Source organism: Allobosea sp. LjRoot237, from assembly GCF_964253285.1.
In the GTDB taxonomy this organism is placed as follows: Bacteria; Pseudomonadota; Alphaproteobacteria; order Rhizobiales; family Beijerinckiaceae; genus Allobosea.
Genome location: NZ_CAXUQP020000001.1, coordinates 4,955,342 through 5,178,128, shown reverse-complemented (window position 1 = coordinate 5,178,128; position 222,787 = coordinate 4,955,342). Strand labels below are relative to the sequence as shown.

At 67.1% G+C, this 222,787-nt stretch carries 218 protein-coding genes, 1 other RNA gene, 1 pseudogene and 2 riboswitches (2 of these 222 cut by a window edge); of the genes and pseudogenes, 82 read left to right on the top strand and 138 right to left on the bottom strand.

Features of this window, described 5'->3' with window-relative positions; genetic code table 11:
- Nucleotides 1–234 carry the 3' portion of a DUF3297 family protein gene (locus ACSQ24_RS25205; protein ID WP_436097341.1) on the top strand. It extends 9 nt beyond the left edge of the window, so only the last 234 of its 243 coding nucleotides appear in the window; the start codon falls outside the window, past its left edge; its stop codon occupies nt 232–234.
- On the opposite strand, the gene ACSQ24_RS25200 is transcribed toward ACSQ24_RS25205, so the two are convergent.
- The gene (locus tag ACSQ24_RS25200) at nt 213–719 is read right to left on the bottom strand and encodes a DUF1772 domain-containing protein (protein WP_436097340.1); all 507 of its coding nucleotides are present in this window, start codon (nt 717–719) and stop codon (nt 213–215) included. The genes ACSQ24_RS25205 and ACSQ24_RS25200 overlap by 22 nt on opposite strands.
- Before the next feature lie 84 nt (nt 720–803).
- On the opposite strand from ACSQ24_RS25200, the gene ACSQ24_RS25195 reads away from it, so the two are divergent.
- Nucleotides 804–1,247, top strand: a complete 444-nt coding sequence (locus tag ACSQ24_RS25195; RefSeq protein WP_436097339.1) for a MarR family winged helix-turn-helix transcriptional regulator — start codon at nt 804–806, stop codon at nt 1,245–1,247.
- A 36-nt stretch (nt 1,248–1,283) separates the two neighbouring features.
- Here the strand turns inward: ACSQ24_RS25195 and ACSQ24_RS25190 are convergent, their stop codons facing one another.
- Nucleotides 1,284–2,381: a helix-turn-helix transcriptional regulator gene (locus ACSQ24_RS25190; RefSeq protein WP_436097338.1), complete on the bottom strand. Its 1,098-nt coding sequence runs from the start codon at nt 2,379–2,381 to the stop codon at nt 1,284–1,286.
- A gap of 46 nt (nt 2,382–2,427) precedes the next feature.
- Complete coding sequence (locus ACSQ24_RS25185) at nt 2,428–2,943, bottom strand: N-acetyltransferase family protein (RefSeq protein WP_436097337.1); 516 nt, start codon at nt 2,941–2,943, stop codon at nt 2,428–2,430.
- 251 nt (nt 2,944–3,194) lie between these two features.
- On the opposite strand from ACSQ24_RS25185, the gene ACSQ24_RS25180 reads away from it, so the two are divergent.
- The 3 genes from ACSQ24_RS25180 (at nt 3,195) to ACSQ24_RS25170 (ending at nt 6,271) form a co-directional block, all read left to right on the top strand.
- A complete protein-coding gene (locus ACSQ24_RS25180) occupies nt 3,195–3,962 on the top strand; it encodes a YiiX/YebB-like N1pC/P60 family cysteine hydrolase (protein WP_436097336.1) in 768 nt (255 codons plus the stop codon).
- Between the two features lie 61 nt (nt 3,963–4,023).
- Nucleotides 4,024–5,829 (top strand): translation elongation factor 4, encoded by a 1,806-nt coding sequence (gene lepA, locus ACSQ24_RS25175; protein WP_436097335.1) that lies wholly within the window; start codon nt 4,024–4,026, stop codon nt 5,827–5,829.
- A gap of 97 nt (nt 5,830–5,926) precedes the next feature.
- Nucleotides 5,927–6,271 carry a hypothetical protein gene (locus tag ACSQ24_RS25170; protein WP_436097334.1) on the top strand — a complete coding sequence of 115 codons (345 nt, stop codon included), beginning with the start codon at nt 5,927–5,929 and terminating at the stop codon, nt 6,269–6,271.
- 67 nt (nt 6,272–6,338) lie between these two features.
- On the opposite strand, the gene ACSQ24_RS25165 is transcribed toward ACSQ24_RS25170, so the two are convergent.
- Nucleotides 6,339–6,950, bottom strand: a complete 612-nt coding sequence (locus ACSQ24_RS25165; RefSeq protein WP_436097333.1) for an HAD family hydrolase — start codon at nt 6,948–6,950, stop codon at nt 6,339–6,341.
- Between the two features lie 127 nt (nt 6,951–7,077).
- On the opposite strand from ACSQ24_RS25165, the gene ACSQ24_RS25160 reads away from it, so the two are divergent.
- Nucleotides 7,078–7,986, top strand: a complete 909-nt coding sequence (locus tag ACSQ24_RS25160; RefSeq protein ID WP_436097332.1) for a sulfite oxidase heme-binding subunit YedZ — start codon at nt 7,078–7,080, stop codon at nt 7,984–7,986.
- 3 nt (nt 7,987–7,989) lie between these two features.
- On the opposite strand, the gene ACSQ24_RS25155 is transcribed toward ACSQ24_RS25160, so the two are convergent.
- The 3 genes from ACSQ24_RS25155 to ACSQ24_RS25145 form a co-directional block, all read right to left on the bottom strand.
- On the bottom strand, nt 7,990–9,249 hold the full coding sequence (locus ACSQ24_RS25155; protein WP_436097331.1) for an allantoate amidohydrolase: 1,260 nt from the start codon (nt 9,247–9,249) through the stop codon (nt 7,990–7,992).
- A gap of 69 nt (nt 9,250–9,318) precedes the next feature.
- Nucleotides 9,319–10,065 (bottom strand): SDR family NAD(P)-dependent oxidoreductase, encoded by a 747-nt coding sequence (locus ACSQ24_RS25150; protein ID WP_436097330.1) that lies wholly within the window; start codon nt 10,063–10,065, stop codon nt 9,319–9,321.
- A gap of 101 nt (nt 10,066–10,166) precedes the next feature.
- Nucleotides 10,167–11,621, bottom strand: a complete 1,455-nt coding sequence (locus tag ACSQ24_RS25145) for an undecaprenyl-phosphate glucose phosphotransferase (protein ID WP_436097329.1) — start codon at nt 11,619–11,621, stop codon at nt 10,167–10,169.
- 357 nt (nt 11,622–11,978) lie between these two features.
- Here ACSQ24_RS25145 and ACSQ24_RS25140 point away from each other — a divergent pair, with 357 nt between their 5' ends.
- Nucleotides 11,979–12,779, top strand: a complete 801-nt coding sequence (locus ACSQ24_RS25140) for a WecB/TagA/CpsF family glycosyltransferase (RefSeq protein ID WP_436097328.1) — start codon at nt 11,979–11,981, stop codon at nt 12,777–12,779.
- 6 nt (nt 12,780–12,785) lie between these two features.
- On the opposite strand, the gene ACSQ24_RS25135 is transcribed toward ACSQ24_RS25140, so the two are convergent.
- Nucleotides 12,786–13,880 carry an AbrB family transcriptional regulator gene (locus ACSQ24_RS25135; protein ID WP_436097327.1) on the bottom strand — a complete coding sequence of 365 codons (1,095 nt, stop codon included), beginning with the start codon at nt 13,878–13,880 and terminating at the stop codon, nt 12,786–12,788.
- Nucleotides 13,881–14,246: 366 nt separating this feature from the next.
- Between ACSQ24_RS25135 and ACSQ24_RS25130 the strand changes: the two genes are divergently transcribed.
- Entirely contained in the window at nt 14,247–15,341 is a 1,095-nt protein-coding gene (locus ACSQ24_RS25130) for a DMT family transporter (RefSeq protein WP_436097326.1), read from the top strand.
- Between the two features lie 21 nt (nt 15,342–15,362).
- Nucleotides 15,363–16,298 (top strand): acetamidase/formamidase family protein, encoded by a 936-nt coding sequence (locus tag ACSQ24_RS25125; protein ID WP_436097325.1) that lies wholly within the window; start codon nt 15,363–15,365, stop codon nt 16,296–16,298.
- Between the two features lie 224 nt (nt 16,299–16,522).
- Here ACSQ24_RS25125 and ACSQ24_RS25120 read toward each other — a convergent pair whose 3' ends face one another.
- Genes ACSQ24_RS25120 through ACSQ24_RS25095 form a run of 6 tightly spaced genes read right to left on the bottom strand, consistent with a single transcriptional unit; the run spans nt 16,523 to nt 21,395 of the window.
- Nucleotides 16,523–17,365 (bottom strand): aldo/keto reductase, encoded by an 843-nt coding sequence (locus ACSQ24_RS25120; RefSeq protein WP_436097324.1) that lies wholly within the window; start codon nt 17,363–17,365, stop codon nt 16,523–16,525.
- Nucleotides 17,366–17,381: 16 nt separating this feature from the next.
- On the bottom strand, nt 17,382–17,795 hold the full coding sequence (locus ACSQ24_RS25115; RefSeq protein WP_436097323.1) for a hypothetical protein: 414 nt from the start codon (nt 17,793–17,795) through the stop codon (nt 17,382–17,384).
- Between the two features lie 25 nt (nt 17,796–17,820).
- A complete protein-coding gene (locus ACSQ24_RS25110) occupies nt 17,821–19,143 on the bottom strand; it encodes a bifunctional folylpolyglutamate synthase/dihydrofolate synthase (protein WP_436097322.1) in 1,323 nt (440 codons plus the stop codon).
- A gap of 27 nt (nt 19,144–19,170) precedes the next feature.
- Nucleotides 19,171–20,070, bottom strand: a complete 900-nt coding sequence (gene accD / locus ACSQ24_RS25105) for an acetyl-CoA carboxylase, carboxyltransferase subunit beta (protein WP_436097321.1) — start codon at nt 20,068–20,070, stop codon at nt 19,171–19,173.
- A 34-nt stretch (nt 20,071–20,104) separates the two neighbouring features.
- Nucleotides 20,105–20,953, bottom strand: a complete 849-nt coding sequence (gene trpA / locus ACSQ24_RS25100; protein ID WP_436097320.1) for a tryptophan synthase subunit alpha — start codon at nt 20,951–20,953, stop codon at nt 20,105–20,107.
- 55 nt (nt 20,954–21,008) lie between these two features.
- Nucleotides 21,009–21,395, bottom strand: a complete 387-nt coding sequence (locus ACSQ24_RS25095; protein ID WP_436097319.1) for a DUF488 domain-containing protein — start codon at nt 21,393–21,395, stop codon at nt 21,009–21,011.
- Between the two features lie 86 nt (nt 21,396–21,481).
- Here ACSQ24_RS25095 and ACSQ24_RS25090 point away from each other — a divergent pair, with 86 nt between their 5' ends.
- Together ACSQ24_RS25090 and ACSQ24_RS25085 are read left to right on the top strand one after the other, a co-directional pair.
- Entirely contained in the window at nt 21,482–21,727 is a 246-nt protein-coding gene (locus ACSQ24_RS25090) for a type II toxin-antitoxin system Phd/YefM family antitoxin (protein WP_436097318.1), read from the top strand.
- Nucleotides 21,728–21,731: 4 nt separating this feature from the next.
- Nucleotides 21,732–22,184 carry a PIN domain-containing protein gene (locus ACSQ24_RS25085; RefSeq protein WP_436097317.1) on the top strand — a complete coding sequence of 151 codons (453 nt, stop codon included), beginning with the start codon at nt 21,732–21,734 and terminating at the stop codon, nt 22,182–22,184.
- 6 nt (nt 22,185–22,190) lie between these two features.
- On the opposite strand, the gene ACSQ24_RS25080 is transcribed toward ACSQ24_RS25085, so the two are convergent.
- The 3 genes from ACSQ24_RS25080 to ACSQ24_RS25070 form a co-directional block, all read right to left on the bottom strand.
- Nucleotides 22,191–22,934, bottom strand: a complete 744-nt coding sequence (locus ACSQ24_RS25080; protein WP_436097316.1) for an SIMPL domain-containing protein — start codon at nt 22,932–22,934, stop codon at nt 22,191–22,193.
- Nucleotides 22,935–23,029: 95 nt separating this feature from the next.
- Nucleotides 23,030–24,247 (bottom strand): tryptophan synthase subunit beta, encoded by a 1,218-nt coding sequence (gene trpB / locus ACSQ24_RS25075; RefSeq protein WP_436097315.1) that lies wholly within the window; start codon nt 24,245–24,247, stop codon nt 23,030–23,032.
- Nucleotides 24,244–24,927 carry a phosphoribosylanthranilate isomerase gene (locus ACSQ24_RS25070; protein ID WP_436097314.1) on the bottom strand — a complete coding sequence of 228 codons (684 nt, stop codon included), beginning with the start codon at nt 24,925–24,927 and terminating at the stop codon, nt 24,244–24,246. Before ACSQ24_RS25070 ends, trpB begins: the two co-directional genes overlap by 4 nt.
- A gap of 88 nt (nt 24,928–25,015) precedes the next feature.
- On the opposite strand from ACSQ24_RS25070, the gene ACSQ24_RS25065 reads away from it, so the two are divergent.
- Entirely contained in the window at nt 25,016–26,311 is a 1,296-nt protein-coding gene (locus tag ACSQ24_RS25065; RefSeq protein WP_436097313.1) for a TAXI family TRAP transporter solute-binding subunit, read from the top strand.
- A 73-nt stretch (nt 26,312–26,384) separates the two neighbouring features.
- On the top strand, nt 26,385–26,720 hold the full coding sequence (locus ACSQ24_RS25060) for a hypothetical protein (RefSeq protein WP_436097312.1): 336 nt from the start codon (nt 26,385–26,387) through the stop codon (nt 26,718–26,720).
- 1 nt (nt 26,721) lies between these two features.
- Here ACSQ24_RS25060 and ACSQ24_RS25055 read toward each other — a convergent pair whose 3' ends face one another.
- Both ACSQ24_RS25055 and ACSQ24_RS25050 read right to left on the bottom strand, forming a co-directional pair.
- A complete protein-coding gene (locus tag ACSQ24_RS25055; protein WP_436097311.1) occupies nt 26,722–27,627 on the bottom strand; it encodes an NAD(P)/FAD-dependent oxidoreductase in 906 nt (301 codons plus the stop codon).
- A complete protein-coding gene (locus tag ACSQ24_RS25050) occupies nt 27,602–28,063 on the bottom strand; it encodes an Rrf2 family transcriptional regulator (protein WP_436097310.1) in 462 nt (153 codons plus the stop codon). The genes ACSQ24_RS25055 and ACSQ24_RS25050 overlap by 26 nt, the downstream gene beginning before the upstream one ends.
- Nucleotides 28,064–28,256: 193 nt before the next feature.
- Here ACSQ24_RS25050 and typA point away from each other — a divergent pair, with 193 nt between their 5' ends.
- The 7 genes and pseudogenes from typA to ACSQ24_RS25015 form a co-directional block, all read left to right on the top strand.
- On the top strand, nt 28,257–30,080 hold the full coding sequence (gene typA, locus ACSQ24_RS25045) for a translational GTPase TypA (RefSeq protein WP_436097309.1): 1,824 nt from the start codon (nt 28,257–28,259) through the stop codon (nt 30,078–30,080).
- 2 nt (nt 30,081–30,082) lie between these two features.
- Nucleotides 30,083–30,652, top strand: coding sequence for a hypothetical protein (locus ACSQ24_RS25040; protein WP_436097308.1), 570 nt, complete (start codon nt 30,083–30,085; stop codon nt 30,650–30,652).
- 58 nt (nt 30,653–30,710) lie between these two features.
- A complete protein-coding gene (locus ACSQ24_RS25035) occupies nt 30,711–30,956 on the top strand; it encodes a type II toxin-antitoxin system VapB family antitoxin (RefSeq protein WP_436097307.1) in 246 nt (81 codons plus the stop codon).
- Complete coding sequence (locus ACSQ24_RS25030; protein ID WP_436097306.1) at nt 30,956–31,354, top strand: type II toxin-antitoxin system VapC family toxin; 399 nt, start codon at nt 30,956–30,958, stop codon at nt 31,352–31,354. The genes ACSQ24_RS25035 and ACSQ24_RS25030 overlap by 1 nt, the downstream gene beginning before the upstream one ends.
- A gap of 24 nt (nt 31,355–31,378) precedes the next feature.
- Nucleotides 31,379–32,317 (top strand): aldo/keto reductase, encoded by a 939-nt coding sequence (locus ACSQ24_RS25025; RefSeq protein WP_436097305.1) that lies wholly within the window; start codon nt 31,379–31,381, stop codon nt 32,315–32,317.
- 153 nt (nt 32,318–32,470) lie between these two features.
- Nucleotides 32,471–33,706, top strand: coding sequence for a hypothetical protein (locus ACSQ24_RS25020; protein WP_436097304.1), 1,236 nt, complete (start codon nt 32,471–32,473; stop codon nt 33,704–33,706).
- A gap of 52 nt (nt 33,707–33,758) precedes the next feature.
- A pseudogene (locus ACSQ24_RS25015) lies at nt 33,759–33,919 on the top strand (sugar ABC transporter ATP-binding protein); the annotation flags it as partial.
- A gap of 55 nt (nt 33,920–33,974) precedes the next feature.
- Here the strand turns inward: ACSQ24_RS25015 and ACSQ24_RS25010 are convergent.
- The 3 genes from ACSQ24_RS25010 to ACSQ24_RS25000 form a co-directional block, all read right to left on the bottom strand.
- Nucleotides 33,975–34,337: an SPW repeat protein gene (locus tag ACSQ24_RS25010; protein WP_436097303.1), complete on the bottom strand. Its 363-nt coding sequence runs from the start codon at nt 34,335–34,337 to the stop codon at nt 33,975–33,977.
- A 203-nt stretch (nt 34,338–34,540) separates the two neighbouring features.
- The gene (locus tag ACSQ24_RS25005) at nt 34,541–35,911 is read right to left on the bottom strand and encodes an esterase-like activity of phytase family protein (RefSeq protein ID WP_436097302.1); all 1,371 of its coding nucleotides are present in this window, start codon (nt 35,909–35,911) and stop codon (nt 34,541–34,543) included.
- Nucleotides 35,912–36,007: 96 nt separating this feature from the next.
- A complete protein-coding gene (locus ACSQ24_RS25000) occupies nt 36,008–36,457 on the bottom strand; it encodes a tetratricopeptide repeat protein (RefSeq protein ID WP_436097301.1) in 450 nt (149 codons plus the stop codon).
- A gap of 790 nt (nt 36,458–37,247) precedes the next feature.
- Here ACSQ24_RS25000 and ACSQ24_RS24995 point away from each other — a divergent pair.
- The 4 genes from ACSQ24_RS24995 to ACSQ24_RS24980 all read left to right on the top strand — a co-directional run bounded on the left by ACSQ24_RS24995 (nt 37,248) and on the right by ACSQ24_RS24980 (nt 42,772).
- Entirely contained in the window at nt 37,248–38,279 is a 1,032-nt protein-coding gene (locus ACSQ24_RS24995; protein WP_436097300.1) for a calcium:proton antiporter, read from the top strand.
- Nucleotides 38,280–38,409: 130 nt separating this feature from the next.
- A complete protein-coding gene (gene uvrB / locus ACSQ24_RS24990) occupies nt 38,410–41,112 on the top strand; it encodes an excinuclease ABC subunit UvrB (protein ID WP_436097299.1) in 2,703 nt (900 codons plus the stop codon).
- An 81-nt stretch (nt 41,113–41,193) separates the two neighbouring features.
- Nucleotides 41,194–42,264, top strand: a complete 1,071-nt coding sequence (locus ACSQ24_RS24985; RefSeq protein WP_436097298.1) for a DUF262 domain-containing protein — start codon at nt 41,194–41,196, stop codon at nt 42,262–42,264.
- A gap of 1 nt (nt 42,265) precedes the next feature.
- Nucleotides 42,266–42,772, top strand: coding sequence for a HEPN domain-containing protein (locus ACSQ24_RS24980; protein ID WP_436097297.1), 507 nt, complete (start codon nt 42,266–42,268; stop codon nt 42,770–42,772).
- Between the two features lie 479 nt (nt 42,773–43,251).
- Here ACSQ24_RS24980 and ACSQ24_RS24975 read toward each other — a convergent pair whose 3' ends face one another.
- From ACSQ24_RS24975 to ugpB, 6 genes are all read right to left on the bottom strand, one after another.
- Nucleotides 43,252–43,629: a GIY-YIG nuclease family protein gene (locus tag ACSQ24_RS24975; protein ID WP_436097296.1), complete on the bottom strand. Its 378-nt coding sequence runs from the start codon at nt 43,627–43,629 to the stop codon at nt 43,252–43,254.
- Between the two features lie 858 nt (nt 43,630–44,487).
- Nucleotides 44,488–45,567: a sn-glycerol-3-phosphate import ATP-binding protein UgpC gene (locus ACSQ24_RS24970; protein WP_436097295.1), complete on the bottom strand. Its 1,080-nt coding sequence runs from the start codon at nt 45,565–45,567 to the stop codon at nt 44,488–44,490.
- 7 nt (nt 45,568–45,574) lie between these two features.
- On the bottom strand, nt 45,575–46,423 hold the full coding sequence (ugpE, locus tag ACSQ24_RS24965) for a sn-glycerol-3-phosphate ABC transporter permease UgpE (RefSeq protein WP_436097294.1): 849 nt from the start codon (nt 46,421–46,423) through the stop codon (nt 45,575–45,577).
- Entirely contained in the window at nt 46,423–47,181 is a 759-nt protein-coding gene (locus ACSQ24_RS24960; RefSeq protein ID WP_436097293.1) for a creatininase family protein, read from the bottom strand. The genes ugpE and ACSQ24_RS24960 overlap by 1 nt, the downstream gene beginning before the upstream one ends.
- A 139-nt stretch (nt 47,182–47,320) precedes the next feature.
- Complete coding sequence (gene ugpA / locus ACSQ24_RS24955) at nt 47,321–48,202, bottom strand: sn-glycerol-3-phosphate ABC transporter permease UgpA (protein ID WP_436097292.1); 882 nt, start codon at nt 48,200–48,202, stop codon at nt 47,321–47,323.
- A 60-nt stretch (nt 48,203–48,262) separates the two neighbouring features.
- Nucleotides 48,263–49,579, bottom strand: coding sequence for a sn-glycerol-3-phosphate ABC transporter substrate-binding protein UgpB (ugpB, locus tag ACSQ24_RS24950; RefSeq protein ID WP_436097291.1), 1,317 nt, complete (start codon nt 49,577–49,579; stop codon nt 48,263–48,265).
- A gap of 202 nt (nt 49,580–49,781) precedes the next feature.
- On the opposite strand from ugpB, the gene ACSQ24_RS24945 reads away from it, so the two are divergent.
- The 3 genes from ACSQ24_RS24945 to ACSQ24_RS24935 are packed head-to-tail and all read left to right on the top strand — an operon-like array spanning nt 49,782 to nt 52,925.
- Complete coding sequence (locus ACSQ24_RS24945) at nt 49,782–50,960, top strand: fumarylacetoacetate hydrolase family protein (protein ID WP_436097290.1); 1,179 nt, start codon at nt 49,782–49,784, stop codon at nt 50,958–50,960.
- Nucleotides 50,957–51,892 (top strand): PfkB family carbohydrate kinase, encoded by a 936-nt coding sequence (locus ACSQ24_RS24940; RefSeq protein WP_436097289.1) that lies wholly within the window; start codon nt 50,957–50,959, stop codon nt 51,890–51,892. Before ACSQ24_RS24945 ends, ACSQ24_RS24940 begins: the two co-directional genes overlap by 4 nt.
- 13 nt (nt 51,893–51,905) lie before the next feature.
- Complete coding sequence (locus ACSQ24_RS24935) at nt 51,906–52,925, top strand: proline racemase family protein (RefSeq protein WP_436097288.1); 1,020 nt, start codon at nt 51,906–51,908, stop codon at nt 52,923–52,925.
- A gap of 6 nt (nt 52,926–52,931) precedes the next feature.
- On the opposite strand, the gene ACSQ24_RS24930 is transcribed toward ACSQ24_RS24935, so the two are convergent.
- On the bottom strand, nt 52,932–53,243 hold the full coding sequence (locus ACSQ24_RS24930) for a hypothetical protein (RefSeq protein ID WP_436097287.1): 312 nt from the start codon (nt 53,241–53,243) through the stop codon (nt 52,932–52,934).
- A gap of 208 nt (nt 53,244–53,451) precedes the next feature.
- Between ACSQ24_RS24930 and ACSQ24_RS24925 the strand changes: the two genes are divergently transcribed.
- Nucleotides 53,452–55,158, top strand: coding sequence for a hypothetical protein (locus ACSQ24_RS24925; RefSeq protein WP_436097286.1), 1,707 nt, complete (start codon nt 53,452–53,454; stop codon nt 55,156–55,158).
- On the opposite strand, the gene thiE is transcribed toward ACSQ24_RS24925, so the two are convergent.
- The 15 genes from thiE to ACSQ24_RS24850 form a co-directional block, all read right to left on the bottom strand.
- The gene (gene thiE, locus ACSQ24_RS24920) at nt 55,159–55,827 is read right to left on the bottom strand and encodes a thiamine phosphate synthase (RefSeq protein ID WP_436097285.1); all 669 of its coding nucleotides are present in this window, start codon (nt 55,825–55,827) and stop codon (nt 55,159–55,161) included.
- On the bottom strand, nt 55,824–56,591 hold the full coding sequence (locus ACSQ24_RS24915) for a hydroxyethylthiazole kinase (protein WP_436097284.1): 768 nt from the start codon (nt 56,589–56,591) through the stop codon (nt 55,824–55,826). The genes thiE and ACSQ24_RS24915 overlap by 4 nt, the downstream gene beginning before the upstream one ends.
- A gap of 40 nt (nt 56,592–56,631) precedes the next feature.
- Entirely contained in the window at nt 56,632–57,603 is a 972-nt protein-coding gene (locus ACSQ24_RS24910) for a HesA/MoeB/ThiF family protein (protein WP_436097283.1), read from the bottom strand.
- Nucleotides 57,604–57,616: 13 nt separating this feature from the next.
- Nucleotides 57,617–58,387, bottom strand: coding sequence for a thiazole synthase (locus ACSQ24_RS24905; RefSeq protein WP_436097282.1), 771 nt, complete (start codon nt 58,385–58,387; stop codon nt 57,617–57,619).
- Nucleotides 58,388–58,391: 4 nt separating this feature from the next.
- The gene (thiS, locus tag ACSQ24_RS24900) at nt 58,392–58,589 is read right to left on the bottom strand and encodes a sulfur carrier protein ThiS (RefSeq protein WP_436097281.1); all 198 of its coding nucleotides are present in this window, start codon (nt 58,587–58,589) and stop codon (nt 58,392–58,394) included.
- A complete protein-coding gene (gene thiO / locus ACSQ24_RS24895; RefSeq protein WP_436097280.1) occupies nt 58,558–59,559 on the bottom strand; it encodes a glycine oxidase ThiO in 1,002 nt (333 codons plus the stop codon). Before thiO ends, thiS begins: the two co-directional genes overlap by 32 nt.
- A gap of 5 nt (nt 59,560–59,564) precedes the next feature.
- Nucleotides 59,565–61,442, bottom strand: a complete 1,878-nt coding sequence (gene thiC, locus ACSQ24_RS24890; RefSeq protein WP_436097279.1) for a phosphomethylpyrimidine synthase ThiC — start codon at nt 61,440–61,442, stop codon at nt 59,565–59,567.
- Between the two features lie 77 nt (nt 61,443–61,519).
- A riboswitch (TPP riboswitch) is annotated at nt 61,520–61,624 on the bottom strand.
- A gap of 103 nt (nt 61,625–61,727) precedes the next feature.
- The gene (locus ACSQ24_RS24885) at nt 61,728–61,928 is read right to left on the bottom strand and encodes a hypothetical protein (RefSeq protein ID WP_436097278.1); all 201 of its coding nucleotides are present in this window, start codon (nt 61,926–61,928) and stop codon (nt 61,728–61,730) included.
- Between the two features lie 66 nt (nt 61,929–61,994).
- A complete protein-coding gene (locus ACSQ24_RS24880; RefSeq protein ID WP_436097277.1) occupies nt 61,995–62,270 on the bottom strand; it encodes a hypothetical protein in 276 nt (91 codons plus the stop codon).
- Nucleotides 62,271–62,470: 200 nt separating this feature from the next.
- Nucleotides 62,471–63,472, bottom strand: a complete 1,002-nt coding sequence (locus ACSQ24_RS24875; protein ID WP_436097276.1) for an OmpA family protein — start codon at nt 63,470–63,472, stop codon at nt 62,471–62,473.
- Between the two features lie 1,356 nt (nt 63,473–64,828).
- Nucleotides 64,829–65,722 carry a polysaccharide deacetylase family protein gene (locus ACSQ24_RS24870; RefSeq protein ID WP_436097275.1) on the bottom strand — a complete coding sequence of 298 codons (894 nt, stop codon included), beginning with the start codon at nt 65,720–65,722 and terminating at the stop codon, nt 64,829–64,831.
- A 119-nt stretch (nt 65,723–65,841) separates the two neighbouring features.
- Complete coding sequence (locus tag ACSQ24_RS24865) at nt 65,842–67,551, bottom strand: dipeptide ABC transporter ATP-binding protein (RefSeq protein WP_436097274.1); 1,710 nt, start codon at nt 67,549–67,551, stop codon at nt 65,842–65,844.
- 247 nt (nt 67,552–67,798) lie between these two features.
- Nucleotides 67,799–68,671, bottom strand: coding sequence for an ABC transporter permease (locus ACSQ24_RS24860; RefSeq protein ID WP_436097273.1), 873 nt, complete (start codon nt 68,669–68,671; stop codon nt 67,799–67,801).
- Between the two features lie 5 nt (nt 68,672–68,676).
- The gene (locus tag ACSQ24_RS24855) at nt 68,677–69,648 is read right to left on the bottom strand and encodes an ABC transporter permease (RefSeq protein WP_436097272.1); all 972 of its coding nucleotides are present in this window, start codon (nt 69,646–69,648) and stop codon (nt 68,677–68,679) included.
- Between the two features lie 214 nt (nt 69,649–69,862).
- A complete protein-coding gene (locus ACSQ24_RS24850) occupies nt 69,863–70,564 on the bottom strand; it encodes a creatininase family protein (protein WP_436097271.1) in 702 nt (233 codons plus the stop codon).
- Between the two features lie 116 nt (nt 70,565–70,680).
- On the opposite strand from ACSQ24_RS24850, the gene ACSQ24_RS24845 reads away from it, so the two are divergent.
- From ACSQ24_RS24845 to ACSQ24_RS24800, 10 genes are all read left to right on the top strand, one after another.
- Nucleotides 70,681–71,211: a MarR family winged helix-turn-helix transcriptional regulator gene (locus ACSQ24_RS24845; protein ID WP_436097270.1), complete on the top strand. Its 531-nt coding sequence runs from the start codon at nt 70,681–70,683 to the stop codon at nt 71,209–71,211.
- Nucleotides 71,208–72,809: an ABC transporter substrate-binding protein gene (locus tag ACSQ24_RS24840; protein ID WP_436097269.1), complete on the top strand. Its 1,602-nt coding sequence runs from the start codon at nt 71,208–71,210 to the stop codon at nt 72,807–72,809. Before ACSQ24_RS24845 ends, ACSQ24_RS24840 begins: the two co-directional genes overlap by 4 nt.
- Before the next feature lie 171 nt (nt 72,810–72,980).
- On the top strand, nt 72,981–73,931 hold the full coding sequence (locus tag ACSQ24_RS24835; protein ID WP_436097964.1) for an isoaspartyl peptidase/L-asparaginase family protein: 951 nt from the start codon (nt 72,981–72,983) through the stop codon (nt 73,929–73,931).
- Nucleotides 73,928–74,968: a ketopantoate reductase family protein gene (locus ACSQ24_RS24830; protein ID WP_436097268.1), complete on the top strand. Its 1,041-nt coding sequence runs from the start codon at nt 73,928–73,930 to the stop codon at nt 74,966–74,968. Before ACSQ24_RS24835 ends, ACSQ24_RS24830 begins: the two co-directional genes overlap by 4 nt.
- The gene (locus ACSQ24_RS24825; RefSeq protein ID WP_436097267.1) at nt 74,941–75,696 is read left to right on the top strand and encodes an SDR family NAD(P)-dependent oxidoreductase; all 756 of its coding nucleotides are present in this window, start codon (nt 74,941–74,943) and stop codon (nt 75,694–75,696) included. The genes ACSQ24_RS24830 and ACSQ24_RS24825 overlap by 28 nt, the downstream gene beginning before the upstream one ends.
- Nucleotides 75,697–75,796: 100 nt before the next feature.
- Nucleotides 75,797–76,918 carry a TIGR03364 family FAD-dependent oxidoreductase gene (locus ACSQ24_RS24820; RefSeq protein ID WP_436097266.1) on the top strand — a complete coding sequence of 374 codons (1,122 nt, stop codon included), beginning with the start codon at nt 75,797–75,799 and terminating at the stop codon, nt 76,916–76,918.
- A 233-nt stretch (nt 76,919–77,151) separates the two neighbouring features.
- Nucleotides 77,152–78,360: an ABC transporter substrate-binding protein gene (locus ACSQ24_RS24815; protein WP_436097265.1), complete on the top strand. Its 1,209-nt coding sequence runs from the start codon at nt 77,152–77,154 to the stop codon at nt 78,358–78,360.
- A gap of 105 nt (nt 78,361–78,465) precedes the next feature.
- Nucleotides 78,466–80,358: an ABC transporter permease gene (locus tag ACSQ24_RS24810; RefSeq protein WP_436097264.1), complete on the top strand. Its 1,893-nt coding sequence runs from the start codon at nt 78,466–78,468 to the stop codon at nt 80,356–80,358.
- Nucleotides 80,355–81,116 (top strand): ABC transporter ATP-binding protein, encoded by a 762-nt coding sequence (locus ACSQ24_RS24805; protein WP_436097263.1) that lies wholly within the window; start codon nt 80,355–80,357, stop codon nt 81,114–81,116. The genes ACSQ24_RS24810 and ACSQ24_RS24805 overlap by 4 nt, the downstream gene beginning before the upstream one ends.
- Entirely contained in the window at nt 81,113–81,817 is a 705-nt protein-coding gene (locus ACSQ24_RS24800; RefSeq protein ID WP_436097963.1) for an ABC transporter ATP-binding protein, read from the top strand. The genes ACSQ24_RS24805 and ACSQ24_RS24800 overlap by 4 nt, the downstream gene beginning before the upstream one ends.
- Before the next feature lie 253 nt (nt 81,818–82,070).
- On the opposite strand, the gene ACSQ24_RS24795 is transcribed toward ACSQ24_RS24800, so the two are convergent.
- The 5 genes from ACSQ24_RS24795 to ACSQ24_RS24775 are packed head-to-tail and all read right to left on the bottom strand — an operon-like array spanning nt 82,071 to nt 85,135.
- Complete coding sequence (locus ACSQ24_RS24795) at nt 82,071–82,868, bottom strand: MetQ/NlpA family ABC transporter substrate-binding protein (RefSeq protein ID WP_436097262.1); 798 nt, start codon at nt 82,866–82,868, stop codon at nt 82,071–82,073.
- A 43-nt stretch (nt 82,869–82,911) separates the two neighbouring features.
- The gene (locus ACSQ24_RS24790) at nt 82,912–83,577 is read right to left on the bottom strand and encodes a methionine ABC transporter permease (RefSeq protein ID WP_436097261.1); all 666 of its coding nucleotides are present in this window, start codon (nt 83,575–83,577) and stop codon (nt 82,912–82,914) included.
- Nucleotides 83,567–84,676: a methionine ABC transporter ATP-binding protein gene (locus ACSQ24_RS24785; RefSeq protein WP_436097260.1), complete on the bottom strand. Its 1,110-nt coding sequence runs from the start codon at nt 84,674–84,676 to the stop codon at nt 83,567–83,569. Before ACSQ24_RS24785 ends, ACSQ24_RS24790 begins: the two co-directional genes overlap by 11 nt.
- Before the next feature lie 7 nt (nt 84,677–84,683).
- Complete coding sequence (locus ACSQ24_RS24780; protein ID WP_436097259.1) at nt 84,684–84,878, bottom strand: hypothetical protein; 195 nt, start codon at nt 84,876–84,878, stop codon at nt 84,684–84,686.
- 11 nt (nt 84,879–84,889) lie between these two features.
- Nucleotides 84,890–85,135 carry a hypothetical protein gene (locus tag ACSQ24_RS24775; protein WP_436097258.1) on the bottom strand — a complete coding sequence of 82 codons (246 nt, stop codon included), beginning with the start codon at nt 85,133–85,135 and terminating at the stop codon, nt 84,890–84,892.
- Between the two features lie 467 nt (nt 85,136–85,602).
- Here ACSQ24_RS24775 and ACSQ24_RS24770 point away from each other — a divergent pair, with 467 nt between their 5' ends.
- Entirely contained in the window at nt 85,603–86,322 is a 720-nt protein-coding gene (locus ACSQ24_RS24770) for a hypothetical protein (RefSeq protein WP_436097257.1), read from the top strand.
- Nucleotides 86,323–86,324: 2 nt separating this feature from the next.
- On the opposite strand, the gene ACSQ24_RS24765 is transcribed toward ACSQ24_RS24770, so the two are convergent.
- The 4 genes from ACSQ24_RS24765 to ACSQ24_RS24750 are packed head-to-tail and all read right to left on the bottom strand — an operon-like array spanning nt 86,325 to nt 87,188.
- The gene (locus tag ACSQ24_RS24765) at nt 86,325–86,537 is read right to left on the bottom strand and encodes a hypothetical protein (RefSeq protein ID WP_436097256.1); all 213 of its coding nucleotides are present in this window, start codon (nt 86,535–86,537) and stop codon (nt 86,325–86,327) included.
- 9 nt (nt 86,538–86,546) lie between these two features.
- Nucleotides 86,547–86,771 (bottom strand): hypothetical protein, encoded by a 225-nt coding sequence (locus ACSQ24_RS24760; RefSeq protein WP_436097255.1) that lies wholly within the window; start codon nt 86,769–86,771, stop codon nt 86,547–86,549.
- A complete protein-coding gene (locus ACSQ24_RS24755; RefSeq protein ID WP_436097254.1) occupies nt 86,768–86,989 on the bottom strand; it encodes a hypothetical protein in 222 nt (73 codons plus the stop codon). The genes ACSQ24_RS24760 and ACSQ24_RS24755 overlap by 4 nt, the downstream gene beginning before the upstream one ends.
- 13 nt (nt 86,990–87,002) lie before the next feature.
- Nucleotides 87,003–87,188: a hypothetical protein gene (locus tag ACSQ24_RS24750; protein ID WP_436097253.1), complete on the bottom strand. Its 186-nt coding sequence runs from the start codon at nt 87,186–87,188 to the stop codon at nt 87,003–87,005.
- 117 nt (nt 87,189–87,305) lie between these two features.
- Between ACSQ24_RS24750 and ACSQ24_RS24745 the strand changes: the two genes are divergently transcribed.
- Together ACSQ24_RS24745 and ACSQ24_RS24740 are read left to right on the top strand one after the other, a co-directional pair.
- Complete coding sequence (locus tag ACSQ24_RS24745; protein ID WP_436097252.1) at nt 87,306–87,692, top strand: STAS/SEC14 domain-containing protein; 387 nt, start codon at nt 87,306–87,308, stop codon at nt 87,690–87,692.
- A 95-nt stretch (nt 87,693–87,787) separates the two neighbouring features.
- Nucleotides 87,788–88,084 (top strand): hypothetical protein, encoded by a 297-nt coding sequence (locus ACSQ24_RS24740; RefSeq protein WP_436097251.1) that lies wholly within the window; start codon nt 87,788–87,790, stop codon nt 88,082–88,084.
- A 149-nt stretch (nt 88,085–88,233) separates the two neighbouring features.
- Here ACSQ24_RS24740 and ACSQ24_RS24735 read toward each other — a convergent pair whose 3' ends face one another.
- From ACSQ24_RS24735 to ACSQ24_RS24715, 5 genes are all read right to left on the bottom strand, one after another.
- Complete coding sequence (locus ACSQ24_RS24735; protein WP_436097250.1) at nt 88,234–88,872, bottom strand: thioredoxin family protein; 639 nt, start codon at nt 88,870–88,872, stop codon at nt 88,234–88,236.
- A 41-nt stretch (nt 88,873–88,913) separates the two neighbouring features.
- Nucleotides 88,914–91,052: a protein-disulfide reductase DsbD family protein gene (locus tag ACSQ24_RS24730; RefSeq protein WP_436097249.1), complete on the bottom strand. Its 2,139-nt coding sequence runs from the start codon at nt 91,050–91,052 to the stop codon at nt 88,914–88,916.
- Nucleotides 91,053–91,501: 449 nt separating this feature from the next.
- A complete protein-coding gene (gene rfbB, locus ACSQ24_RS24725; RefSeq protein ID WP_436097248.1) occupies nt 91,502–92,557 on the bottom strand; it encodes a dTDP-glucose 4,6-dehydratase in 1,056 nt (351 codons plus the stop codon).
- Nucleotides 92,554–93,132 (bottom strand): dTDP-4-dehydrorhamnose 3,5-epimerase, encoded by a 579-nt coding sequence (rfbC, locus tag ACSQ24_RS24720; protein ID WP_436097247.1) that lies wholly within the window; start codon nt 93,130–93,132, stop codon nt 92,554–92,556. The genes rfbB and rfbC overlap by 4 nt, the downstream gene beginning before the upstream one ends.
- 123 nt (nt 93,133–93,255) lie before the next feature.
- Nucleotides 93,256–94,398 (bottom strand): anhydro-N-acetylmuramic acid kinase, encoded by a 1,143-nt coding sequence (locus tag ACSQ24_RS24715; RefSeq protein ID WP_436097246.1) that lies wholly within the window; start codon nt 94,396–94,398, stop codon nt 93,256–93,258.
- Between the two features lie 119 nt (nt 94,399–94,517).
- Here ACSQ24_RS24715 and ACSQ24_RS24710 point away from each other — a divergent pair, with 119 nt between their 5' ends.
- A complete protein-coding gene (locus tag ACSQ24_RS24710; protein WP_436097245.1) occupies nt 94,518–94,868 on the top strand; it encodes a PepSY domain-containing protein in 351 nt (116 codons plus the stop codon).
- A 3-nt stretch (nt 94,869–94,871) separates the two neighbouring features.
- Here the strand turns inward: ACSQ24_RS24710 and ACSQ24_RS24705 are convergent, their stop codons facing one another.
- From ACSQ24_RS24705 to ACSQ24_RS24690, 4 genes are all read right to left on the bottom strand, one after another.
- On the bottom strand, nt 94,872–95,093 hold the full coding sequence (locus tag ACSQ24_RS24705) for a hypothetical protein (protein WP_436097244.1): 222 nt from the start codon (nt 95,091–95,093) through the stop codon (nt 94,872–94,874).
- A gap of 85 nt (nt 95,094–95,178) precedes the next feature.
- A complete protein-coding gene (locus ACSQ24_RS24700; RefSeq protein WP_436097243.1) occupies nt 95,179–96,762 on the bottom strand; it encodes an ABC transporter substrate-binding protein in 1,584 nt (527 codons plus the stop codon).
- Nucleotides 96,763–96,801: 39 nt separating this feature from the next.
- On the bottom strand, nt 96,802–98,385 hold the full coding sequence (locus ACSQ24_RS24695; protein WP_436097242.1) for an ABC transporter substrate-binding protein: 1,584 nt from the start codon (nt 98,383–98,385) through the stop codon (nt 96,802–96,804).
- 11 nt (nt 98,386–98,396) lie between these two features.
- Entirely contained in the window at nt 98,397–99,908 is a 1,512-nt protein-coding gene (locus tag ACSQ24_RS24690; protein ID WP_436097241.1) for a serine hydrolase domain-containing protein, read from the bottom strand.
- Nucleotides 99,909–100,128: 220 nt separating this feature from the next.
- Here ACSQ24_RS24690 and ACSQ24_RS24685 point away from each other — a divergent pair, with 220 nt between their 5' ends.
- Nucleotides 100,129–100,440, top strand: a complete 312-nt coding sequence (locus ACSQ24_RS24685; RefSeq protein WP_436097240.1) for a hypothetical protein — start codon at nt 100,129–100,131, stop codon at nt 100,438–100,440.
- A gap of 12 nt (nt 100,441–100,452) precedes the next feature.
- Here ACSQ24_RS24685 and ACSQ24_RS24680 read toward each other — a convergent pair whose 3' ends face one another.
- From ACSQ24_RS24680 to ACSQ24_RS24655, 6 genes are all read right to left on the bottom strand, one after another.
- The gene (locus ACSQ24_RS24680; protein ID WP_436097239.1) at nt 100,453–101,730 is read right to left on the bottom strand and encodes a four-carbon acid sugar kinase family protein; all 1,278 of its coding nucleotides are present in this window, start codon (nt 101,728–101,730) and stop codon (nt 100,453–100,455) included.
- Between the two features lie 11 nt (nt 101,731–101,741).
- Nucleotides 101,742–103,016, bottom strand: a complete 1,275-nt coding sequence (locus ACSQ24_RS24675) for a ribulose-bisphosphate carboxylase large subunit family protein (protein WP_436097238.1) — start codon at nt 103,014–103,016, stop codon at nt 101,742–101,744.
- Nucleotides 103,017–103,146: 130 nt separating this feature from the next.
- Nucleotides 103,147–103,686, bottom strand: coding sequence for a VOC family protein (locus tag ACSQ24_RS24670; RefSeq protein ID WP_436097237.1), 540 nt, complete (start codon nt 103,684–103,686; stop codon nt 103,147–103,149).
- Nucleotides 103,687–103,708: 22 nt separating this feature from the next.
- Nucleotides 103,709–105,586, bottom strand: a complete 1,878-nt coding sequence (locus tag ACSQ24_RS24665) for a TRAP transporter large permease (protein WP_436097236.1) — start codon at nt 105,584–105,586, stop codon at nt 103,709–103,711.
- Between the two features lie 35 nt (nt 105,587–105,621).
- Nucleotides 105,622–106,644 carry a TRAP transporter substrate-binding protein gene (locus ACSQ24_RS24660; RefSeq protein WP_436097235.1) on the bottom strand — a complete coding sequence of 341 codons (1,023 nt, stop codon included), beginning with the start codon at nt 106,642–106,644 and terminating at the stop codon, nt 105,622–105,624.
- Between the two features lie 109 nt (nt 106,645–106,753).
- Complete coding sequence (locus ACSQ24_RS24655) at nt 106,754–107,554, bottom strand: SDR family NAD(P)-dependent oxidoreductase (RefSeq protein ID WP_436097234.1); 801 nt, start codon at nt 107,552–107,554, stop codon at nt 106,754–106,756.
- A 277-nt stretch (nt 107,555–107,831) separates the two neighbouring features.
- On the opposite strand from ACSQ24_RS24655, the gene ACSQ24_RS24650 reads away from it, so the two are divergent.
- Nucleotides 107,832–108,884 (top strand): LacI family DNA-binding transcriptional regulator, encoded by a 1,053-nt coding sequence (locus tag ACSQ24_RS24650; protein ID WP_436097233.1) that lies wholly within the window; start codon nt 107,832–107,834, stop codon nt 108,882–108,884.
- A gap of 12 nt (nt 108,885–108,896) precedes the next feature.
- Here ACSQ24_RS24650 and ACSQ24_RS24645 read toward each other — a convergent pair whose 3' ends face one another.
- From ACSQ24_RS24645 to ACSQ24_RS24580, 14 genes are all read right to left on the bottom strand, one after another.
- Nucleotides 108,897–109,178, bottom strand: a complete 282-nt coding sequence (locus tag ACSQ24_RS24645) for a hypothetical protein (RefSeq protein WP_436097232.1) — start codon at nt 109,176–109,178, stop codon at nt 108,897–108,899.
- A 241-nt stretch (nt 109,179–109,419) separates the two neighbouring features.
- The gene (locus ACSQ24_RS24640) at nt 109,420–110,454 is read right to left on the bottom strand and encodes a GSCFA domain-containing protein (RefSeq protein WP_436097231.1); all 1,035 of its coding nucleotides are present in this window, start codon (nt 110,452–110,454) and stop codon (nt 109,420–109,422) included.
- 118 nt (nt 110,455–110,572) lie between these two features.
- Nucleotides 110,573–112,033, bottom strand: coding sequence for a polysaccharide pyruvyl transferase family protein (locus ACSQ24_RS24635; RefSeq protein ID WP_436097230.1), 1,461 nt, complete (start codon nt 112,031–112,033; stop codon nt 110,573–110,575).
- A complete protein-coding gene (locus ACSQ24_RS24630; RefSeq protein WP_436097229.1) occupies nt 112,030–113,232 on the bottom strand; it encodes a hypothetical protein in 1,203 nt (400 codons plus the stop codon). The genes ACSQ24_RS24635 and ACSQ24_RS24630 overlap by 4 nt, the downstream gene beginning before the upstream one ends.
- Complete coding sequence (locus tag ACSQ24_RS24625) at nt 113,229–114,434, bottom strand: polysaccharide pyruvyl transferase family protein (RefSeq protein ID WP_436097228.1); 1,206 nt, start codon at nt 114,432–114,434, stop codon at nt 113,229–113,231. Before ACSQ24_RS24625 ends, ACSQ24_RS24630 begins: the two co-directional genes overlap by 4 nt.
- Before the next feature lie 32 nt (nt 114,435–114,466).
- Nucleotides 114,467–115,771 (bottom strand): glycosyltransferase family 4 protein, encoded by a 1,305-nt coding sequence (locus ACSQ24_RS24620; RefSeq protein WP_436097227.1) that lies wholly within the window; start codon nt 115,769–115,771, stop codon nt 114,467–114,469.
- Between the two features lie 2 nt (nt 115,772–115,773).
- Entirely contained in the window at nt 115,774–117,954 is a 2,181-nt protein-coding gene (locus ACSQ24_RS24615; protein WP_436097226.1) for a glycosyltransferase family 2 protein, read from the bottom strand.
- Nucleotides 117,955–117,957: 3 nt separating this feature from the next.
- On the bottom strand, nt 117,958–118,725 hold the full coding sequence (locus ACSQ24_RS24610; protein ID WP_436097225.1) for a hypothetical protein: 768 nt from the start codon (nt 118,723–118,725) through the stop codon (nt 117,958–117,960).
- Nucleotides 118,722–119,975 (bottom strand): glycosyltransferase family 4 protein, encoded by a 1,254-nt coding sequence (locus ACSQ24_RS24605; protein WP_436097224.1) that lies wholly within the window; start codon nt 119,973–119,975, stop codon nt 118,722–118,724. The genes ACSQ24_RS24610 and ACSQ24_RS24605 overlap by 4 nt, the downstream gene beginning before the upstream one ends.
- Nucleotides 119,972–120,805 (bottom strand): class I SAM-dependent methyltransferase, encoded by an 834-nt coding sequence (locus ACSQ24_RS24600; protein ID WP_436097223.1) that lies wholly within the window; start codon nt 120,803–120,805, stop codon nt 119,972–119,974. Before ACSQ24_RS24600 ends, ACSQ24_RS24605 begins: the two co-directional genes overlap by 4 nt.
- The gene (locus ACSQ24_RS24595; RefSeq protein WP_436097222.1) at nt 120,802–123,096 is read right to left on the bottom strand and encodes a glycosyltransferase; all 2,295 of its coding nucleotides are present in this window, start codon (nt 123,094–123,096) and stop codon (nt 120,802–120,804) included. Before ACSQ24_RS24595 ends, ACSQ24_RS24600 begins: the two co-directional genes overlap by 4 nt.
- 73 nt (nt 123,097–123,169) lie before the next feature.
- Nucleotides 123,170–123,937: a calcium-binding protein gene (locus ACSQ24_RS24590; RefSeq protein ID WP_436097221.1), complete on the bottom strand. Its 768-nt coding sequence runs from the start codon at nt 123,935–123,937 to the stop codon at nt 123,170–123,172.
- Between the two features lie 312 nt (nt 123,938–124,249).
- Nucleotides 124,250–125,605 carry an HlyD family type I secretion periplasmic adaptor subunit gene (locus tag ACSQ24_RS24585; protein WP_436097220.1) on the bottom strand — a complete coding sequence of 452 codons (1,356 nt, stop codon included), beginning with the start codon at nt 125,603–125,605 and terminating at the stop codon, nt 124,250–124,252.
- Complete coding sequence (locus tag ACSQ24_RS24580; RefSeq protein ID WP_436097219.1) at nt 125,602–127,344, bottom strand: type I secretion system permease/ATPase; 1,743 nt, start codon at nt 127,342–127,344, stop codon at nt 125,602–125,604. The genes ACSQ24_RS24585 and ACSQ24_RS24580 overlap by 4 nt, the downstream gene beginning before the upstream one ends.
- Before the next feature lie 434 nt (nt 127,345–127,778).
- Here ACSQ24_RS24580 and ACSQ24_RS24575 point away from each other — a divergent pair, with 434 nt between their 5' ends.
- Both ACSQ24_RS24575 and ACSQ24_RS24570 read left to right on the top strand, forming a co-directional pair.
- Nucleotides 127,779–128,288, top strand: a complete 510-nt coding sequence (locus tag ACSQ24_RS24575) for a MarR family winged helix-turn-helix transcriptional regulator (protein WP_436097218.1) — start codon at nt 127,779–127,781, stop codon at nt 128,286–128,288.
- Nucleotides 128,237–129,454 carry a glycosyltransferase gene (locus ACSQ24_RS24570; RefSeq protein WP_436097217.1) on the top strand — a complete coding sequence of 406 codons (1,218 nt, stop codon included), beginning with the start codon at nt 128,237–128,239 and terminating at the stop codon, nt 129,452–129,454. Before ACSQ24_RS24575 ends, ACSQ24_RS24570 begins: the two co-directional genes overlap by 52 nt.
- 29 nt (nt 129,455–129,483) lie before the next feature.
- On the opposite strand, the gene ACSQ24_RS24565 is transcribed toward ACSQ24_RS24570, so the two are convergent.
- The 3 genes from ACSQ24_RS24565 to ACSQ24_RS24555 are packed head-to-tail and all read right to left on the bottom strand — an operon-like array spanning nt 129,484 to nt 131,030.
- A complete protein-coding gene (locus ACSQ24_RS24565) occupies nt 129,484–129,861 on the bottom strand; it encodes a nuclear transport factor 2 family protein (protein ID WP_436097216.1) in 378 nt (125 codons plus the stop codon).
- A gap of 27 nt (nt 129,862–129,888) precedes the next feature.
- Nucleotides 129,889–130,371, bottom strand: coding sequence for an OsmC family protein (locus ACSQ24_RS24560; protein WP_436097215.1), 483 nt, complete (start codon nt 130,369–130,371; stop codon nt 129,889–129,891).
- A complete protein-coding gene (locus ACSQ24_RS24555; RefSeq protein ID WP_436097214.1) occupies nt 130,371–131,030 on the bottom strand; it encodes a GntR family transcriptional regulator in 660 nt (219 codons plus the stop codon). Before ACSQ24_RS24555 ends, ACSQ24_RS24560 begins: the two co-directional genes overlap by 1 nt.
- A gap of 155 nt (nt 131,031–131,185) precedes the next feature.
- On the opposite strand from ACSQ24_RS24555, the gene ACSQ24_RS24550 reads away from it, so the two are divergent.
- Complete coding sequence (locus ACSQ24_RS24550) at nt 131,186–132,640, top strand: AMP nucleosidase (protein ID WP_436097213.1); 1,455 nt, start codon at nt 131,186–131,188, stop codon at nt 132,638–132,640.
- Nucleotides 132,641–132,820: 180 nt separating this feature from the next.
- Here the strand turns inward: ACSQ24_RS24550 and ACSQ24_RS24545 are convergent, their stop codons facing one another.
- From ACSQ24_RS24545 to ACSQ24_RS24535, 3 genes are read right to left on the bottom strand one after another with little or no spacing between them, the layout of a single operon-like run.
- A complete protein-coding gene (locus tag ACSQ24_RS24545) occupies nt 132,821–133,441 on the bottom strand; it encodes an Isoquinoline 1-oxidoreductase subunit (protein ID WP_436097212.1) in 621 nt (206 codons plus the stop codon).
- The gene (locus ACSQ24_RS24540) at nt 133,441–135,615 is read right to left on the bottom strand and encodes a molybdopterin cofactor-binding domain-containing protein (protein WP_436097211.1); all 2,175 of its coding nucleotides are present in this window, start codon (nt 135,613–135,615) and stop codon (nt 133,441–133,443) included. Before ACSQ24_RS24540 ends, ACSQ24_RS24545 begins: the two co-directional genes overlap by 1 nt.
- A 3-nt stretch (nt 135,616–135,618) precedes the next feature.
- Nucleotides 135,619–136,080: a (2Fe-2S)-binding protein gene (locus ACSQ24_RS24535; protein ID WP_436097210.1), complete on the bottom strand. Its 462-nt coding sequence runs from the start codon at nt 136,078–136,080 to the stop codon at nt 135,619–135,621.
- 196 nt (nt 136,081–136,276) lie between these two features.
- Between ACSQ24_RS24535 and ACSQ24_RS24530 the strand changes: the two genes are divergently transcribed.
- From ACSQ24_RS24530 to ACSQ24_RS24505, 6 genes are all read left to right on the top strand, one after another.
- Nucleotides 136,277–136,912: a TetR/AcrR family transcriptional regulator gene (locus tag ACSQ24_RS24530; RefSeq protein WP_436097209.1), complete on the top strand. Its 636-nt coding sequence runs from the start codon at nt 136,277–136,279 to the stop codon at nt 136,910–136,912.
- A 170-nt stretch (nt 136,913–137,082) separates the two neighbouring features.
- Nucleotides 137,083–137,847 (top strand): ABC transporter ATP-binding protein, encoded by a 765-nt coding sequence (locus ACSQ24_RS24525; protein WP_436097208.1) that lies wholly within the window; start codon nt 137,083–137,085, stop codon nt 137,845–137,847.
- Nucleotides 137,837–138,580 carry an ABC transporter ATP-binding protein gene (locus tag ACSQ24_RS24520; protein WP_436097207.1) on the top strand — a complete coding sequence of 248 codons (744 nt, stop codon included), beginning with the start codon at nt 137,837–137,839 and terminating at the stop codon, nt 138,578–138,580. The genes ACSQ24_RS24525 and ACSQ24_RS24520 overlap by 11 nt, the downstream gene beginning before the upstream one ends.
- 56 nt (nt 138,581–138,636) lie before the next feature.
- Entirely contained in the window at nt 138,637–139,842 is a 1,206-nt protein-coding gene (locus ACSQ24_RS24515; protein ID WP_436097206.1) for an ABC transporter substrate-binding protein, read from the top strand.
- A 193-nt stretch (nt 139,843–140,035) separates the two neighbouring features.
- Nucleotides 140,036–140,923, top strand: coding sequence for a branched-chain amino acid ABC transporter permease (locus ACSQ24_RS24510; RefSeq protein WP_436097205.1), 888 nt, complete (start codon nt 140,036–140,038; stop codon nt 140,921–140,923).
- A gap of 9 nt (nt 140,924–140,932) precedes the next feature.
- Nucleotides 140,933–141,925 (top strand): branched-chain amino acid ABC transporter permease, encoded by a 993-nt coding sequence (locus tag ACSQ24_RS24505; RefSeq protein WP_436097204.1) that lies wholly within the window; start codon nt 140,933–140,935, stop codon nt 141,923–141,925.
- Between the two features lie 9 nt (nt 141,926–141,934).
- Here the strand turns inward: ACSQ24_RS24505 and ACSQ24_RS24500 are convergent, their stop codons facing one another.
- The 5 genes from ACSQ24_RS24500 to ACSQ24_RS24480 form a co-directional block, all read right to left on the bottom strand.
- Nucleotides 141,935–142,306, bottom strand: coding sequence for a c-type cytochrome (locus ACSQ24_RS24500; RefSeq protein ID WP_436097203.1), 372 nt, complete (start codon nt 142,304–142,306; stop codon nt 141,935–141,937).
- The gene (locus ACSQ24_RS24495) at nt 142,303–143,310 is read right to left on the bottom strand and encodes a Vgb family protein (RefSeq protein ID WP_436097202.1); all 1,008 of its coding nucleotides are present in this window, start codon (nt 143,308–143,310) and stop codon (nt 142,303–142,305) included. Before ACSQ24_RS24495 ends, ACSQ24_RS24500 begins: the two co-directional genes overlap by 4 nt.
- A 111-nt stretch (nt 143,311–143,421) precedes the next feature.
- Nucleotides 143,422–144,057, bottom strand: coding sequence for a 2-hydroxychromene-2-carboxylate isomerase (locus ACSQ24_RS24490; protein ID WP_436097201.1), 636 nt, complete (start codon nt 144,055–144,057; stop codon nt 143,422–143,424).
- 8 nt (nt 144,058–144,065) lie between these two features.
- On the bottom strand, nt 144,066–144,596 hold the full coding sequence (locus ACSQ24_RS24485; protein WP_436097200.1) for an isochorismatase family protein: 531 nt from the start codon (nt 144,594–144,596) through the stop codon (nt 144,066–144,068).
- 5 nt (nt 144,597–144,601) lie between these two features.
- Nucleotides 144,602–145,234, bottom strand: coding sequence for a TetR/AcrR family transcriptional regulator (locus tag ACSQ24_RS24480; protein WP_436097199.1), 633 nt, complete (start codon nt 145,232–145,234; stop codon nt 144,602–144,604).
- Between the two features lie 81 nt (nt 145,235–145,315).
- Here ACSQ24_RS24480 and ACSQ24_RS24475 point away from each other — a divergent pair, with 81 nt between their 5' ends.
- Nucleotides 145,316–146,848 carry a 4-hydroxyphenylacetate 3-hydroxylase family protein gene (locus tag ACSQ24_RS24475; protein ID WP_436097198.1) on the top strand — a complete coding sequence of 511 codons (1,533 nt, stop codon included), beginning with the start codon at nt 145,316–145,318 and terminating at the stop codon, nt 146,846–146,848.
- A gap of 166 nt (nt 146,849–147,014) precedes the next feature.
- Complete coding sequence (locus tag ACSQ24_RS24470; protein ID WP_436097197.1) at nt 147,015–148,661, top strand: acyl-CoA dehydrogenase family protein; 1,647 nt, start codon at nt 147,015–147,017, stop codon at nt 148,659–148,661.
- 286 nt (nt 148,662–148,947) lie between these two features.
- Here the strand turns inward: ACSQ24_RS24470 and ACSQ24_RS24465 are convergent, their stop codons facing one another.
- Nucleotides 148,948–149,679, bottom strand: a complete 732-nt coding sequence (locus ACSQ24_RS24465) for a DUF899 domain-containing protein (protein WP_436097196.1) — start codon at nt 149,677–149,679, stop codon at nt 148,948–148,950.
- Nucleotides 149,680–149,747: 68 nt separating this feature from the next.
- Between ACSQ24_RS24465 and ACSQ24_RS24460 the strand changes: the two genes are divergently transcribed.
- Entirely contained in the window at nt 149,748–150,215 is a 468-nt protein-coding gene (locus tag ACSQ24_RS24460; protein ID WP_436097195.1) for a MarR family winged helix-turn-helix transcriptional regulator, read from the top strand.
- Nucleotides 150,216–150,282: 67 nt separating this feature from the next.
- Nucleotides 150,283–150,687: a VOC family protein gene (locus ACSQ24_RS24455; protein WP_436097194.1), complete on the top strand. Its 405-nt coding sequence runs from the start codon at nt 150,283–150,285 to the stop codon at nt 150,685–150,687.
- 122 nt (nt 150,688–150,809) lie between these two features.
- Here ACSQ24_RS24455 and ACSQ24_RS24450 read toward each other — a convergent pair whose 3' ends face one another.
- From ACSQ24_RS24450 to ACSQ24_RS24405, 10 genes are all read right to left on the bottom strand, one after another.
- The gene (locus tag ACSQ24_RS24450) at nt 150,810–151,214 is read right to left on the bottom strand and encodes a type II toxin-antitoxin system VapC family toxin (protein WP_436097193.1); all 405 of its coding nucleotides are present in this window, start codon (nt 151,212–151,214) and stop codon (nt 150,810–150,812) included.
- Entirely contained in the window at nt 151,211–151,471 is a 261-nt protein-coding gene (locus ACSQ24_RS24445) for an antitoxin (protein WP_436097192.1), read from the bottom strand. Before ACSQ24_RS24445 ends, ACSQ24_RS24450 begins: the two co-directional genes overlap by 4 nt.
- Nucleotides 151,472–151,614: 143 nt before the next feature.
- Nucleotides 151,615–153,387: an ABC transporter substrate-binding protein gene (locus ACSQ24_RS24440; protein ID WP_436097191.1), complete on the bottom strand. Its 1,773-nt coding sequence runs from the start codon at nt 153,385–153,387 to the stop codon at nt 151,615–151,617.
- Between the two features lie 76 nt (nt 153,388–153,463).
- A complete protein-coding gene (locus ACSQ24_RS24435) occupies nt 153,464–153,742 on the bottom strand; it encodes a DUF2160 domain-containing protein (protein ID WP_092157416.1) in 279 nt (92 codons plus the stop codon).
- Nucleotides 153,742–154,539: a carbohydrate ABC transporter permease gene (locus ACSQ24_RS24430; RefSeq protein ID WP_436097190.1), complete on the bottom strand. Its 798-nt coding sequence runs from the start codon at nt 154,537–154,539 to the stop codon at nt 153,742–153,744. Before ACSQ24_RS24430 ends, ACSQ24_RS24435 begins: the two co-directional genes overlap by 1 nt.
- Complete coding sequence (locus ACSQ24_RS24425; protein ID WP_436097189.1) at nt 154,539–155,438, bottom strand: carbohydrate ABC transporter permease; 900 nt, start codon at nt 155,436–155,438, stop codon at nt 154,539–154,541. Before ACSQ24_RS24425 ends, ACSQ24_RS24430 begins: the two co-directional genes overlap by 1 nt.
- The gene (locus ACSQ24_RS24420; RefSeq protein WP_436097188.1) at nt 155,435–156,529 is read right to left on the bottom strand and encodes an ABC transporter ATP-binding protein; all 1,095 of its coding nucleotides are present in this window, start codon (nt 156,527–156,529) and stop codon (nt 155,435–155,437) included. Before ACSQ24_RS24420 ends, ACSQ24_RS24425 begins: the two co-directional genes overlap by 4 nt.
- Nucleotide 156,530: 1 nt before the next feature.
- On the bottom strand, nt 156,531–157,616 hold the full coding sequence (locus ACSQ24_RS24415) for an ABC transporter ATP-binding protein (protein ID WP_436097187.1): 1,086 nt from the start codon (nt 157,614–157,616) through the stop codon (nt 156,531–156,533).
- Nucleotides 157,613–159,148, bottom strand: coding sequence for a glycerol-3-phosphate dehydrogenase (gene glpD / locus ACSQ24_RS24410; RefSeq protein ID WP_436097186.1), 1,536 nt, complete (start codon nt 159,146–159,148; stop codon nt 157,613–157,615). The genes ACSQ24_RS24415 and glpD overlap by 4 nt, the downstream gene beginning before the upstream one ends.
- Before the next feature lie 100 nt (nt 159,149–159,248).
- Nucleotides 159,249–160,052 (bottom strand): DeoR/GlpR family DNA-binding transcription regulator, encoded by an 804-nt coding sequence (locus ACSQ24_RS24405; RefSeq protein ID WP_436097962.1) that lies wholly within the window; start codon nt 160,050–160,052, stop codon nt 159,249–159,251.
- Between the two features lie 208 nt (nt 160,053–160,260).
- On the opposite strand from ACSQ24_RS24405, the gene ACSQ24_RS24400 reads away from it, so the two are divergent.
- On the top strand, nt 160,261–161,235 hold the full coding sequence (locus ACSQ24_RS24400; RefSeq protein ID WP_436097185.1) for a sensor histidine kinase: 975 nt from the start codon (nt 160,261–160,263) through the stop codon (nt 161,233–161,235).
- Between the two features lie 124 nt (nt 161,236–161,359).
- Here the strand turns inward: ACSQ24_RS24400 and ACSQ24_RS24395 are convergent, their stop codons facing one another.
- Nucleotides 161,360–162,631, bottom strand: a complete 1,272-nt coding sequence (locus ACSQ24_RS24395) for an MFS transporter (protein ID WP_436097184.1) — start codon at nt 162,629–162,631, stop codon at nt 161,360–161,362.
- Between the two features lie 114 nt (nt 162,632–162,745).
- On the opposite strand from ACSQ24_RS24395, the gene ACSQ24_RS24390 reads away from it, so the two are divergent.
- From ACSQ24_RS24390 to ACSQ24_RS24380, 3 genes are all read left to right on the top strand, one after another.
- Nucleotides 162,746–163,198 carry a winged helix-turn-helix transcriptional regulator gene (locus tag ACSQ24_RS24390; RefSeq protein ID WP_436097183.1) on the top strand — a complete coding sequence of 151 codons (453 nt, stop codon included), beginning with the start codon at nt 162,746–162,748 and terminating at the stop codon, nt 163,196–163,198.
- A gap of 160 nt (nt 163,199–163,358) precedes the next feature.
- Complete coding sequence (locus ACSQ24_RS24385) at nt 163,359–164,852, top strand: MDR family MFS transporter (protein WP_436097961.1); 1,494 nt, start codon at nt 163,359–163,361, stop codon at nt 164,850–164,852.
- 86 nt (nt 164,853–164,938) lie between these two features.
- Complete coding sequence (locus tag ACSQ24_RS24380; protein WP_436097182.1) at nt 164,939–165,493, top strand: DUF1269 domain-containing protein; 555 nt, start codon at nt 164,939–164,941, stop codon at nt 165,491–165,493.
- Nucleotides 165,494–165,531: 38 nt separating this feature from the next.
- Here the strand turns inward: ACSQ24_RS24380 and ACSQ24_RS24375 are convergent, their stop codons facing one another.
- Nucleotides 165,532–166,125 carry a hypothetical protein gene (locus ACSQ24_RS24375; protein ID WP_436097181.1) on the bottom strand — a complete coding sequence of 198 codons (594 nt, stop codon included), beginning with the start codon at nt 166,123–166,125 and terminating at the stop codon, nt 165,532–165,534.
- Nucleotides 166,126–166,144: 19 nt separating this feature from the next.
- Complete coding sequence (gene dapD, locus ACSQ24_RS24370) at nt 166,145–166,987, bottom strand: 2,3,4,5-tetrahydropyridine-2,6-dicarboxylate N-succinyltransferase (protein WP_436097180.1); 843 nt, start codon at nt 166,985–166,987, stop codon at nt 166,145–166,147.
- 213 nt (nt 166,988–167,200) lie between these two features.
- On the opposite strand from dapD, the gene ACSQ24_RS24365 reads away from it, so the two are divergent.
- Nucleotides 167,201–167,488, top strand: a complete 288-nt coding sequence (locus tag ACSQ24_RS24365; protein ID WP_436097179.1) for a hypothetical protein — start codon at nt 167,201–167,203, stop codon at nt 167,486–167,488.
- Between the two features lie 7 nt (nt 167,489–167,495).
- Here the strand turns inward: ACSQ24_RS24365 and recR are convergent, their stop codons facing one another.
- From recR to ffs, 4 genes are all read right to left on the bottom strand, one after another.
- Nucleotides 167,496–168,101: a recombination mediator RecR gene (gene recR, locus ACSQ24_RS24360; RefSeq protein ID WP_436097178.1), complete on the bottom strand. Its 606-nt coding sequence runs from the start codon at nt 168,099–168,101 to the stop codon at nt 167,496–167,498.
- Between the two features lie 153 nt (nt 168,102–168,254).
- Nucleotides 168,255–168,575 carry a YbaB/EbfC family nucleoid-associated protein gene (locus ACSQ24_RS24355; protein ID WP_436097177.1) on the bottom strand — a complete coding sequence of 107 codons (321 nt, stop codon included), beginning with the start codon at nt 168,573–168,575 and terminating at the stop codon, nt 168,255–168,257.
- 19 nt (nt 168,576–168,594) lie between these two features.
- A complete protein-coding gene (locus tag ACSQ24_RS24350; RefSeq protein ID WP_436097176.1) occupies nt 168,595–170,448 on the bottom strand; it encodes a DNA polymerase III subunit gamma/tau in 1,854 nt (617 codons plus the stop codon).
- Between the two features lie 123 nt (nt 170,449–170,571).
- Nucleotides 170,572–170,668: signal recognition particle sRNA small type (gene ffs / locus ACSQ24_RS24345), an RNA gene on the bottom strand.
- Between the two features lie 235 nt (nt 170,669–170,903).
- Here ffs and rpmH point away from each other — a divergent pair.
- From rpmH to ACSQ24_RS24315, 6 genes are all read left to right on the top strand, one after another.
- Nucleotides 170,904–171,038, top strand: coding sequence for a 50S ribosomal protein L34 (gene rpmH / locus ACSQ24_RS24340; protein WP_103873127.1), 135 nt, complete (start codon nt 170,904–170,906; stop codon nt 171,036–171,038).
- A 55-nt stretch (nt 171,039–171,093) separates the two neighbouring features.
- Complete coding sequence (gene rnpA / locus ACSQ24_RS24335; RefSeq protein WP_436097175.1) at nt 171,094–171,477, top strand: ribonuclease P protein component; 384 nt, start codon at nt 171,094–171,096, stop codon at nt 171,475–171,477.
- 44 nt (nt 171,478–171,521) lie between these two features.
- Nucleotides 171,522–173,429: a membrane protein insertase YidC gene (gene yidC / locus ACSQ24_RS24330; protein WP_436097174.1), complete on the top strand. Its 1,908-nt coding sequence runs from the start codon at nt 171,522–171,524 to the stop codon at nt 173,427–173,429.
- Between the two features lie 34 nt (nt 173,430–173,463).
- Nucleotides 173,464–174,141 (top strand): CatB-related O-acetyltransferase, encoded by a 678-nt coding sequence (locus ACSQ24_RS24325; protein ID WP_436097173.1) that lies wholly within the window; start codon nt 173,464–173,466, stop codon nt 174,139–174,141.
- A gap of 151 nt (nt 174,142–174,292) precedes the next feature.
- The gene (gene yihA / locus ACSQ24_RS24320) at nt 174,293–174,958 is read left to right on the top strand and encodes a ribosome biogenesis GTP-binding protein YihA/YsxC (protein WP_436097172.1); all 666 of its coding nucleotides are present in this window, start codon (nt 174,293–174,295) and stop codon (nt 174,956–174,958) included.
- A 215-nt stretch (nt 174,959–175,173) separates the two neighbouring features.
- On the top strand, nt 175,174–176,031 hold the full coding sequence (locus ACSQ24_RS24315; RefSeq protein ID WP_436097171.1) for a VOC family protein: 858 nt from the start codon (nt 175,174–175,176) through the stop codon (nt 176,029–176,031).
- Between the two features lie 5 nt (nt 176,032–176,036).
- On the opposite strand, the gene ACSQ24_RS24310 is transcribed toward ACSQ24_RS24315, so the two are convergent.
- The 5 genes from ACSQ24_RS24310 to ACSQ24_RS24290 form a co-directional block, all read right to left on the bottom strand.
- A complete protein-coding gene (locus ACSQ24_RS24310) occupies nt 176,037–176,489 on the bottom strand; it encodes a GNAT family N-acetyltransferase (RefSeq protein WP_436097170.1) in 453 nt (150 codons plus the stop codon).
- Nucleotides 176,486–177,460, bottom strand: coding sequence for a cysteine synthase A (gene cysK / locus ACSQ24_RS24305; protein ID WP_436097169.1), 975 nt, complete (start codon nt 177,458–177,460; stop codon nt 176,486–176,488). Before cysK ends, ACSQ24_RS24310 begins: the two co-directional genes overlap by 4 nt.
- Nucleotides 177,461–177,554: 94 nt before the next feature.
- Complete coding sequence (locus ACSQ24_RS24300) at nt 177,555–178,007, bottom strand: RrF2 family transcriptional regulator (RefSeq protein ID WP_436097168.1); 453 nt, start codon at nt 178,005–178,007, stop codon at nt 177,555–177,557.
- Nucleotides 178,004–178,498: a dUTP diphosphatase gene (gene dut / locus ACSQ24_RS24295; protein ID WP_436097960.1), complete on the bottom strand. Its 495-nt coding sequence runs from the start codon at nt 178,496–178,498 to the stop codon at nt 178,004–178,006. Before dut ends, ACSQ24_RS24300 begins: the two co-directional genes overlap by 4 nt.
- Entirely contained in the window at nt 178,495–179,763 is a 1,269-nt protein-coding gene (locus ACSQ24_RS24290) for a phosphopantothenoylcysteine decarboxylase domain-containing protein (RefSeq protein ID WP_436097167.1), read from the bottom strand. Before ACSQ24_RS24290 ends, dut begins: the two co-directional genes overlap by 4 nt.
- Before the next feature lie 197 nt (nt 179,764–179,960).
- On the opposite strand from ACSQ24_RS24290, the gene ACSQ24_RS24285 reads away from it, so the two are divergent.
- Nucleotides 179,961–180,668, top strand: coding sequence for a CoA transferase subunit A (locus ACSQ24_RS24285; RefSeq protein ID WP_436097166.1), 708 nt, complete (start codon nt 179,961–179,963; stop codon nt 180,666–180,668).
- Between the two features lie 15 nt (nt 180,669–180,683).
- Nucleotides 180,684–181,337 carry a CoA transferase subunit B gene (locus ACSQ24_RS24280; RefSeq protein WP_436097165.1) on the top strand — a complete coding sequence of 218 codons (654 nt, stop codon included), beginning with the start codon at nt 180,684–180,686 and terminating at the stop codon, nt 181,335–181,337.
- Nucleotides 181,338–181,483: 146 nt separating this feature from the next.
- Here the strand turns inward: ACSQ24_RS24280 and ACSQ24_RS24275 are convergent, their stop codons facing one another.
- Complete coding sequence (locus tag ACSQ24_RS24275; protein ID WP_436097164.1) at nt 181,484–182,398, bottom strand: LysR family transcriptional regulator; 915 nt, start codon at nt 182,396–182,398, stop codon at nt 181,484–181,486.
- A gap of 146 nt (nt 182,399–182,544) precedes the next feature.
- On the opposite strand from ACSQ24_RS24275, the gene ACSQ24_RS24270 reads away from it, so the two are divergent.
- Nucleotides 182,545–183,741: an MFS transporter gene (locus ACSQ24_RS24270; protein WP_436097163.1), complete on the top strand. Its 1,197-nt coding sequence runs from the start codon at nt 182,545–182,547 to the stop codon at nt 183,739–183,741.
- Here the strand turns inward: ACSQ24_RS24270 and bluB are convergent.
- From bluB to cbiE, 5 genes are all read right to left on the bottom strand, one after another.
- Nucleotides 183,738–184,370: a 5,6-dimethylbenzimidazole synthase gene (gene bluB / locus ACSQ24_RS24265; protein WP_436097162.1), complete on the bottom strand. Its 633-nt coding sequence runs from the start codon at nt 184,368–184,370 to the stop codon at nt 183,738–183,740. The two genes, ACSQ24_RS24270 and bluB, sit on opposite strands and share 4 nt — an antisense overlap.
- Nucleotides 184,367–185,692: a cobyrinate a,c-diamide synthase gene (locus ACSQ24_RS24260; protein WP_436097161.1), complete on the bottom strand. Its 1,326-nt coding sequence runs from the start codon at nt 185,690–185,692 to the stop codon at nt 184,367–184,369. The genes bluB and ACSQ24_RS24260 overlap by 4 nt, the downstream gene beginning before the upstream one ends.
- A gap of 106 nt (nt 185,693–185,798) precedes the next feature.
- Nucleotides 185,799–186,563 carry a precorrin-4 C(11)-methyltransferase gene (cobM, locus tag ACSQ24_RS24255; protein ID WP_436097160.1) on the bottom strand — a complete coding sequence of 255 codons (765 nt, stop codon included), beginning with the start codon at nt 186,561–186,563 and terminating at the stop codon, nt 185,799–185,801.
- Entirely contained in the window at nt 186,560–186,946 is a 387-nt protein-coding gene (locus ACSQ24_RS24250) for a cobalamin biosynthesis protein (RefSeq protein ID WP_436097159.1), read from the bottom strand. The genes cobM and ACSQ24_RS24250 overlap by 4 nt, the downstream gene beginning before the upstream one ends.
- Nucleotides 186,943–188,193 (bottom strand): precorrin-6y C5,15-methyltransferase (decarboxylating) subunit CbiE, encoded by a 1,251-nt coding sequence (gene cbiE / locus ACSQ24_RS24245; protein WP_436097158.1) that lies wholly within the window; start codon nt 188,191–188,193, stop codon nt 186,943–186,945. Before cbiE ends, ACSQ24_RS24250 begins: the two co-directional genes overlap by 4 nt.
- Here cbiE and ACSQ24_RS24240 point away from each other — a divergent pair.
- Nucleotides 188,192–188,953, top strand: a complete 762-nt coding sequence (locus tag ACSQ24_RS24240) for a cobalt-precorrin-6A reductase (RefSeq protein WP_436097157.1) — start codon at nt 188,192–188,194, stop codon at nt 188,951–188,953. The two genes, cbiE and ACSQ24_RS24240, sit on opposite strands and share 2 nt — an antisense overlap.
- Here ACSQ24_RS24240 and cobJ read toward each other — a convergent pair.
- From cobJ to ACSQ24_RS24195, 9 genes are read right to left on the bottom strand one after another with little or no spacing between them, the layout of a single operon-like run.
- Complete coding sequence (cobJ, locus tag ACSQ24_RS24235; RefSeq protein ID WP_436097156.1) at nt 188,896–189,687, bottom strand: precorrin-3B C(17)-methyltransferase; 792 nt, start codon at nt 189,685–189,687, stop codon at nt 188,896–188,898. The two genes, ACSQ24_RS24240 and cobJ, sit on opposite strands and share 58 nt — an antisense overlap.
- Entirely contained in the window at nt 189,684–190,427 is a 744-nt protein-coding gene (locus tag ACSQ24_RS24230) for a precorrin-2 C(20)-methyltransferase (protein ID WP_436097155.1), read from the bottom strand. Before ACSQ24_RS24230 ends, cobJ begins: the two co-directional genes overlap by 4 nt.
- A gap of 5 nt (nt 190,428–190,432) precedes the next feature.
- Nucleotides 190,433–191,065, bottom strand: coding sequence for a precorrin-8X methylmutase (locus tag ACSQ24_RS24225; RefSeq protein ID WP_436097154.1), 633 nt, complete (start codon nt 191,063–191,065; stop codon nt 190,433–190,435).
- 15 nt (nt 191,066–191,080) lie between these two features.
- A complete protein-coding gene (cobG, locus tag ACSQ24_RS24220) occupies nt 191,081–192,367 on the bottom strand; it encodes a precorrin-3B synthase (protein WP_436097153.1) in 1,287 nt (428 codons plus the stop codon).
- On the bottom strand, nt 192,364–195,888 hold the full coding sequence (gene cobN, locus ACSQ24_RS24215; protein WP_436097152.1) for a cobaltochelatase subunit CobN: 3,525 nt from the start codon (nt 195,886–195,888) through the stop codon (nt 192,364–192,366). Before cobN ends, cobG begins: the two co-directional genes overlap by 4 nt.
- Nucleotides 195,889–195,890: 2 nt before the next feature.
- Nucleotides 195,891–196,940 carry a cobalamin biosynthesis protein CobW gene (gene cobW, locus ACSQ24_RS24210; RefSeq protein ID WP_436097151.1) on the bottom strand — a complete coding sequence of 350 codons (1,050 nt, stop codon included), beginning with the start codon at nt 196,938–196,940 and terminating at the stop codon, nt 195,891–195,893.
- Nucleotides 196,937–197,362, bottom strand: coding sequence for a DUF1636 family protein (locus ACSQ24_RS24205; protein ID WP_436097150.1), 426 nt, complete (start codon nt 197,360–197,362; stop codon nt 196,937–196,939). The genes cobW and ACSQ24_RS24205 overlap by 4 nt, the downstream gene beginning before the upstream one ends.
- 48 nt (nt 197,363–197,410) lie before the next feature.
- Nucleotides 197,411–198,166 carry a CbtA family protein gene (locus ACSQ24_RS24200; RefSeq protein WP_436097149.1) on the bottom strand — a complete coding sequence of 252 codons (756 nt, stop codon included), beginning with the start codon at nt 198,164–198,166 and terminating at the stop codon, nt 197,411–197,413.
- A gap of 10 nt (nt 198,167–198,176) precedes the next feature.
- A complete protein-coding gene (locus ACSQ24_RS24195; RefSeq protein WP_436097148.1) occupies nt 198,177–198,350 on the bottom strand; it encodes a CbtB domain-containing protein in 174 nt (57 codons plus the stop codon).
- Nucleotides 198,351–198,388: 38 nt separating this feature from the next.
- Nucleotides 198,389–198,568: riboswitch (cobalamin riboswitch) on the bottom strand.
- A 121-nt stretch (nt 198,569–198,689) separates the two neighbouring features.
- Here ACSQ24_RS24195 and cobU point away from each other — a divergent pair.
- Nucleotides 198,690–199,202 carry a bifunctional adenosylcobinamide kinase/adenosylcobinamide-phosphate guanylyltransferase gene (cobU, locus tag ACSQ24_RS24190; protein WP_436097147.1) on the top strand — a complete coding sequence of 171 codons (513 nt, stop codon included), beginning with the start codon at nt 198,690–198,692 and terminating at the stop codon, nt 199,200–199,202.
- Nucleotides 199,203–199,214: 12 nt separating this feature from the next.
- Nucleotides 199,215–199,826, top strand: coding sequence for a cob(I)yrinic acid a,c-diamide adenosyltransferase (gene cobO, locus ACSQ24_RS24185; RefSeq protein WP_436097146.1), 612 nt, complete (start codon nt 199,215–199,217; stop codon nt 199,824–199,826).
- 131 nt (nt 199,827–199,957) lie between these two features.
- Here cobO and cbiB read toward each other — a convergent pair whose 3' ends face one another.
- Entirely contained in the window at nt 199,958–200,941 is a 984-nt protein-coding gene (cbiB, locus tag ACSQ24_RS24180) for an adenosylcobinamide-phosphate synthase CbiB (protein ID WP_436097959.1), read from the bottom strand.
- Between cbiB and cobD the strand changes: the two genes are divergently transcribed.
- Together cobD and ACSQ24_RS24170 are read left to right on the top strand one after the other, a co-directional pair.
- Entirely contained in the window at nt 200,940–201,944 is a 1,005-nt protein-coding gene (cobD, locus tag ACSQ24_RS24175) for a threonine-phosphate decarboxylase CobD (RefSeq protein WP_436097145.1), read from the top strand. The genes cbiB and cobD overlap by 2 nt on opposite strands.
- A gap of 105 nt (nt 201,945–202,049) precedes the next feature.
- Entirely contained in the window at nt 202,050–203,021 is a 972-nt protein-coding gene (locus ACSQ24_RS24170; protein WP_436097144.1) for a D-2-hydroxyacid dehydrogenase, read from the top strand.
- A gap of 166 nt (nt 203,022–203,187) precedes the next feature.
- Here the strand turns inward: ACSQ24_RS24170 and ACSQ24_RS24165 are convergent, their stop codons facing one another.
- The gene (locus ACSQ24_RS24165) at nt 203,188–204,162 is read right to left on the bottom strand and encodes an alpha/beta fold hydrolase (RefSeq protein ID WP_436097143.1); all 975 of its coding nucleotides are present in this window, start codon (nt 204,160–204,162) and stop codon (nt 203,188–203,190) included.
- Between the two features lie 123 nt (nt 204,163–204,285).
- On the opposite strand from ACSQ24_RS24165, the gene ACSQ24_RS24160 reads away from it, so the two are divergent.
- Entirely contained in the window at nt 204,286–205,200 is a 915-nt protein-coding gene (locus tag ACSQ24_RS24160; RefSeq protein WP_436097142.1) for a LysR family transcriptional regulator, read from the top strand.
- 33 nt (nt 205,201–205,233) lie between these two features.
- Here the strand turns inward: ACSQ24_RS24160 and ACSQ24_RS24155 are convergent, their stop codons facing one another.
- A complete protein-coding gene (locus tag ACSQ24_RS24155) occupies nt 205,234–206,244 on the bottom strand; it encodes a hypothetical protein (RefSeq protein ID WP_436097141.1) in 1,011 nt (336 codons plus the stop codon).
- A 294-nt stretch (nt 206,245–206,538) separates the two neighbouring features.
- On the opposite strand from ACSQ24_RS24155, the gene ACSQ24_RS24150 reads away from it, so the two are divergent.
- The 5 genes from ACSQ24_RS24150 to ACSQ24_RS24130 all read left to right on the top strand — a co-directional run bounded on the left by ACSQ24_RS24150 (nt 206,539) and on the right by ACSQ24_RS24130 (nt 212,018).
- Nucleotides 206,539–207,162: an OmpA family protein gene (locus tag ACSQ24_RS24150; protein WP_436097140.1), complete on the top strand. Its 624-nt coding sequence runs from the start codon at nt 206,539–206,541 to the stop codon at nt 207,160–207,162.
- Between the two features lie 47 nt (nt 207,163–207,209).
- Entirely contained in the window at nt 207,210–208,160 is a 951-nt protein-coding gene (locus ACSQ24_RS24145; protein WP_436097139.1) for a hypothetical protein, read from the top strand.
- A 185-nt stretch (nt 208,161–208,345) separates the two neighbouring features.
- A complete protein-coding gene (locus ACSQ24_RS24140) occupies nt 208,346–209,908 on the top strand; it encodes a hypothetical protein (protein WP_436097138.1) in 1,563 nt (520 codons plus the stop codon).
- Nucleotides 209,905–210,462, top strand: coding sequence for a hypothetical protein (locus tag ACSQ24_RS24135; RefSeq protein ID WP_436097137.1), 558 nt, complete (start codon nt 209,905–209,907; stop codon nt 210,460–210,462). Before ACSQ24_RS24140 ends, ACSQ24_RS24135 begins: the two co-directional genes overlap by 4 nt.
- A gap of 68 nt (nt 210,463–210,530) precedes the next feature.
- Nucleotides 210,531–212,018 (top strand): hypothetical protein, encoded by a 1,488-nt coding sequence (locus tag ACSQ24_RS24130; protein WP_436097136.1) that lies wholly within the window; start codon nt 210,531–210,533, stop codon nt 212,016–212,018.
- A 131-nt stretch (nt 212,019–212,149) separates the two neighbouring features.
- Here ACSQ24_RS24130 and ACSQ24_RS24125 read toward each other — a convergent pair whose 3' ends face one another.
- From ACSQ24_RS24125 to ACSQ24_RS24110, 4 genes are all read right to left on the bottom strand, one after another.
- Nucleotides 212,150–215,179, bottom strand: a complete 3,030-nt coding sequence (locus ACSQ24_RS24125) for a hypothetical protein (RefSeq protein ID WP_436097135.1) — start codon at nt 215,177–215,179, stop codon at nt 212,150–212,152.
- 199 nt (nt 215,180–215,378) lie between these two features.
- Nucleotides 215,379–218,036, bottom strand: coding sequence for a penicillin-binding transpeptidase domain-containing protein (locus ACSQ24_RS24120; RefSeq protein ID WP_436097134.1), 2,658 nt, complete (start codon nt 218,034–218,036; stop codon nt 215,379–215,381).
- Nucleotides 218,033–219,520, bottom strand: a complete 1,488-nt coding sequence (locus tag ACSQ24_RS24115; RefSeq protein WP_436097133.1) for a hypothetical protein — start codon at nt 219,518–219,520, stop codon at nt 218,033–218,035. The genes ACSQ24_RS24120 and ACSQ24_RS24115 overlap by 4 nt, the downstream gene beginning before the upstream one ends.
- A gap of 121 nt (nt 219,521–219,641) precedes the next feature.
- Nucleotides 219,642–222,787 carry the 3' portion of a hypothetical protein gene (locus ACSQ24_RS24110; protein ID WP_436097132.1) on the bottom strand. Its footprint extends 394 nt past the window's final position, so the window shows 3,146 of its 3,540 coding nt (coding positions 395–3,540); the start codon falls outside the window, past its right edge; the stop codon is at nt 219,642–219,644.

Below are 222,787 nucleotides of genomic sequence, written 5' to 3'. Positions count from 1 at the left end.
ACCTTGCCCGACCGGCTGTCCTCCAACCCCAACAGTCCGTTCTACAACGAGGAGCTGCTGGCGCGGGATATCGGCGTCCGCTTCAAGGGCGTCGAGAAGACCAATGTCGAGGAATACTGCGTCAGCGAGGGCTGGGTCCGCCTGACCGCCGGCAATGCCAAGGACCGCCATGGCAACCCGATGACGATCAAGCTCAAGGGCACGGTCGAGCCTTATTTCCGCAAGGCCGAGTGAGACCCGCCGCGGCGGGCGATCGCCAGCGCGAAGGCAGCGGTCGCCAACACTGAAAGACCAGCGCGCACGGCGTGCAGTGCGCCCCAGCGCTCGATCAGCGCCCGGCTCGCCGCTCCTGCCTGCTCGGCGCTTAACGCCAGCAGCGCATCGTTCACGGGCGCGATCACGATCAACGTGAAGGGCAGATTGGCGAGCATCAATGCCGCGCCGACCAGCCAGAGCGGGTTTCGCCGGCGCCAGAAGGAGAATGCGCCGGCAAGGCTCGCCAGCACCGCGAGCCCGGCCTGCATCCGCGCCGCGCGCGGATAGCTCTCCTGCCACTGCCGCAGCAACGGAGCGTCGGCGAGCGCGAGCCGGGCCGGCTGCTCGGCGACGAGGATGTAGAGCGCAGCACCAGCGAACAGCGTCGTCAGGATCAGCGCGACGAGGCCTATGGCGGAAACGCCGTGGCGCTGCGTGATCGCAGCGGGATTGGAGTCAGGCATGGCCACTTCCTCAAAATAAACAGCATGCTATCCATTATTGCATAGCATGCTATCCGATTGCAATCTCGTCGAATCGAGTCCTGCATGACCAGCTTCAAGATCAGCTCCGCCGGCTATCTCGCCAACCATGTCGCCCGCCTGTTCGCCCGCGAGCTGGCCGAGGCGGTGCGCCCGCTCGGCCTTGCCCCGGCGCAGTTCATGGTTCTGCTCGAACTCTGGCGCGAGGAGGGACTGATGCAGAAGGATCTGGTCGGCCGGCTCGATGTCGAGCAGGCGACGATGGCGGCGACGCTCGCCCGTATGGAGCGTGACGGGCTGATCGAGCGCCGCCCCGACCAGGCCGATGCCCGCGCCCGCCGCATTCAGCTCACACCACGGGCGCGGGCGCTGCAGGAGCCGGCACTCGCTGCCGCTAAGGGCGTCAACGCGCGGGCATTGGCCGGTTTCTCCGATGCTGAGCGTGAGTCTGTTCTCTCCGGCTTGCGCCGCATTGTCGGCGCGCTCTCGCGCAGCGCGGAGCTCGGCTAGGTCAGCGTCCGCAACGAGCGGCGGTGCCGGTCGACGTCAATTCGGCACGGCGCCGCGCAGCAATCCCACGAGGTCGGCCTGGCGGGTCACGCCTGTCTTGGCGAAGACTTGCCTCAGCGTGGAGCGGGCCGTCCCTTCGGTCCAGCCGAGCATGACGGCCGCCTCGCGCGGGGCGTGTCCGCCCGCGATCAGCGCGGCGAGCCGCGCTTCCGACGGGCTGAGGTCGAAGAGGCCGGCGACGAGGTCGGCTGACGGTGCCTTGGCCTGGACCAGCGGCGTCGCGACGAGGATCGCGGTCGCCTGGCTGAACAGGTCGTGGGCCGCCCCCTTGATCGGGACCAGATGAAAGATGATCGGCGGCTGGTCATTGCGCGCCCGCATCGGGATCGAACGGACCGCAGCCATCTGCCCGCCCCGGCCCAGTGCCTCCAGCGCTGTCGCGAACAGCGCATCGGCGCCGGCATCGGTCAGCTTCAGGCGGGAGGGCAGGTCCTCGATCGCAGACGGCATCAGCCGCGTGAGAAGGCTGTTGGCGGCAAGGATCCGGCCGCCCTTGCCGAGCACGGCTGCTGCCAGCCGCATGAGTTCCAGTGCCGCTGTGGCGCTGCGGGCGCGTTCGACCTCCAGGTGATTGGCGATCAAGGCCGCCCGCGCCAGATGGGGCCGAACCCGGTCGAGCGCCGCGACGATCGTCCGGGGGAAAGGTCCCGCCGCGATAGGCTTCTCGAGATTGACCATCGCGAAATCGCCGGAGGGAATGGTGATCGCGGTCGCGACACCGGAGCCGTAGCCGCGTGGAATCAGAAAGTCGCGATAGAGGGGCAATTGCTCGGCCTCGCCGGGCGCAAAGACGTCGCCGTCGGTGATGAAGCCGGCGTGCTGGTAGGCGACGGCCCGCTTGGTGCGCTCGTTCTGCGCGCCGCCCTGGGCGAGCCAGATCTCGTCCCACATCTCCTTGAACCCGTCGCTCGTGCTCACGACCGACAAGCGCGCCTCGCCGATCCGGGAGAACAGCGCAGCCGTTGCGTCACAATCGCGTGCCAGCCCCTCGAGCCAGCCCTGCCATCGCTCGGGAATCACGGCGGCCTCATAGAGACCGTCGATCAGCGCTTCGTATCCATCGCCGAATGGCAATCGGGTCTCCCTCTCGCAGAGCGTGCAACCATAGCTAGCATGCTTCTCACGAAAGCGCCTTGTAGAAGAAGGTCGAGCCGCAATCGCGCCCATCCGGCATCAGCGCATAGCGCGGGATCGTGCCGACCTCGGTCCAGCCGAGACGGTTGTAGAGCCGCCGCGCCGCACCGGCCTCGTCGGTGTCGAGCACGAGCAGGTCGCGCCCCAGTCTCAGCGCGGCAGCCTCCGCCGCCCGCATCAGCGCCTCGCCGATGCCGCGTCGCCGCGCGCGCGAATGCACCAGCATCTTGGCGATCTCGGCCCGGTGCGGCTGATTTGGCTTCCCGACCGGATGGAGCTGAGCTGTGCCGACGATGCCGGTTTCGTCGCTGGCGACGAACAGCAGAACGCGGCCGGCTGCGACATCGGCGGCGATACCCTGCCAGAAGCGGTCATAGTCGGCGTCCGAGTTCCACTCCATGAAGCCGACCGAGGCGCCATTGGCGACCGCGTCGCGCAGGATTCCGGTGAGCGCGGGAATTGCGGCCTGCGTCCCCTCGGCGTCGAGCTGTTCGATGGTCATGCGCCGGCTTCCTCGGTTCGTCAGTAAGCCGCCAAATAGCGGTGTTTCCATTATGCAAGATTAATTCCAACATAGTGGACTACACTTCGCAAGAGCGCCGGGATGTTGTCGTCAACCCGGACTTTACGACGTTTGGCGAATTCCGGTCTCGCCGGCCCAAATCCAGCAGGCGATTTCCGAAAAAGTCACGGGGTCGCGCTTTGCTGTCGGCCGGAGACGCCGGGAACGGCGCCGGCGCAGGGGAGGCGTCGATGAACAGGGGGCTGGAATTCCTCGGGCGCTCGGTCGTGCGTTTCATCACGCGCGGCAAGCCGCAGAGCGGGCCGGTCGACGACAAGGCGCTGGCCCGCCTGAAGGCCGCGCTGAGGCCCGGCGACGTGCTGCTGGTCGAAGGCCATATGAAGGTCTCGGCGGCGATCAAATACCTGACCCAGTCGACCTGGTCGCATGCGGCGCTCTATGTCGGCGACACCGGCCGGTTCAGCCCCGAGGGCGAACCGCTCGTCCTCGCCGAAGTCGAGATGGATGTCGGCTGCGTGCTGTCACCCCTGTCGAAATATGGCGCCTTCGGCACCCGGATCTGCCGGCCCCAGGCGCTCGACCGGGAAGGCCGCCAGATCGCCGTCGACTATGTGCTCGAGCGGCTCGGCACGCAGTACGACCTCAAGAACATCCTCGACCTGGCGCGCTGGCTGATCCCGATTCCCTGGGCGCCAGCCGGCTTCCGCCGACGCATGATCGCGCTCGGCTCCGGCGACCCGACGCGGGCGATCTGTTCGACCCTGATCGCCCAGGCCTTCGAGGCGGCGCGCTATCCGGTGTTGCCGACGGTCGAATATGCCAGCGCGATGGACGAGCAGGATTTCGAGGAGATCCTGCACATCCGGCACCATTCGCTCTATATGCCGCGCGATTTCGACATCTCGCCCTATTTCTCCGTGGTGAAGCCGACCCTGGAGGCCGGTTTCGACTATAAGCGGCTGAATTGGGCGCAGGAGCGCCTGCTCGCAGCAGAGTGAAACGGCGGCCGATCTGCCCCACACCCTTGGCGCAAGGGGCGCGCACTGCTATGGCGCGCGCATGAGCACCCGCAGTTTCGACAACATCCGCAATTTCTCGATCGTGGCGCATATCGACCACGGCAAGTCGACGCTTGCCGACCGGCTGATCCAGCAGACCGGCACGGTCGCGGCGCGCGACATGAGCGAGCAGATCCTCGACTCGATGGATATCGAGAAGGAACGCGGCATCACCATCAAGGCGCAGACCGTCCGGCTGGATTATCTCGCCGAGGATGGGAAGACCTACATTCTTAACCTGATGGACACGCCTGGGCACGTCGACTTCGCCTACGAGGTCTCGCGTTCGCTCGCGGCCTGCGAGGGCTCGCTGCTGGTGGTCGACGCCTCGCAGGGCGTCGAGGCGCAGACGCTCGCCAACGTCTACCAGGCGCTCGACGCCAACCACGAGATCGTCACCGTCCTCAACAAGATCGATCTGCCGGCGGCCGAGCCGGAGCGGATCAAGCAGCAGATCGAGGACGTGATCGGCCTCGATGCCTCCGAGGCCGTGCCGATCTCGGCCAAGACCGGCCTCAACATCGAGGGCGTGCTCGAAGCCATCGTCAAGAAGCTGCCGGCGCCCAAGGGCGATCTCGAAGCCCCGCTCAAGGCTCTGCTGGTCGATAGCTGGTACGACGCCTATCTCGGCGTCGTCGTGCTGGTGCGCATCATCGACGGCGTGCTGAAGAAGAACATGACCATCCGGATGATGCGCGCCAACGCCGTCTATGGCGTCGATCGCGTCGGCGTGTTCAAGCCGAAGATGCTCGAAGTGAAGGAGCTCGGCCCCGGCGAGGTCGGCTTCTTCACCGCCTCGATCAAGGAAGTCGCCGACACCGCCGTCGGCGACACCATCACCGACGACAAGAAGCCGATCGCCGAGCCGCTGCCGGGCTTCAAGCCGGTACAGCCGGTGGTGTTCTGCGGCATCTTCCCGGTCGACGCCGCCGATTTCGAGGTGCTGCGCAGCGCCATGTCGCGGCTGCGCCTGAACGACGCCTCGTTTTCCTACGAAATGGAGACCTCGGCGGCGCTCGGCTTCGGCTTCCGCTGCGGCTTCCTCGGGCTGCTGCATCTCGAGATCATCCAGGAGCGGCTCGAGCGCGAGTTCAACCTCAACCTGATCTCGACCGCCCCTTCGGTCGTCTACCATCTCAAACTGCGCGACGGCACGACGCTCGAATTGCACAACCCGGCGGACATGCCGGACGTGATGAAGATCGAGACCATCGAAGAGCCCTGGATCCGCGCCACGATCTTCACCCCGGACGAGTATCTCGGCTCGGTGCTGAAGCTCTGCCAGGACCGGCGCGGCCTGCAGATCGACCTCAACTATGTCGGCTCGCGCGCCAAGGTGGTCTACGATCTGCCGCTGAACGAGGTGGTATTCGATTTCTACGACCGGCTGAAGTCGATCTCGAAGGGCTATGCCTCCTTCGACTACGCCATCACCGACTATCGCGAGGGCGACCTCGTCCGCATGTCGATCCTGGTCAATGCCGAGCCGGTCGACGCGCTCTCCATGCTCGTCCATCGCTCGCGTGCCGACGCCCGCGGCCGGGCGATGTGCGAGAAGCTCAAGGAGCTGATCCCGCCGCACATGTTCCAGATTCCTGTCCAGGCCGCCATTGGGGGCAAGATCATCGCCCGCGAGACGATCCGGGCGCTGCGCAAGGACGTGACCGCGAAGTGCTATGGCGGCGACGCCTCGCGCAAGCGCAAGCTCCTGGACAAGCAGAAGGAAGGCAAGAAGAAGATGCGGCAGTTCGGCCGCGTCGAGATACCGCAGGAAGCCTTCATCGCCGCGCTGAAGATGGACAGCTGAGCCTGGAGGCTCAGCTCCAGCGTACACATCTCCCGGGAACCATCCCGGCAATCACGGTGTTGATCCACAACCCTGCACTCAAAGGGAGGACAGCACCGTGGACAGACGTTCTTTCATCGCGAGCCTGATCGGCGGCCTGGCTGCCGCAAGCTTCGCCTCGGCGGGATTGGCGGCGCAACCGCAGAGAGCGCTACAGCCGGGAGACCGGCGCCGGCCTGACGACGCCTCCAAGGTCGACCCTGAGGCCCTCGACAAGACCGACGCCGACTACGCCCAGTATTACTACTACGGGCCGCGTCGGCGCTACTGGCGCAGGCGCTATTACGGTCCGCGCTTCCACTTCTATGTGGGCCCCCGTTACTATCGGCCCTACCCGTATTACCGGCCTTATGGCTATCGGCCGTATCGCCGCTTTTACGGAGGCCCGGACTATTACTGGTAGCGGCCTCGGCTGAGGTCCGTATCGAGCTTGCGCGGGCCGTAGCCTGCGCAGGCCATGAGCGGACGCGTCAGAGATTGGCGCCGAGCCCGCGCAATTCGGCGCGCAGATCGATCGGCTCGACGAAATGCAGGCCCTGCATGCCGACCGAGCGGGCACCCTCGACGTTCCTCTCGCTGTCGTCGACGAAGATGCACTCGCCGGCGCTGAGCCCGTACCGCTCCAGCAGCACGTTGTAGATCGCTGGATCGGGCTTGAGCAGGCGTTCATGCGCCGAGACGATCACGCCGTCGAAGCTCTGCAGGAACGGGAAGCGGATCAGGCACTCCGCCCATTTCTCGCGCGAGAAATTGGTGATGGCGTAGACATGCTCGCCCTTGGCCTTGAGGTCGGCCAGCACCGCGACGCTGTCCTCGATCGTGCCCGGAACTGTCTCGTGCCAGCGCTCGTCGAAGGCCTTGATCTCGGCCTCCCATTCCGGATGGCTGGCAACCAGTGTGGCCACTGCCTCGGTCCAGGGCCGGCCGCGATCCTGCTCCAGGTTCCAGGCCGATGTGCAGACGTTCTGCAGGAACCAGCCGCGCTTGGCATCATCAGGAATCAGGTCGTGATAGAGATGGAACGGGTCCCAGCGCAACAGGACATTGCCGACATCGAACACGACCTTGCGATTTGCAGGCATCGGTAGGCTTCTCCAGTCAGGCGTGCATCGACGTGGTTGATGCAACTCACGCCCTTGTGCACGGACGCGCGTAACCTTCACAAGGCTTTTGGCGTATTCGCGTAAAGGATCAGCAAAGGCGCGACGGATGGCTTCGGCAGCGATAGGTAGCTACTGGCCCTGGAACGACCGGCAGGGGCGCTTCTCGGCGCTGCGGGCCGGCTGCTTCGCGCTCGTGCTCATCCCTGCCTTGATCCTCGCCTGGCAGGCCTGGACGCACCAGCTCGGCTCCAAACCCTGGACGCAAGCCGTGCACGACACCGGCACCTGGGCCCTGCGCATCCTCGTGATCACCCTCGCGGTGACGCCGCTACGCCGCATCCTCGACTGGAACAAGCTGATCGGCATCCGCCGCATGCTCGGCCTGTCGGCCATGACCTACGCGCTCGGCCATCTCGCGCTCTACAGCATCGACCTCGCCTTCGACTGGGGTCTGATCGTCTCCGAGATCGTCAAGCGCTTCTATCTCGTTGTCGGCATCACCGCGCTCATTGGCCTCGTCGTGCTCGGCATCACCTCGACCGACGGCATGATCCGCCGTCTCGGTTCGGGGCGTTGGCAGCGCCTGCACAACCTCGTCTACCTGATCGCCTGCCTCGGCCTGTTCCACTTCGCGCTGCAGTCGAAGATCGACGTCACCCAGCCAGTGCTGCTGACCGGCCTGTTCGCGCTGCTGCTGGCCTATCGCGGGCTGGGTCGCCTCAGCATTCCGCTGAGCTTCGGCTCGCTCGCGCTGACGGCGCTTGCCGTCGGCCTCGCCACCGCATTGGCCGAAACCGCCTGGTACGCCTTCGCCACCGGCGCCTCGGCCTGGCTGATCTTCCAGGCCAATGCCGACATCGTCGTCTATCAGGACTGGACGGCGGTGCGGCCGGGCCATTGGGTCGCGCTGGTCGGGCTCGCACTCGCGGTGCTGCATCTTTTCCGCAAGCCAGCGCAGAGGCCGGCGAGACGCGAGCGCCGGCCGGCAATGGCCTCCGAGGCCGCGGGCGGCTGATCCTCAGCCCTCGCGCCGCGCCAGCTCCAATATGGTCTCGATCAGGACGCGGATGGCGATGCCGGCATCGAGCTCGGTCATGTTCTCCAGCGGCGAATGGCTGATGCCCTTCTCGCAGCGCACGAACAGCATGGCCGAGGGGCAGAGCTTGGCCATTTCCATGGCGTCGTGACCAGCGCCCGAGGCCAAGCGCCGCGCCGTCAGGTTCGAGCCGGTACGGGCGATTCCAGTGGCGAAAGCCTCCTGCAGGCCCTCGTCCATCGGCACGGCATTGCCGCGTGAATAGGGCGTGATCGTCAGCCCGACACCGCGCCGCGCCGCGATCTCGGCGAAACGGCGATTGATCTCCTCGTCCATGCTGGCGACGGTCTCACCATCCGGCGCCCGGAAGTCGATGGTGAAGTCGACCGCGCCCGGCACGACATTGGTGGCGCCGGGATCGGCCCGGAACACGCCGACCGTGCCGACCGCGCGGTCATGTTCCTGGGCGATCACCTCCAACGCCAGCGCCATCTCGGCCGCCGCCGTCAGCGCATCCTTGCGCAGCGCCATCGGCACCGTCCCGGCATGGCCGGCCTCGCCGGTGACGCGGACACCGGCGCGTCCCTGCGCGGCGATGGCGGTGACGATGCCGACCGCTTCATTCTCGGCTTCGAGCACCGGACCCTGCTCGATATGGACCTCGAGATAGGCCTTTACTGAGCCCGGCTTGCGGGCGAGCGCCGCGATCCCCGCCGGATCGCCGCCGAAGGCGACGAGCGCGTCACGCAGCACGACGCCGTCGGCATCGCGGGCCGCGAGCCAGCCCTGGTCATAGCGGCCGGTCAGCGCTGCCGACGTCGAGAGCGAGGTCGGGAAACGCACGGTCTCCTCGTCGCCGAAAGCGACGACCTCGAGCGCGAAGGGCAGGGTGACGCCGGCATCGCGGATCGCCTGCACCGCCAGGATGCCGGCAACGACGCCGAGATTGCCGTCAAAGCGCCCGCCATCGCGGACCGTGTCGATATGCGAGCCGATCAGCACCGCCGGCAGCCCGGGCGTAACACCTTCGCGTCGGCCCTGCACCGAGCCGGCGGCATCGATGAAGGCGGTCAGGCCGGCAACCTCCATCGCGCCCTTGACGTATTCCGCGCCCTGCCGGTGCGACGGCGAGAGATAGAGCCGCGTCAGCTTGCCCGGCTCGTCCGTGAACCGGTTGAGGCCGGCGAGGGCGGCGAAGGCGCGGGCGCCTAGGACGGCGGGTGATGGCAGGGGCGTGGTCATGAGGTCAATCTAGCGGGCTGGTCATAGGCGTGGCCAGCCCGCTTTAGCGCGGCAGGATCGATTTGGCTGTCAGTAGGTCGCGCGCCCACCCGACAGGTCGAAGACGGCGCCGGTGGTGAAGCTGTTCTCGGCCGAGGCGAGGAAGGCGACCATCGAGGCGACTTCGTCAGGCTGCAGGAAGCGGCCGCGCGGGATCTTGGCCAGCATGTAGCCGATATGCTCCTCGCTCATCTGATCGAAGATGCGAGTGCGCGCGGCGGCCGGGGTGATGCAGTTAACCGCGATGTCCTGCTGGGCCAGCTCCTTGCCGAGCGACTTGGTCAGCGCGATCACCGCTGCCTTCGAGGCCGAATAGGCCGAGGCGTTCGGGTTGCCTTCCTTGCCGGCGATCGAGGCGACCAGCACGAGCCGCCCGTAATTGCGCTTGATCATGCCGGGGATCACCGCCTGGCAGCAATGCAGCGTGCCGTCGAGATTGAGGCGCATGATCTTCGCCCATTCGTCGAGCGGGTATTCCCAGGTCTTCAGGTTCGGCCCGGCAATGCCGGCGCTGGTGACGAGGATGTCGACGCTGCCATGGCGCTGCTCCAGCTCGGCCGCGGCCGCATTCACCGCCTTGGCGTCGGTCACGTCGATCGCAAGCCCGCTCGCGGCCGGCCCGATCGCCGCCGCCGCCTCATTGGCGAGCTTGCCGTCGAGGTCCCAGATCGCGATCTTGGCGCCGCTGGCGGCGAGCCGTTCGGCAACGGCACGGCCGATACCCTGCGCGCCGCCGGTGATGATGGCGACCCTGCCGTTCAAATCGATTTGATTCATTGAAATGATGCCCCTCCCTGGAACCGTGCGCGGACTTTAGCGCAATGCCATCCGCCGCAAAGCCGCGATGGCTCAAGGGAGGGTTGCGTCAGGCTGGCTGCTCAGCGCGCATTGCGGAAGGCGCTCGGGCTGAACACGGTACGCAGCAGGATGCCGAGGTCGAGCCAGAACGACCAGTTGTCGATGTACCAGTGATCATAGGCGATGCGCCGGGCCATCTTCTCGTCGGTGTCGGTCTCGCCCCGCAGACCGTTGACCTGGGCCCAGCCGGTGATGCCGGGCTTGACGTTGTGGCGCCGCGCATAGAGCGCGATCTTGCGCTGGAACTCGCGGTCATGGGCAAGCGCGTGCGGACGCGGGCCGACGAGCGACATCTGCCCGGCGATGACGTTCAGGAGCTGCGGCAGCTCGTCGAGATTATAGCGCCGCAGGAAACCGCCAATCCGGGTGATGCGCGGATCGTTGCGCGTTGCCTGCCTGACGACTTCGCCATCGTCCGTCGTCGTCATCGTACGGAACTTGAAGATCCGGAACGGCTCCTGGTTGAAGCCGAAGCGGCGCTGCAGGAACAGCACCGGACCCTGCGAATCGAGCTTGATCGCAAGCGCGACCAGAAGGAGCAGGGGTAGGCTCAGCGTCAGGATCGCGCTCGCGGCGAGAACGTCGAAGACGCGCTTGAACAGGATCTGGACGAAGGACAGGGCCGGGCGCGTCAGCCTGAGCGAGGCGAGCGAGCCGATCCGCACGATATGGGGATTGTCGAAGCGGTCCATGACGCGCTCCGGCGTCAGGTGGATCGCGACCGGCAGGTTCATGAAGGCGTCGATGCAGGCGTCGATCGTCTCATGGTCCGACCAGGGCAGGGCGATGAAGACCGCGTCCGGCTTGAGGTCGCGGGCCCTGGCCGAGGCGGTCGCGAGGTCGGCGGCGAGCGCCGCGGCAGGATCGTTGATCCGGCGCGAATCGTTGCTGCGCAGAAAGGCGACGTCGACGATCGAGAAGCCGATGTTCCAGGGCTGGTGGCGCGAGACGAAGGACATCACCTCGCTCTCGCGGCCGATCAGGAACACCCGCTCGGAGGTGATCCTGCCGGTCTTCGAGGCCATCGAGATGGTGCGCACGATCGCCGAGCGGGCGAGCGCGATCAGCGGCACGCCGGCGACATAGGTGACGAGGACGACGGCGCGCGAATACTGGTCGTTGACCTTGGCCATGAAGACGATGGCGACGAAGGCGATCATCGCCAGGTTCCAGACCGCGAAGGCAGAGGTGATCTGGCCCTTGGTCGAGAGGTAGTTCTCCAGCCGGTAACGGCCGCGCATCAGGTTGGTGAAGACGAAGATCGCGGCGATCATCGAGGCGAGCTCGACGGTGACCTTGTCGTTGCCGAGATGGCGATAGGCGACGAAGTGGTAGACGATCGAGGTGCCGCCGACCACGGTCAGGACGGTCACCGCATCGACCAGCGCGGTGATCAGGCCAATCCAGTGGCGCAGCACATTGGCGCGCTGGTCGGCTGCGGTGGTGACTTCGTAGTTCAGGTCGTTGACGCTCATCATGCCGCGCTCGCTCGGTCATGGACGGTCCGGATTCGGCACAGGGGATGCGCCGAAAGGCCGCCTCACCCGTCGAAGTGGCAAGGGCGATGCCGTGGAGGCATGAAGCTGGTTTCGCGGGAAATGCGCTGGAATCGGTCCGGTTGAACCAGAGTCGGGCGCAGCATGAGCGGAGCGCGTCCCATTACGGGACAGCCGGCGGGACAGAGGGTCGCCAGACCGGCAGTATCGGCTATCGGATCAGCGAAAGACGGCGTTCATCCTATGATGGGGTTCCGCTTGACCCTGGCAAGAAACGCAACGAAGACAATGGCCTACGCCGCCAGCATGGCGACGTGTGCGTCAGCAGCGATCGAGATGAACGTCGTTCTCCTCCAATCTTCGCAGCGGCGGGCTGCCCATTTCGCTCCGCCCGAACCGCCACGCCGCGACATCGCCGGCGTTCCGGTCGCGGCGCTGACGCACGACGAGGCGCTCGCACTGGTCGGTCATGCTTTCGACGGCGGCGGCCATCTGCATCTGGCCTACTGCAATGCGAACCTCGTCAATATCGCCGCGCGCGATACCGGCTTGCGCGAGCGCCTCGCCCGCTTCCTGGTCCTGCCCGACGGGATCGGCGTCGATATCGCCTCGCGCCTGCTCTACGGCACGACATTCCCGGCCAATCTCAACGGCACCGACTTCACGCCGGCGATCCTCGCCGCCAGGAAGCGGCCGCTCTCGGTGATGCTGCTCGGCGGCAAGCCGGGCGTCGCCGAGCGCGCCGCGGCGAGGCTGCGCGCCGACTACCCGCAGCATCGCTTCGCAGTGCTAAGCCATGGCTATTTCGAATCGGAAGTTGAGACAGCCCTGCTGGCGCGGCTCGCGCACGAGCGGCCTGACCTGCTGCTGGTCGCCTTCGGCAATCCGCGGCAGGAGCAGTGGATCGCCGACCGGCTCGATGCCCGCCACTGCGCGGTCGCGGCCGGCATCGGTGCGCTGTTCGACTTCCTCGCCGGCGAGGTGACTCGGGCGCCGGAAACGGTGCGCGCCCTGCGGCTGGAATGGATCTATCGGCTCTGGCTCGAGCCGCGACGGCTGTGGCGGCGCTATGTCGTCGGCAATCCCGCCTTCCTGATGCGCGTGCTGCGCCAGAAGCTGGCCGGGCGCGGCGCCTGAGGGGCTCTACGCTTTCTTCCCGACGATGACGCCGAAGAGCGGGCCGGCACCGATCATCACCAGGAAGACCCTGATGATGTGATGGGCCGCGACGAAGGCGACCTCGGTGTGCAGCGCCAGCGCGATCAGGCTCATCTCGGCAAGGCCGCCGGGCGAATAGGCCAGGATCAGCGGCACCGGCTGGTAGCTTGAGACATGCGCCACCGCGAAGGCGAAGACCAGCGTCAGCACCACCAGGATCACGGTCGAGCCGAGCGAAAGCAGGAGGATGCGCAGGATCGCCTGCGGCGGCGTGCCGACGAAGCGGCAGCCGATGGTGACGCCGAGGATCAGCTGGGCGACGTTGACGATCTCGTAGGGCGGCACGGAATCGCTGAGGCCGACGAGATGCACGACGGCCGAGACCAGCATCGGCCCGAGCAACTGCTTCGCCGGCAGGCGCAGCGCATGGGCGAGCATCACGCCGACGATCGCGCTGGCGACCAGCCAGAACCAGCCCAGCGCCGATGTCTGGAACATCGACGGGCCCTGGTTGCGGTTGATGCCGAGCGAGATCCCCTCGAGCCATTGCACGATGAAGGGCAGCGTCATCACCACCAGCAGGATGCGGGCGGAATGGATCAACGCGATGGTGCGGGCATCGCCGCCCTTCTCCTCGCCGGTGATCACCATCTCGACGAGGCCGCCCGGCATGCCGGAGAAGAAGGCGGTCACAGGGTCGTAGCCGGCGACGCGGCGGAAATAGGTGACGCAGCACAGGCCGCAGGCGACCATGAACAGCACGAGCCCGCCGAGCGTCGGCAGCCAGTTCGGCATCTGCGCGACGATCTCCGGCTTGAAGCCGGAGCCGAGCAACACGCCGATCACCGCCGACATCGGCGGGCGGATCACCGACGGCGCCGCCACCGGCGTGCGGGCGATCGCGGCGGCGGTGCAGAACACCATCGAGCCCAGCATCCAGGGCAGCGGCAGGCGGTAATATGCGAAGAGCCAGCCGCCGAGCGTGCCGAGCGCGAGGGCAAACAGGAAACGGCGCCAGGGAAAGCGTCGCGGCGACAATTCGCGCACGCCGTTGACCGCATCCCGCAGCAATTCCCGCATCGCCCTGATCACCTCTCCAGGCGCATGCCCGAGAGCCGGATGCTTTCAGTCGGAAGCGCTTTGCGTTTCCAACTGAAAGCTGAATCCGGCTCTCATCCAAGAAACTGGGCAGGATTCATGCGAAAAACCGGTTCCCACTTTTTCGCATCCTGTCCGGCGGCGCCACGGCGCTGCTATACGCCATCGGCATGGCGATGACAGGGCTTTGTCGGAATGACGGCCTTGCCCTTGCGGCGGGGCGAGCGGACGTGGCGGCAACCCCGCCATGCTCGCAAGTCGCTGACGAACGGGCAGAAAATCAGCGACAGTCGAGTCCTGCAGATATCTGATAGGCCGTCGGCGTCTTCCGCCCGGCTCGAGGCAGCCATGAGCGAAGACCGCCTTTCGGAAGCGACCGGTCGCGGCAGCGAAAGCATCGGCTTGGCCGAAGCGCTGCCTGTTTCGGCCGATGAGGACGGCAGTCCGACAGAGCCTCCCGAATCGCGTCGGCCTGAACGGCCGCTGCCGCCGGTTCTCTCCACCCCGTCTCGCGAGGGCTGGCTGGCGACCCGCCGCAATCGCGCCGGCCTGTGGTGGCGCCGGGCGAGCCCAAACCTGCGCGGCACCGTCTATATGATCACCGCGCTCTTGGTTTACGCGGTGATGGTCGGCGCCTTCAAACATCTCGGCACGGCGATCCCGCTGGTCGAGACGCTGATGATCCGCCAGATCATCATGAGCGCCGTGGTCGTCGCCATCGCGGGCCGCAGCCTGAAGCAGGCGCTGAAGACGGACCGGCCGGGCCTGCAGATATTCCGCGGCCTGATCACGCTGGCCTCCATGCTCTGCGGCTTCAGTGCTCTCATCCACATTCCGCTGGCCCAGGCGACCTCGATCAGCTTCAGCCAGGTGCTGTTCGTCACCATCGCCGCCGTGCTGATCCTGAAGGAGCGCGTCGACACGGCGCGCTGGATCGCGACCGCCCTCGGCTTCGTCGGCGTGCTGATCATGCTCAACCCGTCGGCCGACGGGTTGAACTTCTGGGCGCTGATGTCGCTTGTCGGTGCGCTGTTCGGGGCCGGCATCACCATCAGCGTGCGCATCCTCGGCACCAGCGAGCGGACCGAGACGATCCTGATCTATCAGGGCCTCGTCCTGATGGTCGTCCTCGCCTGGCCGGCCTGGGCGCTCTGGGTCTGGCCGACGGCCGAGCAATGGTTCTGGCTCGTGCTGCTCAGCCTGTTCGGCACCGCCGGGCAATGGCTGATCACCAAGGCCTATCAGGTCGGCGAGGCGTCGGCGCTGGCGCCGCTCGATTTCAGTCGCCTGATCCTGGCGGGCTTCACCGGTTTCGTTTTCTTCGCCGAGATCCCGACGCTGACGACGCTCATTGGTGCGGCCATCGTCATCGGCGCGACGCTCTACACCATGCGCCGCAATGCCCGCGGCCGGCTCGGCGCCGATCTTTCCACCCCGCCCTGACGCTCAAGCCACGAGACGCCCATGACGCATCACCAGCTCGATGCCTCCCTCGCCACCTGCCACTGGGGCTATTTCGATGCCGGGCTGAAGCCGGTGCTGGAGATCGAGAGCGGCGACAGCGTCACCATCCGCACCGTCACCGGCGGCCCCGCCCATTTGCCCGATGGCAATGCGACGATCCCGCCGGAGATCCACGAGATACACGCCAAGGCCGAGCGCATGGTGCCCGGCCACATCCTCACCGGGCCGATTGCGGTCAGGGGCGCCAAGCCCGGCCAGGTGCTGGAGGTACAGATCAGGAGCATCAAGCCGCGCACCGATTTCGGCTACACCATGTTCCGCCCGCTCGGCGGCACGCTGCCGGACGAGTTCGATTATCACGCCTTCCGCTACATCCATCTCGACCGCGAGCGGAATATCGCCAATCTGCCCTGGGGCATGGAGTTGCCGCTTTCGCCTTTCTTCGGCGTGATGGGGACGGCGCCGCCGGCACATTGGGGCCGGGTGACCTCGCTGATTCCGCGCGCCTTTGGCGGCAACATCGACAACAAGGAGCTCGGTGCCGGCGCGACGCTGTATCTGCCTGTTTTCGTCGAGGGCGCGTTGTTCTCCTGCGGCGACGGCCATGGCGCGCAAGGCGATGGCGAGGTCTGCATCACCGCGATCGAGACGGCGCTGGAAGGCACCTTCGAATTCCATCTGCGCGAGGACCTCTCCTTCGCGATGCCACGGGCTGAGACCAGGACCCACCACATCACCATGGGCATCGATCCCGACCTCGACATCTGTGCGAAAGATGCGTTGAGGGAGATGATCGGCCTGATCACCTCGCGGACGAAGCTGACGCGCGAGGAGGCCTATATGCTCTGCAGCCTCGCCGCCGATCTGCGGGTGACCCAGACGGTCAACGGCTCCAAGGGCATTCATTGCATGCTGCCGAAGAGCCTGGTGGCCTAATACCCATCCGTCATGCTCGGGCTTGACCCGAGGCTGTGCGATTGAATTCTCGGTCTGCCGCTCTTCCCTTCTCTCCTTGCGGGAGAAGGTGGCCGCGTAGCGGTCGGATGAGGGGGCGCGCAGGTCTTGAAGGTTTCGAAAACACTGCGCCGGGCTCATGATCGGAGTCGCGAGACCCCTCACCCTAACCCTCTCCCGCAGGGGGAGAGGGGATGTGGCGCGCCTTACAGCATCGGCAGGCCGCGCGGCTTCGGCCCGCGCGGGAAGGCGGCGTCGAGCCGGGTGATGTCGGCATCACCGAGCTGCAGCCCGAGCGAACCGGCATTGTCCTGCGCATGACCAGCCTTTGCCGCTTTCGGGATGGCGAAAACGCAAGGCTTGCGCGTCAGGAAGGCGAGCGCGATCTGGCGCGGGCTCGCGCCATGGGCCGCAGCGATCTCGGCCAATACCTTGCCCTGCGCCGAGGAGGTCGTCGGAAAATCATCCTGCCCGAACGGGCTGTAGGCGGTGACGGCGACGCCGTTCCTCTCGCACCACGGGATCACCGCATGCTCGATCGCCCGTTCGCGCAGATGGTAGAGCACCTGATTGCAGGCGATCTTGCCGGGCCCGGCGAGCTTCAGTGCCTCGTCGAGATCGGCGACGTCGAAATTGCTGACGCCCCAGGACAGGATCTTGCCCTCGGCTTTGAGGTCCTCGAACGCCGCGAAGGTCTCGGCCAGCGGATATGAACCGCGCCAGTGCAGCAGGTAGCAGTCGAGCCGGTCGGTCCTGAGCCGGCGCAGCGATTGCTCGCAGGCCTTGCGCGTCCCGGCCTTCGAGGCGTTGTGCGGCAGCACCTTCGAGACCAGGAAGACCTCGTCGCGCCGTCCGGCGATGGCTTCGCCGGTGATCTCCTCGGCGCGGCCATCGCCATACATCTCGGCACTGTCGATATGCGAGAGCCTGAGATCGAGCCCGCGCCGCAGCGCCGCGATTGCCTCGCCGCGCGTGGCGCGTTCGATATTCCAGGTGCCCTGACCGATCCGCGAGACCGCTGGACCATCCTTGCCGAAAGCCTGTGTCATTCGCTCATCCTGCCGTTCAGCGGACCTCGACCTCATAGCGGCCATGACGGATCTCGCCGTCGGAATAGCGCACGCGCACCTCGAAGCTGTCGCGGCCGCGATAGTCGGAGTTCGAGGTGTATTCGAAGGCGAGCGCGTTGCCGATCTTGCCGTCGCAATGCTGATGGGGGCCAGGGCCATAGACCGCCTTGGCCTTGCGCGTCAGCATCCGGACCGTGCCGTGCTGCGGCTTCTGCGTCAGCACGGCGGTCGGCCGCTTCACCTGCCGACAACGCGTGTCCATCGTCATGTAGGTCTGCTGCATGAAGGTCGGCTCGCCGCCGGCGGCGCGGTCGATGCCGTCAGCGCCTTTGTCGCCCGAGGTCATGCAGCCGCCGAGCGCACTGCAGAGCAGGATCAGGCCCAGCGTCATCATTCCGGGAACGGGCATGGCTCTCCTCGCTGCGCCCGGCCGATCACACCGGTGGCGTGCCGTTGGCAGCCAAAACCTCTCCGGCGAGATAGAGCGAGCCGCAGATCAGGATGCGCGGCGGCGCCGGCCAGTCCCGCGACGCGATCTCGCGCAGCGCCTGCTCGACCGAGCCGGCGACCTCGGCCTTCAAGCCCGCTTCGCGCGCCAGCGTCGCGATCTCTTCGGCTGAGCGCGCCGCGAGCTGGTTCTGCATCGATACGGCAAAGAGGCCCTGCGCCAGCCCCTTGAAATGGCCGAGCGTGGCGCGCGCATCCTTGGTCGCGAGCAGGCCGGCGATCATCACGAGCGGCGCCGGGTTCTTCTCCTCAAGATCGGCCATCGCCTGGGCGAGGACGCGACCGCCATCGGGATTATGGCCACCGTCGAGCCAGAGTTCGGCGCCGGTCGGCGCGAGCTCGGCGAGCCTACCGCGTGCCAGCCGCTGCAGGCGCGCCGGCCACTCCGCCTCGGTCATGCCGCGCTCGAAGGCCGAGGCCGGCAGGCCGCCATAGCCGGCGGCGCGCAAGGCCGCGATCGCGGTGCCGGCATTGGTGTGCTGATGGCGCCCGGCCAGGCGCGGCAGCGGCAGATCGAGCAAACCGTCGCTGTCTTCATAGACCAGTCGCCCGCTGTCCTCGTGGACGTTGAAGTCCTGCATGCCGACCAGGATCTTCGAGGCGCCGACGCGTTCGGCTGCGGCTTCGAGCACGGCGGTCGGCTCCGGCTCCTGCGGCGCGATCACCGCCGGGGCGCCGCGCTTGAAGATGCCGGCCTTCTCGCCGGCGATCTTGGTGATGGTGTCGCCGAGATACTCGGAATGGTCGAGCGAGATCGGCGTCACCACCGTGCAGGCGGGGTGGTCGATCACGTTCGTCGCGTCAAAGCGTCCGCCAAGACCGACCTCGAGCAGCACGACATCGGCCTTGTGCTCGGAGAAGAGCAGGAAGGTGGCGGCGTTGGTGATCTCGAAGAAGGTGATCGGCTCGCCGGCGTTCACCCGCTCGCAGCGCTCCAGCGCCTCGACCAGCACGGCTTCGTCGACGAAGCGCCCACCGCCCGGCTGGCCGAGCCGGATGCGCTCATGGAAGCGCACCAGATGCGGCGAGGTGTAGACGTGGACCGATAGCCCGGCCGCTTCGAGGATCGCCCGCATGAAGGCGATGGTCGAGCCCTTGCCATTGGTGCCGGCGACATGGATCACCGGCGGCAGCTTCTTCTGCGGATCGCCGAGCCGTTCGAGCAGGCGCAGGATGCGCCCGAGCGAGAGATCGATCAGCTTGGGATGCAGCGCGAGGAAGCGCGCCAGCAGGAGGTCGGATGTGCTCATGCGGGACCGGCTCCGGCCGGCGAGTTATCAGACGGCAGCGGCCGGCAGCGGCTCGGGATCCGGGGGGATGGCGACCGGCAGCTTCTGCTTGGTCAGCAGCCGGCCGAGCCTGGCCAGCGTCGCCGGGATCTGGTGGCGATGCACGACCATGTCGACCATGCCGTGGTCCTTGAGATATTCCGAGCGCTGGAAGCCCTCGGGTAGCTTCTCGCGGATGGTCTGTTCGATCACGCGCGGTCCGGCGAAGCCGATCAGCGCGCCGGGCTCGGCGATGTGGACATCACCTAGCATGGCGTAGGAGGCGGTGACGCCGCCGGTGGTCGGATTGGTCAGCACGACGAAATAGGGCAGGCCGGCCTTGCGCAGCATCCGGGTCGCGACGGTGGTGCGCGGCAATTGCATCAGCGAGAGGATGCCCTCCTGCATGCGTGCGCCACCCGAGGCGGCGAAGACGACATAGGGGGTCTTCTTCTCGATCGCCGTCTCGGCGCCCTTGATGAAGGCTTCGCCGGCGGCCATGCCGAGCGAGCCGCCCATGAAGTGGAAATCCTGCACCGCGATCGTCATCGGCAGGCCTTGGACGCGGCCATAGCCGACCTTGAAGGCGTCGGCGGCCCCGGTCTTGGCGCGGGCGTCCTTGAGCCGGTCGACATAGCGCTTCTCGTCGCGGAACTTGAGCGGATCGGCCACCGCCTCCGGCAGCGGCACGTCGACCCATTTGCCCTCGTCGAAGGTCAGCCGCAGCCGATCCTGCGCGGTGACACGCATATGATGGTCGGAGCCGGGGATGACGAAGCCGTTGGCCTCGACGTCCTTGTGGAAGACCATCTGCCCGGAATCCGGGCACTTGATCCAGAGGTTCTCCGGGGTCTCGCGCTTGAACAGCGTCTTGATGCGCGGACGGACGACTTCGGAAATCCAGTTCATCGGATCATCCTTGAAATAGGCTGGCGCGATGGGCTCAGGCAGCCGCTTTCGCGACCGAGCGGACGCCGGCCGCGAGTTCGGCAACCAGCGAGGTGACAGCCGAAACCGTCTTTTCCGTGGCCTTGCCGTCGGCATCGAGCGAGAGCCGGACGCGCTCGACCAGGGCCGAGCCGACGACGACGCCGTCGGCGCCCTTGGCGATCGCGATCGCATCTTCCGGCGTCTTGACGCCGAAGCCGACCGCGACTGGGAGTTTCGTGTGCTGCTTGATCCGGCCGACTGCCGCGCCGACCGCGTCATAATTCGCGATCGCCCCGCCGGTCACGCCGGTCATCGAGACGTAATAGACAAAGCCGGAGGTGTTCTGCAGCACGCGCGGCAGGCGCTTGTCATCGGTGGTCGGCGTCGCCAGGCGGATGAAGCTCACGCCCGCGGCGAGCGCCGGCAGGCAGAGTTCCTGATCTTCCTCGGGCGGCAGGTCGACGACGATCAGGCCGTCGATCCCGGCTGTCCGGGCATCCCTCAGGAAGGCGTCGACGCCATAGGCCCAGATCGGGTTGTAGTAGCCCATCAGCACGATCGGCGTGTCGTTTCCGGCCTTGCGGAAGGCCGCGACCATGGCGAGCGTCTTCTTCAGCGTCTGCCCCGCCTTGAGCGCGCGCTGGCCAGCGAGCTGGACCGGCACGCCGTCGGCCATCGGGTCGGTGAAGGGCACGCCGAGCTCGATGATGTCGGCGCCGGCTGCGGGCAAGGCGTTCAGGATCGCGCTGCCGGTGTCGAAATCAGGATCGCCCGCGGTGACATAGGTCACCAGCGCAGCGCGACCCGCGGCGGCGCAGGCGGCAAAGCGGGCTTCGATGCGGGCTTGTCCGGTCTCGATCATGCCGGAGCGGTTAGCATGGCCGCGCCCGGCTGGCGAGAGGGCGCGTCCTTGCCGACTAGGCGAACTTGGCGCCGCGTTCGGTCAATAGCACCCGCAGCACCGAGCGGTGGCAGCGCGCCTCATCCTCGCAATAGCAGCCGACCGAGACGTCGCTGCCATGTGATAGGGTCGCCAGCAGGTCGAGCGCGTGGCGCGGTGCCGGCTCGGCCATCTCGGCCTTGAAGGCGCGGGTGAAGCCGGCCCAGTCCTTCTCGCTCTCGGCCGCCTTGGCCTGCGCCATCAGCTCCGGCGTCGGCGACAGCACCGGAAACCAGACGTCGAACCAGTCTTCGGCGGCATAGCGCTCCTTCAGCACGCCGCGCGGCACGCGCCGGACCGTGCCGATACGCGTGCCCTCTGCCGGATGGCGCGGACTACCGAGGCGGACGATGCGAAGGCTCATACGTCTGTCCTTTCGCTAGATCGCGCTTGCATTCCCACCGCGCGATATCCATAAATGTAGTGATATCACTACATCGGGGCGCCGTCATGGTGAAGACGGTTTCGGCCGCGCAGGCCAATCGTGAATTCTCGAAGCTGATGAAGCTCGCTGCGAGCGGCGAGCGTGTCGTCGTGACATCGCGTGGCCAGCCGAAGGTGCAGATCACGCGCGTCGAGGAAGCCGAAGCCGAAAAGGCGCGGCGGCGCGAGGCGTTCGACCGGCTGACGGAACGTCTAAATTCCCAACCTGTCCAGAACCTGCCGCGCCTGACCCGCGACGACTTCTACGATTGAAGCGATGCGGGTCGGCTTCGACACCAACATCCTGATCTACGCTGAAGGCTTCAACGATCTGCCGCGCGTAAAGCGAGCACGGCAGATCAGGGAGACCTTGGGCGAAGATCAAATCGTGCTGCCGTCGCAGGTCATCGGCGAGCTCTTCAATGCCCTGACGCGCAAGCTCGGCCTGCCGCGTCTTCGGGCCAGGGACATTTGCCTGGAATGGCGCGCCACGACCGGCTTTCGGCTGGTCGATGCCGCCTGCTGGGACGGCGCGCTCGAACTCGCCGCCAGCCATGCTCTGCAGTTCTGGGACGCGCTCATCCTCGCCACCGCCGCGGAAGCCGGCTGCGCCCTGCTCCTGTCCGAGGACATGCAGGACGGTTTTGTCCATCGCGGCGTGACGGTCGCCAATCCCTTCTCTGAGCCGCTGCATCCGCTCTTGGTCGATGCGTTGCGACAGCGCGATTGAGACGGATTACTTCTCGATCCGCCAAACCGTGCGCAGCGCGGCGCTGACGGTGACCTCGCCCGGCTCGACCTGAACCGGCGCGGCGCCGGCCGCCATGCGATAGGCGCGTGTATCGCCCATCGGTCGCACCGGTGGCTCGGCTTCCGCCTCGACGATCGAGACGAGCTCGCCGACCTTGACGCCGAGGCGCTTGGCATAGATCTCGGCCCGGGTGCGCGCCGCTTCCGCCGCCTTGTCGCGGGCCTGGTCCTTGGCCTTGTCCTCGTCGGCGAGGCCGAAGCTGATGCCGGACATGTCGTTGGCGCCGGCGGCGACCAGCGCGTCGATCAGCGGGCCGGCCTTGGCGATGTCGCGCACGATCACGGTGATGCCGGTGCGGGCCTCGTAGCCGTCGATCTTCGGCGCGCGCGCCTGCGGTGAGGACGAGGCCGAAGGCTGCGTCATCCGCGGCGTCAGCGCGATCTGCGAGGTCGAGAGATCGCCCAGGGTGACGCCGGCGCTCTTGACCGCCTCGATCAGCTTGGCCAGTGCCGGAGTGTTCTTCGACAGCGCTTCCGCGGCGGTCTTGCCCTCGCTCACCACGCCGGCCTGGACGGTGGCGAGATCGGGCTTCACCCGGACTTCGCCCGTGGTCTGGATCACGATGCCTTCCGCCGGGGCGAGCGGGCCCGGAGTCTGGGCCTGTGCCTGGACCGGGGCGGAAAGCGCCGCGAGCGCGGCAATGATGAGGGCCTTCTTGGTCTTCGACATGATCGTCCTTCGCTGGGCATGGTCCGCAGAAGCATGCACCGCTTCCGCGCCGCGACCATGCGCAACCTATTGGGGCAGCATCAGGACGATTCGTGTCACCGCGCCGCCAGAATCTCCGCGACCTGCGGGATGTCCTTGTCGCCGCGGCCGGAGAGGTTGACGACCATCAGATGGTCCTTCGGCTTCTTCGGGGCGAGCTCGGCGACGCGGGCCAGCGCATGCGCCGATTCCAGCGCCGGGATGATGCCTTCGAGCTTGGAGATCAGCTGGAAGGCCTCGAGCGCCTCCTCGTCCGTCGCCGAGAGATAGGTGGCGCGGCCGGTCTCGTGCAGCCAGGAATGCTCCGGGCCGATGCCGGGATAGTCGAGCCCGGCCGAGATCGAGTGGGCGTCGTTGATCTGCCCGTCCTCGTTCATCAGGAGGTAGGTCCGGTTGCCGTGCAGCACGCCGGGGCGCCCGCCGGTCAGCGAAGCCGCGTGCAGGCCCGACGGAATGCCGTGGCCGGCGGCCTCGACGCCGTAGATCTCGACGCTCTTGTCGTCGAGGAAGGGGTGGAACAGCCCCATCGCATTCGAGCCGCCGCCGATGCAGGCGACGAGCGAATCCGGCAGGCGGCCCTCGAGCTCCTGCATCTGCGTGCGGGTCTCGTTGCCGATGACGCACTGGAAGTCGCGCACCATCGCCGGATAGGGATGCGGGCCTGCGACCGTGCCGATGCAGTAGAAGGTCGACGCGACATTGGTCACCCAGTCGCGCAGCGCCTCGTTCATCGCGTCCTTCAGCGTCTTGGTGCCGGATTCGACCGGCACGACGGTCGCGCCGAGCATCTGCATGCGGAAGACGTTCGGCGCCTGCCGGGCGACGTCGACCGCGCCCATATAGACGATGCATTCGAGGCCGTAGCGGGCGCAGAGCGTCGCGGTGGCGACGCCGTGCTGGCCGGCGCCGGTCTCGGCGATGATCCTTTTCTTGCCCATGCGCCGGGCGAGCAGGATCTGGCCGAGCACATTGTTCACCTTGTGCGAGCCGGTGTGGTTCAGTTCCTCGCGCTTCAGGTAGACCTTGGCGCCGCCGAAATGCTCCGTGAGACGTTCGGCGAAATAGAGCGGCGAGGGCCGGCCGACATAATGCTTCAGCCCGTAGGCGGTCTCGGCATGATAGGCCGGGTCGGCCTTGGCGGCGTTGTAGGCCTGCTCCAGCTCGAGGATCAGCGGCATCAGCGTCTCGGCGACGAAGCGGCCGCCGAACTGGCCGAAGCGGCCGTTCTCGTCGGGGCCGTTGCGGAAGCTGTTCGGAGCGTGCGGCGCGTTCATGCCTGGCCTGCCTTCTTCAATTCTTCTGCCGCCGAGCGGGCGGCCCTGACGAAGTCCGCGATCTTCTCGACATCCTTGATGCCCGGTGCACTTTCGACCCCGGAGGAGACATCGACGCCGGCCGGCCTGGTGATGCGGATGGCGTCCGCGACATTTGCCGGATCGAGCCCGCCCGATAGCATGAAGCGGAAAGCCGGGTCGAGACCGGCGAGCAAGCCCCAGTCGAAGGGCCTTCCATGCCCGCCCGGATAGGCGGCGTCCTTCGGCGGCTTGGCGTCGAGCAGGATGCGGTCGGCGGCACCGTGATACAGCGCGACCTCAGCCAGATCGGCAGCGCTGGCGATGCCGAGCGCCTTCATCACCGGCAGGCCGGTCGCGGCCTTGATCGCGGCGACCTGCTCCGGCGTCTCCTTGCCATGCAGTTGCATCCAGTCCGGCCGTACGATCTCAGCGAGTTCGGCCGCCTGCTGCGGCGCGTAATCGACGATCAGCGCGACGATCTCCGTCCTGCCGCGCGCCTGGGCGGCGAGCTCGGCCGCACGCTCGGGCGTGACATAGCGCGGGCTCTTCGGATGGAAGTTGAGACCGATCATCCCGGCGCCGGCGGCGAGTGCCGCCTCCAGCGTCTCCGGGGTCGAGAGGCCGCAGATCTTGATGAGAAAGGCGTGGTCGCGTGTCATCTGGGCGCTCTAGCACATAGCCCTTCCTGCCGCACTCGTGACATGATGCCGATCGAAACCGGGAGTCCGGGGCGAGAGCGGGCGACGAATGGGGCGGCGTTTCTTTGCAGGTCTGGCTGCGTTTCTGCTGATGGCCGGCCTCGTCTCGCTCGGCGTCTACATGTGGAGCCAGCCCAGGACGCTGAAGCTCGCGGTCGGCCCGCTCGGCTCCGACGATGCCCGGCTCGCCGCCGCTCTCGTCCAGGGCCTCAGTCGTGAGAAGAAGCCGGTGCGCCTGCGCCTCGTCCTGACCGAGGGCTCGGCCGAGAGCGCGCTGAAGATCGACGCCGGCAAGGTCGACCTCGCCATCGTCCGCCCCGATGTCGCGCTGCCGACCAAGGCCGATACGGCGCTGATCACCCGCCGCTCCTTCCCGTTTTTCATCGGCTCCAAGGATCTGGGCACCGACCGCATCTCCGGCCTGCGCGGCAAGCGCATCGGCGTGGTGCGTGCGCCATCAGGCAATCTCGACCTCTTGAAGCTGGTGCTCTCGCAATACGAGGTCTCGCCGGACGCCGTGACGATCGTCCCGCTCGGGCCCGAAGACGTCTCCGCCGCCATCGCCGATGGACATATCGATGTGCTCTTCGCCGTCAACGTGCTGAACGCCCGCGTCGTCACCGAGGTGGGCTCGCGCCTGCACCGAGCCTTCGGCGAAACCCCGACCATCATCCCGATCCGCGAGGCCGATGCCCTCGCCGCCCGTAACCGGGCGATCGAGAGCGGCGAGATCGTCCGCGGCGCGCTCGGCGGCGATCCGCCGCTTCCGGCCGAGAACCTGCCGAGCATCTCGATCACCTCGCGCCTGATGGCGGCGCAGTCGCTCGACGATGCCAGGGTCGGCGAACTCGTCGGCGCGATCCTGTCGCTCCGCGTCACGCTCGCAACCGAGCTGCCGGCGATCCAGGGGCTGGAGGCGCCCGAGACCGACAAGGACGCGCCGCTCGCGGTGCATTCCGGCGCCGCTGCCTTCATCGACGGCGAGCAGGAGAGCTTTTTCGAGCGCTATGGCGACTGGTTCTATCTCGGCGTGATGGCGCTCTCGCTGGTCGGCTCCGGCGCGGCCGGGTTGTTCGGTGTCGAGAGCGTAGCGCGCCGCAAGCGCGCAATGGCTGACTTGAGCCGCCTCATTGTCCTGCTTGGCGCGATGCGGACCGCGACGGACGAGCCGGCACTGGCGGCGATGGAGCGCGAGGCCGATGCCGTCCTCGCCGGGGTCCTCGAAAGCTATGCGCGCGGCGACATCGATTCCGGCGGGATCGGCGCCTATCGCTTCGCCATGGACCAACTCGGCCGCGCCGCGACCGAGCGCCGCATCGTCCTGGCGGAAGCGGCGGCGGAGTGAACAGCTTCATTCCTGCCGCAAACGCCGGTCATGCGGGCGACACTGCGGCTCTGGCGGCTTTCGGAACATCTCCATGACGTCCACTTTCGTATCATTCGCACTCGGGGCGTTGCTTGCGCTCTCCGCCACCGCACCGCTGCAGGCTCAGGCACCCGAAAACTGGCCGCAGGTAAAATGCGAGCGCTGGCGCGGCGCCTATGACGAGGCGCTCAAGCGCTTCGGCAAGAAGGGTCTGGGCGATGAATTCCTCGCCCGCAACGAGGCCTTCATGGCCTCCGGCTGCCAGACGCCACCCGACGTCTGCCCGCGCACGGCTGAAGAGCTCAACTTCGCCAATGTCATGGTGATGGCTGGCATGAACGCCGGAATCGCCTCGACCTTCATGCCCTACGCCTGCCGGAAATCCTGATCTAAAGCAGCGAGATGTGCAGGCCGGTCCCGGCAAGCACGCCATCGGCGACGGCGAGTGCGACGCTGTGCCGGCCGGTCGCGGCATCGCCCGCCGCATAAACGCCGGCGACACTGGTCTGCTTCATCCCGTCGACGCGCAGCAGCGGGCCGAAGGGGCCATTGTCGAAGACACAGCCGAGCTCTTCCGCGAGCGGGCTCGCCGGGCAGATGCCGGCCGCGACGAACAGTGCCTTGACCGGCGCCAGCCGGCCATCGGCGAGACGCAGGCCCGCCATCGCCGTCCCCTCGCCCTCGGCCGCCGCGACCGGCACGCGCTCGACCGTGACACCGCGGCGCGCCAGCAGGGCGGCTGCCTCGGCATCGGGCTCGGCTTCGCCGTTCAGGAACAGCGTGACCTCGCCCCAATCGGCCACGAGCGCCGCCTTCAGCGCCGAGAACGAGCCGCTCGCCAGCACGCCGAGCTTGCCGCCGCCGAGCTCGTAGCCGTCGCAGTAGGGGCAGTGCAGCACGCTCTTGCCCCAGCGTTCCTTGAGGCCCGGGATCGCGGGCAACTCGTCGCGCACGCCGGTTGCCAGCAGCAGGCGCCGCGCCTGGTGCTCGTCGCCGGTGGAATCGGTGATGCTGAAGCCATTGTCTGAAGGTTCGGCCTCGGCCGCCCTGCCGTCCCGCCAGGCGACGGTCGGATAGGCGAGGAGCTGCGCCTTCGCCTCCGCGACGATCGCCGCCGGCTCACGGCCATCCTGGCCGAGGAAGCCATGCGAATGGCTGGAGAAGCGATTGCGCCGCTGGCCCTCGTCGATCACCAGGACGCTGCGGCGCGCCCGCGCCAGCTGCAGCCCGGCGGAAAGGCCGGCGAAGCTGCCGCCGACGATGATGGCGTCATAGGGTGTGGTCGTGCTTGGCATGGATCTGTCTCCGTTCGTCGAAGCGGCGGCTGAAATCCGCCGCGAGATCGGACAGCCGCACCTGGTCGAAACGGCTGGCGAGCAGCGCCTCGGCCTCGACGAACGCCTCGCCCAGCGCCGCGTTGACCGCCTGCTCGACCAGGCATTGCGGGTTCTCGCTGCGATGGCCCAGCGCGAGCAAAGCGGGTTCGCCGAGCGCGCGATGAACATCGCCGAGCGTGATCGCCTCAAGGGCGCGTGCCAGCGTCCAGCCGCCGCCATGGCCCTTTTCGGAGTGCACCAGCCCGGTTTCGCGCAGGCCCGCCATGGTTCGGCGGATCACCACCGGGTTGGTGCCGAGGCAGGCGGCGAGCTCTTCCGAGGTCATCGCTGTGCCGCGATCGGCCATGTGCAGCAGCACGTGCAGGGTGGCGGAAAGGCGGCTGTCCTGTTTCATGTAACTATGCATGTTACGTGATATGGCGCCTGTCAAGCGCCTCCCGGAGAGCGGGCGTCGCCCCATTGCGGTTGCCCAAACGCCATCAAGCGTCTATGTGCAGCGCAACGAATTCCAGATTCACTCAGACAGATGGCTGTGCCGGCCGGGGTCTCCCTGCCGGCTCGCGGTCATGAAACAAGGCCCCGATCGCATGTCCATGCGCAATATCGCCATCATCGCCCACGTCGACCATGGCAAAACCACGCTGGTCGACAAGCTGCTGCAGCAGTCCGGCACCTACCGCGACAACCAGCGCGTGATCGAGCGCGTGATGGACTCCAACGAGCTGGAGAAGGAGCGCGGCATCACCATCCTGGCCAAGGCCACCTCGGTGGTCTGGAAGGACGTCCGCATCAACATCGTCGACACCCCCGGCCACGCCGATTTCGGCGGCGAGGTCGAGCGCATCCTGAACATGGTCGACTCGGCGATCGTGCTGGTCGACGCGGCCGAAGGCCCGATGCCGCAGACCAAGTTCGTGGTCTCGAAGGCGCTGAAGCTCGGGCTGAAGCCCATCGTCGCGATCAACAAGGTCGACAAGCCCGACGCCCGCGTCACCGAGGTGATCAACGAGGTCTTCGACCTCTTCGCCGCGCTCGACGCCAGCGACGAGCAGCTCGATTTCCCGATCCTCTACGGTTCAGGCAAGCAGGGCTGGATGGCGCCCTCGCCGGAAGGTCCGCAGGATCAGGGCCTCGCCCCGATGTACGACCTGATCCTGAAGCATGTGCCGGAGCCGCGCATCGAGGAAGGCCCGTTCCGCATGCTTGGCACGCTGCTCGAGGCCAATCCCTATCTCGGCCGCATCATCACCGGTCGCGTCGTTTCGGGCTCGGCCAAGCCGAACCAGCAGATCAAGGTGCTGTCGGGCGACGGCACTCTGGTCGAGAACGGCCGCATCACCAAGATCCTCGCCTTCCGTGGCCTCGAGCGCACGCCGATCGAGGAAGCCATTCCCGGCGACATCGTCTCGATCGCCGGTCTGGTGAAGGGTTCGGTCGCCGACACCTTCTGCGACCCGTCGGTCGAGACCCCGATCAAGGCCCAGCCGATCGACCCGCCGACGGTGTCGATGACCTTCATGGTCAACGACTCACCGCTCGCCGGCACCGAGGGCGACAAGGTCACCACCCGCGTCATCCGCGACCGCCTGTTCAAGGAGGCCGAGGGCAATGTCGCGCTGAAGATCGAGGAGGCCAAGGACAAGGACTCCTATATCGTCTCCGGCCGCGGCGAACTGCAGCTCGCCATCCTGATCGAGCAGATGCGGCGCGAGGGCTTCGAGCTCGGCGTCTCGCGTCCGCGCGTCGTGCTGAAGCGCGATGAGGCCGGCCAGCTGCTCGAGCCGATCGAGGAGGTCATCATCGACGTCGACGAGGAGCATTCCGGCGTCGTCGTGCAGAAAATGTCCGAGCGCAAGGCCGACATGCTGGAGATGCGTCCCTCCGGCGGCAATCGCCTGCGGCTGGTCTTCCACGCCCCGACACGCGGCTTGATCGGCTATCAGGGCGAATTGCTCACCGACACGCGCGGTACGGCGATCATGAACCGGCTGTTCCACGACTATCTCCCCTATAAGGGCGAGATCGGCGGGCGTCGCAACGGCGTGCTGATCGCGATGGAGACCGGCGAGGCCGTGGCCTACGCGCTCTGGAACCTCGAAGACCGCGGCCCGATGATGATCGAGCCGGGCTGGAAGGTCTATCAGGGCATGATCGTCGGCGAGCACACCCGCGAGAACGATCTCGAGGTGAACGTGCTCAAGGGCAAGAAGCTCACCAATATCCGCACGACGTCGAAGGACGAGGCCGTGCGCCTGACGCCGCCAATCCGGATGACGCTGGAGCGCTCGCTCGCCTGGATCGACGATGACGAGCTCGTCGAGGTCACCCCGAAGTCGATCCGCCTGCGCAAGGGCATCCTCGACCCGAACGAGCGCAAGCGCTCGCAGAAGCAGAAGGCCGAAGTGGCCTGAGCTTGGCCGAGGCTGACGCTTCGGTCGAGATTCTGCTGGTCACCGGCCCGGCCGGGATTGGCAAGTCGACCCTGTGCTGGGAGATGGGCGCAGTGCTGGCCGAGGCCGGCATCGCCCATGTCGCGATCGAGAGCGATGAGCTCGACCGGGTCTTCCCCAAGCCCGGCGCCGAGGAGCTGGCCCCGCTGGCGCCCGGCGCCCGCGACGTCAGCCAGCTCAACCTCGCCGCGCTCTGGGGCACTTATCGCGCCCTCGGCCATACCCGCCTGATCATGTCGGGCGTGATGCTCCATGTCGATTTCGACAAAAGCTGGATCCTCGCCGCCATCCCGGAGGCGCGCATCACCGTGGTGCGTTTGCTGGGTAACGACGATAGCTTGCGCGAACGGCTCGACCGCCGCGAGACGGGCGCGGGGCGTGACGCCCAGATCGAGCGCTCGTTGCGGCAGGCACGCCGGCTGGCGAACGAGGCGGCGAACGGGTTCATCGTCGTCGATACCGATGGACGCACGCCCGCCGAGCTGGCGCGCGAAGTGCTCGGCACGATCGGTTGGACGCGCTCTGACGCATAGATCGCATTGACATAATTGCCTTTGCATCTTTACTATCTTGTAAAGACGTGAGGCGCCGATGACCTCCCCCCTCAACATTCGCAATCCGAGAGCCCACGCTCTCGCCAGCAAGCTCGCCGACTTGCGGAAGATCTCGATCACCGAGGCTGTCGTCGGCGCGCTGGAGGCCGAGCTGCGGCGTGAGCAAAGGCAGATCCCGCTGGCCGAGCGATTGGAAGCACTGGCGGACCAGGCACTCGCCAAGGCTGGGAAAGGCGCCCGCGAAGTCCGCGAAGAGGAGCGCGATGCGCTCTGGACGCGCTGATGTTCGTTGATACCTCCGTCTTCGTCGCAATCCTGTGCAAGGAGCCGGAGGCTGGACTGTTCGCGGCCAAGCTGGAGCGGGCCGAGACACGTTTCACCTCGCCATTGGTGCGTCTCGAAGCCTGCATGGTACTGGCGACGCGCATGGGACGCGACCCCGTGGATGTCGAAGCCGATTTCGATGCTTTTCTCCAAATCGCCGATGTCTCGGTCGTCCCGATCACCGACGCAATCGCATGCGAAGCTGTCGCCGCCTTCCAGCGTTACGGGAAGGGCCGGGGTGCGCCGGCACAGCTCAATCTCGCCGACTGCATGTCCTATGCTTGCGCCCGGGCTGCGGGAGCCCCGATCCTGTTCAAGGGGCGCGATTTCTCCCGCACCGATCTCGATCTCGCCTGAGCAGCCTTCCAAAAGGGGTTTTCCATGCAGTTCCGCAATCTCGGCCGCTCCGGCCTGCGCGTCTCGCTCGTCGGCCTCGGCTGCAACAATTTCGGCGGCCGGATCGATCTGGAGGCGGCGCGCAAGGTCGTCGACGCCGCGATCGAGCATGGCACCACGCTCTTCGACACCGCCGACATCTACGGCAATCGCGGCGGCTCGGAGCTCGCGCTCGGCGAGCTGCTCGGTGCCCGCCGCAAGGACATCGTGCTCGCCAGCAAGTTCGGCATGAACATGGACGAGGAGGGCGTGAAGAAGGGTGGCTCGCGGCGCTATATCGTCGAGGCGGTCGAAGCCTCGCTGAAGCGGCTCAAGACCGACTGGATCGATCTCTATCAGCTCCACCGGCCCGACCCGCTGACCCCGATCGCCGAGACGCTGCGGGCGCTCGAGGATCTGATCCGCCAGGGCAAGGTCCGCTATATCGGCTGCTCGAACCTGCCGTCCTGGCAGGTCGCCGATGCGCACTGGACGGCGAAGACGCTCGGCATCGAGGCCTTCGCCTCGGCTCAGGACGAATACAGCTTGCTGGTTCGCGGCGCCGAGAAGGAGCTGATCCCGTCCGCGCAGCATTTCGGCATGGGCCTGCTGCCCTATTTCCCGCTCGCCAACGGCCTCCTCACCGGCAAGTACCAGCGCGGTGCCCCGATGCCGGAAGGCGCCCGCATGACGCGGGAGGCGCAGCGCGCCGGCGAGGTGCTGACCGAGGCGAACTGGGGCAAGACCGAGAAGCTTGCCGCTTTCTGCGAGGCGCGCGGCAGGACGCTGCTGGAGCTCGCCTTCTCCTGGCTCGCCGCCCAGCCCGTCGTCTCCAGCGTCATCGCCGGTGCGACCAGGCCCGAGCAGATCGCCGCCAACGTCAAGGCTGCGGACTGGGCGCTGACCCCGGAGGAGCTGGCCGAGATCGACGCGATCACGCGCTGAAATCCGCCGCGAGAGCGCCTCAAAGAAGCCCAACGGCCAAGCGAGATCGTTAACCCTATCCCCTGCCCATGCGACGGGGCAGGGAGCCTGTTGTCAAATCCTCGCGCCTGGGGCTTCCTTGCGCCGACTGCGGCGGAGAACGCTGGTTTCGTGATGCGTATCGTTTCCCTCCTGGCTCTGGCTTTTTCGCTGCTCGCCCTGCCGGCGGTGGCGCAGGACAAGCCTGTTCCGGCGCCGCAGCCGGAACCGATGCGTATCGTGCTGACCCGCAGCGCCGAGCCCTGCGAGCCCGATTGTCGTGAATGGCTCGCGGCCCAGGGCGCGATCAGCAATGAGACGCTCGCCGAACTGCGCCGTGCGCTCGCCGAATTGAACGGGCGCAAGCTGCCGCTGCTGGTCTATTCGACCGGCGGCACGGTCGAGGCTGCTATCGCCATGGGCGAGCTCGTCCGCAAGAGCGGCCTCGACATCGCGGTCGCCCGCACCGTCTTCACCCAGCGCGACCCGGCGCTCGGTACGATCGACGAGCGCAGCCCGCTCTGCGCCTCGGCCTGCACGCTTTTCCTCGCCGGGGGACAACGGCGGATCATCCCGCCGCAATCGCGCATCGGCGTGCACCAGCAGACCATCGTCGAGACCGAGACGACGACGGTGCGCGACTACAAGATCGTGCGCGGGCGCAGGGAGCTGGTCGACGAGAGAACGGAGACGCGGACGGTCAAGCAGGAGCAGGCGACCGGCGAAATCGACGCCAAGATGAGGCGCTATCTCAATGCGATGGGGCTCGACCGGTCCTTCCTGGAGACAACGGTGTCGACGCCAGCCGACACGATGCGCTATCTCAAGCCCGACGAGATGCTCGCGACGACGATCGCGACGGAGCTCGGCTCGGCCGCGCTCGCCTTCTCCAGCCTGCGGACGGGGCTGCCGCCGGGCAGATCTGCGGGCTTGAGCGCGGCGGCGCCGGTGATTCCAGCGACACTGGTCGCGCCGGCCACCCCGATCGGCTCGGTCGAGCTCGGCCCGCACCGTGGCGGCAAGCTGCGCCTGGCGCTGTCCATCGGCGAGGGGCGCTACCAGCAGACGACCGTCCTGCAGATGCGGCTCCTGTTCGGCGACGCTCCGATCCCGACGCGGCTGCGCACGGTCACGCTGACCTTTCCGAACGGCCCGCCGATCGTCGCGCGCAACGACGATGGCAGCGATCCCGACGCGCCGATGACCGTCGATGTCCTGCGCGAGACCTTGTGCGGCTTGACCGACAGGACGTCGATGTCGCTGAAGATCGAGCCGCCGGCGGAAGACGGCGTGCCCTCGACCTGGCAGCGCAGCGGAACGGCGGCCGAACTCCTGCGCCTGCCGGCGCTGCGCACGGCGGTGTGTCGCTAGGAAAGTCTGCGACCAAATTCCATCCGGAACCAGGCGCTTTCCGGCAGATCGCCATGACCTGCACGGTGTCTTCGACCTCGCCGACCGGATCGGGGTGATGAAGAACGGCAAGGTGGCCGCATCATCCATGTCCGCGACGCCGCCCCGGACGAGGTGCTGGGCATGATCATTTCAGGCAAAGGCCCGCCCGGCGCGGTCGCCGGGCCGGGCGCTACGGAATTAGGATCGTGTGGCCGGGTCCGCGGGCCTGGCGGACCCGGCCGGCCGTTCAGGCCGTGGCATGCGGCTCGTGCCGGTAGTCCCAGACTGCCCAGGCCGAGACGGCGGCCGTCAGCACGCCGAGCACCAGATGTGTCTGGAACGCGCTGACATTGCCGGTGAAGCCGAGAATCCAGGGCGCGGCGATCAGCCAGAGGCCGAGCGCCAGGTTCACCCATTCTTCCCATTCGGCGAAGGCGGCGAGCGCTGCGATCGCGATCACGGCGAGAACAGCACCGACCAGCCAGGCATTGCGGGTCGGTGTGGTGTCGGCCAGGAAGCCCATCATCCAGGGCGAGATGAACAGGAGTGCGCCGAGGATCAGGTTGAGCCAGTCCTGCGGCCGTTTTCCACCCATATTCGCGGTTAACATGATCACCTCCGTGAGTGAAGATCATCCAACCACTACGCCTCGCGCACGAGGCGCTTGGTCATAATCATTATACGCTTGCCGCTGAAACAGCTCAAGGACTAGCCGATAAACAGTCATGGCCGGCGTGAACCGGCCATGACGACACCTGACAGCTTGGCGTAGGCGATGTTCGACTTCGCCGTGACTTTGGCGAGCCGAGCGACTCACTTGGCCGCGAGCAGCTCCTTCACCGAGAGCAACACCAGCTCGTTGTCGTCGGCCTTCTTCGGATCGCGCGAGGAGGAGAAGGGCAGGTTGTTGTCGTTGCCGACGACGATGATGCCTTCAGCGAGATCGACCACGTCGACATTCTCGATGGTGAAGAACGGGAAGGGCAGCACGCCGTCGATGGCTCCCTGCTTCGCTCGTCTGTCGGGATCGGCGATCTTCATCAAGTCGATATAGCCGACCTTGCGCACGGGCTTGCCGACATTGGCGTCGGTCATCTCGATTTTGACAATGCGCTTGAACTTGGCGAGGTCGTGGAAGCAGTCCGGGCCCTTCTGGCCGGCCGTGCAGGCGCGGTCGGCAGTGCCCTCGCCATTATCGCGCTCGATGATCAGCGCCGTGGTGCCGTCGATCATGTTGAAGTCGCCGATGGCGAGGCCCTTCTGCTCGAGCGGGAAGAACCAGGAGCGGCCGGTCCACTTCTCGTTCTGGACGTCGAATTCGAGGATGCGCAGCACTTCCTTGCCGTCGACCTCTTCATTGCCCTTGGTTTCGGCGTTCCAGAGCGGGCCTTCGAGCAGCGGGTAGAGGAAGCGGCCGTCCGGCGACTGCGCCATGCCCTCATAGCCCTTGGAGCGGCGGACATTGAACTCTACGGCCAAGTTCGGCGCGCCCGGCGTGGTCACGGCGTAATGGTCGGGCGAGCGGGCCGGCTTGCCGTCGACCGTGGTCTCGAACACCGCCTCGACCTTGCCGCTGGCGTCGACGCGGATCAGATACGGGCCGAACTCGTCGCCGATCCAGATCTTCCCACCGATCGGCTGGATCGATTCCGGGTCGAAATCCGCGCCGGTCAGGTAGCGCTTCTCTGTGCCTTCGTTGGCGATGCGGAACGGCACCTTCTTGTCGGGATCGTGCAGGAAGGTGGTCGCGGTGCGCTCGATCTTGCCGCCTTCGAAATCGGCCTTGAGCTTATGGAAGAACAGCATCGCGTCCGGCGAGTTCGCCTTGGCGCCGAAGCCGTTGTCGGTCAGCACCAGGAACTCGCCATTGCCCAGCGAGCGGATGCCGGAAAAGCCCTGCACGGGCTGGCCGGCGAAGGGGGTGGAGAGACCGGTCGGGCGGCCGCCCGAGGTACCCATCACCGTGCCGACCTGCTCGATGCGCTTGCCCGGCGTCGTGAACTTGCCGGAGATCTTGAGGTCGGCCGGCGCATCGGCCGGGGCCGGGATGATGGTGTTGGCGGGCAGCAGGGCATGGCCGACCAGCTTGGCCGGAAACTCTTTCGGCGCTCCTTGCGGCGCATCCTGCGCGCCGGCGAGCATGGTGGACGACAGAAGCAGGGCGGCGGCGAGGCGCAGGCGCATGGCGTGAAGCTCCGGTTGCGGAAAAGCGGGACGGCCCCGCTTCGCGTCCGCATCTTGCAGTCGCGCGACAACGTCGTGACGCTTGCGTGACGGCGCTTACTTCGCCTCCGCCGCCCGGATCGCCTGATCGAGATCCTGCCATTCGTGGCAGCGCCCGCAGAGCTTGGCGAGCTTTTCGAGATTGGCCTTGGCCGAGGCCATGTCGCCGGTCTCGATGAACCATTCGCCCTGGTATTCCAGCGCCGGCAGATAGGTCGGGTCGCGCAGCAGCGCGGCATCGTAGAACTGCTTCGAGACCGGATAGTTCTTCAATTTGCGCTGCGAGAAGGCGATCCAATTCAACAGCTCCGGCGAGTTCGGCTGCCGGACAAGCAGGCCCATCAACTTGTCGATCGCTGGCTGGTAGTTCTTCTCCTCGATCCAGCGTCGCGCCTGGCGATAGTCCGGATCCTCGTCGAGCATGGTCCAGTCGGGGCCGACCGCCTGTGCCGCGCCCATCGAAAGCAGCAGCGTCAGCGCGCCGCCAACAAGGCCGAACAGCCGCATAGCCGCCTCTCTCCATCTGCTTCTTGCCGAACCGGACACGCTGCCTGGATTTCGGCCGGCAGGCGATCATGGGGCGCTTTCATGACAGTAGAGCTTATGTCCGGGAGCGGCCGTCGACCAGCGACGTGGCTTTCGTTCCTCGGATCGGTGTCATGTGGCTTCTTTTTGGTCATTCGGGGCCGTCAGTCGCGGGACGCCCCCTGCCTCGGGGGCAGCATTGAACGAAATCCGCCTTCGGACCCTCTGCGAATGGCTCAACCGAAGCTTCCACGAGAATGTTCCTGATCGCAGAGCGGATAGGTGCCATCATGCGAAGGCGTGCGAGGTCAGCGACGGCAGCTAGCCTGCTTCGAGCCGGCAATCGTCCGCTCCCTTCGTTGCCGCGGCTTCGAGACCCGGTCCAAATCCACCGGGAGACTTGCGAGGACGCCGAGAGTAATCTGCTACGTCGTCTAGCGCTCCTATCCGGAATTAAACCGGACCGAGCATGCCGTTCAGGACGGCTCGTCGACGATTTGTCTGGTTGAGATCGAGCGCACCGGAACTTTCATCGACCGATGTCGGCGGGCATGGTGTGGCTCTGTTCAGGGGCACGAGCATCACGTCTTCCCAGCAGGCGCGAGCACGAGCCAAGGCCACAGCCTGCACCTTGTGCGAGATATTCTTGATTGGGACAGCAAACAGAGCCGGCTACCGTTTGATTTCATACTCCGGTCGGAGCGCTCGCCTCTTCACATGGGAGAAGGCATTCGAAATGCTGGGCATGGTAGAACGCAAGGACCGATTGGTCATGGCCGCTTCTGCGGGCCTGGTGGGGTTGGCCGCGGCGTTGCATTTCGCTGGAGCCGGATCGCTCCCGAGTTTTGCCGCCTGCGCGTTGGCGCTCGGAGCCGTCGCACATCTCATCGGGGAGGCAACGGATCATCTGGGCAACTATCTGGGGCCGGCAGCGACCGGCATAGTGCAGTCGGCAGTCGGCAACCTTCCTGAATTGTTCGTTGCCATCTTCGCGCTCCAGGCGGGTCTCGTCGTCGTGGTCCAGGCGTCGCTGATCGGCTCGATCTTGAGTAACGCACTCCTGGTCCTCGGGATTTCCTTCGTGGTTGGCGGCGCAAGGCACGGCGTCCTGACGTTCGAGCGCCAGGCTTCGAGAATGATCGCCACGCTGCTCTTGCTGGCGGTATGCGCCCTGGTGCTGCCCACCCTCGCGCACGAGCTACATCTTCCGGCGGGCGAGCACGAGCAGTCTCTGTCAGTGGTGTGCGCGATCGTTCTTCTGGTCGTCTTCTTGGTCCAGACGCGGGTCATGCTGGTTCATGGCCAACGAACCGTGCCATCCGAGGCGCGCGGACGCCTTCGAGCCTGGCCCCCGGCATTGGCTGTCGGTGTCCTGACACTTTGTGGCGTGGTGGCTGCTCTGGTCTCGGACTGGTTCGTCGACGCTCTTGGGCCGGCGATCGAGACGATGGGTCTGAGCCAGGCGTTCGCAGGGCTGGTCGTCGTCGCGATAGCTGGAAACGCGGTTGAGAATGTCGTAGGCATCCGCCTTGCGGCCCAAGGCAAAGCCGACCTTGCAGTCAGCGTCGTGCTCAATAGCGCGCTGCAAGTCGCGGTTGTCTTGATCCCGGTCCTGATCCTCATCAGCTTTGCGCTTGGCGGGGCGCCGTTCACGTTGGCAGTACCACCAATTCTCGCTGTCGCCCTCTTTGCATCGGTCCTGGTGGTAACCGTCGTGACAGTGGATGGACGCGCCGACATTGTCGACGGCGTCGCTCTCATTGGCCTCTACGTCATCATCGCAAGCATCTTCTGGTGGGGGTGATTGTTACGGGGCCTCCCCGATGATCCAGCCAAGGGTCGCGTATCGACTCCTGTCAACTCCTGTCATCAACCGGGCCGGGAATGCGCCCGACCCTCTCGCATCGGTGGCGAACTGCGCCCATATTGCCGCCATGCCCAAGCGTCCCAATGCCAGCTCCGACACCGCCTCGCCGCCCGCCGCGGGCAAGGCCCAATCGCCCAGCAAGGCAAAGGCGGCCAAGAAGCCCGCCAGTGCCCGCACGCCTAATTCCAAGGCGACCAAGCCGGACCTCAAGCCGCTCGAAGGCTATCTCGCCGACCTGCTCAACCCGGCGATCAACCGCGGCAAGGCGGTTCCGGGCGGCGCCTCCGGCTTCAGCGACGCGCCGCAAGCCGGCTACGAGGCGCGGCCGGGCGCGCCGGGCGAGAGCAAGCCGCGAAAACTCTCCAAAAAAGCCGATGCCGCCTTCGACCCGGACAGCGACAGCGCCGCATCGATGACGGCGAAATCGCTGCAGGCGCTGCTCGAGACCGGCAGCCCGTTCATCGAGCCGGGCAAGCCCTGGACGCCGCACCGGCCCGATCGTCCCGAGAAATCGGAAGGCGGCGTCCGCTTCCAGATGAAATCGGATTTCGAGCCGGCCGGCGACCAGCCGACCGCGATCGCCGATCTCGTCGACGGCATCAGGCGGCAGGAGCGCGACCAGGTCCTGCTCGGCGTCACCGGCTCCGGCAAGACATTCACCATGGCCAAGGTGATCGAGGAGACGCAGCGCCCGGCGCTGATCCTGGCGCCGAACAAGACCTTGGCGGCCCAGCTCTACGGGGAGTTCAAGAGCTTCTTCCCCGACAACGCGGTCGAGTACTTCGTCTCCTATTACGACTACTACCAGCCGGAGGCCTACGTCCCGCGCTCGGACACCTATATCGAGAAGGAATCCTCGATCAACGAGCAGATCGACCGCATGCGCCATTCGGCGACGCGCTCGCTGCTCGAGCGCGACGACGTCATCATCGTCGCCTCGGTCTCGTGCATCTACGGTATCGGCTCGGTCGAGACCTATACGGCGATGACCTTCTCGCTGAAGCTCGGCGAGCGCATCGAGCAGCGCCAATTGATCGCCGACCTCGTCGCGCTGCAATACAAGCGCACCCAGCATGATTTCGCCCGCGGCTCGTTCCGCGTGCGCGGCGACACGGTCGAGCTCTTCCCGGCCCACTATGAGGATCGCGCCTGGCGCATCGGCCTGTTCGGCGACGAGGTCGAGTCGATCTCCGAGTTCGACCCGCTGACCGGCCAGAAGACCGGCGAGCTCGAATTCATCAAGGTCTACGGCAATTCGCACTACACCACGCCGCGGCCGACGCTGAACCAGGCGGTGAAGTCGATCAAGCAGGAGCTCAAGGGCCGGCTCGACGAGCTCAACCGCATGGGCCGCTATCTGGAGGCGCAACGGCTTGACCAGCGCTGCACCTTCGACATCGAGATGATCGAGGCGACCGGCTCCTGCAACGGCATCGAGAACTATTCGCGCTATCTCACCGGCCGCAAGCCGGGCGAGCCGCCGCCGACCTTGTTCGAATATCTGCCCGACAACGCCCTCGTCTTCACCGATGAGAGCCATGTCACCGTGCCGCAGATCGGCGCCATGTACAAAGGCGACTTCCGCCGCAAGGCGACGCTGGCGGAATACGGCTTCCGCCTGCCCTCCTGCATGGACAACCGGCCGCTGCGCTTCGAGGAATGGGATGCGATGCGCCCGTCCTCGGTCCATGTTTCGGCCACGCCCGGCGGTTGGGAGATGGACCAGACCGGCGGCGTCTTCACCGAGCAAGTCATCCGCCCGACCGGGCTGATCGACCCGCCGGTCGAGATCCGCCCGGCCAAGCACCAGGTCGCCGACCTCCTCGACGAGGTCAAGGAGGTCGCGGCCAAGGGCTACCGCACCCTTGTCACCGTGCTGACCAAGCGCATGGCCGAGGACCTGACCGAGTACCTGCACGAGAACGGCGTGCGCGTGCGCTACATGCACTCCGACATCGACACGATCGAGCGCATCGAGATCCTGCGCGATCTGCGCCTCGGCGCCTTCGACGTCCTCGTCGGCATCAACCTGCTGCGCGAGGGGCTCGACATCCCCGAATGCGGCTTCGTCGCCATTCTCGACGCCGACAAGGAGGGCTTCCTGCGCTCCGAGACCTCATTGATCCAGACCATCGGCCGCGCCGCCCGCAATGTCGACGGCAAGGTCGTGCTCTATGCCGACCACATCACCGGCTCGATGGAGCGGGCGATGGCCGAGACCAATCGCCGCCGCGAGAAGCAGGAGGCCTATAACGCCGAGCACGGCATCACGCCGCAGACGATCAAGCGCGCCATCGGCGACATCCTCGGCTCGGTCTATGAGCGCGACCATGTCACCGTCGACAAGGGCCTGATCGAAGGCCCGACCAGCGGCCACAACCTCAAGGCCGCGATCGCCGATCTCGAAAAGCGCATGCGCGAGGCCGCCGCCGATCTCGAATTCGAGACCGCCGCCCGGATGCGCGACGAGATCAAGCGCCTGCAGGCGACCGAGCTCGCCATCGCCGACGACCCGCTCGCCCGCCAAAGCGATGTCGAGTCCTCGGCCGGCAAGTATCGCGGCGAGCGCAGCTATGGCGCCTCGGCCAATCTGCCGACGCGGGCCCGCAAGCCGACCGACGCCGACATGGGCCCGCACAACTGGGGCGGCGGCGAGGGCCGCCCGAAAGCGAGCGTGGCACGGCCGCGCAAGCCGACGCTCGACGAGATGGGCCCGGTGCCGGAGGCCCGGCCGAAGGGGGCGGGGGAGAGAAGGGGAAGGCGGAGGTAGCGGATCCGATTGGCCGTTGACATGCTGAGAGTAAATCGCCGACGATAATGCTCGCAATGATTGAGAGTATTGAGGTGTAAATTGATCGAAGAACAGGATAGTGACGATTTTGACACAGAGGATGAACTCGACGAAGTTCCGTACGTTGAGTTTGACATCTCTGTTTCTCCGTCTGATCCGACGTTAGAGTTGTTGTCTAATCAGATTGCTAGGAATGATATAATTATTCCTTTTTATCAAAGGCGATATGTATGGAAGATTGAACAAGCATCGCGGCTCGTAGAGTCATTTCTGATGGGACTTCCCGTTCCGCAGGTATTTCTTTACGTAAATAATGAAGATCAGCTTGAGGTAATCGATGGACAACAGAGATTACTCTCGGTCAAGTACTTCCTTGATGGGTTTTTTGGTGAAGAAGACAATAAGGGCCGTCGTCAAGTTTTTAAATTAAAGGGCCTCTCCGAGAGATCTGAACATAACGGGAAGTCGTTCGCTGATCTTCCTCCGCGAGATCAGCGGAAAATCAGAAATTCAACTTTGCGAACTATCAATATTAAGCAGATCAAGCCAACCGAAAGCAGCGAAAGCGTTTTTCATATATTTCAAAGATTGAATACGGGTGGAACTCGCCTGAAGCCACAAGAGATTAGGAACGCAGTTTACCGAGGAAATATAGTTGGAGAACTAAGATCTCTCAATATACTTCCAGAATGGCAAAATATTTTGGGCTTATCTAAGCCCGATAAAAGCCAGAAGGATGTTGAGCTTGTTTTGAGATTATTCTCTCTTTACAAGTCGTGGGGCTCTTATGAAAAGCCTATGCTTACCTACCTAAATAACTTTATGAATACAAATAGATCATTTGAATCTACAAAGGCAGTAGAATTCAAGCGGCAATTTCCTGTTGCTGTAAAATTTGTGAATAATAATCTAGTTCGTCCTTTTCGGCCAAAGGGTGTAATTAATTCCGCAGTTCTTGAAGCGGTAATGATCTGTGTTTTAGAAAATCCTACAATTACAGTAGCTAAACTAAAATCCGGTTATACGTCGTTGTTACAGGACGGTGAGTTTCAGAATAATGTAACGGGTGGAACGACCGATACGGCTGTTTTGCAGAATCGTATTCGGCGAGCGAAGCTGTTTTTGACTTAGCATGCGCTCAGACCTGCTCCCCCATTTGGATCGAATTGATAGTCTCGCAAAAGAGATTAATGTTCGCGTTCCTAATTCGGAGTTGGGAGTTATCGACTTCAGGTCAGACTTGGCTGGATTGCTTGTTGTAGCTATTGCTGCAAATTATGAAGCCTGCGTTAAGGAAACGTTGATTAATTTTGCATCAAAGAATGGAGACGTTTTTGCACGATACACATCTCAACAATACTCAAAATTGAACAGCCGCGTTTCGCCCCGAGATTTACATAAGTACGCAAATTCGTTCTGCGACAAAGCGCCGAAGAGATTCAAAGATAAACTTAGATATAGACAATCGAAAGTTAATCGACTTCTCGGCAAGGATATAGAAAAATGCTACGAACAGATACTTGATTGGCGACATGCATACGCTCATGCTGGCCAAAAAAATACAACTATTGAAGAGGCTATAAATACGCACCGATACGCTAGGCATGTAATATTTGCTTTTTATGACGCGTTTGAATAATAATAATTTTTTAGAATCTATACCATCATATGGAGAGCTTATTATTTCTATAGGGGCGGTGAATTGACGAGGGTGTAGGAAATCTTTCTCCGCCGGGGTAGAGAAGTATTGGCAAGAGCTGGACATCTGACGCTGACGCTGCTGCGACCCGGCTGCTGCGGCGTGCAGACTTTGCCAGCCCATCCGGCGCTCCGCGCCACCTTCTCCCATCCGGGAGAAGGCAGGGTTGAGGTTCTGACGCTTCTCCCCGTCATGCTCGGCCTTGTGCCGAGCATCCACGTCTTGCGACGCTGCTGACGGGCTACTCGCAACGAAAGCTGTGACCACCCTCCACCGAGCAAAGACGTGGATGGTCGAGACAGGCCCGACCATGACGCGGTTCTGACAGCTGCTTCGCCCGGCCCCGGCTGGCGCAAGACGTGGATGGTCGCCACAAGGGCGACCATGACGGGATGAGCGCGGGATCGCGCTCGGCGCGCTCACGCCAATTCGTCGTGGAGGTCGTTCCAGTCCGGGTTGTGCGCCATGATCGTGCGGGTCTTCCAGGCGCGGTACCAGCGCTTCATCGAGGTCTCGCGCTGGATCGCAGCCTCGATCTCGTCATGCCATTCATACCAGACGAGCCGCTTGAGGCCGTGGGTTTTGGTGAAGCCGGTCACCAGCCCCTCGCGATGCTCATGGACGCGGCGCGCCAGATCGCTCGTCACGCCGAGATAGAGCGTGCCATTCGGCCGGTTGGTCATGATGTAGACCCAGCCACCCTTGCGCTTCATGCCGGCAGGATGGCGGGCAGCCCAGCTACCGACAAGGGCGCGAATGCCTCTCCCGTCATGGTCGCCCTTGTGGCGACCATCCACGTCTTGCGCCGGTTCGGCTTGGAGAAGGCGGTGGAAGGCTGGGCCCCCTCGCAAGGCAGGTCGCGGCACGTCGTCGACGTCAAGACGTGGATGGTCGGGACAAGCCCGACCATGACGGAGGTGGCGGGGACAGAATGGCGATTTATCCCCGCCCTCCGAACCTCCCGTATACTCCGCCGCATCCCATCCCCGGGGGGGCGGCCATCCGGAGGCATGTCGTTTGGCGGGGTGGGTGCGGCGCCTGCGGCCGGGTTTGCACCCCGGACTCGGGAGGCTTCGGGAACCGACCTGGGGGTACTACGGCCCCTGCGCGAGGAGCTCGCTAGCTGGATGGCCCGCCGATGACACACCGCTCGAATGCCGACGCGACGGCCCGATGAGGGGCACTGGTGAAGGCGGCGGGCGGGATCGGCGGGCGATCCGAATGAAGCGCGGCCCGGAGCTTTAAAATCGCCGATGGCGGAGCGCCACGGGGCGTGCGGGGGGTGGCTCAACCCCTTCGCGCCGCTTCCTGGCTCAACGGAAGCGGATACCAAACCGCGCCTCGCGGCGCTCCGCTGCCCCTCGATTGCGACAACGCCCGCTGGATGATCCTGCGGGCGGGGACGACGCTTGGGCGCGATCTTCCTTCTCCCACCCATCTCGGGCCTGCCCGAGATGGGCAACTCAAAGTGCCAAAGTCGGCAACAGCCGACATTGGTGGGGAGAAGGTGGCAGCGCGAAGCGCTGACGGATGAGGGAAGGATGGCGTTGCGCTCAGAAGCGGCTCACCCAGTCGACCCGCCCTCATCCCCTGCCGGACCTTCTCCCCCGGGGGGAGAAGGAGGCTAATCGGAAAGGAGGCTCCCGTGCCCGCTCTCAGCTCCGCCCGAGCTTGACGCCGCTTTCCGCGTCGAAGACGTGGACCTTGTCGGGGTCGACGGAGATCCAGAGCCGTCCGGCCTGCGCCGCAACCTCGCCGGTCGCCGCCTGCATCACGAAGGGCTTGCCGGCGAGCTGGCCGTGGAAGAGCTGGGTCGCACCGAGTTCCTCGATGAACTCGACGTCGAAGGGCAGCGAGCCGGCGGCGCCCTCCGAAGCGATCTCGATGTCCTCAGGCCTGAGGCCAACCTCGACCGCGGTGCCGCTGGCCAAGTCCTCGCGCAGATCGCGCGCCTGCAGGAGGGCATCGCCGAGCGCGATGATGCCGGCACCGTCGACCTGGCCCGGCAGCAGGTTCATCGGCGGCGAGCCGATGAAGGTGGCGACGAAGCGGCTCGCCGGCTTGCGATAGACCTCCGAGGGCACGCCGATCTGCTCGACCTGGCCGCCATTCATCACCACGAGCTTGTCCGAGAGCGTCATCGCCTCGACCTGGTCGTGGGTGACATAGATCGCGGTGACGCCGAGCGCGCGCTGCAGCTTCTTGATCTCGACGCGCATCTGCACGCGCAATTTGGCGTCGAGATTGGAGAGCGGCTCGTCGAATAGGAAGACCTGCGGCTTGCGGACGATGGCGCGGCCCATGGCGACACGCTGGCGCTGGCCACCGGAGAGCTGGCGCGGGCGGCGCTGCAGGAAGGGCTCGATCGCGAGGATGCGCGCGGCTTCCTGCACGCGCTTGTCGATCTCGTCCTTGGGCGTGCCACGGTTGCGCAGGCCATAGGCCATGTTGTCGTAGACGCTCATATGCGGATAGAGCGCGTAGTTCTGGAAGACCATGGCGATATCGCGGTCGGCCGGCTCGACCTGGTTGACGACGCGGCTGCCGATCGCGACCTCGCCTTCCGAGATCGTCTCGAGCCCGGCGACCATGCGCAGCAGGGTCGACTTGCCGCAGCCGGACGGACCGACGAGGACGCAGAAGCCGCCATCGGGAATGTCGAAGGAGACGCCCTTCACCGCCTCGACGCCGCCGGCATAGATCTTCTTGACGTTGTTGAGCGTGACCTGAGCCATAAGCGGGCTACTTCTCTGTCTCGACGAGGCCCTTCACGAAGAGCCTCTGCATGGCGATGACGACGAGGACCGGTGGCAGCATGGCGAGCATGGCGGTCGCCATGGCCATCTGCCATTCGGTCAGGGCGTCGGAGGTGGTGATCATCTTGCGGATGCCGATGACGATGGTCTGCATCGAGTCCTTGGTCGTGATCAGCAGCGGCCAGAGATACTGGTTCCAGCCATAGATGAACTGGATGACGAACAGCGCCGCGATCGTGGTCAGCGACAGCGGCAGCACCGTATCCTTGAAGAACTTGAACGGGCCGGCGCCATCGATCTTCGACGCCTCGAGCAGTTCGTCCGGGATGGTCATGAAGAACTGCCGGAACAGCAGCGTGCCGGTGGCCGAGGCGATCAGCGGCACGGCCAGGCCCTGATAGCTGTCGAGCATGCCGAGATCGGAGACGACCTTGAAGGTCGGGAAGATGCGGACCTCGACCGGCAGCATCAGCGTGACGAAGATGATCCAGAACGCCGCCATCCGGAACGGGAAGCGGTAATAGACGATGGCGTAGGCCGAGAGCACCGAGATGAAGATCTTCCCGAGCGCGATCGCCATCGCCATCACGAAGGAGTTGAACATCATGCTCGCCACCGGCTCGCGGGTCGAGCCGGAGGTGCCGACGAAGAGGATGCGGTAGTAGTTCTCGAAGAAGTGCGGCCCGGGATAGAGCGGCAACTGCCCGTTGATGATGGTGGCGTTGTCCCAGGTCGAGGCGACGAAGGTCAGCCAGACCGGAAAGGCGCAGATGAACACGCCGATCGTCAGGATCACATAGGCGATCGCATCGCCGAGGCGGCGGTCCTCGACCATCAGCCTTGTCCTCCGCGGTCACTCAGAAGCATCGCCAGCGCATCCGCGGCAGCGTCGAGGAAGGCTGTGCCCTTCTCCGGCGTCGCCTTGCGGGCATCGCCGATCACGCCGGTCTCGGTCATCTGGCGGAAGGGCTGGTAGCGGCCGACGGTCGGGCGGGTCAGCGCTGTCAGGTCGGCATCCAGCATGCCGAACGCCTCGGCGAGCCGCTCTCGCCTGATCGTCTCCGGTGCCAGCACCATCATCATCGAGGTCTCGACCTCGCAGGCATGGAGCACGCTGACCTGATCGTCCATGAAGGGCGCCATCGCCTCCTGCGCCAGCAGGAAATAGGTGGTGGCGCGGACCTGGAGCGAGGTCTCGCGGGCGAAGTCCGGCAGGAAGGCGGCGAGCGCGGCGATATTGCCGCCATGGCCGTTGACGATGACGACGCGGTGGAAGCCGTGGCGCTCGAGGCTCTTCAGCAAGGCGAGCAGGACGGCCCGGTAGGTCGGGATGTCGAAGGTGAAGGTGCCGCCGAAGGCCATGTGATGCTCGGCCATGCCGCACCACAAGGTCGGCGCGACGACGACATCGACATCCCCGGCGCGCTCGGCCGCAAGCTTGCAGACGCCGCCGCACAGGATGGTATCGACGCCGACAGGCAGATGCGGGCCGTGCTGCTCCATCGAGGCGACCGGCAGCACGACGACGGCGTCCTTCGCCGCCTTCTCGCGCAATTCCTCGGCGGTGAGCTCCTGCCAGAGTACGGAGCCCATCAGCTTGCGCCTCCGCTCGTCCAGCCGTCATGCTCGCCCTTGTGGCGAGCATCCACGTCTTGAACACCGCGCTCGACCACGGAAGGCGTGGATGGCCGGGACAAGCCCGACCATGACGAAAGGGTGAGCACCGGCCGCATCAGTAGTTCACCTTGCGCTCGATGAAGCGGAACTGGAAGGCGGTCATGCCGATCACCATGATCAGCAGGATCACCGATTGCGCCGCCGAGCCGCCGAGATTGGTGCCGCCCTTGCCGTCGGAATAGACCTTGTAGACCAGCGTCTCGGTTGCGCCCGAAGGGCCGCCGCCGCTGATCGTGTCGATGATGCCGAAGGTGTCGAAGAAGACGTAGACGAGGTTGACGACGAGCAGGAAGAAGGTCGTCGGCGAGAGCAGCGGGAAGACGATGGTCCAGAAGCGCCGCATTGGCCGGGCGCCGTCGATCACCGCCGCCTCGATCACGCTCTTCGGGATCGACTGCAAACCGGCGAGGAAGAACAGGAAATTGTAGGAGATCTGCTTCCAGGTCGCGGCCAGGATGACCAGCGTCATCGCGTCATTGCCGTTGAGCCGCGGATTCCAGGCGACGCCGAGCGATTGCAGCCCGCGGGCGAGCATGCCGAGCGAGGGATCGAACATGAAGATCCAGAGCACGCCGGCGATGGCCGGCGCGACGGCATAGGGCCAGATCAGCAGCGTCTTGTAGATCTCGGCGCCGCGGATCTGCCGGTCGGCCATCACCGCGAAGAGCAGCGCCAGCGAGAGCGAGAGCAGCGCGACGAAGACCGAGAAGATGCCGGTGTTGATCAGCGCCTTGTAATATTCCGGCTTGGCGAACAGGTCGCGATAGTTCTCGAGCCAGACGAATTCGGTCGAGATGCCGAAGGCGTCCTGCAGCAGGAAGCTCTGCCAGACGGCCTGGCTCGCCGGCCAATAGAAGAAGACGACCGTGATCGCGAGCTGCGGCAGGAGTAGCAGCAGCGGGATCGTCAGCCCCTTGAAGTGAGCGTATTTCTGCATCGGCCAGCCCGGCGGGAAAGAAAGGCCGGGACGAAACGTCCCGGCCCTCGATCGTCTCTTTTACTTCGCGGTGCGCTCGAACTGGCGCAGCGCCTGGTTGCCGCGCTCATTAGCCGCGTCGAGCGCCGCTTTCGGCGTCTTCTGGCCGTTCAGGGCCGCCTCGATCTCCTCCGACCAGATGTCGCGGATCTGGACGAGGCCGCCGAAGCGCACGCCACGCGAGTTTTCGGTCGGCTCCTTGTTGTTGAGCTCGAGCAGCGGGGTCTCGAGATAAGGGTTCTGCTTGTAGAAGCCCGACGCCTTGACCTTCTCATAGGCCGCCTTGGTGATCGGCAGATAGCCCGACTCGGTGTGCAGCTTCACCTGCCGGTCGACATCCGAGAGGAAGGTGAAGAACTTGGCGACGCCCTTGTACTCGTCGGCCTTCTTGCCGCCCATGACCCAGAGCGAGGCACCACCGATGATCGAGTTCTGCGGCGCGCCGGCGACATCCGGATAATACGGCATCGGCGCGTTCGACCAGTCGAACTTGGCGTTGGCCTTGACGTTGCCGAAGAAGGCCGAGGAGGTCAGGAAGAGCGGGCATTCGCCCGAGGTGAAGCGGCCCTCGCCGGTGTTGGTGCGTCCCGAATAGGAGAACACGCCTTCCTTCTGCAGGTTGGCGAGATTGGTCAGGTGCTTGACGAAGAGATCGCTATTGATGCGGAACTCGGTGTCGAAGCCGTCGAAGCCGTTGGCCTTGGTGCCGACCGGCACGTTGTGCCAGGCGCCGAGCTGCTCGATATTGGCCCAGGTCGTCCAAGCGGTGGAGATGCCGCACTTGTCCCAGCCGGCCGCCTTCAGCTTCTTGGCGGCCTCGAACGCTTCCGGCCAGGTCTTCGGCGGCGCTTCCGGCAGGCCGGCCTTCTTCAGCGCGTCCTTGTTGTACCACATCACCATCGAGGACGAGTTGAACGGGAAGGAGAGCATCTCGCCCTTCGTCGTCGAATAATAGCCGGTGATCGCCGGCAGATAGCTCTTCGGGTCGAACTTCTCGCCGGCGTCTTTCATCACGTCGGCGACGGGCTTGATCGCACCCTTAGCCGACATCATCGTCGCGGTGCCGACCTCGAAGACCTGCATGATGTGCGGGGCATTGCCGGCACGGAAGGCGGCGATGCCGGCGTTCAGCGTGTCGGGGTAGGAACCCTTATAGGCGACGACGACCTTGTAGTCCTTCTGCGAGGCGTTGAACTCCTCGGCCAGCTTGACGACGACGTCGTTGTTGGCGCCGGTCATGGCGTGCCACCACTGGATTTCGGTCTGCGCCAGAGCCGGCGAAGCGGCGGCCAGCGCGAATGCGCCGACGGCGGTCAGGGTCTTCAATTTGAAGGTCATGATCAGCTCCCTCTAAGCCCCCGGTATGCGCGGGCGTTCTTGTCGTTGGTGCGCAAGCTAGCATGAAGCCGGGGCGACAGTTCAATGACAAAACGATGACATTTCCGCCCCGCTGTGGACGCACATCCGCGCACTTGCGATTTTCCGCGGAAGCGGCTGTTCTCCTCAGCCTTCCTGCACACTGCACACAGCCGGATCAGCCATGCCCTCGCTCTCGCTCACGCCCGCCAACACTCTGCCGGCAGATGCCGACCGCGCCACGCTGGCTGGCCGGGTCTGGCGGCCCGACCTCGCCGGGCCGTCGGTGGTCAAGCTCCAGGGCGACGAGGTCATCGACGTCACCGCAGCCTTCCCGACCATGCGCGATCTCTGCGAGACCGCCGACCCGGCGACGGCGCTGCGCGCAGCCAATGGCGAGAACCTCGGCGCGCTCGCCGATCTCCTCGCCAACAGCTCTGTCGCCGCCCGCAATGACGGCAAACCCTGGCTGCTCGCCCCGGTCGATCTGCAGGCGGTCAAAGCGGCCGGCGTCACCTTCGCCGTCTCGATGCTGGAGCGCGTCATCGAGGAGAAGGCGCGCGGCAATCCCGCGGCGGCTGCAGCGATCCGGACCGAGATCGAAAAGCTCATCGGCGACGACCTCTCCAAGCTCAAGCCCGGCTCGCCTGAGGCGATGCGGCTGAAGGAGGTGCTGATCGCCCAGAACAGCTGGAGCCAGTATCTCGAGGTGGGCATCGGGCCGGACGCCGAGATCTTCACCAAGGCGCCGCCGATGTCGGCAGTCGGCACCGGCGCTGATGCCGGCCTGCATCCGGCCTCGAGCTGGAACAATCCCGAGCCCGAGATCGTGCTCGTCGTCGCCTCGGATGGGCGGATCGTCGGCGCCAGCCTCGGCAACGACGTCAACCTGCGCGATGTCGAGGGCCGCTCGGCGCTGCTGCTCGGCAAGGCCAAGGACAATAATGCGGCCGCGGCGATCGGCCCGTTCATCCGCTTCTTCGACGGCGATTTCTCGCTCGACCATGTCCGCAAGACGACGGTGAGCCTCACCGTCGAGGGCGAGGACGGCTTCACGCTCGAAGGCTCGTCCTCGATCGCCAAGATCAGCCGCGATCCGGCCGACCTCGCCGCGCAGATGATCGGCCCGCATCATCAATATCCGGACGGGGCGGTGCTCTATCTCGGCACCATGTTCGCGCCGATCAAGGATCGCGACGCGCCGGGTGGCGGCTTCACCCACAAATACGGCGACGTCGTCACCATCGCCGCGCCCGAACTCGGCGCCCTGGTCAACCGGATGCGCCGAACCGACGAATGCGAGCCCTGGCGCTTCGGCGCCTCGCATCTGATGCGCAATCTCGCCAAGCGCGGGCTGCTGTGACGGGCAGGGGCGTTCTCGTCTATGGCGAGGCGCTCGTTGACATCGTGCCGGGCAGTGCCGGGCGCAAGCGCGAGGCCGTGCTCGGTGGCTCGGGTTTCAACACGGCGCTGGCGCTGGCCCGCTGCGGCGCGCCGGTAGCCTTTAATGTGAGCCTCTCGCAGGATACGCTCGGCCAGACTTTCCTCCGGCGCCTGACGGAAGAGGGCATCGACCGGCGCTTCGTCGAGGTCTGCGATGCACCGACACCCTCCGCCACGGTCACATCGATCGACGCCGAAGGTGCCGCGACCTACCATTTCTCGCTGAACGGAACGGCCTTCGATATCGCACCGGCCATGCCGACGGATCTCGACGGTTTCGCGCATCTGCACGTCACCTCCTTCGGCGCGACGATCGGCGCGTCGGGCGAGGCGGCGCTGGCGTTGATGCGCCGAGCGCGAGAGGCCGGGCTCAGCGTCAGCTATGATCTCAACATCAGGCCGGCCGTGCTGCCGGCGCTTGCAGAGGCGCATCGCGCCATCGAGGAGCGGGCCATCCTGTGCGATCTCCTGAAATGCAGCAACGATGATGCGCGAGCAGTTCATGGCGCCGAGTTCGGCTACGCCTTTGCGCGCTGGTTTGCCCAGGGAGGCCGACTGCTGCTGGTCACCAATGGCGAGAAAGGCGGCTACCTCCTGCCCTTCCGCCGCGAGCCGATGCCGTTCCCTTCCCTCGCGCAGGAGGTCGTCGACACGATTGGCGCCGGCGACAGTTTCATGGGCGCCTTCCTTGCTTCGCTCTGGCGGAATGGCGGTCTCGGTCCGGTGCTGCGCGACCTGCCGGACGAACTCTGCGCCGCCGCTCTTGGCTTCGCCGCCGTGGTGGCGGCCGAAACCTGCGCCGAGCGAGGTTGCAACCCGCCGCGGCTCGACCCGCCTTCAGCCTACGACTGACTGACGAGGAATCATGCGCCTGTCCTACATCGACTACCACACCTGCGGCGAGCCGGTGCGCATCGTCACGTCAGGCTATCCCACGCTCACCGGTGCGACCATCCTCGACAAGCGCCGGCAGGCCCGCGAGCGCTACGACCACTTGCGCCGCGCGATGATGCTGGAGCCGCGCGGGCATGACGGCATGTACGGCGTCATCCCGGTGGCGGCGAGCCACCCCGAAGCAGTCTTCGGCGTGCTGTTCACGCATAATGAGGGCTATTCGACCATGTGCGGCCACGCGACCATCGCGCTCGGTCGCTATGCGATCGAGCAAGGTCTTGTGCCGGCAACCGAGCCGGTGACGCGCTTTGCCATCGAGGCGCCCTGCGGGCTGGTGCGGCTTTCCTGCGAGGTCGTGGATAGCAAGGTTGGCGCGGTCAGTTTCGAGAGCGTGCCGGCCTTCGTCGAGGGGCGCGATCTCGTGGTCCCGGTGCCCGGCTACGGCGATGTCACCACCGACATCGCCTATGGCGGCGCCTATTACTGCATCCTGCCGGCCTCACGCTTCGGGCTCGACCTGATGCAGACACCCGTCGATGAGATCGTCGCGGCGGCCGGTGCGCTGACCGACCAGGTCCGGGCGAGCCGCACGATCACGCATCCGACCGAGCCCGATCTTGGCTTCCTCTATGGCACGATCGTCACCGACGAGGCTGGTCCGGATCAGGACAGCTTCAATCTCTGCGTCTTCGCCGAGCGCCAGATCGACCGTTCGCCGACCGGTTCGGGCGTCACCGCCCGGATGGCGCTCGACCATGCCAAGGGGCTGGTCCCTGCCGGCCAGAGCCGCAGGATCCGCAGCATCACCGGCGGCAGCTTCACCGGCCGGGTCGTCGGCCTGGTCGATTTCCCGGCCGCCGGCGCCGTCACGGTCGAGGTCGGCGGACGCGGGTACCTTTCTGGCGAGGGCAGCTTCGTCATCGAGGCGGACGATCCGCTTGGCCACGGCTTTGCCTTGCCGAAGCGTTTCGCAGAGATCGGTAATTCCTGAGCCGGCTCAATCCGGCTGGCGGAAGTTCAGGATGATCTCGCGCCAACGCGGATAGAGCGCGCCATAGCGCTTCAGCCCGTCATAAGGCGCGCAGCGGATCACGGCGCGGCGTGCGCTTTCAGCCAACCGAGCGATGCCCAGGGCCAAGGGCTGATCGAGAACGATGGGCTCGCCGGTCACCCCGCCGTCGCGATCGAGCTCGAGCCGGATACGCACGATCGTGCCCGCCGGCGCTGCTGCCGGGGGAACGTTCCAGCACGCGGTGACCTTGTCGTGCACGTAACGAACGGCATCCGCAAAGGCGCGGTCCTGCGCCACGACGGGCCTCGTTGCGGCCAACACCAAGGCAAAGCCAAGGAGCATGGTCCGGAATAGCAGCGAGCGTACGAACTGTCTTGCCACCGAATGACCTCGCAACCCCCCCGAAACAGTCTGCCCGTTGGAGGTAAACCCGGTTTTCATCTTGTCGGGAAGGAGCGTGGTAAGATTTTGTCGTTACCTTGCCGTGCGTGACGGTGGAACGACCATGAGCGCGAGTACGGACCAGCCGGTCGCCACGGGAGCCGCGAAGGTGCTCGTCGCCACGCGCCCTTGGGCCAGTCCCGCGATCTGGCTCGCGGCCTTCCTCGCCTTCGTCCTCGCTGGCCTACTGCTGCCGCTGCGCCTGCCGCTCGGCTCGTATTACTGGGACACGGCGGTCTATTTCGACGCCGCCCAGCGCATTCGCGAGGGCCAGGTCCCGAACATCGACTTCTTCGCCCCGGTCGGCCCGCTCGGCTATTATCTCGTCGCCGGTCTCGACCGGCTGTTCCCGGACGCCCATCCGCTGCTGACCGCGAACTGGGGTCTGCTGCCGATCACGCTGCCGCTGCTGGCGATCCTCGTCTTCCATGTCGCGCGGTCCTCACGCGGGCTCGCGCTGGCGCTGCTGCTGCCCTTCCTGCTCTTCGCCTCGCTGCCGATCAACCTGCACGAAGTCTATCCGCTGCCGGGCTTCGACGGCTACGGCCATTACAACCGGCATATCGCGCTGCTGCTCTACGTCCTCGTCGCCGTGCTGATGTTCGTGCGCGATCGGCCGCTGACTATCTGGCTGGTGGCGGCGCTGATGCTGACGCTGTTCCTGGTCAAGGTCACCGGCGCCGTCACCGGGGCGATGCTGGTCGGCTATGCCGTCCTGACCGGGCGGATGCGCCTGCGCGACGCCTGCCTTGCCACCGCCGCAACGATCGGAGCCCTCGCCGTCATCGATCTTGCCAGTGGTGGACTGACCCGGGCCTATGTCGACGACATCCTGACCCTGCTGAAGCTCAACACGGACGCATTGCTGCCGCGCTTCCTCACCGTCGCTTCGTTCAAGTTCGAGGTGATCGCGCCGACGCTGGTCCTGATCTGTCTGCTCGCCTATGCGGCCTGGCGGACGAGGCCGGCGGGCCTTGCAGCCTGGCTGCGGGAGTTCGCGATCTCACCGGCGGGCTGGCTCGCCATTGCCTTGCTGGCGCTCACCTTCTTCGAGACGCAGAACACCGGCAGCCTCGAATTCATCGGGCTCTGGCCGATCCTGCTCGCACTCCTGCTCGACTGGCGCCGGCGTGGCGACAGTCTGCGGCGCGCCGTGCTGCTTCTGATCTGCGTCATCGCGGCGCCCGCGGCCGTGAACTTCATCGAACGCAGCGCGCGCGCCACGTTCGCCGCGCCGACCTATCTCCCGCTCGAAGTCGACGATGTCGGCAAGCTCGGACGGGTCAGCGTCAAGCCCGATATCGCCGAGCGGGCGCCGATCATGCTGCAGCATTACGCCAGCCATCAATCGGCCTATGCCGATCTCGCCGCGACGGGCCAGCAGCCATCGCTGACCCTCTATTCGGAGATCGACCACCACGCGATCTGGCTGCTCGAGATCGAGCAGGCCATTGTCGCGATCGAAGCCTGGGAGCATGCCAACAAGCGCATGTTCAACGGCATCTTCACGCTCGATTTCGTCGATGTGCTCAATTACCTTCTCGACCGTCGGCCGCCGCGCCATGTCCCGATCGGCATCGATCCGACACGGAGCAATCCGAAGCTCGATGCGGAAATGATCGAGAGCTTGCATCAGACCGACGCGATCCTGGCGCCAAAATGTCCGCTGACCTCGATCCGCGCGGCGATCTTCAAGCATTTCGCCGGAGCGCTCGAGGGCCGCAGCAAGGTCGCACTGGCGCCTTGCTGGGACCTGTACGTGAAGCCCTGATCAGGCGCTCTCGGCGACCCGCTGCGACAGGGCGGTCTCGACAGAAAGTCGGAGGTCTCGCGCCGCGGCCGCGATGTCGTCACCGCCGAACAGCGCGCCGATCACGGCGACGCCATCGGCCCCCGCCGCAATGACCGAGCCGGCATTGGCAGCGGTGATGCCGGCGATGGCGCCGACCGGCAAGGCACCGAGCACGCGCGCGGCCGCCTGGCGCAAACTCGAGAGCCCGTCCAGTCCGAGCGGTGCGTCGGCATTGTCCTTGTGCGCTGTCGGGAAGACGCCGCCGATACAGGCATAGTCGATCTTCGCGGCGGCGAGCTCCGGTAGCTCGCCCGCATGTTTCAGCGTCGCGCCGATGATAGCGCGCGGGCCGAGCAGGCGGCGGGCATCGACGAGCTTCATGTCGTCGGCACCGAGATGGACGCCGTCGGCGCCGGAGGCGAGCGCGACGTCGACGCGGTCGTTGATCAGCAGCGGCACATTGGTGCCGTGCAGGGCCGAGCGGATGGCGCGCGCCTCGCGTACCATCTCGCGCGTCGTCTCGGTCTTGGCTCGCAGCTGGATCAGCGTCGCGCCGCCCTCGACCGCAGCGCGCGCCATGTCGGCCATGGAGCGGCCATTGGCGATCTGCGGATCGACGATGCCGTAGAGGGTGATGTCGACGCTCATCGTCCGGTTTCCATTCGTGCAGCCAGCGTCGCCGCGTCCATCGCCGCGACCGCATCGATCAGTTCCGCCTCGAAACTGCCTGGGCCGCGGCATCGCTCGGCTGCGATTTCGCCGGCAATGCCATAGGCGGTCAAGGCCGCCGCTGCAGCGACTGCCTTGTCGGCCTCGACGGCGCAGCAGGCGGCGATCAGCGCACCGGCGGCGCAGCCGATGCCGGTGACCCTGGTCATCAGCGGATGGCCGTGCGCGACGGAGAAGTTCGCCTCGGCATTCTCGATGCGGTCGACCTTGCCGGTGGTGACGCGGGTGATGCCTTGCGCGGCGGCAAGATCGAAGGCGAGCGCCGCCATCTCGGTGGCGTTGCCACGCACCAGGATATCAGGCAGGCGCAGCACCTCACCAGCGATGTGCCGGCGCAGCGGCGAGAGCTCGACGAAGACCGGATCGAAGACGAGCGGCTTACCACGGTCGCGCGCCACTTCGAGCAGCTTGGGGATAGCGAGCTCGCTCTCGGCGTTGATCGTGCCGATATTGATCAGGATCGCGCCGGCGCCTTCAGCCATCGCCGCGACCTCGTCGACATGGATCGCCATCGAGGGGATCGCGCCGAAAGCGAGCAGCATGTTGGCGGTGATGTTCTGCGCCACCGTGTTGGTCAGGCACTGCACCCGCGGACGGCTCTGCGCGACGCGGGCGAGGATATCGGCGACCTCCTTAGGCCCCAGGGCCCGCGTCGGTGCTTTCAAGGTGGTGCTGCTCGTCATCTCGTTTCCGTCGGTTTCGCCAAAGGATATGGGAACGGGTTTAACCCAGTGCCATCAGGGCGAGATCGGTAACGCCGCGCTCTGCAAGCCGGCCAGCGGCGCGCGCAGCCCTGATACCGCTGCGACAGCAGAGCACGACGCGCCGGCCATCGGCGTCATCCAGCGACAGCCGATCTATCTCCTCGACGCTGAGCCTGACGGCATCGGGCGCAGCTGCCACCGGCGCCTCCTCGACCCCGCGCAGCTCGACCACGATGTCACCGGCTGAAAGCTGCGACGGCGCGATGAACGGGAAGGAGCCGGCGAGCGGTTCCTGCGCCCCGGTGAAGGAGAAGCCGCCGAAACCGAGGCGGCGCGCGTCGAAGCTGATCACCCGGCCGAGCGGCGAAGGCGACAGGCCCAGCGCCAGCAGCAAGGCCATCTGCGCCTGCAGCAGGCCGAGGGTGGCGACCGCCGGACCGAGCACGCCGGCCGTAGCGCAATCGGCGGCGCGCGCCGGCATCTCGGGGAAGACCGCGCGATAGCTCGGTCCGCCGCCACAGAAGGCGCCGACATAGCCGGCGAGGCCGACGATCGAGGCGCTGACCAGCGGCTTGCCGGCATCGCGGCAAGCGTCGCTCAGGACGTAGGTCGCGGCGAAACTGTCGGCGGCGTCGACGACGATATCGGCCCGCGCCACCAGCTCCGCGACATTGTCGGGCGCGAGCCTGAGCGCTAACGCCTCGATCTCCACGCCGGGATTATAGGCGGCGAGCGCCTCGCGCGCCGCCTCGACTTTCAGCCGCCCGACATCGCCCATCCGGTAGAGCGGCTGACGATGCAGATTGCTTTCCTCGACCCGGTCGGGATCGACCAGCACGATCCGGCCGATGCCGGCACCAACCAGATATTGCAGTACCGGACCGCCCAGCCCGCCGGCACCGACGACGAGGACGCTCGCTCGGGCCAGCCGCGCCTGCCCCTCGGGACCGACCTCCGGCAGCACGAGCTGGCGGGCATAGCGATCGCTCATGGCTCCCTCCACGTTAGCCAAGCAGGGCTCGGCCGAGCACCGGGGTCGACGGCGCGGCCATGTCGCGCGGCTCCATCGGCCCGGCCTCGAAGGCGAGGCGCCCGGCCTCGACCGCGCGGGCGAAGGCGGCCGCCATCGCTGCGGGATCGCCGGCTTTCGCGACCGCGGTGTTGAGCAGGACGGCGTCGTAGCCGAGCTCCATCGCCGCGGCCGCATGCGAGGGCAGACCGATGCCGGCGTCGACGACGAGCGGGATATCGGGGAAATGCGCCCGCAGCGCCCGCAGGCCGTAAGGGTTGTTCAGGCCCTTGCCGGTGCCGATCGGCGCGCCCCAGGGCATCAGCACCCGGCAGCCGGCCTCGACCAGCCGCTCGGCCACGACGAGGTCCTCGGTCATATAGGGGAAGACCTCGAAGCCGTCGGCGCAGAGGATGCGCGCCGCCTCGGTGAGGCCGAACACATCGGGCTGGAGCGTGTCGGCCTCGCCGATCACCTCCAACTTGATCCAGGGCGTGCCGAAGACCTCGCGCGCCATCTGCGCCGTCGTCACCGCCTCCTTGACCGAATGGCAGCCGGCCGTGTTCGGCAGCACTTTCACGCCGAGCCCGCGGATCAGCGCCCAGAAATCCTGGCCGCCACCGAGACGCCCGGCTTCGCGGCGCAGCGAGACCGTGACGACATCGACGCCGGCCGCTTCGACCGCCCGCTGCAGCACGGCCGGCGACGGGTATTGTGCCGTGCCGAGAAAAAGGCGCGAGCGCGGGGTGAAGCCGTAAAAGTCCATCGCCTCAGCCTCCCTGCATCGGCGCGAGGATCTCAAGCCGATCGCCTTCTGCGAGAACGGTCTGCGCCCGCGCGGCGGCGGATACGAAAGTCTCGTTCACGGCAGTCGCGACGACCGCCCCGGCATAGCCCAGCTCGGCCAGCGCCTCGGCCAGGACCGGGGCGGCGACCTCACGCGTGTCGCCGTTGACGATGATCTGCATCGGACAGCTCCTTGGATGCGATGAGACGATCGGCCGCCTGCCGGGCCAGTGCCGGCGAGAGCAGGAAGCCGTGGCGGAAAAGGCCGTTGAAACGGAGCACCCGGCCGTCCTCGACGATGCGGGGCAGGTTGTCGGGAAAGGCGGGGCGGACATCGGCGCGCAATTCGACGATCTCGGCCTCGCCGAAGGCTGGATGCAGCGCGTAGGCGGCACTGAGCAATTCGATTGCCGAGCGTGCGCTGACGCGACGGCGATCATCACTCTCGATCATCGTCGCACCGATCATGAAGTGCCCGTCGGAGCGTGGCACGACATAGAGCGGAATCCGCGGATGCAGCAGCCGGACCGGGCGGCTCAGGCTGATCTCGTTCGTACGCAGCACCAGCATCTCGCCGCGCACGCCGCGCAGCGCGCTCAGTCGGTCGCGAGCGGACAGGCCACGGCAATCGACGATGCGATCGGCGTCGAGCCCCGCCTCCTCGACCGCCACGCCATAATGGATCGGCACACCGGTCGCCCGAAGCGCCTGCGCCAGTGCCGCCATGGCCGGGCGCGGGTCGAGATGAGCCTCCTGCGCGAAGAACAGGCCTTGGCGGAAGCGGCCGGCGAGATCGGGCTCCAGCGCGGCAACGCTATCGGCATCGAGCCGCTCGAAGCCGTCCGTGCGTGCAGCAAAGCGCGTCAGCTCGCTGGCGTCGCGCGCCGGGGCGAGCACGAGCGTGCCATGCGCAAGCGTGCCGGGATAATGGCGCGGCCACCAGTCGAGCGCTTGCTGGCCCAGGGTTACGACCACCTCCTCGGCGCTCTCGCCTTCGCACCAGGGCGCCAGCATGCCGCCGGCGGACCAGGAGCACGCTTGCTCGCCGAGCGCGGCAGCGCGCTCGAACAGCTCGACCGCGACGCCGCGCTCGGCCAGTTCGAGCGCCGTCACGAGGCCGGCGACGCCGGCCCCGATCACAGCGACGCGCATGGCCCCTACTCCGCCGCCGGCAGATAGAGATTGCCGCCCTTCTTGAGGAACTCCTCCGACTTCTCCGCCATGCCCTGAGAGGCCATCGCTTCGAGCGCCGCACGCTCATTGTCGCCCATCGCCAGCACTTCGGCGCGCAGGTCCTGGGTGATTTTCATCGAGCAGAACTTGGGTCCGCACATCGAGCAGAAATGCGCGACCTTGTGGGCATCCTTCGGCAGGGTCTCGTCGTGGAAGGCGCGTGCCGTGTCCGGATCGAGCGCCAGGTTGAACTGGTCCTCCCAGCGGAAGTCGAAACGGGCGCGCGATACCGCGTCATCGCGGATCTTCGCGGCAGGATGGCCCTTGGCGAGGTCGGCGGCGTGGGCCGCGATCCGGTAGGTGATGACGCCGGTCTTGACGTCGTCGCGGTCCGGCAGGCCGAGATGCTCCTTCGGCGTGACGTAGCAGAGCATGGCGCAGCCGAACCAGCCGATCATCGCCGCGCCGATGCCTGAGGTGATGTGGTCATAGCCCGGCGCGATGTCGGTGGTCAGGGGTCCGAGCGTATAGAACGGGGCTTCGCCGCATTCGCGCAGCTGCTTGTCCATATTCTCCTTGATCTTGTGCATCGGCACATGGCCGGGGCCCTCGATCATCACCTGGCAGCCCTTGTCCCAGGCGGTCTTGGTGAGCTCGCCCAAGGTCTCCAGCTCGGCGAACTGGGCGCGGTCGTTGGCGTCGGCGATCGAGCCTGGACGCAGGCCGTCGCCGAGCGAGAAGGAGACGTCGTACTTGCGCATGATCTCGCAGATCTCGTCGAAGCGCTCGTAGAGGAAGCTCTCCTTGTGATGCGCCAGGCACCAGCGCGCCATGATCGAGCCGCCGCGCGAGACGATGCCGGTGACGCGCGAGGCCGTCAGCGGCACGTAGGGAAGCCTGACGCCGGCGTGGATGGTGAAATAGTCGACACCCTGCTCGGCCTGCTCGATCAGCGTGTCCTTGAACACCTCCCAGTCGAGCTTGATCGGGTCGCCGCCGACCTTCTCCAGCGCCTGGTAGATCGGCACGGTGCCGATCGGCACCGGCGAGTTGCGCAGGATCCAGGAACGGATGTTGTGGATGTTGCGGCCGGTCGAGAGGTCCATCACCGTGTCGGCGCCCCAGCGGATCGCCCAGACCAGCTTCTCGACCTCCTCGGCGGCGCCGGAGGTCACGGCCGAGTTGCCGATATTGGCGTTGATCTTGACCAGGAAGTTGCGGCCGATCGCCATCGGCTCGAGCTCGGGATGGTTGATGTTGGCCGGGATGATGGCGCGGCCCAGAGCGATCTCCTCGCGGACGAATTCGGGCGTGACGAATTCGGGCACCGAGGCGCCGAAGCTCTCGCCATCGGCATGGCGCTCGCGCGCGCCCTCCAGCATGGCGGCGCGGCCGAGATTCTCGCGATGCGCGACATAGGTCATCTCGGGCGTGATGATGCCGGCTTTGGCGAACTCGTATTGCGTCGCCATCTGGCCGGGCTTCGCCTCGAGGATCGCGCGCTGCGCCGGGCAGGCCGGGACGAGTTGCGCTTCGCTGATATGGCCGTTGTCGGCGGCCGTGACCATGCGGCCGGGCACCGTCTCGAAGCCGCGCGCATCGAGCCAGGCCCGGCGCGGCTGCACCAGGCCGGCATTGAGGTCGATCTTCGCATCGGTCTCGGTATAGGGGCCGGACGGATCGTAGATCCGCACCGGCGGCTCGGCGTCGGTGGTCAGGACGACCTCGCGGAAGGGCACGCGCATCTCGGGATGCTCGGGCGCTGCGACATAGATCTTGCGCGAGCCGATGATCGGCCCTGTCGTCACGCTCTGCGGCGCGGTTTTGACGCTGTTCTTCTGGGGCTTGGTGTGGGCGTTCATGTCAGGATCTCCTCCCTCTCAGGTTCAGGAGATCCGGGGCGTCTGACGGTCCAGTCGCTGTCTGCGGATGCACTTGTGGCGCAGCCGCGTTCCAGTCCCTCCGCCGGTATGACCCGGATCAGGTTCGATGGGTTCGGCCGTCAGGCCATCTCAGCTCTTATCGAGCACCCCTCGGAACGAGGCGGAGGTTAGAACCGTCGTGATCTGCGCGCAACTGGCAAAGGACTACGCCTTTGCGCCGCGCGGCCATGCGCGGCGAGCATTACACGCGGAGACGTCGGAAAATCAGGCGGTGATGTCGAGATTGCCGCCCTGCCCGGCGGGGAGCGTTGCCTGCTGCTGCTCGGACGCCTGCTGGAGCATCGTGACCAGCGCCTGATCGGAATCGGCGTTCTGCTTGACCATCTCAAGCTGGAGCGCCTGCTGCGTGGCAGCCGACTTCATGCTGACCAGGCTTTGTGCGATCGCGACCGACATTTCGCTCATGGCAGGCTCCTCGCCGCGAACATAGGCAGCGAGCCTTACCCAAATCTAAATCCGAACCCGCGAGCTCTAGCGGGTGGGCGCGATGATCGACGGCACCGGCTTAGGCATCGGGATGTCGCGGTTTGGCTCCGGCGGTCCCGAACGGTCTCGCGCCAGCCGCTCGCGCTCGCGCAGGACACGCAACCGCTCGGATTGCGGCTCGCTCTTTTGCAGTTCGCCGGCATTGGGCGCCATCGGCACGCCGGGCGCGCGCTGAGGTGGCGACGATTGCGCCGCGACGGCCTCGGCCGCAACGAGACCTAGGAAAATCAGCCCGATCAGGAACCAATGGGTCTTGCGCATGGCACCCCCTCCAGTCCAGCCGGCAGCCATGACCGGCCCGATGGAATAACCAGCAAGGGCCGGGCTGGTTCCAGCGCGGCTCCGGAATTGACCTCAACGCCGCCAGCTTTGACGTCGGCCGCAAGCGCTCAGTCGTCGCGCGCCTGGATCGAGCGGCTTGAGCAAAACGGGGCGGCGCCGTCGCGCCGCCCCGCTTCACCTCACTGCTGGTTCTGGCCGGTGAGCAGCGGCGTGATCCGGCGCAGCGTCACGCGGCGGTTCTCACGCGAATCGCCTTGCGTCTGGACCTTGGGATACTGCTCGCCATAGCCCTGCGTTGTCAGGTTCTCGGCGGGGATACCGAAATCGCGGGTCAGGATCTCGGCGACCGACTGGGCGCGACGATCCGAGAGCGACAGGTTGTCGATGTCGGAGCCGACCGCATCGGTATGGCCCTCGACCATGAAGACCTCGTTCGGTGCGCGCTCGACCGCCTGGCGCACCGCCTGCGCGATCACCCTGAGGCGCCCGCCCTGGTCCGGCGTGATGGTCCAGGAACCGGACTCGAAGTTGATCGTGTCGACGTCGACGCTGCGCATATGGGCGCGCAGATCGGGCGAGTAGCGGACCTCGTCGAGTGTGTAACGGCGTGGCACCGGGGCGACCGGCGGGGCGGTGATCGTCTCGTAGATCAGCCGCTCGTCGGCGCGCTCGGCATCGACGATGTAGCGCTCGCGCGGGATCCGCAGCGGCGGCGGTGGCAGCACCACCACCTCCTCGGCGAAGCGGGCCTGCGGCCCATCGCGGCGGACATTGTCGATCATCACGAACTCGGCGCCGTCGCGCTCGCGCCGCGAGCGGCGCAGCAGCCGGCCTTCGCTATCGGTCACCGTGACGATCTGCGTGCCATCGGGACGATTATAGACTGTCACATTCTCCTCGCCGCGACGCTCGCTGCGGGTGTCGAGGCCGAGATCGCGGAAGCGCTGGGTCTCGTCGTAGCGGATGACGGCCCGGTCGTCGTCGCCGCGGATGATGGTGCGGCCGGGCTCGCGGATGATGGTGACATCGCCCTCGCGGCGCTCCTCGCGCCGGCCGCGGACGTCGTCGAGCCGCGTCGCGCCTTGCGTCGCCATGATGCCGCCGATCGCAGCGGCACCGAGACCGATCGCAGCGGCGCCGCCGAGCCCGATGCCGCCACGGCGGCCCTGACGGTCAGGCACGGGCTGGCCCGGAATCCCAGGTTGCGCCGGCTGTGACAGGGCTCCGGGCTGCTGGCCCGGGACCGGCGCGGTTTGCGACGGCGCCGTTCCAGGCTGCGACAGAGTGCCAGGCGTACGGCCGGTGTTCGGAGCGGGGGCAGGCTGGCCGGTCGCAGGCTGACCAGTGCCGCCGAGCGCACCTTGACCGGGTGCGGGCTGTGCAGGTGCGGGCTGCGCAGGTGCCGCCTGACCCGGCGCGGTCTGCCCAGGCTGGCGGCTCAGGCCTGAAGGCTGCTGGGGCGGAGCTGTCGGTGCTGGCGCGCTGCCGGGCTGCGACAGAGCTCCGGGCGCGCGACCAGCGGGCGGCGCGGCAGCTGGCTGCCCGGGCTGAGGTTGGCCGGCCCTGGGCGCCGAGCCCGGCGTGGGGGCTGCCTGCCCAGGCGCGGGCTGAGCCGGGGCTGCCTGGCCGGGTTGACGGCTCAAGCCCGGCTGTTGCGACGGAACTGGCTGCAATGGAGCCGTACCAGGCTGCGACAGAGCCCCAGGCGCGCGGCCCGCAGGCGGCGCAGCGGAGGGCTGGCCCGACGGGGGCTGAGCGCTGCTACCCGGGGCCGCCGGACCTGGCACGGGGCGAGCGGGCGCCGCCGGCGCCGAGGGAGCAGCTGCGGGCGGCTGGCCCGGGGCCGTTTGCGCGGGCGCCGGCCGGCGCTGAGCGCCGTCACCCGATGGCGCTCCCGAGGCGTTGGGCTGGGCCGGCGGCACACCTGGCCGGGCGGGCGAAGGCTGCGGCGCGATCTGGCCTGGCGCCGGTCGCGGCGGTGTGGTCGGTGCGGCCGAAGGGGCGCGCGGCGCGCCTTGCGGAGCGGGCGGCGCGACCTGGCCAGGTGCAGGCGCCGCAGGCGGTGCGGGACGACGGGGCTGTTCGGGTTCGGCCCGGCCGGCAGGAGGTGCTGCTTGCGGCGCGGACGGCGGACGCGGGGCGCTCGGGGCCACCCCGGCCGGACGCTCCGGCGCAGCAGGGCGGGCCGCCGGCGGCTGGCCGGGCGCCGGCCGTGGGCCGGGGCGTTCCTGCCCACCGGGGGCGGGGCGCTCCTGCCCACCGGGCCGCTGGCGGCGCTGGTCCGGCCGGTCGTCATCACCCGACTGGGCCTGGGCGAGCTGGAGCGATGGAGCGGCGAAACTACCCTGCGACAGCACGATGGCGGGGATGAGGGTGCCGAGCAGGAGCAGGTTTTTCGTGCGCGTCATGACATCCGTTTCCAGTTGTTCTTCCGGATATGAACGCCCTCGCGCCCTGAATTCCGAATGAACCGAAAACGGCCGAAATCGGGCAAGGTTCCGCTGATCCAGCGGTATCCGACCCAAATTTACGCGGGGCTAGAGCCCCGCCTGCGCCTTCACATAGGCCGCGATCTCGGCATGCGTCGCAAACCAGACATCGCCCTTGGCCTTGGCGTGGCGTACCAGTTCCTCGAGCAGCCAGAAGCGCGAGCGATAGGTGATGATGTGCGGATGCATGGTGAGCAGGAAAAGCCCGCCTTCGGCGTAAGCGCCGTCGAATTCGCGCTTGAAGATGTCGAACACGGCCTCGGGCGCCGTATAGGGTCGCAGGGCCTGAAAGCGGTTCATGTTGAAGTAGACCGCGTCGTCGCGGATCCACTCGACCGGCAATTCGACCATGCCGGTAGGCTCGCCCTTGTCGATCAACTCGTAGGGATCGTCATCGGCGAAGAGCGATGAATCGTAGATGAGGCCGAGCTCGCGCTCGATGGCGAGCGTCACCTCGGAAAAATCCCAGGACGGCGTGCGCATGCCGACCGGCCTGACGCCCGTGACCTTCTCGAGCGTATCGGCCGAGCGCAGATGCAGCTCTCGCTCCGCCTCCGGCGGCACTGCCGTGTTGACCTCGTGGATCCAGCCATGCAGGCCGATCTCATGGCCTTCCGCAACGACGCGGCGCTGCTCGTCGGGGTAGAGCAGCGCGGTCACCGCCGGCACGAAGAAGCTCGCCTTGATCTCCTCGCGCGCCAGCATCGACAGGATGCGCGGCATGCCGACACGGTTGCCGTACTGGCCCCAGGACAGGCGGCCGACCGACTTGCCGCCGTCGCGCAATTCGTTGGTCTCGTGGTCGACGTCGAAGGAGAGCGCCACGGCGCAGCGCGCCCCGCCCGGCCAGCTCTTCGGCTTCAGATTGCGACCGGCACGGACCTGCTCGACCTTGCCGCGCCAGGTCTCCTCCGGCCATTGCCAGGGTTTCAGTTCGGTCATGGCGTTCCTCCTCTAGCATCGGACCGAAAAGTGGAATCCACCTTTCGGAAGAATCCGATGCGATAACAATGTGATGGATCATCGTGATCGCGTCCGTTCGGACGCGCGATGATCTATGCTCAGGCCGCCGCTTCGGGCAGCACCGGCACCGCCGCGAGCAGCCGCTTGGTGTAGTCATGTTGCGGATTGTCGTAGACCTCGCCCGCCGGCCCTTCCTCGACGATGCGGCCGCGATACATCACCGCAACCCGGTCGCAGAGATGCCGGACAACCGAGAGGTCGTGCGAGATGAAGATCAGGGTCAGGCCTAGCTCGGCCCGCAGGCGCATCAAGAGGTTGATGATCTGGGCCTGGATCGAGACGTCGAGCGAGGCGACCGGCTCGTCACAGACGACGAGGTCGGGCTGCATGGCGAGCGCGCGGGCGATGGCGACGCGCTGGCGCTGGCCCCCGGAGAACTGGTGCGGATAGCGGTCGGCGAAGGCCGGATCGAGTCCGACCGCCGCGAGCCAGTCGCGGACATAGTCGCGAGCGCTGGCCTTGTCGATCAGCCCATGGGCCAGCGGGCCTTCGGCGATGCCGTCGCCGATGCGCATGCGCGGGTTGAGCGAGGCGAACGGGTCCTGGAAGATGGTCTGGATGCGGGTGGTGAGCTTGCGCGCGCCTTGCCCCTCGCTCATCACCGGCCAGCCCTCGAAACGGATCGTGCCCGATGACGGCGCGTAGATGCCGGCGGCCATGCGTCCGAGCGTCGACTTGCCGGAGCCGGATTCACCGACGAGCCCGAGCGCCTCGCCGCGCGGCACGGTCAGGCTGACCTCATCAACGGCCATCACCGCCGATGGCGGCTGCAGCATGCCGAGCCGCTGGCCGAGTGCGCGCAGGGCGCCGGGCCGTGACTCGAAGCGTTTGCTGACGCGATCGGCGATGAAATAGGGCGCGCCAGGCACCGGAGCGGCAGTGGCCGATGCGAGGCTGCGCGCAGGCGGCGCGGCATCGGGCACGCCGCCGCCACGCAGCAGGAATTCGCCCGGCTTGGCGCGCGAGGGCAGGGCGTCGAGCAGAGCGCGGGTATAGGCGTGCCGCGGACGCGTCAGCACGTCCAGCACCGGCCCCGCCTCGACGATCTTGCCGAGCCGCATCACCGCGACGTGCTGGGCGATCGAGGCGACGGTGGCGAGGTCGTGGCTGATCCAGATCAGCGCGGTGCCGAGCTCGGCGACGAGTTCCTTCATCTCGACGAGGATCTCGGCCTGGATCGAGACATCGAGCGCCGTCGTCGGCTCATCGCAGATGATCAGCTTGGGGTGGTGCAGCAGCGCGATCGCGATCGCGACGCGCTGGCGCATGCCGCCGGAGAGCTGGTGTGGATAAAAATCGACCGTCGCCTCCGGGCGCGGAATGCGGACCTGGGCAAGGCCGGCAATGGCGCGCCGGCGCGCCTCAGCAGCCGAAACCTTCTCATGCGCCTCCAGCGCCAGCCTGATCTGCTCGCCGATGGTCAAAACCGGGTTCAGCGTCATCAACGGGTCCTGGAAGACCATCGAGACGACGCGGCCGCGTAAGTTGCGCAATTCGTCCGGCGCCAGGCCGACCAACTCGCGGCCCTCGAGCTTCACTGAACCGCTGGCGACGCGGCCGGGCGGGTCGATCAGGCCGATGATCGAGAAGCCGGTGACGCTCTTGCCCGAGCCGGATTCGCCGACGAGCCCCATCACCTCGCCGCGGCGCAGCGAGAAGGAGACACCGTCGACCGCCTTGACCACGCCGGCACGGGTGAAGAACTGCGTGGTGAGGTCGCTGATCTCAAGAAGGGGGGCGTCGGTCATGGCTTGCTCCCTTCTCCCACCCATCCCGGGCTTGCCCGAGATGGGCAGCTCAAAGTGTCAAAGTCGGCAACAGCCGACTTTGATGCGGGAGAAGGTGCCGGCAGGCGGATGAGGGGTCGCGCGACATTGCCTAACGCCATCGCCCCCTCAAAACGCCAATCGGTCAGCGTCGCGCGACCCCTCACCCCGGCCCTCTCCCGCAGGGGGAGAGGGGGAAGGGCGACGGCCGGTCCTGGCGAGACAGCCCTCATCGCTTCAGCCTCGGATTGACCTGGTCGCGGATCTGGTCGCCGACCAGGTTGATCGCGACGATCAGCAGGATCAGGGCAAGGCCGGGATAGATCGAGATCCAGTAGCGGCCGGACAGCATGTACTGGAAGCCATTGGCGATCAGCGATCCCAGCGAGGGCTCGGTCACCGGCAGGCCGACGCCGAGGAAGGAGAGCGTCGCCTCGAGCGCGATGGCGCTGGCGACCTGCACGGTTGCGACCACGATCAAAGGCGGCAGGCAATTCGGCAGGATGTGGCGCCAGATCACCTGCCGCGCCGGCAGCGGCGTCGAGAGCGCCGCCTCGACATAGTCCTTGCCGCGCTCGGCCGAGGCCGCGCCATGGGCGGTGCGGGCGAAATAGGCGTATTGTGCCGCAACCAGCGCGGTGATGAGCTGCGCCTTGCCCTGGCCGAGCAGCGCCGAAATCACCAGCGCGAGCAGGATCGCCGGGAAAGCGAGCTGCAGATCGATGACGCGCATAATGAAGGCCTCGCGCCGGCCGCCGAGATAGGCGGCGGAAATGCCGAGCGTTACGCCGATGGTGAAGGCGATCGCGCCGGCGACCAGCCCCATCTGCAGGGAGATGCGCAGGCCGTAGAGGATGGCGGAGAGGAGATCGCGTCCCTGGGCATCGGTGCCGAGCCAATGGGTGTAGCCGCTGGAGCCGACATAGCCGGGCGGGCGGCGCGCATCGGAGAGGACGAGATTGGCGAGGTCGTAGGGGTTCTGCGGCGCGATCAGTGGGGCGAGCAGGGCAAGGCCGATCATCAGGACGACGATGACGAGCGCCGCGACCGCAACCCGGCTCTCGCGGAACTCGCTCCAGAAGCGGGCGAGGGGCGTTTCCATTCGCATCACGCCCTTCCTTTCCGCAGGCGCGGATCGAGCGCGAAATAGGTCAGGTCGACCAGGAAGTTGATCATGATGAAGACGAAGGCGACCAGCATCAGATAGGCGACCATCACCGGCCGGTCGAGCGACTGGATCGAATCGATGATCAGCTTGCCGATGCCGGGCCACGAGAAGATCGTCTCGGTGACCACTGCGAAGGCGAGCGTCGAAGCGAATTCGAGGCCGAAGACGGTGACGAGCGGGATCGAGATCAGGCGCAGCACATGCCGGCGCAGGATGACGCTCTCCGGGATGCCGGCGGCGCGGGCGAACTTCACCGTGTCGGTCAGCATGATCTCGCGCGTGCCGGCCCGCGCCAGACGCGTCATCAGAGCGAGCTTGAAGAAAGCGAGGTTCAGCGCCGGCAGGAAGAGGTGCGAGAGACCGTTGAGCGTCAGGAAGCTCCATTCGACGCCGAAGAGCGCGGCGGTCTCGCCGCGTCCGCCGGCCGGCAGCCATTGCAGCTCGACGGCGAAGGTCATGATCAGGACGAGGCCGATCCAGAAGGTCGGCACCGAAAAGCCGAGGATCGAGAGCGCCATGATTCCTTTGGAAAGCGGACTTTCCGGCCGGTAGCCGGCATAGATGCCAGCGGGTATGCCGATCAGCGCCGCGCTCAGCACGGCCGCGAGGGTCAGCTCCAGCGTCGCCGGCAGGCGCGACAGGATGAGCTGGAGTACCGGCATACCGAAGACGAAGGAACGACCGAAATCACCGTGCAGGACGCGGCCGAGAAAGGTGAAATACTGCTCCCAGAGCGGCCTATCCAGACCGTAGCGGGCGATGGTCTCGAGCCGGATGTCCTGGCTGACATCGGGGCCGATCAGCACGTCGATCGGATTGCCGATCGCATAGACCCCGACGAAGACCAGCGCCGACATGACCAGCATGACGGCAAGCGCCTGCAAGATGCGCTCGGCGATGTGGGTCAGCATGCCGGCGCGCCGCGCGCAAACCCTCCCCCCTTGTGGGGGAGGGTTGGGAGGGGGGTATCGAGGGTCATATATTGGAAGGTTCTGTTCGCCCGGTGTCGAGAGCACCTTGCTCCCGCAGCCTCACGGCTGGCTACCCCCCTCTCTAACTCTCCCCCACAAGGGGAGAGAGGACCTGTCGCGCCGACCATCGCCCAAGATGCAGCGCCAGTGACGCTCACGGCCAGGTCTCGACCATGGCAGCGCGCGTCTCCTCGACTCCAACGGCCCAGAGCGCCAGCATCTCCTCGTCCGGGCGCTGATAGCGGCCATGGAAATTGCCGTCGCCGAGGATCTCGCGTTTCCGCTGCGGGTTGGCGGCGTGATAAAGTGCAGCGTCGAAAGGCGGCTTCACCGTATCCGGCAAGGTCACGCCCTCGAGCCGGGTCCAGGGGAAGTTCTCCATCCAGGAGGCATGCGAGGCGGCGGGGTCGACCGTCTTCACCGCCGCCTGGAAGCGTGGCCCGGCCCACCAATTGTGCATCTTGACGCTGGCGTCGGGGCGCTTGCCCATCCACTCGATCACCGCCGTCATCACCGGCGAATTGCCGCCATGGCCGTTGACCAGCACGATGCGGCGGAAGCCGGAACGGTAGACGCCTTCGAGCAGATCCTCGATCAGGGCAATGTAAGTGGTCATCCTGAGCGAGATCGTGCCTGGATAGGCGGTGAAGCCCGGCGTCATGCCGTAGGCCTGGACCGGGAAGACCGGGATGCCGAGTGGCTCGGCCGCTTCGGCGGCGATCCGCTCGGACAGGATCGCGTCGGTGGCGAGGCTCAAATAGGCGTGCTGTTCGACGCAGCCGAGCGGCAGCACGCAGCGATCGTCGCGCTTTGCCTGCTCTTCGATCTGCATCCAGTTCATCCGGGCGACGAGCACGGTGCTGATCCTTGCGTTTCGGCGAGACCGCGTCATCCTTGACAGCGGTATAAGAGACCGTCAAGTTCCATATGGAACTAAATAGGATGTCAGAGATGGCACGAGCCCCGACTTCCTTGTCCAAACTCGATCGCGACCGGGAGGTGGCGCTGCGCGAGCTCGATCCGCTGATCGTCACCAAGCTCTGGGACAATCCCTGCTGGCTGTCCTTCCGGCTGAATTTCATCGCCTTCCGCTTCAACGATCCGGTCTACCGCTGGATCGAGACGCGCTACGGTCTGGTGCGGCCGGAATTCGTCGCGCTTTACGCCGTCGGACTCAAGGGCGGCGTCGCCGCCAAGAACATCGTCTCCTCTTCCGGCCTGCCGAAGAACACGCTCTCGCGGGCGATCCAGAAGTTGCTGCAGCGGCGGCTGCTCAAGCGCGAGACCGATCCGGACGACCTGCGCAGCTATGTGCTGGCGCTGACGCCGGCCGGGCGCGCCATCTTCGACGAGACCATGCCGATGATGGTGGACCAGCAGACCACGATGCTGTCCGCCCTGACGGAAGCCGAGCAGAAGCAGCTCTGCGAGCTGATGGACAAGATGGTGATCGCCTCCTCGACCTGGCCTGCCGACCTCGAACCCGAAAGTTCCCAGTCATGACCTCGCCCTCCCGTCGCTCCCCGCTATGGCGCACCGCCGCTCTCGCCGCCCTTATCGGACTCCCGCTCTCCGGCGCCGCCCTGGCGCAGACCCTGACGATCGGGGTCCGGGCGGGCCCTGAATCGATCGACCCGCATTTCACCGCGACAGGCACCCATGCCGAAGCGCTGAAGCATGTCTTCGACACGCTGACCTGGTCGGGCGACAAGCTGCAGATCGAGCCGCGCCTCGCTACCAGCTGGAAGGCGATCGAGCCGAGCGTCTGGGAGTTCAAGCTGCGCCCCGGCGTCAAGTTCCACGACGGCTCCGACTTCACCGCCGAGGACGTCAAGTTCTCGATCGAGCGCATCCCGGTCGTGGCCGGCCCGAACCCGACGACGATCTATGTCCGGCGCGTCAAGGAGGTGAAGATCGTCGATCCGCTCACCGTCCACGTCGTCACCGACGGCCCGGCGCCGAACCTGCCGAACGATTTCATCCGGCTGTTCATCGTCTCGCACAAGGCCGCCGCCGGGCTGACCAAGGACAATGCCAACGACGCTTTCAACACCGGCAAGGCGGCGATCGGCACCGGTCCCTACAAGTTCGTGTCGTGGACGCCGAAGGACCAGCTCGTGCTCGAGCGCTTCGACGGCTACTGGGGCGAGAAGGAGCCGTGGCAGCGGGTGCTGCGCAAGGAACTGCCGAACGACGCCGCCCGCGTCGCCCAGCTCAAGGCCGGCCAGGTCGACATCATCGTGCGCGCCCCGGCTTCAGACGTGCCGACGCTGAAGCGCGACGCCAAGCTTTCGGTCACCACCGTCGACACGGTCTATGTCTTCAACATGGAACTCGACATGCGGGACAAGTCCCCGCAGGTCAGCGCCAAGGACGGCTCAGCCCTGCCGAAGAACCCGCTGCAGGACGTCAAGGTGCGCGAGGCGATCGACCTCGCCATCGACCGGCCGGCACTGGTGGAGATCGCGATGGAAGGGCTCGGCTCGGCCGTCAGCCAGTTGGTGACCCCCGATATCGCCGGCTACAACAAGAGCCTGCCGCCGCTGAAGCCGGATCTCGCCAAGGCGAAGAAGCTGATGGAGGAGGCCGGCTATCCCAATGGCTTCAAGGTCTCGTTCTCCTTCACCAATGATCGCCTGCCGGGCGACCGTCAGGTCGGCACCTCGATCGCGCAGATGCTGGCGCGCATCGGCATCGACGTGAACGCCAACGCCCAGCCGGGCGCCGTCTTCTTCCCGGCGCGCCTGCGCGGCGACTTCTCGCTGTCGATGTCGGGCTGGGGCACGCTGACCGGCGAGGCGAACTATACGCTCTCCTCGGTGGTGCATTCGAACGACCCGGCCAAGAAGCTCGGCGCCTTCAACGTGCTCGGCTACAAGAACGCCGAACTCGACAAGCTGATCGAGGACGCCGCGATCGAGATGAACGAGGCCAAGCGCAACGACCTCCTGGCCCAGGCCAACGCCATCGTCGCCAAGGACCGGCCGCGCCTGCCGATCCTCGCGGTCGGCTCGGCCTGGGCGATGCAGAAGGCCAAGGTGACGATCCGCCCGCGCGTCGACGAGGACACGCTGGCGATGGACATCAAGCCTGTGAAGTGAGGCTCCCTTTCCTTCTCCCCTCCGGGGGAGAAGGTGGCAGCGCGAAGCGCTGACGGATGAGGGAAAGGCAGGCTCGACCTGCCCGGCTCTCACCCAGCCGCACCGCCCTCATCCGTCTGCTTTGCAGACACCTTCTCCCCCGAGGGGAGAAGGATTCATGTCGAGGATTTTATCATGACCATTGCCCTCGCCATCCATGGCGGCTGCGGCACCTTGCCCAAGGCCGAGATGACTGACGGCGAATGGGCCGAGGCCAAGGCCCATCTCGCCAAATCGCTGCGCGCCGGCTGGGCGATCCTGACCAAGGGCGGCAGCGCGGTCGACGCGGTCGAGGCCGCCGTGCTGGTGATGGAGGATTCGGTCCATTTCAACGCCGGCCATGGCGCTGCCTTCAATGCCGATGGCGAGCATGAGCTCGACGCCTCGATCATGGATGGCTCGACACTGGCCGCCGGCGCGCTCTGCGCGGTCAAGCGCATCCGCAACCCGGTCAGCGCCGCTAAGGCGCTGATGCATCGCGGCGATCCGCTGCTGCTGACCGGGCCGGCAGCCGACGCCTTCGCGCAGACCGAAGGGCTCGACATCGTCGAGAACGAGTATTTCTCGACCGAGCGGCGCCGCAAGAACCTGGCCTCGATGAAGATCCGCGAGCTCGTCGGCACGGCGGACGAGGCGAGCGAGGCCGAGAAGCACGGCACCGTCGGCGCGGTCGCGCTCGATTCCCACGGCCATCTCGCCGCCGCGACCTCGACCGGCGGCTACACCAACAAGCCCCCGGGACGCGTCGGCGATTCCCCGATCATCGGCGCCGGCACCTATGCCCGCGACGGGCGCTGCGCCGTCTCGGGCACCGGCAAGGGCGAGTTCTTCATCCGCTACTGCATCGGCCACGAGATCGCGTCGCTGATCGGCTATGCCGACCTCTCCCTCAAGGAAGCATCCGATCGCGCCATTGCCGAGCTCACCGCGCACAAGATCGGGGCGGGCCTCGTCGCGGTCGATGCCGATGGCGCGATCGTCGCGCCGCACAACACCGATGGTATGTATCGCGGCTGGGTGACGCCGGACGGGCTCGTCCATGTCGGAACGCATGCCGATGTCGAGGTGATGGGGCAGGCATGAGCGGCGAACCCATCCTGATCTGGGGCGCCGGCGCGATCGGCGGCACGCTCGGCGCCTACTGGGTCCGGGCCGGGGTGCCGGTGCTGATGGTCGACATCGTGCCCGAGCATGTCGAGGCTTGCCGGACATCGGGACTTACGATCACTGGCCCCGTCGAGGAATTCCGGCAGGTCGTGCCGGCGGTGACGCCAGGCGAACTGACCGGCACCTATTCGCGCATCGTGCTCGCGGTGAAAGCCGGCGCCACGGAAACCGCACTTGCCGCCCTGAAGCCGCATCTCGCTGCCGATGGCTTCGTGCTCTCGGCCCAGAACGGGCTCAACGAGATCACTATCGCCCAGGCGGTCGGCGCGGAGCGGACGATGGGCTGCTTCGTCAATTTCGGCGCCGACTGGCACGGGCCGGGCGAGATCCTCTACGGCAATCGCGGCGCCGTGGTCGTCGGCGAGCTCAACGGTGTCGAGACCCCGCGCGCGTGCGAGATGCACCGACTGCTCGCGCTGTTCGAGCCGGACGCCATCCTGACCGACAACATTTACGGCTATCTCTGGGGCAAGCTCGCCTATGGCGCGATGCTATTCGGGACAGCCCTGACCAATGACTCGATGTCGGCGAACTTCGCCGATCCGGAGCGGCTGCCGGTCTGGCTGGCGCTCGGGCGCGAGGTCGGCGCGGTCGCGGCGGCACGCGGGGTGAAATCGCTCGGCTTCGGCGGCTTCGACCCCAACGTGTTCGCGCCGGGCGCGCCCGAAGGTCCGCAGATCGAGACGATCGCCTGGCTCGCCGACTACACCTCCAAGACCGCCAAGACCCATTCCGGCATCTGGCGTGACCTCGCCGTGCGCAAGCGCAAGACGGAAGGCGGGCCGCAGATCGGCATCATCTCGACGCTCGGTCGCGAGGTCGGCGTCGCGACGCCGGCGCTCGAGACGCTGGTCGCCCTGATCCGCGACATCGAGGACGGACACCGCCCCATGTCATCAGACACGCTGAAGGTATTGATCGACCAATGCAGATCCGCTTCGACGGCCGCGTAGCCCTCGTCACCGGTGCCGCCCAAGGTATCGGCCGCGCCATCGCTGCCGCACTTGTCGAGGCCGGCGCCCGCGTTCATCTCGCCGATCTCGATGCCGAGGGCGTCGCCGCCAGCGCCGGGGCGATCGGCGCGGGCGCCCATGTCGCCGATCTCGGCAGCCCGGCGGCGACGCGGGAGCTGGTTGACGCGATCCTCGCTGCCGAGGGCCGGCTCGACCTGCTGGTCAATGCCGCCGGCGGCGTGCGCGGACAGGTCGGCCGGCCGATCGAGGAGATCTCCGAGGGCGACTGGCGTGCGGTCTTCGCCGCCAATGTCGACGCCGCCTTCTTCCTGTCGCAGGCGGCCGCACCGGCGATGAAGCAGGCCGGATATGGCCGCATCGTCAACATCTCCTCCGGTGCCGGCCTGCGGCCGAGCCTGACCGGCATCCAGGCCTATGCCAGCGCCAAGCATGCGCTCGTCGGCCTGACCAGGCAGCTCGCCTGGGAGTTCGGGCCGCACGGCATCACCGTGAATTCGGTCGCGCCCGGCTTCGTCCGCTCCAACCCGGCGACCGAGCGGCAATGGGAATCCTATGGCCCCGAAGGTCAGAAGCGCCTGATCGAGGGCATCCACACCCGCAAGCTCGGCACGCCTGAGGACATCGCCCATGCCAGCCTGTTCTTCCTCTCCGAACAGGCTGGTTGGGTGACCGGCCAGATCCTCTCGGTGGATGGCGGGCGCTCCTGAGCGCATCTCGACGCGAGTCTGGGCGTGCAACAAGCCTCCGCGTGCAATAAGCGAATTGCCGACTGCGACATGAATCGCAGCGCCGGGAGGAGCATCAGTGGTGCGCAATTTCGATCTTGCCATTGTCGGCGCCGGTATCGTCGGCCTGGCCCATGCGCTCGCGGCGGCGCGACGCGGGCTGAAGGTCGTCGTCGTCGACCGCGATGCCCAAGCGAACGGCGCCTCGATCCGCAATTTCGGTTTCGTCTCGGTGACCGGCCAGCAGGCCGGCCAGACCTGGCAGCGGGCGCGGCGCTCGCGCGACATCTGGGCTGAGATCGCGCCGAAGGCCGGCATCGCCGTCAGCCATGCGGGGGTCTGCGTCACCGCTCGCCGGCCGGAGACGGTCGCGACGCTCGAAGCCTTCCTCGCGACCGAAATGGGCGAGGATTGCGAGCTGGTCGCCGGCCCGGCGCTCGGCGCGCGCTTCCCCTTCCTCGTCGGCCAGCAGGCGGCGCTGTGGAGCCCCTATGAATTGCGCGTCGAATCGCAAGAGGCGATCCCGCTGCTCGCCGCCCATCTCGAACGCGACTGGGGCGTCACCATCCTGCGCGGGACCGACGTGCACGGCGTGGCGCTGCCGGTGATCGAGACTTCGGCGGGGCGCCTGCGGGCGGACGCCGCGATCATCTGCCCGGGCGACGATTTCACCGGTCTCTGTGCCGATGAGCTCAAGGCCACCTATCCGGCCCTGACCCGCTGCAAGCTGCAGATGCTGCGGGTGCGGAGCGCTGCCGCCGGTCCGGACCTGCCTTGCGCCGTGATGTCCGACCTCTCGGTGGTGCGCTATCTCGGCTATGCCGAACTGCCGGAATCTGCAGCCCTGCGCGCCCGGATCGAGCGCGAGCAGCCGGAGCAGCTCGCCAACGGCATCCACCTGATCGTCGTTGCCTCGACCGATGGCACACGCGTCGTCGGCGATTCCCATCATTATGCCGCAACGCCCGACCCGTTCGGCGATACCGGTGTCGACGAGCTGATGCTCGACGAATACGAGGCGGTGTTCGGCAACCGCCCGCCGGTCGAGGCGCGCTGGCTCGGCACCTATGCCAGCCTGCCAGACCGGCCGATGCTGCGTGAGGGCATCGCCGATCGGATCAGCCTGGTCATCGTCACCTCGGGAACCGGAGCGTCGACCGCCTTCGCCATCGGCGAAGAAACGATTGCGGAGATGTTCGGCTGAACGCCCTTCATCGCCCCTGATCGACAGAGATACTTCGCAGCTGCCCGATCCCGCGGCAGCGCCGCCTGTTTTTCGACGATTGACAAACTGCGAAACGCAGCGGAGATTTCATACGCATACAAACGAATTTTCACCCTGGCTTGTTGCATCGCACTGCACTGGCCTACGGTAGGAAATCGCGCAGCGAGGGGCTGTGAATGCGTAAGTCGAGCGATCAACGGGAGAGCCATCGAATGGACCGTCGCCAATTCGTCAGCGGAGCTGCGCTCGGCGCCGTCACGCTGGCCACGCCATCGCTGCTGCGCGCCCAAGGCGCGCCGATCAAGATCGGCGAGATCAACAGCTATACCTCGCAACCCGCCTTCCTGAAGCCCTATCGTCAGGGCTGGGAGCTGGCGCTGGAGCAGGTCAACGCCGGCGGCGGCGTGCTCGGCCGCAAGATCGAGACGCTGTTCCGCGACGATGCCGGCAAGCCCGAGGATTCGGTGCGCCTCGCCGGCGAGCTGATCAACGCCGAGAAGGTCGATCTGCTCTCGGGCGGCTTTCTCTCCAATGTCGGCCTCGCTATCGCCGACTACGCCCTGCAGAACAAGCGGCTCTACGTCGCCTCCGAGCCGCTCTCGGACGCGATCGTCTGGGCCAAGGGTAACCGCTACACCTTCCGCCTGCGACCCTCGACCTACATGCAGGCGGCGATGCTGGTCGAGGAAGCGGCCAAGCTCCCGGCCAAGAAATGGGCGCTTGTTGCGCCGAACTACGAATACGGCCAGTCGGCGGTGAAGTGGTTCAAGGAGCTCTTGAAGAAGGCCAAGCCGGACGTCGAGTTCGTCGCCGAGCAGTTCCCGGCGCTCGGCCGCATCGATGCGGGCGCGACCGTGCAGGCGCTTGAGGCGGCCAAGCCCGACGCGATCTTCAACGTCACCTTCGCCGCCGACCTCTCGAATTTCGTTCGCCAGGGCAACACCCGCGGGCTGTTCGAAGGGCGGACAGTGGTCTCGATGCTGACTGGCGAGCCTGAATATCTCGACCCGCTCGGCGCCGAGACGCCGGTCGGCTGGATCGTCACCGGCTATCCGCATGCCGAGATCCAGACGCCCGAGCACGTCAAGTTCCGCGACGCCTACAAGGCGAAGTACAACGACTATCCGCGCCTCGGCTCGGTCGTCGGCTACGACACCATGAACGCCATCGCCGCGGGCCTCGCCAAGGCGGGCACGACCGACACCGAGAAGCTGGTCGATGCGCTGAAGGGGCTGAAATTCTCCTCGGCCTTCGGCCCGGTCGAGTTCCGCGCCTCCGACCATCAGTCGACGCTCGGAGCCTATGTCGGCAAGACCGCGGTCAAGGACGGCAAGGGCGTGATGGTCGATTGGCGCTATGCCGACGGCGCCAAGTACCTGCCGTCCGATGCAGAGGTGAAGACGCTTCGCCCGGCGGGCTGAAGCGCCAGGCTTCGACCTGATCTAGATTAAGCTACCCGGCCGCGGCATGCCGCTGCGGCCGCGGGAGGATTGCGCCCTTTTTCGCCTGTTTCGATGGAACCCGGCATGATCGATCTGATCTTCGCGCAGACGCTCAACGGCCTGGCCTCGGCCTCGTCGCTCTTCCTCGTCGCCTGCGGGCTGTCGATCATCTTCGGCGTGACGCGGATCGTGAACTTCGCGCATGGCTCCTTCTACATGCTCGGCGCCTATCTCGCCTTCACGCTGGTCTCGCGCTTCGGTCCGGCCGACGTGCTCGGCTTCTGGGGCGGCGTGCTCTTGGCGGCGCTGATCGTCGCGGCGCTCGGCGCCATCGTCGAGATCGTCATCCTGCGCCGGATCTACCAGGCGCCAGAACTATTCCAGCTGCTCGCGACCTTCGGCCTGGTGTTGATGGTGCAGGACATCGCGCTCGGTATCTGGGGGCCGGAGGACAAGCTCGGCCCGCGCGCACCCGGCTTCAAGAGCTTCGTCGTGCTGATGGGTAGCCGCTTCCCGAGCTACGAGCTCTTCCTGATCGTGGTCGGGCCGATCATGCTCGGCCTGCTCTGGTTCCTGTTCCAGAAGACGCGCTGGGGCACGCTGGTGCGGGCCGCGACGCAGGACCGCGAGATGGTCGGCGCACTCGGGGTCAACCAGCGCCTGCTCTTCACCTCGGTCTTCGCCTTCGGCGCGGGGCTAGCCGCGCTCGGCGGCGCCCTTCAGCTCCCGCGCGAGGCGGTGAACCTGCACATGGACCTGTCGATGATCTCGGAGGCCTTCGTGGTCGTGGTCGTCGGCGGGCTCGGCAGCGTCACCGGCGCCTATCTCGCGGCCGTGCTGATCGGCATCATCCACGCCTTCGGCATCCTGGTCTTCCCGAAGATCACGCTGGTGCTGGTCTTCCTGGTGATGGCGGTGGTGCTGGTGATCAAGCCCTATGGGCTGATGGGCAAGCGCCCGGTCGGCAGCGCCCATGCCCATGGCCCGGTCGAGCCGCTGCTCCTGCCGGCGAGCGCGAACGTCAAGCTGATCGGGCTCGCGGCGCTTGCCGTATTGCTGCTCGCGCCCTTCATCGTCGCCGATCATTGGCTGCTGACGCTGACCGAGCTCTCGATCTTCGCGCTCTTTGCGGCATCGCTGCACTTCATGATGGGCCCGGGCGGCATGGCCTCCTTCGGCCACGCCGCCTATTTCGGGCTGGGCGCCTATGGCGCAGCCCTGGCGGTGAAGTGGCTGGGCATGCCGATGCTGCCGGCGCTCGCCTTTGCGCCCTTCCTCGCCGGTATTGCCGGCTTCGTCTTCGGCTGGTTCTGCGTGCGGCTGTCCGGCGTCTATCTGGCGATGCTGACGCTCGCCTTTGCCCAGATTGCCTGGGCGACCGCCTTCCAATGGGTCGACGTCACCGGCGGCGACAACGGCATTCTCGGCGTCTGGCCGGCGGCCTGGGCAAGCTCGAAGCTGGTCTACTACTATCTCGCGCTGGCGATCTGCGTCGCCGCGATCCTCTGCCTTCGCGTCGTGGTCTTCGCGCCCTTCGGCTATGCCTTGCGGGCCGGGCGCGACAGCCCGCTCCGGGCCGAAGCGATCGGCCTGCCGGTGATGCGGATCCAGTGGATCGCCTTCATCATCGCCGCCTTCGCCGCCGGCATCGCCGGCGCCCTCTTCGCCTTCTTCAAGGGCTCGGTCTTCCCGACCTATATGGCGATCCCGCGCTCGGTCGACGGCCTCCTGATGGTGCTGCTCGGCGGCGTCCAGACCGTCTCGGGCCCGATTGTCGGCGCCTTCGCCTTCATGGGCCTGCAGGAGCAGCTGATGAAGGCGACGATGTACTGGCGCTTTGTGCTCGGCGCTTCGATCGTCCTGCTCGTTATCCTCTTCCCCCGCGGCCTGGTCGGCACGGCGCTCGCCTTGTCAGGACGACGCCGCGAGGCCGAGCCCGCTCCGCCCGTCGCCGCTGCGCCGGAGCCTGCCCGATGACCCCGGTCCTGGAAGTCCGCAATCTCGGCAAGTCCTTCGGCGGCGTCCGCGCCGTCGACGATGTCAGCTTCTCGGTCGAGGCCGGCAAGCTGCTGGCGCTGATCGGCCCCAATGGCGCCGGCAAGACCACCTGCTTCAACATGCTGAACGGCCAGCTCCCCTCCGACCGCGGCGAGGTGATCTTCGACGGCAGGACGATCACCGGCCTGAAGCCACGCGAGGTCTGGCGGCTCGGCGTTGGGCGTACCTTCCAGATCACCGCGACCTTCGCCTCGATGAGCGTGCGCGAGAACGTGCAGATGGCGCTGATCTCGCATGCCGGCGAGACCTGGACGCTGTTCGGCCGGGCCAAGGACCGCCATGTCGCCGAGGCCGACGCCTTGCTGAAGCACGTCGGCATGCTCGACCAGGCCGAGCGCGCCTGCGGCGTGCTCGCCTATGGCGACCTGAAGCGGGTCGAGCTTGCGGTCGCGATCGCCAACAAGCCAAAACTCCTGCTGATGGACGAGCCGACCGCCGGCATGGCGCCGCGCGAGCGCATCGCGCTGATGGCCCTGACCGCCGAGATCGCCCGGGAGCGCGGCATCGCCGTGCTGTTCACCGAGCACGATATGGACGTGGTCTTCGCCCATTCCGACGCGATCCTGGTGCTCGACCGCGGCAAGCTGATCGCCAAGGGCCGGGCCGAGGAGGTCCGCAACGATCCAGCCGTGCGCGCGGTCTATCTCGGCTCCGGCGCGACCTCGGGAGGCCACTGATGCTCGATATCGAAGGGCTCAACGCCTATTATGGCCGCGCCCATATCCTGCACGGCGTCGGCTTCTCGATGGGCCGCGGCGAGGTGCTGGCGCTGATGGGCCGCAACGGCGCCGGCAAGTCGACGACGATGAAGGCGGTGATGGGGCTGGTGCCGCCGCAGGCAGGCCGCGTCGTCTTCGAGGGGCACACGATCGTCGGGCGCGAGCCGTTCGAGATCGCCCGCCTCGGCATCGGCTATGTGCCGGAGGAACGGCGGGTCTTCTCCGAGCTCAGCGTGATGGAGAACCTCTCCGTCGCGCAGCGGCCGAAACGCGAGGACGCACCACACTGGACGCCGGAGCGCTTGTTCCAGCTCTTCCCCAATCTCGGCCGCATGCGCGACCGGCCGGGCGGGGCGATGTCCGGCGGCGAGCAGCAGATGCTGACCATCGCCCGCACGCTGATGGGCAATCCCAAGCTCGTCCTCCTCGACGAGCCCTCGGAAGGCCTCGCCCCGGTCATCATCGAGGAGATGGCCAAGACCATCCTGGCGCTGAAGAGCGAAGGGCTCTCGGTGCTGATCTCCGAGCAGAACCTGCACTTCGCCGGCTCGGTCGCCGACCGCGCCACCATCATCGAGAAAGGGCTGATCCGCTTCACCGGCACGATGGACGAGCTCAAGGCCGACGAGGCGGTGCGAGCGCAGTATCTCTCGGTGTGAACGGTCCATCGCGGAACCGCGTCGTCTTTCCGGGGCGCTGCGTAGCAGCGAGCCCGGAACCCAGAACCGATACCGCCTCAGGACGGGCATCCAGCCGCCAGCTTCACTAAGCCGCCGCACCGATTCTGGATTCCGGGCTCTTCGCTTCGCGAAGCCCCGGAAAGACGGCAAGGGCGCGCTTAAACGAAAAACCCCGGAAGCTTGCGCTTCCGGGGCAGGTGCCCGGCCGTGACCACGGCCAGGGGGAGGAGCCTTACCAGCCGGCGAGGATCGAGCCCTTGAAGCGCTCGGCGACGAAGGCCTTGATCTCAGGGGTGTGGTACGAAGCCAGCAGCGCCTTGACCCAGGGCTTGTCCTTGTCGACCTCGCGCACGGCGATCAGGTTGACATAGGGGCCCTTCGGATCCTCGCGCAGGATCGCCGAGGTCGGCTCGATCTTGGCGTCGACGGCGTAGTTGGTGTTGATCGCGGCGGCAGCGACGTCGGGAAGCGAGCGCGGCGTCTGGGCGGCCTCGATCTCGATGATCTTCAGCTTCTTCGGGTTGCCGACGATGTCGGCGACGGTCGGCTTGAAGCCGACGCCATCCTTGAGCTTGATCACGCCCTTGTCCTGCAGGAGGAGGAGCGAGCGGCCGCCATTGGTCGGATCGTTCTGGATCGCGACGGTGGCGCCATCCGGCACCTCGGTCCAGCTCTTGTACTTCGACGAGTAGATGCCGAGCGGGAAGTTCACGGTCAGGCCGACGCTGACCAGCTTGAAGCCGCGATCCTTCACCTGGTTGTCGAGATAGGGCTGGTTCTGGAACGAGTTCGCCTCGAGCTCGCCGGCGGCCAGCGCCTGGTTCGGCACGACATAATCGGAGAACTCGATGATCTTGAGGTCGAGCCCGTTCTTGGCGGCGATCGGCTTCACCTTCTCGAGGATCTCGGCATGCGGACCAGGCGAGGCGCCGATGCGAACGACCTGGTTCTGCTGGGCGAGCGCCGGGGCGGCAAGGACGAGCGAAGCGGCAAGGCCGAGCGCGAGGCGGCGGCTGAAGAGAACGGACATGATGGCTCCTTGGTGAACTGAACGGGTTGGAAACGAAAATCGATCAGGCGTGGCGCAGGCGCTTGTTGAGGCGGCGCGAGAGGCGGTCGCCGACGCTCTGCACGGTCTGGACGAGGACGATCAGCACGGCGACGACGATCGCCATCACATCCGGCATGAAGCGCTGATAGCCGTAGCGGATGCCGAGATCGCCGAGCCCGCCGCCGCCGACCGCGCCGACCATGGCCGAGAAGCCGAGCAGGCTGACCAGCGCGAGCGTCAGGCCGAGCACGATCGCCGGCAGCGCCTCGGGCACCAGCACCTTGCGAACGATCTGCAGCGGGGTTGCGCCCATCGAGCGGGTAGCCTCGACCAGCCCCTGGTCGACCTCGCGGATCGCGCCCTCGATCAGGCGGGCGATGAAGGGCGTTGCCGCCACCGTCAGCGGCACCGTCGCGGCGAAGGTGCCGATCGAGGTGCCGGCGATCAGCCGCGTGAACGGGATGATCGCGACGACGAGGATAATGAAGGGTGTCGAGCGCGTGGCGTTGACGAGCGCGCCGAGGACAGCGTTGACCGCCGGAGCCGCGAAGAGCTCGCCCTTCTTGCTGGTCGCCAGGAAGACCCCGAGCGGCAGGCCGAGCGCGGTGCCGAGGCCGGCCGCGATCGCGACCATCAGCAGCGTGTCGCCGGTCGCCTCGATGATCAGCCGGATGAGTTCAGGAGACATGGCCGACCAGCTCCGCCTTGAGATCGAGGGATTTCAGCGCGCCGAAGACGGCGGCAAGCTCGGGTTCGCTCGCCGGCACCGAGACCAAGAGGCTGCCGAAGGGCTTGTCGCCGATCGCATCGATGCGGCCGGCGAGGATGTTGACGTCGACGCCGATGACGGCGCTGAGACGGCTGATCACCGGCGTGGTCGCATTCTCGCCGGTGAAGGCGATGCGCAGCACGGCGCTGTCGCCGGCGAGTGCCTGCTTATGGATGCGGCCGGCGAGGTATTCGGGCACCTCGACGCCGGTCACCGCCTCGACGAAGCTCGCCGTGGTCGGGTGGCGCGGCTTGGTCATCACCTCGAAGGTCTCGCCCTCCTCGACAATGTGGCCGCCCTCGATCACCGCGACCCGGTCGCAGATCTCCTTGATCACCGGGATCTCGTGGGTGATCAGCAGGATGGTGATGCCGAGCTCGCGATTGACCTGCTTGAGCAGGGCCAGGATCGCGCGGGTCGTCTCGGGATCGAGCGCCGAGGTCGCCTCGTCGCAGAGCAGCACCTTCGGTTCGGTCGCCAGCGCCCGGGCGATGCCGACGCGCTGCTTCTGGCCACCCGAAAGCTCGGCCGGGTAACGCTCGCGCTTGTCGGCGAGCCCGACCAGGTCCAGCAGGCGGCTGACCTGCGCCTCGATCTTCGCCCTCGGCACGCCGGCGATCTCCAGCGGCAGCGCGACATTGTCGAACACCGTGCGCGAGGAGAGCAGGTTGAAGTGCTGGAAGATCATGCCGGTGGCGCGCCGGCGTTCGCGCCAGCCCGCCTCGGTGAGATTGGTGACGTCCTCGCCCTCGATCAGGATGTGGCCGGAGGTGGCGCGCTCCAGACCGTTGACCAGGCGGATCAGCGTCGACTTGCCGGCGCCGGAGCGGCCGATCACGCCGACGATGGCGCCGCGCGGCACGACGAGGTCGATGCCGGCGAGCGCCGTCACCGGCTCCTGGCTGTCACGACCTGCAAAGGTCTTTCCGACCGCCTCGAAGCGGATGATCGCTTCGGACGGTGGCGTTGGAAGGAGGGCCTCGACGCGAAAGGCGCCGGGCTTCACAGGGGCGTTCATCATGACCTCAGAAATGCGTGTGGCACGACCAGTGCGCAATGCCCAATTGCTCGAGCGTGACCTCGCGGATCGAACGACGGCGCTCTTCGGCGCCAAGTTCGGCGAAGGAGCGCTCCTGCCAGCGCGGCTCACTGAGGTCGGCGGGCACCGTCCGCGCGAACCAGGAGGCGACCAGCGCGCGCAGGGTTTCGAACACGTGCACCGGCGCGCTCCTCAGGCCGCCAGCCGGGCAGCGCCATGGCGCCGCGAGGAGACGAGCTGGCGCGCCGCGAGTTCGGCCGCGACCGGGGTGGCGAAGCGCTGGCCCTCGAGCCGGTCGAAGGCGGCCGAGGCGGAGATGAAGGTGAAGAAGCGCTCATCGGCGCCGCGGGCGACGAGGCCCGCCTGGGTCTCGCCGACCTCGATGACATAGGCCTGACGAGCGGGTGCATTTGAGTTGATGTGGGACTGGAACGACATGACGATTTTCGCCGCGTTGCGGCGCCCTGTACTGTAGCGATGTCGGAGGTGATGCCGGGAACGGCGTCAATGCTGGATCAGCGGCGACAACAGCACATCATCGAAAGGCGGAGCGTTTCGACTGGGCGGAGCGGGAAACCGGTCATGTTCATCTCCTCGATCTGGGGAGCCCACGACCACGTCGTGGCGCTTTAGCGTTTGGTGACGCGGCGCAAGCTGCTCGCTCAAATCTCCGCGGCCATCGGTGGCCCGACGACACCCGCAATCTAGGAAAGACCGTTCTGCATGTCAATCCAAACGTTCTTTTAAAGGTACACGGCGATTGGGAAGAGCCTTTCGCCGAACGGGCGGAGAAGGAAATTTTCTTTTCCAGCGCGGCCCATACCACCCCCAGCGTAGAACAACCTGCCAATCTGGCATCGCCCTGCCGACCTGCTATCGTCCGTGCCGACTCAAGTGGGGGCGGGATGAACGACAGGACTGACGGCGCCAGCATCGTGGACGGGCGGATGACGGTGGCGGGCGGCACCTTCATCCAGAATCCCGCGAAACTGCTTGCCTTCACGGCGGAGGGGCTCATCCCGGTCGCCGGTCACGACTGGCACGATGGCGCGTTGCATGACGCCGGGCGGATCGAGGCTCGCGCCCGGCCGGACGGTGCCCGGCTTGCCCGGATCGACCAGCCCGGACCTGCGCAGGAACTCACCCTGACGATCCGCTCATTTCCCGGCGAGAGCGCGCCGCTGCTGCGCCTCAGCCTTCCCACCGGAGCGCAGGGCGATCTCGACGATCGGCTCGCTGCCGATCTCTTCCTGCCGCAACCGCTGTTCGCGGGGCTGCGGCAGGATCTCGCCGATGGCCGCGCCGGGCTCCTCTCCTTTGCCGCGACGACCAATCTCTGGCTGCGCGAGGGCGGCCCGGACGATGAGCCGCCGGTCTTCCATCTCGCGCCGGAAGCCGATGGCCGGCCGGTGCAGGCGCATGGACGGGTGCAGAACCTCAGCTGGCGAGCCGCACCGTCCGAGTCTGCCGGCGACCCCGCTTTTCTCGCGGGGCAACCGGATCAGTCTGCCGAGGCCGAGCCGCCGGAGGACCCGGTCGCCGAGCAGCTCAGGCGGATCAACTGGAGCCTCAGACAGGTTCTGATCGTGCTCGCCTTCCTGATGCTGATCATCGCGCTGAAATAGGATCAGCTCCCCGAACGCCTGTTGTGCTCGGTCTCGTAGCGCTGCTCGCTTTCGATCCATTTGCCATCCCGGCCGCGCTCGCGATTGTGCTGCGCCTTGTCGCGGTTGGAGAGCACCTTGTTGTCGGGCAAGGATTGCGGCCGCGTGCTCCTCGCGCCGCTGCCGTCGCCCTTGCCCTGCGTGCCCGGCCCGAGCTTCCTGCCGGCCTGTGCCATGCTCGCCTCCTATCGCTTGTTGGGTGCGTTACGCCCGCTGCGCACCGCCTTGCTGATACCGCCCAGCCTGTTGACGTCGTTCTCGAGATCGCCCTCAACCGTGTTGGCGCCGGCGAACTCCTCGAAATCCTCCGCCCGCGCGCCGGCACGGTTCGCGCCCTTGGAGGCGCCGATCAGAGGATTGCCGCGCAGGTCGGCGTCGCTCGGCTGCCGCGTCTTCGCGTGCCTGCTCATGACGAACCTCCTGCCGGGCGGCTGCCGCCGCCCTTCTTCTCTGGATCGCGCGTATGGTGGATGTCGCGCTCGCCGCCACCGCCCGAGATGCGGGAATGCTTGCGGTAATCCTCGTCGGCGGGCAGCTTCTCGACGCGCAACGGCTCCTTGGCGTTCTCATGCGAGGCGCCCGGGCCACCCTGCCGGATGGTCTGCGGTGATTTGGTGGACGTTGACATGGGTCGCTCTCCCTCACCGGTCCTGCTGATAGCCCTGATGGGTGGTGTTCTGCTTGATGTTGGCCTGGCGGCCCTGCTGGTCCGGATTGTCCGGGCGCTCGCCGGCCGGGCGCTTCGGCGCCGGCTTGCCGGCATGATCGGGCTCGCCCGGACCCTTGTCGCTGCGGTTCTCGGGTGGGATCGGCGGCAGCTTGCTCATCGCATCCTCCTGCATTGCCCCAGCTCTCATGAATCCAACGCCTCGCCCCGGCGAAGGTTCGCCGTCGAACCTTGCGGCCAGTCGCCGCGTTGTCCTGCTGCAAGCCAGGAGCCCGCCATGCTCGACATCCTTCCTGCCGCCGACCATGTCGCGGCCTTCCGCATCACCGGAACGCTCTCCGAGCCGGATTTCGACAGGCTGATCGCCGAGATCGAGAGCAAGCTCGAACGCCATGAGAAGCTCGGCATCCTCGCCGACCTCACCGGTTTCGAGGACATGACCTTCCGCGCCGGCCTGAAGGACGCCCGCTACGGCTTCGGCAAGCTGACCCAGCTGCGCCGCTTCCCGCGCGAGGCCGTGGTCACCGACAAGGGCTGGATCGAGACCCTGGTCGCGATCACGAGCCCGCTCGTGCCCTTCGTCGAGGTCAGGAGCTTCAAGCCCGATGCTTTCGACGCGGCGCTCGCCTGGGCGAGCGAGATCGAGGGCGGACCGGACGCCTGAGCCTGCCGCCAAGATGAACGGGAGCCGACTATCCCGTTCAGACAGGGTTCCAGCCGGGTCCGCTTCAATGGCGACAACTCGAAAAGGAGACAGCCATGCGCCACCTTCTCATCGCCGCGGCGATCGCGCTCGGCGCCGCCGTCACCCCGGCCGCCGCCAGCGAGAGCTTCAACGGCGCTGCCGCCCTCGACAAGGTCGAGGCGACCTATACCCGCCACAACCGCGAGCACCGGATGTGGGAGATCCAGCGCAACATGGAGCGCCAGAACCGCTACGGCGGCCACCATCGCGGCTATGACCACGGCTATGGCTATGGCCGGCACCGTGGCGGCCCGCCGCCCTGGGCCCCGGCCCATGGCCGCCGCTATCACGACCGCTACGACCGCTGGTAGAGGCGGCCCGTACCCCGCGCCCTTCGCCACCCTGTCCCCCAGGGCGAAGGGCGCGGGATTTTCGATTGAAAGGGCGCGAAAACCGCCACGCAAAGCCACCCACGGGCGAGGAGACTCTTCGCTCTTCCCGTCGAAGGCTGCGCCAGGCTTCAGCTCACCGGCGCGTATTTCACCACGCAACCATAGGCCTTGGTCGCGGGCTCCGAGACCGCCTTGCCGGCCTTGAGCTCGGCCACCGCCTGGCGGACATAGCTCCTGGCGCCGGTCAGGCTGGAGGCACTCGATGACGGCTTGTCGTCGATCGCACCGGCATAGGCGAGCGTGCCCTTGGGGTCGATGATGTACATGTGCGGTGTCGTCTGGGCGCCGTATGCCCGCGCCATCTGGCTCTTCGGATCGAGCAGGATCGAGGCCGGGGCCGCGTCGCGGCTCTTGCTCAGCTCCTTGGCCTTGGCCGCGTCGACATGGCCCTGCTCGCCGGCCGGCGAGGAGATCACCGAGAGCCAGACGACACCGTCTTTGGCCATGTCCTTCTGCAGGGTCTGCATGGTGGCGCTGTTGTAGTGCTTCCGGACATAGGGGCAGTCGTGGTTGGTCCATTCGAGGACCACCGTCTTGCCGGCATAATCCGACAGCTTCTGCAGCTTGCCGTCGACGTCGACGACGGAGAAATCGGGCGCCTTGGCGCCGGGCTTGGCCGCGCTCTGGGCAAAGGCGACGCCGGAGGCGAGTGCCAACGCGGTCGCGGCGATCGCGGTGATGACGGTCTGTCTGCTCACGGCTTTCATCGTCAGTTTCCCTTGCTGAGTTGAAACGTCGGGGCTTGGCTTCACTTCTGACTGGATGCGGTCTTGACCTCGCGGCCGGCGGCGCGCTCGGCGGCGCTCACCACGGTCTCGGGTGTCAGCAATTGCGGCAGCACCTCGGCCTGCGCGCCCTTCGTTCCCGGATAGAACAGATAGAGCGGCACGCCGGCGCGGCCGTACTCGGCTAGCGTCGCGGCGATCTGAGCATTGCGATTGGTCCAGTCGGCCTTGAGATAGGCGACACCGAGCTTGGCGAAGGCGTCCTTCACGTCTTGGCGCGACAGCGCGACGCGGTCATTGGCGAGGCAGGTGATGCACCAGGCGGCGGTGAAGTTGACGAAGACCGGCTTGCCTTGCGCCTGCAACTCCGCGACCCGCGTCGGCGACCAGACACCCGGCGCCTCGGCCCCGGCCTGTGCGGTCGGCTGCGCCGGGGCCGTCGCGCTTTCGATCACGAAGGCTGAGGTCGCGCCGACGAGCAGGACGGCAGCAGCGGCTGCAATGGTCCGCAAGCCGCGACCGCTTCCGCGCGTGACGCCGATCAGCCAGAGCGCGAAGCCGGCGGCGAGGATCGCGATCAGCGCGGCGAGCGCGCCATCGGCGCCGGCCTGCATGGTCGCGACCCAGACCAGCCAGATCGCGGTCGCGAACATCGGGAAGGCGAAGGCCTGCTTCAACACGAGCATCCAGCGGCCGGGCTTGGGCAGCAGCCGCAGCAGCCCCGGCGCGAAGGAGAGCGCGACGACGGGCGCGGCGAAGCCGAGCGCCAGCGCCATGAAGATCGACAGCGCCGCGGCTGGCGGCTGCGTCAGCGCATAGCCCATCGCCGCGCCCATGAACGGGGCGGTGCAGGGCGTCGCCACCACGACGGCGAGCACGCCGGTCATGAAGGCGCCGACCGGACCGCTCCGGCTCGCGAGGCCGTCGCCGACGCCCTGCAGGCGGCCGCCGATCTCGAAGGCGCCGATCAGGTTGAAGCCGATCAGCGTCATCAACACGGCGAGCAGGATGACGAGCGGCGGCGACTGCAGCTGGAAGCCCCAGCCGGCGCCGAGCGCGATCACTGCTGAGGCCAGGATGAGGAAGGTCGCGAGCACGCCGGCGAGGAAGAGCAGGCCTTGCTGGCGCACTTCATTGCGGCTGGCCTGCGCGACCTGCGCGAAGCCGAGCGCCTTGATGAACAGAACCGGCAGCACGCACGGCATCAAATTGAGGATCAAACCACCGGCGAAGGCGAAGGCCAGCGCCAGCCAGATCGTCAGGTCCTCGGCCGGAGGCGGCGGCAGCGTCACCTTCGCAGGCGCCTGCGCCGGGGCGGCCGCGGCTTGCAGCAAGGCAGGCTCGACCTCGGCACTGAGCGCCAGGGCGCGCTTGTTGCCGCCATCTTCGAAGGTGAGAACACCCTCGGTCGCCGGCGTACCGACCTTGAAGGCGGTGGAGCGAGTAAGGATCAGCGCACCGTTCTCGATCGGCTGCTCGGCCGCATGCTCGATCAGCGTGTCCAGGATCGGGAAGAAGCGGATATCGCTCGCACCCGCCGGCAGGCCGGGCAGGGTGAGCGTAAGCTTATCCTCTCCCTTCGGCGTGAGCTTGCCGGTGAAGCCGGCCGGCTTCGGCAGGGCGGCGCGGGCCTGCTCGATCCGCGTCTCTACGCCGGCATCGACCACGCCGGTTGCCGCGATCGGCAGGTCGAGCGTGAAAGCGCCCTCCTCGGGAATGCAGATCTTCTCGCAGACCAGCCAGGTCGCCTTGGCCGAGAGCGAGAGTGTCTCGCCCGGCTTGGCGCTCGCAGGCACGCTGATCTCGACCGGCAGCAGGACATTGTCTTCGAAGCCGAAATTGACGAGCGGCTCGACCCGGATCGCCTTGGGTGCCGGCCACTGGATCGCGCCGGCGCTCACGCCGTCCGGCAGCGTCCACTCGATCCGCGTCGCCTCGCCTGAATCGCCGGGGTTCTGCCAGTAGCTGTGCCAGCCCGGCGCGAGCTTCTGGGTCAACGCGACCTGGAAGCGCTCACCCGGCGCAACCGCATCACGGCTCGAGAGCAGGGTGGCGGTGACGCGCGGTGAGGTCACGGCAGCGGATTCGGCGGCGAGCAGCGGCTCGGGCGCCAGCAAAGCAAGCGCCATGGTGGCGCGCTGCAACAGCCGGAACCCACGCATTCGCAAGCGCGACCGGTCCTCTCCCCCCTTGTGGGGGAGAGCCAGAGAGGGGGGTATGCCACCCTCGACATGTGTCGCATCTGGCGCGGAGAGGACTGCGGGTGCGATACCCCCCTCCCAACCCTCCCCCACAAGGGGGGAGGGCTTGCGCGTCCGAGCGAGCGCAAGGCCCTTGTTTAAAGAGCTGTCCTGTTCGGTCGGGCAGGTGAGGCTCGTCACGATCATGCCCTCCAGATGCCTCCTTCCGCTGCGAAAAGCCAATGACAAGCGGGTGATAGCGGCGCGAGGCCGCAGGGGACGTCATTCCGGGGCTTCGCGCAGCGAAGAGCCCGGAACCCAGAACCGATGCGGTTTCTCAAGGAGGCATCGATCGGATAGGCTGCTTCGGAGATGGCATCGGCTCTGGGTTCCGGGCTCAGCCCTTCGGGCTGCCCCGGAAAGACGGGGCCTCAGCCCGCGCCCAGCCGCTCGCCGCGATAGACGCCGGAGCGGATCCGGTCCCACCAGTCGCGGTTCTCCAGGTACCAGGCGATCGTCTTGCGCAGTCCGCTCTCAAAGCTCTCCTGCGGCCGCCAGCCGAGCTCGCGCTCGATCTTGGATGCGTCGATGGCATAGCGCCGGTCATGGCCTGGCCGGTCGGCGACGAAGCGGATCAGGCTTTCGCGGGGGCCAATGCTGGCATCCGGCGCAAGCTCGTCCATCAGCGCACAGATCGCCTTGACCACCTGAAGATTGCTGCGCTCGGCCGAGCCGCCGACATTGTAGCTCTCGCCGATCCGGCCGTTCTCGGCGATCAAGGCGAGCGCGCGGGCGTGGTCCTCGACATGCAGCCAGTCGCGGACATTGGCGCCGGAGCCATAGACCGGCAGGTCTTTGCCCTCGAGCGCGTTGAGGATCATCAGCGGGATCAGCTTCTCGGGGAAGTGATAGGGCCCGTAATTGTTTGAGCAGTTCGAGAGCACCACCGGCAGGCCGTAGGTGTGGTGCCAGGCCCGCGCCAGATGGTCGGAGGCCGCCTTGGAAGCCGAATAGGGCGAATTCGGCTGATAGGGCGAGGTCTCGCTGAACAGCCCGTCCTCACCGAGCGAGCCGAAGACCTCGTCGGTCGAGATCTGGTGGAAGCGGAACCCGGCTTGTTCTTCGGCGGGCAGGGCGCGCCAGTGCCGCAGCGCCTCCTGCAGCAGCACGAAGGAGCCGACGATATTGGTTTCGATGAAGGCGGCCGGCCCGTCGATCGAGCGGTCGACATGGCTCTCGGCGGCGAGATGCATGACGATGTCGGGCCGGAATTCGGCGAAGGCCTGCCGCATGGCCGTCGCATCGCCGATATCGGCCTGAAGAAATGACAGCCGCGGATCGTTCGAGACCGGCTCGAGATTATCGCGATTGCCGGCATAGGTCAGCTTGTCGATGACCAGCACCTGATGCGGCGTCTGCCGGATCAGGTGGCGCACTACGGTGGAGCCGATGAAGCCGGCGCCGCCGGTGACGAGATAGCGCTTCACGGCTGAGCCTCGTAGCGGAACGGGCTGGCGAAGCCGGCAAAGCCGGGCAGGGCTGCGTCCTTGCCGGAGAGCTGCGCCTCGGCCGCGGAGACCGGCCAGTCGATCGCAAGGTCGGGATCATTCCAGGCAATGCCGCCCTCGGTCTGCGGCGCATAGGGACCGTCGACCTTATAGACGACCTCGGTATCGGGCTCGAGCGTGCAGAAGCCATGGGCGAAGCCGCGCGGCACGAAGAGCTGCTCGGCGCCGTCCGCCGTGAGCGTTGCCGCGCACCATTTGCCGTAGCTCGGTGATCCCACGCGAATATCGACCATGACGTCGAAGATCGCGCCCTTCAGCACCCGGATCAGCTTGGCCTGCGCCGCCGGCGGGGCCTGGAAGTGCAGGCCGCGCACCACGCCGCGTGCCGCCGAGAGCGACTGGTTGTCCTGCACGAAGACGGCGCTGATGCCGGCCGCCGCGAAGTCCTGCGCACTCCAGGTCTCCATGAAGTAGCCGCGCGCATCGCCGAATTTCTTCGGGCGGATCAGCACGACGGCCGGGATGGCGAGGGGCTCGAAGGCGAACTTGCTCATGGCGTTCTTGAACCCTCGCCGGCGTGCGCCGTCAACGCCCGCTAGAGCCCGTTCCGATCAACTTGCATCGCAAGGCGACCGGTAAAACGGTCTCTAACTCAAAGTGAGAGACGGATTCATCGATCAGATTGGTTCGATCTGATCGGATCCGGCTCTCGCGATCCGCCCGCCCGTCATCGGTTCCGCCACGCCCGTGGTCAGCGGGAAGCTGATCGGCAGGCCGGCCTTGCGGCGCATGGCGAGGAAGGCGAAGCATTCGGCCTCGATCGCATCGCCGCGCCAGCCGACCGCCTCGGCCGGAACAGCTTCCGCGCCGCTGCGCGCATTGAGCGCCGCCATGATCGCCGGATTGCGTCGCCCGCCGCCGCAGACGATCAGCCTTGCCGGCCTGACCGGGAGCAGGTCGAGCCCCCGCCCGACCGCGCCGGCAGTGAAGGCGGTGAGTGTCGCCGCCCCGTCCGCGAAGGAGAGGCCTTCGGCCATGGCGGCGGTGAAATCGTAGCGGTCGAGCGATTTCGGATAGGGCGCGACGAGATAGGGGTGTTCGAGCAGGCGCGTGAGCCTTTCCTCGTCGACGCTGCCGGCGAGCGAGAAGGCGCCGTCGCGGTCCATCTCGCCCTTGCCGTGCTGCTTGATCCAGTCGTTCAGCGGCGCATTGCCCGGCCCGGTATCGAAGGCGAGCACGTGGTCGGCATCGGCGAAGGCGCTGAGATTGCCGACGCCGCCGAGATTGAGCACCGCCGTTTCTTGCCCGGCGCCGATGCCGCGCATGAGAGCGGCATGATAGCTCGCAACCAGCGGCGCGCCCTGGCCACCGGCGCGGACATCGGCCGTGCGGAAATCATAGACGACGTCGATGCCGAGTTGCGCCGCCATCAGCGCGCCGTCGCCGAGCTGGCGGGTGTCGCCCTTGCACTCTTTGGTTGGGGCGCGGTGCAGAACCGTCTGGCCATGGAAGCCGATGGCCGCGACCTCGCTTGCCGCGATGCCCTCAGCGGCAAGGAAGTCAGCGACGGCATCCGCTTGCGCCGCCGTGAGCGCGCGCTCGGCCTCGGCGAAGATCGCCGGTTCCGGCCCCTCGAAGCGCCAGGCCAGTGCGGCCTGCACCGCCTCGGCCAGCAGATCGCGAACCTCCTGGCGATAGGGCGAGAGCCGCCATGGCCCGAATTCGGCGACCACTGCGCCATCCGTGCGGATGGCGGCGATGTCGATGTTGCCGTCGAGGACCGTTCCGGTCATCAGGCCGATCGCCCAGGCTGGCTTCATGCCACATCTCCGTCTCGTCCGGGACGATGCCTGTCACAGGCAAGCTTCGCCCGCAATCCTGACCCAATCCCGACCTAATCGCCGTTTACCCCAAGGCGAACCTGCCCTGGAGACCGGCTATGCCGACCCGTCGCTTCGTCTTAATCGCCTGCCTGGGCCTCGTTCCGACTGCGCCGGCGCTCGCACAGGTATTGAGCAGCGAGATCGGTGCGCCGCCGCTCGACGTTCCGCCACCTGACGCACCGACGGCGCCGCCATACCCACCCCGGCCGCCGGAAGCCGACGACGATGACTACGGTATCAGCCGGCGCGAGGCCGTGCGGATCGCCCGCCGCAACGGTGTGGTCGATGTCGACAGCGTCCGCCGCCGTCGCGGCGTCTGGATCGTCTCGGGTACCGATGATGACGACGAGGACATCCGCGTCGTCGTCAATGATGAGGGCGATGTCGTTGCCGTCAGGCGCGACTGAAGGTCAGCCGGCCCGCAGCGCCGCGTCTAAAGCGTCCTGCAGCATCTCCCGGCATTGCCGCGCCTGCTCACGGCTCGGCTCGTGCAGGATATGCGGGGTGATGTCGGCGAGATCGCGCAGGGCGAAGTCGATCGCCGACATGAGGTCGAGCGCATCACCATCATACTCGACGGCCGGCGGCTTCAACCGGAACTGCAAAACCTGACCCATCAGGACCTGACCCATTACGCTCTCACGAGACTAAGACGGCGAATCGTTCTGACGAGTCTCGTCCGCAATCGGTCAGGAACCGGTTAACGCCGCGTCGGCGTCATTTCTTTTCGATGTTCCAGAACAGCATCACCGGCGCCGCCAGCAGGCCCGAGACGTTGGCGCGCTTTGCATAAGGCTGATCGAACTGGCCGAGCACGCGATAGGGCTGCATCTCGGCCAGCCTTTTGTGCAGCGCCTCGACCGCCGCCTTGCGAGCGGCGTCGTCGGGTGCGTCGACCACTGCGCCGCGCAGCTTCTCGGCCTCGGCGTCGCAGGGCCAGCCGGCCCAGGCTTTCTCGCAAGCCATGTTGGTGCCGATATTGGTCATCGGAGACTGCATGGTCGCGCCGGAGGCATAGGTCACGAACAGGTTCCAGCCGCCCTGGTCCGGCGGGCTCTTGTTCTGCTGGCGGGTGGTGACGGTGCCCCAGTCGGAGAACTGCACCTCGACATTGACTCCGGCCTTCTTCAGCTGGGCGGCGGCGACCTCGGCCATCCGGCCGATCGCGGCGATGTCGTTGCTGGTGGTCAGCACCAGCTTCTCGCCCTTGTAGCCGGCTTCCGCCAGCAGCTGCTTCGCCTTCTCCAGATCAGGCTTGGCGTAACCTTCCGTGCCCGCCTGTGTGCCGTTAGGCCCGCCGCAGATGAAATAGGCGGCGCAACGCTTCCACCACTCCTCGTCGCCGAAACCGCCGGCCAGGAACTCGGCTTGGTCGGTGGCATAGGCCAAAGCGAGGCGCGCCTTGGGATTGTTGAAGGGCGGATGCAGGCTGTTCGGGCGCAGCATCACCTGGTTGGCGAGGTTCGAATAGCGCTCGACCTTGACGTCCTTGGCGGCAGCGACGACCGGAATCAGGTCCTGGCTCGGCTGCTCCCAGATGTCGATCTCGCCGGTCTGCAAGGCAGCCGCAGCCGTCGCCGCATCGGGCATGATCATCCATTCGACCCGGTCGACCTTGACGACACGCCCACCGGCAAGCCCGTCGGCCGGCTCGGTGCGCGGCACGTAATCAGGGTTCTTATCGTAGACGATCTTGGCGCCGCTGCGCCATTCGGCGCGATTGAACTTGAACGGGCCGGAGCCGATCGTCTCGGTCACCGGCTTCATCGGATCGGTCGCGGCATCGGCCTCGCGCATGATCACCGGGATCTGGCCGACCGCCGAGCCGAGCGCGAACGGCACCAGCGCCATCGGCTTCTTCAGCTTGAGCGTGAAGGTCCTGTCGTCCTTCGCTTCCATGCCTTCGGTGTATTCGCCGAGCTTGCCGCCGATCGTATCGCGCACCATCCAGCGCTTCAGCGAAGCGATGACGTCGCGGGTCGTCACCGGCTGGCCATCATGGAACTTCAGGCCGGGCCGCAGCGTGAAGCTCCAGGACAGCCCGTCCGGCGCGGTCGAAAAACTCTCGACCATCTGCGGCTTGGGCTGGAGGTTGGCGTCCCAGGCGAACAGGGTCTCGTAGATCATCAGCCCGTGCATGCGGGTGATCACGATCGAGGCGGCGACCGGGTCGAGCGTCTTCAGGTCCGCGTGCGGCGCGACGCGCAGCACATTTTTCGGCGCCGGCTGCGCCTGCGCGCCGGCAGCGAGGACGAGCGCGGTCGCGCCGGCGAGAGCAGCGGCGAAGCGGGATCGGATCATGATTGACCTCCTTCCATGCGGGCGAAGCGCAGGATGCGCTCATTTCTTCTCGATGTTCCAGAACAGCATCACTGGCGCTGCCAGCACGCCCGTGACATTGGCGCGCCTTGCATAGGGCTGAACGAACTGGCCGAGCACGCGATAGGGCTGAACCTCGGCGAGGTGCCTGTGCAGGGTCTCGACCGCCGCCTTGCGGGCGGCATCGTCGGGCGCATCGACGACGGCGCCGCGCAGCTTTTCCGTCTGCGCATCGCAGGCCCAGCCGGCCCAGGCCTTCTCGCAGGCCATATTGGTGCCGACATTGGTCAGCGGTGACTGCATGGTCGCGCCGGGGATGGTGGTGACGAAGAGGTTCCAGCCGCTGCGGCCGGGCGCGCCGCGATTCTGCTGGCGCGTCGCCACCGTGCCCCAGTCCGAGAATTGCAGGTCGATATTGAAGCCGACCTTTCTCAGGCTGTCGGCCGCGACCTCGGCCATGCGGCCGATCGGCGGGATGTCCATGCTCGACATCAGCGCCAGCGGCTCGCCCTTGTAGCCGCTCTCCGCCAGGAGCTGCTTTGCCCTGGCGAGATCGGGTTTGGCGAAGCTCTCGGCGCCCGCCTGCGTGCCGTTCGGGCCGCCGCAGATGAAATAGGAGTTGCAGCGCTGCCACCATTCCTCGTCGCCGAAGCCGCCGGCCAAAAATTCGGCTTGGTCAGTGGCGTAGGCCAGGGCGAGGCGGGCCTTGGGGTTGTCGAAGGGCGGATAGAGGTGATTGGGCCGCAGCAGCGCCTGATCCGGCAGGCTGGCATAGCGCTCGACCTTGACCTCCTTCGTCGCCGCGATCACCGGCGCCAGGTCCTGGCTCGGCTGCTCCCAGATATCGATCTCGCCGGTTTGCAGCGCCGCGGCCGCCGTCGCCTGATCGGGCATGATCAGCCACTCGACCCGGTCGACCTTGACGACGCGCCCGCCGGCGAGCCCATCGGCCGGCTCCGAGCGCGGCACATAATCGGGATTCCTGTCGTAGACGACCTTGGCGCCGCTGCGCCATTCGGCGCGGTTGAACAGGAACGGGCCGGAGCCGACCGCCTCACTGATCGGCTTCAACGGATCGCTCGTCGCGTCGCTCTCGCGCATGATCGCCGGGATGTTGCCCACGGCCGAGCCGAGCGCGAACGGCACCAGCGCCATCGGCTTCTTCAGCTTCAGCTGGAACGTCCGGTCATCGACCGCCGTCATGGCCTCGGTGTATTCGCCGAGCTTCCCGCCGATGGTGTCGCGGGCCATCCAGCGCTTCAGCGAGGCGATCACGTCGCGCGTCTTCACCGGCTGGCCGTCATGGAATTTGAGGCCTGGCCGCAGCGTGAAGCTCCAGCTCAGCTTGTCGTCCGAGGTCGAGAAGCTCTCGACCATCTGCGGCTTCGGCTGGAGGTTGGCGTCCCAGGCGAACAGCGTCTCGTAGATCATCAGCCCGTGCATGCGGGTGATCAGCACCGAGGCCGCGACCGGATCGAGCGTCTTCAAATCGGCGTGCGGCGCGACGCGGAGTACGGTCTTCGGCGCCGGCTGCGCCTGCGCAGCGCCGGTGAGGAGCAGCGCGGTGGCGCCGATGAGCGCTGCGGCGAGACGGGAACGGATCATGGTCGGCTTTCTCAGGCGGTTCTGTCGAAATGCAGGATGCGCGAGCGATGGCTGGCAAGCCGCAGGCTCCCGTCCGGCTGCAGCCACAAGCAAGGCCGGTGCCGCCAGGGGCCATGCTTCAAGTCGGCCAGCGCCCGCCCGCCGGGCAGCGGCGTCAGGCGCGTCTCGTGGCCGATCGTTCCGGCCCAGGGCCAGGACGCCGTGCCATCGGCGCCGATGGTGATCTCGACGCTGAGCCGGTTGTCGCGCCAGCGCCCGACAAGGCGCTCGTCGAGCATCGTATCGGCTGGTACCGGCACCAGTCGGCGGGCGACGCCCCCGATCGTGCCGGCGAGCGCGCCGTCGGCTTCAGTCTTCAAGCCGACCTCGAGATAGGCCGGTAGGCTGCGCATTCCGCCGTCGCCGTCCGAGACGAGCTTTTCATAGCCGCCCATGAAACTGATCGCACCGCCGGCGAACTCGGCCCAGAACGGTCCGTCTTCCGTTGCGTAGAGTCCGGCGGGGGCATTGTCAGGTTCGCTGGGCAAAGCCTCGCCGATCAGCGTCGCCAGCACGCGCAGGGCCGGCCAGAGCGCATCCTCCTCGCGATTGGTCAGCACGACGACGCCGACGCCTTGCTCCGGGGCGAGGAGCATGTGGTTGCGATAGCCCGTCAGCGAGCCGCCATGGCCGACGATCCTGATACCGCCGCGCTGGCTCGCGACGAGGCCGAGCCGGTAGCCGCTCTCGCTGCCATCGGCGAATTGGTGCGGCGCGGCGAGCCGGTCGAGCAGACCAGCGTAAGGTTCGCGCCCGGCCATCAGCGCCGCCGCCCAGCGCGCCAGCCCTGCCGCGCTGCCGGCCATGCCGCCCGAAGCCGAGAAGTTGAAGCCGTAATGCCCGCGCCGCCAGTCTTGACCGTCATGCCAATAGCCGGTGGCGAGGCCGGGCACCGCCTCGGTCTCGTCGGCGACGAAGCGGATCGGCAGCGAGGCCGGCGCCATCAGCGCCTCGATCAGCTGCGCATAGCTCTTGCCGGTTCGGCGTTCGAGGATCGCCTGCGCCAGCCGCCAGCCGGTGTTGGAATAGGCCATCTCGGTGCCGGGTTCGGCATTGAGCCCGGGCAGGCGGCAGGCGGCGGCGAAAATCTCGGCGGCAGACAGGCTCGCGGTGAAGGGTGTGCCCAGCTGCCAGAGCGCCTCCATCATGTCAGGCAGCGCGCCGGTCATGTCGAGCGCACGGCCGAGCGGGACAGCGCCCAGTGCGGCCGGCAGCTCTGGCAGGAAACTGCCGAGCGTTGCCTCCAGCGGCACGCCCTCGCGCAGCAGCACGGCGGCGCAGATGTGCTTGCTGATCGAGGCCAGCCGATTCTGCGTGTCGGGAGTGAAGGGCAGGCGGTGCTCGATCACGGCAAAGCCGCCGCTCGCGCTTTCGCGCACGCCGTCGCGGTCGAACAGCACGATGGCGCCGCCCGGCCCGCCTTGCCGTGTCCAGGGCTCGGCGATCGCCTGCGCCTCGCTGCGCCCCTTCGTCCAGTCGACCATGCGCTTATGCTCTCCGGCGATCCGTCCCGGATGGAACTGTCGCGGATATCGGGGCGGCTAGGCAATGCTCCGGTCATGCGTGGAGGTCTGACCGGGTCGTCATGAAAGCGGCACAATCTCTGGTCGATCCTGCTGTCGCGCGCGCGGCGCGCGCTGGACCGCAGCCCTGCCTTGCTGGAGACTGCGGATTTGATGAAGGCATATTGAGGAGGCGGATTGGATGAGACGCGTATTCTTCGTGGCCGGGGCCATTAGTCTCGCCGGCATCGCGGCAGGTTGCTCGCAGCCGCAGCGCTTCGGCGCACCGCCAGCCGGCTCTGCACCCGCTGGCACCGTGATGTCGAAGCGAATCGCCAGCGATGGCGCGGGCGGCCTGCAATTGCCGGACGGGACGCGCGTCCAGACCGATGCGACTGGCGGCTTCTCCCTGCCCAACGGCGCCTATGTCCGGCGCGACCGTTCCGGTGCGCTCAACCTGCCGAACGGTTCGCGCTGCGTGCCCGACGGCCAGGCTGGCTACGTCTGCCCCTGAGCCCGGGCCGGCTCAGCTGGTCTCGGCAACGCGGTTGAAAAAATCGGGCGTGCCCATCTGGCCGCCCTTCAGGACGATGTCGAGGCCGTCGAGCCTGGGATCGTCGCTATGGGCGCGGCAGAGCGGCGCGCCCGGCGTGCAGGGCGAACGATAGGACAGCCCCCAGAGATCAAGCGAGCGGATCGCCAGCGTCGAGGTGTCGCCGCCGGCAATGACCAGCCGCGCGATCTGTGCCTCGCTCATGATCGCGCGCAGCAGCGCGCCGGTCGCAGCCGCGACTTTGCCGGTCTCGCTGGGAGCACCAGCCGGTCGGTCGGTAATCAGCATGACATTGCGCTCGGCCAGGCCGGCGAGCGCCGCGCTACGTAGCGCGGCGAGATAAGCGGGTTCGCTGATCAGCCGCGCCGGATCGATCGCGAGCATCTGATAGCCCGACGCGTTCTCGACCTGGGCCCGGGTCACCGGCGACAGGCTGCCGACCAGAGCGAGCAGATTGCCGCCGGAATCAGACCGGGCGAGCTTCGGCATCGCGCTCTGCTCACCCCGCGGGAAGCCGGTGAAGGCCTGCGCGACCGAGCTCGGGCCGATCGCCAGCATCGGCCCTGCGCTCGTCCGCTCGCGTAGCAGGGCCCCGATCGCCGCAAGATCGGAGGGGCGCGAGACATCGAAGAGCACGGCATCGGGCTGTGACGCCAGGGCGACGTCCAACGCCGGGACGGCCCCGTCACCCTCATGGCTGCGATAGTCGACGAGCGCGACGCGCTCCAGCCCCTGCGCTGCGAGATGGCGCCGCAGATCGCCCTCACCCATCGGCGTCACCGGATGAACACTCATCGTCGGATGGCGGTCGATGCGGTGGACGGTACCGCCCGCTCCGGCCGCGGCGAAGAGATTGCCGAACAGGCAGTAGCGGCCGAGATTGGGCTGGCCGCCGATGATCGGCAGCAGCGGATTGGGAAAGTGCGGCCGCAGGGCGCGCGCCGCGGCCCCGAAACTGCCGATCCCAGGCGCGCTGTCGAAGGTCGAGCAGCACTTGTAGTGCAGCAGGTCGACGCCGAGCGCGGCGAAGAAGCGCCCGGCTTCGTCCAGCTCCAGCGCCATCGCGTCCGGGATCATCGCCCGCGTCGCGCCGGCAATGCCGACCGCATCGAGCGGCCCGGCGCTGGCGAGCTGTCCCGGTGTCGGAATGCGCAGGAAGAGCAAGGCGCGCTGGCCGGCTTCCGCCAGCGTGGCGAGCGTGTCGGTGGCGCCGGTGAAATCGTCGCCATACCAGCCGTAACGGGGCGCCACGCCTGCCATGCTCAGCCGGCGCCCTTGCCGAAGAAGGCGAGCGCTTGGGCGAGCTCGCTGTGGCTTTTTGCGGCGTCGGCGAGTGGCACGCCGGCCGCGACCGCCTCCCAGGCCTGGCGGATGCTGGCGACACCGGCCGCTGGCCCGCCGGGATGGGCAAGGATGCCGCCGCCGGCCATGAACAGGAGGTCGTCATGGCCGAGCGCATCCCAGGTCGGCTGCGCCGTGCCGGCCCACTGCCCTGAGGAGAAGGCCGGCAGGACGCGGTCGTCGATGCCCTCCGTCAGCGGCGTCACGCAATCCTTTGCCGAGGTCACAACCTCCTCGTCCTCCTGCGCGAACTTTCCCTGCAAACCGTGCACATGCATGTGGTCGACGCCGGCGAGCCGCCACAGCGTCTGGTAGGCCTGGAAGCCGATGCCGAGCAGCGGATGGCGCGAGAGCGCGCCGAAGCCGTTGCGATGGCCGTGCAAAGCGAGGCTGGTCGAGCGGCGCAGGGTCTCGACGGCCGAGAACCCACACCAGTTCAGGCTGACCATGACGCAGGTACCGCCCTCGCGCTCGACCAATTCGGCGTGGCGGCGCATCTGGTCGGTCTCGGCGGTGATGTTGAAGGCGACCATCACCGCCTTGCCGGTGCGGTCCTGATGGCGGCGCACGGCCGCCATCACCGCGGGTACGCGCTGGGCGAGCGGCGCATGCACCGGATCGGCGCAGATCTCGTCGTCCTTGATGAAGTCGAGCCCGGCGGCGCAGAGCTTGCCGACCAGTTCCGCGGTCTCGTAGGGGCGCAGGCCGACATTGGGCTTGATGATCGAGCCGATCATCGGGCCGTCAGCCATGCCGGTGAGCCGGCGGGTGCCGGCGATGCCGCGTGTCGGCAGCGGGAACAGGCGGCGATACGAAGCCGGCAAAGCCATGCTCTCGAGCCTGAGGCCGGTGACCTCGCCGAGATCGAACAGGTTGCCGGCGACGATCGAGGCCAGCGTCGGCAGGTTGGCGCCGACATTGTCGATGGGGAAGGAGAGCGTGATCCTGGCGCGCCGCCATGGGCCCTTGATCCCCTTCCGCATCAACCAGGCATTGGGCAGGCTCGGCTCGGCTGCGCTGTCGAGTTCCTCGACCGCGATGACGACGGCGCGGGTGCGGTCGCGCAATTCGTCGGTCTCGCCGGCGACGCGCGTGAAGGTGCCGCTCGACTGCTCGCCGGCCATAACCTCGGCGACCTTGCGTGGGTCGAGCGGCGTCTCGATCAGATAGGAGGCCTGGAAGCGTTCAGCAGCCATGGTCATGTTCCGAAGTCGCCGAGCCGTCATTGCGAGCGTAGCGAAGCAATCCAGGAGGTCTCGCGCAATCCCTCTGGATTGCTTCGTCGGCTTCGCCTCCTCGCAATGACGGGGAGGATGCCATGGTCGCTCAGAGCTTACTCAGATCAGGGAAAGGCCGCACCGGGTCCTTGCCGTCCCAGCTCTCGCCAGCCTCGCGGATCAGCCGGAACATCTCGCCCTTGGGGCCGGCGACCTCGGAGAGCTCGATCACCGTGCCGGGGTGGTAGTGGGTGTCAAAATAGATGAAGCGGCCGCGCTCGCCGACCTCGCCCGACATCATCGGCTTGAAGCCTTCCGCCAGCAGCCGCGTGAGGTCGGCATCGTAGTTCGAGGTCCAGTAGGCGACGTGCTGGAGGCCGCTATGGCCGGCATCGGTGAAGTCCTTGTACATGGAGGGCACCGCGTTGCGGCACTGGATCAGCTCGATCTGCAGTGGCCCCGAATTGGCGAGCGCCACCGAGTTGTGCGGCTCGTAGGCCTCGCCCTTGTAGCGATAGTTCCTGATCGGGACCTTGGGATTGTAGAAGAACGGCCCGACGCCGAGCACCCGGCTCCAATGGTCCATCGCCGCCTCGATATCGGGGACGACATAGCCGGCCTGACGGATCTGGCCAAAATGACGGCTCATGGGTGCTTTCCTGCGAAGATGTCTAGAGGAAGCCGATGGAGAACCACGGCACGGCGGCGACGATGACGAGGCCGATCAAAAGGGCGGCGATATAGGCCCAGATGTATTTCAGCCCCTCGTCGGGATTGATCTTCGAGATCGCGCAGGCGCCGTAATAGCCGACGCCGAAGGGCGGGGCGAAGAGGCCGATGCCCATCGCGAAGATCACGACCATGGCGTAGTGCACCTCGTGCACGCCGATCTGCTTGGCGATCGGGAAGAGCAGCGGCCCGAACAGCACGATCGCCGGGATGCCCTCGAGCACGCTGCCGAGGATAACGAAGGCGACGATCGAGATGGCGAGGAAGCCCCAGGTGCCGCCGGGAACCGCCGCCATGATCTTGGCGAGGTCCTGCGAGAAGCCCGATTGCGTCAGTCCCCAGGCCATGGCGGTGGCGCAGCCGATGATGAAGATGATCGCGCCGGTGAGCGATGCCGTGTCGACCAGCATGCCCTTGATCCGGCGCCAGTCGAATTGGCGGTAGATCAGGATGCCGGCCAGCACCGCATAGGCGATGCCGATGGTCGAGACCTCCGTCGCGGTGGCGACGCCCTCGACGACGGCGGCACGGATGACGAAGGGCAGGGCAATGGCGGGTGCCGCGATCAGGCAGAGCTTGCCGATCTCGCGCTTCGAATATTTGGTGACGTGACTGAGATCCTCGCCCCGGTTGCGCCACCAGACGACGAAGCAGAGCGCGATGCCGAGCACCACGGCCGGCAACATGCCACCGGTGAACAGCGCCGCGATCGAGACGCCAGTGACCGAGCCGATGGTGATCAGCACGATCGAGGGCGGGATCGTCTCGGTCTGCGCGCCGGTCGCTGAAAGCAGCGCGACGAGGTCGCCCGGCTTGGCGCCGCGCTTCTGCATCTCCGGGAACAGCACCGGCGCGATCGCGGCCATGTCGGCGATCTTCGAGCCGGAAATGCCGGAGACCAGGTACATCGCGCCAACAAGCACATAGGACAGCCCGCCGCGGACATGGCCGAGTAGCGACGCCAGGAACTGGATCATGGCACGCGCCATGCCGGTCATCTCGATCAGCGCGCCGAGGAAAATGAAGAGCGGCACGGCGAGCAGGATGAGGTGGCTCATGCCCTCGTCGAGCCGGCCGACCATGACGACCATCGGCGTCGAGGTGGTCAGCGAGAGATAGCCGAAAGTGGCGAGCGCGAAGGAGAAGGCGATCGGCACCCCGGCGAAGACATTGGCCGCGACGAGCCCGACGAAGAAGATCACCAGGTTGAGCTTGCCAAGCGGCTTCAGCACCGGTCCGAGCAGCCAGAACAGGATGATGAGGATTGCAGTGAGGCCGGCGGCGAGCAGGACAGGCTTCCACGAGCCGAAGCGCAGCAGTCGGCAGAAGGCGGCGAACAGCATCAACGTGATGCCGATCGGCAGCGCCGCGGCGCGCCAGGAGTTGGCGATCTCCAGCGCCGGCGTGACGATGAAGCGCTCCTCTTCCGCATAGTCGAGGGCATGCGGCAGGATCATCACCAGGAAGGCGATCGCGGCGGTGATCGCAACCGCCTCGAGCAGCGACCGCGTCGACGGACTGACCCGTGCAACGAGGCCGGTCATCCGCATATGCTCGCCACGGCGTAGCGCCACGACCGCGCCGAGCATGGAAAGCCAGAGGAACAGGATCGAGGCGAGCTCGTCCGACCAGACCAGCGGTGCATGGAAGGCGTAGCGGGCGGTGACGCCCGCTCCGAGGATGACGATCTCGGCAAGGACGAGCACGGCCGCGATCGTCTCGACCACCGTGCCGACGGCATGGTCGAGCCTGCCCACGAGACGGCTTAGGCCGGTCGCCGGCATGGCCGGCGGCGGCATGGTGGCAATGTGCCCGTCCATGGCTGATCCCTTACTGTCCCCGCGCCATGGCAGACTCAGGCGAGCTTGCCCGCCGTGCCTTCCAGCAGGGTCCAGGCTTCGGCGCCGAAGCGCTCCTGCCATTCCTTGTAGAAGCCGCTCTCGCGCAGCTTGGCCTGGAAGCTGTCGGACTTGGCGCTATTGAAGGCAAGGCCCTTCGAGGTGAGTTCGCCCTGGAGGTTTTCGTTGAGCTTGCGCACGTCCTCGCGCTGCTGCAGGCCGGCCTCGTTGAAGGCGCGCGACACGATCGCCTTCACATCGTCTGGAAGGTTGCGCCAGGAGCGGCCGTTGAAGACGAAGTGATAGCCGTCCCAGCTGTGGTTGGTGTTGGAGCAGAACTTCTGCACCTCGTACAACTTGGCGGTCTGCACGATGGCGAGCGGGTTTTCCTGAGCGTCGACGACCTTGGTCTGCAGGGCGGAGTAGACCTCGCTGAACTGCAGGCTCGCCGGCGTGGCGCCGAGCGCCTTGAACAGCGCGATGCCCATCGGGCTAACGGGAACACGGATCTTCAACCCCGAGAGGTCTGCGGCGGAGGCGATCGGACGCGTGCTCGTCGTGATCTGCCGGAAGCCGTTGTCCCACATCTTCTCGAAGGTATGCAGGCCGACCTTGGCGAAGCCGGCGCGGATCAGGTTGCCGAGCGGCCCGTCAACCGCCTGCCAGACCTGATCGTAGGTGTTGAAGGCGAAGCCGACGCCGGTGATGGCGCTGACCGGCGCGAGCGTCGCGATAACCAGCGTACCGGCATTGAAGATGTCGATGCCGCCGCTGCGCACCTGCGACAGCATGTCGGTGTCGCCGCCGAGCTGGTTGTTCGGGAAGATCTTGACCTCGACACGGCCATTGCTGTCCCGGGCGATCCGCTCGGCCGCCTCGGCGGCACGGATGTTCAGGGGATGGCTGAGCGGCAGGTTGTTGCCGAACTTCAGCGAGATCTCCGCGGCCCGGGCCGGGCGCGGCAAGCCCATGATCAGCCCGGCCGCGGCCGGAGCCAGGGACAGGTTCGTTAGGAATCGGCGACGTGTCGTCAGTGTCATGGACGTTCCCTCCGTCTTTGTTGCCTTCTGTGGCAACCATTGGATTTCGTTGTCAGTCTTCTCAGGGCCGGCCGAACGAGCCGGTCAGTCTCATCTCCAGCCTGTCGTCTCAATTGCAGCGCGCATGCATGCCGCCATCGACGAATAATTCGACGCCGTTGATGTATTTGGCCTCGTCGCTGGCGAGGAACACGGCGGCATGCGCGACATCCCAGCCATCGCCCATGCGCCCGGTCGGCGACATCTTGTGGCGGGCGGTGACCATGGCTTCGGTGTCCTGGTAGAAGCCGGAGATCTGCTTGTAGATGTGCGGGGTATCCATCACGCCCGGGAGGATGCAGTTCGCCCGGATGCCCTTGCCGGCATATTGCAGCGCGATGCTCTGGGTGAAGCTGTTGACCGCACCCTTGCTGGCTGCGTAGGCGCAATAAGCGTAGCCGGTCCAGCGCACGCCGCCGAGCGCGCCGATATTGACGATGGCGCCGCTGTGCTGCGCTTCCATGGTCGGCAGCACGGCCTTGCAGGCCAGGAACATGCTCTTCACATTGACGGTCATCACGCGGTCCCAGACGTCTTCGCCGGTCTCGACCGGGCCGCCCTGGGAGGTGATGCCGACATTGTTATGGAGGATGTCGATCCGGCCATAGGCACTCAGCGCCGTCTCGACGCTGCGCTGGACGTCCTCGAAGCGGGTGGTGTCGGCCGCGACCGCGATCGCGTCATGGCCTTCGGACAGGATGATGTCGCGCGTTGCCTCAGCCGCGGCCGCGTTCAGGTCGACGGCGACGACTTTCGCGCCCGCCCTCGCATAGGCTGCAGCGGCAGCCTTGCCATTGCCCCAGCCATCACCGATGGAGCCGGCGCCGAAGACGATCGCGACCTTGTCCTTCAGGCGTCCTTCTGTGGACATCGAAACCCGTCTCTCCTGCGCTTGGCCTTGCCAGGGCATCATTCTGGATGATGTGTTATGAGGTTGATGTTTCTCAGCGATGCTGCGCCGCGTCGGATGCGCGAGCAGGTGCCTCCATGCGAATGCCGGGGCTTGGCTGCCATCAAAGCTGATATTCTCGACCTGCAATAACCTCCCGAGCCGGCTCTTTCATCCGCGTCTTGGCGCGAATTGGGCCAAAACCTAAGTTCGGTTCAGGTGCTGGTCAAAGCGTTTTTATGATGTTATTTGATGTCTTATGACGGCTTCCATTCCAACCTATGGCCGAACCCTGCCGACTCTGGCGGATGTCGCGGCGCGCGCCGGCGTTTCGACCGCGACCGCCGATCGGGCGCTCAATGGCCGCCCCGGTGTGAGGCCGACGACGCTGCGGCGTGTCCTCCACGCCGCCAAGGAGCTCGACTACATCGCGGATGTGAGCGATCGCATGCCCGCCGGGATGAAGCCGCTGCGGCTCGCCTTCCTGCTGCCCTCGGGCGAGAACAGCTTCCTCGGCATGCTGGGCCGGCTGGTGGCGCGTGCGCAGGAGCAGTTCGCCGGTTTCAACATGCGGGCACGGGTCGAGTACATTGAGGGCTTCCGCCCCGATCTATTGGCGCAGGAGCTGAAGCGTATCGGCCGCGAGGTCGACGGCATCGCCTTCATGGCGCTCGAGCATCCGCTGGTGCGCGAGGCGGTCAATCTCCTGTCGGAGCGCGGCGTGCCCACCGTCGCGCTGATCTCCGACATCGCTCACAGCGCGCGTGCGGCCTATGTCGGGCTCGACAATCGCGCGGCCGGGCGCACGGCCGGCTATCTGCTCGCGCGCTTCATCGGTGACCGGCCGGCCAAGGTCGCGATGATTGTCGGATCGCTCAGCTACCGGGCGCATGAGGAGCGCGAGATGGGCTTCCTCCACCTCTTCCAGGAACTCTACCCGGCGATCGAGGTGGTCGGCCTGCGCGAAGGCCATGACGAGGAGGCCAGGAATTACCGCCAGACCAAGACGTTGCTGGCGCAGTACCCCGACCTTGCGGGAATCTACAATATCGGCGGTGGTCCGGAGGGCATTGGCCGAGCGCTCCGCGAAGTCGGGCGCCAGCACGACATCGTCTTCATCGGGCATGGGCTCACCCGCGAGACGCGCAGCCTGCTGATGGATGGCGTCATGGATGCGGTCCTCACGCAGAACCCGCAGGCGACGCTTATGGACTGCATCTCGATCTTCGCCAATCTGCGTGCCGGCCGGCCGGCGGCCGAGGGTATAGCCCGTCCCGGCATCGAGATCGTGCTGCGCGAGAACTTGCCTTGATTGGCTGAGGCGTCAGGTGGTGCGCCCGACCTCGCGCGCCACCTCCGAGAACCGTCGCATCCCGGTTTCCGGCCGCGTCGCGATCGACAGGAAGCGGGCGGCAAAGGCAAGCGAGTCGCGCTGGCTCGGGCTGAGCTGTTCGCAGCGCTGCTGGTCGGCCAGGCCGGTCTCCTCGGCCTCGGCCAGCGCGGCCTTGAGCTGCGCTTCGCTGAGCGCACCGGAGCTGACCAGCGAGCGCAGCACGGCCGAGAAGGCCAGCAGCATGCCTTCGAGCTGTAGATTGGCGACGTTCATCTCGTCCTCCCGACGGTGATCGATCGGGCGGTCGGACGGCCACCGGACAAGCCTGCGCCGGGGGCCGCTCTCCGGCGCCCGGCACATCTTGGCATGCTAAGCCGCCCGCGGCGACCGGTGATCGTCGCTCAGAGCCGGATCCGGTTAGGTTGTTTCCAACCTGACCGGTGAATCCGTCTCTTACTTTGAGTCTGAGACCGTTTTACCGATCGGCTGGCAATGCCAGCCGATCGGAACGGGCTCAGGCCGCCTGCGGCTGCGCGGCTTCGCTGAGATAGGCGCCCTGGAAGGTCGTCATCACATGCGCGACCATATCGCGGGCGATGTGGAGCTGGTCCTCCTCGAAGGCGATCGCCCGCGGCGAGTTGAGTACGATTTCGTAGCTCGGGAAGTAGTCGACGAAGTCGAAGCGGCGGAACAGCTCCTCAGCGACGGCGCGCAGTAGCGATTTCGAGGCGCTGTTGGCGACGATCACGTCAGCGTCCTTGAAGGTCGCGCCGAACGGTACCGGCGAGACCGTGACGATGAAGCGCATCTCTGGATGGCAGTGCTCGCGGATCAGACCGATGATGTCGAGCATGTCGGCCAGCGTCGCGTCATAGCCGTAATCGACGAAGCGGAAGCGTTCCGGCATGCGCTGCAGCCAGGTCGGGCCGGGATGGGCGTTCATGGCGATCCCGGTCTCGGCGTCGAGCCAGGTTTCGGTCAGGCCGAGTGTGAAGAAGCAGATGCGCGCATTCTTGATCGTCGCTGTCGCCTCGGTGAGGCGCTTGCGATTGGCGAAGGCAGTGTCGCGGTCGAGCGGCTTGAGACCGCTGGCATGGGGATCGAACCATTGCCCGGGCGCGAGCTCGATCAGGCCCTCATTGGGGTAGCTCTCGCCGCGCAGCACGCGCTTCAATTCGTGGGTCATCGAGCGGACCGAATATTTGTTGAGCGCGCCGCGGCTGAGCTCGCCGCGATTGGCGCCGCCGCCGCGGCCCGTCTCTTCGTTCCAGCTCTCGAAATGCTCGGCCGGCACGCCATGGCCGCGCAGCAGCAGCGGCAGGCCACGCATCATCAGGATGTTCTCGACCTCACGGGCGAAGCATGAGCCCATGGTGAAGATCGGCCAGGACGGGTCGATCTTGAATTTCGGCTTGTGCTCGACGGAAAGGTAATTGCCGGTCGTCAGCCGCTCCTTGGCCATCTTCTCCGGCTTGCCCGAGATCCAGCCGCGCACGGGATTGCCGCGCATGATGGATAGGGCTGTGCCTGCGTTGTATTCGATCTTCATGACCGTCTCCTAACGTTCGTGCAAACCTCTCGGGCTCGCCGGGCACTTGCTGATGACCCGGAGACCTCCGGGGCATTTCCTCTCCGTCGGCGCGATCTTCGCCGCGCCGGGTCTGGCCTCACATACGGTGGGGAATGCCGTTGTAGTCGAGGAAGCCGCGCATCCGGTCGTAGGAGGCGGCATAGCTCTTCGCGAGATTGTTCAGCGCCGACTCCTGGTAGACGGCGCGCCAGCCGCCTTCAGCGAGTGTCGCTTCCGGCACGACCGGAATCTTCAGCGTCTCGGCCAGTTCCTGGCTGCGCGTGTCATAGGCGACGAGCACGCCCGGCACGCCCTGCGCGACCGCCGGCAGCACACCATGGACGCGATAGCCGACGGCAAGGTCGATCGAGCGCGCGAATTCGTCGTAACGCTCGACGTCGAAGAACGAGAACAGCTGCTTTTCATAGATGCGCCGCATCGGCGCATCCTCCGGGCCGTCCCACCACTTGGTCTTGACGAACTCCGCGACCGCCTTCTCCTTGGCGGCGCCATCGCGCAGGAAGAATGCCTTCTCCTCCTGCTCGCCATGCGAGGACATCACCATCTCGCTCTGGCCGTCGACCTTGAGCAGCGCGGCTTTCTGGTTGCGCAGATAGGCTTCGGGATCGGCCGTGTAGCTCTTGTCGGCTTCGCGGCGCAGGCTGAAGGCGACCTTGCGGATCTCGCGCTGGTCGGGGATGCGGATTTTGAGGTCGCGGTTGCGGGTGCGGAAGATCGAGGGGCAGCCGACCACCTCGACATTGCGGATGCCGTTCTGGCGCAGGGTCTCGGCGCTGAAGGCGCCGCGCACGCCGATCGCGGCCGAACGCTCGGCGACGATCGACCAGAAGCGCTTCGACGCCTCGGGGAGCTCGATCTTGCGGTTCTGGCTCGCCTGGGCGCCGACGCCGATCGCGTAGACCGGCAGCTTGACCTTCTCGAGTACCTCGACGGCGCGAAACCACTCCATGCTCTCATGGATGAAGTTCGAGCCGCGCACGAAGACGAAGTCGAATTCGCTGGCATAGCGCGCAATGTCGGCATCGGTCGGCGACATGATCTTCATCGGCTCCAGATGCGCATAGCGCAGGAGCTTCAGCGTCGAGTCGTAGACGATCATGTCGCCGATGTTGAAATAATCGCTGAGCAGCTTCTCCATCGGCGCGCGGTACCACCGCACCTTGTCGTGCTCGTAGACCTCGCCGGCCGGGTAGATCACCAGCGCGCGCAATTTGGTCTCGGTCGCGATCGGACGCAGATTCGAGCCCGGGGAGAGCGTGCCCGTGGCTGCATCGGCGATCGCGACCGAGTGGGGGCGCCCATTGGGCAAGCTTGGCAGCGGGATGGTCAGTTCAGCGACATCGGCTTCGCCGGTGATGATCGCGCCGGGCTGGATGGTGGCGTATTCCTGCCCGTCGAGCATCAGCTTGAGCACCGGCCAGCTTCGATCGGGGCGACGCCCGATGGCGACGACGACCTCGCGGGTGGTGGCGCGCAGGATCTTGATGGCGTTCTGCGCCGAGACCACGGAGCCGAGATTGAGCACGGGCGCGTTCATGGCCCCTCCTTGACGAACTGAACTTTGAGGCGGACGAGGTCGCGGTCGGGGCCGAGCTTGCAGTCGGCGACCTTCATCCTGGTCATGAAGAGATAGGCCTCGTCGCCGGTGGTCTCGAAATTGCGCGAGCGCGAGGCCGGATCGGCGAGCGCGCCATAGCCGTAGCGCAGCCGGTCGCTGCAATTCTTGCTCCACATGGTCGGGTGGACCATCAGCGTCTGCAGTGGCGACCAGCGGATGAGGTCGTCCGACCAGCTATAGGCGACGCGGCCACCGGCAATGTTCTGGCTGGGGTCCGGGCCGAGATGGAAGATCGCAAGCCATTTTCCACTGGGCTCGTGCCTGGTCAGCGAACCGACCGTGGTCGGCAGCGGCTTGAGCGTCTGGCAGGGCCGCGCCTCGCTCAGATCATCGCGATAGGGATCGACCGCGCGGATGGTGAAGTCCTGCCCGTCAAAGGCGCGCCAGGAGGTCGGGTCCTTGATGTTGCTCGACCGGAACAGGCAGACGCCGTTCTTCTGGCCCTCGCCGCCAGTGGTCATGATCAGCGCATACCAGGCGCCGTCCTTCTGGACGATGTTGGACGGGTTGAAGAAGCCGCGATGCCGGCCTTGGCCGACCTCCTGGGGGAAGCCGGGGGCCGCCACCAGCGGGCGCGGCTCGTCGGTCTTGAAGCTCAGGCCGCCATCGCTCGAATGGGCGGCGGTGACGACGTTGTACCAGCAGCTCATGGCATCCTTGAAGCGGCAGGCGCCGGGATGCTTGTCGGCGTGGTATTCGGCGTGCACCAGTGCCTCGACATTGCGGCCATCGCCGGTCCAGGTCGCCGCGATCCAGCTCTTGTCGCTGAACTGGCTCGGGTCGGCGCTGCTCTTCGCCTCGAACGAGACCGCGCAGCTCTTGCGGATCGAGGCGAGGTTGCCGCCGATCAGCGGGCGGCTGCGGTAATGGCTGGCGAAGGCGACGACCTCGCCCTTGTTGTCGCGGAAGGCACGCAGGGGCGCGTCCGGCAGGTCCCATTCCTCGCAGCGCTCGCGCGCCCAGGAGACGACCGTCTCCTCCTTCGCGTCGGGAGCGATCTCCAGCCGATAGCCGACCCCTTTGGGCCCCGGCGCCTGCTGCGCGAGGCCGGCGACCGGAGCTGCGACTGCCAGCAACGCCGCTGGCAGCCAGGCGAAGGCGGTGCGGGCGCTCCTCATGCCACCTTCCTTTCCGGCTCGGGAGCCGGTGCGGCGGGCGAGGCAGCCGCAGCCGGCTTCACCATCTTGTGGTCGATCTTGTTCTCGCTGAGGAAGGCGCTCATCGCGCCGTAGGTTCGGGCATAGGCCGCATTGAAACGGTCGAACCGCGCCTGCTCCCAGTAGTCTTCCAAGCGGAAGTCCTTGCCGTCGAAGACGTCGACGCTCGGGATCTGGAAGGTCTCGGCGAACTCGACCGTGCGGCTGTCATAGGTGAAGTAGATCGAGGGCGTGCCATTGGCGAGCGCCATCAGATTGCCGTGCAGCCGGTAGCCGAGGACGAGGTCGAGCCTGCGGACGAGCTGCTCGTATTCGGCGACGACGTCCGAATAGAACATCCGGCTGCGGTAGAGCTCCTCCATCCGCTCATCGAGATACCATTGGGTCGCCCAGCCGTTCTCGCGCAGGGCGGCCATGCCCTCTTCCTTCTGCTGGGCTGAGCCGAGGGCGAGCTTCTTCTCCTCGACCTCGCCCTGGGCCATCAGCGTGACCTCGAAGCGCTCAGCCATCGCCTTCACCAGGTCGCGGTGGAAGGTCAGGTAGCGCTTGATGTCCTTGGCGTAGTGCTTCGAGACTTCGCGGCGCAGCGTGATGCCGGCCTGTTTCACGGTGTCGAGCGCCGGCAGGCGGATGGAAAGATCCGGCCGGTTGTTGCGGAAGGCAGTGGGGCAGCCGATGATCCGGACATTCCTGATGCCGAGCCCGTTCAGCACTTCGGCCGAATAGGTGCCGCGCACGCCGAGCGAGGCGGTCGACTCCGAGATCAGCTTGAGGACGGTCTTGGTGTCTTCGCTCAATTCGAGCTTGCCGGTGACCGGCGCCTGCGCGCCGATGCCGAAGGCGATCACCGGCAACTTCAGCCGGCGCAGAACCTCGGCGGTCCGGCTCCAGTCCATCTCGGCGTGCACATAGTTCGAGCCGCGCAGGAAGACATAGTCGAACTCGGCGTTGAACCGGTCGATCTGTGCCTCATCGATGCTGGTGATCGGCAGTTCCTCGAGCGCCTCGAAATTGAGCAGCTTCAGCGAGGAGTCGAAGACGAAGGCGTCGCCGATGTTGTGGTAGTGCTCGATGTGGTTCTGCAGCTGGGCGTGCTCGTACCAGCGGACGTTGTCGTGGTCGTAAACCTCGCCCGATGGGCTGATCACGAGGATGCGGGCCATGGTGCGTTCTCCCTTCTTTTATCAGCCCCAGCTCACGCGATCATCGGCGCGGCGGCGCGATTGGCCGGAGCCGGCATGCCCCGCTCGGCGATCAGGCGCTGGTAGAGCGCAAGATGCTGGTCGGCGCAGTCGACATGGCTGAGCGGCTTCTTGATGCCTGCGCGCAGGCGCTCCCATAGCCCGGGCTCGCTCAGCGCCCGGGTCATGCAGTCGACGAGATCCTCCGGGCTGCTGGAACGGAAATGCAGTCCGTCGACCTCGTCGGTGATCTTCTCGGCCATGCCGCCGAGATTGCTCGAGAGGATCGGGCGGCCATGGAAGAAGGCCTCCTGGATCACGATCGGCGAGTTCTCCCACCAGACCGAGGGCATCACCACCCAGTCGACCGAGCGCATCAGGTTCGGCATCTCGTGGTTCTGGAAGGCGCCGCAGAAGCGCACACGCCGCCCGGCGGCCTCGACCAGATCGGCGAACTTCTTCTTGTAGGCCTCCGGCTGCCTGTCGAGATTGCCGCCATAGACCAGGAGCACGCTGTCCTCGCCCCAGACCGAGTCCGGAATGCGGGTGACGGCGTCGAGCAGCACGTCGGCGCCCTTGTAGGGCGTGAGCTGGCCGAAATAGGCGAAGCGCGAGCGCCGGCCATTGGCTTCGGGCACTGGCCGCGGCGGCGCCACCTCGGCGACGTCGATGCCGTTCTCGATCACCGAGAAGCGCTCGGCTGCGAGACCCCATTGCTGGTAGCGCTCGGCCAGGAAGCGGCTCGGCGAGACGAAATGGTCGGCGAGGTTGAGAATGCCCTTGATGAAGGTCTCGCGGGCGAGGAAGCGTGCCGGCGAGATGTCGGGGAAGCAGGCGTTGCAGTCGCTCGGCGAGGCCCGGTAGCAGAGCTTGAACGCGCCAGTCTTCACCATCTGGCCGTGGTGGTGGCAGATCGAGAGATATTCGTGGAAGGTCACCACGATCAGCGCATCAGGCAGCGTGTCGCGCACCGCGAACAGGCATTCGAGGCCGAGCCCGATGAAATGGTGGAAATGCACCACGTCGGGCTTGAGGTCGCGCAGCACGCGGACGAAGTCGCGCTCGATCTCGTCCGTGGCGCGGTTCGACAGCAGGAAGTGATCGTACTCCTCCGCGTAATAGAGCAGTTCGCCGCCGCGCTGGCGCAGGCTCATCAGGGCCGTACCGCCATGCCGCGGCGTCGGCGCGCCGACCCGGGCGAGGTAGTGCGTGTCCACCTCGGCCTTGGCCCGGAAGCCCTTGTGCAGGTTGTAGGAGGCGACCTCGGCGCCACCGAGCGAGAAGGAAGGGTGGCCGTGCGAGACGACGAGGATACGCATGCTCATCCTCTCATGTTAGAAATGGCCAGCGCCCAGCGCCGGTCGAAGCTGGTGCGGTCGGCGAGGCTGATCAGCGCGCCGACATGCGGGCGGGTCTCGGCGTCCTCGACGACGTAGATCTCGACCTCAGGCACCCAGAGCGACGGCACGCCGTTCATCCGGAGCTTAAGGCAGAGATCGAGACCCTTCTCGCCGGTGGTGAAGTAGCTGCGCGAGAAGCCGTCGACCTCGATGAAGGCATTGCGCGACATCACGCAGCATTCGGTCGCGCCAGCGGCGACCTCCATCGGCCCGAGGCTGCCGATCGCATCCAGGGGATAGCCGACGAAGCGGTTGTAGACCCGCCGTCCGGCGCCTTCGCCTTCGAGCCAGGCGCCGGCCCAGCGGATCGAATTATCCTCGAACAGCAGGGTCGGGCTGGCGACGCAGTGGCCGCCGCGGCCGCGATAGGCGCGCTCGAGCCGCCCGAGCCAGCCCGGCATCCGGATCTGGGCCGCGCCGGAGAGCAGCGCGACCGTCTGGAAGCGGCAGGCGCGCACGCCGGCCTCCAGCGCATCGCAGGTATCCTCGACGCCTTCGACCAGGACGAGTCGAATCTGGAGCCCATAGAACCGCGCCAGCCGGCGCGCCTCGGCACTGAGCCGGTCGAAACTCTCGCCGGGGGCAGCGACGACGATCGGCAGCGGTTTGATCTCGGGATCGATCGCGAGCAAGGCGAACAGGCTGGAGAGCTCGCGCTGACGATGATCGAGGCCGATCACCAGGCCCATGGCGGCATCGGCGTTGAAGCGGCCGATATCGTGCGTCTCGACCGCCTTGGGCGGCGCGATCTCGGCGGCTTGCAGGGCAGGGGCGATCTGCTTTTCGACGACGGCCATCGCGGTCGATGAGCGTGGATCGAGTAGGCCGAAGACCCGCTCCAGCGCGCGCCGTGCCGGATTGCGGCCTGGTGCGAGCGGCAGGAAGGCAGGGCCATGGCCCTCGACCTCGAATTCGAGATAGAGCGGCTGCCCCGGCTCCGGCAGCAGCTTGGGCGCGAAGACGATGAAGCCATGGCTGTTGCGCCGGCTCGCCATGGCGGGACCGAAGCGCGGATCCTCGGCGAAGGCGGCGGTGACGTCCGGCCGCACGGCGCGTGTCCAGATATTGTCGACGGTGCAGGACTGCGTGCCGCTGCGCAGCACGACGTTGCCGACCTGGCGTTCGGGATCGAACAGCCAGCCGATGATCAGGACGCCGGTGCCCTCGACGATGGTGGCGTCGTCGATGCCGGCGCGCACCGGCTGGTCGAGGAAGGATATGGTGTCGCGCCCGTCGAAGCGCTGCGAGGCGTGCTTCAGCTTCTCGGCCGTGGCAGCTGGGGCGGCGCCGCGCTGCAGCCCGTCGCGCAGATGGCCAGGCACGGTGATCTGCTCGAGCACGACATGGCGCTCGTAGACTTCGAGCGCGCGCCAGCCATCATTGGCACGGAAGAACAGCCGCTCGATTTCGCTGGGATGGCGTATGGCGCACTCTTCCAGCAGCCCGAAGAAGCCACGCGCCCCCTCGCCGAGGTCGTCGCGCTCGAAGGTTCCGGCTTCCAGCACGGCCGGCGAGAGCCCGCCATGGGCGACCAGCAGCTTGGTCCGCCCGGCGGCGAAGTTCGCGGTCCAGCCTTGCACGAAGATGCCGTCGTCGAGCGGGCCCATGACCTCGACGAAGCCGCCGGGCTTGGCGACCGACTGCAGGAGCATGCCGACGGCGCGCAGGCGACGCGGGTTCGACTTGCCGGCGAGCAGCACTTCCAGGAGCCCGTCGACGACAGTCGGGAAGGCCTGGCCGGCCTCGTCCGCCAGCGCGGCAAGAAAGGCCTGCAGCGGCAGCGGCTTCGGCGCCAGGATCAGTCGCAGCGGCCGGCCGGGTCGGCCGAGCAGGATCGCGCCGGAGCCGGCACGATCCGGAGACGGGGCGGGTGCAAGGCAGAGGAAGCCGACGGCTTGCGTGGCGTCGGCCTGCGGCCGGCGCCAGGTCAGCGCCATCGTCTCGACCTTGTTGCGCGGATTGCCGTCGACCGCGACCGGCACCTTGCCGGGGATCGCGTCACAGGCGCTCATGATCAGGATCGCGTTCTCGCCGAGTGGGGTCCAGGCGACGGTCGGCGCCGGGCTGACCCTGGTCCGCTCGGGGATGATGACCTCGTTCATCGCTCAGTTGCCCATCAGCGTGACAGCGAGCGTGGCGAAGGAGAGCACCGCCGCGAGGCCCGAGAGGAAGCCGAGGACGACCGTGACCTGCCGGAGCGGCGCCTTCGCCTCCTTGCGGATCGCGACCAGCCGGTCGTCGAAGGCGCGCAGCGTCTGGTCGAAGCGCATCTGAAAGACATCGAGCTCGGCAAGCCGCGTCGCGACTGCGCCGTTGCCCTCGCTCTCCTCCGACTGCTTTGTCTCGGCCTCGCGCTGACGATGCTCCGCCAGCTGCACGCCAAGCTCGCCAACCTTGTCGAGCAGCTCCTTCTGGGTCAGCTGCGAGCGCCGCTGCAAGGCGATCAGCGCCTCGACCCGGTCGAAGAACCGCGCCAGCGGCACCGCGATCGCCGCCTCCGCGGCGAGCTCCGCCGGCGGCGGCAGGCGCAGTTCGAGCTCGGCGCCGGTGCTGGGCGAGACACCGACGATCGTCAGCGCATCCCGCGCCGCGGCCGTCCGGTCGTCGAGCTCCATGGCGAAGGCATGCCTGCCGTCGCCGATGCCGTTGCGACGCAGGTCGATGCGGCCCTGGTCGGCCACTGCCTCCTGCACCTTGAGACCATTGCGCATCAGGCGCACGGTCAGCCGCTCCTCGGGACGCGTCTCGTCCCAGATCCAGCCATGCAGCCGGTTGCCGTCGAGCGCGTCGACGCGCCCGTTGAGCCGGGCCGGGGTTTGGCTCGCTTCGGTCACGGTCCCATCCGGACTGTGCATCGTCGTCATGCTGGTCATGCCGCCTCCGCCAGTTTGAGTTGATCGAACAGGGCAAGATGCGCTTGCGCGCAGGCGCCCATGCCGGGTTGGGGATCGATGCCGTCGACGAGGCGGTGCCAGAGCCCGTCCTCGCTCGCGGCGCGCCGCATCACCTGCGCGAGATGGCGGGGATCGCCCGGACGAGCATGCAGCCCGTCGACGCCGTCGCGCACCATCTCGGCCATGCCGCCGATATTGCTGGCGATCACCGGCCTGCGGTGCTGGAAGGCTTCCTGGATGACGAGGGGTGCGTTTTCGTACCAGATCGACGGCATCACCACCCAGTCGACCTCGGCCATCAGCGCCGGCATCTCGTCGCGGCGATAGGGGCCGCAATGCGTGACTTCGGCGCCTGCTTCCGCCAGCGCCTTGTCGAGCGCTGTGGTGAAGGTCTCGCTCTGGAACGGTGCGCCGCCATGGATGCGCAGCTCGAAACCGTCCGTTCCCTGCTCCCGCATGAGCTTGGCGGCCTGCAGCAGCGGCAGTGCCCCCTTCCAAGGATTGAGATTGCCGAAATAGCCGAAGCGGTTGCGCGCGCCATGGGTATGCCGGTGCGGTACCGGCATCTGCGCCGGCCTTGCATTGGCGACGACCTCGATCTTGTCGCCCGGCAGACCCCAGTCGACATAGCGTTGCCGCAGGAACCGGCTCGGTGCGACGAAGCGATCGACGGCGGCAAGATGCGTCTTCAGGAAACGCTCACGCAGCAGGAAGCGGTCCGGGCCGATCTCCGGGAAACAACCATGGCATTTCCCGGGCGTCGCGCCGGTACAGCGCTGCTTGTCGCTGACGCGCACCATCAGCCCGTCATGATGGCAGATCGAATAGTAGTCGTGCAGCGTCATCACGATCGACGCCTGCGGCAGCAACCGCCGGGCCAGCGCCAGGAACTCGGCGCCGATCAGCACGAGATGGTGGACGTGGATCACGTCCGGCCGGAACTCGGTCAGCAGCGAGCCGAGATCCTGCAAGGTGCCGTAGTGATCGATCTGGCTGAGGTGGAAGCGGTCGAAATGGCCGCTCCACAACAGCAGGTCGCCATCCGCTCCGGTCGCCTGGAACGCGGTGCCGGGATGCGGCTGGCGATGGATCGCATTGGTCGCGCCGAGGAAGAGCACCTCGCAGCCCTCGGCGCGATAGGCCTTCGCCAGGTCATGCGCGAAGATCTCGGTGCCGCCGGGATGCAGGTCCGGATGGTTGTGGGCGACGACGAGGATGCGCCGGCTCATCGCTGGACTCCCGGTTTCACCGCGATCAGCAGATCCTGGTAGTGGGCCGCGCTCTGGCCGCGCCAATGGCCGGGGTCGAGCCGCTCGACGGCGAGACCGGCCTGCGTCGCATGTTCGAGCAGGAAGCCGGCATCGATCCCGGCGGCCGCCAGCGGCGCCTCTTCGATCGCGTACCAACCCGGCCCCTCACCCCAGCGCCGGAACTTCAATCTCTCCTGGCCGGTGACCTGGCCATCGAGCGCGAAGGCGGTCAGGAACAGGCGCCCGCCCGGCGCGAGCAGGCGCGCCGCCTCGTTCAGGTAGACTACGAGCTCGTCCGGCGGCAGATGCGTCGCCACCGAGGTCATGGTGATGAAGTCGAAGCTCTGGTTGGCGAAGCCGAAGCGTACCTCGTTGCCTGGCAGCGAACCCTGCGGATTATAGAGCGGGTGGGCGATGTCGAGGCGCTGGAAACGGAAGCGCGGATAGGCCGGAGAGATCGTCTGGGCGCACCAGAGGATGCCGTCCATGACGGGATCGACCCCGTCATAGCTGCCGCGCCCGGGGTCGAGATATTGCGTCAGCGGCACGGCCATGCGGCCGATGCCGCAGCCGATGTCGAAGACGCGTTCATGCGGCTTCAACCGGCCGATCCGGACGAAATGGCCGAGGAACTCGGCGCCGATGGCGCGATAGTCGCCGTCACCGACGAAGATCGAATCCGGCGGCGGGTGCGGCAGGAAACGGTTCGTCTGGACGTGGGCCATCAGCCAAGCGAGCTCGGGCGTCGCCGGCTCGATCGCGGGAGCCGGTTCCGGCGTGGTCTGTCGCAAGGCCAGGGTCGCCGTCATGCCGCTGTCGCCCTCCTGAGATTGGCGCGGGAGAGAAGGAATTCCGGGTCGGGGCGCAGATCCGGCGCCGGCGCGGGCTGTTGCGGCGCGGGCTTGTCGATCGCCGCCATCAGCGCCTCGATCTGCCCGTCCCAGCGCCGGGTCTGGAGCCAGGAATTGTGCTGCGAGGCGACGCCGCGGGTGTAGTCGATGCTCTTCGAGATCGACTGGCGCTCGAGATGGTAGAGCGAGACGCTGGGCACATAGACGACGCCGAGCCCGGCCCGAGCGATCTTCAGGCAGAGGTCGCTATCCTCGTAGTCACCGATGACATAAGCGTCATCGAAGCCGCCGACCTCCATGAACAGCGCCCGCGGCAGCACGATGCAGGCGCCGGTGACGCCGGGCACCGGGCGCTCGATATTGGCCGGCGCGTAATGGCTCGGCATGCCCTTGAAGTAATGATGGTTGAGCCAGGTGCCTTTGCTGTCGCGCTTGAAGTAGAGCCCGGCATGCTGCAGCGAGCCGTCATCGTAGAGCAGCTTGGGACCGACCGCGCCGATGCGCTTGTGCCGGTCGAGCCGCTGGACCAGTGCCGGCAGCCAGCCTTCGCTGTCAGGGATCACGTCGGAGTTGACGAGGGCCAGCGCCTGCCCGCGAGAGGCGGTCGCGCCGGCGTTGCAGGCGGCAGAGAAGCCGCCATTGCGGCCCATCACCACCAGCTGCATCGGCAGTCCGTAGGCGAGGAACAACCCGCCGAGGAGATGGGCGACCTCGGCCTCGTGCTCGGGCGAGTCGAGCACGTAGATCAGCTCGGCCTGCTCGCTGAACCAGCGATCGGCGGCGAAGGCGGCGACCTGCACGCGCAGGAACTCGTAGACGCGATAGAGCGGGATCACGACCGAAACCGTCGGATTTGCCGGCGCCTTGCCAAAGCTCCTGATCTGCGGTTCCGGCAGGGTCTCGCGCAACGCCTTCTGGCATTCCGCCAGGACCGGTGCGATCGTTCGCTCCAGCATCTGCGCGCTGAGATGCTGTGGCGGGATCGCGGCCAGCGCCCGGGCGCGGATGGCGACGGTGTCCGCCGGCTGCACGGCAGGGCGCAGCGACAGGACGGTGCCGGATTTCAGCCGGAGCTCGACCCGCGGCTGCAGCACCGGCGCGCCCGAGGCGTAGCCCCGGACCAGCGCAGCGAAGCCGGTGGCGCGCTTCACGTCACCGTTGGAGCCGGCCGGCAGCAGTGCCGGGAAACGCTCCAGCCGATCGAGCACCGGTATCGGTTCGCCTTCGGAGCGGTGCAGCAGCACCTGTTCGAGCACGCCCTCGGCATCGCGATACCAGCCGCCCAGCAGCAGGCCGGCCGGGGTGGTGACAGCAAGGTCGAGCTCGGCCGACGGGACGTCGTCATTGCGCCGCACTGTCTGGACGGCGAGGGGAAGCCGGCGCTGCATCTCGATCGCCAGCAGACGGCCCTGTTCGGAGAGGCCGGTGAGCTGCTCGACGAGCCAGTTGCGCAGGCCATCGCGCTGGCTGGCCTTGCCCGCCCACCAACGCCCCAGCGAGGGAATATCCTGCCGCGGCGTGACCGCGCGGACGATCAGGCCGGATTCGGCCTGAAGGATCAACAGGCCGCCGGCCTGAGGTGAGAATTCGTCGATGATCAGGTGCAGGGGACGGTTGCCGGCGCGATCCGGGCGCCCGAGCCGCGGCCGGGCGGCGAGGCGTGACAGGCCGCTCGAATCGAGCCTGTAGGCGGTGCGCACGCCGGAGAGCCGGCCTGGAACCGTCGATTCCAGCAGGACCTTGCCCTCGGCGAGCCGGGTGACAGGTGTCGCCGCGCCCGGCTTGCGCGCGAGAATCAGCAGGAACTGGCGCAGGAAACCAAGATAGCTGGCGCTCTCGCTGAGGCCGAACAGGCTGGGCCAATGGCCGATCAGGGCGTTGGCGAGCGTGCGTCGCGCATCCGGCGTGATGTCCCGTACCAGCTCATCCGCATCGGCCATGCCATGGACGAGGTCGGGGTCGAACCGAGCCGTGATGTCGCCGCCGGAACTGTCGTCCGAAAGAGTTGCGACGAGGTCGCCGGCGCCATGACGAAAGACGACCAGCACACGCATGCGGCCGTCGCCGAGGGCGAGCGCGATCGAGCCCGAGGCGAGGCGCTTCTCGCGCGCCGTCAGCGCAATACGCGGGCGGGAGAGCACGGGTGCTTCGATGGTCCAGCTCAGCAGAAAAACCGAGCCGCTCAGCCGGGACAGATCCAGCTGCGGGCTCAGGCCTTCCGCAACTGGTGCAGGCGCGAGAGAGAGCATGGGTGCCATGTTCCGAAAAAGGGGCAGGGATGCGGCGCCGGCCAGAGAGAACTCCGGCCGGCGCCGCGCCGCGTCAGGCGACCGTGAAGTAGGAGCCCGGGTCGGCCTGGATATCCTCGGCGGTGACGCCGACGATGGTCACGGTGTCGCCATTGCCGAGATCGATGACGGCATTGCCGCCGACGGTGGTGGCGCGCGCCGCCACGTCCTCGGCCGAGCCGATATCGGTGCCGTTGATGCCCGAGGCGACCTGCAGCAGGTCGTGGCCGGCGTCGAAGTCGAGCACGACATCGTTGCCGCCGCCGCCGTTGAAGACGAAGACGTCATCGCCCGCGCCGCCCTGCAGGATGTCGTCGCCCGCGCCGCCGAACAGCACGTCGTCGCCAGCGCCACCCTGAAGGATGTCGTCGCCGGCACCGCCCTGGAGCAGGTCGTTGCCGTCACCACCCTGCAGGACGTCGTCGCCCTTGCCGCCCAAGAGGACGTCGTCGCCCACGCCACCGCGCAGCACGTCGTTGCCCTCGGCGCCTTGCAGAATGTCCTCGCCGGCGCCGCCTTGCAGGATGTCGTCACCCTTGCCGCCGGAGAGGAAGTCGTCGCCTTCGCCGCCGAGCAGGGCATCGTCGCCATTGCCGCCGAAGAGGGCGTCGTCACCTGCGTCGCCGGAAAGGAAGTCGTCGCCATTATCACCGAAGATAATGTCGTCACCGTCCTCACCGAAGACTGTATCGTCGCCGTTGCCGCTTCTGACGAAGTCGTCGCCGGCGCCAGCATGAACCACGTCGCTAAAACGGGTCCCTATCAAGAAATCATCAAACGCACTGCCTTCGATCGTGGCCATTCGTCACCTCCTGGGTGATCAGAGAGCACCTTCGCATAACGCAGAAATAATTCTGCATTATCCGAATAACGGTGCGGTTCTGACGGCGAGCCCAAAGGACGCCATCGTCGACGAGCGAGAGAGTAGCCAAGATATTCTGCTTATCAAGCAATCTATTATGACTTTTTTGCGATGCAGCAAAGTTATTGTCTTTTTATATATTGTTGAAGCAAGGATTATTGCCTGAAGTTGCTACGAAATTCGAAGTGTTTCTTCTGCAATATCGTTGCAGCTTTCGCTGCATCGTTCATCGGGCAAGGCCCGCCGGCGAACTCAATCCTCCCTGAAGGCGCGGTTGAAGCTGTCCCTGATGGGCGAGAGCAGATAATCGGCCGCAAAACGCCGGCCGTTGACGATCAGCACCTCGGCAGCCATGCCGGCGTGCAGCGTCACCTTGTTCTCGCGCAGGCTCTCCGGCGTGATCTCGGCGCGGACCACGAAGAAGGCGATGCCGGTCTTTTCATCGACCAGCTGGTCGGCTGCGACATAGCTGACCTTCGCCTGGAGCGGGGGTAGGAGCCGCGCATTGAAGGCGGTCAGCCTGACCTGCGTGTCGGCGCCGACGCGAACCGAGTCGATATCACGCGGGTCGACCTTGGCTTCGACGATCAGCGGCTCCTGCTCGGGCACGATATCGAGGATCGCCTCGCCCGCGGCGACGGCGCTACCGGCAGTGCGCATCCGGATATTGGCGACGATGCCTTCCTGTGGCGAGATCAGCACGAGCCGGCGCAGCACGTCCTGCGCCTGGACGATGCGCTCGACCACCTCCGAGAGCTGGAGCTGGCTGTCCTGCAAATCCTTGGCGATCTCGCTCTGGCGTTCGAGGCTGATCGACTTGATCTCGAGCTCCGCCCCGGCGACGGCCTGTTCGGCCTTGGCCATGCGCGCCTTCATCTCGCCGGCCCGCCCGGTGAGCTCGCTTTGCCGGGTCTGCAGCTCGACGAGCTGGGTGCGCTTGGCGTAGCGCTTCTCGTAGAGGTCCGCGATCGTCTTCACTTCCTCGTCGATCAGCGTGCGCTGGTTGCGCACCGCGTCGATCTGCGCCTGCAACGCCTCGGCCTCGGCCTGGTGCTGCTCGATCACGCGCTGCTGGATGCGGGTCTTGCCGTCATACACCTGGCTGCGGGCGCGGAAGAGCACGCGTTCGGCCGTGATCACCTCGCGTGCGATCGGCGTCATCGCCTTCTCGATATCATCGGGGAAATCGATCGCCGTCGTGTCGTTCTGCTCGGCTCGCAGCCGGGCGAGCCTGGCCTCGAGGCCGACGCGCTTGGCCTGGAGCTGCTGCAGCTCGGCGCGGGCGCGGGCATCCTCCAGCCTGAGCAGGGGCTCGTCCTTGGCGACGCGCTCGCCCTCGGCCTTGAGCAGGGTCTTGAGGATGCCGCCTTCGAGATGGCTCACCGTCTTGCGCCGGCTGTCGACGATGACGGTTCCCTGCGCGACGGCGGCGTTGTCGAGCCGGGCCGTCACTGCCCAGGCGCCGAAGCCGCCGAAGCCGATCGCCACTGCGGCGACGCCGGCGAGGACGAGATTGCGCAGCGAGGGCATGCGCTCCTCGGGCTCCGCCTCGATCTTCAATGGTACGAGCGCACGGTCCGGCCGGCGCAGCATCGGAAGCTCGCTCATGCGCTCACCTCGCGGGCCGCAGGTGTCTGTTTGACCGGATCGAGCTCGACGATGCCGCCGGGCGTGATCATGCCGGCGACTGCCGAGCGCGGGCCGAACTGGGCGACGCGGCCCTCGCGCAGCACCAGGATCTTGTCGACGACCTGCATCACCGAAGGGCGATGCGCGATTAGCACGACGATGGCGCCGCTCTCGCGGGCGGCATTGATGGCCCGGATCAGGCTCTGCTCGCCCTCGGCGTCGAGATTGGCGTTGGGCTCGTCGAGCACGATGAGGCGTGGCATGCCGTAGAGCGCCCGCGCCAGGCCGATGCGCTGGCGCTGGCCGCCCGACAGCTTGAAGTCGCTGTCGGCGACGCTGGTGTCGTAGCCGAGCGGCAGGCGGCCGATCAGCTCGTGCACCCCGGCGATGCGGGCGGCCTCGAGGATGGCGTGCGGATCGGGCTTCCGCATCCGGGCGATGTTCTCGGCGATGGTGCCGTCGAGCAGCGAGACCGATTGCGGGAGATAGCCGACCATGTCGCCGAAGGAGCCGCGCTCCCACAGATAGGTGTTGTGGCCGTCGAGATAGACGCCGCCGACATTCGGCCGGAGCACGCCGACGAGCAGCCGTGCCAGCGTCGATTTGCCGGCTCCGGACGGCCCGATCAGGCCGAGCACCTCGCCCGGCTGCAGCGTGAAGGAGATGCCCTTGATCACGGTCTGCTCGGAGCCCTTAGGGGCGTAGACCAGCCGATCGATGACCAGATCGCCCTCGGTTGCTGGTGTCGGGACGCTCTGGCGCTGCGAGCTCTGCGATTGCAGGAGGTCACGCACGCGCTTCCAGGCCGCTGCGGCGAGGACCCATTGCCGCCAGTCGGAGATCATCGAGTCGAACGGGGCGAGCAGACGTCCGAGCAGGATGCTGGCGGCCATCAACGTGCCGATCGAGACCTCGTGCTTGATGATCAGCACTGCGCCGGTCGCATAGATGCCGAGCTGCATGGTCATGCGGCTGGAGCGGGTCAGGGCTGCGATGAATTTGCCGCGCCGTGTGCCGAGATCGAGATGCTCCAGCATCGCGACCTGCTTGGCGCGCCAGCGGCTGGACAGCGCCGGCAGCATGCCCATCGCCTCGATCGTCTCAGCGTGGCGCAGGCTCGCGCTGATCTCGTTGATCGAAGCGACGCCTTCTTCGTTGGCATCCTTGAGCGAGCGGCGGGTCAGCATGTCGGAGAGGACGCCGAGCAGCAGCAGGATCAGCAGCGAGGCCAGCCCGACCAGGCCGTAGACCCAGTGGAAGGCGAAGAGCACGGCGAGGAAAATCGGCGACCACATCGCCTCCAGCGGCGTCGCGATCGCAGAACTCGCGATGAAATAGCGGATCTCGTTGAGATCGCGGATCGCCTGCGTCGCCTGCCCGGAGCCTTTCTCCAGCGAGGTCGAGACGGCAGCCTGCATCGCCGGCAGGTTGAGCCGGCGGGCGAAGATGCTCGCCATCGTCTGGAAGGTCAGCGACCGGATGAATTCGACCGCGCCATAGAGCGCGAGCCCTCCGACCGCGATGATGAGCAACATCGTGAGCGTGTCGTAGCTGCGGCTGACGATGACGCGATCCTGCACCTGCAGCATGAACAGCGGCACGGTCAGCAGCAGGATGTTGACGCAGAAGCTGAGGAAGCCGGCATAGGCCAGCCCGCCGGTAAAACCGCGCTGCAGGCTTCGAATCAGGGCGTCGGCAGGTTGGATCGCAACCTTCATGCAGGTCTCCGAAGGGGCTTGGCCATCAGATGGCGCCATCGACGCCTATGCCGGTACGGCAGGTTCTGAACGTTATAGAAAGCGTGACATACAAGTCGTGTCTATAATATGACAGATGATGCCTTGTGAAACAAAGGCAATTACCGAGAATATGGCAGAAGGGTGCTTTATTTCAAAATTTGAAACAGTTCACAACTATGATGTAACCGTTAAAATCTTAACGCCAGTTCGTTTGAGGTGGCATGTGCTTTGCGTATAGGCTATTCGTCAGCCCAGGGGCTCGGAGGGCTGATTGCTCATTTCGAGATCAGGCGGAGTAGGGAATGCATCTAAAACCCCATGACGGCGCTCGATTCCTAGGCAATGGCTTCAATGGAGATCATCGGGACGGCGTCCGCCGTCTCGAGCCCGAATCGGCTCCGGCGCGAGCGCCGGTGTCGCAGCTCGATCTGGCGCGCATGATCGAGCGGGCCAGTCGGCGCTTCCTCGATTATCTCAGGCTCGAACTCACCAAGCTCGGCGTCGACGACATCTCGCCCTCGCAGGTGATGGTGCTGTTCACCATCGGTTCTGGCGAAATCGCGGTGCGTGACCTGCTCGACCGCGGCCACTATGTCGGCTCGAACGCCTCCTACAATCTCAAGCAACTGGTCGAGAGCGGCTATCTGGAACGCGGGGCCTCGCCGCGAGACCGCCGCCTCGCCCGGATCTCGCTCTCGCCGAAGGGACAGCTTCTCGTCGAGCGATTGAAGCTCGTCGACGAGACCAGCCAATTCGGTCAGGGCTTAGATATCGACGTCGACGGCGACCTCCAGACCACTCACGACACGCTGCGCCGCCTCGAGCAATGGTGGGGTGACGCACTACGCTATGGCGGGATCCTGCTGGCCTCATGCACGTCCTATTCGTTCATCGTTCAGGATCTGGTCAGTTCGCTCACCTGATCCAGCGCCTCGTCGCCGAGGGTGGCGAGGTCACGCTGGTGACGGAGAAGCCGGAGCAGGACCGTCCTGGAATCAGGCAGATCGCCTATTCGGTAGGCGAACCGGCGACTGCGCATGCGACGCTGGCGGCGACCGACTACCATGTCCGCACGGGTGAGGCGGTCGCGGCTGAGTTGGCGCGGCTGCAGCGGCACGACAGGCCGGATGCGATCATCGGTCATGTTGGCTGGGGCGGCATGCTCTTCGCCAAGGACGCGATGCCGGGCGTGCCGCTGATCGGCTATTGCGAGTATTTTTACAATGCGACCGGTTCGGATCTCGATTTCGACCCGGCCTTCACCGTGCCGGAGACCGAGCGGCGGCGTATCCGGATGCGCAACGCCGCCCAGCTGGTGACGCTGCAGACGCTCGACTTCGCCTATGCGCCGACACGTTGGCAGCAGCTGCAATATCCCCGTGCGCTGCAGCAGCGCATAGCGGTCTGTCATGACGGCATCGACACCCAAGCCTGCCTGCCGGATGCGCAGGCGATGCTCACGCTGCCGGACGGGCGCGAGCTGCGCGCCGGCGATCCAGTCGTCACCTTCGCCGCCCGCGATCTCGATCCCTATCGCGGCTACCCGCAATTCATGCGGGCGGCGGCACGGATCGCGCAGGAACGACCCGACGTGCTGTTCGTCGCGGTCGGCGGCGATGGCCCGGGCTATGGCCGGCCGCGTCCGGATGGGCGGCTCTGGCGCGAGGTGATGCTGGAAGAGACGGGTCTTGGCGACCGCATCGTCCACATCCCATGGCTCGCCCATGCCGATCTCACCAGGCTGTTCCAGGTCTCGGCCGCCCATGTCTATCTGAGCGTTCCCTTCGTCCTGTCGTGGTCGATGCTGGAGGCGATGGCCTGCGGTGCTCTGATCGTCGGTTCGGCCACGCCACCAGTCCAGGAGGTCGTCCGGCACGGCGTCAACGGCCTGCTCGCCCCGTTCTTCGACGAGGCGCGGCTGGCGAAGACGGTGATCGCCGCAGTCGACAGGGGAGCCGAGCTGTTGCCGCTGCGCGCTGCCGCGCGTCAGACGGTCATCGCACGCTATGAGCGGGAGACTTGCGTCGACCGCCAGTTCGGCTTCATCGGCCGGCTCGTTGCCGAGGACGACCTGCTGGCGGCGCAGTGATTGGCTCGTCCAGCTTTCCAGCCACTTGGTTAGCCAGTTGCTGGCGCTTCTGACGGCAGCGCGCCGAAGAAGCCGATGATCTGCGTGATCCTGCCATCGTCGCCGATCGTCGCGATGTCGAGCCCTTCCGGCAGCCTGGTGCCGTCAGCCTCGATCACCTGCCAGGCGAAGCGGGCAAAGCCGTGGTGATGCTGGACCGCACTCGTCCTGACGACGCGGGCGCCAGGGCGCTGCGCCAGCACCCCGGCGATGTGGCCGAGCAGGGCTTCGGCGCCGTGGGCATCGGCCCTTGGGTCGGTGTAGCGCCCGCCCTCCGCCCAGATCTCGGCCAGTGCTGCGGCACGCGCTGCCGGCTCAGGATCGGACCAGGCCTCGCAATAGCGGTCGATGGTTGCCTCGATCGACATGGCCGATCCCTTCTGTGCCGAGCGATCTCAATTCGCGCTGTCGTAGGCCCAGCTGCCTTGGGTCTCGATCGCCGAGCGCACCGAATTGGCCAGGAAGCAGTTCGCGTGAGCCTCGTGGTGCAGCGTCTCGACAGCGGCCTCGTCCGGTGCCAGCGGGCCACTGAAGATGACGTGCGGCTTCAGCGTCACCGTCGCGATCCAGTCCTGCCCGTCGGCATTCCTTAGCATCGCGCCTTCGGCGGCGTCGGCATAGCTGTCGATCCGGAAGCCGCGCCGAGAGGCCAGGTCGAGAAACCAGAGCATGTGGCAGCTCGACAGCGCCGCGACATAGGCTTCCTCGGGATCGACATTCGCCGGATTCGAGAACGGCACGCGCACCACATGCGGCGAGCTCGAGGCTGGCACCTCCAGCCCGCCGTCGAAACGCCAGAGATGGGCGCGGTTGTAGCGGCGATCGAGGAAGATCTCCTCGCCGCGTTGCCAGGTGACCGTCGCGCCATGTGACGCCATCAGCTCTCTCCCTGTTCCGCACAGGCTGCGAGCACGACCGCGCGCGTCGCCTGCAGATGCTGATTGAGGATCGCTCGGGCGGCCGCCGCGTCTTTGACTGTGACGGCGGCGATCAGCTGTCGGTGCTCGTCCGCCCAGCCCTGCTTGCGCGCTCCGGGGCCGAGCGCCTGGGCGCTGAACCGATCGATCGGCGCGCGCAGCTGGCGGAAGAGAGCAAGGCTGCGGGGTCGCCCCGCCGGCCCGTAGAGCACTTGGTGGAAGGCGATATCGCCGGCGATCCAGCCGAGCCGGTCGTCGGCGTCCTCCAGAGCGTCCTGCAGCCGCTTGAGCTCGCGCAGCGAGCGCTGGTCGTGCTGGCCGAGTGCCCGTGCCAGCAGATCGTCCTCGACCTGCAATCTGAGATCGAAGAGCTCGTCGATCTCCCGTGCCTGTGGCCGAGTCACGCGGGCGCCGCGATAATGTTCGACATCGAGCAGGCCTTCATTCTGCAACTGCGCCAGGGCCTCGCGTACCGGGATGCGGCTGACGCCATACTCGGCCGCGATCTGCTCCTGGCGGAGAAGCTCGCCCGGGGGCCAGCGGCCGGCGTCGATCGCCTCGCGCAGGCGCTGCGCAAGGGCGGACGCGGTCGTGGCAGCGGCGAGGCGAGGGAGAAGCATGGGATAATTGTATCCAAAGTTCGAAAGGCTGCAAGTCGAATAACGTGATCCCGGCCGTGGGCGGCGGGTGCGCACGTCATGGCCAAATGGCGGGCGCTGTTGTCAGTTGCGTGTGCTCACAGCTACAAGCACGGCGAACGAGAGGTCGTTCGCACATGACATTCGAGATCGCCGCCACGCCGCAGGAGGCCGTCGACCGGCTGGAGCTGCTCTACGATCAGGCGCGGACGGCGCTGCGAAACGACCTGCAGCGGTTCTTTGAGACGGCGCAGCCGCCGACGCTGGAGGAACGGGCGCTCTATCGCTACCCGATGCTGCGCGTCACCTATGAGCCGTCCAAGCTGCCGGCGGCGACGCGGCGCGGCTACGCCAAATTCGCCATTCCGGGCATCTATTCGACGACGGTGACGCAGCCGGGCGAGTTCCGGGCCTATCTGCTCGACCAGCTCCAGCCGCTGGTCGCGGAATACGGCGCGACGATCGAGACCGGCGTCAGCAATCAGGAAATCCCTTACCCCTATGCGCTCGACGGCGGCGACGAGCTCGGCCGCGGCACGGTCACGGCGGCCGAGCTCGCCCGGCATTTCCCGACGCCGCTCCTGGCACTGGTCGGCGATGAGATCGCCGACGGCACCTTCGAGATCGTCGAGGGCGAGCCGCGCCCGCTCTCGCTCTTCGATGCGGTCCGGGTCGATTATTCGCTGCGGCGCCTCGTCCACTACACCGGCACCGACTGGCGCGCAGTGCAGCCCTGGGTGCTGCTGACCAACTATCACCGCTATGTCGACCAGTTCGTCCGGCTCGCTTTGGCCGAGATCGAGGCCGGCACGGCGCAGGCGCTGGTCGCGCCGGGGGGCATCCGCATCAATCGCGACGGCATCGATGTCAGCGCTGCCGAGCGGGTGATGTCGGCGCCCTGGCACCGCTTCCAGATGCCAGCCTATCACCTGCTCCGCGAGAGCGGCGAGGGCGTCACTCTCGTCAATATCGGCGTCGGCCCCTCCAACGCCAAGAACATCACCGACCATCTCGCGGTGCTGAGGCCGAATTGCTGGCTGATGGTCGGCCATTGCGGCGGGCTGCGCCAGACGCAGATCATCGGCGACTACGTCCTCGCCCACGCCTATCTCCGGCAGGACGGCATCCTGGACGAGCTGGTGCCACCCGATGTGCCGGTTCCGGCCCTGGCCGAGGTCCAGGTCGCCTTGCAGGAGGCAGCGGCCGAAGTCACCGGCGAGAAGGGCGACCGGCTGAAGCAGCGCCTGCGCACCGGCACCGTCGTGACGCAGGACGATCGCAATTGGGAGCTGCGCTGGACCAAGGAGCGCCGCCGCATCAACCTGTCGCGCGCCATCGCCGTCGACATGGAATCGGGCACCATCGCGGCGCAAGGCTACCGACTGCGCGTGCCCTACGGCACCTTGCTCTGTGTCTCCGACAAGCCGCTGCATGGCGAGATCAAACTGCCCGGCGCCGCCAACGCCTTCTATGAGCGCGCCGTCGGCGAGCACCTCAAGATCGGCCTTGCCGCGCTGGAGAAGCTGAAGGAAGCCGGCGCATCGATCCATTCGCGCAAGCTCAGGAGCTTCGACGAGCCGCCGTTCCGCTGATGCCGTCATGCTCGCCCCGTCCCCTCTCCCCCTGCGGGAGAGGGTTAGGGTGAGGGGTCGTGCAGCGCTGGTCGTGCCGCCCCGGACTGCGTTCCCGAAATCAAGACTTGTGCGACCCCTCATCCGTCTCGGCTTCGCCGAGCCACCTTCTCCCGCAGGGGGAGAAGGGAGGAGCAGCGCCTAAGCCGCCGGGCAGGCCGCTCCGCTATTCGCCCAGGCCTGCATCAACTCGCCGAACTGCGCATTCGTGCCCGGCACCGGCTGGCGGCCCTTGCCGGGGTTCCAGCCCCAGAGCACCAGCGTGTCGCTGGTGACATGCTTGACGATCGCCGCGAGGTCGCGGCTGCCGTTGCGGTTCTGGTCCTTGAGCTGCTCACAGATCTGGCCGAGCGTCTTGCCCTCCCAGGCCATCGAGGCCGGAGCCAGCGCCCAGTGACCGTCGCCGGGGATGCCGGCCGGGTCGAAGTTCTGCTTGCCATGGCAGGTGGTGCAGGCGAGGCCGGGCGCGCCGTGCCCGTCCTTGCCGCGCACGACCATGGGCTGGTGCGGCCGCCTCGCGTCGCTCTGGCGTGGCCGCTCCGTCGCCGGGTGGCAATTCATGCAGCGTGGATGCTGCAGCACCTTGCCCATCTCGGTGAACAGCGCGACCGAGCGGTCGCGCTGGTTGGCGATGCTGGTGAAACTTGCAGCGGGGCGCAGTGTCGCCCCGCCCGGCTGTGGCGCTGGTGCGGTCTGCGCCAGCGCGCTGCCGAGCAGCAGCGTGACGGCGGCTGCGGCGGTGGTAAGAGCGATTGACCGCATCACACCGTCCCTCCGACCATCGGCAGCGAGAGCGGCCGCCCGCGGCCCAGCCGCGCCAGCGCGTTCGCGACCGCCGGTCCGATCGGCGGCACGCCCGGCTCGCCGACGCCGGTCGGCTTCTCGGTCGAGGGTACGATCCTGACCTCGACCTCCGGCATCTCGTGGATGCGCAGCGAGCGATAGCTGTCGAAATTGGTCTGGACCGGCCGGCCCTGGTCGAGCGTCAGCTCGCCATAGAGGATGTGGCCGAGCCCGAAGCCGATGCCACCTTCCATCTGGGCGCGGATGATGTCGGGATTGACCGCGACGCCGCAATCGACCGCGCACCAGACCTTGTGCACCTTGGGCTCGCCGCCCTCGCCGAGCGAAACCTCGGCGATCTGCGCGACATAGGAGCCGAAGCTCTCGACCACGCCGACGCCGCGGGCGCGGCCGTCGACCGGCCCCGGCCCGTTCCACTTCGCCATTTCGGCCACCGCCTTCAGCACGCCGACAAGGCGCGGATGCTTGCCCATCAGCGCGAGCCGCCCGGCGACCGGGTCCTGCCCGGCCTCCTGCAGGAGCTGGTCGATGAAGCACTCGACCGCATAAGCGGTGTGGGTGTGGCCGACCGAGCGCCACCACAAGGTCGGCACGCCGACATCGACGGTGTGGAGGTCACAGCGGAAATCGGCGACTTCATAGGGCAGTTCGTTCGCCCCCTCGACCATCACCGGGTCGATCCCGTCCTTGATCATCGCCTCGAAGGGCGAGCCCTTCAGGAAGGACTGGCCGACGATCGCGGCGCTCCAGGCGGTGATCTTGCCGTCCTTCACCGCGCCGCGCAGGCGGTGCAGGAAGAGCGGGCGGTAATAGCCGCCAGAGAGATCGTCCTCGCGCGTCCGCACCAGCTTGACCGGCCGGTTCGGGCCGATTGCCTTGGCCGCCTCGGCGAGTTCGACCGCAAGCTCGGAGCTCGGCTGCGCGCGCCGGCCGAAGCTGCCGCCGCCCAGCAGCGTCTCGACCTGGACCTTTTCCGGCCCGAGACCGAGCACCTTGGCGATGACCTGATGGTCGATCGTCTGAAGCTGGCTGCCGAGGCGGGCAAGCGCGCCCTGCGCGTTCCATTCGAGATAGCCGTCAAGCGGCTCCATCGGCGCATGTGCCAGATAGGGGAAGACGTATTCGCTCTCGATCACCTTGTCGGCCTTGGCGAGCACCGCTTCGGCGTCGCCATGCTTGCCTGCGACCGTGCCTTCCGTCCGCGCCAGCTTGCGGTATTCGGCGATCAGCTCGCGGCTGCCGCGCTTCTCGGCGCCGCTCTCGTCCCAGGTCACCTTCAGCGCCTCGCGGCCTTTCAGCGCCGGCCAGGTTCCGGTCGCGTAGACGGCGACACCGGATGGGATCTGAAGGACATCGACGACGCCTTTCACCTTCGTCGCCGCGCTGGCGTCGAAGGAGGCGACCTTGCCGCCAAAGCGCGGCGGCCGGGCGAGGACCACCGTCAGCATGTCTGGCGTCTGGATATCGATGGTGAACTGCGCCTTGCCCGTCGACTTGCCCAGGCTGTCGAGGCGGGGGGCCGTGCCCTCCTTGCCGATCAGCCTGAACTGCGCGGGGTCCTTGAGCTTGACCTCGGCCGGGGCCTGGAGCTTGGAGGCGGCCTCGGCGAACTCGCCGAAGCGGCCCTGCTTGCCGGAGGCGTGCTTCAGCACGCCCTTCTCGACGGTGATCTCGCCAGCCGGCACCTTCCAGGCCTCGGCTGCCGCCTGCACCAGCATGGCGCGCGCCGTCGCGCCGGCCTTGCGCATCTGCTCATAGGAGTTGGCGATAGCGGTCGAGCCGCCGGTGCCCTGGATGCCGAAAGCGAGGTTGGCGTAGAGCTTGGGATCGGACGAGGCATGTTCGGCCCGCATCTGACCCCAGTCGGCGTCGAGCTCCTCGGCGACGAGGGTGGCGAGGCCGGTGAACGGGCCCTGGCCGAACTCGATATGCTTGACCAGCACCGTCACCGTGTCGTCGGCGGCGATCCTGACGAAGGCGTTCGGCGCGAAAGTCGCGGCACCGCCCGGCCGGAAGGCCTGCGCGGCGCCCGATTGCGCCCGGCCCGACTGCGACAGGCTGAGGCCGATGACGAGGGCGCCGGCGCCCTTCAGGAGATTGCGGCGGGAGAGGGAGATGTCGTGCGCGGTCATGGCTCAGCCCTCCAGCGTGCGTGCGGCGTCGTGGATCGCGGCGCGGATGCGGACATAAGTGGCGCAGCGGCAGAGATTGCCGTTCATCGCGAGGTCGATGTCGCGGTCGGTCGGCTTGCGGATCTCAGTGAGCAGCGCGATCGCGCTCATCACCTGGCCGGACTGGCAGTAGCCGCATTGCGGCACGTCGTGCTTGACCCAGGCGGCCTGCACGGCCTGCGCCTCCTTGCCGGCGAGCGCCTCGATCGTGGTGATCTTGGCTTCGCCTATGGCGGAGACAGGCATGGAACAGGAGCGCAGCGGCTGGCCGTCCATGTAGACGGTGCAGGCGCCGCACTGGGCTACGCCGCAGCCGAATTTGGTGCCGGTCAGTCCGATATTGTCGCGCAGCACCCAGAGCAGGGGAGTGTCGTCGTCGACATCGACGCGATGCGTCGTGCCGTTGATATTGATCGAGTGGACCATGGCTGCCTCGCAGGGTCGCTGGTCATGACGCAGCGCGGCGCCATGGCAGCCGGATCGAGGCTCGCTCGCAGGCCCGTTCTGACATATCAGAAGGCGAGCGGTGATCCGTCGTCTTGGGTCGCGCGACTAGACGAGTTAGACGTTTTGCGTCTAACTAGAATAGTCGCCGACAGTTTGGATTCTGTCAAGACTGCAAATGAGCGACCGCAGCGAAAGTTCCATAACGTCCGGCGAGGACGGCAAGGGCCGCATCGAGCAGATCGCGGAGGCGGCTCTGCGCCTCTTCGCCCGCTATGGCTACAAGCGCACCTCGATGGACGACATCGCGCGCGAGGCCGGTGTCGCCCGCGCCACGCTCTACCTCCATTTCAAAGGCAAGGACGACGTCTTCAGGGCCATGCTCGCGGGCCTCGGCAGCCAAGTCGAGACACGTTGCCGCGAGGCGCTGGCGACGCCGGGCCCGTTCTCGGAGCGGCTGGCCGCATTGATGGCGGCCCATCACGGCACCGCCTTCAGCGCCTTCAGCGCCGGCGAGCATCTCGGCGAGCTCAAGGCGGTGATGGTCAGCATTGCCGGAGCCGAGCTTGCCGCCTTCGAGGCGATCTTCATCGACCTCGCCCGCCAACTATTCGAGGATGCCGCCGCGCAGGGCGAGATTACGATCGAACGCAGCGGCCTTCCGCTGGATACCCTGATCGCGACGATCATGCGCTCAGCGGCCGGCGCGAAATATGGCGAGTTGCCGTCCTGCGAGGACTACCTGCTCCGCCTGCGCGAGATCGCATCGGTCTTCGCGGCCGCGGTTGCCAGGGACGGAGAGCCCCGAACCTGATCCCGGGCATCTTGGTCTTTAGGCATAAGCCTTTCGTCTAGAGGCGAGAGCTTCGCGTCCCGGGCATGGGCTTTTGCGCACACCCGCGCCGTTGACATGGGCGATATGCGCGGTGCAGCATGCCGGCCGGGGAAACCGAACAATCCAGCAATGGGCAAGGTTACGGGCGGATGTCTGAGGATATTATTCTATCAACCTCGGGCCTCACGAAGGAATTCGCCGGCTTCACAGCTGTCAGTGGCGTTGACCTTAAGGTCAAGCGCGGCTCGATTCATGCGCTGATCGGGCCGAACGGGGCCGGCAAGACGACCTGCTTCAATCTTCTGACCAAATTCCTGCCGCCGACGCGAGGGCAGATCGTCTATAACGGGCGTGACATCACACGCGAGAGGCCGGCGGAGATCGCCAGGCTCGGGCTGGTGCGCTCCTTCCAGATCTCGGCCGTGTTCCCGCAGCTCTCGGTCAAGACCAATGTCCGCGTCGCACTACAGCGCAAGCGCGGCGATAGCTTCGATTTCTGGCGCTCGGAGAAGGTGCTCTCTCCGCTCGATGCCGAGGCGCTGCGCCTCGTCGATGCCGTCGGCCTGTCGGCTTTCGCCGATCTGCCGGCGGGCGAGCTCTCCTATGGCCGCAAGCGCGCGCTCGAGATCGCGACGACGCTGGCGCTCGAGCCCGAGATGCTGTTGCTCGACGAGCCGATGGCCGGCATGGGCCGCGAGGACATCGAGCGCATCGAGGCGCTGATCCGCAAGGTCTCGAAGGACCGCACCATCCTGATGGTCGAACACAATCTCTCGGTCGTCGCCTCGCTCTGCGACCGCATCACCGTGCTCGCCCGCGGCCAGGTCCTGGCCGAGGGCGACTATGCCTCGGTCTCGAAGGATCCGCGCGTGATCGAAGCCTATATCGGATCGGGGGTCGGCCATGGTCACTGAAGCGGTGCTGGAGCGCCCTGCGACGGTGGGAGCCAAGCCATTGCTCGCGGTGCGCGGGCTCGAGGCCTGGTATGGCGAGAGCCATGTCCTGCACGGCATCGAGCTCGATGTCGGCGAGGGCGAGGTGGTGACGCTGCTCGGGCGCAACGGCGCCGGCAAGACCACGACGCTGAAATCGATCATGGGCGTGATCGGCAAGCGCAAGGGCTCGGTCACCTTCGCCGGACAGGAGACGATCTCGCTGCCCTCGCGCGCCATCGCCCGGCTCGGCATCGGCTATGTGCCGGAGGAGCGCGGCATCTACTCGACCCTCTCGGTCGAGGAGAACCTGCTGCTGCCGCCGCAGGTCAAGCCGGGCGGGCTCTCCGTCGAGCAGATCTTCACGCTCTTCCCCAACCTCAAGGAGCGCCTGCGCAGCCAGGGCACCAAACTCTCGGGCGGCGAGCAGCAGATGCTGGCGATCGGCCGCATCCTGCGCACTGGCGCCAACCTGCTGCTGCTCGACGAGCCGACCGAGGGCCTCGCGCCTGTCATCATCGACCAGATCGGCGCCACCATCCGCATGTTGAAGCAGAAGGGCTTCACCATCGTCCTGGTCGAGCAGAACTTCCGCTTCGCCCAGACCGTCGCCGATCGTCACTACGTCGTCGAGCAGGGTAAAATCATCGACATGATCCCCAATGCCGAACTCGACGCCAATATCGACAAGCTCCACAGCTATCTCGGGGTCTGACGCAAGGCGTCCAACAAGAACCGTCCGAACAAACGACATCTCAGGGAGACAGGAACATGCAGCTCAAGACATTGCTCGCGGCCACGGCGCTCGGCGCGCTGATGGCCTCGCCGGCGCTGGCGCAGCAGATCTCGGTCAAGGCCGGGGTGCTCAACGACCGCTCCGGCCTTTATGCCGACCTCTCGGGCGAGGGCTCGGTGATCGCCGCGCGCCTTGCGGTCGAGGACTTTAAGGCGGCCGATAAGGGCATCAAGGTCGAGATCGTCTCGGCTGACCACCAGAACAAGCCCGATGTCGGCTCGACCATCGCCCGGCAATGGTATGATCAGGACGGGGTCGACCTGATCCTCGACGTGCCGACCTCCTCGGTCGCGCTCGCGGTCAACCAGATCACCCGCGAGAAGAACAAGGTCCACATCAACTCCGGCGCCGCCTCCTCGGACCTGACCGGCAAGGCCTGCTCGCCGAACACGGTCCATTGGACCTATGACACTTACGCGCTCGCCCAGGGCACCGGCGGCGCCATGACCAAGGCCGGCGGCGACAGCTGGTTCTTCCTCACCGCCGACTACGCCTTCGGCCACGCGCTCGAGCGCGATACCTCGGCGGTGGTGACCAAGGCCGGCGGCAAGGTGCTGGGTGTGGTGCGCACGCCGTTCCCCGGCACGGACTTCTCGTCCTTCCTGCTGCAGGCGCAGGCGTCGAAGGCCAAGGTCATCGGCCTCGCCAATGCCGGCGGCGACACCATCAACTCGATCAAGCAGGCGGGTGAGTTCGGCATCGTCGCCGGCGGCCAGAAGCTCGCCGGTCTGCTCGTCTTCGCCACGGACGTGCATGCGCTCGGCCTGCAGACGGCGCAGGGGCTGGTGCTGACCGAGTCGTTCTACTGGGACACGAACGACCAGACCCGCGCCTGGTCCGAGCGTTTCGCCAAGCTCAACGGTGGCAAGAAGCCGTCCATGGTCCAGGCCGGCGTCTATTCCGGCATGCTGCACTATCTGAAGGCAGTCGAGGCGGCCAAGAGCAAGGATTCGGCCGCTGTCATGGCCAAGATGAAGGAATTGCCGACCGACGATCCGCTGTTCGGCAAGGGCTCGGTCCGCGTCGACGGCCGCAAGATGCACGACCTGTACCTGTTCGAGGTCAAGAAGCCGTCGGAATCGAAGGCGCCGTGGGATTACTACAAGCAGATCGCGGTGCTGAAGGCGGACGAGGCCTTCAAGCCGCTGGCCGAGAGCGAGTGCCCGCTCGTCAAGAAGTGACGGGCTAAAGGACAGCCCGCACGACACACTCTGCCGGGGCCGGTAGAGCCCGTTCCGATCAGCTTGCATCGCAAGCTGATCGGAAAAACGGTCTCTATCTCCAAGTTGGAGACGGATTCACCGATCAGGTTGTTCCAACCTGATCGGATCCGGCTCCAGGCCCCGGATCAGCTTTCACGGAATGGTCGATCGCATGTTCGAGCTCTTGGGTGTCCCGCCGCAGGCATTGTTCGGCCAGCTTCTGCTCGGCCTGATCAACGGCTCGTTCTATGCGATCCTCAGCCTCGGGCTGGCGGTGATCTTCGGCCTGCTCAACATCATCAACTTCACCCATGGCGCCCAGTATATGATGGGCGCCTTCGTCGCCTGGATGTGCCTGAACTATCTCGGCATCAACTACTGGGCGGCGCTGCTGCTGGCGCCGATCGCCGTCGGCATCACCGGCGTGGTGATCGAGCGCTTCCTCTTGAAGCGCATCGCCCATGTCGACCATCTCTACGGTCTGCTTTTGACCTTCGGCCTGGCGCTGATCATCCAGGGCGTCTTCCGCAACAATTATGGCTCCTCCGGCCTGCCCTACCAGATCCCGGCCGAGCTGCGCGGCGGCTACAATCTCGGCTTCATGTTCCTGCCGACCTATCGCGCCTGGGTCGTGATCGCCTCGCTCATCGTCTGCCTCGCCACCTGGTTCATGATCGAGAAGACCAAGCTTGGCTCCTATTTGCGCGCCGCGACCGAGAACCCGACCCTGACCCAGGCTTTCGGCATCAACGTGCCGCTGCTGGTGACGCTGACCTATGGCTTCGGCGTCGCGCTCGCCGCCTTTGCCGGCGTGCTCGCCGCTCCGATCTACTCGGTCAACCCGAACATGGGCGCCGACCTGATCATCGTCGTCTTCGCGGTGGTGGTGATCGGCGGCATGGGCTCGATCATGGGCGCGATCGTCACCGGCTTTTCGCTCGGCCTGGTCGAGGGGCTGACCAAGGTGTTCTATCCGGAAGCCTCGGCGACCGTGATCTTCATCATCATGGCGATCGTGCTTCTGGTGAAGCCGGCCGGCCTGTTCGGCCGCGCCGCGTGAGGAATTGAGATGGCAGACATCGCTTCCACCGACGCTCCCGCCGCCGGTCTCTCGATCGGAGAGATCGACGACGGCACGGCGCGGCTGCACCGCAACCTGATGATCGGCATCGCGGCCGCGCTCGTGATCGCGCCCTTCGTCGCCTATCCGGTCTTCGTGATGAAGGTGCTGTGCTTTGCGCTGTTCGCGCTCGCCTTCAATCTTCTGCTCGGCTACGGGGGGCTGCTTTCCTTCGGCCATGCCGCCTATTTCGGCATGGCGAGTTATGTCTCAGCCTACACGGCCAAGAACTGGGGCCTGACGCCCGAGCTCGCCATTCTCGCCGGCACGACGATCGCCGCCCTGCTTGGCCTCGCCTTCGGTGCGCTCGCGATCCGCCGCCAGGGCATCTATTTCGCGATGATCACGCTGGCGCTGGCGCAGATGGCGTTCTTCTTCTCGCTGCAGACGCCGCGCTTCACCGGCGGCGAGGACGGCATCCAGGCGGTGCCGCGCGGCAAGCTCTTCGGTCTGGTCAGCCTTGCCGACGACCGCGCGCTCTATTGGCTCGTCGCCGCGGTCTTCATGGGCGGGCTCCTGCTGATCTACCGCATCATCCACTCGCCCTTCGGCCAGGTCTGCAAGGCGATTCGCGACAACGAGCCGCGTGCGATCTCGCTCGGCTATCGCGCCAACCAGTACAAGCTTGCCGTCTTCGTGCTTTCGGCTGGGCTCGCTGGTCTCGCCGGGGCGACCAAGGCGATCGTCTTCCAGCTGGCCTCGCTCACCGACGTGCATTGGTCGATGTCGGGCGAGGTCGTGCTGATGACGCTGGTCGGCGGGCTCGGCACGGTCTTCGGCCCGATTGTCGGCGCCATCGTCATCGTCTCCATGCAGAACTTCCTGGCGACGCTCGGTGCCTGGGTCACGGTCGTGCAGGGCATCGTCTTCGTGATCTGCGTCCTGCTCTTCCGCGAAGGCATCGTCGGCGTCATCGCCAAATGGATCAAAAAGCCGCTGTGACGGCGGTGACTACCTGCCGAGCAGGTAGTCCGCCACGGCTGCCCGATCCTCTACACTGAGGCCCGTGGGCGGGCTCATCCAGCCGCCGGGCGCGACTGCGTCGGGATCGGCGAGGTAGGCCTTCAGCCGCTCCTCGTCCCAGCGGAGCCGTTGCGTCTTCGCGGCCCTGAACGCCGGCGAATAATCGAAGCCCTCAGCCGAACCGAGCACGCGCCCCTTCAATCCGGCAAGATGCGGCCCCGCCATGCCGGCCTTGGCCGGATCCAGGCTGTGGCAGGACTGGCAGGCCTTGAAGACGATTGCTCCCGCCGGCTCCTGCGCCTGCAGCGGTTCGGTCCGGGTCAGCGCGAGCGCAAAAAGCGCCGCAAGGCCGGCTCTCACGCCGGCTTCACCGTCTGGATGCGCACCAGCCGGTTGGTGCCGCTCTCGCCGCCCCAGGCTTCGCCGGAGCGCCCATCCATCTGGCGGACATTGGCGCCGGGCTTGTCGCTCGGGAAGCTGTTGAATTCCTCGTTCAGCGGGTCGAAGCGGACGATGCTGTTGAGCGCGAAGTCGGTCAGCCAGACCTTGTCGGCATCGTCGACATAGACCGAATAGGTCCGCGGCTTGTGACCGGGCAGCTTCCAGCCCTTCCAGCTGCCGCTTTCAGGATCGAACGATGAGACCTGTCCGGAATTCCACTCGCTGACCCAGATCCGGTTCCTCGAATCAGACCAGACTCGGCGCGCGCCCTGGCCCTCGGTCGGCGGGTCGACCACGGTAAAGGCGGCAGTCTCGGTATTCACGCGGGCAATGTAGTTGCCGGCGAGCGAGGCGAACCAGATCTCGCCGGCCGGCGTGCGCGTCATGCCATAGGGGCCGGCGCCGCGCGGCGCGTCGAAGATCTCCATCTTGCTGGATTTCGGATCGAGACGGCCGACGATGCCGTTCTGGCCGGTGAACCAGAGCACGCCGGTCTTGTCGAAGACCGGCGTGTTGAGATTGGCGCGCTCGCGGCCGGCGGGCAGCTTGAACAGGTCAACCTTGTGCGTCTTGTCGTCGACCCGGGCGATGGCGTTCTGGCCGCCCTCGGTGACCCAGGCCGCGCCATCCGGCCCGCGCACGACGCCGTGCGGAGCGGCGCCATCGCCGAGCGGGATCACCTTGGTCTGGCTGGTGCGCGGGTCGAAGCGACCGAGCACGCCATTGCGCTGGCCGCAGACCCAGAGCGTGCCGTCGCCGGCATCGGTGACGTCGCGCGAGCCCTTGATGTCGGGCACCTCGAAATAAGTGACGATGAACGGGCTGCCGGGCTGGGGTTGTCCGGTCGCCTCGGCGCTGCGCAGGATCAGATTCGGCACGGCCAGGCCGGCGAGGCCGAATTTCAGGAACGAACGGCGCAGCATGGGCGTCTCCTTTCGTTGTCGGCCGGCGAATGATCTGCCTGTCCAGGACAGACGTAAACCGACAACATCGTGAAACTGTGGCTGCGGTCGGACGGTTCCCTCTTCTCGTGTTCAGCGTTGCCGCTGGATACCTTCGGGCAGGGTCGAGACGCGCGCCATCTCGCCGCTGCGGAACACTGTGGGATCGGCGAGATAGTCCTGCGCCATCGCCATCGCGTCGGCGCCCCAGAAGACCTCGCCGTCGATCACCAGACTCGGCACGCCGAAGACGCCGGCGGCGACCGCCTCCTCGGTCGCCTGGCGCAGGCGGTCCTTGACGTCCTGCTCGCCGATCAATGCCAGGGCATCGGGCCGGCTGGCAGCTTCCGCCACTGCCGCCAGGGTTGTCGGATCATTAGCATCGCGTCCCTCGCCCCAGACGAGCCGAAAGGCGGCTGTGACTGCCGCCTCGTTGCCATCAAGCGCGGTCAAAAGGCGCAGCATGGCGAGCGGGTTGAAGGGATGGCTCGGCGGAAAGCGGAAGGGCACGCCCATCGCCTGCGCCGTGTGCGTTGCGAGCCTGTAGGTATGGGTGCGCTTGGGCGCGATCTCGGCCGGGCCGAGCTGGCCCCAGGCCTTGAGGACCCCGCCGAAGACGATCGGTTTCAGCACCACCGGCCGCTGCGCCCGGATCGTGTCGAGCCGCGTCAGCGCCAGATGCGCGAAGGGCGAGATGATGTCGAAATACCAGAGGGCGGGCTGAGGCATAGGCGGGCTCACTTGACCAGCTCGAGGGCGGCACGGAACTGGGGGTGCTCGGCCGAGCGCAACCACTCGAACACAACCATCTCGGTGGTGACGATCTCGGCGCCGTGCCGCTGTAACCTGCGCAAAGCCACCTCCTTGCTCTCCGGCGCACGCGAGCCGACGGCGTCCTGGACCACAAAGACGCGGCGCTTGTGCTCGAGCAGCGAGAGCCCGGTCTGGCCGAAGCAGACATGCGCCTCGCAGCCGCAGAGGATGAGGTCGTCATCACCGGCGATGGCCTCGATGAAGCCCGGCGCGGCACAGGCGTCGAAGCTCATCTTGGTGATCGCGGATGCGGCCTCGGCGAGTTCCGGAACCGTCGCCCCGAGCCCGGCAGGATTCTGCTCGGTCATCACGATCGGCACCTCGAGGAGCTTCGCCGCCGCGACCAGGCTGCCGGCATTGGCGAGGAGGCGCGGTCCGTCATGGATCGCCGGCATCAATCGCGCCTGGAAATCGATGATGACGAGGCGGGACCGCTTGGCGCTCATCAGAGGCATCGCTTTCATCTCCGCTGGAGCCGGTCGAGCTCGGTGTCGACATGGCGCTCCATCAGCGCGCGCGGCGAGGTGCCGAACATGCGGATGCGCTGCGTATGCGCCAGGAGCAGCACCCCGGAAGCATGGGCGAAGGCATCGGCCATGATCAAGTCGGCTTGCGTTTCATCGGCGCCGAGCGCCAGCGCTGCCGTTCGGATCGGCGCGAGGCTCGCCTCCAGTGCCTCGTTCAGCGCCCGGTCGCGCTCGCGGCCGAGGCCGTGCGGGCGCATGCCGCCACGGAACAGATAGAAGCCAAGATCGAGATCGCGCGGGTTCTCGGCGTAGAAGTCGAAGAAGGCGAGCGCGGCGGCCGAGAAGCGTTCGGCCGGGGTATCGGCGGCAGCGACCGCCGCATCGACCGCCGCCTGCAGTGCCGCGATCGAATGGCCGAGTACCTCGGCATAGAGCGCCTCTTTCGAGTCGAAATGGAAATAGAGCGCTGCCGGCGTGTAGCTGGCTTCGGCCGCGATCGCCCGCAGCGATGCGCCGTCCAGCCCCTCGCGCTCGAAAACCGTGCGCGCCGCGGCAAGAATGCCCTCGCGCTTGGCATCTGTCGCGGCATAGCGGCCGCGTTTCCGCTCTGCGGATCCCTCGCTCACTCTGGAACGCCTCCAAACCTCTTGACGAAAATCTAACGCCGTTCAATTTTAGGAACAACAACTTTTCGGGAGGAGGCTAGCATGCTGATGGACGCCGCCGGCTATCGCGAATCCCTGCGGGCCTATTCTCCGCGCCTCTTCGTCAACGGCCGCCGAATCGAGAACGTCGCCGACGAGCCGCTGCTGCTGCCCGGCATCAACGGCATCGGCGTCGGCTATGACCTCGCGCATGACCCGGCCCATGCCCCGATCATGACGGCGGTCGACGCCAGTTCGGGCAAGATCGTCAACCGGATGATCCATCTCAACCAGAGCTCCAGCGATCTCCTCGCCAAGCTCGAGGCCGTCCGGCTGATGTGCAAGATCGCCGGCTGCGCTGTCCGCTACCTGACCCACGACGCCTTCAACGGGCTGGGCCAGGCGACGGTCCGGGCCGACGCCAACCACGGCACCGACTACGCCCAGCGCTTCCAGGCCTATCTGCACGAAGTGCAGGAACGCGATCTCACCCTCGGCATCGCCATGACCGACGCCAAGGGCGACCGCTCGCTGCGGCCGGGCGCGCAGGCCAATCGCGATTCTTACGTCCACATCAAGGAGCGCCGGCGGGACGGCATCGTCATTCGTGGCACCAAGGCGATCGTCACCGGTGCGCCTTATGTCCACGAGTTCCTGGTGATGCCCTGCCGCACCCACGTCGAGGGCGACGAGGATTTCGCGCTCTGCTGCGCCGTGCCCTGCGATGCCGAGGGCGTCACCATCGTCGCGCGCCCGGCGGGGCGGCCGGGCGATCCGGCGGCGAAGTTCTCGGCGAAATACGGCCAGTCGACCGGTGCGGTGATGTTCGACGACGTCTTCGTGCCCTGGGAACGGGTGTTCCTTGCTGGCGAGATCGAGGAGGCCGGCTACCTCACCACCAGCTACGCCACCCATCACCGCCATAGCTGCATCGCGGCGCGGGCCGGCTTCGGCGACCTGCTGATCGGTGCCGGCGCGCTGATGGTCGAGGCCAACGGGCTCGACGCCGACAGGCATTCCCATGTCCGCGAGCAGCTGGTCGAGCTGATCACCATCACCGAGAGCTTCTTCGCCTGCGGCGTCGCGGCTTCGGTCTATTGCAGCAAGGACGCGTCGGGCGTGGCGATGCCGGACGCAGTTTTCGCCAATATCGGCAAGCTGCTGCTCGCTACCAAGATCTACGACATGCACAGGATCGCTCATTACGTCTCGGGAGGATTGATCGTGGCGCTGCCCGGCCCGGACGAGGACCACAACCCCGAGACCTCGGCCTCGCTTTCGGCGGTGCTGACCGGGCGGCCGGACATCCCCTATGAGCAGCGCGCCGAGATCGCCCGCTTCATCGAGGACCTCACCGTCTCCAAGGAGGCCGGCTGGTACTCGGTGATCTCGCTGCATGGCGGCGGCTCGCCCGAGGCGATGAAGCGCGAGATCTGGCGCAACTACCCGGTGATGGAGAAGGTCGCGCTGGTCGAGAGCCTGCTCGATCGCGGCGTGCTCGCCGATGGCTCGCGCGTCTCGAAGCAGCCCGGCCGCTGCTGCGTGACCGGCTGCGAGGTCCCAGAGCGCATGACGATAGAGGAGGCGGCGGAATGAGGCGCCTTCCCTCCCCCTTGTGGGGAGGGACTGAGGGTGGGGGGCGGACGACTGGGTTCCCCGTGCACCCAGTCATTCGCCCCCCATCCCTCTCCCTTCCCCACGAGGGGGAAGGGAAGCGCGTGGCCGATTGCTGTCGCGCAGAAGCGATCGAATAGGAAGCTGCATGTCGAACGCCCACACCACCCATCAGGTCCTCAACCAGGCCCGGCCCGCCATAGGCTGGAACGCCTTCTCCGGCGACGCGGTGCTGCAGGGCATCGTCGCCCGCGGTGCGCCCTGGGTCGCCGCCAAGGCTGCCGCACTGGGCGCCCATGCCGGCGATGCCGAGGTGCAGGAACTCGCCCGTCTCGCCAACCGCCATGGCCCGGAGCTTCGGAGCCATGACCGGTATGGCAACCGTACCGACTGGATCGAGTTCCATCCGGCCTGGCATGAATTGATGGCGCTCGCCTTCGCCCACGAGGTGCCCTCGCTCGCCTGGACGACGAAGGAGGCGAACGGCCACCTCGGCCGTGCGGTGCTGTCCTATCTCTGGAACCAGATCGAGCACGGGACGGGGTGCCCGACTGGCATGACCTATGCCGCCTATCCCGGTCTCGCCCAGCCGGAATTCGCGCTCTGGCGGCAAAAGATCACCTCGGGTCGCTATGACAAGCGCCCGCTACCGGTCGCGCAGAAGACGGGCGCCAGCATCGGCTACGCGATGACCGAGAAACAGGGTGGCTCCGACCTGCGCCAGACCCAGACCACGGCCCGCTTCCTCGAGGATACGCCGGAGGGCCGGGTCTATCTGATCACCGGGCACAAATGGTTCTTCTCGGTGCCGCAATCGGACGGGTTCTTTACTCTGGCGCAGACCAAGAGTGGTGTCTCCTGCCTGTTCTGCCCGGGTTTCCTGCCTGATGGCAGCCGCAACCGGCTGCAGATCCAGCGGCTGAAGGACAAGGCCGGCAACCGCTCCAATGCCTCCTCGGAAGTCGAATTCCGGGAGTGCCTGGGCTGGCTCGTCGGCGAGGAGGGCGCCGGGATCAAGGAGATCCTAAGCCACGCCCATCTCACCCGGCTCGATTTCGCCGTCGGCTCGGCCGGGCTGATGCGCCAGGCGTTGACGCTGGCACTGAACCACACCCAATCGCGCAAGGGCTTCGGCTCCTCGCTCGCTGAGCAGCCGATGATGACCAATATCCTCGCCGATCTCGCCATCGATTCCGAGGCCTCGACGCTGATGGCCTTCAGGGTCGCTGCCGCGACTGATGCGATGGAGACGTCGGAGGACGAGCGCCATCTCGCCCGCGTCACCACCCCGCTGGCGAAGTTCTGGAACTGCAAGCGAGCCGCCGCCTTCGTCGTCGAAGCCCTGGAATGCCATGGCGGCAATGGCTTCATCGAGGAGAACCCGATGGCGCGACTCTATCGCGAGGCCCCGCTCAACGCGATCTGGGAGGGCACCTCGAACATGATGTGCATGGATGTGCTGCGCGCCTTCAACCGGGAACCCCGCACCAAGGAGGCCTTCATGGCCGAGGTCGGCGCGGCGCGCGGCGCCAACCGTGCTCTCGACCGCTGGCTCGACCGGCTCGGCGACGAGGCGGCCAAGCCGCGCAACGATGATGGCCATGGCCGCCGGCTCGCCAACCTCATGGCCTATGCACTGCAGGCCTCGGAGCTCAGGAAGCACGCCGACGAGGCGGTGTTCGAAACCTTCTGCCGCTCGCGGCTCGACGCCGACTGGGGTTATGTCTTCGGCACGCTCGATCCTTCGCCGGAGCTGGCGGGAATCGTGCGGCGCGCGACCGTGGCGCATGGCTAGGCGAGGTGCGTGACCGTCGGAACGGGCGCGCCATCCCCTCTCCCCTTGCGGGAGAGGGTTAGGGTGAGGGGTCGCGCGACGCTGATCGTCGGTACCTCTCAGCTGCTAACGCTTCAGACCAGCGCGACCCCTCATCCGGCCCTGCGGGCCACCTTCTCCCGCAGGGGGAGAAGGGGACGATGCGGCAGCCGGTCGGTTCTACAGAAAACACGCACCCCAAGCCCATTCCCTCGCGGGGAATGGGCATCCCACCAACCCTATGCGCGTGTTCGGACTCGCTGCGCCTTTAGGCGGCGCAGCAGGCATGGACCTTCGGCTGGTCCTCATACTCGTCATGGCGCTTGATGAAGCTCAGCGTCGAATTCTCGTTGCGGCCCTTCGGGGCGCGGTCGAGGATCATCAGCGTGCCGAGCATCTCCTCGCCGCCACGGGAGTAGGACGAGTAGGTATGGAAGACCTCGCCGGCCTCGTTGCGGATGAAGGCGCTCGTGCCTGGCAGCTCGTCATGGGCCTGCTCGGCCGGTGTCTGCGCGAAGTTGTAGAACACCGGGCCCTTGGCGAGCTCCTCCCTGCTGAAGGAGACATGGAAGTCGAAGTTGAAATCGCTGCCGAAGGACGAGACCCAGGGGAAGCTCCAGCCCATGCGCTGCTTGTAGGCCTCGATCTTGGCGAGCGGCGCGCGCGAGACCACGACCAACGTGACGTCGTGATTGTTGAGATGCGCCAGCGTGCCGTCGAAATGGTCGGCCATGAAGGAGCAGCCCGGGCAGCCGGCATCCCAGTCAGGTCCGAACATGAAATGGTAGATCACCAGCTGGCTGCGGCCGTCGAACAGCTCGGCCAGGGTTTTCTTCCTCGCCGGCGTGTCGAATGTGTAATCCTTGTCGACCTTGACCCAGGGCAAAGCGAGGCGCTCTGCATTGATCTCATCGCGCAAACGGGTGAACTCTTTCTCGCGGCTGAGCAGGGTCTTGCGCGCGTCCAGCCATTCGGAACGGGAAACAATCTGATGCTCCATCATCGCCTCCTTGCAGCATCCAGCCCCTCAGCCTAAGCTAAGTAAGTTGATATCAACATATCTGAACGATGTCAAAATCATTGGAAGCACCGCTCGAAGCCCTCGTCCCCTTCGCCACGACGCTGCACGTGCGCGATCATTGCCTGTGCCTGCATGTCCAGCGTGCGGCCCGCGCGCTGGCGCGGCTGTTCGACGAGGCGCTGCGCCCGGTCGATCTGACCAATCAGCAATTCTCCCTCCTGATGTCGCTGAACCGGCCGGAACCGCCGCCGATCGGTCCGGTCGCGAACCTGCTCGGCATGGACCGGACCACGCTGACCGCGGCGCTGAAGCCGCTCGAACGCCGCGGCCTCGTCGACGTGATGCCGAACGAGAAGGACCGGCGCAGCCGGCTCCTGGCAATTACGCCTGAAGGAATTGCCCTGCTCGCCCGGGCCATGCCGATCTGGCGGCGCACGCATGACGCGGTCGACGCCCGCCTCGTCGACGTCGTCGAGCCGACCAGGCTCAGGCAGGCGCTGCTCGCCGTGTCATAGCCGCGCCACATCGCCTCGTCCCGTTGCCGACGCATCCGACAGGTGATGCCGACCCAAGGAGCACGACATGCCCCAGATGATCTTCGTCAACCTGCCGGTGAAGGACTTGCCGAAATCGATCGCCTTCTTCGAGGCGCTCGGCTTCTCCTTCAACCCGCAATTCACCGACGAGACCGCCGCCTGCATGGTGATCAGCGACACGATCTTCGCGATGCTGCTGACCCATGAGAAGTTCGCCAGCTTCTCGCCGAAGCCGATCACCGACACCAGCCAATCGCTGCAGGTCCTGATCACGCTCTCGCGCGAGAGTCGCGAGGCGGTCGATGCGATCGTCACGGCGGCGCTTGCCGCCGGCGGCACGACCACCGACGAGCCGAAGGATTACGGCTTCATGTACGACCACAGCTTCCTGGACCTCGACGGCCATGCCTGGGGGGTGATGTGGATGGACCCAAGCGCGGTGCAGGGGTAGCGGGGAGCCAAGGCGAAAAAGCCGGCTATCCGGATTTAAGAGTCGAATCCGTGTCCAGTCCTCTTCACCTCCCGCAGGAGGCTTCAGCTGGGGCCAATCAGCTCTGATGCCCTTGTCAGGCATCAGAGTGTCCAATCCTGGATCTCCAGCCCTGGGACTCGCGCAAACTCATCCGTGTTGTTGGTGATGAGTGTGAGGTTGCGCGCTCGAGCCTGACCGGCAATCAGCACGTCATAGGGACCGATCTGCGTTCCCTGCCGCGCGAGATTCGCCCGGATCTCCCCGGCGACGCGGGCATCCTCGCGGTCGAGATCGAGAATGGCGAGGTCGGCGAACAGCAACCGCAGGGTTTCAAGATTGAATGCAATCTTCTGGCTCCGATAGGCGCCGTAGTAGAGCTCATGCGTGACCACGGAGGATACGGCCAGCGAGCCGGGCTCGGCGGCTTGGACCCGCTGGAGCAACGCATCGGACCGGCGCGCGAGCAGCGCGATCACGGCATTGGTGTCAAGCAGCCGGAGGATCAAGGAAATATCCGATCGAGATCGGGCCGGTCCTGATCCTCGCCCTGGTCACGGCCTGCGGCCATGAAGTCCGAGCTGACGCCGCGATCGATGGCTGCGCGCAGCGAAGCCCAAGGTCGGCTTGTGTCGGGCTTTGGGCGCAGGATCACGGCGTCGCCCTCGCGTGAAACCTCGACCTCATCGACATCGAAGCGGAAATCCCTGGGAAGGCGTACGGCTTGCGAATTGCCGGATCGGAAGACTTTCGCGATAGGGGGCATGGAGGGCCTCATGTATATACTTAGAAGTATATACTTTCATACGCTGCTGACGACAAGAGCGTCTGATCCCACTAGCCCAAAAAATCGGGGGCGCGGCATTGCTGCCGCGCCCCTTTCGCACGTCCGAGCCGGGAGGAGGGGACTCAGCCGCGCTTCGGGGGAGACGCTGGCCAGCTCTTGATCAGCGTGTCGTAGTCGATCGTTTCGCCCTTCGGCTTCTCATTCGTGAGCTTGCGCTGCGGCGCGAGCGTGCCGGCCTTCTCGGCCTTGGCGAACCACTCTTCCGCCGTGGTGCGCGGGTTGAGCTTCGGCCCGCAATCGCCCTGCACGCCGGAGCGCTCGAGCCGCTCCATCACTGAGTCCTGCGCCGCTGCGAGCGCATCCATCGCCGCCTGCGGTGTCTTGGCGCCGGAGGAGGCGTCGCCGATGTTCTGCCACCAGAGCTGAGCGAGGCGCGGATAGTCCGGGACGTTGTTGCCGGTCGGAGTCCACTGCACGCGCGCCGGCGAGCGGTAGAACTCGATCAGCCCGCCGAGCTGCGGGGCGCGCTCGGTGAAGCTCTTGTCCCAGATGTCGCTCTCGCGGATGAAGGTCAGGCCGACATGGCTCTTCTTCAGGCTGACCGTCTTGGAGACGATGAACTGCAGGTAGAGCCAGGCCGCCTTGCGGCGCTCGACCGGGGTCGAGTTCAGCAGGGTCGCCGAGCCGGCGTCCTGGTAGCCGAGTTTCATGCCGTCCTTCCAATAAGCACCCTTGGGCGAGGGCGCCATCCGCCATTTCGGCTTGCCGTCCGAGCTCATCACCGGCAGGCCGGGCTTGACCATGTCGGCAGTGAAGGCGGTGTACCAGAACATCTGCTGGGCGATCGTCCCCTGCGCCGGCACCGGGCCCGACTCGCCGAAGGTCATGCCTTGCGCCTGCGGCGGGGCGTATTTCTTCAGCCAGTCGACATATTTGGTGATCGAGTAGACCGCGGCCGGGCCGTTGGTGTCGCCGCCGCGCTCGACCGCGGAGCCGACCGGGCGGCAGCCCTCCATGCGGATGCCCCATTCGTCGACCGGCAGGCCGTTCGGGATGCCCTTGTCGCCATTGCCGGCCATGGAGAGCCAGGCGTCGGTGAAGCGCCAGCCGAGCGACGGATCCTTCTTGCCATAGTCCATATGGCCGAAGACCTTGGTGCCGTCGATCTCCTTGACGTCGTTGGTGAAAAACTCGGCGATGTCCTCATAGGCCGACCAGTTCACGGGAACGCCAAGATCGTAGCCGTACTTGGCCTTGAACTTCTCCTTGAGGTCAGCGCGCTGGAACCAGTCATAGCGGAACCAGTAGAGGTTCGCGAACTGCTGCACCGGCAGCTGGTAGAGCTTGCCGTCCGGCCCGGTGCCGAAGGACTTGCCGATGAAGTCGTCGATATCGAGCTGCGGATTGGTGACGTCCTTGCCCGGCCCGACCATCCAGTCGGTCAGGTTGGTCGCCTGTTTGTAGCGGAAATGCGTGCCGATCAGGTCGGAATCGTTGATCCAGCCATCATAGATGTTCTTGCCGGACTGCATCTGCGTCTGGATCTTCTCGACCACGTCGCCTTCCTGGATCAGGTCGTGCGTCAGCTTGATGCCGGTGATCTCGCTGAAGGCCTTGGCCAGGGTCTTGGCCTCGTATTCATGCGTGGTGATCGTCTCTGAGACGATGTTGATCTCCATGCCAGCGAAGGGCTTCGCCGCATTGATGAACCACTCCATCTCCTTCTGCTGCTGCTCCTTGGAGAGCGTCGAGGGCTGGAACTCGCTGTCGATCCATTTGCGTGCCTCCTCGGGGCCGGCGAGGGCCGGTCCGGCGGCGAGCGCGAGCGCGAACAGGCTCGCGCCGGCGAGGCTGGCAACGGTCTTGCTGGTGAGGGTCCTGCTGAGCGTCGTCATCGTTGTCCTCCGATGTTTCCCTGGGGTGCCGCCCCTTCTCCGGGGTCGGTCGTTTCTTGTTGTTGGGCTTGCCTCCTCAGACGAAGCGGAACACCGCTGCGGCATAGAGGAGCGCGAGGCCGGAAGCCCACCACAGCGGCTGGCCGACGATCCCGAGCCAGGCGAGGTGAATGAAGGCGCTGCCGAGCAGCGATATGAAGAGCCGGTCGCCGCGCGTGGTGGCGATGCCGAGCACGCCGACGCGCTCGGTCTCGGGCCGGAAGACCGCAAGCAGCGTCAGGATCAGGAGCAGGCTGGCGATTCCGGCGAAGAAGACGCCGGTCTGCCAGGTCCAGGCCATCCAGTTAAGTTCCATCACACCCTCCCCAGGGCGAAGCCCTTGGCGATGTAGTTGCGGACGAACCAGATCACGAGCGCGCCGGGGATCAGCGTCAGCACGCCGGCCGCGGCGAGCACCCCCCAGTCCATGCCGGCGGCCGAGACCGTTCTGGTCATGGTCGCGGCGATCGGCTTGGCGCTGACGCTGGTCAGCGTGCGCGCCAAGAGCAGCTCGACCCAGGAGAACATGAAGCAGAAGAAGGCGGCGACGCCGATGCCGGACGCGATCAGCGGCATGAAGATCTTCACGAAGAAGCGTGGGAAGGAATAGCCGTCGATCGCCGCGGTCTCGTCGATCTCGCGCGGCACGCCGGACATGAAGCCCTCAAGAATCCAGACCGCCAGCGGCACATTGAACAGACAGTGCGCGAGCGCCACCGCGAGCGGGGTGTCGAACAGGCCGATCGCCGAATAGAGGTTGAAGAAGGGCAGCGCGAACACCGCCGGCGGCGCCATCCGGTTCGAGAGCAGCCAGAAGAACAAATGCTTGTCGCCGAGGAAGCGGTAGCGCGAGAAGGCGTAAGCCGCCGGCAGCGCAAACGCCAGCGAGAGCACCGTGTTCAGCGCCACATATTGCAGCGAGTTGATGTAGCCGTTGTACCAGCTCGGATCGGTGAAGATCTTGGCGTAGTTGTCGAAGGTGAAGGTCCGCGGCCAGAGCGTCAGCGCGTTGGTGATCTCGGTGTTGGTCTTGAAGCTCATGTTGACGAGCCAGTAGATCGGCAACATGAGCGCGATCAGGTAGAGGACAAGGATCAGCCGGCCGCCGCGCATCAGCCCCTCCCCGCGTCAACGTCGGCCCGCGCATCGGCGGCGGTCATCACCGTGTAGAACACCCAGCACACCGCGAGGATGATCAAATTGTAGACGATCGAGAGCGCCGCCGCCTTGCCGAGGTCGAACTGCCCCAGCGCGAGCTTGACCAGCTCGATCGACAGGAAGGTCGTCGAATTGCCGGGGCCGCCGCCGGTGACGACGAAGGGCTCGGTGTAGATCATGAACGAGTCCATGAAGCGCAGCAGAACGGCGATCAGCAGGACACGGCTCATCTTCGGCAGCTGGATGGTGCGGAACACGGCCCAGCGCGAGGCGCCGTCGATGCGCGCCGCCTGGTAATAGGCGTCGGGGATCGACTTCAGGCCGGCATAGCAGAGCAGCGCCACCAGCGATGTCCAGTGCCAGACATCCATCACGATGATGGTGAACCAGGCGGCGATCGGGCTGGCGACATAGTTGTAGTCGATGCCGAGGCCGTTCACCGCCGCGCCGAACAGTCCGATGTCGCCGCGCGCGAAGATCTGCCAGATCGTGCCGACGACGTTCCACGGGATCAGCAGCGGCAGCGCCATCAGCACCAGCGTCGCCGAGACCGTCCAGCCCTCGCGCGGCATCGACAGCGCCACCAGGATGCCGAGCGGGATCTCGATAGCGAGGATGATTCCCGAGAAGGCGAGGTTGCGCCAGAGCGAGTCGTAGAAGCGCGAGCCGAGATCGCTCTTGGGATCGAGCAATTCGGCGAACCAGCCGACGCCATTCCAGAAGAACTGGTTGTTGCCGAAGGAATCCTGAACCGAATAATTCACCACGGTCATCAGCGGGATCACCGCCGAGAAAGCGACGATCAGCAGCACCGGCAGGACAAGCAGCCAGGCCTTCTGGTTGACCGGCTTCATGGCTGGCCTCCAGCGAGCGCTTCGCCTTTGACCAGGTGGCCGTCGCTGTAGATGTGGATCTGGCCCGCTTGCAGCGAAAGCGCGGCCTGATCGCCATCGAAGCTCGCGCCTTCCGGCACGCTCGCGGCGAGCTTGAGGCCGCCGAGATCGACGCGGGCGATGCGGGCGCGGCCGATGTCGTCGATCCTGGCGATTCTGACCGGAAGTCCGGCGCCGCTTGGCGCGAGCGTCGCGTATTCCGGCCGGATGCCGAGTTCGACCTTGCCGGCGAGCGCCGGATAATGCCGCGCCAGCGCGATCTCCTGTCCGGCGAGGTTCGCACGCGCGCCCTCGACGACGCAGGGCAGCACGTTCATGCCGGGCGAGCCGATGAAATGGCCGACGAAGGTGTGGGCCGGGTGCTGGAACAGCTCCTCCGGCGTGCCGGTCTGGACCACGCCGCCATCATGCATCACCACGACCGTGTCGGCGAAGGTCAGCGCCTCGGTCTGGTCATGGGTGACGTAGATCATGGTGAGGTCGAGCTTGCGGTGCAGCTCCTTCAGCATCGAACGCAACTGCCATTTCAGATGAGGATCGATGACGGTCAAAGGCTCGTCGAACAGGATCGCGGCGACGTCAGGCCGCACCAGCCCGCGCCCGAGCGAGATCTTCTGCTTGGCGTCGGCGCCGAGCCGGCTCGCCTTGCGGTCGAGCGCCGCGCCTAAGTCGAGCAGGCCGGCGATCTCGGCGACGCGGGCCTCGATCTCAGCCCGCGCCACGCCGCGATTTTTCAGCGGGAAGGCAAGGTTCTCGCGTACCGTCATCGTGTCGTAGACGACAGGGAACTGGAAGACCTGGGCGATGTTGCGCGCTTCGGTCGGCAGTTTCGTCACATCGACGTCGTCGAACAGGATGCGCCCGCGCGTCGGTACGACGAGGCCGGAGATGATGTTGAGCAGCGTGGTCTTGCCGCAGCCGGACGGGCCGAGCAGGGCATAGGCGCCGCCCTGGCGCCAGACATGGTCGACCTCGCGCAGGGCATAGTCCTGCGGGCCCTGCGGGTTGGGCTTGTAGGCATGGGCCAGCTTGTCGAGCGTGATCCTGGCCATCTCACGCCGCCTTTGCCGGAGCTGCCGCGGCAAGCCCGCCTGCGGCATCGAACAGGAATATCCGGGCGGGATCGAGCCAGGCGGTCACGGCCGCGCCCGGCTCCAGACGCCGCACGCCCGGGACCAGCGCGATCAGTCGGTGCGCGCCGACATCGAGATGGACAAAGGATTCCGAGCCGGTGATCTCGGAGACGGAGACATTCGCTTTGAGTTCGATCGCCGGGGCAGGCAGCGCATCGAGCGCGAGGTGATGGGCGCGGAAGCCGATCGTGTAGGCGCCATCCGGCACGCTGGCGAAAGCACCTGTGGCCGGAATGCTCTGGCCGGTCGAAAGCCTGACTTCGCCACCCTGCTTGGTGCTGGCGAGCGTATTGAGCGGCGGGTCGGAGAAGACCTGCGCGGTCGTAAGGTCATGCGGCTGGCGATAGACCTGTGCGGTCGGTCCGAACTGCGTCACCTGGCCCTGGAAGAGCGTGGCGGTATTGCCGCCGAGTAGCAGCGCCTCGCTCGGCTCGGTGGTGGCGTAGACGAAGATCGCGCCGGATTCAGCGAAGATGCGCGGCAGCTCCTCCCGGAGTTCCTCACGGAGCTTGTAGTCGAGATTGGCGAGCGGCTCGTCGAGCAGCACGAGTTCGGCCCGCTTCACCAGTGCGCGGGCGATCGCAGTGCGCTGCTGCTGGCCGCCGGAGAGTTCGAGCGGCTTGCGCTGGAGATAGGCCTCGAGCCGCAGCAGCGCCGCCGCGCTCTTGACCCGGGTGTCGATCTCATTCGCGGCCAGGCCGGCGACCCGCAGCGGCGAGGCGATGTTCTCGTAGACCGACAGCGCCGGGTAGTTGATGAACTGCTGGTAGACCATCGCGACATTGCGCTTCTGCACCGGCAGCCCGGTGACGTCGCGGCCCTCGACCAGGATTTTGCCGGAGGACGGCGCATCGAGCCCGGCCATCAACCGCATCAGCGAGGTCTTGCCGGCGAGCGTCGCGCCGAGCAGGACATTGAGCGAGCCCCTCTCCAGCGTCAGCGAGATATCGGCGAGCAGGGTTTGCGCGCCGCGTGTCAGGCCGATGCTGTCGAGCGTCAGGCTCATCCGCGCGCCTCCATCCTGATGGAAGCGGGCGGCGCGGCTTTCGCCGCCATGTACTCGTCGAGCTCTCGGCGCTGCTCGGGCGAAAAGCGCAGGCCGAGCTTGCTGCGCCGGAACAGCACGTCCTCGGCACTCCCGGCCCATTCCTGAGCCATCAGCCACGCAATCTCGCGCTCGGTGAGATCGGCGCCGAAGACGCGGCCGAGATCGGCCATCGCCTTGGCGCCTTCGAGCAGGGCCTCAGTGCGGGTGCCGTAGGCGCGGGCGAGCCGGCGCGCCAGCTTGCGCTCGAGCCATGGGCGGGCGGCGCAGATGCGCTCGACCAGCCCCTCGAAACCCTCGACCGGAAAATCGCCGCCGGGCAGGTGAGCCCCAGCCGTCCAGGGGGCAGCCCGCAGCGCCGGCACGGCCGCGGCGAGCTTCTCGACCGCGGCTTCGGCGAGCCGGCGCGCCGTGGTGATCTTGCCGCCGAAGACCGAGAGCAGCGGTGCCGAGCCTGCCGGCTCGTCCAGCGTCAGCACATAGTCGCGCGTCGCCTCCTGCGCCTTGCTGGCGCCGTCGTCATAGAGCGGGCGCACGCCGGAATAGGTCCAGACCACGTCCTCGCGCTTGATCGGCTTGCGGAAATACTCGCTCGCCGCGGCGCAGAGATAGGCGATCTCGTCCTCGCTGGCGGCGACCTTGGCCGGATCGCCGTCATAGTCCTTGTCGGTCGTGCCGATCAAAGTGAGGTCGCCCTCATAAGGGATGGCGAAGATGATGCGGCCGTCGGCGTTCTGGAAGATGTAGCAGCGCTCGTGCTCGAACAGGCGCGGCACCACGATATGGCTGCCCTTGACCAGGCGCACCGAAGCCGGGCGATTGCTGGCGACGATGCCGTTGAGGACATCGGCGACCCAGGGGCCGGCAGCGTTGACCAGCACGCGCGCGCTGGTCTCGGCCCGGGTCCCGTCCGCAGATTCCGTGGCAACCACCCAGACATCGCCCTGGCGGCGCGCGCTAATGACCTTGGTCCGCGGCAGGATTTTGGCACCGCGCTCGGCTGCGTCGCGGGCGTTGAGCACGACGAGACGGGCATCCTCGACCCAGCAATCGGAGTATTCGAAGGCGCGGTCGAAGCGCGGCTGCAAAGGCTCGCCGGCGGCGTCACGCCGCAGATCGAGCGAGCGCGTCGGCGGCAAGAGCCGTCGCCCGCCGAGATGATCGTAGAGGAAGAGTCCGAGCCGCAGCATCCACCAGGGCCGCAGACCCGCATGATGCGGCAGCACGAAGCGCAGAGGGCGGATGATGTGTGGCGCGGCGCGCCACATCACCTCGCGCTCGGTCAGCGCCTCGCGCACCAGCCGGAATTCATAGTGCTCGAGATAGCGCAGTCCGCCATGGATCAGCTTGGTCGAGGCCGAGGAGGTGGCGCTGGCGAGGTCGCCCTGTTCGAAGAGCACGACCGAGGCGCCGCGGCCGGCTGCATCGCGCGCGATGCCGCAGCCGTTCACGCCGCCGCCGATGATGGCGATGTCGAACACCGGAGCCGTCACGCATTCCTCCCGCAGGCGCGCCCTTTGGGCGCCTCTTCAACGTACGGTAGAGCGTGATTTTCTTGCGTGCAACGGCAAAGCGAAAGTGAAAGCGAAAATTCTAGCTTTCACTTTCAGTGCGCAGGGCCGCGCCCGCCAGCGTTTCGGTTTCGACCACGGCGATGCCCTCGCTGCGGCAGAGCTCGCGCAGGGGCTCTGGCTCGAGCCGGTCGGTGACGAAGACGTCGACATCGCGCAGATGGCCGATGCGCACCGGGGCGGAGCGCTCGAACTTGGTGCTGTCGGCGACGAGCAGGCACTGCCGGGCGTTCTCGATGATCGCCTGCGAGACGCGGACCTCGCGATAGTCGAAGTCGAGAAGCGCACCTTCATCGTCGATGGCGGAGGTGCCGATCACCGCATAATCGACCTTGAACTGGCGGATCAGGTCGACGGCAGCAGCGCCGATGACGCCGCCGTCCGAGCGCCGGACCGGCCCGCCGGCGACGATCACCTCGATGTTCTGATGCGGGTAGAGCAGCGTCGCGACATGCAGGTTGTTGGTGATGACGAGCAGCCCATGATGGTCGGTGAGCGCGCGCGCCACCTCCTCCGTGGTCGTGCCGATGTTGATGAAGAGCGAGGCGTCGTTCGGGATCAGCGCGGCCGCGGCCCGGCCGATCGCCGCCTTTTCGTCGCGGGCGATGAAGCGACGCGCCTCATAGGCGAGGTTCTCGACACCCGACGCCACCACCGCCCCGCCATGCACGCGCGACATGATGCGCTGGTCGCAGAGCTGGTTCAGATCCTTGCGGATGGTCTGGGCGCTGACCTCGTAGCGCGCCGCCAGCTCCTCGACATTGACGCGCCCCTGCGCCCGGGCCAGCGCCACGATCTCGCGCTGGCGCGGCGTGATGGTCTCCATATCCGGCTCCTCGTGACGTGCCGCCAAGCTGACCGCGCCGGCGGGCAGCGTCAACCGCATATCATTTGGCGGCTAAGGATCGCCGCGCCCTTGCGGCTGGCCGGCAGGCACCGCCAGCCGGACGACCTGTCAAAAGACATGCGAGTTTGACAGACACTGCGCTAGCGGTCGAACTGTGCCGCCTCACTCCCGACTCGAAAGCCTGCCCGTGCCGACACCGCTCGACAAGGATGTCCGCTTCCTGCACGCCGTGCTCGCGTCCTCGGACGACTGCATCAAGGTCATCGGCCTCGATGGCAGTCTCGAATTCATGAGCGAAGGCGGCCAGCGTGTGATGGAGGTCCAGGATTTCGAGACGATCCGCGGCTGTCCCTGGATGCAGCTCTGGGGTGGCGCGAGCAAGGTGGAGGCCGAGGCAGCGCTGGCGGCGGCACGGGCCGGCAACAGCTACCGCTTCCAGGGCCCGGCCAGCACCGCCGCAGGCAATCTGCGCTATTGGGACGTTCAGGTCTCGCCGATCCTCGACGCCAACGGCAAGCCCGAGGCGATCCTCTCGGTCTCGCGCGACATCACCGAACTACATGCCGGCGAGGAGCGTCATCGCCTGCTCGCTGGCGAGTTGAACCATCGCATCAAGAACCTGCTCGCCATGGTTTCCGGCATCGTCAATCAGTCGCTGCGCGGACAGGACGAACCGCTCGACATGATGAAACGGCGCCTGTCCGACCGGCTGCAGGCGCTGGCGGCAGCGCAGGACGTGCTGATGATGGCGAGCCGGCACGGCGCCGACCTCAGGCAACTGGTCGAGGTCGTGCTCGCGCCGCATCGCTCCGGCGAACGCATCGCCATCGACGGTCCCTCGGTGACGCTGTCCTCGAAATGCGCGCTGGCGATGGCGCTCGCTCTGCACGAGCTCGGAACCAATGCGGTGAAATACGGCGCGCTCTCGCGGGATGGCGGACATGTCGACGTCTCCTGGCGCAACGAGGGCGGCGAATTCCACTTCCGCTGGCAGGAAAGCGGAGGACCGCATGTGACGCCGCCGCAGCGGCGCGGCTTCGGCTCGCAGATGATCGAGAAGGTGCTCGGCGGCTATCTCGGCGGCACCGCGCGGATCGACTTCGCGCCGGAAGGGATCCTGCTTGCCCTCGACACGACGACTGCAGCTCTGGCGGAAGGGTAGGGCGTATCGCCAAGCGGTGTACGGCGCCACGAAACCGGCTAGTCTTGCGGGCAGGTTTCGGCGATCGCCGCCAGACTGAAGTGATCTGAGACAGGGGGGTGCCGGAAGGCCGCGGCCTGCTCGTTCAGGCGGTGTGTTTTGCCGCCAGTGCCCGCGTCGCCTCGGTCGGCATCGCCTTCAGCGTCGCGGCCCAGAAGATCAGAGCGATAGCGGCGATGCCTGCGCCGAGCAGGCTGACCCCAGTCCAGCCGGCCCAGGCATAGACCAGCGTCGAGCTCGACGAGCCGAGCGCGCTGCCGATCGAATAGAACACCATGTATCCCGCAGTCAGCCGGCTCTGCGCTTCCGGCCGTACGCGGTAGATCATCGCCTGATTGGTGACGTGCACCGCCTGCAGGCCGAAATCGAGGATCAGCACGCCGGCGATCAAATAGAGGATCGATTGCGGCAGCAATCCGATCGGCAGCCAGGCGAACAGCATCAGCGCGAGCGCGATGCCGGTCACGCGCTGGCCATGGCCGCGGTCGGTCCAGGCGCCCGCCCGCGCCGCGCCGAGCGCTCCCGCCGCTCCGGCGAGGCCGAACAGGCCGATCGCCGTATGCGACAGCGAGAACGGCGGAGCAGCGAGCGGCAGCACCAGCGGCGTCAGCAGCGTGGTGACGTCGGCGAAGATCAGCATGGCGATGATCGCGCGGATACGAAGGACGCGCTCTTCGCGGAATAGGCTGAAGAGCGAGGCGATCAGGCTCGGATAGGAGAGCGACGCTGGCGCCTTGCGTTTTGGCGGCAGCGCCTTGAGCAGCACCACGGCGATGACGAGCGTCGCCGCTGCGGAGAGCAAATAGACCGCTCGCCAGCCCGAGAGATCGGCCGTCGCGCCGGCGACGACGCGGGCCAGCAGGATGCCGAGCACGATCCCGCTCGTCACCGCGCCGACCACCTGCCCTCGCTCCTCCGGCCGCGCCAGGCTCGCGGCGTAAGCGACGAAGGCCTGCGTCACCACGGCTAGGAAGCCCATCACTGCCATCGCCGCGAGCAGCATTGCGCCCGTGACCGAGACGGCGACGCAGATCAGCGCCGCGACCGAGAGCAGGGATTGCAGGACGACGAGCTTGCGGCGGTCGACGAGGTCACCGAGCGGCACCAAGAGGATCAGCCCGAGCCCGTAGCCGACCTGCGTCGCGCCGACGACCAGACCGACCGTCGCCCGCGACAGCTGGAGATCGTCGGCGATGATGTCGAGCAATGGCTGGGCGAAATAGGCGTTGGCGACGGCAAGCCCGCTCGCCACCGCGAAGAGCAGGATCATGCCGGCGGAAATCGGTGCTGTTGGAGGCAATGGGCGCGCGTCAGCGCTCGCAGCGCCGGCCGGCGCCGCCTCAGGATCCAGTCGCATGGGCAGGTCTCCGCTGGAGGAGTTTCATTATGAAACTCATTGCGGAATAGCAGTGACGGTTTTATCTTGCAACCGATTGCCGTTCACGGAGCCTTGAGGAGAACCTCGTCGCCGATGGTCAAGCGCCGCAGCCTGGTGAGCGATTATTGCCCGAGCGCCCGGGCGCTCGACGCGATCGGCGACTGGTGGTCGATGCTGATCGTGCGCGACGCGTTCGACGGCATGACCCGCTTCAGCGAGTTCCAGAAGAGCCTCGGCATCGCCCGGAACATCCTCTCCGAGCGGCTGCGCACGCTGACGGCGCGCGGCATCCTCGAAACCGTCCCGGCTGCGGCAGGCGGCACGCGCCAGGAATACCGGCTGACCGCCAAGGGCCGCGACCTCTTCCCGGTGATGGTGGCGCTCAGGCAATGGGGCGAGCAGCATCTGTTCGCGCCGGGCGAGAAGCATTCTTCGCTGATCGAGCGCGACAGCGGCCGCAAGGTCATCCTGACCGTGCAGACCGAGGACGGCCGGCCGATCGGCGCGGATGAGGCCGTGATCCTGAAGGTACTCGAGACGGGTTGAGCCGAAACCGGCTGTTTCGATCGCTTCAGCCACGCCAGAAGGTCGAAATCGGCATCGGCCTGCGCTCACTTCGCAGCGGCCTTGCGTCCCTGACTCTGGCGCATGGCGAGGCTGGGCTTTATCGTTCGGCATTCCCCACGCACAGGACAGGCACGTGCCGATGGACAAGCGGGTCGAGACGCCGCCAGAGCAGGCGGCGCTTTCCCATGCCGATATCCGGTCGATCCTGACCGGGACCATGCTCGCCATGTTCCTGGCGGCGCTCGACCAGACCATCGTCGCGACCGCGATGCCGACGATCGGGCGCGAGCTCGGCGACGTCGCCCATCTGCCCTGGGTGGTGACCTCCTATCTGCTCGCCTCGACCGCAGTGACGCCGCTCTACGGCAAGTTCGCTGATATCCATGGCCGCCGGGTCACCATGCTGGGCGGCATCGTGATCTTCGTGATCGGCTCGGCCGCCTGCGCGCTCGCACCCTCGCTCTGGCTGCTGGTGGCCGCCCGTTTCGTGCAGGGGCTCGGCGGCGGCGGCTTGATCGCCATGGCGCAGACCATCGTCGGCGACATGGTCCCGCCCCGGGAGCGCGGCAAATACCAGGTCTATTTCGCCACCGTCTTCTTCTCCTCCTCGCTGCTCGGCCCGGTGCTGGGCGGCCTGATCGCCGAGGCGCTGCACTGGTCGGTGATCTTCTGGATCAACCTGCCGCTCGGGCTCGGCGCCTACTGGATGACCGATCGGGCGCTGAAGCGCCTGCCGCGGCATGAACGGCCGCACAAGCTCGACGTGCTCGGCGCGTTCCTGATGACCGGCGCGACGATGACCGTGCTGCTGGCACTGTCCTGGGGCGGCACGCATTATCCGTGGGCCTCTGCGCAGATCCTTGGCCTCGTCGCCGGCTCGTTCCTGCTCTGGCTCTGCTTCGCCTGGCGCCTGCGCAGCGCCGAAGAGCCACTGATTCCGCTCACGGTTCTCGCCAATCCGGTGGTCCGCAACGGCACCATCGCCGCCGGCTTCGGCATGGGCACCTTCATCGGGCTCACCATCTATCTGCCGCTCTATTTCGAGACCGTGGCGGGCCTGTCGGCCGCCAATTCCGGCCTCGGGCTGATTCCGTTGACCTGCGGCACGGTCCTTGGCGCGACCTCCTCGGGCCGGGCGATGGGCAAGCTGACACATTACAAACGCGTGCCGGTCGCAGGGCTCGTCGTCGCGCTCGCCGGCACGGCGGCGCTGATCGCCTATGGCGACCAACTGCCCTTGTGGGGCTTCGGGCTGGTGCTGGCTTTCATCAGCGTCGGCTTCGGCACGCTTTTGCCGGTCGCGACGGTCTCGATCCAGAACGCCGTGCCGATGCATCAGCTCGGCACCGCGACGGGGACCGCGAATTTCTTCCGCCAGATCGGCGGCGCGCTGATCGTCGCCATCTTCGGCGCTATCGTGCTCGGCGGGCTGGGTGCGAGCGGCGTCGGGCTCTCGGCCGAGACGCTGAAGGCCGGCGCGGTCGATCGTGCGACCATGATCTGGCTGTTTCGTTACGTCTTTGCCGCGAGCTTCGCCGGATTCGCCCTGGCACTCCTCTTCCTGATACGCATGAAGGAGCTGCCGCTGCGCGGCGCGGCACTCGCTGCCGCCAAGGAGGTGGCCGGAGAGTAGCGGAACGTCGGCATTCGTCGCGCGTTTGCCGCAAGCCCGTCACAGAGCGGCGTCAGCTTTAAACCGTCGCGTCAGAGGAGTGCGCCATGTCCGATCTCGTCGTCATCGTCTATCCGACCGAGGCCAAGGCCGAGGAAATGCGGCAGAAGATCATCGGCCTGCAGAAGGAATACCTGATCCAGATCAGCGATGCTGCGATCGCGGTGATGCACGAGGGCGGCAAGATCAAGCTCAACCAGCTGCTCAACACCACGGCGCTTGGCGCTGCCTCGGGCGGCTTCTGGGGCCTGCTGATCGGCGCGATCTTTCTGATGCCGATCTTCGGCGCGGCGCTTGGTGCCGCCTCCGGTGCGCTCGGCGGGGCTCTCACCGATTATGGCGTCAATGACGGCTTCATGAAGGAGCTCGCCGCCAATCTGCAGCCGGGCAATGCCGCGCTCTTCGTGCTGATCCAGAAGATGACCGGCGACAAGGTACTTGAAGCGCTGAAGGGCACCGGCGGTGTCGTGCTCAAGACCTCGCTCGACCATACGCAGGAGCAGAAACTGCGCGATGCGCTCGCGGCTTCGCCGGCAGCGCAGCGACAGGAGTTGGCGCCTGCATCGACCGAGCCGACGCCGAATCCGATTCCTGGTGCGTGAAAGCGCATCACCGCGCAAACCTGACGATAGCCTCGCGCTTATCGCCGCTTGAAAGCCTGCTTGGCGATGGTGAGCGCGACCGTGCGGCCGGTTTCGGTTGAGCCTTCCATGCTGTGCGCCTTCAGCTCGGCGCCGATGCCCGTCAACCGCAAACCGGCGGGGTCGTCGGGCAAGCTCCAGCTCTGCGTGTCGGCGTGGAAGGCGAGCGGCAGGTCGAAGCGGCCGCCGGCGCCCGGCAGGAAGGCATTGATCTGGCCGACCGTGCCGGCCCTGGTCTGATCGAGCCTGACACGGTAGAGCGCTCGCCGGCCGCTCAGATCGAGCTCGACGCCGACGACGAGATGCTCGGCCGGATGGCGGGTGAAGGCGCTGGTCGAGGAGACGCTGCGACGGTCGATCGTCGCGTCAGCCGTCATGCGCACGACACCGCTCGCATCGGTGGACAGGCGCTGGCCTGCCTCCGGCGCGCTGGCCTCGGCCTCGGAGCCGATCGCGACCCGGAGCGCCTGGCCGGCGATCGGCTTGCCGGCCTCGTCGACGAGCTTCAGCGTCAGGTTGACCGGCTCGGCGCGCACCTGCTGCGCGGAGAGAGTGAAGATCGAGAGGGCCGCGGCGCTCAGGAGGGCCTTCATGGGCTCCGCCTCGTTGGCTTCAATCGCGCAACAGCTCGTTGATGCCGGTCTTGGCACGGGTCTGGGCGTCGACCGTCTTGACGATCACGGCGCAGTAGAGCGAGGGGCCGGGCGTGCCGTCGTTCAGCGGTTTGCCCGGCAGCGAGCCGGCGACGACCACCGAATAGGGCGGCACCTTGCCGATATGGACCTGCCCGGTGGCGCGGTCGACGATCTTGGTCGTGGCCGAGATGAAGACGCCCATGGCCAGCACCGAGCCTTCGCCGACGACGACGCCCTCGACCACCTCGGAGCGGGCGCCGATGAAGCAGTTGTCCTCGATGATGGTCGGATTGGCCTGCAGTGGCTCGAGCACGCCGCCGATGCCGACGCCGCCAGACAGATGCACGTTCTTGCCGATCTGGGCGCAAGAGCCGACCGTCGCCCAGGTGTCGACCATCGTGCCGGAATCGACATAGGCGCCGATGTTCACGAAGGACGGCATCAGGATGACGTTCGGCCCGAGATAGGAGCCCTTGCGCGCCGCGGCCGGCGGCACGATGCGGAAGCCGGCGGCGCGGAAGCGGTTCTCGCCCCAGCCGGCAAACTTCGACGGCACCTTGTCCCAGAACACGCCCTCGCCGGGACCGTGCGCCATCACCTCATTGTCGGCGAGGCGGAAGGAGAGCAGTACCGCCTTCTTCAGCCACTGATTCGTGACCCATTCGCCGCCGGACTTCTCGGCGACGCGGGCCTGCCCGGAATCGAGCAGTTCGATCGCCTGCTCGACCGCCTCGCGCACGGCGCCCTTGGTGTTGATGCCGATCTCGGCCCGGTTCTCCCAGGCAGCGTCGATGGTGGCGGCGAGATCGGTCAGGGACATGGAGCGGCTCTCTCTCGTCATGGTCGGGCTTGTGCCGACCATCCACGTTTTGCGACGTGGATGAAAAGGGGAAGACGTGGATGCTCGGGACAAGCCCGAGCATGACGGGGGTGAGCGATGGCGGAAGCCTGCGGCCTCGTCAAGGCAAAGCGGGAACGCGCGCGGCGCGGGCGTGTTACAATGCGAACAGGCTTAACGCAGCGGAGGCGAAAGATGACCCGGGTCCTGCTCACTCTTCTCGCCCTCAGCCTCGCCGGTCCGGCGCTCGCACAAGGGCGGCTGCAGTCGCCGACACGCAATTGCGAGGCCAACCGCCAGAGCGTCATTGCCAATGGCGCGATCGTGCTCGGCACCGGCGGCTATACCTATGACCGCTTCGTGCGCGACCGCAGCTTCTGTCAGTTCGACGAAATGGCCGACCCAGCCTGGGTGCCGGCCCGCGACACGCCGCAATGCTTCGTCGGCTACCGCTGCAAGAGCGCCTCTCCCTGGGACGATTGAGACGGCCTCAAAAGCCCGTGCGCTGGCGGATCGCCGCCGCCAGCGTGCCGTCATCGAGATAGTCGAGCTCGCCGCCGACCGGAACGCCATGCGCAAGCTTGGTCACCTTGACCTGAAGATGCGTCAGCAGGTCGGTGATGAAATGCGCCGTGGTCTGGCCCTCGACCGTGGCGTTGAGCGCGAGAATGATCTCCTTCATCGCCGGATCCGAGGCCCGTGCCACCAGCGCATCGAGCGAGAGGTTCTCGGGCCGGATGCCGTCGAGCGCCGAGAGCACGCCGCCGAGCACGTGATAGCGCCCGCTGACCGCGCCCGAGCGCTCCAGCGCCCAGAGATCGGCGATATCGGCGACGACGACGATCAGGCTGTCGTCGCGGCGTGGATCGCGACAGAGCCCGCAGGGATCGCTGGTGTCGACATTGCCGCAGGTCGAGCAGACGACGATGCGCTCGCGCGCCACCGCCATCGCTTCCGCCAGCGGACCGAGCAATTGCTCGCGCTTCTTGACGAGGTGCAGTGCGGCGCGGCGGGCGGAGCGCGGGCCTAAGCCCGGCAGCTTGGCCAGGAGCTGGATCAGGCGTTCGATCTCGGGGCCGGCGATGGTGCGGGACATCGGCGCAACGTCAACCTTGGCATTCCCGCGTGGTCATCCCGGCCGCAGCGAAGCGGAGAGCCGGAATCCATGCCTGAACGCTGATCGGAAAGGCTCCGGCATGGATCCCGGGTCGAGCTGTGCTCGCCCGGGATGACAGCGCGGAGAACGGCATCAGAACAGCTTCATGCCGGGCGGGATCGGCAGGCCCCGGGTGACCTCGGCCATCTTCTCCTGCACGACGCGCTCGGCCTTGGTGCGGGCGTCGTTGCTGGCGGAGATGACGAGGTCCTCGAGGATCTCCTCCTCGCCCTGCACCATCAGGCTCGGGTCGATCTTCACTGATTTCAGCACGTTCTTGGCAGTCATCACCACCTTGACCAGGCCGCCGCCGGCCGAGCCCTCGAATTCGAGCGTCTCAAGCTCGGCCTGCATATCGGCCATCTTCTTCTGCATGTCCTGCGCCTGCTTCATCAGGCCCATCATGTCGCGCATGGCGGCGCTCCCTTCGTGTTCAATTGTCGGTCCAGAACTCGACGCCTTCGAAATCGGGCTCGCTGTCGTCGAAGAGCGGCTCGGCCTCGGGCAGATCCTCATCGCCGCCTGCTGCCGTGGTTGGCGCTTCGGCTTCCGGCTCGCGCGGATCGCGGACGTCGACGATGCGTGCGCCCGGAAAGCGTTCCAGCACGGCACGCACGGCGGGATGGCTGGCGGCATCGTTCTCGCGCTTGTCGCGCGCGGCCGCCGCCTGTTCGCGCAAGGTCGCGGTGCCTTCCGCGTTGACGACGGCGACAAGCCAGGTCTGGCCGGTCCATTCCTTCAGCCGCTTCGACAGATCGTTGGCGAGAAGGCGGTTGCCGCTCTCGGCCAGCGCGAACTCGATCCGGCCCTGCTCGAAGCGCACCAGCCGGATGTCGCGTTCCAGCGCCAGCTTCATGGTGATGTCGCGCTGGCGCGAGGCGAGCGCGACCAGATCTTCCAGGTTCTGCGGCTGCGGCAGGGCGCTGGCCCGCGGCTGTGCGACGGGCGCCGCGACCGGCATCGGATTGGCGCTGGCGAGCACCGGGCGGGCCGCGAGCGCGGTCGCGCCGCCGCCCGAGGGCGAGCGCGGGGCGGATGAGCCATTGCCGCCAAGGCTGCCGCCGCCATCGCGCAGCATCCTGAGCGCCTCGTCTGGCGTCGGCAGGTCGGCGGCATGGGCGAGGCGCACCAGCGCCATCTCGGCCGCCAGCACCGGCCGGTCGGCCTGGCGGACTTCGCCGATCGCCTTCAGCAGCATCTGCCAGGCCCGCGCCAGCACGCGGATCGACAGGCGCTGGGCGAAGTCGGCGCCGCGCAGCCGTTCGGCTTGGGAGAGGCTGTTGTCCTTGGCGGCATCCGGCACGAGCTTGAGCCGTGTCACCAGATGGCTGAACTCGGCGAGATCAGACAGCACCACCGCTGGGTCGGCACCGGCATCGTACTGCGCCCGCAGCTCGGTCAGCGCCCCGGCGATGTCGCCCTTCATCACCAGCTCGAACAGGTCGATGACGCGCGCCCGGTCGGAGAGGCCGAGCATGGTGCGGACCTCGTCCAGCGTGATCCTGCCGCCGGCATGGGCGATCGCCTGATCGAGGATCGAGAGCGAATCGCGCACCGAGCCCTCGGCGGCGCGCGCCACGGCAGCGAGCGCCTCTTCCTCGGCTTCGATACCCTCGGCCCGGCAGATCCTGTCGAGATGCCCGACGAGCAGGGCAGCATCGACGCGGCGCAGGTCGAAGCGCTGGCAGCGCGACAGCACCGTGACCGGCACCTTGCGGATCTCGGTGGTCGCGAAGATGAACTTGGCGTGCGGCGGCGGCTCCTCCAGCGTCTTCAGGAAGGCGTTGAAGGCGCCTCCCGAGAGCATGTGGACCTCGTCGATGATGTAGACCTTGTAGCGCGCGCTGGTCGGGGCGTAGCGCACCGCGTCGTTGATCTGGCGGACATTGTCGACGCCGTTGTTCGAGGCGGCGTCGATCTCCATCACGTCGATATGCCGGCCCTCGACGATCGCCTGGCAATGCACGCCGAACTGCGTCAGCTCGGTGGTCGGGGCGCCGCTGCCGTCGGCGTTCTGATAGTTCAGCGCCCGCGCCAGGATGCGCGCCGTCGTGGTCTTGCCGACACCGCGCACGCCGGTCAGCATCCAGGCCTGCGGGATGCGGCCCGCCGCGAAGGCGTTGGTCAGCGTCCGGACCATGGCGTCCTGGCCGATCAGGTCGCCGAAATGCGCCGGCCGGTATTTGCGCGCCAGCACGCGATAGCCGGTGGGCGCTGCTGCTGGGGCTGGCGCCGGAGCCATGCCGGGAAAACCCGGCTCGTCGGCAAGGACGGTCTCGTCGGTCATGCCCCTGCTTTCGCCAATCGCGGCGCGCCGGTCAACGCCGCTCTGTCATGGGCGGGCGCGAATGCGTCAGGAATATGAGGGAGGCGCAGCTCACGCACATGCGCAAAGATGACCTTGCGCAGAAGTAGGAGGTTGGACGAAGACCCGTTCGGTCTCGTTACGGCTGCTTCCTTCCGGACCTGACCGGGTTGGCGAGTGAGACGTCCCTCGCCAACCTCCCGCCGGCTATATCGTTGCTTTGGCGCGTGAGCGCAAGTCCGGCAAGGATGGTGCCGCTGCGACGGTCCGGCACAGGTGTTTCGGCATTGACTTGGGCTGCCCCATCCGCCATAAGCCCGCCATCTGCGCTGCCTATCGGCCGGCGCGGACCCTTTTTGCACGACAGGCCCTGCTGGCATCGGCTTTCTTATGAGGGCTACGCTCGCCGCGCCGATCTAGGCCCCCGGAGACGGACCGTGAAGAGAACCTATCAACCCAGCAAGCTGGTGCGTAAGCGCCGCCACGGCTACCGCGCCCGTATGGCGACCAAGGGCGGCCAGAAGGTCATCGCCGCCCGTCGCGCCCACGGCCGCAAGCGCCTGTCGGCCTGATGAGCTCAAGGCGCGCTTTCCAGGCGCGCCCGTTCCGGAAGACTGGCCAACCGCCATGCGCCTCGCCCGTCTGACGCAACGCAAGGACTTTCTCGCGGCGGCCGAGCACGGCCGCCGTTTTCGTTCGTCCGCCTTCACCGCGCAGGTGCTCGACAAGCCGGCCCAGGAAGGCCTGCGCCTCGGGCTGACCGCTTCGCGCAAGACCGGCAACGCCGTGGTGCGCAACCGCATCCGCCGCCGCCTGCGCGCTGCCGCTGCGCTCGCTCTGGCGGAGCAGACCAGCAAGCCTTGCGATCTCGTGATCGTCGCCCGGCCCGAAACCGTGAACGCCGCGTTCGCGGCAATGGTCGATGATATCGCGGTCGCGCTCGACCGTGCCCGCCCGAGCGGCGGCAAGCGCCGCCCCGATCGGCGCTCCCCTTCGCGCCCCGCCTCATAGTCGCCCGCCAGGGCCGCCAGCGAGACCGTTTTCAGACGATGATGATGAAAGAAGACAACCGCAACCTGCTGCTGGCGATCACCCTCTCGGTCGTCGTGCTGCTCGGCTGGCAGTATTTCTACGGCATGCCGCAGGCGGAGAAGCAGCGCCAGATCGCGCAGCAGAACCAGCAGACGCAGAGCCAGCAAGCGCCTGGCCAGCAGGCGACCCAGCCTCCCGGCGCCCCGGCTGCACCCGGTACGGCTCCGGGCACCGCGCCGGCGCAGCCCGGCCAGGCGCCGGTCACGGCCGCACCCGTCGCGACGACCCGCGAAGCTGCCCTCACCGCCGGTCCACGCCTCAGGATCGATACGCCCAAGATCGCGGGCTCGCTCGCGCTGACCGGCGCGCGCATCGACGACGTCTCGCTCAAGGCCTATCACGAGACCGTCGACCCGAAGAGCCCGATCATCGTGCTGCTCTCGCCGGCCGGTGGGCCCAACGCCTATTATTCCGATTTCGGCTGGGTCGCGGGGCCGGGCGCCGCCGTCCCGCTGCCGAACGCCACCACGGTCTGGACCGCCGACAGCGAGGTCCTGACCTCGGCCAAGCCGGTGACGCTGAGCTGGGACAACGGCCAGGGCCTGGTGTTCAAGCGCACCATCGCGGTCGACGACAACGCGATGTTCTCGATCCGCGACGAGGTCGAGAACAAGGGTGCGAACGCCGTCTCACTCTACCCCTACGGCCAGGTCGTGCGCGTCGGCAAGCCGGCGACGCTCGGCTACTACGTGCTGCACGAGGGCATGATCGGCTCGCTCGGCGAGCAGGGCCTGCAGGAATACACCTACGACGCCATCGACAAGGAGCCGGCGCTCGGCTCGGCGACGCATGGCAAGGCCTGGAAGGACGTGGTCGGCGGCTTCGTCGGCATCACCGACAAGTACTGGGCCGCTGCCGCGATCCCCGACCAGGGCAAGAAATACGAGGGCCGCTATTCCTCGGTGCAGACCGGTTCGGTGCGCACCTACCAGGCAGACTTCCTCGGCGAAGCGGTCAGTGTCGCACCCGGTGCTTCGGCCAGCGCCTCCTCGCGCCTGTTCGCCGGCGCCAAGGAAGTCTCAGCCATCGACGGCTACGAGAAGAACCAGGGCATCAAGCGCTTCGAGCTGATGATCGACTGGGGCTGGTTCTATTTCATCACGAAGCCGATGTTCTACGTGATGGACTGGGTCTACAAGCATGTCGGCAATTTCGGCATCGCGATCTTGGTCGTGACCGTCCTGCTGAAGGGCCTGTTCTTCCCGCTCGCCAACAAGTCCTACGCCTCGATGGCAAAGATGAAGGCGGTTCAGCCGGAGATGGTGGCGATCCGCGAGCGCTATGCTGACGACAAGATGAAGCAGCAGCAGGCGCTGATGGAGCTGTACAAGACGCAGAAGATCAACCCGCTCGCCGGCTGTTGGCCGGTGCTGGTGCAGATCCCGGTCTTCTTCGCGCTCTACAAGATCCTGTTCATCACCATCGAGATGCGGCACGCGCCGTTCTATGGCTGGATCCGCGACCTCGCCGCGCCGGACCCGACCAATCTCTTCAACCTGTTCGGCGCCCTGCCGTTCACGCCGCCGGCCATGCTGCATCTCGGCATCTGGCCGATCCTGATGGGCGTGACGATGTTCGTGCAGATGAAGATGAACCCGGAGCCGCCGGATCCGGTCCAGAAGATGATGTTCACCTGGATGCCGGTGTTCTTCACCTTCCTGCTCGGCTCGTTCCCGGCCGGCCTGGTGATCTACTGGAGCTGGAACAACCTGCTCTCGATCCTCCAGCAGGGCTTCATCATGCGGAAGCACGGCGTCAAGATCGAGCTGTTCGACAACATCAAGGCGATGTTCGGCAAGAAGCCGGCGACTGCGGCGGCGACCCCGGCTGTGCCCGCTCCCGGCAAGCCGGCGAACAGCAACAAGAAGTGAGGGCAGCGAATGGCGAGTAGCGAATGGCGAATGGATGAGCTTCCATTCGCTACTCGCCATTCGCCATTCGCTTGAATCCATGCCTCTGCCCGATCCGAAAACCCGCCATCCGATCGCCGGCTGGAAAGGCACCGCCTTCCTCAAGGCCGTCGTCGACCACCCGCTCGTCGAGGTCGGCGACTACTCCTATTACGACGACTCGCGCGGCCCGGAGCATTTCCTCGCCCGCTGCGTGCGTTATCATTTCGACTTCATCGGCGACCGGCTGATCATCGGCAAGTTCGTCGCCATCGCCCAGGCGGCGCAGTTCATCATGAACGGCGCCAATCATCCGATGGGCGGCTTCTCGACCTATCCGTTTGGCATGTTCGGTTTCGAGAATGTGCCGGATTTCACGTGTGACGGCCTCGGTTTGCGCGGCGATACCGTGATCGGCAGCGATGTCTGGATCGGCCGTGAGGCGGTGATCATGCCCGGCATCACCATCGGCGACGGCGCTATCATCGGCACGCGGGCGCAGGTTTCCCGCGACGTTCCGCCCTATGCCGTCGTCGTCGGCAATCCAGGCCGCGTCGTGAAGACGCGCTTCCCGTCGGAGGTGGTCGCGGCGTTGCTCGAAATCCGCTGGTGGGACTGGGAGCCCGAGAAGATCGCCCGCAACCTGCCATTGATCGCCGGTGCGGACATCGACGCGCTGCGCGCCGCCGTGTAAGACCTCGATCCATCCTCAGCCCTCATCCTGAGGAGCAGCCTTCAGGCTGCGTCTCGAAGGATGCTTCCGGAGCGCACTGGACCATCCTTTGAGACGCCGCTATCGCGGCTCCTCAGGATGAGGGCTTCTGTTTTCAGACTAGGCAGAAGCCATGACCGCCAGCACGACCACGCCCTTCACCGCCGACGAGCTCGAGACCGCCCGAAAACTGTTCGAGGGGCCGTGGGACTTCGTCTGGGCCTCGACCAAGATCGACGACCTGCCGCCCATGGTCGGGCAGGAGATCGCCTTCGCCGGCCGCTCCAATGTCGGCAAATCGAGCCTGATCAACGCGCTGACCCGCCGCAACGCTTTGGCGCGGACCTCGCACACGCCGGGCCGCACCCAGCAGCTCAATTTCTTCCGCCAGGTCGATCATGACGAGCGCCTGACCATCGTCGACATGCCCGGCTATGGCTATGCCGCCGTCGGCAAGGAGAAGGTCGCGGCCTGGACGCGGCTGATCCACGATTATCTGCGCGGCCGCGCCAACCTGATGCGCGTCTACGTGCTGATCGACGCCCGCCACGGCATCAAGGACGTCGACGGCGCCGTGCTGGAGACGCTCGACAAGGCCGCCGTCAGCTATCAGGTCGTGCTGACCAAGGGCGATGCGCTGAAGCAGGCCGACCAGTCCTTCATGGCCGAGGCGACCTATGACGAGATCAAGCGCCGTCCGGCCGCTTTCCCCGAGGTGCTGCTGACTTCCAGCGAGAAGGGGCTCGGCATTCCCGAATTCCGCGCCGCGATCGCGCGGGCGCTGGCGGAGCGAGCCTGACGGCTTGAAGCGTCATTGCGAGCGAAGCGAAGCAATCCAGGGTGGCTCGCTCCACGGCCACGGGATTGCTTCGTCGCTTCGCTCCTCGCAATGACGGTTGAATGAGATTGCGGCGGCGCAATTTCGAACTTGCCCGGCAAGGGGACGACAAGCGCGGCTGAAAACCCCATCTTGCTGTCGGGCGGCGTTGCCGCCCGCAAGTTTGGAGCAGTCCCATGTCCGCAGCCACTGAGGCTTTGGCCCAACCTCTTCGCAACGAGGCGCTCGACGCCCCCATCCATATCGGCGCGGTGAGTTTGCGCGTCCGTGATCTTGCCGGGCTGACCGCCTTCTACCGGGATTCGATCGGGCTCTCGGTCCTGAGCCAGGATGCGGAGCGCGTCGTGCTTGGCGCCGGCGGCGAGCCGCTGGTCAAGCTCGAAGCCGGCGCGCAGCGTCCGTCCTCGGCCGCCGGCCTGTTCCACATGGCGATCCTGCTGCCGTCGCGCCGCGACCTCGGCAACTGGCTGCGGCACGCGGCCGAGACGGGTGTTGGGCTGGAGGGTGCCTCGAACCATCTCGTCAGCGAAGCGCTGTATCTCTCCGACCCCGAGGGCAACGGTATCGAGATCTATCGCGACCGCAGCCGTCCCGAATGGCCGCGCCTTGATGGCGGCCGGCTCAAGATGGCGACCGAGCGGCTCGATCTCGACGCGCTGCTGCGGGACGCTGACGATCGCGCTTATGCCGGAATGCCTGAGGGTACCGTGATGGGCCATGTCCATCTGCGCGTCGGCGATGTCGCGCGGGCCGAGGGCTTCTATCGCGATGCACTCGGCTTCGAGGTGACTGTGCATTATCCCGGCGCGAGCTTCATGGCGACCGGCGGCTATCACCACCACGTCGCCGCCAATACCTGGCACAGCCGCGGCGCCGGTCCGCGCCGGGACAGTGAGGCGGGTTTGTCGAACTTCGAGCTGGTCGCGCGCGACGATGAGGCCCATGCCGCGCTGAGCCGGCGCATGGCGGCTGCTGGCGGGGATGCTGGATCGGTCGTCGATCCCTGGGGCAACCGGATCACGCTTCGGCGCTGAGCCTCTCAGCGCGTCAACAGATGGGTCCGGCGGGTGCCGCCGGCATCCGGCCGAAAACCCATCACCTCCCAGAAGGCGCTGGCGCCGGCATCGGCAGCATTGAGCGACAGGCTGGGTGCCAGCGCGAGACCCTGCTGGATCAGCGCGCTGGCGAGCGAACGGCCGACGCCTTCGCGCCGGTAGCCCGGCCGGACATAGACATGGCGGATGCGCAGCAGGTCGGGAGCCGGATCATAGGGATCGGGTGTCACGGCGCCGATCGCTGCCAGCTCCCCGCCGCGATAGACCGCAAGGAGCGTGTTGCGCTCGTCCTGGCCTTCGTAATGGCCGGCGTCCCATTCTTCGAGGATACCCTCGACGAAGCGATAGCCCTCGGCCGCCGCTTCGGCTTGCAAGGCAGGCAGATCATCCGGCAGGGTTTCGCTCAGCCGGACGATCTGCAGGTTCGTTGGAATCACAGCCCCTCGAACAGCGCGCTGGAGATATAGCGCTCGGCGAAGGAGGGGATGATCACCACGATCGTCTTGCCGGCATTCTCCGGCCGGGCGCCGACTTCCAGCGCCGCAGCGACGGCCGCACCCGAGGAGATGCCGGCTGGGATGCCCTCGGCCTTGGCGAGCGCGCGCGCGGTCTCGAAGGCAGTCTGGTTGCCGACGGTGACGACCTCGTCGATGACGCCGCGGTCGAGGATGCCCGGGACGAAGCCGGCGCCGATGCCCTGGATCTTGTGCGGACCGGGCTGGCCGCCCGACAGGACCGGCGAATCCTCTGGCTCGACCGCGACCATCTTCACCGAGGCCTTCTTCGCCTTCAGCACCTGGCCGACGCCGGTGATGGTGCCGCCGGTGCCGACGCCGGAGATGACGATGTCGACCGCGCCGTTGGTGTCGTTCCAGATCTCCTCGGCCGTGGTCTTACGGTGGATCGCCGGATTGGCCGGGTTCTCGAACTGCTGCGGGATGATCGCACCCGGAATCTCAGCTTTGAGCTCCTCGGCCCTGGCGACGGCGCCGCGCATGCCGCCGGGGCCGGGCGTCAGTACCAGCTCGGCGCCGAGGAAGGCCAGCATCTTGCGGCGCTCGAGCGACATCGTCTCGGGCATGACCAGGATCAGCCGGTAGCCGCGCGCGGCAGCGACGAAGGCGAGCGCGATACCGGTATTGCCCGAGGTCGGTTCGATCAGCGTGCCGCCGGGCTTGAGCGCGCCGGAGGCTTCGAGCGCGTCGATCATGGAGACGCCGATTCGGTCCTTGACGCTCGAGATCGGATTGAAGAATTCGAGCTTGGCCAGGATCGTCGCGTCGACGCCGCGCTCGGCCGGCAGGCGGTTCAGGCGCACCAGCGGGGTATCGCCGATCGTGTCGGTGATCGAGTCATAGACGCGGCCGCGGCCGGGGACATGGGCGGGCTTCTGCGCTGCATCGGCCATGGCGGCCTCCCTTGCTGGTGATCTTGGATCGAGAACTTGCGCTCAGGCTAGCATCAAATCACAGAATTTGTCGAGGAATTACAGATTTAACATTTCATATTGTGAAATCTGTATCGATCGCTGGTTTCCCGGTTGCGGCGCGCTCGTCAGCCTCGCGGCAGAGATCGGCCACAGTGACCGCGTCGAGCCTGGCGAGCCAGGCATCCATGGCCTGCTGCATCATCGGGTCGACCACCACGTCCACCAGAGCGGAACGCGGCAGCGGCGGCAGGGTTTCGTCGGCACTGGCCTGCATGGCGGCGCGCACGATCTCGCCGGCGGTGATGCGGCGGCGTTCCCGCGCCAGCTCGTAGCCGCCGCGCGGTCCGCGCACACCCTTGAGGATGCCGACCCTGACCAGCGCCTGCAGCACGGTTTCGAGATGGCGCGGCGGCAATTCGTGCCGCGCCGCCAGCGCCTTGGCTGCGACCGGGGTCGGGCGGGCGTGCAGGGCGATGTCGACCACGGCGGTGACGGCAAGCAGGCTGCGGCGCGAGAGCTGGATCATGCCTTGCCTCCGGCCACCTGCCGCGGAGCGGCGTCGCTCACCCCGGTCGAGCCGAATCCGCCGGCGCCGCGCGTGGTCTCAGAGAGCTCCTCGACCTCGATGACATCAGCCTGCAGCACGGCAGCGACGACGAGCTGGGCGATGCGGTCGCCATGCGCAATGGTGAAGACCTCTTGGCCGTGATTGATCAGGATGACCTTGACCTCACCGCGATAATCCGCGTCGACCGTACCGGGCGTATTGAGCAAGGTGACGCCGTGGCGCAGGGCGAGACCAGAGCGCGGCCGGACCTGCCCTTCCGTCCCTTCCGGCAATTCGAGCACGAGTCCGGTCGGCACGAGCAGGCGCTGGCTCGGCTCGAGCCGCAGCGGCCCGTCGGGCAAGGCGGCGCGCAGGTCGAGTCCGGCGGCTCCCGGCGTTTCATAGGCCGGCAGCGGCAGGTCCTGGGCGTATGGCAGGCGCCTGATGCGGAGCGTCGCCATCGATCTCAGCCCTTCTGCGCCAGCAGGTCGGCGAAATGCGCGACGAGACGCGTCGCCACGTCCGCCTTGGGCAGGGTCGGCCAGGTCTCGACGCTGTCTGTGGTGACGAGGTGGACGGTGTTGACGTCGCCTCCCATCACGCCGGTGCCGCCGACATCATTGGCCACGATCAGGTCGCAGCCCTTCTTCGCCAGCTTGGCGCGGGCATAATCGACGACGTTCTGCGTCTCCGCGGCGAAGCCGACGACGAGGGCGGGCCGGTCGATCTCGCGCGCCGCGATGGTGGCGAGGATGTCGGGGTTCTCGACCAAGGCGAGACTGGGCGGCTTGCTGCCGTCTTTCTTCATCTTCTGACCGGCGGCGTCGGCGGTGCGCCAGTCGGCGACCGCGGCGGCGAAGATCGCAAGATCGGCCGGCAGCGCCGCTTCCGTCGCCGCCAGCATGTCGCGGGCGCTTTCGACATGGACCGTGTTGATGCCGGTGGGATCTGGAATGGTCACCGGGCCGGAGATCAGCGTCACCTCGGCGCCGGCGGCCGCCGCCGCGGCCGCGATGGCGTGGCCCTGTTTGCCGGAGGAGCGGTTGGCGATGTAGCGAACCGGGTCGATCGGCTCATGCGTCGGGCCGGAGGTGACGAGCACGCGCTTGCCCGCGAGCGGCTTCGGGCCGGAAGGCGCACCGCCCGGCAAGCGGCCGAGGAAGCCGATCGAGGGTGAAGGCCGGGTCTCGCCGGCGAGCGCCAGTTCGATCGCGGCCAGGAGCTCGTGCGGCTCGGCCATGCGGCCAGGCCCGCTCTCGCCGCGCTCGGCCATAGAGCCGGAGTTCGGCCCGACCACGAGGACGCCGTCCTTCTGCAGCGTCGCCATGTTGCGCTGCGTCGCCGGGTGCTCCCACATCCGCGGGTTCATCGCCGGCGCGACCAGGATGCGCTTGTCGGTGGCGAGGAGCGCTGTTGACGCCAGATCGTCGGCATGGCCGTTCGCCATCTTGGCGAGCAGGTCGGCGGTGGCCGGGGCTACGACGAGCAGGTCGGTTGAGCGCGACAGCGCGATATGGCCGATATCGGCCTCGTCCGTCAGTGAGAACAGGTCGGTGAAGCATTTCTCGCCGGCGAGCGAGGACACCGCGAGCGGCGTGACGAACTGCTCGCCCGCTTTGGTCAGGATGCAGCGGCAGGCGATGCCGTGATCCTTCAGGCGCCGGATCAGCTCCAGGCACTTATAGGCGGCGATGCCGCCGCCGATGATCAGCAGGATGGAGCGGGAGGCGGACAAGGGCTTGGCTCCGGAAGGCGGGACGCGCAGTTTGGTAGCATCGGCCGGGCCGCGCTGTCATGTGCCGGCATTGGAGCCTGTCTGCTGTGCATGGTCACACGAGGGGCGCGTCAGCAGCGTATGTTGCAACCGCACCATGCGCTCGGCTAGTTGTTTTCGAGGCTCCCTTACGGTCACCCAGCGACGAAGGCATCCCGATGAAGAAGGTTTACCCCGACGCCAAGGCGGCTCTCGCCGGCGTCATCAAGGACGGCATGACCATCATGGCCGGTGGTTTCGGCCTCTGCGGCATTCCCGACATGCTGATCGAGGCGATCCGCGAGTCCGGTGCCAAGGACCTGACCTTCATCTCCAACAATGCCGGTGTCGACGGCGCTGGCCTCGGCGTCCTGCTCGAGACCCGCCAGATCCGGAAGATGATCAGTTCCTATGTCGGTGAGAACAAGCTCTTCGCCGAGCAGTATCTTTCCGGCCAGCTCGAGCTCGAATTCAACCCGCAGGGCACGCTCGCCGAGCGCATCCGCGCCGGCGGCGCCGGCATCCCGGCCTTCTTCACCAAGACCGGCGTCGGCACGCTGATCGCCGAGGGCAAGGAGGAACGCGAATTCGACGGCGAGCGCTACATCATGGAGCGCGGCCTCTTCGCTGACATCTCGATCGTCCACGCCTGGAAGGGCGACACCGAGGGCAATCTCGTCTACCGGAAGACGGCGCGCAACTTCAATCCGATGATGGCTTCAGCCTCGCGCCTCACGGTCGCCCAGGTCGAGCATCTGGTGCCCGCCGGTGAGATCGACCCAGACCAGATCCATACGCCCGGCATCTTCGTGAAGCGCATCGTGCACGTCGCCAACCCGGCAAAGCGCATCGAGCAGCGCACCGTGCGCAAGCGCGAAACGGCTTGAGAGGAGATCACGCACATGGCCTGGACCCGTGAACAGATCGCCGCTCGCGCCGCCAAGGAGCTGAAGGACGGCTTCTACGTCAATCTCGGCATCGGCATCCCGACGCTCGTCTCGAACTACATTCCGGATGGCATGAGCGTGCAACTCCAGTCGGAAAACGGCATGCTCGGCATGGGTCCCTTCCCCTATGAGGGCGAAGAGGATCCCGACCTGATCAATGCCGGCAAGCAGACCATCACCGAATTGCCGACGACGAGCTATTTCTCGTCTTCGGATTCCTTCGGCATGATCCGCGGCGGCCATATCGACCTCTCCATCTTGGGGGCGATGCAGGTCGCCGAGAATGGCGACCTCGCCAACTGGATGATCCCCGGCAAGATGGTGAAGGGCATGGGCGGCGCCATGGACCTCGTCGCCGGCGTCAAGAAGGTCGTCGTGGTGATGGAGCACGTCGCCAAGAACAAGGACGGCTCGGAATCGCCGAAGCTGCTCAAGGCCTGCGATCTGCCGCTGACCGGCGCCGGCGTCGTCGACATGGTGATCACCGATCTCGGCGTCTTCTCGATCGACGAGAACGGCGGCGGCATGACCCTGATCGAGCTCGCCGAGGGCGTGACGCTCGATGAGATCAAGGCCAAGACCGAGGCGTCGTTCAAGGTCGCGGTCTGAGGGCGGCGTAGTCCGCTCCTGCCGTCATTCCGGACAAGCCGCGTAGCGGCGCAGTTCCGGAATCCATCGAAGGGCGGTGCGCTCTACGATGGATTCCGGCGCTCCGCTTCGCTACGGCCGGAATGACGATGAAGTGGAGTTACGTCTTACGTTGCCTCAGCACAGAGCCGCGCCAGCGCCTCGGCGAAGGCGCGCGCGGCCGGGCCCATCGCCTCGTCGAGGCGGTGGGCGAGATAGGCTTCGGCTGGAAGCTGGGCATTGCGGCCGAGCGCTCTGGTCGCGACCCTGACCAGCCTGCCCTCAGTGAGATCGCGCTCGATCAGCCAGTGTGGCAACCGGCCCCAGCCGAGTCCGGCCAGGATCATCGCATGCTTGGTGTCCTGCCCGGTGACGCGGCAGGTCTGCGGCGAGAGCACGTTGAAATCCTGTGTGCCCGAGATCGGCGTCGGGTCGATCTGCACGATCTGGAGATGCAAGGCGAGCTCGGAGCGCGACAGGACGCGCCCGTCACCGGCCCGGGCAAGCGGATGCGTCGCCGCGACGACCGCGATGGCCTCGATACTCGTCAGCGCCTCGATCGCGATGCGCGGATCGCGGAAATTCTCGCCGACCGTGATCGCCAGCGCGCTGCGTCGCTCCAGCAGGGCGGCGATCGGTCCGCCCAGCGGCTCGATGGCGAGCCGGATCGTGACCGATGGATAGCGCTCGCGTAGGCCCGCGAGCGCTGCGCCGATCAGTGGAAACGGGAACAGGACGTCGATCGTCAGCGCAAGCTCGATCTCGACGCCCTTGCTGAGGCCATGCGCGCGGGCCTTCAGCGCGCCGACGCGCAGCAGTACCTCCCTGATGTCGGTGAGGAGCGCCCGCCCCTCCGCTGTCAGGGCCGGCCGATGGCCGGAGCGGTCGAACAGGGAAAGACCGAGCTGCGCCTCGAGATTGGCGATGGCATGGCTGATCGCCGATTGCGCCCGCGACAGGCGCGTCGCCGCCGAACGGAAACTGCCGGCTTCGGCCACGGCGGCGAAGATGCGCATCTGGTCGAGGGTGAGGGCATCGAGCATGATCGATTTCCTTGATCGACTCGATGCCAATTATCTCACTTCCAACGATCGATGAGAACGCACATCTCCGGGCGACGCCGCTGTGTCACCAAGGAGCCGAGCATGACCGACCGCCCAATCCAGGTCACTGTTGCAAAGCCTCGCGTATGACGACGGTTGCAGCAGGGTCCAGTGTCAGGACGGATTGGCTCGCCGTCTCCGTCGTCGTCGCCGGCGGCATCGTCGCGGCGCTGCAGATCGGCAAGGCTGCGATCGCGATGCCATTGGTGCAGGCCGAGTTCGGGCTCGACCTTGCGACGCTCGGCTGGCTCGCCTCGATCTTCGCCGTGCTCGGCATGGTCGGCGGCATCCCGGTCGGCACCCTCGCCATCGGCCTCGGCGCGCGGCGCGTTCTCCTCTTCGGCCTGCTGGCCGTTACGTTTGGCGCCTTCCTCGGCGCGGCGGCGCCGCGCTTTCCGATGCTGCTCGCCTCGCGCGTGATCGAGGGCCTCGGCTTCCTGCTGATCACCATCGCCGGGCCGGCCATATTGCAGCGTGTCGCCAGTCCCGCGCAGCGCGACATCGCCATGGCATTGTGGAGCTGCTTCATGCCGACCGGCATCGCACTCGCCATGCTTGCCGGGCCCTGGCTCACCGACTGGCGCATGATCTGGCAGGTCACTGGCGCTCTTGCAGTCGTCGCGATCGCGTTCACTTTTTTCGCTGTGCCGCAGGTCGATGGTGGCGGGCGTACCTCCCTGGCAGCCTTGGCGGGCGATGCCGGCGCGGTGCTGAGCGCGCGTGGCCCGCTGCTGCTCGCACTCACCTTTGCGCTTTACGCGCTGATGTTCTTCGCTTTGTTCAGCTTCCTGCCGGTGCTGCTGATGCAGCGCATGCAGGTCTCGCTCGCGACTGCTGGTGTGCTCGGTGCGCTCGCCAGCGCCGTCAACATCATCGGCAACCTCGCGGCCGGCATGCTGCTGGCGCGCGGCGTCTCGCGCATCGGCCTGATCGTTTTCGCCAGCCTGGTGATGGGACTGTCCGCACTCGGCATCTTCCTCGGCCTCTTGCCGGATTCCGCGACCTTCCTGCTCTGTGTGCTGTTCTCGATGGTCGGCGGCATCATCCCCACGACATTGCTCTCCTCGGCACCGGTGCTCGCGCCGACGGCGGCGCTGACCCCTGTCGTCGTCGGCCTGCTGATGCAGGGCAGCAATCTCGGCCAGGTCGTCGGGCCTGTCGCCATCGGCGGTGTCATCGAGGCATTGGGCTGGCCTTCGGCGACCGGGCTGGTCGGCGGCGCTGCCCTGCTCGCCATCTTGACGGCATTCGGCCTGTGCGGCGCGCTCAGCCGGGCAAGCTAGCTGAGCTCGGCGAGCCGCGGATCACTCTCCCAGCCGGCGCGAACGAGCTCCGGGACCTCATGCTCCTCCTCGGGATAGCCGAGGCAGAGATAGCCGATCAGTTTCCACTCCGGTGGGGTGCCGAGGATGCCGACAATCTCGGCGGGATCGAGGATCGAGACCCAGCCGAGGCCGAGCCCATGGGCGCGGGCGGCAAGCCAGAACTGCGTGATCGCTGCCACCACCGAATAGTCCAGCATCTCCGGCATGGTCCGCCGGCCGAGGCCGTGGCCTTGCGCCGTGCCGTGGTCACAGAACACCGCGAACTGCACCGGCGCTTCGTGCAGGCCCGCGAGCTTGAGGCGAGCGTAGAGCGCGGCGCGCTCGCCCTCGTAATCGGCCAGTGCCTGCGCATTGCAGCGGGAAAAGCTCGCCTGCACAGCGGCGCGCTGACCGGGATCGTCCACCCTCAGCCAGCGCCAGGGCTGCGAATAGCCGACCGAGGGCGAGAGCTGCATCAGATCGAGCAGCTTCGCCAGCAGCTCTTCAGGCACCGGCTCGCGGCGGAAACGTCGGACATCGCGGCGCCAGGCGATCAGCTCGTCGAGCTTGTCGCGGAAATCGTCGTCGAAGGTGGGGGGTGAGCTCACGCCCCCTCCCGCACCGCGATCGCATGAAAGAAGGAGCCGGAGGTCAGGCCGCGGCGGCTGCCGGCCGGAGCAGGGGCCGAGCCGTGCGGGTCCGTGACCATGGCGAAGGGCGGATCCTTGCCCTGCGAGATCACGGTCGCGTAGTGGAATTCGTGCCCACTCAGGCGGCTGCCCGCAGGACCGAGCGGCCCGTCGGCAGCGAGAAGCGCATTGCGATAACCGAGATTCATCTTGCGCTTGGCGAAGCTGGTCTCGACCGAGAGCAGCCCGGCCATGGCATGGCTGATACCGTCGGCATCGGTCAGGCTCTTGCCCAGCACCATGTAGCCGCCACACTCGCCATGGACCGGGCGAGTGCGGGCGAAATCGCGCAGCCCGTCGAGGAAACGCAAGGCGCCAGCGAGCCGGCCGGCATGTAGCTCGGGGTAGCCGCCCGGCAGCCAGCAGGCATCGCAGGCCTCTGGCGGCGCCTCGTCGGCGAGCGGCGAGAACGGTACGAGCTCGGCGCCTTCAGCCCGCCAGCCTATCTCGACATGCGGGTAGACGAAGCTGAAGGCGGCATCGCGGGCGATGGCGAGGCGCTTGCCGGGCGCCGGCAACGGGATCGTCTGATGTGTGGAAATCGGCAAAGCGGTCGCGCCGGCAGCGGCGACCACAGCGTCGAGGTTGACCGCGGCCGCGACGGCATCGGCAAGCGCATCGAGGCGCTGGTGCAGGTCCTCGGTCTCGCCGGCCTGGACGAGGCCGAGATGGCGCTCGGGCAGGATCAAGCTCGCCTCGCGCGGCAGGGCGCCGAACACCGGCAGGCCGATCCTTTCCATGCCGGCGGCGGCCAGCCGGCGATGGCGCTCGCTCGCGACCTTGTTGAGGATCACCCCGGCGACGCGGATGCGCTTGTCGTAGAGCATGCAGCCGAGCGCGATCGCACCGGCCGATTGCGCCTGGCCGGAGACGTCGACGACCAGCACGACAGGCCAACCGAGCAGGGCGGCGATGTCGGCACTGGCGCCGGTATGGCCGTCGCGGCCCGGCACGCCGTCGAACAGCCCCATCGAGCCTTCCGCGATGACGATGTCTGTCGCTTCGGCTGCCCCGGCTGCGACCTGTGCCAACAAGGTATCCGGCATCGCATAGCTGTCGAGATTGGCGCTGGGCGCGCCTGTCGCAGCGGCGTGGAAGGCCGGGTCGATATAATCAGGCCCGCATTTCAGCCCGCGTACCCTGAGGCCCCGGCGGACCAAGGCGCGTTGCAGCCCGAGCGTGATCGTGGTCTTGCCCGAGCCGGAGCGCGGCGCGGCGATGAGGATTCCACGGGCTGTCATCAGCACTCTTTCTCGTCATTGCGAGGAGGCGCAGCCGACGAAGCAATCCAGGGCGGCAGAGGGCGACGCTGGATTGCTTCGCTGCGTTCGCAATGACGCTCAGCCATCAGATGCCGCCCCCGGGCCGGAAACGGCGATCATAGCCGGTCGAATAGAGCGCGCTTTCTGCGAAGTCGGCGCTCGCCAGCGCCGGGCCGACCAGGATCAGGGCGGTCCGCTCCAGCTCTGCCGCCCGCACCTGGTCCGCGATATCGGACAGCTGTCCGCGCAGGATGCGCTCCTCCGGCCAGGAGGCGCGGAAGACGATCGCGACCGGACAATCTGCGCCGTAGAAGGGCGTGAGCTCGTCCACGACCTGCTCGATCACATGGATCGAGAGATGGATGGCGAGCGTCGCACCTGATACCGCGAAGGTCGCGAGCTTTTCGGTGTCCGGCATGGCCGAGGCTCGGCCGGAGGTGCGCGTCAGCACCAGCGATTGCGCGACGCCGGGCAGCGTCAATTCGCGCTTGAGCGCCGCCGCCGCCGCGGCGAAGGCCGGCACGCCGGGTGTGATCTCATAGGGGATGCCGAGCTGATCCAGCCGGCGCATCTGCTCAGCCGTAGCGCTCCAGATCGAGATGTCGCCGGAATGCAGCCGGGCAACGTCCTTGCCGTCGGCATGGGCGCTCTGGATTTCGGCGATGATCGCGTCGAGGTCGAGCGGGGCGGTGTCGACGATGCGCGCGCCGGGCGGGCACCAGCCGAGCATCGCCTTGGGGATCAGCGAGCCCGCATAGAGGCAGACCGGGCAGGCGCCGATCAACGCGCGCCCGCGCAGGGTGATGAGGTCGACAGCGCCGGGGCCGGCTCCGATGAAATGGACGGTCACGCGGCGCTCCGGGCGAGAGCGCAAGTGACGCGTGCGGTAGCGATGCGCGGCTGGATCAGCGTGGCGCCCGGCCCGGCTGCGGCCAGCGCCGCCGCCTCCGCCACCGAGCCGACGCCGTAGAGGCCGGAGATCCGGGTCGAGCGCGTGGCGCAGGCCGCCTCGAAGCCGGCGAGTGCTTCGTCGGGGATGGCGACGAGGGTCAAGTCATGTGCCTGTGCCACGGCGGTCAGCCCGGGCTCGTCCCGGCGCGATGCCAGTGTTGCGAGGCGGCCGATAGCATCCGCCGACAGGCCGGCGGTGGCCAGCGTCTGCATCAGGCAGGCTTCGATGTCTGCCTCCGATGTACCTGGGCGCAGGCCGATGCCGGCGGTGATGCCGTTCACGGCTTCACCACCCGCCATTGCGTCACTGCCATGGCGGCGCGCCAGCCATGCATCGTCCCGATCGGATCGAGATGCGCGACGCCGATGCGGCGTAAGTTTCCACCATGGACGGCGAACAGCGCGGCAAGCCTGGCCTCGCCCTCGATCGTCACGGCGTTCGCAACCAGCCGGCCGCGCGGTTTCAGCGCCGCGAAAGCGACTTCGAACACGCCGGGATCGGTCAGCCCGCCGCCGATGAAGACGGCGTCCGGCGAGGCCTTGCCGGCGAAGCTCTCAGGCGCCTTGCCCTCGACCACCTCAAGCGGCGGCGCGCCGAGCGCGAGGCGGTTGCGGGCGATGCGGGAGGCGCGTTCCGGCCGCTCCTCGAAGGCGATGGCCCGGTTGTGGCGGTGGCGCAGGCTCCATTCGATGCCGACCGAGCCCGAACCGGCGCCGATATCCCAGAGCAGCTCGCCGGCGCGCGGCGCCAGCGCCGACAGCGTGATCGCACGGATATCGGCCTTGGTGAGCTGGCCGTCATGCTCGAACCAGTCGTCGGAGAGGCCCGTCGCCAGCGGCAGGATGCGGGCATCGCGGCTGGCGACAACGCTGATCGCCAGCATGTTGAGCGGCACGATGCCGTCGAGCGCGAAAGCATCGGCACGTGCCTGCCGGATGCGCTCGCTTGGGCCGCCGAGCGATTCGAGCACGGTGATCGAGCTCTCGCCGAAGCCGCGCGCGCTCATCAATTGCGCGACGGCGAGCGGCGTCGAATCATCCCAAGACAGGGCCAGTACCCGCGCGCCCGGCTGCAGATAGGGGATGATCCTTTGCAGGGCGCGGCCGTGCAGCGAGACCAGCCCGCATTCCTCCTGCGGCCAGCGCATGCGGGTGCAGGCCATCGAGAAGGAGGAGAGCTGCGGGATGACGCGCATCTCGGCCGCCGGCACCGCCTTGGTCAGGCCGGCGCCGATGCCGTAATGGAACGGGTCGCTGGTCGCGAGCACGCAGATGGCGCGGCCGCGCTCGGCCAGAATCGCCGGCAGCGCGTTGCGGAAGGGCTGCGGCCAGGGCCGCGCCTCGCCGGGGACATCGCCGATCAATTTGAGATGACGCTCGCCGCCGAAGACGATCTCGGCGCTTTCCAGCGCGGCCAGCGCTTCGGCGCAGAGACCGGCGCGGCCATCCTCGCCGAGCCCGACCAGCGAGAGCCAGGGCCCGGGCGGTGTGCTCGACAGTTTGGTCGATTCAGGCGAAAACTGTTCCATGACGGTCCTCATCCTCGGCGGCACCAGCGAAGCGGCTGCACTCGATCAGCTCCTGGCTGAACAGGCACCCGAAATTCGCGCCGTGATCTCGCTCGCGGGCCATACTTCCGACCCGCGCCCCTTGTCCTTGCCGACCCGCACCGGCGGTTTCGGCGGCATTGCCGGCCTCAGGCAATATCTCATCGACGAAGGCGTCGTCGCCGTCATCGACGCGACCCACCCCTTTGCCGCGATCATGCCTTATCATGCCGAGGCGGCCTGCAAGGCGGAAGGCGTGCCGCTGCTGGCGATCCGGCGTGAATCCTGGAAGCCGCAGGCTAACGATCGCTGGAAGAGCGTGCCCGACATCGATGCCGCCGTCGAGGCGCTCGGCGATGAGCCGCGTCGGGTCTTCCTGACCATTGGCCGGCTCGAATTGCCCCACTTCTTCGCCGCTCCGCAGCATCGTTATCTGATCAGGGTGATCGAGCCGGTGAACGACCTGCCGCTGCCGCACGCCAAGGTGTTGCAGCAGCGCGGCCCGTTCGAGGCCGAAGCCGAGGAAAAGCTGATGCGCGAGGAGGGAACCGAGGTCCTGGTCAGCAAGAATGCCGGCGGGCCGATGACGCTCGGCAAGCTCGTGGCGGCGCGCCGGCTCGGGCTTCCGGTGATCATGGTCGAGCGGCCGCCGAAGCCCGATGTCGAGACCGTCGAGCATATCGATCAGGTCCTGCCATGGCTGGTGGCGCAGGGGCTCTTCGTCACCGAGCGCGGCGTATAGACGATCGGGCTTGCACCCTCGCGGGAGATCAGCCGCGTCGCGCTGGCACCGATCATCACCAAAGTCGCCATGTCGGCGCTTTCGGCTGCCGCTACGGCTTCCGTGAGCGTCAGGATACGCAGGCTCTCGTCGGATCGCCCGACGGCGCGGGCGAAGATCACTGGCGTCTCGGCCGCGCGGATCGTTGCCGCCAGCTGCAGCGCCTTGCCGAGCTGCCAGGGCCGCGCCTTCGAGATTGGATTGTAGAGGGCGATCACGAAATCGGCTGTGAGCGCCGCGGAGAGCCTGGAGGTCACGATCTCCCAGGGCTTGAGATTGTCCGAGAGCGAGATCGCGCAGAAATCGCCGCCGAGCGGTGCGCCGGCCTTGGCCGCCGCCGCCAGCATGGCGGTGATGCCCGGCTCGACGGTGATCTGGAGCTTGCGCCAATCCGGCTCGCCCGCTTCGACCGCCTCGAATACCGCCGCCGCCATGGCGAAGACGCCGGGATCGCCGCCGGAGACGACCGCGACGGCTTTCCCTTCAGCGGCAAGCATCAGCGCATGCCGGGCACGCTCGACCTCGACGCGGTTGTCGGAGGCGTGCTTGGTCTGGCCGGCGCGTGCTGGCACGCGGTCGAGATAGGGCCCGTAGCCGACGAGATCGCTCGCGGTTTCGAGCGCGGCCAGCGCCGAGGGCGTGAGATAACGCGCCTCGCCGGGGCCGAGGCCGATAATGGCGAGCGAGCCGCTCACAGCCGCCGTCCTTCGCCGGGGACGAGGATCATCGAGAAATAGGGCGCCTCGTCATCGCCCTTGTCGGCGAGGCGGGTCACCACCTGCCCGGCCATGGTGGCGCGCTCGACATAGATGGCGCGGTTGATCAGCCCCGCCGCTTGCAGCGCACGGCGCACCTTGGGCAGGTTGCGGCCGAGCTTCATGATCACCGCCGCGTCGGTGTCGGCGAGGCGCCGCGTCAATTCGCCCTCGGCGAGCGTGCCCGGCACCACGGTCATTACGTCATCGCCCCAGCTGATCGGGGCCTCCGCGCGGGCCCAGGCGCCGGCCATGCCGGTCACGCCCGGTACCACCTCGGTCGGGAAACGATGGGCGAGGCGGCGCCACACATGCATGAAGGAGCCGTAGAAGAAGGGGTCGCCGTCGCAGAGCACAGCGACGCTGCGGCCTTCCGCCATCTCGCCGGCGAGCTGCTCGGCGGCCTCGTCGTAGAAGGCGGCGATGGGCCCGGTATAGCCTTCGTCCTCGACCGGCACCTCGATCGTGACCGGGAAGGCGAGCTCGATCTCGCGGGCCGGGTCGGGCGCGATGATGGCGTCAGCGGTGATACGGGCATTGCCGCGCCGGCCGCGCTTGCAGAAGTGGACCAGCCGGTCGGCCTTCAAGATGATATCACGGGCGCGCACGGTCATGTAATCGGGATCGCCCGGACCGAGCCCGACGCCGTAGAGCAAAGTGCGGGGCGCCTGATCGCTCACGCCGCTCACTCCTTGACCTGCGCCAGCGCGTTGACGGCTGCGGCTGCCATGGCCGAGCCGCCGCGCCTGCCGTGCACGACGAGGAAGGGCACGCGCCCGTCCTGAGCCAGCGCCTCCTTCGATTCCGCCGCGCCGACGAAGCCGACTGGGATGCCGATCACAGCGGCCGGTTTTGGCGCGCCCTCGTCGAGCATGTCGAGCAAGCGGAACAGCGATGTCGGCGCATTGCCGATCACGACGAGCGCGCCGGCGAGATGCGGCCGCCACAGCTCCATCGCCGCGGCCGAGCGTGTGGTGCCCATCTCTTCGGCCAACTTCGGTACTGAAGATTCGGGAAGCGTGCAGATCACCTCATTCTTCGCCGGCAGGCGCGTGCGGGTGACGCCGTCCGCGACCATGCGGGCATCGCACAGGATCGGTGCACCCTGCGCCAGTGCCGCCGCGGCGACATCGGCGAAGTCCGGCGACATCGCCACGTCCTTGGGCAGATCGGTCATGCCGCAGGCATGGATCATCCGCACGACCACGCGCTCGGCCGTACCCGAAAAACGCGACAGATCGGATTCGGTCCGGATGATGGCGAAGGAGCGCTCATAGATCGCTGCCCCGTCGCGGATATAGGCATGACGCGTGTTCAAACTCGGTACCTGTCTTCAACCAGTATGGGCGGCATCCAGCCGCGCGCGGATGTCCTGACCCGGTTCGAGCCGGCGCACAAGTTCTCTCAATGAAAGCCGGGCCATGGCGGCATCGTTGGCACCGCCTGCGACGATCACGTCATAGCGGCCGCCAGCGCCCACCAGCGTGAGATCGGCGCTTCCGGGATGGGCACAGGATTTGGCGCAGCCGGAGACGTGGAGGCTGAGGCCATGGGCCAGTAGCGGGGAGAGCGCGTCGGCCAGCACTGCGGCATCAGCTAACGCTGGAGCCTTGCCGCGCGCGCAGGCCGGTGCACCGGTGCAGGCCGAGACCGAAAGGCGCGGATCGTCCGGCTCGACGACGAGGCCCTCGCTTCGGAGAGCGGCTTGCAAGACGCCCGCTGCGTCGGGCCGGAGGCCGCAAAAGGCGAAGCCTCGCCAGGGCGAGAGCCTGATCTCGCGAACGCCAGCATCACTGGCGAGTGTGCCAAGCCGAACCAAGCCGTCCGTACCCGTCCGGCCGAAGGGCAGCCCAGCCAGCAGGGCGAACTGGCTATCCCGCTCGGCGACGAGGCCGATGGTGATGGGCTTGGGTCGAGCGGCCGGCGCAGCCATCGGCACAAGCCCGCATGAAGTGGCGAGCGTGGCCAGCCCTTCGGGATCGAGATCACGCATGCGGCGGATCTGGTCAGGGCTGCGGCGGCTCACGGTGACGAAACCGCCGAGCAGCTGCGCCGTGAGCACCGGCACCTCATCCCGTGCAACCGGCGCGAACCAGAGATCGCCCGGCAGGCCGAACGCGACCGCCTCGGCCGTGACGACGCGCAGTCTGAGATCCACAGCGAAGCTATCCAGTGCGAGCGCGCCGCCGCCATCGACGACGATCGAGAGCTTTGCCGGCAGCCCGGCGACGCCGCGACCGGCGCGCTCGACCGCTTCTGCCAGCACAGCGGCGTCGATCAGCTCGTCCGCTGCCCGGCCCGCGAGCGGCGAGGTCAGCACCAGCCGGTTCGGGCCATCGCCCTCGGCTTCGTCGACGAGACCGGCAGCCAGCAGATCATCCACCAGTGCCGGATGCGCCTCCGCGCGAATGCCGCGCAGCTGCAGATTGCCGCGCCCGGAGATCTCGATCTGGCCGTTGCCATGCCGGGCCGCCAACTCGGCGACACGAGCGAGCTGGTCCGGCGTCAGCGCATTGTGCGGCGGATGCAGGCGCACCAGCAGCCCGTCGCCGGTCAGCATCGGTCGCAAGGTGCCGGGGCACCAGCCACGCCGCATCGTCTCGCGGGCCGGGGCGCTCATTCGGCCGCCTCCTGCCCGGAGAGCATCGCCGCCGAGTTCGACCGGCTATGCCAGAGGCCGCGCTCCTGCGCCTCGGCGAGGCGCGAGCGGATCGAGGTGGCGGCAGGCGCATTCGCCTGTTCCAGCGCCTGCCAGACGGCTGCATCGCCGCAATAGGCCTGGAAGACCGCGTCGAACAGCGCGTCGGAGACCGCATCCGTGCTTGCCGCATAGACGAAGAGCGCATCGACCGCCTCCGCCAGCTCGGCCGCGCCGCGCCAGCCATGGGCAAGATGGCTCGCGATCCATTTGGGATGACAGAGCCGGCCATGGACGATGCGCGAGACGTCCTCGGCCAGCGTTCTGGCTCTCGGCTTTTCAGGATCGGAGGTATCGAGGCTGTAGAGCGCTGCCTTGCCGCCTTCAGCCTGCATCGCCGCGACGAAGCCGCCGATTACATCGGCGGCGCTGGTCGCTTCGAGGATGTCGCGCCCGGCGGTGTCGCTGACATGGACGAAGGCCTGCGCCTCGGCGACACGGTCGGCGAAGCTCTCATCGGGCGAGGCCGCACCATCGGGCCCGCCATAGGCATGGCTGGTGGCGGCGAGATAGGTGTCGCCGAGCTCGGCGCGCGCCTGCCAGTCGCCGTCGAGCGCCCGGTCGGCCATGGCCGCGCCATAGCGTCCGGGCGCTGCACCGAAAATGCGGGCTCCTGTCTCGCCCCTGCGGCGGGCGGCGGCGGGCTCGTTCCATTCCTCCGGCTCGTCGAGCTCGGCGACGGCGCGCGCGGCTGCATCGAGCAAGGCGATCTGCGCCGGGAAGGTGTCACGGAAGGCGCCGGAGATGCGGATGGTGACGTCGGCGCGTGGCGCGGCGAGCTTCGCTTGCGGGATGATCGAGAAGCCCGTGACTCGGGTCGAGCCATGGTCCCATAGTGGTGTGGCGCCCATCAGGTGCAGCGCATGGGCGATGTCCTCGCCGCCGGAGCGCAATGTCGGCGAAGCCCAGAGGTCCATCACGATTCGGCGCGGATAGTCGCCCTCGTCCTGGAGATGGCGGGCGATGATCGCCTCCGCCGCCTTGGCGCCGAGCTTTGCTGCCGAGCGCGTCGGCAGGGTGCGCGGGTCGAGCGTCGAGAGATTGCGCCCGCTCGGCAGCACGTCGGGGCGGCCGCGATGCGGCGCGCCGGCCGGGCCGGGCGGCACGAAACCGGCATCGAGCGCCTTCAGCAGGTTGCGGCGCTCGTTTTCGGCGGAAGCTGGGTCGGCTTGCGACTGGCCGAAGAGGTGCAGACCATCGCGGAAGGCGGTCTCGGTGAGATCGCAGAGGTGGGCGTCGAGCGCCGCGAGTGCGCTCGGCATGTCCTGAGCGGGCGTGACGCCGCAAGCCGCGGCGAGGCCGCTCGCCTGCGCCCTGTCGAGAATCTCGCGCGCGACCAGCTCGGCCCGGCGCGGATCGAGCACCCGCGCCTGCGAATACTCCTCCACGAGGTCGCGCAGCAGCGCCGCCTCACCGCCAGCGTCATGTGTCGCCAGCGGCGGCGGCAGATGGCCGAGCGTCAAGGCCGAGAGCCGGCGCTTGGCTGGAGCCGCCTCGCCGGGGTCGTCGACGACATAGGGGTAGATCACCGGCAGCGCGCCGATCGCAAGCCGCGGCCAGCAGGCGGCCGACAGCGCCACCGCCTTGCCGGGCAGCCATTCGGTCGTGCCATGCGTACCGAGATGGATCAGCGCATCGGCGCGCAGGATCTCGCGCAGGCCGAGATAGAAGGCGAGATAGGCGTGCCCCGGCGGCGCGTCGGGATCGTGATAGCGCGCCTTGCGGTCGGGCGTGGCGTCGCGCGGCGGCTGCAGGGCGATGGCGAGATTGCCGAAGCGCACGAGCCGGAAGCGGAAGGCCTCGCCGTTGCAGGCGGGGTCGGCTTCGGGGTGGCCGTGGCTTGCGAGCAAGGTTTCGCGCGCGGTGGCCGGGACGGCGGGGAGCCAGGCGCGGTAGCTGGCGAGCGGGACGGCGAAGTCGGCGGGGCCTTCGGTGAGCGCCTGCATGAGGCCGAGGCCTTGTTCGTCATTGCGAGGAGGCGCAGCCGACGAAGCAATCCAGGGACGGCAGAGCTCGACGTCTCCCTGGATTGCTTCGCTGTGCTCGCAATGACGATTTGCCGCGACATCATACCCCGCCCCGCCCAGCAGCTCCCGGATCGCGAGCGCGCTCGCCGGCGTATCCAGTCCGACGGCAAAACCGGCGCGGCCGCCGCGTGCGGGATAGTCGGACATCACCAGCGCGATTTGCCGCTCGGCCCGTGGCTTGCGGCCAAGCGCGACCCAGTTGGCCGCGAGGTTGGCGAGGGTGGCGATGCCCTCGGAATCGGGCGAGAGCCGCCGCAGCACCAGGCTGGTCGCGGGGTCGGCGATCTCCTCCTTGAAGGCGACCGGGATGGCGCCGAGCCGGCCGTCGAATTCCGGCAGCGCCGCCTGCATGGAAAGGTCGGCGGCGGAAAGCCCGCGCGGCGACGCCTCCCATGCCTCGCGCGCGCTGCCGACCGGCACGGCTTGCAGGATCGGGCAATCGGCCGCGTCGAGGACGAAATTGGCGCCGTCGCGGGCGGAAAAGGCGGTAGTGGTGACGATCAGCGCCGGCTTCCGCATCGCGATCAGGGCGGAGAGTTCGGCAGCGACGCTTGCGTCCTTGAGACTGGTCAGGGCGAGCGGCAGGGGACTGAGGCCACGCGCGGCGAGAGCCACCGCGATCGCCTCGACCATCGCCGTATCCCCGGCGGCGACGCCGGAGCGATAGACGAGGATGGGGACGAGCGGTGCGTCTGCCGGCAGAGCGGCGAGCGCCTCGCGCCAGGGTAGGGGGGTGGCGTTGGGGCCAAGAGCGAAGAGGGTTGGGAGTGGGATGGGGGTGAGGTCGCGCTGGCCCTCATCCCCCTGCCGGGACCTTCTCCCCCGAGGGGAGAAGGTGGCTGTTAGCGACGCTGGCTCGCCCTTGCTCGTTGGCTCATCCTTCTCCCCTCGGGGGAGAAGGTGGCCCGGCGAAGCCGGGTCGGATGAGGGCAGCGCCGCGAGATAGCCGTCCACCCGCCCCAGCAGCCGCCGCATATTCTCGGCGCCGCCGCCGGCATGGAAATAGCCGAGCAGCTCCGCCGCGAACGCCGCCGGCACCGTGCCGTAGCCGGCAAGCCGTTCATCCTCGCGGTCGTCGCCGGGCAGCACCGCCAGCGCGACGCCATGCTGCCGGCAGGCGCTGGCGATCTGCTCGACGCCGTAGCGGAGATAGTCGAGCCCGCCGAGACAGCGCAGCAGCACGAAGCGCGAGTTGGCGAGCGTCTTCTCGATCAGAAGGTCGATCGAGAGCGGATGCCTGAAGCGCCGGAGCGGAACGAGGCGGAAGTCGAGTTCGCTACCGGGTGCGGCCGCCGCCAGCGCCGAGAGGTCGCTGTCGCTGAAGGAGAGGACGAGGAGATCTCCCGGCGGCAGAGCGAGGTCGACGGCGTCTTCGCCGTCGTCGAGCCTCACCTCGCTGGTCGGGAGAAGGTGCACCGTCAGCCGGCGAGCGCCGCTTCCACCGCGGCGCGGTCGAAGCCTTTGAGGCCGATCACCACGAGCCGGCCGTCGCGCGCCTCGTCTGCGCCCCAGGCCCGGTCGTAATGATGACCGACGCGCCGGCCGACGCCCTGCACCACGAGCCGCATCGGCTTGCCGGGGATGCCGGCGAAGCCCTTGAGGCGTAGCACGCCCTCGGCCTCGGCCGCCTTGGCGACGCGGGCGACGAGTTCTTCTGGCGAGGTCGCCTGCGGCAGCGGCAGCGCGACGCTGTCGAAATCGTCATGGTCGTGATCCTCGCCCTCGCCATGATGCGAAGGGCGCGCGGCGAGATCGGCCTCGGCCGCGGCCCCGAGGCCGATGATCAGGGCCGGCTCGACCTTGCCATGGGCCGTCTCGACCACCTTGATCGCCTTGGGCAGATGCTGGGCGATCTCTGCCTTGACCCGCTCGCGGCCGGCGGCGTCGACGAGGTCGCTCTTGTTGAGCAGGATCAGGTCGGCGCAGAGAATCTGATCCTCGAACACCTCTTCCAGCGGGTTGTCGTGGTCGACGGCCTGGTCCTGCGCTGCCTGGGCTTTCAGAGCCTCGGGATCATCAGCGAACTGGCCCTCGGCCACCGCCGGCCCGTCGACCACGGCGATGACGCCGTCGACGGTGACTCGGCTGCGGATCGCCGGCCAGTTGAAGGCCTTGACCAGCGGCTTCGGCAGGGCAAGGCCGGAGGTCTCGATCAGGATGTGCTGCGGCGGGTTCGGCCGGTTCAGCAGCTTCTCCAGCGCCGGGACGAAATCGTCGGCGACGGTGCAGCAGATGCAGCCATTCGGCAGTTCGACGATGTCGTTCTGTGTACAGCCCTCGATGCCACAGCCGGCGATGAAGGAACCGTCGAAGCCGAGATCGCCGAACTCGTTGACCAGCACGGCGAGGCGCTTGCCGCCGGCATTCTCGAGCAGATGGCGCACGAGTGTGGTCTTACCAGCGCCGAGGAAGCCGGTGATGATCGTGCACGGCACCTTGCCGAGCGTCGTGGTCTGGGGAGCGTTCATTGATCTGATCCTTGCAGGCGCGGCAGGGGAGGCACGCGCGCGACCACGCCCTTGCGAAACGAGACGGGTCTTTCTTTCCAGGGAACGATGCCGTTGGCGCTGGCGGCAAAGCTCTCCGCCGCGCCGACGATCTCGTCGAGATGAAGACCGGCGTCGAGATCACCGATCAGATAGGTCCATTTGCCGTCGGCCGCGAGCGCGATGGTGCAGGGCCGCTTGCAGACGGCGAGGCACTCGACCGGGATGACGGCGATGCCGCTGCCGGCCATGCGCTCGGAGAGCGCCGTCGCGAGGCCGATGCCGGGCTGGTCGTAACCCTCCGGCAGGTCCTCGCGCTGGCGCCGGCAGACGGTGCAGACATGGATGGTGCAGCCCGGCTCTTGCCGAGCTTCCGTCGCGAGGGCGAGATCGCCTTCGAGCATCGAAACGCCTCCTTGGATTGGCGCGGCCACAACCGGCCGCGCGAGGCGTCAGGCCACCGCAGCTGCGGCGCTACGGCGCGAAAGCCACGGCCAGAGCACACCGACGGCAAAGCCGGTGGCGAGCCAGAGCGCGGCCTGGATGGCGAGCGAGAGCGCGGCGAAATGCGCGGCGATCTCGGCCGGTACCTTGCTCTCCGGCGCGGCCGGGTGCGGCGCGCCGATCAGATGCGGCAGCAGCAGTGCCAGCACGGCGAGCGCCCGGGCCCAGGAGGCTTCGACCCGCAGGAACACGAAGAGCGCGCCGGCAGTGACCACGGCCGTCAGCAGCCACCAGAGCTGGCGTTGCTGCAGCTCGGCTGCGGCGGAGCCCGGTAGCTCAGGCGCCAGCCCCATCGCCGGAGCGAGCCCGAAGGCGAGGAAACCGCATATCGCCCAGGCGAGCGCCCGGCGCTGATCGATCTGTTCGTTCGCGGCGATCATCCCGGCGAGCAGCAGCGCAGCGAAGCCGATCGCGGTGGCGATCGTCACCAGGCTGGTGAAGGCGGTGCGCTGCAGGCCGTCCTGCGGCTTCCATTCGTGCTCGCCAGTGTGTTCCGCCCCGGCTTTCGGGTCGTTATGGGCGAGAATGATGCGGGCGTCGCCGGTGAAGGCGGCCTGCATCGGTGCGCCTTGCATGCGCAGCGCCGCCTCATAGGTCTCGGCCTTGAGGATCAGCGGGGTGGTGGTGACGTGCTGGAGTGCCGAGATCAGCAGCCCAGCCAAGAGCCCGGCCAGGATGCTGACCGTGAGAACACGCGTGACCATGTGCTTCCCCTCAATGGCAGGGGAAGGCGAGGCCGTGACGCGTGTCGTGCGCCGCGTTGTGGACGTTGGACGAGGCGGCGAAGCCGACGGTGTAGATCAGCACGAAGCCGAGGATCAGCGCGGCGGCAACGGCTTTCGCCCGTTCGGAGACGCTGGCCTGGCTGGTGACGGTAGCCGTATTCATCTTGGTTCACTTCCTGGCCACCCCACCGGCAGCCTGTTGGACGACATCGAACGACGGCAGGTCTCCTGGCTCACGGCTTGGTGTCCTGCTCCGCCTTCCCGGGAAACCCAGTGGCCGATGGCGCAGGACGCGCCGCTTACAGTTGCGGGGGCAGCCGCGGCATCGCACCGCGTTCCCTTTTCACCTCGTCACCGAGGCACCGTCAGGGATGATCATTAGCCATCGGGCAGGCACTGTGCAATGCAGTCACGTCATTCTCGGCCGGATCGAAGCGGAGGGCCGAGAATCTCCTGAAAGAGATGCTCGGGTCGAGCCTGAGCATGACGCGGAGACTGCGCCATGACCCTCCCCCCGCTCACCCTCGTCCTCGGCGGCGCCCGTTCCGGCAAGAGCCGCCATGCCGAGGCGCTGATCGAGGCGCTGCCAGGCCCCTGGACCTATATCGCTACGGCTCAGGCTTATGACGACGAGATGCGTGCCCGCATCGCCGAGCACCGCGCCCGCCGTTCCCGCGATTGGCAAACGGTCGACGCTCCGGTCGCCCTGCCCGAGGCGATCCGCAATGCCCGGGCGGGGCAACCCATCCTGGTCGATTGCCTGACGCTCTGGCTGACCAATCTCTTGCTCGCCGAGCGCGATATCGCGATCGCGACCGGCGAGCTCGTCGCAGCCTGCCGCGAGGCGACGGCACCGGTCGTGCTGGTCTCGAACGAGGTCGGCCTCGGCATCGTGCCGGACAATGCGCTTGCCCGGCGCTTCCGCGACGAAGCCGGCCGCCTGCATCAGCGCCTTGCGGCGCAGGCCGGACGCGTGGTCTTCATGGTCGCCGGATTGCCGACGCAGGTGAAGTAGAAGAGCGACATGATGACGGACGAGGCTGAGGACGCTGCCCGCCACAAGGCGAAGATGGCCAAGCGCAAGGCGGTGCAGGATGCCGAGGTCGCCAGCAAGACGCGCGAAAAGGGCCTGCTGATCGTCAACACCGGCCCCGGCAAAGGCAAGTCGACAGCCGCCTTCGGACTGATCCTGCGCGCGCTCGGCCATGGCTGGCGCATCGGTGTCGTGCAGTTCATCAAGGGCGCCTGGTCGACCGGCGAGCGCAAGGCGCTGGATGCCTTCGGCGACCAGGTTTCCTGGCATTCGATGGGCGAGGGCTTCACCTGGGAGACGCAGGACAAGGCCCGCGACATCGTCGCCGCGACTCGCGCTTTCGAGAAAGCGAAGGAGCTGATGTCCGATGACAGCATCCGGCTGCTGGTGCTCGACGAGCTCAACATCGCGCTCCGCTACGACTACCTGCCACTCGCAGACGTGGTCGCGGTGCTGCAGGGGCGCCGGACCGACCTGCACATCGTCGTCACCGGCCGTAACGCCAAGCCGGAACTCATCGAAGCGGCCGACCTCGTCACCGAGATGACCTTGATCAAGCACCACTTTGCCGCCGGCGTGAAGGCGCAGGAGGGGATCGAGTTCTGAAGCTGATTCCAGATAACCCGGGTCATCCCGGACGGAGCGAAGCGGAGATCCGGGATCCATTCCGGAGCCTTCCCGAAAGAGGTTCCGGAATGGGTCCCGGGTCTCCCTCCGATCGCCCGGGACGACAGTCCTCAGGGCATCGTCAGGGCAAAAATCGTCCCGATACCTGCAAGTCCCCAGAGCAGCAGGCAGGCTTGCCGGTAGAGGCGCAGCGCCCGCCTGATATCCGCGGCCGTCGCCTCGGCGCGGCCATCGCCCATCCAGCCATCGTCGACCCTGACAGCGCCATAGACGCGTGGTCCAGCCAATCGCAGCCCGAGCGCTCCGGCCATCGCCGCCTCCGGCCAGCCGGCATTGGGCGATCGGTGGTGCCCGGCGTCGCGACGCACAGCGCGCCAGGCCGCGCCGGCATCGGCCTGCCGGTCGAGCACCGCGGCAACAGTCAGCAGCAGCGCGGTCAGCCGCGAAGCGGGTAAATTGACGAGGTCGTCGAGCCGCGCCGCGGCCCAGCCGAAGGCGAGATGGCGCGGTGATTTGTGGCCGATCATCGAATCGGCGGTGTTGATCGCCTTGTAGAGCGCCCCGCCCGGCAGGCCGCCTGCGCCAAGCCAGAAGGCCGGCGCCACCACTCCGTCGGAAAAGTTCTCGGCGAGGCTCTCGATCGCGGCGCGCGCCACGCCGGCTTCATCGAGGCTCTCCGGGTCGCGGCCGACGATCATCGCGACGGCCTTGCGTCCACCGGCGAGCCCGCCTTGCTCCAGTCCTGCGGCGACATCGGCGACATGGTCATGAAGGCTGCGCTGGGCCAGCAGTGTCGAGGCCAGCAGCGCCAGCGGCAGCGCGGCGAACGCGCCAGCAAGGCGGCAGAGCCCGACAAGAGCAAGCGAGGCAGCAAGGGTCACGCCGAGCAGGATCGATAACGCCGCGACGCCGGCCAGCCGCCGCATCGCGAAGCTCGCAGTCTCGCGGTTGAGGTTGCGGTCGAGCCAGCCGATCAGCGCGCCGATCCAGGTGACGGGATGGCCGATCCATGCGAACAGGCCCGCCGGATAGCCGATCGCCGCCTCGATCACGAGGGCGGCGAGGAGCAGCGGCAGGCTTTCGGAGAGCGACATGGCGGCCGAGGAGACGAAGGAAGCGATCTGGCACGGCGGCGATCTCGCCATGGCCAAGGCGCTGTTCCCGCAGGCGCCAAAACCCTGGATCGATCTCTCGACCGGTATCAATCCGATCCCCTATCCGCTTCCGGAGCTGCCGTTAAGCCTGTGGCAGCGCCTGCCGGGCAAAGCCGAGGAGGCGGCGCTGCTGGCGGCGGCCCGCAAGGCCTATCGCATTCGGGCCGAAAGCGGCCTCGTCGCTGCGCCCGGTACGCAGATTCTGATCGAATTGCTGCCGCGTCTGGTTCCGGCCGCCAGGGTCGCCGTGCTCGGGCCGACCTATGGCGAGCACGCGCCGGCCTGGCGCAAGGCGGGGGCTGAGGTGCGCGAGATCGCTGACCTCGCCGACGCCGGCGATGCCAATGTCCTCGTGCTGGTCAATCCGAACAATCCAGATGGCCGCATCGCTCCCCAGCAGACGCTGGTTGCACTGATCGGAGCGCTCGCGGCGCGAGGCGGCCTGCTGGTGGTCGACGAGGCCTTCGCCGACTTTGCGCCGGGCGCGAGCCTGCTGCCGATCCTGCCGGATGGGGCACTGGTGCTGCGCTCCTTCGGCAAGGCCTATGGGCTGGCTGGCCTGCGTCTCGGTTTCGCGATCGGCGAGCCACGCCTGACCGAAGCCTTGCAGGCGATGCTCGGCCCCTGGGCCGTGGCCGGTCCGGCGCTGCATGTAGGGGCGATCGCGCTCGGCGATGCCGATTGGCTTTCGGCTGCAGGGGAGGCGCGTGCGGCTGACAGCGGGCGGCTCGATACGCTCCTTGGTCCCTATGGCCGCATCGTCGGCGGAACCGTGCTCTATCGCTTGCTCGAGACACCGCACGCAGCGTTCCTGTTCGAGTGGCTCGGCCGGGCCGGAATCTATGTCCGCCGCTTCCAGCACGATCCCACGCGGCTGCGCTTCGGCCTGCCGGGCGATGAGGCTGCATGGTCGCGGCTGGCAGGCGCGCTCGCAACGGTCTGAATTCCGCTGCGCGGCCACCGCAGCCGGCGCATGCGGGTGGGGGCGGGACGAAGCGGCGCCCCGCCGCTATCGTCAGGTGATTCCAGCGATCCGGAGATCAGAAGCATGCAGCCCTGGCCGAAGCAGTCCGCGCTCACCATCGGCTTCGCGCATGCAGCCTATCAGCTGCGCGACGAGTATCTGGCGCGCAATGGCGCGGCGACGAGCTTCGAGGTCCGCACCGTCGACGATCTCAAGGCCCGCGCCCATGAAGCCGACGTGCTGGTCGTCTCCGGCCTCTGGCGCAACGACATGCTGGAGGGGCTGAGCAAGCTGCGCTTCATCCAGTCGATCAGCGCCGGCACCGACCAGTTCGACAAGCAAAAGCTGGCCGCGGCCGGCGTGCGGCTCGCCAGCGCCCAGGGCGGCAATGAGCGCGCCGTCGCCGAGCATGCGATTTCGCTGATCCTGGCGCTCGCCCGCCAGCTCCATCTCGCCCGTGACAACCAGGCCAAGCGGTTCTGGCGGCCGATGATCGGCGACCGCTCCCGCCGCGAGGACGAGCTCGGTGGCCGCACGTTGGTGATCGTCGGGCTCGGCCGCATCGGGCTGCGGCTGGCGGCGATCGCCTCCGCCTTCGGCATGCGCGTCATCGGCGTGCGCCGCCGGCCGGGTTCGGAGCCGAATGTCGAGCGGATCGTGCCGCCGGCGGAATTGCACGCCGCGCTGGCGCAGGCCGATTTCGTCGCGCTGACCTGTCCGCTGACGCCGGAGACGGAAGGGCTGATTGATGCCGCCGCGCTCGCCGCGATGAAGCCGTCGGCCAATCTGATCAACGTCGCGCGCGGCCGCGTCGTCGACGAACTCGCGCTGATCGCGGCGCTCGAGGCCGGCCGCATCGCCGGCGCCGGCATCGACTGCGTCTATGAGGAGCCACTGCCTGCAACCTCGCCGCTCTGGGCGATGCCGCAGGTGCTGCTGACGCCGCACAGCGCCGGCGAGACCCGCGCTTATGAGGGTAACGTCATCGACATCCTGCTCGACAATCTCGGCCGGCTGGAGCGCGGCGAGGCCGCGCTCCAGAACCAGATCGTTTGAGCTACCGTCATTCCGGGGCAGGCCGCAGGCCTGAGCCTGGAACCCATGAACACGAGGTCTTTCGGAACGCACGACGATCGTCGTGCCTTTTTCTGTCGGTCCCGCGGGTATGGGTTCCGGGCTCGCCGCTGCGCGGCGCCCCGGAAAGACGGTCGCGGCCGCCTCGTCACGCCTTCAGCTTGCGCCCCAGGAAGTCGCGGATCAGGGTCGCGATCTCCTCACCCTTGTCCTCCAGCGCGAAATGGCCGCTGTCGATCAGGTTGAGCTCGGCTTCGGGCAGGTCGCGCATATAGGCGCGGGCCCCTTCCGGCGGGAAGATGAAGTCGTTCTTGCCCCAGGCGATCAGGGTCGGCGGCTTGCGCTCGCGGAAGAAGGCGTGGAACTGTGGGTAGAGCGCGACATTGCTGCCATAGTCCTTGAACAGGTCGAGATGGATCTCGCTGACGCCGGGCCTGTCGATCAGCATCTGGTCGATCAGCCAGCTGTCGGGATCGATCAGGCTCTTGTCGGCGACACCGTCGAGATATTGCGAGCGCGTCGCCTCCAGGGTCAGCCCGCCGCGCATCTTGTCGCGCCCGGCCGGCGTGTCGTCGGCCCAATAGGCCTTCACCGGGATCCAGAAGTCGCGCAGGCCCTCATCATAGGCATTGCCGTTCTGGGCGATCAGCGCCGTCACCTGCCCGGGCCGCTTCAGCGCCAGGCGGAAGCCGACGGGCGCGCCATAGTCCATCACATAGAGCGCGAAACGATCGATCCTGAGCTCGGTCAGGAATGTGTCGATCAGCTCGGCGAAACGGGCGAAGCCGTACTTGAAGCTCGCGCGGTCCGGCACCGCGCTGTGACCGAAGCCCGGATAATCGGGCGCGATCACTCGGTAGCGGTCAGACAAGGCCGGGATGAGATTGCGGAACATGCGCGATGAGCTCGGGAAGCCGTGCAGCAAGAGCAGTACCGGCGCATCGGCAGGGCCGGCCTCGCGATAGAAGATCTCGATGCCGTCTATGGTGATCGTGCGGTGATGGGTGGGCTGCGTCGAGGCCTTTGCCTGCGCCGGGGCCGCGAAACCGGAGAACGCCCCGCCGGTCGCTGTTGCTGACAGGGCAACGAAGGCGTCGCGGCGGCTGAATGAATCCTGCGTCATCTGAGGTCTCCTCGCGTAGGCCGGCGATGAACCGGCCGATTTCGTAAGGGGAACATATGGGCTGACGAAATTCGGCAGAATGGCTATATCAGGAAAGCTATTCTTCCAGAAAATGGAATGACGATGGATCGGTTGGAAGCGATGCGCGTCTTCGTCAGCGCCCTCGACGAGGGCAGCCTGGCCGGGGCGGGACGACGGCTCGGGCGCTCCGCCCCGGCCGTGACGCGGGCCATCAATGCGCTCGAGGGCCATGTCGGGGCTAGGCTGCTCGACCGCACCACGCGGATGATCCGTCTCACCGAATCCGGAGAGCGCTATGCCGCCGCCTGCCGGCGCGTCCTCGTCGATCTGGAGGAGGCCGAGCTGCAGGCGGCGGGTGAACGCGCCGCGCCGCGCGGTCTCCTCACCCTGACCGCCCCGGTCGTTGCCGGCACGCGCCTCCTGCGTCCGCTGGTCGATGCCTTCCTCGACGAGCAGCCTGAAGTTCAGGTCAGGCTGCTGCTCCTGGACCGCGTCGTCAGCCTGCTCGACGAGGGCGTCGATCTCGCCCTGCGTATCGCCCATCTGCCGGATTCTAGCCTGATCGCACTCCGGATCGGCAGCGTGCGCCAGATCGTCTGCGCCGCGCCATCCTATCTTGCGCAATACGGCGTGCCGCAGGAGCCCGGCGACCTCGCCGGCCATCGCTGCATCGCGCAGATCCATCCGCTCGCGGGCGAGCTCTGGACCTTCCCACCGAAGGCCGAGGGCGGTCGGCCGCGTCAGGTCAGGGTCAAGCCGCGTCTGATGGCGAGCTCGGTCGAGGCGGCGATCGCCTCGGCGGTCGACGGGCATGGCTTGGTGCGCCCGCTCTGCTATCAGGTCGCCGACGAGGTGCGCAGCGGCCGGCTCAGGCTGGTGCTGACGGATTGTGAACCGGAGGCGCTTCCGGTCCATCTCGTCGCGCCGGAGGGCAGGCTTTCCGTCGCCAAGGTCCGCGCCTTCGCCGATTTCGCTCTGCCAAAGCTGAAGGCGCGCTTCGCAGAACGGGTCGGCTAGCGCGCCTTGATGTCAGAGGGTGGAGTTCGCAGCTCACCAGCGCGGGCGCGGGCCGTAGCTGCCATCGCAGCCGACGAGCGGGCCACCTGGATAGTAGTCGTCGATGACGATGTCCGGCATCTGGCAGCCACCGCGGCTGACACTGCGATTGATGCGGCGGCGTTGCTGGCCGTAATCATCGGGATCGGCCCAGACGGTGCGGCCATCATAGCGCGGCTCCGCCGGGCGATCGAGCGTAGGCCTCTGGGCCACGACACGCGGCGCCTGGACGCGCTGCGGCGCCTTCTCGGTGGCCTGCTGGCGCACTGGCGGCACGGGCGCTGTGGCGACGTCGGCCGTGTCCTTACTGTCCTTGCCGGCGACCTGCGAGGCCGGGACGACCGTATCCTCGGCAGTGGCGCGCACCAGCTTCTGGACGCCGGTGTCGAGCGCCAGCGTGCGGAAGGAGGCGTCGCCGCAGCCGCCGCAGCGAGCCGGGTCAAGCGGGACGAGATCGACGCGCGCCTTGCCGTCGTCGCTGGCCTGGCCTTCGCCGGCGGCACGGGCGGCGATGACAACCTTGGCGGCGTCTTCGAGCTGCATCTCGATCAGCTGGGTGCGCAGAGCGCGGGCCCGGCGATAATTGACGACCTCGTCGCCGCCCGAGACCAGGATGGCGAAAGGAGCGCCCTTGGGGGCGTTGCCGCGGAAGACGTCACGCAGCTGGGTGATGGCGCGGCGTGCGTCGGAGGTGACCTCCCAGCTGCCGGGCGCGAACGGGATCTGGCGCGTCGTCATGATCTCGCGGGCCGCCTGGGCGACGCCGAACGAGACCGTGCGCGAGGAGAATTCCAGCTTCAGCGACTGCGGCCGCTCGGCGACCTTCGGCGCATCCGGGTTACCCCCGCTGGCCTGCGCCAGCTGGGTCGCCGCGGCGCCGGGCGCGCCTTCACGCTCGGACTGGGCGAAGGTCGCGCCTGCCGAGACCATGATTGCGAGCGCTGCGACGGCAAGGCGCAGGCGGCTGTTGCGCTGGCGGGCGGTCTGGTCGAGCTGGAAGCCCATGGCGGGTCTCCTCATGAACGGATGTGCCTGGGCACGTTACTTGGCTCTTGGCGAACCTTGAGCCGGTTTCGCGAATGCCTACGCAAAGGCTGAGCGTCTGTGATGAACGCGCGCGCGTAGGAGGCCGCGCATTCATCCACTGTTCAGGAAAAAATGCGGCTCGAAGCGAAAATGCGGCAAACAGTGGCAAAGCTCGGGAAACGCCACTGCTGCGACCCGCTTTCACCCGACCGGGACGTCGCATTGTCGAGGCTACTGGACTATGCGAAGAGAGGGTAAACAGGGGGTTTGGCTATGAAGAACGCAGATGAGCGCAAGGACAACATCGAGCTTCCGCAGATGATGTCCCGTCGTGCGCTCGGCGGATTCGTCCTTTCGCTGCCGCTGCTCAGCGCCGTTCCTGCATTGGCGCAGACTGATCAGGGCGCGACCAACATCCTGCGCTCGCTCGCACCGCATGATCGCGTACCGGGCCGCGCAAGTGGTGGCGGTAAGGTCGTGGTGCGCCGTGTCGCGCCAGTGCCGCGCCGGGTCCATCCGCGCGGTTACGGCCAGGATGTCGTGATCGACCTGACCCGTCGCGTCGAGGTCACCGTCTTTTTCGACAACGACTCGGCATCGCTGCGCCGCGGCGCGGAAGCCACGCTGATGCGGCTTGCATTGGCACTGCGCGATCCGATCCTGCTCGATCAGCGCTTCCTGATCGCCGGGCACACCAGCGCCGAGGGTGGCTACGACTACAATGTCGAGCTGTCGCAGGAACGGGCCGCTGCGGTCCGCGATTGGCTGGTTTCCTATGGCGAGATCGGACCTGGCCGCCTCGTCGCCCACGGCTTCGGCCCTGACATGCTGCGCAACCCGCGCAGCCCGTATTCGCCCGTCAATCGCCGCGTCGAGGTCATCGCCATCACCGGCTGAGTTCTACCGTCTTCCCGAAACAACCATTTGCCTCAGGGGGCACCGTCATGGCTTTGTTCAAGCGTCTCATGCTCGGCTTCGCGTTGCTGATGTCCTTCGCAGCCGTCGCCCACGCTCAATCGCCGAATTCTCGCATCAACCTCCTGGTGATGTCGGACGATGCCGATCCGGATACGGTTCCGCGCAACAACCGCATCTTCAACCGGGTCCAGCTCCAGCTTTCGGAGTATCTGAACACCCGCGGCTTCCAGGTCTATGACGAGACCAGCCTGGCGCTCGGCATCACCCAGACCGCCCGGGTCCGCCGCCGCGACGCCGAGCTGATCGAGATCGCCCGCGCCGTCTCGACCCCGGTCGACGCCATGGTCGTCTACCAGATCTACGCCTCGGCCCGCCGCGCCGTCGCCGCCGACATCCGCTTCCCCGAGATCCGCATCGCCGGCCGCGTGCTCAATGTCCGCTCCGGCCAGTTCATCGCGGCCTTCGAGGTCGGCGGCTTCCAGCTCCCGGCCCTGCCCAATCCCTGCAGCGCCGAGTGCCTGCTCGAGACCGTCGGCACCCAGTCGCGCGTCCTCGCCGCCGATCTCGGCGCCGCAATTGCCCAGAAGCTCGAGGGCTTCGCCCGCCCGAGCGGTGGTGCGGCTGCTGTCGGCAAGGATGGCATCGTCCTCGGCGGTGGCGCAGGCGGCGGCGCGGCTCCGGTCGCGGCTGGTGGCGACGGCTGCAACAACCTGCCGACCGACTTCGTGATCCAGCTGCGCGACTTCACTGCCACGGAAGTCGACCGGGTCGAGAGCGAGTTCGTCCGCTGGGGTTGCTACCGCGCCCACCGCGCCACGCAGATGACCTCGACCTCGGCCGATTTCTTCTACTCGACCTCGGCCGACTCGGCTCGGCTGACCCGCAACTTCCGCCTGATGCTGGAGCTGGTTGGTCTGAACGGTCAGGTCACCTTCTCCGGCAACCGGCTGGTCGTCAGCAAGGTCGCCACCCGCTGATAAAAAGGGCCGGCGGGGTAACCATAAACCCCGGCCCTTCCCTGCAAAAAAGCCGCCCGGTCGACACAGGCCGGGCGGCTTGTTACTTTAATTATGGCAGCAATATGTGCCGGCCTGATGCGAACGGACTTGGCTGGGTTTCCGTTCGCCGCAGCTGACCGGTGTCCGATGCGGATATTTGAGATATGGATTGGGGCATTGACCCGGCTCGGGTCGCGGAGATCAGCACGATCGCGTCTTCGCGCCGGTTTTCCGCGCGGGACACCGAGAAGTTCGTTCTGGCGATCACCGGCAGTGGTTCGGAGAATGCCGACCTGCCACTCTGGGACATGTTGCAGGTGCTGTTCTCGCTCGGTGCGCTGACGGCAACCCCGCGCATGCCGGCCCGCGACGCGGCCATCGGCTGCATGCTCGACGAGAGCGGCATCCTGCTGCGGCCGTTGCGCCAGGATGGCCCAGTGCGCATCACGCTGGCCGGCGCCACGATCGAAGCCTCGGCGGCCGAGATCGTCCTCTCCTATGGCGCTGGCAATGGTGATGCGAAGACCCGCTCCTTCTCCTGGAGTCGGATCAGGCGTGCGCTCGGCCTCGCCGATTTCCTCTTCGCCGCCGAGGCGGACGAGCGCTCGGAGGGCGGGCTCGTCGCGTTGCGCACGGCGCTCGACGCCGTCTTCGCGCTGTCCGCCTTCGACGAGGACGGCATGAAGCGCGCGGTTCAGGAGCCGGCGCGGTTCATGCGGGCCTGGCGCCGGCGGCACCTGCCATTGCTGGCCTTTGCCGATCTGATCCGCCAGCGTGAGGCTTTCCTCAATGCGTCCGGCCGGCGCGAGCGTCAGCGCGAGTTCGATCCGGATGACCTTGTCTCGCTCTGGAGCTTCGCGCTGCTGCATGGCGAGACCTGGAGCTTCGCCCGCTTCGCCGAGCGCTTCAGCGCGCTCGTCCGTGAGGAACGCTCCAGTGTCGGCCGTCGCGACTTCATCGCCCCGGCCTCGATGGACACGCTGATGGCGCGGCAACCCTCGGAAAATCCCGAGGAGGCGCTGATCGCCTGGCTCGACTACCAAGCCGTCCTTGGCGAGCTCGAGCCGGAGGATCCCGAGGAAGAGGACGACGAGCCCGAGGAGGAGGATGAGGACGGCGTCGTGCGCGAGCGCGTCTACGCCGCCCTGATGCGCTTGCCGGCCGAGCCGAAGTTCCTCAACAAGGAGGAGCGCGAATCGATCGGCCGGGCGCTCGCCATCTTGCCGCTTGCCCACGAGCAGCCGCTGACGCTGGTCCGCTCACGCGCCGTCGCGCCCTGGGAGAACCGGCTGGTCGAGGCAAGCCGCCGCGTTGCCGGCTCCAATCGCGGCCAGGTCGACCAGAGCCCGGAGGCTTTCGACTATGCCGGCATCGGCGCAGCGCTTGCAGTCCTCGGCAAGCGGCTCGACGAGTTGCTGCTGATCGCCAACGCGCTCGAGGCGATCGAAGGCCCGCAGAACGAGGCGGCGACGGCCGAAGGGCAGAAGCTGCTGCGGCGCTGGCGTCATGATCGCGCCAGCTTCCGGGTCGACGATGCGAAACTGTCGCTGATCTTCGCAAGGCATGGGGGAGCACTGAGAACGGTCGCAGCAGCCCTGCACCGGATCAACAGGCAACAGAAGCGCTTCGGTGAAACGACGGACCTGGTCGCCCAGGCCGCCAGCGACGAGGCGCGGTTCACCGACGTCTTCTCGCAGCGCTATCAAGGGCGATCGAAACGGCCATGACAGACTTCCAAAACCAGGGTTCGCTCGAAGACGATCCCCGCGTCGGCCGCGCCACGGCCCGCCTGGTTCTGGCTGCGCTCGCGAGCGCCGAGCCGGAGGAGGCGGTTGCCGCGAGCATCAGCCGCGCCGATCTCTGGGCGCATGCCCGCCGCGTTCGTGGCGAGCCCGTCAACTTTGCTGCCGAACGCGCCATCCGCACCGATCCGGAGGCGGCACGGCTCTATCGCCGCTTGCTCTCTTTCCAGGCCGTGGCGCGTAGCGAACTTGCCGCCGCGGCCTATGACAGCAGCGCGACCCACCGCCGCATCGGCTCCTTCGAGCTCGACGTGATCGAGGAGGACGATGCGCCGCCGGCCCTGGTCATCCAGTGCCTGTCGGAGACCGACCCGGCTCCGACCATGATCGAGGTCGTCTCGATCGAGGGCGTCGTCCGTCTGCCGCTGCCAGCGCCGGTCGACAAGCACATCGTCATCGACCTGCCGCGTCAGGACGCCGAGCGCGATCTGCTGCGATTGATGCTCGCCAACCCGCTCGCGGGCGTTTATCTGCTGTAACGTCAGGAGCGCTGCCACAAACGGCGCTTTTGCCTGGCGCTGGGGACGGCGGGCCTGCGGGAGAGATGATGGCGGGAGATCAGAACGTCAGGCGCTCCGGTGTCTTTGTCGTCGTGCCGACGACCGACCAGCCGATCATCCTGAAGAAGCTCGCCTGGTCGGCACGCGTGCCGGTCTCGCGCGTCGTGCTGGCGACCGAGAGCTCCGAGGTCTGCGAGCCCTGGAGCACGCAGTACAGCAATCTGCTGCGCCCCGGTGAGCCCCTGCGCCAGATTCTCGGCCTGCCCGACGGTGGCAGCTATCGCCTTGCCGCGTCCGGCTCGATCGACCAGGGCAAGAGCTGGATGGTGCCGACGCTCGCGGCCCATTGCGCGCTCGCCCATGGCGAGGCGGTGACGCACAAGGCCGCCGAAGCCAAGCTCGTGATCTGGGGCACCGGCGCGATCGACCTCTCCGTCGCCGATACCGCGACCGAGGCGCGCGTCACCCAGCAGGAATACCATCTCACCACCAAGATCGACCGCTGCCGCCATCTCTTCGCCGATGCCGAGCATGGCGCGACGCCGGTGCTGGCGCTGGTGCCGCATGGCGAGGAGGCCGAGCGCGCCGTGGCGATCCTCGGCAAGATTCTCGGTGGTCAGCCGCATCATATCGTGGTGGCCTCTTCTCTCGCGGACATCGCTGCGCCGATTGACCTCTTCCTGCGCAGCGGCTCCTTCGAACCGCAGGCCGCGGCGTCCGCGCCGGTGCGGCCGGCCGCACCGGGATCGTCTTCGATGGCCCTGAGACCGTTCGAGCCCAAGACCACCGAGCAACCGGCCGTGCCGCAGCCGGGGCAGACTGTGGTGCAGCCGCGCCCAGCCGGGGACGAGACTTCGATCGCCGATGTGCTGAAGAGCCCGCAGGCGCCCCGGCCGCGCCGCTCGGTGCTCGGCGACAAGCCGGCTTCGACGTCCTCCTCGTCCCGCCTGCCGCTGATTGCAGCTTCCGCGGTCGTACTGCTCGCTGGCGCTGCTGGCGCGGGCTGGTACCTGACGCGCGGCGCTCCGTCCGAGGACCCCTACCGGACTCCGCCGACGCTGACCCAATCCGGGACCAGCGAGAGGACGCAGCCGGCCACCGGTCAGCAGAGCGGGAGCCAGCTGAGCACCGCGGCGCCCACGCTGGGACAGCAAAGCGCCGGCGCCCAAAGCGGGCCTACCGTCGTGGCGGGCTCTGCTCTGGCGAAGCTGGTGACCTTGTCCGCACCAGTCGGCAGCAGTTGCGAGGCCCAGATCTACGAGATTCGCCCGCGCTATACCGAGGCTGCGGTCGATATTGGCGAGATGGCGAGCGTCCTGATCGACGGCCAGGATATCTGCGGACTGGCGCTCGACCCGATCGCACCGGCCAAGTTGAAGTTCCAGAGCGGCACTGGTCCGGCCGCAGTCGCGTCGAAGTCGAGCGCGACCCGTGTGGTCTTCAATCCGAACGCGATCCGCGGCGGCATCACCGCCTTCCCGGTGATTCAGGTCGAAGAGCCCAAGGCCCTCTCGATTCAGATCCAGCGGCGCTGAGCCAACGCAGCCGTCATGCTCGGGCTTGACCTGAGCATCTGAGGCCAGACGAGGCTCCAATCTTAGCCTCCCCGTGACGAGATTCTCGGGTCTGCGCTTCGCTCTGCCCGAGAATGACGGTTGTGCGGCCGCTACAGCCCCCCGCGCGTCAGCCCGCGCCACAGTCCCCAGGGCGGCGGGTCGCTGGTCGGCGAGAGCTGACGGATTGCCGCGAGCCTCCCCGCTATCAGCGCGATCGCGATCGAAGGCAGCGCCATCAGCATGTGATGCGAGGTCGCCGCCGCGATGAAGGTCATTGGCTGCCCCATGACCGGCAAGAGGCCGAGCGCGTTGCCCCAGGAAATGCCCCAGTGCAGCGCGAAGATGGTAGCGATGCCGACCAGGATGATCGCCATGCCTTTGTTGGCGCCTTCCTGGGCCGAGCCCATGGCGCGCTCGCGCATCAGGCTCACCGCCAGGCAGAGCAAGCCGAAGACGGTAATGACCTGCGCCGCCAGCAAGGCGAGCCCTGCTGGCAGGCCGAAGCGCACCATCAGGAAGGTCGCGATGAAGTCGTTCTGCACAACCGGCAGCCGGACGAGGTCGCTGACGGTGAAGCGGCTTACGGTTTCGTCCTGCTCCTCACCCTTGCGTTCGGCGATCGGCGTGACGCGAGCGCCCGGCAGCATGGCGCAGAGCGAGACCGGCGATGGGGGCAGTTCGTCGAGCGCGCGGCGGACTTCGAGCGGCGTCTTGTCGAGACCGAGATCGAGCCTAGCCAATGTGCACGGCATTTCGGCGAGCGCGACCTTGGACTGCAGCAGCTGGAAGCCGAGATCGCGATGGATCACGTCCGGGCTGCGGTCCGCCGTCACGGCGCGCTTGGTGGCATGATCGAGGTCATACCAGGTCAGCAAGCGCTCGGCCGGTACGCGCAAGGGGCCGCCGCGCGCCTTCTCGAGCACATCGATTGCGGCGAGCCGCTCCTTGGGCAGGTTCCACTGGCCCGAGATTGCGTAGGTGACGAGGCCGGGGAAGACGTAGATCAGCGCCGCATTGATGCCGAGCAGGATGACGAGCACCAGCGCCAGCACGCCGCCACGTGGCCAGCCGAGCCGGCGGGCCTTGCGCTGCGGTGCATCAGCGCGGCGCAGGAAGACGCGCATGATCTCGACCAGGCGCTTCAGCGTGCTCGGTAAGAGGAAGGCGAAGGCGAGCACGACCGTGGTGACGATGATGATCAGTGCCGGCGAATAGTCGCTCTTCAGGAACGGCACCGCGGTCAGGAACAGGATGAAGACCAGCACGGTCGCGAGGCTGACCGTCAGCCAGGAGATGTAGTGGCGCTGGTTGTAGAAGAAGTCGATCCGCGAGAAGCCGAGGAAGATGTGCGCCAGCACCAGCACGAGCGCGATCTTGCCGAGCTCTACCGGCTGGAAGCCGGCGACGCCGGTTTCGGTGCCGAGCACGCCCCAGGCGACGAAGGCGGCAAGGATCAGGATCGCCGGCACGGCGCGCAGCAACTGGTCCTTGAAGCCGACGCCCATGAAGAAGGAGCGTGGCAGTGCCGCGATCGAGCGCTGTGGCTGGAAGGCGATGACCACCGCCACGACCGGGATCAGGTCGAAGAACAGCAGCTTGTTCTTCTCGGCATGGATGGTGAAGTCGGTCTTCTCGGCATCGATGCCCAGCGCGAGCAGGGTCAGGCTCCCGAGGCAACAGAGCATGACGATGCCGAGCCAGGTCAGCCTGAGCGGGGTGGTGAAGCGCGGCCCGACCATGATCGCGATGCAGGCGATCGCATAGGCGAGGATCGTGGCGTGCAGCGCTGCCTCATAGGAAATCGAGGCGCCGCCGAGCCGCGACAGCTCGGGCGCCAGCGCGAGCATGGTCGTCGCGCCGATGAAAGCGGTTGCTCCGAGCGCGCCGACGAGCCGTACCAGGATGGCGCTGCGCCGGAATAGCGTGGCGTGATGCATGGCCGAGAGCACGCCGAATACGGCGACGCCCAGCGTCAGCAGCAGGCGCACCATACGCTCGACGCCGTTGAGCGAGGCGAGCGGGTTGCCGATCTCGGCGCCCGACATCGGCTGGCGCGTCGGCGTCACCACCGGGCGCACGCTCTCGGTCGTCGCGGCGGCGCGCAGGATCTCGGCATCGTCGGGCCCGAAGCGGTGGGTCTTGCTGAGCGGCGTCAGCCGCAGCGGCAGGCGCCCGTTCGATTCCTGGCCGATGTCGACGGCATAGCGCGTGCGGCCGATGATCATGTGGCTGAGCCGCGCCGGCCCGTCCGGATCGAGTTCCCAGGCGATGTCGCTGAAGTCGGTGACGCGCTGGTTGCCGCGCGCGAACACGACCGGTGGGCGCGGCGCGTCGACGGCGTCGCCCGGCGCCAGGAAATAGCTGCCGCCGCGCGCGACGATGGTCAGCGCCTTGAATGGCAGGGCGCTGGCGGCGATATGCGCCTCCTCGCGCACCGAGCAGGTCAACCGCCCACCGAGCGAGACGATGCGGTCCTCGCCGCGCTCGTCGGTCGCGATCAGGCCGGTGACGATCTCGCGGATGCGGTCGGCGCCGCTGCGCGGCTGGCAGACGGAGAGCGCATTGCCGTCGAGCCTGAGCGTCGAGAGCGGGCCGGTGCTATCGACGGTGAGCTTGCGGGCGCCGGGGCGTCCGGCCTCGGTCAGGGTCAGCGCGAGCCGGCCCGGGCGGGCTTCGTCGACCGCGATCGCCAGCGCGCCGGCGGCAATGCGATCGCCAGGTTGGAAACGCCAGCGCGCCGAGAAGCTGCCGGCCCCGTTGAGATAGTCGAGCCAGAGCCGGCGCGTATTGGCGACGTTGCGGATGGTGACGCGCCCGTCCTGCTGGCGGGTGAGGGCGACATGGCGCGCTTCCGCCGCGTCGAAGCGCTGTGGTTGCAGCAGTTCGCGCCGGCCGATCGTCACGGTCTCGCCGCGGGCAAGGGCGAGGTCGAGCCGCTCGAGGCTGACCACCGGCCGGGCGCTCTCGATCAGATGCGTGGTGTTGTGCCACCAGAAGCCGAGCACGGCGAGGCAGAGCGCCAGCAGCACGAGGCCGGTCAGCGCACCGCCGGCCCCGCCGATGCGGATGCGCGGCAGGCGGAAGGGCCGCAAGGTCAGCCAGCGCCCCATCAGCTGGCGCAGCGCGGTGGTCTCGCTCATGCCGGATCTCGCGGCAGTCGAGCACCGGAGGATGGGGCGGGGTGCAAGCCCTCCCCCCTTGTGGGGGAGGGTTGGGAGGGGGGTATCGCAACCGCATTCCTCTCCACGCTAAGCTCGGCATCTGTCGAGGGTGGCATACCCCCCTCTCTAACTCTCCCCCACAAGGGGGGAGAGGACAGGTCGCGGTTCCCAGCCGACATCACTTCTTGTCTCCGAGCGCGGCGATCTTGGCGAGCAGGCCGGCCATCAGCCGGCCGCAGGCGCGTCCGCCGGTTTCCCGCGTATGCGAGACCAGGCAGGTGAAGGCGATGCGCTTGCGACCTGCGACATTGTCCATCCAGCCGACGAACCAGGCCGAGTTCATGCCCTCGATGGTGTCCGCTGTGCCGGTTTTGCCGAAGATGCGCCGGCGCACATCCGGCGGCAGCGAGGCCATTACGCCGGCGGCGGTACCGCCTGGGGAGTTGACCACGCCGTAGAGACCGCGCTGGGCGTCGTCGAGGAAGGGTTCGGCCTGGCGCGGGTCCATGCCGGGGATCACCGGCTTGCCCTCGTTCGGCAGCGGGGTCTCGGCGACGTCCGAGACCGGTTTCAGCACACGCGGCAGGATGACCTTGCGGGCGCCGACCGAGCCATAGATCGAGGCCATCGCGATCGGGGTGGCGCGCACGCCCTGGCCGTAGGAGTTGGTGGCGAGGTCGATGCGCCTGGCATTGCGCTTGTCCTCGACCGCGAGATCGAGCGCCTCGCCGGTCAGCCGCTGTGCGCCGGGCACGATGCCCCGCGTCAGGTCGACGCCGGGCTGGGCGAGGCTGCCGGGCTGGGTGATCGGGTAGAGGTGCTCGGCCAGCTCGGCGAGGATCGTGCCGGTGCGGCCGGGGATGGTGGTGGCACGGCCGCCGACCTTGCGTCCGTCCATGGTCAGCGCCATGCCGGCGAACCACAGGTTCGACGACTTGATCAGCGCCTCGCAGAAGCCGATCTGGGCGCCGCGGCCGGCATCGGGGCAGCCGCTCTGCGCAGCCGACAGGATGCCGTAGTTGAAGCCTGCGCCGCCATAATTGGTGATCGGCACGCCGTCGACATTGAGGCCGCCGCCGCCCGCGATGCCGAAGATCTGCGCCTGCTGGGCCGGCGGCATGCGGCCCATGATCATGTCGGCAAAGCGCGGCTGCTCGCGCACCGCCAGGATGCTGGCGAGACCGGTGACCAGCTTGAAGGTCGAGCCCGGCATGGTGTGGACGTCGCCGGCGCGCCAGCCATGGCCGGCGAGCGGCGAGTCGCTGTCGCGCCCGGTCGAGAGCGCCTGGATGTCCCAGCTGTGCATACCGGGCACGAAGTCGGGCCAGCTCGCGAGGCCGAGCAGCGAGCCCGGCTCGTCGCCGGCATCCATCAGCAACACGACGGCACGGCCGTCGCCCTGATCCGGCGGCTCCTGCTCGGGGGCGAGGTTGACCGGTAGTGGGCCCGGCTTGCGCGGGCGCTTCCCGCGGCCGAGGCGCTCGCCCATATGCTCGTAGACCGCCTCCTGTACCAGCTTCTGCAGGCGCGGCTCGATCGTCAGTGTCAGGTTCTCGCGGGTGCGCGCCCGGCCGAGCGCAGCCGAGAGCGAGCCGACATCGCCGGCGCCGTAGCCGATCATCGCCGTCAGGCCGAGCTCGTCGACGATCGGCAGCGGCACGCCATTGTTGTCGAGCGCCGGCGTGCCGTCGGCAAAGAACAGGGCGCGGGCCGCGCCGGTGCGCCGCTGGGTGACCGCGCCGCGCCAGCCGAGTTCGCAGACCAGCTTGGTTTTGGCCCGCTCGCAATCGGCCTCGATATGCGAGGAGCGCCAGAGCTTGACCTTACCGTCCTCGCTCTGCACGCCGCTTCCGCCGAGGATCTCGCGGGCGCGCGGCGGCACGGCCCGGACCGGCAGGCCCTCGAAGCTGATCTCGACATCGCGGCGGCGGGCGCCGGTGATGGAAAAGCGCCAGCCATGCGGCAGGCCCTGCTGGGCCTCCTCGGCGCAGGTGGCGAACTCGTCGCTGTCGGAACAGATGCGCTCGGCCGCGATGGTAAGCCCGGCGATGCGCACGGTCTGCTCGTCGCGCTTGGGATCGAGATTGACCCGCTCATTGCCGACGACGATGCGCGCGGGCTCCAGGATCATGTCGACGGTGATGCGGCGATTGCCGGGCGGCAGCCGTGTCGAGAGCACGAGCCGGTCGTCCGGCGCGCGCAAGGAACCGAACAGGGCCCAGTCGGAGAGCTGGTTGGCCCGGCGCTTGGCGAAATCGGCGAAGTCGCGCGGCGGCGGCACCGCATTCGGCATCACATTGAGCGGCGCGGCGAGATCGGTGGTCTGGGCGACGCGCGCAGTCCAGCCCGACGGGCGGCAGCCGGCCGGCACCACCGGCAGCGTCAGCGGCGTGCCGTCGGCGCAGCGCCGGTCCGGCGCGCGGTCGTCACGGGCGGCGGCGATCAGGAAGGAGTTGTTCCAGGCCAGCATCTCCGAGCGGATCTGCGCGCCGGCCGGCAGGTTGCAGAGCCGGTCGAGCAGCGTGCGCGAGAAATCCTTGGCGCCTTGCGGCGTCGGCGTGGTCAGCGAGGCATCGTAGAGCGCCTCGCAGGGCTGCGAGCGGATGACCGGGCCGGCGGGGTCGAGCCAGATCAGCCCGGTAGCGACGCCCTGCGCGAACAGGTCCTCGTTCGAGCGGCTGGTCTCGGTGAAGTCCGGCTGCTTGATCCAGGCACGGCTGGCGGCGAGCTCGCCGATCAGCCCGCCCGAGAGCCAGAGGAAGCCGACGATGGTGACGGTGCCGACCGTGACGGCGGTGACGCTGCGCTTGAGGCCGCGGAAGAGCGGATGGCTCATGGCGTCGCCTCCCGAAGCTCGACCACCAGCGGCCCGAGCACGAAGGGGCCGTTCGGCGGGATGATGCAGGTCCCGGCTGCTTGCGGCTTGCGCCCGCCGAGGATCCAGATGTCGCCGGCCGATTGCACGGCGACCCCGCCGGGCGCAGCCGCGATGAAGCCGACCGGATTGTGATCGTAGAGGTCGTCCAAACGCTCGACCACGCCCGAGCCGAACTGGACGCGTACCGCTTCACCGAGCCAGTCGAAGGTGCCGTAGCCGCGCGACGACTGGTCCGGGCCGAAGGCGATCGCGGTCTGCTCGCGCGGCAGGCCGATATAGCCGAACTCGCCGTCTTCCAGCATCAGCAGCGAGCGGCGGCGCCCGTCGAAGCTCATGCTCTCGGCGCGGACTTCGCCGCCGGCCCGGCTGTAGCGCAGTTCGCGCCGGTCGTAGCGACGGGCGTCGCGGCCCTGCACCACGATGCTGTCGCGCTGCGCCAGCATGGCGGAGGACATCAACCGCCCGCCATGGCTGCGCTCGACCCAATAGCGCGCCATGCGCCGGCCGCCGAAATTCTCGGGGATGGCGAGGCCGACCACGGCGAGATGCGGCCCCTTGGGCGGCTGCGCCTGCAGGCGGCTCGGTCTGCGGTCGAGGGTGACGTCGACGAGGCCGAGCGAGACCCGGCCGACCTGCGGGCGCACGCCCAGTATCTCGAAACGGGCGTCGACATTGCCGCCGGGCAGCGCCAGCGTCTCGACCTGGATCGCCTGGGCGCGCGCCTCCGGCGTCTGCGGCAAGGCGGTGAGCAGCGGTAGGCCGCCGGCATCGCGGGCGGAGGCGTCGACCGGAAAGCGCCCGAGGAAGAAGATCGTGCCGCCCGGCAGGTCCGGATGCACCGCCGGCGTCAGCATCTCGCTGCGCGAGAAGGCAAAGCGCGCCTGGCCGGAATAGAGACCGCCCGGCGTGTTGACGCCGATGATAGGCTGGCCGATCGCGGTCTGTGCATCCTGCCGGATCACCACCTCGCCATGCGGCAGCCGGTTGTCGGCCGGCGGGGCATAGACACCATGGCCGAGATAGACCGCGACCGGCGCGGTCGCGTGCAGGCTCTGCTCGACATGGACGGTGACGCCGATATCGGGATCGATCACGTCGCGAAAGCGCTGCTCGATCCGGTCGGCGAGGAAGCGGCCGAGTTCCTGTGCGCCGGGCAGCGCCTCGGCGGTCAGCACCACCAGCGAGGTGAAGGGCACGTCGATCGGCTGCGGGCCGCTGCCGCCATCGGTCAGCGCGATGCTGCGATGCCGGTCGATCAGGTCTTCCAGCGAGGCCTTGCCGTCCTTGGTCGGTTGCCCGCCCGCCATCAGGCTGAAGACCGGCTTGCGCCAGAGATTCTCGATGCCGGGCATGGCCTCGCCCGGCTCGCCGGCGACGGCGCGCAAGCTGGCCAGCCGCCGCGGGTCGTGCATCACCAGGTCCATGAGATCGGGCAGGGCCATGGCGTCAGCTCACTCGGGCGGAAAAGTCGGGAAGAGAATACGGTCGCGACGAGGCGGGCCGAGCCCGCCCTTGTGAACGCCAGAGCCGTTTTCGCGTGCGGGCCATGACGATCCTGCGATCCTAGTAGATGCGCGAGACGCGGTCGTGCTCGATCCGCCAGCAGGCTTCCCAGCCTTCATTGGCGGCGATGACCGTGACCTTGCGGCTCGTCGGCGACAGGACCTCGCTGATGATCTCGCAGACGCCGAAGCCGTCGAGCCCCTCGCGATGCGCTTCGACGATCGAATCGCCCTCGAGCAATACCATCGGGTCCTGCCCGTCGAGCAATGGACGCAGGCGCGCCAGCGCCTTTCCCTGCGGATCGAGCCCCGGGATCGTGCGCACGAACTGGAAGCGGCGGCCGAGATTGGCGCGCCCGCCCAGGCTTGGCGCCGCCTCGTCGTGCTCGGCATGGACACGCGCACCCGAGGCGATGTCGTAGCCGAGATAGTGGATGCGCTCGGCGGCGAACTCGGTGCGCAGGCCGGTGGCGCCAAGATCGCGCATCTGCACCGCCATCGCGGCGATGCCGAGTGGGTTCTTGTGCTGCACGGTGCTGCCGGCCATGTCGCCCTCGATGCCGAGGATGGCGGCGCCGGCGATCACCGCCTTCTTCATTGCCGCCGGCGAGAATGGCCGTTCGAACGGGAAGGCCGCCCGGCTGGCCTCGGCTTCGGCCGCGATCGCCTCGAAAATCGGCGGCCAGAGCGCGGCGCGCCCGGTCGGCACCATGATCACAGTCGGCCGGCGCGTCGGGTTCGGGCCGGCGGCACGGGCGAGGCGCGGCAGCATGCCGCCGAGCACGGCGCCGATCTCGGCCAGGCGCTGTGAGGCCTCGCCGGCTCCCTTCTCCAGCGCAGCGCGCGAGAGCTTGAGTACGAGACGGCGGGTGCCCGCCTTGTCGGGACTGTCGAGCGCAAGCTGCAGGCCGGGCCTCGATGCCGCGTCCGCCAGCTTTGGCTCGTTCTGCGCGACATAGAGGCCGGCCGGTCCGCCATCCGGCCTCACCTCAGCGAGGACAAGGTCGAACGTCTCGTCGGCCGCATCCGCATCCCAACGATAGCGCGCCGCGGAGGCCTGCGCCTTCTCGCTCAGATGGTTGGCGAGGCGCGCCTTGGCCTGTTTCACTGCATTGCGCAGCCAGCCGCGTGCCGCCAAGGCGGCCGCGTCCTCGCGCTGGATGGCGCGGGCGAGCGAGGCTTCGGCGAAGGCGGGCTGCCAGTGGGCGTCCTGCCCCTCCATCGCCCGGTCGATCAGCGCAGCAGTGATGCTGGTCAGCGCCTCGTCGATCAGGTCGCCGCCGACAGGCAGGCCGAAGGTCGCGAGTGTCGAATGGTTCAGGCGGTCGCCGTCGCGGCGCAAGGCGGCGAGCGCGATGTCGCTGGTGCCGCCGCCGATGTCGAGCGTCAGGAGCAGCGCCTCGCCCAGGTCCGGCACGGCGGCGCGCACCTCCGGCAGGCTGGCGACATAGCGCGCCGCCGCGACCGCTTCCGGCACGGTGACGGCCGCGTCGGGGAAGCTGGTCGTGCCGGGAAAGAGGCGTTCCAGCCGCTGGGAGAAGAGTTCGAGCGCGGCGCGGTAGCGCGAGGCGATCTCGTCGCCGATGCCGCTCGGGCAGGACACCAGGATGCGCGGCACCACCGGCGGTGGCGCATGATCCTCGACCCGCAGGCGGTCCTCGCCGAGACGCAGCACATAGAGGTCGACCAGCTCGTCGAGCACGTCGGCGACCAAAGGCGCGATCTCGACGGTGTTGGTGGCGACGACCCGGTCGGCCGCGGCGTCGTAGCGATGCACCGGCTCGTTCAGCGTCAGCGAGACCGCGCCGGAGGTCAGCGCGTGTTTCAGCGAGTCGATCCGCTTGCCGCCTTCGGGCAGACCAGCCTGCGGTGGCGGGGCGGGGGCGGAGACGTCGTAACGCCGCGCGAAAGCCTTGAGCCGGCGTGCCACGCTGACGCGGTCCGAGCCGATCAGGGCGAGATCGGGCAGGCTGTGCGGCGCGTGGTCGGCGCGCAGATTGTTGCCGGAGTCGAGTCCGACATGGCTCGGGATCAGCGGCGCGGCCCCGGCATCCTGCAGGGCAGCCTCGCCATGGCGTGGATCGACATGGGCGGCGAGCCAGGTTCCGAGTGCCAGAGGCCTGATTTCGGTGGCGCGACCGGCGGCACGCGGCGCGCCCGACCAGATCGAGGTCGCGGAGGCGCCGAGGTCGATGCAGATCGGCAGGCGGTGGACGCGGCGGCTATAGCGCAGCGGCAGGTTCGCCTCCGCGAAAGCCTTGCCGCCCTCGTCGCCGGCCTTGATCGCGAGCGAGACGGTGATCTCGCCGCGCAGCACATTGGCGCCGCTGGTGCGCACCGCACGCGACAGTGTCGTCGTCAAATTCTGCATCGGCACGACGGCGCGGCCGCGCCGGCCGAAATCGCCCTCGCGTACGATCTCGAGCGGGAACGGTGTCGATGGCTCGGCGATCTCGCTTTCGCCCATGCGGCTGGTGACCTCGACCGTCAGTGGCGCGGTCCGGGTCAGCGGCCAGCGGCGCAGATCGATCACCAGCCCGTCGCAACGCACGATCGAGGTCTCGTCGTCCGGGTCGACCTCGGCATTGAGCCCGCTGGTGATCTCGAACTGCGCGCTGCCGCCGAGCGGGCAGGTGAAATGCTGCCCCGCGATCGTCAGCGCGACCTCGCCGCGGTTCTGGCTGCGGATCGGCACCGAGCGTGCTTCGAGCGCGCTCGACCACGGCTTGGCCGGGCCGTCCGGATCGTGGCCGGCACCATCCTGGCTGACCCAGCCGCCGAGCTTGGCGGTAAGCCTCACCTGCAATGGCGCCCTCGGATTGGCCTGGATCGTCTCGTCGACGAAGTCGAGCACGGCATCGCGCGTCAGTGTCACGTCGAGCCGCACTTCCTGGCCGGCCAGCGCCGGCGCATCGGCGAGCCAGATCAGGTGGCGGCTGGTCGCGCTGCCGACATCCGGAAAGCGCCTGAGCGAGACCGAATGATCCATCGGCGCGGCGACGCCGAGCGAGAGGTGCTGTGCCTTGATGCCAAAGCAGCTCGCCTCGATCGTCAGGCCGCGCCGGCCTTCGAGCACGATATCCCGGGGGATATCGATCGCGATCTGGCCGATCGCGAGCAGCTTGCCGGCGTGCAGGGAATCCAGGTCGATCTCGACCGGCTCGATCCGCCAGTCCGGCTGCGAGGCGCCGGCGAGCGCCGCGACCT

Bases quoted from the DNA above. Each gene is read 5' to 3' on its own strand.
- ugpA (WP_436097292.1), bottom strand. From the start codon at position 48,202: ATGCAGAAATACGCTCACTTCAAGGGGCTGACGATCCCGCTGCTGCTA.
- ACSQ24_RS24535 (WP_436097210.1), bottom strand. From the start codon at position 136,080: ATGGTCCACTCGATCAATATCAACGGCACGACGCATCGCGTCGATGTC.
- ACSQ24_RS24945 (WP_436097290.1), top strand. From the start codon at position 49,782: ATGCCCTCGCTCTCGCTCACGCCCGCCAACACTCTGCCGGCAGATGCC.
- ACSQ24_RS24495 (WP_436097202.1), bottom strand. From the start codon at position 143,310: ATGCTGCGCCGTTCGTTCCTGAAATTCGGCCTCGCCGGCCTGGCCGTG.
- ACSQ24_RS25120 (WP_436097324.1), bottom strand. From the start codon at position 17,365: ATGACACAGGCTTTCGGCAAGGATGGTCCAGCGGTCTCGCGGATCGGT.
- ACSQ24_RS24285 (WP_436097166.1), top strand. From the start codon at position 179,961: ATGAAGAAGGTTTACCCCGACGCCAAGGCGGCTCTCGCCGGCGTCATC.
- ACSQ24_RS24865 (WP_436097274.1), bottom strand. From the start codon at position 67,551: ATGACCGACGCCCCCCTTCTTGAGATCAGCGACCTCACCACGCAGTTC.
- ACSQ24_RS24440 (WP_436097191.1), bottom strand. From the start codon at position 153,387: ATGACGACGCTCAGCAGGACCCTCACCAGCAAGACCGTTGCCAGCCTC.
- ACSQ24_RS25065 (WP_436097313.1), top strand. From the start codon at position 25,016: ATGGGGCGGCGTTTCTTTGCAGGTCTGGCTGCGTTTCTGCTGATGGCC.
- ACSQ24_RS24910 (WP_436097283.1), bottom strand. From the start codon at position 57,603: ATGAGCGATCGCTATGCCCGCCAGCTCGTGCTGCCGGAGGTCGGTCCC.
- ACSQ24_RS24825 (WP_436097267.1), top strand. From the start codon at position 74,941: ATGCAGATCCGCTTCGACGGCCGCGTAGCCCTCGTCACCGGTGCCGCC.
- ACSQ24_RS24415 (WP_436097187.1), bottom strand. From the start codon at position 157,616: ATGAGCCTGACGCTCGACAGCATCGGCCTGACACGCGGCGCGCAAACC.
- ACSQ24_RS24160 (WP_436097142.1), top strand. From the start codon at position 204,286: ATGGATCGGTTGGAAGCGATGCGCGTCTTCGTCAGCGCCCTCGACGAG.
- ACSQ24_RS24465 (WP_436097196.1), bottom strand. From the start codon at position 149,679: ATGGAGCATCAGATTGTTTCCCGTTCCGAATGGCTGGACGCGCGCAAG.
- ACSQ24_RS24685 (WP_436097240.1), top strand. From the start codon at position 100,129: ATGAGACGCGTATTCTTCGTGGCCGGGGCCATTAGTCTCGCCGGCATC.
- ACSQ24_RS25155 (WP_436097331.1), bottom strand. From the start codon at position 9,249: ATGACCACGCCCCTGCCATCACCCGCCGTCCTAGGCGCCCGCGCCTTC.
- ACSQ24_RS24980 (WP_436097297.1), top strand. From the start codon at position 42,266: ATGCGCTCAGACCTGCTCCCCCATTTGGATCGAATTGATAGTCTCGCA.
- rnpA (WP_436097175.1), top strand. From the start codon at position 171,094: ATGCGCCTCGCCCGTCTGACGCAACGCAAGGACTTTCTCGCGGCGGCC.
- ACSQ24_RS24145 (WP_436097139.1), top strand. From the start codon at position 207,210: ATGGCTTTGTTCAAGCGTCTCATGCTCGGCTTCGCGTTGCTGATGTCC.
- ACSQ24_RS24840 (WP_436097269.1), top strand. From the start codon at position 71,208: ATGACCTCGCCCTCCCGTCGCTCCCCGCTATGGCGCACCGCCGCTCTC.
- ACSQ24_RS24355 (WP_436097177.1), bottom strand. From the start codon at position 168,575: ATGCGCGACATGATGGGCCTGATGAAGCAGGCGCAGGACATGCAGAAG.
- ACSQ24_RS24595 (WP_436097222.1), bottom strand. From the start codon at position 123,096: ATGCTCTCTCTCGCGCCTGCACCAGTTGCGGAAGGCCTGAGCCCGCAG.
- ACSQ24_RS24710 (WP_436097245.1), top strand. From the start codon at position 94,518: ATGCCGACCCGTCGCTTCGTCTTAATCGCCTGCCTGGGCCTCGTTCCG.
- yihA (WP_436097172.1), top strand. From the start codon at position 174,293: ATGACCGCCAGCACGACCACGCCCTTCACCGCCGACGAGCTCGAGACC.
- cobD (WP_436097145.1), top strand. From the start codon at position 200,940: ATGGCGGCCGAGGAGACGAAGGAAGCGATCTGGCACGGCGGCGATCTC.
- dapD (WP_436097180.1), bottom strand. From the start codon at position 166,987: ATGTCCCTGACCGATCTCGCCGCCACCATCGACGCTGCCTGGGAGAAC.
- ACSQ24_RS24550 (WP_436097213.1), top strand. From the start codon at position 131,186: ATGACATTCGAGATCGCCGCCACGCCGCAGGAGGCCGTCGACCGGCTG.
- ACSQ24_RS24580 (WP_436097219.1), bottom strand. From the start codon at position 127,344: ATGAAGGTTGCGATCCAACCTGCCGACGCCCTGATTCGAAGCCTGCAG.
- ACSQ24_RS24405 (WP_436097962.1), bottom strand. From the start codon at position 160,052: ATGGAGACCATCACGCCGCGCCAGCGCGAGATCGTGGCGCTGGCCCGG.
- cobG (WP_436097153.1), bottom strand. From the start codon at position 192,367: ATGAGCGCCCCGGCCCGCGAGACGATGCGGCGTGGCTGGTGCCCCGGC.
- yidC (WP_436097174.1), top strand. From the start codon at position 171,522: ATGAAAGAAGACAACCGCAACCTGCTGCTGGCGATCACCCTCTCGGTC.
- ACSQ24_RS25030 (WP_436097306.1), top strand. From the start codon at position 30,956: ATGTTCGTTGATACCTCCGTCTTCGTCGCAATCCTGTGCAAGGAGCCG.
- ugpB (WP_436097291.1), bottom strand. From the start codon at position 49,579: ATGACCTTCAAATTGAAGACCCTGACCGCCGTCGGCGCATTCGCGCTG.
- ACSQ24_RS24260 (WP_436097161.1), bottom strand. From the start codon at position 185,692: ATGACAGCCCGTGGAATCCTCATCGCCGCGCCGCGCTCCGGCTCGGGC.
- ACSQ24_RS25055 (WP_436097311.1), bottom strand. From the start codon at position 27,627: ATGCCAAGCACGACCACACCCTATGACGCCATCATCGTCGGCGGCAGC.
- ACSQ24_RS24435 (WP_092157416.1), bottom strand. From the start codon at position 153,742: ATGGAACTTAACTGGATGGCCTGGACCTGGCAGACCGGCGTCTTCTTC.
- ACSQ24_RS24915 (WP_436097284.1), bottom strand. From the start codon at position 56,591: ATGACGAGCAGCACCACCTTGAAAGCACCGACGCGGGCCCTGGGGCCT.
- ACSQ24_RS24275 (WP_436097164.1), bottom strand. From the start codon at position 182,398: ATGCTCGATGCCCTCACCCTCGACCAGATGCGCATCTTCGCCGCCGTG.
- ACSQ24_RS24570 (WP_436097217.1), top strand. From the start codon at position 128,237: ATGCACGTCCTATTCGTTCATCGTTCAGGATCTGGTCAGTTCGCTCAC.
- ACSQ24_RS24690 (WP_436097241.1), bottom strand. From the start codon at position 99,908: ATGGTCGACTGGACGAAGGGGCGCAGCGAGGCGCAGGCGATCGCCGAG.
- thiS (WP_436097281.1), bottom strand. From the start codon at position 58,589: ATGCAGATCATCGTCAACGGCGACACGCGTGAGGTCGCCGCCCCGGTC.
- ACSQ24_RS24315 (WP_436097171.1), top strand. From the start codon at position 175,174: ATGTCCGCAGCCACTGAGGCTTTGGCCCAACCTCTTCGCAACGAGGCG.
- ACSQ24_RS24490 (WP_436097201.1), bottom strand. From the start codon at position 144,057: ATGCCTCAGCCCGCCCTCTGGTATTTCGACATCATCTCGCCCTTCGCG.
- ACSQ24_RS24970 (WP_436097295.1), bottom strand. From the start codon at position 45,567: ATGGCTCAGGTCACGCTCAACAACGTCAAGAAGATCTATGCCGGCGGC.
- ACSQ24_RS24830 (WP_436097268.1), top strand. From the start codon at position 73,928: ATGAGCGGCGAACCCATCCTGATCTGGGGCGCCGGCGCGATCGGCGGC.
- ACSQ24_RS24135 (WP_436097137.1), top strand. From the start codon at position 209,905: ATGACAGACTTCCAAAACCAGGGTTCGCTCGAAGACGATCCCCGCGTC.
- ACSQ24_RS25080 (WP_436097316.1), bottom strand. From the start codon at position 22,934: ATGTCGAAGACCAAGAAGGCCCTCATCATTGCCGCGCTCGCGGCGCTT.
- ACSQ24_RS24485 (WP_436097200.1), bottom strand. From the start codon at position 144,596: ATGCCTCTGATGAGCGCCAAGCGGTCCCGCCTCGTCATCATCGATTTC.
- ACSQ24_RS25125 (WP_436097325.1), top strand. From the start codon at position 15,363: ATGACGCATCACCAGCTCGATGCCTCCCTCGCCACCTGCCACTGGGGC.
- ACSQ24_RS24455 (WP_436097194.1), top strand. From the start codon at position 150,283: ATGCCCCAGATGATCTTCGTCAACCTGCCGGTGAAGGACTTGCCGAAA.
- ACSQ24_RS25140 (WP_436097328.1), top strand. From the start codon at position 11,979: ATGAACGTCGTTCTCCTCCAATCTTCGCAGCGGCGGGCTGCCCATTTC.
- ACSQ24_RS24715 (WP_436097246.1), bottom strand. From the start codon at position 94,398: ATGAAGCCAGCCTGGGCGATCGGCCTGATGACCGGAACGGTCCTCGAC.
- thiO (WP_436097280.1), bottom strand. From the start codon at position 59,559: ATGCGCGTCGCTGTGATCGGGGCCGGCGTCGCCGGCCTCGTGACGGCG.
- ACSQ24_RS25135 (WP_436097327.1), bottom strand. From the start codon at position 13,880: ATGCGGGAATTGCTGCGGGATGCGGTCAACGGCGTGCGCGAATTGTCG.
- ACSQ24_RS24365 (WP_436097179.1), top strand. From the start codon at position 167,201: ATGACCCGGGTCCTGCTCACTCTTCTCGCCCTCAGCCTCGCCGGTCCG.
- cysK (WP_436097169.1), bottom strand. From the start codon at position 177,460: ATGGCCGATGCAGCGCAGAAGCCCGCCCATGTCCCCGGCCGCGGCCGC.
- ACSQ24_RS24520 (WP_436097207.1), top strand. From the start codon at position 137,837: ATGGTCACTGAAGCGGTGCTGGAGCGCCCTGCGACGGTGGGAGCCAAG.
- ACSQ24_RS24475 (WP_436097198.1), top strand. From the start codon at position 145,316: ATGCTGATGGACGCCGCCGGCTATCGCGAATCCCTGCGGGCCTATTCT.
- ACSQ24_RS24140 (WP_436097138.1), top strand. From the start codon at position 208,346: ATGGATTGGGGCATTGACCCGGCTCGGGTCGCGGAGATCAGCACGATC.
- ACSQ24_RS25195 (WP_436097339.1), top strand. From the start codon at position 804: ATGACCAGCTTCAAGATCAGCTCCGCCGGCTATCTCGCCAACCATGTC.
- ACSQ24_RS24805 (WP_436097263.1), top strand. From the start codon at position 80,355: ATGACCCCGGTCCTGGAAGTCCGCAATCTCGGCAAGTCCTTCGGCGGC.
- trpA (WP_436097320.1), bottom strand. From the start codon at position 20,953: ATGATCGAGACCGGACAAGCCCGCATCGAAGCCCGCTTTGCCGCCTGC.
- ACSQ24_RS25180 (WP_436097336.1), top strand. From the start codon at position 3,195: ATGAACAGGGGGCTGGAATTCCTCGGGCGCTCGGTCGTGCGTTTCATC.
- ACSQ24_RS24375 (WP_436097181.1), bottom strand. From the start codon at position 166,125: ATGAAGGCCCTCCTGAGCGCCGCGGCCCTCTCGATCTTCACTCTCTCC.
- ugpE (WP_436097294.1), bottom strand. From the start codon at position 46,423: ATGGTCGAGGACCGCCGCCTCGGCGATGCGATCGCCTATGTGATCCTG.
- lepA (WP_436097335.1), top strand. From the start codon at position 4,024: ATGAGCACCCGCAGTTTCGACAACATCCGCAATTTCTCGATCGTGGCG.
- ACSQ24_RS24590 (WP_436097221.1), bottom strand. From the start codon at position 123,937: ATGGCCACGATCGAAGGCAGTGCGTTTGATGATTTCTTGATAGGGACC.
- trpB (WP_436097315.1), bottom strand. From the start codon at position 24,247: ATGAACGCGCCGCACGCTCCGAACAGCTTCCGCAACGGCCCCGACGAG.
- ACSQ24_RS24960 (WP_436097293.1), bottom strand. From the start codon at position 47,181: ATGGGCTCCGTACTCTGGCAGGAGCTCACCGCCGAGGAATTGCGCGAG.
- ACSQ24_RS24390 (WP_436097183.1), top strand. From the start codon at position 162,746: ATGGTCAAGCGCCGCAGCCTGGTGAGCGATTATTGCCCGAGCGCCCGG.
- ACSQ24_RS24870 (WP_436097275.1), bottom strand. From the start codon at position 65,722: ATGACCGAACTGAAACCCTGGCAATGGCCGGAGGAGACCTGGCGCGGC.
- ACSQ24_RS24635 (WP_436097230.1), bottom strand. From the start codon at position 112,033: ATGAACGCGCCCGTGCTCAATCTCGGCTCCGTGGTCTCGGCGCAGAAC.
- ACSQ24_RS24745 (WP_436097252.1), top strand. From the start codon at position 87,306: ATGCTCGACATCCTTCCTGCCGCCGACCATGTCGCGGCCTTCCGCATC.
- ACSQ24_RS24195 (WP_436097148.1), bottom strand. From the start codon at position 198,350: ATGAATACGGCTACCGTCACCAGCCAGGCCAGCGTCTCCGAACGGGCG.
- ACSQ24_RS24240 (WP_436097157.1), top strand. From the start codon at position 188,192: ATGACGGTCCTCATCCTCGGCGGCACCAGCGAAGCGGCTGCACTCGAT.
- ACSQ24_RS25070 (WP_436097314.1), bottom strand. From the start codon at position 24,927: ATGACACGCGACCACGCCTTTCTCATCAAGATCTGCGGCCTCTCGACC.
- ACSQ24_RS25050 (WP_436097310.1), bottom strand. From the start codon at position 28,063: ATGAAACAGGACAGCCGCCTTTCCGCCACCCTGCACGTGCTGCTGCAC.
- ACSQ24_RS24150 (WP_436097140.1), top strand. From the start codon at position 206,539: ATGAAGAACGCAGATGAGCGCAAGGACAACATCGAGCTTCCGCAGATG.
- ACSQ24_RS24615 (WP_436097226.1), bottom strand. From the start codon at position 117,954: ATGAACGAGGTCATCATCCCCGAGCGGACCAGGGTCAGCCCGGCGCCG.
- ACSQ24_RS24515 (WP_436097206.1), top strand. From the start codon at position 138,637: ATGCAGCTCAAGACATTGCTCGCGGCCACGGCGCTCGGCGCGCTGATG.
- ACSQ24_RS25110 (WP_436097322.1), bottom strand. From the start codon at position 19,143: ATGAGCACATCCGACCTCCTGCTGGCGCGCTTCCTCGCGCTGCATCCC.
- ACSQ24_RS25145 (WP_436097329.1), bottom strand. From the start codon at position 11,621: ATGAGCGTCAACGACCTGAACTACGAAGTCACCACCGCAGCCGACCAG.
- ACSQ24_RS24505 (WP_436097204.1), top strand. From the start codon at position 140,933: ATGGCAGACATCGCTTCCACCGACGCTCCCGCCGCCGGTCTCTCGATC.
- ACSQ24_RS25130 (WP_436097326.1), top strand. From the start codon at position 14,247: ATGAGCGAAGACCGCCTTTCGGAAGCGACCGGTCGCGGCAGCGAAAGC.
- ACSQ24_RS24430 (WP_436097190.1), bottom strand. From the start codon at position 154,539: ATGCGCGGCGGCCGGCTGATCCTTGTCCTCTACCTGATCGCGCTCATG.
- ACSQ24_RS24755 (WP_436097254.1), bottom strand. From the start codon at position 86,989: ATGTCAACGTCCACCAAATCACCGCAGACCATCCGGCAGGGTGGCCCG.
- ACSQ24_RS24775 (WP_436097258.1), bottom strand. From the start codon at position 85,135: ATGTCGTTCCAGTCCCACATCAACTCAAATGCACCCGCTCGTCAGGCC.
- ACSQ24_RS24810 (WP_436097264.1), top strand. From the start codon at position 78,466: ATGATCGATCTGATCTTCGCGCAGACGCTCAACGGCCTGGCCTCGGCC.
- ACSQ24_RS24625 (WP_436097228.1), bottom strand. From the start codon at position 114,434: ATGGCCCGCATCCTCGTGATCAGCCCATCGGGCGAGGTTTACGACCAC.
- ACSQ24_RS24905 (WP_436097282.1), bottom strand. From the start codon at position 58,387: ATGGACTTTTACGGCTTCACCCCGCGCTCGCGCCTTTTTCTCGGCACG.
- ACSQ24_RS25010 (WP_436097303.1), bottom strand. From the start codon at position 34,337: ATGTTAACCGCGAATATGGGTGGAAAACGGCCGCAGGACTGGCTCAAC.
- ACSQ24_RS24350 (WP_436097176.1), bottom strand. From the start codon at position 170,448: ATGACCGACGAGACCGTCCTTGCCGACGAGCCGGGTTTTCCCGGCATG.
- ACSQ24_RS24200 (WP_436097149.1), bottom strand. From the start codon at position 198,166: ATGGTCACGCGTGTTCTCACGGTCAGCATCCTGGCCGGGCTCTTGGCT.
- ACSQ24_RS24705 (WP_436097244.1), bottom strand. From the start codon at position 95,093: ATGGGTCAGGTCCTGATGGGTCAGGTTTTGCAGTTCCGGTTGAAGCCG.
- ACSQ24_RS25185 (WP_436097337.1), bottom strand. From the start codon at position 2,943: ATGACCATCGAACAGCTCGACGCCGAGGGGACGCAGGCCGCAATTCCC.
- ACSQ24_RS25035 (WP_436097307.1), top strand. From the start codon at position 30,711: ATGACCTCCCCCCTCAACATTCGCAATCCGAGAGCCCACGCTCTCGCC.
- ACSQ24_RS24645 (WP_436097232.1), bottom strand. From the start codon at position 109,178: ATGAACGTCGCCAATCTACAGCTCGAAGGCATGCTGCTGGCCTTCTCG.
- ACSQ24_RS24795 (WP_436097262.1), bottom strand. From the start codon at position 82,868: ATGTCCGTTCTCTTCAGCCGCCGCCTCGCGCTCGGCCTTGCCGCTTCG.
- cobW (WP_436097151.1), bottom strand. From the start codon at position 196,940: ATGAACGCTCCCCAGACCACGACGCTCGGCAAGGTGCCGTGCACGATC.
- ACSQ24_RS24670 (WP_436097237.1), bottom strand. From the start codon at position 103,686: ATGAGCCGTCATTTTGGCCAGATCCGTCAGGCCGGCTATGTCGTCCCC.
- ACSQ24_RS24655 (WP_436097234.1), bottom strand. From the start codon at position 107,554: ATGTCCACAGAAGGACGCCTGAAGGACAAGGTCGCGATCGTCTTCGGC.
- ACSQ24_RS25095 (WP_436097319.1), bottom strand. From the start codon at position 21,395: ATGAGCCTTCGCATCGTCCGCCTCGGTAGTCCGCGCCATCCGGCAGAG.
- ACSQ24_RS24610 (WP_436097225.1), bottom strand. From the start codon at position 118,725: ATGACCAGCATGACGACGATGCACAGTCCGGATGGGACCGTGACCGAA.
- ACSQ24_RS24695 (WP_436097242.1), bottom strand. From the start codon at position 98,385: ATGATCCGTTCCCGTCTCGCCGCAGCGCTCATCGGCGCCACCGCGCTG.
- ACSQ24_RS24815 (WP_436097265.1), top strand. From the start codon at position 77,152: ATGGACCGTCGCCAATTCGTCAGCGGAGCTGCGCTCGGCGCCGTCACG.
- ACSQ24_RS24460 (WP_436097195.1), top strand. From the start codon at position 149,748: ATGTCAAAATCATTGGAAGCACCGCTCGAAGCCCTCGTCCCCTTCGCC.
- ACSQ24_RS24700 (WP_436097243.1), bottom strand. From the start codon at position 96,762: ATGATCCGATCCCGCTTCGCCGCTGCTCTCGCCGGCGCGACCGCGCTC.
- ACSQ24_RS24420 (WP_436097188.1), bottom strand. From the start codon at position 156,529: ATGGCCAGGATCACGCTCGACAAGCTGGCCCATGCCTACAAGCCCAAC.
- ACSQ24_RS24470 (WP_436097197.1), top strand. From the start codon at position 147,015: ATGTCGAACGCCCACACCACCCATCAGGTCCTCAACCAGGCCCGGCCC.
- ACSQ24_RS25090 (WP_436097318.1), top strand. From the start codon at position 21,482: ATGGTGAAGACGGTTTCGGCCGCGCAGGCCAATCGTGAATTCTCGAAG.
- ACSQ24_RS24880 (WP_436097277.1), bottom strand. From the start codon at position 62,270: ATGCGCAAGACCCATTGGTTCCTGATCGGGCTGATTTTCCTAGGTCTC.
- ACSQ24_RS24620 (WP_436097227.1), bottom strand. From the start codon at position 115,771: ATGCGTATCCTCGTCGTCTCGCACGGCCACCCTTCCTTCTCGCTCGGT.
- cobU (WP_436097147.1), top strand. From the start codon at position 198,690: ATGACCCTCCCCCCGCTCACCCTCGTCCTCGGCGGCGCCCGTTCCGGC.
- ACSQ24_RS25150 (WP_436097330.1), bottom strand. From the start codon at position 10,065: ATGAATCAAATCGATTTGAACGGCAGGGTCGCCATCATCACCGGCGGC.
- thiE (WP_436097285.1), bottom strand. From the start codon at position 55,827: ATGAGCGTCGACATCACCCTCTACGGCATCGTCGATCCGCAGATCGCC.
- ACSQ24_RS24115 (WP_436097133.1), bottom strand. From the start codon at position 219,520: ATGGCCCTGCCCGATCTCATGGACCTGGTGATGCACGACCCGCGGCGG.
- ACSQ24_RS25085 (WP_436097317.1), top strand. From the start codon at position 21,732: ATGCGGGTCGGCTTCGACACCAACATCCTGATCTACGCTGAAGGCTTC.
- ACSQ24_RS24560 (WP_436097215.1), bottom strand. From the start codon at position 130,371: ATGGCGTCACATGGCGCGACGGTCACCTGGCAACGCGGCGAGGAGATC.
- ACSQ24_RS24765 (WP_436097256.1), bottom strand. From the start codon at position 86,537: ATGGCACAGGCCGGCAGGAAGCTCGGGCCGGGCACGCAGGGCAAGGGC.
- ACSQ24_RS24585 (WP_436097220.1), bottom strand. From the start codon at position 125,605: ATGAGCGAGCTTCCGATGCTGCGCCGGCCGGACCGTGCGCTCGTACCA.
- ACSQ24_RS24205 (WP_436097150.1), bottom strand. From the start codon at position 197,362: ATGCTCGAAGGCGATCTCGCCCTCGCGACGGAAGCTCGGCAAGAGCCG.
- ACSQ24_RS24675 (WP_436097238.1), bottom strand. From the start codon at position 103,016: ATGGCTGCTGAACGCTTCCAGGCCTCCTATCTGATCGAGACGCCGCTC.
- ACSQ24_RS24660 (WP_436097235.1), bottom strand. From the start codon at position 106,644: ATGACACTGACGACACGTCGCCGATTCCTAACGAACCTGTCCCTGGCT.
- ACSQ24_RS24760 (WP_436097255.1), bottom strand. From the start codon at position 86,771: ATGAGCAGGCACGCGAAGACGCGGCAGCCGAGCGACGCCGACCTGCGC.
- ACSQ24_RS25020 (WP_436097304.1), top strand. From the start codon at position 32,471: ATGCGTATCGTTTCCCTCCTGGCTCTGGCTTTTTCGCTGCTCGCCCTG.
- ACSQ24_RS24165 (WP_436097143.1), bottom strand. From the start codon at position 204,162: ATGACGCAGGATTCATTCAGCCGCCGCGACGCCTTCGTTGCCCTGTCA.
- ACSQ24_RS24600 (WP_436097223.1), bottom strand. From the start codon at position 120,805: ATGACGGCGACCCTGGCCTTGCGACAGACCACGCCGGAACCGGCTCCC.
- accD (WP_436097321.1), bottom strand. From the start codon at position 20,070: ATGAACTGGATTTCCGAAGTCGTCCGTCCGCGCATCAAGACGCTGTTC.
- ACSQ24_RS24125 (WP_436097135.1), bottom strand. From the start codon at position 215,179: ATGAGCGAGACCACCGCGCTGCGCCAGCTGATGGGGCGCTGGCTGACC.
- cbiE (WP_436097158.1), bottom strand. From the start codon at position 188,193: ATGGAACAGTTTTCGCCTGAATCGACCAAACTGTCGAGCACACCGCCC.
- ACSQ24_RS24525 (WP_436097208.1), top strand. From the start codon at position 137,083: ATGTCTGAGGATATTATTCTATCAACCTCGGGCCTCACGAAGGAATTC.
- ACSQ24_RS24855 (WP_436097272.1), bottom strand. From the start codon at position 69,648: ATGCTGACCCACATCGCCGAGCGCATCTTGCAGGCGCTTGCCGTCATG.
- ACSQ24_RS24510 (WP_436097205.1), top strand. From the start codon at position 140,036: ATGTTCGAGCTCTTGGGTGTCCCGCCGCAGGCATTGTTCGGCCAGCTT.
- ACSQ24_RS25165 (WP_436097333.1), bottom strand. From the start codon at position 6,950: ATGCCTGCAAATCGCAAGGTCGTGTTCGATGTCGGCAATGTCCTGTTG.
- typA (WP_436097309.1), top strand. From the start codon at position 28,257: ATGTCCATGCGCAATATCGCCATCATCGCCCACGTCGACCATGGCAAA.
- ACSQ24_RS24545 (WP_436097212.1), bottom strand. From the start codon at position 133,441: ATGCGGTCAATCGCTCTTACCACCGCCGCAGCCGCCGTCACGCTGCTG.
- recR (WP_436097178.1), bottom strand. From the start codon at position 168,101: ATGTCCCGCACCATCGCCGGCCCCGAGATCGAACGCCTGATCCAGCTC.
- ACSQ24_RS24995 (WP_436097300.1), top strand. From the start codon at position 37,248: ATGGCCGCTTCTGCGGGCCTGGTGGGGTTGGCCGCGGCGTTGCATTTC.
- ACSQ24_RS24730 (WP_436097249.1), bottom strand. From the start codon at position 91,052: ATGCGTGGGTTCCGGCTGTTGCAGCGCGCCACCATGGCGCTTGCTTTG.
- ACSQ24_RS24935 (WP_436097288.1), top strand. From the start codon at position 51,906: ATGCGCCTGTCCTACATCGACTACCACACCTGCGGCGAGCCGGTGCGC.
- ACSQ24_RS24925 (WP_436097286.1), top strand. From the start codon at position 53,452: ATGAGCGCGAGTACGGACCAGCCGGTCGCCACGGGAGCCGCGAAGGTG.
- ACSQ24_RS24130 (WP_436097136.1), top strand. From the start codon at position 210,531: ATGGCGGGAGATCAGAACGTCAGGCGCTCCGGTGTCTTTGTCGTCGTG.
- ACSQ24_RS24425 (WP_436097189.1), bottom strand. From the start codon at position 155,438: ATGAAGCCGGTCAACCAGAAGGCCTGGCTGCTTGTCCTGCCGGTGCTG.
- ACSQ24_RS24325 (WP_436097173.1), top strand. From the start codon at position 173,464: ATGAGCTTCCATTCGCTACTCGCCATTCGCCATTCGCTTGAATCCATG.
- ACSQ24_RS24270 (WP_436097163.1), top strand. From the start codon at position 182,545: ATGACGACGGTTGCAGCAGGGTCCAGTGTCAGGACGGATTGGCTCGCC.
- ACSQ24_RS24665 (WP_436097236.1), bottom strand. From the start codon at position 105,586: ATGGACGGGCACATTGCCACCATGCCGCCGCCGGCCATGCCGGCGACC.
- ACSQ24_RS25000 (WP_436097301.1), bottom strand. From the start codon at position 36,457: ATGCGGCTGTTCGGCCTTGTTGGCGGCGCGCTGACGCTGCTGCTTTCG.
- ACSQ24_RS24785 (WP_436097260.1), bottom strand. From the start codon at position 84,676: ATGAACGCCCCTGTGAAGCCCGGCGCCTTTCGCGTCGAGGCCCTCCTT.
- ACSQ24_RS24790 (WP_436097261.1), bottom strand. From the start codon at position 83,577: ATGTCTCCTGAACTCATCCGGCTGATCATCGAGGCGACCGGCGACACG.
- ACSQ24_RS24650 (WP_436097233.1), top strand. From the start codon at position 107,832: ATGACGGCTTCCATTCCAACCTATGGCCGAACCCTGCCGACTCTGGCG.
- thiC (WP_436097279.1), bottom strand. From the start codon at position 61,442: ATGAACGCCCACACCAAGCCCCAGAAGAACAGCGTCAAAACCGCGCCG.
- ACSQ24_RS24555 (WP_436097214.1), bottom strand. From the start codon at position 131,030: ATGCTTCTCCCTCGCCTCGCCGCTGCCACGACCGCGTCCGCCCTTGCG.
- ACSQ24_RS24860 (WP_436097273.1), bottom strand. From the start codon at position 68,671: ATGGAAACGCCCCTCGCCCGCTTCTGGAGCGAGTTCCGCGAGAGCCGG.
- ACSQ24_RS24120 (WP_436097134.1), bottom strand. From the start codon at position 218,036: ATGAGCCATCCGCTCTTCCGCGGCCTCAAGCGCAGCGTCACCGCCGTC.
- ACSQ24_RS24530 (WP_436097209.1), top strand. From the start codon at position 136,277: ATGAGCGACCGCAGCGAAAGTTCCATAACGTCCGGCGAGGACGGCAAG.
- ACSQ24_RS24395 (WP_436097184.1), bottom strand. From the start codon at position 162,631: ATGCGACTGGATCCTGAGGCGGCGCCGGCCGGCGCTGCGAGCGCTGAC.
- ACSQ24_RS25115 (WP_436097323.1), bottom strand. From the start codon at position 17,795: ATGCCCGTTCCCGGAATGATGACGCTGGGCCTGATCCTGCTCTGCAGT.
- ACSQ24_RS24155 (WP_436097141.1), bottom strand. From the start codon at position 206,244: ATGGGCTTCCAGCTCGACCAGACCGCCCGCCAGCGCAACAGCCGCCTG.
- ACSQ24_RS24770 (WP_436097257.1), top strand. From the start codon at position 85,603: ATGAACGACAGGACTGACGGCGCCAGCATCGTGGACGGGCGGATGACG.
- ACSQ24_RS24385 (WP_436097961.1), top strand. From the start codon at position 163,359: ATGGACAAGCGGGTCGAGACGCCGCCAGAGCAGGCGGCGCTTTCCCAT.
- ACSQ24_RS24750 (WP_436097253.1), bottom strand. From the start codon at position 87,188: ATGAGCAAGCTGCCGCCGATCCCACCCGAGAACCGCAGCGACAAGGGT.
- ACSQ24_RS24540 (WP_436097211.1), bottom strand. From the start codon at position 135,615: ATGACCGCGCACGACATCTCCCTCTCCCGCCGCAATCTCCTGAAGGGC.
- ACSQ24_RS24565 (WP_436097216.1), bottom strand. From the start codon at position 129,861: ATGTCGATCGAGGCAACCATCGACCGCTATTGCGAGGCCTGGTCCGAT.
- ACSQ24_RS24170 (WP_436097144.1), top strand. From the start codon at position 202,050: ATGCAGCCCTGGCCGAAGCAGTCCGCGCTCACCATCGGCTTCGCGCAT.
- ACSQ24_RS24300 (WP_436097168.1), bottom strand. From the start codon at position 178,007: ATGATCCAGCTCTCGCGCCGCAGCCTGCTTGCCGTCACCGCCGTGGTC.
- ACSQ24_RS24630 (WP_436097229.1), bottom strand. From the start codon at position 113,232: ATGAGGAGCGCCCGCACCGCCTTCGCCTGGCTGCCAGCGGCGTTGCTG.
- ACSQ24_RS25200 (WP_436097340.1), bottom strand. From the start codon at position 719: ATGCCTGACTCCAATCCCGCTGCGATCACGCAGCGCCACGGCGTTTCC.
- cobO (WP_436097146.1), top strand. From the start codon at position 199,215: ATGACGGACGAGGCTGAGGACGCTGCCCGCCACAAGGCGAAGATGGCC.
- ACSQ24_RS25025 (WP_436097305.1), top strand. From the start codon at position 31,379: ATGCAGTTCCGCAATCTCGGCCGCTCCGGCCTGCGCGTCTCGCTCGTC.
- ACSQ24_RS24605 (WP_436097224.1), bottom strand. From the start codon at position 119,975: ATGAGCCGGCGCATCCTCGTCGTCGCCCACAACCATCCGGACCTGCAT.
- cbiB (WP_436097959.1), bottom strand. From the start codon at position 200,941: ATGTCGCTCTCCGAAAGCCTGCCGCTGCTCCTCGCCGCCCTCGTGATC.
- ACSQ24_RS24280 (WP_436097165.1), top strand. From the start codon at position 180,684: ATGGCCTGGACCCGTGAACAGATCGCCGCTCGCGCCGCCAAGGAGCTG.
- ACSQ24_RS25160 (WP_436097332.1), top strand. From the start codon at position 7,078: ATGGCTTCGGCAGCGATAGGTAGCTACTGGCCCTGGAACGACCGGCAG.
- ACSQ24_RS24740 (WP_436097251.1), top strand. From the start codon at position 87,788: ATGCGCCACCTTCTCATCGCCGCGGCGATCGCGCTCGGCGCCGCCGTC.
- ACSQ24_RS25060 (WP_436097312.1), top strand. From the start codon at position 26,385: ATGACGTCCACTTTCGTATCATTCGCACTCGGGGCGTTGCTTGCGCTC.
- ACSQ24_RS24380 (WP_436097182.1), top strand. From the start codon at position 164,939: ATGTCCGATCTCGTCGTCATCGTCTATCCGACCGAGGCCAAGGCCGAG.
- ACSQ24_RS24735 (WP_436097250.1), bottom strand. From the start codon at position 88,872: ATGAAAGCCGTGAGCAGACAGACCGTCATCACCGCGATCGCCGCGACC.
- ACSQ24_RS24885 (WP_436097278.1), bottom strand. From the start codon at position 61,928: ATGAGCGAAATGTCGGTCGCGATCGCACAAAGCCTGGTCAGCATGAAG.
- ACSQ24_RS25005 (WP_436097302.1), bottom strand. From the start codon at position 35,911: ATGCGCCTGCGCCTCGCCGCCGCCCTGCTTCTGTCGTCCACCATGCTC.
- ACSQ24_RS24445 (WP_436097192.1), bottom strand. From the start codon at position 151,471: ATGCCCCCTATCGCGAAAGTCTTCCGATCCGGCAATTCGCAAGCCGTA.
- ACSQ24_RS24640 (WP_436097231.1), bottom strand. From the start codon at position 110,454: ATGAAGATCGAATACAACGCAGGCACAGCCCTATCCATCATGCGCGGC.
- uvrB (WP_436097299.1), top strand. From the start codon at position 38,410: ATGCCCAAGCGTCCCAATGCCAGCTCCGACACCGCCTCGCCGCCCGCC.
- rfbC (WP_436097247.1), bottom strand. From the start codon at position 93,132: ATGAGCAAGTTCGCCTTCGAGCCCCTCGCCATCCCGGCCGTCGTGCTG.